At 35.7% G+C, this 228,667-nt stretch carries 266 protein-coding genes, 1 tRNA gene, 3 pseudogenes, 5 riboswitches and 1 other annotated feature (2 of these 276 only partly in view); of the genes and pseudogenes, 73 read left to right on the top strand and 197 right to left on the bottom strand.

Annotated features, from left to right (window positions below):
• The 3 genes from PQF83_RS10625 to metE form a co-directional block, all read left to right on the top strand.
• A protein-coding gene (locus PQF83_RS10625; RefSeq protein WP_002163529.1) for an RNA-guided endonuclease TnpB family protein crosses the window boundary here: on the top strand, window positions 1–746 show its 3' portion. It extends 43 nt beyond the left edge of the window; only the last 746 of its 789 coding nucleotides appear in the window; its start codon lies off the left edge, out of view; its stop codon occupies window positions 744–746.
• Window positions 747–905: 159 nt separating this feature from the next.
• A complete protein-coding gene (locus PQF83_RS10630; RefSeq protein ID WP_002163528.1) occupies window positions 906–1,463 on the top strand; it encodes a PadR family transcriptional regulator in 558 nt (185 codons plus the stop codon).
• A gap of 351 nt (window positions 1,464–1,814) precedes the next feature.
• Window positions 1,815–2,002, top strand: a riboswitch (cobalamin riboswitch).
• 128 nt (window positions 2,003–2,130) lie between these two features.
• Window positions 2,131–4,419, top strand: a complete 2,289-nt coding sequence (gene metE, locus PQF83_RS10635; RefSeq protein WP_001007597.1) for a 5-methyltetrahydropteroyltriglutamate--homocysteine S-methyltransferase — start codon at window positions 2,131–2,133, stop codon at window positions 4,417–4,419.
• 37 nt (window positions 4,420–4,456) lie between these two features.
• Here metE and comJ read toward each other — a convergent pair whose 3' ends face one another.
• Entirely contained in the window at window positions 4,457–4,846 is a 390-nt protein-coding gene (comJ, locus tag PQF83_RS10640) for a competence protein ComJ (protein WP_000424017.1), read from the bottom strand.
• Window positions 4,847–4,882: 36 nt separating this feature from the next.
• A complete protein-coding gene (gene nucA, locus PQF83_RS10645) occupies window positions 4,883–5,317 on the bottom strand; it encodes a DNA-entry nuclease (RefSeq protein ID WP_000811506.1) in 435 nt (144 codons plus the stop codon).
• A 236-nt stretch (window positions 5,318–5,553) separates the two neighbouring features.
• On the opposite strand from nucA, the gene PQF83_RS10650 reads away from it, so the two are divergent.
• Window positions 5,554–6,303 (top strand): DUF3967 domain-containing protein, encoded by a 750-nt coding sequence (locus PQF83_RS10650; protein ID WP_000388460.1) that lies wholly within the window; start codon window positions 5,554–5,556, stop codon window positions 6,301–6,303.
• A 53-nt stretch (window positions 6,304–6,356) separates the two neighbouring features.
• Here PQF83_RS10650 and kinB read toward each other — a convergent pair whose 3' ends face one another.
• A complete protein-coding gene (gene kinB, locus PQF83_RS10655; protein WP_000420385.1) occupies window positions 6,357–7,631 on the bottom strand; it encodes a sporulation sensor histidine kinase KinB in 1,275 nt (424 codons plus the stop codon).
• Between the two features lie 309 nt (window positions 7,632–7,940).
• On the opposite strand from kinB, the gene PQF83_RS10660 reads away from it, so the two are divergent.
• Window positions 7,941–8,141, top strand: a complete 201-nt coding sequence (locus PQF83_RS10660; RefSeq protein ID WP_000929285.1) for a hypothetical protein — start codon at window positions 7,941–7,943, stop codon at window positions 8,139–8,141.
• Between the two features lie 123 nt (window positions 8,142–8,264).
• The gene (locus tag PQF83_RS10665) at window positions 8,265–9,428 is read left to right on the top strand and encodes an aminotransferase A (RefSeq protein ID WP_000434564.1); all 1,164 of its coding nucleotides are present in this window, start codon (window positions 8,265–8,267) and stop codon (window positions 9,426–9,428) included.
• A 14-nt stretch (window positions 9,429–9,442) separates the two neighbouring features.
• Here the strand turns inward: PQF83_RS10665 and malR are convergent, their stop codons facing one another.
• From malR to PQF83_RS10685, 4 genes are all read right to left on the bottom strand, one after another.
• Window positions 9,443–10,465: a maltose operon transcriptional repressor MalR gene (malR, locus tag PQF83_RS10670; RefSeq protein WP_000219043.1), complete on the bottom strand. Its 1,023-nt coding sequence runs from the start codon at window positions 10,463–10,465 to the stop codon at window positions 9,443–9,445.
• A gap of 256 nt (window positions 10,466–10,721) precedes the next feature.
• Entirely contained in the window at window positions 10,722–11,564 is an 843-nt protein-coding gene (gene malD, locus PQF83_RS10675) for a maltosaccharide ABC transporter permease MalD (RefSeq protein WP_001022608.1), read from the bottom strand.
• Window positions 11,565–12,866 carry a maltosaccharide ABC transporter permease MalC gene (malC, locus tag PQF83_RS10680; RefSeq protein WP_001194989.1) on the bottom strand — a complete coding sequence of 434 codons (1,302 nt, stop codon included), beginning with the start codon at window positions 12,864–12,866 and terminating at the stop codon, window positions 11,565–11,567.
• A 65-nt stretch (window positions 12,867–12,931) separates the two neighbouring features.
• The gene (locus tag PQF83_RS10685; RefSeq protein ID WP_000709918.1) at window positions 12,932–14,191 is read right to left on the bottom strand and encodes an extracellular solute-binding protein; all 1,260 of its coding nucleotides are present in this window, start codon (window positions 14,189–14,191) and stop codon (window positions 12,932–12,934) included.
• 324 nt (window positions 14,192–14,515) lie between these two features.
• Between PQF83_RS10685 and PQF83_RS10690 the strand changes: the two genes are divergently transcribed.
• A complete protein-coding gene (locus PQF83_RS10690) occupies window positions 14,516–16,276 on the top strand; it encodes an alpha-glycosidase (protein WP_000910089.1) in 1,761 nt (586 codons plus the stop codon).
• Between the two features lie 40 nt (window positions 16,277–16,316).
• On the opposite strand, the gene malL is transcribed toward PQF83_RS10690, so the two are convergent.
• Window positions 16,317–17,993 (bottom strand): oligo-1,6-glucosidase, encoded by a 1,677-nt coding sequence (gene malL, locus PQF83_RS10695; RefSeq protein ID WP_000415194.1) that lies wholly within the window; start codon window positions 17,991–17,993, stop codon window positions 16,317–16,319.
• Between the two features lie 262 nt (window positions 17,994–18,255).
• Between malL and PQF83_RS10700 the strand changes: the two genes are divergently transcribed.
• Complete coding sequence (locus PQF83_RS10700) at window positions 18,256–19,356, top strand: ABC transporter ATP-binding protein (protein WP_000818923.1); 1,101 nt, start codon at window positions 18,256–18,258, stop codon at window positions 19,354–19,356.
• 55 nt (window positions 19,357–19,411) lie between these two features.
• Here the strand turns inward: PQF83_RS10700 and PQF83_RS10705 are convergent, their stop codons facing one another.
• The 3 genes from PQF83_RS10705 to PQF83_RS10715 form a co-directional block, all read right to left on the bottom strand.
• Window positions 19,412–19,921, bottom strand: coding sequence for an SDR family NAD(P)-dependent oxidoreductase (locus PQF83_RS10705; RefSeq protein WP_000218426.1), 510 nt, complete (start codon window positions 19,919–19,921; stop codon window positions 19,412–19,414).
• A gap of 64 nt (window positions 19,922–19,985) precedes the next feature.
• Window positions 19,986–20,084, bottom strand: coding sequence for a hypothetical protein (locus PQF83_RS10710; RefSeq protein ID WP_000145656.1), 99 nt, complete (start codon window positions 20,082–20,084; stop codon window positions 19,986–19,988).
• A 174-nt stretch (window positions 20,085–20,258) separates the two neighbouring features.
• A complete protein-coding gene (locus PQF83_RS10715; protein ID WP_000769088.1) occupies window positions 20,259–20,714 on the bottom strand; it encodes an RDD family protein in 456 nt (151 codons plus the stop codon).
• Between the two features lie 132 nt (window positions 20,715–20,846).
• Here PQF83_RS10715 and PQF83_RS10720 point away from each other — a divergent pair, with 132 nt between their 5' ends.
• Window positions 20,847–21,278, top strand: a complete 432-nt coding sequence (locus PQF83_RS10720) for a DUF3997 domain-containing protein (RefSeq protein WP_000758783.1) — start codon at window positions 20,847–20,849, stop codon at window positions 21,276–21,278.
• Window positions 21,279–21,324: 46 nt separating this feature from the next.
• Here PQF83_RS10720 and PQF83_RS10725 read toward each other — a convergent pair whose 3' ends face one another.
• Both PQF83_RS10725 and PQF83_RS10730 read right to left on the bottom strand, forming a co-directional pair.
• A complete protein-coding gene (locus tag PQF83_RS10725; protein WP_000973892.1) occupies window positions 21,325–22,089 on the bottom strand; it encodes a hypothetical protein in 765 nt (254 codons plus the stop codon).
• A gap of 36 nt (window positions 22,090–22,125) precedes the next feature.
• Window positions 22,126–22,854, bottom strand: a complete 729-nt coding sequence (locus PQF83_RS10730) for a DUF4184 family protein (RefSeq protein ID WP_001116876.1) — start codon at window positions 22,852–22,854, stop codon at window positions 22,126–22,128.
• A gap of 148 nt (window positions 22,855–23,002) precedes the next feature.
• On the opposite strand from PQF83_RS10730, the gene PQF83_RS10735 reads away from it, so the two are divergent.
• Entirely contained in the window at window positions 23,003–23,272 is a 270-nt protein-coding gene (locus PQF83_RS10735; protein WP_000059970.1) for a hypothetical protein, read from the top strand.
• A gap of 10 nt (window positions 23,273–23,282) precedes the next feature.
• A complete protein-coding gene (locus tag PQF83_RS10740; protein WP_000567994.1) occupies window positions 23,283–24,035 on the top strand; it encodes an AAA family ATPase in 753 nt (250 codons plus the stop codon).
• Between the two features lie 29 nt (window positions 24,036–24,064).
• Here PQF83_RS10740 and PQF83_RS10745 read toward each other — a convergent pair whose 3' ends face one another.
• The 3 genes from PQF83_RS10745 to PQF83_RS10755 all read right to left on the bottom strand — a co-directional run bounded on the left by PQF83_RS10745 (window position 24,065) and on the right by PQF83_RS10755 (window position 26,230).
• Window positions 24,065–25,240, bottom strand: a complete 1,176-nt coding sequence (locus tag PQF83_RS10745) for an acetyl-CoA C-acetyltransferase (protein ID WP_000552083.1) — start codon at window positions 25,238–25,240, stop codon at window positions 24,065–24,067.
• Between the two features lie 139 nt (window positions 25,241–25,379).
• Window positions 25,380–25,829: an NUDIX hydrolase gene (locus PQF83_RS10750; protein ID WP_000540524.1), complete on the bottom strand. Its 450-nt coding sequence runs from the start codon at window positions 25,827–25,829 to the stop codon at window positions 25,380–25,382.
• A gap of 107 nt (window positions 25,830–25,936) precedes the next feature.
• Window positions 25,937–26,230: a DUF3928 family protein gene (locus PQF83_RS10755; RefSeq protein WP_000288327.1), complete on the bottom strand. Its 294-nt coding sequence runs from the start codon at window positions 26,228–26,230 to the stop codon at window positions 25,937–25,939.
• A gap of 160 nt (window positions 26,231–26,390) precedes the next feature.
• Here PQF83_RS10755 and PQF83_RS10760 point away from each other — a divergent pair, with 160 nt between their 5' ends.
• On the top strand, window positions 26,391–27,008 hold the full coding sequence (locus tag PQF83_RS10760; RefSeq protein ID WP_000371612.1) for an ImmA/IrrE family metallo-endopeptidase: 618 nt from the start codon (window positions 26,391–26,393) through the stop codon (window positions 27,006–27,008).
• A 15-nt stretch (window positions 27,009–27,023) separates the two neighbouring features.
• Here PQF83_RS10760 and PQF83_RS10765 read toward each other — a convergent pair whose 3' ends face one another.
• From PQF83_RS10765 to PQF83_RS10780, 4 genes are read right to left on the bottom strand one after another with little or no spacing between them, the layout of a single operon-like run.
• Complete coding sequence (locus PQF83_RS10765) at window positions 27,024–27,323, bottom strand: hypothetical protein (protein WP_001190640.1); 300 nt, start codon at window positions 27,321–27,323, stop codon at window positions 27,024–27,026.
• A 51-nt stretch (window positions 27,324–27,374) separates the two neighbouring features.
• Entirely contained in the window at window positions 27,375–28,136 is a 762-nt protein-coding gene (locus PQF83_RS10770; protein WP_001167269.1) for a DUF1129 domain-containing protein, read from the bottom strand.
• Between the two features lie 13 nt (window positions 28,137–28,149).
• Window positions 28,150–28,917 carry a DUF1129 domain-containing protein gene (locus PQF83_RS10775; protein WP_000950449.1) on the bottom strand — a complete coding sequence of 256 codons (768 nt, stop codon included), beginning with the start codon at window positions 28,915–28,917 and terminating at the stop codon, window positions 28,150–28,152.
• Window positions 28,917–29,249, bottom strand: coding sequence for a PadR family transcriptional regulator (locus tag PQF83_RS10780; protein WP_000107963.1), 333 nt, complete (start codon window positions 29,247–29,249; stop codon window positions 28,917–28,919). Before PQF83_RS10780 ends, PQF83_RS10775 begins: the two co-directional genes overlap by 1 nt.
• A 195-nt stretch (window positions 29,250–29,444) precedes the next feature.
• Between PQF83_RS10780 and PQF83_RS10785 the strand changes: the two genes are divergently transcribed.
• A complete protein-coding gene (locus tag PQF83_RS10785; RefSeq protein WP_000258438.1) occupies window positions 29,445–30,221 on the top strand; it encodes a 3-hydroxybutyrate dehydrogenase in 777 nt (258 codons plus the stop codon).
• Window positions 30,222–30,251: 30 nt separating this feature from the next.
• Here the strand turns inward: PQF83_RS10785 and PQF83_RS10790 are convergent, their stop codons facing one another.
• The 4 genes from PQF83_RS10790 to PQF83_RS10805 all read right to left on the bottom strand — a co-directional run bounded on the left by PQF83_RS10790 (window position 30,252) and on the right by PQF83_RS10805 (window position 33,890).
• Window positions 30,252–30,413 carry a YvrJ family protein gene (locus PQF83_RS10790; protein ID WP_000393331.1) on the bottom strand — a complete coding sequence of 54 codons (162 nt, stop codon included), beginning with the start codon at window positions 30,411–30,413 and terminating at the stop codon, window positions 30,252–30,254.
• A 74-nt stretch (window positions 30,414–30,487) separates the two neighbouring features.
• The gene (gene mtnA / locus PQF83_RS10795) at window positions 30,488–31,543 is read right to left on the bottom strand and encodes an S-methyl-5-thioribose-1-phosphate isomerase (RefSeq protein WP_000109053.1); all 1,056 of its coding nucleotides are present in this window, start codon (window positions 31,541–31,543) and stop codon (window positions 30,488–30,490) included.
• Window positions 31,540–32,721, bottom strand: coding sequence for an S-methyl-5-thioribose kinase (mtnK, locus tag PQF83_RS10800; RefSeq protein ID WP_000542706.1), 1,182 nt, complete (start codon window positions 32,719–32,721; stop codon window positions 31,540–31,542). The genes mtnA and mtnK overlap by 4 nt, the downstream gene beginning before the upstream one ends.
• A gap of 91 nt (window positions 32,722–32,812) precedes the next feature.
• Window positions 32,813–32,954, bottom strand: a riboswitch (SAM riboswitch).
• Between the two features lie 72 nt (window positions 32,955–33,026).
• A complete protein-coding gene (locus tag PQF83_RS10805) occupies window positions 33,027–33,890 on the bottom strand; it encodes a carbon-nitrogen family hydrolase (RefSeq protein ID WP_033671968.1) in 864 nt (287 codons plus the stop codon).
• A 14-nt stretch (window positions 33,891–33,904) separates the two neighbouring features.
• Here PQF83_RS10805 and PQF83_RS10810 point away from each other — a divergent pair, with 14 nt between their 5' ends.
• The 6 genes from PQF83_RS10810 (at window position 33,905) to PQF83_RS10835 (ending at window position 38,922) form a co-directional block, all read left to right on the top strand.
• Window positions 33,905–35,083: a pyridoxal phosphate-dependent aminotransferase gene (locus PQF83_RS10810; RefSeq protein ID WP_000834736.1), complete on the top strand. Its 1,179-nt coding sequence runs from the start codon at window positions 33,905–33,907 to the stop codon at window positions 35,081–35,083.
• 64 nt (window positions 35,084–35,147) lie between these two features.
• A riboswitch (SAM riboswitch) is annotated at window positions 35,148–35,253 on the top strand.
• A 64-nt stretch (window positions 35,254–35,317) separates the two neighbouring features.
• Window positions 35,318–36,562 carry a 2,3-diketo-5-methylthiopentyl-1-phosphate enolase gene (mtnW, locus tag PQF83_RS10815; RefSeq protein ID WP_000014190.1) on the top strand — a complete coding sequence of 415 codons (1,245 nt, stop codon included), beginning with the start codon at window positions 35,318–35,320 and terminating at the stop codon, window positions 36,560–36,562.
• Window positions 36,559–37,218 carry a 2-hydroxy-3-keto-5-methylthiopentenyl-1-phosphate phosphatase gene (gene mtnX, locus PQF83_RS10820; RefSeq protein ID WP_000027458.1) on the top strand — a complete coding sequence of 220 codons (660 nt, stop codon included), beginning with the start codon at window positions 36,559–36,561 and terminating at the stop codon, window positions 37,216–37,218. Before mtnW ends, mtnX begins: the two co-directional genes overlap by 4 nt.
• Window positions 37,215–37,853, top strand: coding sequence for a methylthioribulose 1-phosphate dehydratase (locus tag PQF83_RS10825; protein WP_000811326.1), 639 nt, complete (start codon window positions 37,215–37,217; stop codon window positions 37,851–37,853). The genes mtnX and PQF83_RS10825 overlap by 4 nt, the downstream gene beginning before the upstream one ends.
• Window positions 37,831–38,343 carry a 1,2-dihydroxy-3-keto-5-methylthiopentene dioxygenase gene (locus tag PQF83_RS10830; protein WP_000057311.1) on the top strand — a complete coding sequence of 171 codons (513 nt, stop codon included), beginning with the start codon at window positions 37,831–37,833 and terminating at the stop codon, window positions 38,341–38,343. Before PQF83_RS10825 ends, PQF83_RS10830 begins: the two co-directional genes overlap by 23 nt.
• 303 nt (window positions 38,344–38,646) lie before the next feature.
• Window positions 38,647–38,922, top strand: a complete 276-nt coding sequence (locus tag PQF83_RS10835) for a hypothetical protein (protein WP_000054669.1) — start codon at window positions 38,647–38,649, stop codon at window positions 38,920–38,922.
• Between the two features lie 38 nt (window positions 38,923–38,960).
• Here the strand turns inward: PQF83_RS10835 and PQF83_RS10840 are convergent, their stop codons facing one another.
• The 4 genes from PQF83_RS10840 to PQF83_RS10855 all read right to left on the bottom strand — a co-directional run bounded on the left by PQF83_RS10840 (window position 38,961) and on the right by PQF83_RS10855 (window position 42,701).
• Entirely contained in the window at window positions 38,961–39,293 is a 333-nt protein-coding gene (locus PQF83_RS10840; protein ID WP_000365613.1) for a DUF3909 family protein, read from the bottom strand.
• Window positions 39,294–39,298: 5 nt separating this feature from the next.
• Complete coding sequence (locus tag PQF83_RS10845) at window positions 39,299–40,177, bottom strand: NAD(P)-dependent oxidoreductase (protein WP_000681095.1); 879 nt, start codon at window positions 40,175–40,177, stop codon at window positions 39,299–39,301.
• 4 nt (window positions 40,178–40,181) lie between these two features.
• Window positions 40,182–41,318, bottom strand: coding sequence for a serine hydrolase domain-containing protein (locus PQF83_RS10850; RefSeq protein ID WP_000591948.1), 1,137 nt, complete (start codon window positions 41,316–41,318; stop codon window positions 40,182–40,184).
• A gap of 90 nt (window positions 41,319–41,408) precedes the next feature.
• Window positions 41,409–42,701 carry a GGDEF domain-containing protein gene (locus PQF83_RS10855; RefSeq protein ID WP_001023204.1) on the bottom strand — a complete coding sequence of 431 codons (1,293 nt, stop codon included), beginning with the start codon at window positions 42,699–42,701 and terminating at the stop codon, window positions 41,409–41,411.
• Window positions 42,702–43,033: 332 nt separating this feature from the next.
• Here PQF83_RS10855 and PQF83_RS10860 point away from each other — a divergent pair, with 332 nt between their 5' ends.
• From PQF83_RS10860 to PQF83_RS10870, 3 genes are all read left to right on the top strand, one after another.
• Window positions 43,034–43,651 carry a nitroreductase family protein gene (locus PQF83_RS10860; protein ID WP_000180604.1) on the top strand — a complete coding sequence of 206 codons (618 nt, stop codon included), beginning with the start codon at window positions 43,034–43,036 and terminating at the stop codon, window positions 43,649–43,651.
• Between the two features lie 289 nt (window positions 43,652–43,940).
• Window positions 43,941–44,159: a hypothetical protein gene (locus tag PQF83_RS10865; RefSeq protein WP_000100487.1), complete on the top strand. Its 219-nt coding sequence runs from the start codon at window positions 43,941–43,943 to the stop codon at window positions 44,157–44,159.
• 196 nt (window positions 44,160–44,355) lie between these two features.
• Window positions 44,356–44,727: a DUF3915 family protein gene (locus PQF83_RS10870; RefSeq protein ID WP_000468014.1), complete on the top strand. Its 372-nt coding sequence runs from the start codon at window positions 44,356–44,358 to the stop codon at window positions 44,725–44,727.
• Between the two features lie 97 nt (window positions 44,728–44,824).
• Here PQF83_RS10870 and ptsP read toward each other — a convergent pair whose 3' ends face one another.
• The 4 genes from ptsP to glcT all read right to left on the bottom strand — a co-directional run bounded on the left by ptsP (window position 44,825) and on the right by glcT (window position 50,187).
• Window positions 44,825–46,537 carry a phosphoenolpyruvate--protein phosphotransferase gene (ptsP, locus tag PQF83_RS10875; protein WP_000174221.1) on the bottom strand — a complete coding sequence of 571 codons (1,713 nt, stop codon included), beginning with the start codon at window positions 46,535–46,537 and terminating at the stop codon, window positions 44,825–44,827.
• Complete coding sequence (gene ptsH, locus PQF83_RS10880; RefSeq protein ID WP_000411079.1) at window positions 46,537–46,800, bottom strand: phosphocarrier protein HPr; 264 nt, start codon at window positions 46,798–46,800, stop codon at window positions 46,537–46,539. Before ptsH ends, ptsP begins: the two co-directional genes overlap by 1 nt.
• A 135-nt stretch (window positions 46,801–46,935) precedes the next feature.
• Window positions 46,936–48,999, bottom strand: a complete 2,064-nt coding sequence (gene ptsG, locus PQF83_RS10885) for a PTS glucose transporter subunit IIABC (protein ID WP_000473205.1) — start codon at window positions 48,997–48,999, stop codon at window positions 46,936–46,938.
• A 339-nt stretch (window positions 49,000–49,338) separates the two neighbouring features.
• Window positions 49,339–50,187 carry a glucose PTS transporter transcription antiterminator GlcT gene (glcT, locus tag PQF83_RS10890; RefSeq protein WP_000073863.1) on the bottom strand — a complete coding sequence of 283 codons (849 nt, stop codon included), beginning with the start codon at window positions 50,185–50,187 and terminating at the stop codon, window positions 49,339–49,341.
• A 165-nt stretch (window positions 50,188–50,352) separates the two neighbouring features.
• Here glcT and PQF83_RS10895 point away from each other — a divergent pair, with 165 nt between their 5' ends.
• Window positions 50,353–51,159: a Cof-type HAD-IIB family hydrolase gene (locus PQF83_RS10895; RefSeq protein WP_000594236.1), complete on the top strand. Its 807-nt coding sequence runs from the start codon at window positions 50,353–50,355 to the stop codon at window positions 51,157–51,159.
• A 70-nt stretch (window positions 51,160–51,229) separates the two neighbouring features.
• On the opposite strand, the gene PQF83_RS10900 is transcribed toward PQF83_RS10895, so the two are convergent.
• The 6 genes from PQF83_RS10900 to scpA all read right to left on the bottom strand — a co-directional run bounded on the left by PQF83_RS10900 (window position 51,230) and on the right by scpA (window position 56,491).
• Window positions 51,230–51,961, bottom strand: coding sequence for a GntR family transcriptional regulator (locus tag PQF83_RS10900; RefSeq protein WP_012644586.1), 732 nt, complete (start codon window positions 51,959–51,961; stop codon window positions 51,230–51,232).
• Window positions 51,891–52,679, bottom strand: coding sequence for a glucosamine-6-phosphate deaminase (gene nagB / locus PQF83_RS10905; RefSeq protein ID WP_001024206.1), 789 nt, complete (start codon window positions 52,677–52,679; stop codon window positions 51,891–51,893). Before nagB ends, PQF83_RS10900 begins: the two co-directional genes overlap by 71 nt.
• A gap of 4 nt (window positions 52,680–52,683) precedes the next feature.
• Window positions 52,684–53,826, bottom strand: coding sequence for an N-acetylglucosamine-6-phosphate deacetylase (gene nagA, locus PQF83_RS10910; protein WP_001983978.1), 1,143 nt, complete (start codon window positions 53,824–53,826; stop codon window positions 52,684–52,686).
• A 208-nt stretch (window positions 53,827–54,034) separates the two neighbouring features.
• Window positions 54,035–54,937 (bottom strand): ComEC/Rec2 family competence protein, encoded by a 903-nt coding sequence (locus PQF83_RS10915; RefSeq protein WP_001214089.1) that lies wholly within the window; start codon window positions 54,935–54,937, stop codon window positions 54,035–54,037.
• Window positions 54,938–55,016: 79 nt separating this feature from the next.
• A complete protein-coding gene (scpB, locus tag PQF83_RS10920; protein ID WP_000376222.1) occupies window positions 55,017–55,589 on the bottom strand; it encodes a segregation/condensation protein ScpB in 573 nt (190 codons plus the stop codon).
• Window positions 55,590–55,747: 158 nt separating this feature from the next.
• Complete coding sequence (gene scpA / locus PQF83_RS10925; RefSeq protein ID WP_001199760.1) at window positions 55,748–56,491, bottom strand: segregation/condensation protein A; 744 nt, start codon at window positions 56,489–56,491, stop codon at window positions 55,748–55,750.
• A 169-nt stretch (window positions 56,492–56,660) separates the two neighbouring features.
• On the opposite strand from scpA, the gene PQF83_RS10930 reads away from it, so the two are divergent.
• Both PQF83_RS10930 and PQF83_RS10935 read left to right on the top strand, forming a co-directional pair.
• Entirely contained in the window at window positions 56,661–56,756 is a 96-nt protein-coding gene (locus tag PQF83_RS10930; RefSeq protein ID WP_000510194.1) for a YjcZ family sporulation protein, read from the top strand.
• A gap of 98 nt (window positions 56,757–56,854) precedes the next feature.
• Window positions 56,855–57,373 (top strand): DUF309 domain-containing protein, encoded by a 519-nt coding sequence (locus PQF83_RS10935; RefSeq protein WP_000283586.1) that lies wholly within the window; start codon window positions 56,855–56,857, stop codon window positions 57,371–57,373.
• Window positions 57,374–57,393: 20 nt separating this feature from the next.
• Here the strand turns inward: PQF83_RS10935 and ribT are convergent, their stop codons facing one another.
• The 3 genes and pseudogenes from ribT to PQF83_RS10945 all read right to left on the bottom strand — a co-directional run bounded on the left by ribT (window position 57,394) and on the right by PQF83_RS10945 (window position 58,662).
• On the bottom strand, window positions 57,394–57,762 hold the full coding sequence (gene ribT / locus PQF83_RS10940; protein ID WP_000908397.1) for a GNAT family N-acetyltransferase RibT: 369 nt from the start codon (window positions 57,760–57,762) through the stop codon (window positions 57,394–57,396).
• Window positions 57,763–57,830: 68 nt separating this feature from the next.
• Window positions 57,831–58,012 (bottom strand): annotated as a pseudogene (locus PQF83_RS28495) (hypothetical protein).
• A 212-nt stretch (window positions 58,013–58,224) separates the two neighbouring features.
• Window positions 58,225–58,662, bottom strand: coding sequence for a peptidylprolyl isomerase (locus tag PQF83_RS10945; protein ID WP_000853792.1), 438 nt, complete (start codon window positions 58,660–58,662; stop codon window positions 58,225–58,227).
• Between the two features lie 187 nt (window positions 58,663–58,849).
• On the opposite strand from PQF83_RS10945, the gene PQF83_RS10950 reads away from it, so the two are divergent.
• Complete coding sequence (locus PQF83_RS10950) at window positions 58,850–59,716, top strand: DUF1002 domain-containing protein (protein ID WP_000850502.1); 867 nt, start codon at window positions 58,850–58,852, stop codon at window positions 59,714–59,716.
• Between the two features lie 30 nt (window positions 59,717–59,746).
• On the opposite strand, the gene PQF83_RS10955 is transcribed toward PQF83_RS10950, so the two are convergent.
• The 14 genes from PQF83_RS10955 to dacF form a co-directional block, all read right to left on the bottom strand.
• A complete protein-coding gene (locus PQF83_RS10955) occupies window positions 59,747–60,550 on the bottom strand; it encodes a Cof-type HAD-IIB family hydrolase (RefSeq protein WP_001998169.1) in 804 nt (267 codons plus the stop codon).
• Window positions 60,551–60,646: 96 nt separating this feature from the next.
• The gene (gene spoVAF / locus PQF83_RS10960; protein WP_000165580.1) at window positions 60,647–62,119 is read right to left on the bottom strand and encodes a spore germination protein SpoVAF; all 1,473 of its coding nucleotides are present in this window, start codon (window positions 62,117–62,119) and stop codon (window positions 60,647–60,649) included.
• Window positions 62,106–62,675, bottom strand: coding sequence for a stage V sporulation protein AE (locus tag PQF83_RS10965; RefSeq protein WP_001254415.1), 570 nt, complete (start codon window positions 62,673–62,675; stop codon window positions 62,106–62,108). Before PQF83_RS10965 ends, spoVAF begins: the two co-directional genes overlap by 14 nt.
• A 5-nt stretch (window positions 62,676–62,680) precedes the next feature.
• A complete protein-coding gene (gene spoVAE / locus PQF83_RS10970) occupies window positions 62,681–63,031 on the bottom strand; it encodes a stage V sporulation protein AE (RefSeq protein WP_000384637.1) in 351 nt (116 codons plus the stop codon).
• A gap of 3 nt (window positions 63,032–63,034) precedes the next feature.
• Complete coding sequence (gene spoVAD, locus PQF83_RS10975; protein WP_001241148.1) at window positions 63,035–64,051, bottom strand: stage V sporulation protein AD; 1,017 nt, start codon at window positions 64,049–64,051, stop codon at window positions 63,035–63,037.
• Window positions 64,052–64,064: 13 nt separating this feature from the next.
• Window positions 64,065–64,523, bottom strand: coding sequence for a stage V sporulation protein AC (spoVAC, locus tag PQF83_RS10980; RefSeq protein ID WP_000147735.1), 459 nt, complete (start codon window positions 64,521–64,523; stop codon window positions 64,065–64,067).
• A 14-nt stretch (window positions 64,524–64,537) separates the two neighbouring features.
• Window positions 64,538–64,954 (bottom strand): stage V sporulation protein SpoVAB, encoded by a 417-nt coding sequence (spoVAB, locus tag PQF83_RS10985; RefSeq protein WP_000572932.1) that lies wholly within the window; start codon window positions 64,952–64,954, stop codon window positions 64,538–64,540.
• Window positions 64,947–65,567 carry a stage V sporulation protein SpoVAA gene (gene spoVAA, locus PQF83_RS10990; protein WP_000438355.1) on the bottom strand — a complete coding sequence of 207 codons (621 nt, stop codon included), beginning with the start codon at window positions 65,565–65,567 and terminating at the stop codon, window positions 64,947–64,949. The genes spoVAB and spoVAA overlap by 8 nt, the downstream gene beginning before the upstream one ends.
• 116 nt (window positions 65,568–65,683) lie before the next feature.
• Window positions 65,684–65,782: a methionine/alanine import family NSS transporter small subunit gene (locus PQF83_RS10995; protein WP_000016826.1), complete on the bottom strand. Its 99-nt coding sequence runs from the start codon at window positions 65,780–65,782 to the stop codon at window positions 65,684–65,686.
• Entirely contained in the window at window positions 65,782–67,308 is a 1,527-nt protein-coding gene (locus tag PQF83_RS11000; RefSeq protein ID WP_000450064.1) for a sodium-dependent transporter, read from the bottom strand. The genes PQF83_RS10995 and PQF83_RS11000 overlap by 1 nt, the downstream gene beginning before the upstream one ends.
• Before the next feature lie 137 nt (window positions 67,309–67,445).
• A complete protein-coding gene (gene sigF, locus PQF83_RS11005; protein ID WP_000350729.1) occupies window positions 67,446–68,204 on the bottom strand; it encodes an RNA polymerase sporulation sigma factor SigF in 759 nt (252 codons plus the stop codon).
• A 12-nt stretch (window positions 68,205–68,216) separates the two neighbouring features.
• Window positions 68,217–68,657: an anti-sigma F factor gene (gene spoIIAB / locus PQF83_RS11010; RefSeq protein WP_001243400.1), complete on the bottom strand. Its 441-nt coding sequence runs from the start codon at window positions 68,655–68,657 to the stop codon at window positions 68,217–68,219.
• On the bottom strand, window positions 68,658–69,008 hold the full coding sequence (gene spoIIAA / locus PQF83_RS11015) for an anti-sigma F factor antagonist (RefSeq protein WP_000059133.1): 351 nt from the start codon (window positions 69,006–69,008) through the stop codon (window positions 68,658–68,660).
• Between the two features lie 170 nt (window positions 69,009–69,178).
• Complete coding sequence (dacF, locus tag PQF83_RS11020; RefSeq protein WP_000831986.1) at window positions 69,179–70,369, bottom strand: serine-type D-Ala-D-Ala carboxypeptidase DacF; 1,191 nt, start codon at window positions 70,367–70,369, stop codon at window positions 69,179–69,181.
• Between the two features lie 166 nt (window positions 70,370–70,535).
• Here dacF and PQF83_RS11025 point away from each other — a divergent pair, with 166 nt between their 5' ends.
• From PQF83_RS11025 to PQF83_RS11040, 4 genes are read left to right on the top strand one after another with little or no spacing between them, the layout of a single operon-like run.
• Entirely contained in the window at window positions 70,536–70,955 is a 420-nt protein-coding gene (locus tag PQF83_RS11025; protein ID WP_000548034.1) for a GntR family transcriptional regulator, read from the top strand.
• Complete coding sequence (locus tag PQF83_RS11030) at window positions 70,921–71,802, top strand: ABC transporter ATP-binding protein (protein ID WP_000922150.1); 882 nt, start codon at window positions 70,921–70,923, stop codon at window positions 71,800–71,802. Before PQF83_RS11025 ends, PQF83_RS11030 begins: the two co-directional genes overlap by 35 nt.
• Window positions 71,792–72,856 carry an ABC transporter permease gene (locus PQF83_RS11035; RefSeq protein WP_000468549.1) on the top strand — a complete coding sequence of 355 codons (1,065 nt, stop codon included), beginning with the start codon at window positions 71,792–71,794 and terminating at the stop codon, window positions 72,854–72,856. Before PQF83_RS11030 ends, PQF83_RS11035 begins: the two co-directional genes overlap by 11 nt.
• Before the next feature lie 12 nt (window positions 72,857–72,868).
• On the top strand, window positions 72,869–73,933 hold the full coding sequence (locus tag PQF83_RS11040; RefSeq protein WP_000486524.1) for an ABC transporter permease subunit: 1,065 nt from the start codon (window positions 72,869–72,871) through the stop codon (window positions 73,931–73,933).
• A 24-nt stretch (window positions 73,934–73,957) separates the two neighbouring features.
• On the opposite strand, the gene PQF83_RS11045 is transcribed toward PQF83_RS11040, so the two are convergent.
• Window positions 73,958–74,503, bottom strand: coding sequence for a hypothetical protein (locus tag PQF83_RS11045; RefSeq protein WP_000820920.1), 546 nt, complete (start codon window positions 74,501–74,503; stop codon window positions 73,958–73,960).
• A gap of 102 nt (window positions 74,504–74,605) precedes the next feature.
• The gene (locus PQF83_RS11050; RefSeq protein WP_001003315.1) at window positions 74,606–75,025 is read right to left on the bottom strand and encodes a MarR family winged helix-turn-helix transcriptional regulator; all 420 of its coding nucleotides are present in this window, start codon (window positions 75,023–75,025) and stop codon (window positions 74,606–74,608) included.
• Window positions 75,026–75,183: 158 nt separating this feature from the next.
• On the opposite strand from PQF83_RS11050, the gene PQF83_RS11055 reads away from it, so the two are divergent.
• The gene (locus PQF83_RS11055; protein ID WP_001161441.1) at window positions 75,184–75,855 is read left to right on the top strand and encodes an SIMPL domain-containing protein; all 672 of its coding nucleotides are present in this window, start codon (window positions 75,184–75,186) and stop codon (window positions 75,853–75,855) included.
• A 134-nt stretch (window positions 75,856–75,989) separates the two neighbouring features.
• The gene (locus PQF83_RS11060) at window positions 75,990–77,279 is read left to right on the top strand and encodes an NCS2 family permease (protein WP_000676253.1); all 1,290 of its coding nucleotides are present in this window, start codon (window positions 75,990–75,992) and stop codon (window positions 77,277–77,279) included.
• Between the two features lie 34 nt (window positions 77,280–77,313).
• On the opposite strand, the pseudogene corA reads toward PQF83_RS11060, so the two are convergent.
• The 9 genes and pseudogenes from corA to spoIIM form a co-directional block, all read right to left on the bottom strand.
• A pseudogene (gene corA / locus PQF83_RS11065) lies at window positions 77,314–78,275 on the bottom strand (magnesium/cobalt transporter CorA).
• Between the two features lie 62 nt (window positions 78,276–78,337).
• Window positions 78,338–79,642, bottom strand: coding sequence for a pyrimidine-nucleoside phosphorylase (locus tag PQF83_RS11070; protein ID WP_001243079.1), 1,305 nt, complete (start codon window positions 79,640–79,642; stop codon window positions 78,338–78,340).
• 7 nt (window positions 79,643–79,649) lie between these two features.
• Window positions 79,650–80,471: a purine-nucleoside phosphorylase gene (locus PQF83_RS11075; protein WP_001078446.1), complete on the bottom strand. Its 822-nt coding sequence runs from the start codon at window positions 80,469–80,471 to the stop codon at window positions 79,650–79,652.
• A 12-nt stretch (window positions 80,472–80,483) separates the two neighbouring features.
• Window positions 80,484–81,668, bottom strand: coding sequence for a phosphopentomutase (gene deoB, locus PQF83_RS11080; RefSeq protein ID WP_001046082.1), 1,185 nt, complete (start codon window positions 81,666–81,668; stop codon window positions 80,484–80,486).
• A gap of 424 nt (window positions 81,669–82,092) precedes the next feature.
• The gene (locus PQF83_RS11085) at window positions 82,093–82,836 is read right to left on the bottom strand and encodes a FixH family protein (RefSeq protein WP_001993299.1); all 744 of its coding nucleotides are present in this window, start codon (window positions 82,834–82,836) and stop codon (window positions 82,093–82,095) included.
• 143 nt (window positions 82,837–82,979) lie between these two features.
• Window positions 82,980–83,870 carry a site-specific tyrosine recombinase XerD gene (xerD, locus tag PQF83_RS11090; protein WP_000390084.1) on the bottom strand — a complete coding sequence of 297 codons (891 nt, stop codon included), beginning with the start codon at window positions 83,868–83,870 and terminating at the stop codon, window positions 82,980–82,982.
• A gap of 6 nt (window positions 83,871–83,876) precedes the next feature.
• The gene (locus PQF83_RS11095; protein WP_001250432.1) at window positions 83,877–84,107 is read right to left on the bottom strand and encodes a YqzK family protein; all 231 of its coding nucleotides are present in this window, start codon (window positions 84,105–84,107) and stop codon (window positions 83,877–83,879) included.
• 103 nt (window positions 84,108–84,210) lie between these two features.
• Window positions 84,211–84,666, bottom strand: coding sequence for a ferric iron uptake transcriptional regulator (gene fur, locus PQF83_RS11100; protein ID WP_000392655.1), 456 nt, complete (start codon window positions 84,664–84,666; stop codon window positions 84,211–84,213).
• Between the two features lie 106 nt (window positions 84,667–84,772).
• Window positions 84,773–85,390: a stage II sporulation protein M gene (gene spoIIM / locus PQF83_RS11105; protein WP_223290733.1), complete on the bottom strand. Its 618-nt coding sequence runs from the start codon at window positions 85,388–85,390 to the stop codon at window positions 84,773–84,775.
• A 155-nt stretch (window positions 85,391–85,545) separates the two neighbouring features.
• On the opposite strand from spoIIM, the gene PQF83_RS11110 reads away from it, so the two are divergent.
• Window positions 85,546–86,097: a GNAT family N-acetyltransferase gene (locus PQF83_RS11110; protein WP_000803491.1), complete on the top strand. Its 552-nt coding sequence runs from the start codon at window positions 85,546–85,548 to the stop codon at window positions 86,095–86,097.
• Window positions 86,098–86,120: 23 nt separating this feature from the next.
• Here PQF83_RS11110 and PQF83_RS11115 read toward each other — a convergent pair whose 3' ends face one another.
• Window positions 86,121–86,660 carry an NUDIX hydrolase gene (locus tag PQF83_RS11115; RefSeq protein WP_000067038.1) on the bottom strand — a complete coding sequence of 180 codons (540 nt, stop codon included), beginning with the start codon at window positions 86,658–86,660 and terminating at the stop codon, window positions 86,121–86,123.
• A gap of 74 nt (window positions 86,661–86,734) precedes the next feature.
• On the opposite strand from PQF83_RS11115, the gene mciZ reads away from it, so the two are divergent.
• The gene (gene mciZ / locus PQF83_RS11120) at window positions 86,735–86,863 is read left to right on the top strand and encodes a Z-ring formation inhibitor MciZ (protein ID WP_000870299.1); all 129 of its coding nucleotides are present in this window, start codon (window positions 86,735–86,737) and stop codon (window positions 86,861–86,863) included.
• A gap of 59 nt (window positions 86,864–86,922) precedes the next feature.
• Complete coding sequence (locus PQF83_RS11125) at window positions 86,923–87,837, top strand: aldo/keto reductase (RefSeq protein ID WP_000747194.1); 915 nt, start codon at window positions 86,923–86,925, stop codon at window positions 87,835–87,837.
• Window positions 87,838–87,866: 29 nt separating this feature from the next.
• Here the strand turns inward: PQF83_RS11125 and PQF83_RS11130 are convergent, their stop codons facing one another.
• From PQF83_RS11130 to PQF83_RS11140, 3 genes are all read right to left on the bottom strand, one after another.
• Window positions 87,867–88,694, bottom strand: coding sequence for an aldo/keto reductase (locus PQF83_RS11130; RefSeq protein WP_000547999.1), 828 nt, complete (start codon window positions 88,692–88,694; stop codon window positions 87,867–87,869).
• A gap of 132 nt (window positions 88,695–88,826) precedes the next feature.
• The gene (locus PQF83_RS11135) at window positions 88,827–89,348 is read right to left on the bottom strand and encodes a GrpB family protein (RefSeq protein WP_001227170.1); all 522 of its coding nucleotides are present in this window, start codon (window positions 89,346–89,348) and stop codon (window positions 88,827–88,829) included.
• 68 nt (window positions 89,349–89,416) lie between these two features.
• A complete protein-coding gene (locus PQF83_RS11140; RefSeq protein ID WP_000727549.1) occupies window positions 89,417–89,680 on the bottom strand; it encodes a YqkE family protein in 264 nt (87 codons plus the stop codon).
• A 200-nt stretch (window positions 89,681–89,880) separates the two neighbouring features.
• On the opposite strand from PQF83_RS11140, the gene PQF83_RS11145 reads away from it, so the two are divergent.
• On the top strand, window positions 89,881–91,470 hold the full coding sequence (locus tag PQF83_RS11145) for a bifunctional metallophosphatase/5'-nucleotidase (RefSeq protein ID WP_000265584.1): 1,590 nt from the start codon (window positions 89,881–89,883) through the stop codon (window positions 91,468–91,470).
• Between the two features lie 123 nt (window positions 91,471–91,593).
• On the opposite strand, the gene PQF83_RS11150 is transcribed toward PQF83_RS11145, so the two are convergent.
• The gene (locus PQF83_RS11150) at window positions 91,594–92,070 is read right to left on the bottom strand and encodes a ribbon-helix-helix domain-containing protein (RefSeq protein WP_000151910.1); all 477 of its coding nucleotides are present in this window, start codon (window positions 92,068–92,070) and stop codon (window positions 91,594–91,596) included.
• Window positions 92,071–92,191: 121 nt separating this feature from the next.
• On the opposite strand from PQF83_RS11150, the gene PQF83_RS11155 reads away from it, so the two are divergent.
• On the top strand, window positions 92,192–93,190 hold the full coding sequence (locus PQF83_RS11155) for an alpha/beta fold hydrolase (RefSeq protein WP_000898953.1): 999 nt from the start codon (window positions 92,192–92,194) through the stop codon (window positions 93,188–93,190).
• A 131-nt stretch (window positions 93,191–93,321) separates the two neighbouring features.
• Window positions 93,322–94,641 (top strand): Na+/H+ antiporter family protein, encoded by a 1,320-nt coding sequence (locus tag PQF83_RS11160; RefSeq protein ID WP_001098981.1) that lies wholly within the window; start codon window positions 93,322–93,324, stop codon window positions 94,639–94,641.
• A 23-nt stretch (window positions 94,642–94,664) separates the two neighbouring features.
• On the opposite strand, the gene PQF83_RS11165 is transcribed toward PQF83_RS11160, so the two are convergent.
• On the bottom strand, window positions 94,665–95,528 hold the full coding sequence (locus PQF83_RS11165) for a LacI family DNA-binding transcriptional regulator (protein WP_000201355.1): 864 nt from the start codon (window positions 95,526–95,528) through the stop codon (window positions 94,665–94,667).
• 102 nt (window positions 95,529–95,630) lie between these two features.
• Window positions 95,631–96,110 (bottom strand): GNAT family N-acetyltransferase, encoded by a 480-nt coding sequence (locus PQF83_RS11170; RefSeq protein WP_000233414.1) that lies wholly within the window; start codon window positions 96,108–96,110, stop codon window positions 95,631–95,633.
• 81 nt (window positions 96,111–96,191) lie between these two features.
• Here PQF83_RS11170 and PQF83_RS11175 point away from each other — a divergent pair, with 81 nt between their 5' ends.
• Entirely contained in the window at window positions 96,192–97,115 is a 924-nt protein-coding gene (locus tag PQF83_RS11175; RefSeq protein WP_000819219.1) for an alpha/beta hydrolase, read from the top strand.
• A gap of 10 nt (window positions 97,116–97,125) precedes the next feature.
• Here PQF83_RS11175 and PQF83_RS11180 read toward each other — a convergent pair whose 3' ends face one another.
• A complete protein-coding gene (locus PQF83_RS11180) occupies window positions 97,126–97,371 on the bottom strand; it encodes a YqkC family protein (protein WP_000360809.1) in 246 nt (81 codons plus the stop codon).
• 139 nt (window positions 97,372–97,510) lie between these two features.
• Here PQF83_RS11180 and PQF83_RS11185 point away from each other — a divergent pair, with 139 nt between their 5' ends.
• From PQF83_RS11185 to ribH, 5 genes are all read left to right on the top strand, one after another.
• Entirely contained in the window at window positions 97,511–97,717 is a 207-nt protein-coding gene (locus tag PQF83_RS11185; protein ID WP_001151582.1) for a CDGSH iron-sulfur domain-containing protein, read from the top strand.
• A gap of 190 nt (window positions 97,718–97,907) precedes the next feature.
• A riboswitch (FMN riboswitch) is annotated at window positions 97,908–98,051 on the top strand.
• Between the two features lie 312 nt (window positions 98,052–98,363).
• A complete protein-coding gene (ribD, locus tag PQF83_RS11190; RefSeq protein WP_000131971.1) occupies window positions 98,364–99,476 on the top strand; it encodes a bifunctional diaminohydroxyphosphoribosylaminopyrimidine deaminase/5-amino-6-(5-phosphoribosylamino)uracil reductase RibD in 1,113 nt (370 codons plus the stop codon).
• Window positions 99,458–100,102, top strand: coding sequence for a riboflavin synthase subunit alpha (ribE, locus tag PQF83_RS11195; RefSeq protein ID WP_000493917.1), 645 nt, complete (start codon window positions 99,458–99,460; stop codon window positions 100,100–100,102). Before ribD ends, ribE begins: the two co-directional genes overlap by 19 nt.
• A gap of 12 nt (window positions 100,103–100,114) precedes the next feature.
• The gene (gene ribBA / locus PQF83_RS11200; RefSeq protein ID WP_000468996.1) at window positions 100,115–101,308 is read left to right on the top strand and encodes a bifunctional 3,4-dihydroxy-2-butanone 4-phosphate synthase/GTP cyclohydrolase II; all 1,194 of its coding nucleotides are present in this window, start codon (window positions 100,115–100,117) and stop codon (window positions 101,306–101,308) included.
• 18 nt (window positions 101,309–101,326) lie between these two features.
• Complete coding sequence (ribH, locus tag PQF83_RS11205) at window positions 101,327–101,788, top strand: 6,7-dimethyl-8-ribityllumazine synthase (RefSeq protein WP_000230889.1); 462 nt, start codon at window positions 101,327–101,329, stop codon at window positions 101,786–101,788.
• A 24-nt stretch (window positions 101,789–101,812) separates the two neighbouring features.
• On the opposite strand, the gene PQF83_RS11210 is transcribed toward ribH, so the two are convergent.
• The 8 genes from PQF83_RS11210 to PQF83_RS11245 form a co-directional block, all read right to left on the bottom strand.
• Window positions 101,813–102,133, bottom strand: a complete 321-nt coding sequence (locus tag PQF83_RS11210) for a hypothetical protein (protein WP_000549777.1) — start codon at window positions 102,131–102,133, stop codon at window positions 101,813–101,815.
• A gap of 180 nt (window positions 102,134–102,313) precedes the next feature.
• A complete protein-coding gene (gene bioB, locus PQF83_RS11215) occupies window positions 102,314–103,312 on the bottom strand; it encodes a biotin synthase (protein WP_000815866.1) in 999 nt (332 codons plus the stop codon).
• 1 nt (window position 103,313) lies between these two features.
• Window positions 103,314–104,123, bottom strand: a complete 810-nt coding sequence (gene bioC, locus PQF83_RS11220; RefSeq protein WP_000608932.1) for a malonyl-ACP O-methyltransferase BioC — start codon at window positions 104,121–104,123, stop codon at window positions 103,314–103,316.
• Window positions 104,089–104,829, bottom strand: coding sequence for an alpha/beta fold hydrolase (locus PQF83_RS11225; RefSeq protein WP_000661276.1), 741 nt, complete (start codon window positions 104,827–104,829; stop codon window positions 104,089–104,091). The genes bioC and PQF83_RS11225 overlap by 35 nt, the downstream gene beginning before the upstream one ends.
• Window positions 104,826–106,013 (bottom strand): 8-amino-7-oxononanoate synthase, encoded by a 1,188-nt coding sequence (gene bioF, locus PQF83_RS11230; protein ID WP_001077309.1) that lies wholly within the window; start codon window positions 106,011–106,013, stop codon window positions 104,826–104,828. Before bioF ends, PQF83_RS11225 begins: the two co-directional genes overlap by 4 nt.
• A complete protein-coding gene (gene bioD, locus PQF83_RS11235) occupies window positions 105,979–106,707 on the bottom strand; it encodes an ATP-dependent dethiobiotin synthetase BioD (protein ID WP_000012489.1) in 729 nt (242 codons plus the stop codon). Before bioD ends, bioF begins: the two co-directional genes overlap by 35 nt.
• Window positions 106,707–108,095: an adenosylmethionine--8-amino-7-oxononanoate transaminase gene (bioA, locus tag PQF83_RS11240; protein ID WP_000144318.1), complete on the bottom strand. Its 1,389-nt coding sequence runs from the start codon at window positions 108,093–108,095 to the stop codon at window positions 106,707–106,709. The genes bioD and bioA overlap by 1 nt, the downstream gene beginning before the upstream one ends.
• Before the next feature lie 122 nt (window positions 108,096–108,217).
• Window positions 108,218–108,574 (bottom strand): hypothetical protein, encoded by a 357-nt coding sequence (locus tag PQF83_RS11245; RefSeq protein ID WP_000726889.1) that lies wholly within the window; start codon window positions 108,572–108,574, stop codon window positions 108,218–108,220.
• Window positions 108,575–108,715: 141 nt separating this feature from the next.
• Window positions 108,716–108,936 (top strand) — a binding site (T-box leader).
• Between the two features lie 277 nt (window positions 108,937–109,213).
• Here PQF83_RS11245 and nhaC point away from each other — a divergent pair.
• Window positions 109,214–110,587 (top strand): Na+/H+ antiporter NhaC, encoded by a 1,374-nt coding sequence (gene nhaC / locus PQF83_RS11250; protein WP_000253748.1) that lies wholly within the window; start codon window positions 109,214–109,216, stop codon window positions 110,585–110,587.
• Between the two features lie 49 nt (window positions 110,588–110,636).
• On the opposite strand, the gene cpdB is transcribed toward nhaC, so the two are convergent.
• Window positions 110,637–113,021, bottom strand: coding sequence for a bifunctional 2',3'-cyclic-nucleotide 2'-phosphodiesterase/3'-nucleotidase (gene cpdB, locus PQF83_RS11255; RefSeq protein ID WP_048557603.1), 2,385 nt, complete (start codon window positions 113,019–113,021; stop codon window positions 110,637–110,639).
• Between the two features lie 365 nt (window positions 113,022–113,386).
• Here cpdB and PQF83_RS11260 point away from each other — a divergent pair, with 365 nt between their 5' ends.
• Window positions 113,387–114,166 carry a GDSL-type esterase/lipase family protein gene (locus tag PQF83_RS11260; protein WP_000755836.1) on the top strand — a complete coding sequence of 260 codons (780 nt, stop codon included), beginning with the start codon at window positions 113,387–113,389 and terminating at the stop codon, window positions 114,164–114,166.
• A gap of 72 nt (window positions 114,167–114,238) precedes the next feature.
• The gene (locus tag PQF83_RS11265; RefSeq protein WP_000445819.1) at window positions 114,239–114,685 is read left to right on the top strand and encodes a MarR family winged helix-turn-helix transcriptional regulator; all 447 of its coding nucleotides are present in this window, start codon (window positions 114,239–114,241) and stop codon (window positions 114,683–114,685) included.
• A gap of 24 nt (window positions 114,686–114,709) precedes the next feature.
• Here PQF83_RS11265 and PQF83_RS11270 read toward each other — a convergent pair whose 3' ends face one another.
• The 12 genes from PQF83_RS11270 to argC form a co-directional block, all read right to left on the bottom strand.
• Window positions 114,710–114,907: a hypothetical protein gene (locus PQF83_RS11270; protein ID WP_000291952.1), complete on the bottom strand. Its 198-nt coding sequence runs from the start codon at window positions 114,905–114,907 to the stop codon at window positions 114,710–114,712.
• Between the two features lie 58 nt (window positions 114,908–114,965).
• A complete protein-coding gene (locus PQF83_RS11275; protein WP_033671866.1) occupies window positions 114,966–115,526 on the bottom strand; it encodes a DUF2062 domain-containing protein in 561 nt (186 codons plus the stop codon).
• Between the two features lie 409 nt (window positions 115,527–115,935).
• On the bottom strand, window positions 115,936–117,291 hold the full coding sequence (locus tag PQF83_RS11280) for an RNA-guided endonuclease TnpB family protein (RefSeq protein ID WP_000101508.1): 1,356 nt from the start codon (window positions 117,289–117,291) through the stop codon (window positions 115,936–115,938).
• A 624-nt stretch (window positions 117,292–117,915) separates the two neighbouring features.
• Complete coding sequence (locus PQF83_RS11285; RefSeq protein ID WP_001067166.1) at window positions 117,916–118,434, bottom strand: SMI1/KNR4 family protein; 519 nt, start codon at window positions 118,432–118,434, stop codon at window positions 117,916–117,918.
• A 454-nt stretch (window positions 118,435–118,888) separates the two neighbouring features.
• Window positions 118,889–119,209 (bottom strand): immunity protein Imm33 domain-containing protein, encoded by a 321-nt coding sequence (locus tag PQF83_RS11290; RefSeq protein WP_000749724.1) that lies wholly within the window; start codon window positions 119,207–119,209, stop codon window positions 118,889–118,891.
• Window positions 119,206–119,736, bottom strand: coding sequence for an ankyrin repeat domain-containing protein (locus tag PQF83_RS11295; protein ID WP_000353923.1), 531 nt, complete (start codon window positions 119,734–119,736; stop codon window positions 119,206–119,208). The genes PQF83_RS11290 and PQF83_RS11295 overlap by 4 nt, the downstream gene beginning before the upstream one ends.
• Window positions 119,737–119,752: 16 nt before the next feature.
• The gene (locus PQF83_RS11300; protein WP_000249940.1) at window positions 119,753–120,688 is read right to left on the bottom strand and encodes a WXG100 family type VII secretion target; all 936 of its coding nucleotides are present in this window, start codon (window positions 120,686–120,688) and stop codon (window positions 119,753–119,755) included.
• Window positions 120,689–121,037: 349 nt separating this feature from the next.
• Window positions 121,038–121,988, bottom strand: coding sequence for an ornithine carbamoyltransferase (argF, locus tag PQF83_RS11305; RefSeq protein WP_000108891.1), 951 nt, complete (start codon window positions 121,986–121,988; stop codon window positions 121,038–121,040).
• A 12-nt stretch (window positions 121,989–122,000) separates the two neighbouring features.
• Window positions 122,001–123,161, bottom strand: coding sequence for an acetylornithine transaminase (gene argD / locus PQF83_RS11310; RefSeq protein WP_000623327.1), 1,161 nt, complete (start codon window positions 123,159–123,161; stop codon window positions 122,001–122,003).
• The gene (gene argB, locus PQF83_RS11315) at window positions 123,158–123,925 is read right to left on the bottom strand and encodes an acetylglutamate kinase (protein ID WP_001286785.1); all 768 of its coding nucleotides are present in this window, start codon (window positions 123,923–123,925) and stop codon (window positions 123,158–123,160) included. Before argB ends, argD begins: the two co-directional genes overlap by 4 nt.
• 11 nt (window positions 123,926–123,936) lie before the next feature.
• Window positions 123,937–125,160 carry a bifunctional glutamate N-acetyltransferase/amino-acid acetyltransferase ArgJ gene (gene argJ / locus PQF83_RS11320; RefSeq protein WP_000241356.1) on the bottom strand — a complete coding sequence of 408 codons (1,224 nt, stop codon included), beginning with the start codon at window positions 125,158–125,160 and terminating at the stop codon, window positions 123,937–123,939.
• A gap of 10 nt (window positions 125,161–125,170) precedes the next feature.
• On the bottom strand, window positions 125,171–126,208 hold the full coding sequence (gene argC / locus PQF83_RS11325) for an N-acetyl-gamma-glutamyl-phosphate reductase (protein WP_000861266.1): 1,038 nt from the start codon (window positions 126,206–126,208) through the stop codon (window positions 125,171–125,173).
• Between the two features lie 223 nt (window positions 126,209–126,431).
• On the opposite strand from argC, the gene PQF83_RS11330 reads away from it, so the two are divergent.
• A complete protein-coding gene (locus tag PQF83_RS11330) occupies window positions 126,432–126,617 on the top strand; it encodes a YqzH family protein (RefSeq protein WP_001003229.1) in 186 nt (61 codons plus the stop codon).
• A 30-nt stretch (window positions 126,618–126,647) separates the two neighbouring features.
• On the opposite strand, the gene PQF83_RS11335 is transcribed toward PQF83_RS11330, so the two are convergent.
• The gene (locus tag PQF83_RS11335; RefSeq protein WP_000147806.1) at window positions 126,648–127,442 is read right to left on the bottom strand and encodes an SDR family oxidoreductase; all 795 of its coding nucleotides are present in this window, start codon (window positions 127,440–127,442) and stop codon (window positions 126,648–126,650) included.
• Between the two features lie 9 nt (window positions 127,443–127,451).
• The gene (locus tag PQF83_RS11340; protein ID WP_000125145.1) at window positions 127,452–128,405 is read right to left on the bottom strand and encodes an MBL fold metallo-hydrolase; all 954 of its coding nucleotides are present in this window, start codon (window positions 128,403–128,405) and stop codon (window positions 127,452–127,454) included.
• 165 nt (window positions 128,406–128,570) lie between these two features.
• Between PQF83_RS11340 and proI the strand changes: the two genes are divergently transcribed.
• Window positions 128,571–129,410: a pyrroline-5-carboxylate reductase ProI gene (gene proI / locus PQF83_RS11345; protein WP_000027265.1), complete on the top strand. Its 840-nt coding sequence runs from the start codon at window positions 128,571–128,573 to the stop codon at window positions 129,408–129,410.
• 50 nt (window positions 129,411–129,460) lie between these two features.
• Here proI and sdaAA read toward each other — a convergent pair whose 3' ends face one another.
• The 4 genes from sdaAA to rnz all read right to left on the bottom strand — a co-directional run bounded on the left by sdaAA (window position 129,461) and on the right by rnz (window position 132,684).
• Window positions 129,461–130,339 (bottom strand): L-serine ammonia-lyase, iron-sulfur-dependent, subunit alpha, encoded by an 879-nt coding sequence (gene sdaAA / locus PQF83_RS11350; RefSeq protein WP_000489463.1) that lies wholly within the window; start codon window positions 130,337–130,339, stop codon window positions 129,461–129,463.
• An 18-nt stretch (window positions 130,340–130,357) separates the two neighbouring features.
• A complete protein-coding gene (gene sdaAB, locus PQF83_RS11355; protein WP_000877446.1) occupies window positions 130,358–131,017 on the bottom strand; it encodes an L-serine ammonia-lyase, iron-sulfur-dependent subunit beta in 660 nt (219 codons plus the stop codon).
• 45 nt (window positions 131,018–131,062) lie between these two features.
• Window positions 131,063–131,200, bottom strand: a complete 138-nt coding sequence (locus PQF83_RS11360; RefSeq protein WP_154214285.1) for a hypothetical protein — start codon at window positions 131,198–131,200, stop codon at window positions 131,063–131,065.
• Window positions 131,201–131,760: 560 nt separating this feature from the next.
• A complete protein-coding gene (rnz, locus tag PQF83_RS11365) occupies window positions 131,761–132,684 on the bottom strand; it encodes a ribonuclease Z (RefSeq protein WP_000397443.1) in 924 nt (307 codons plus the stop codon).
• A 189-nt stretch (window positions 132,685–132,873) separates the two neighbouring features.
• On the opposite strand from rnz, the gene PQF83_RS11370 reads away from it, so the two are divergent.
• From PQF83_RS11370 to PQF83_RS11380, 3 genes are all read left to right on the top strand, one after another.
• Window positions 132,874–133,125: a DUF3932 family protein gene (locus PQF83_RS11370; protein ID WP_000656493.1), complete on the top strand. Its 252-nt coding sequence runs from the start codon at window positions 132,874–132,876 to the stop codon at window positions 133,123–133,125.
• Window positions 133,126–133,288: 163 nt separating this feature from the next.
• A riboswitch (M-box (ykoK) riboswitch) is annotated at window positions 133,289–133,456 on the top strand.
• 330 nt (window positions 133,457–133,786) lie between these two features.
• Window positions 133,787–136,492, top strand: a complete 2,706-nt coding sequence (mgtA, locus tag PQF83_RS11375; RefSeq protein WP_000933487.1) for a magnesium-translocating P-type ATPase — start codon at window positions 133,787–133,789, stop codon at window positions 136,490–136,492.
• 75 nt (window positions 136,493–136,567) lie between these two features.
• A complete protein-coding gene (locus PQF83_RS11380; protein ID WP_000262356.1) occupies window positions 136,568–137,269 on the top strand; it encodes an MgtC/SapB family protein in 702 nt (233 codons plus the stop codon).
• A gap of 41 nt (window positions 137,270–137,310) precedes the next feature.
• Here the strand turns inward: PQF83_RS11380 and PQF83_RS11385 are convergent, their stop codons facing one another.
• On the bottom strand, window positions 137,311–138,549 hold the full coding sequence (locus PQF83_RS11385) for a DNA polymerase IV (RefSeq protein ID WP_001208839.1): 1,239 nt from the start codon (window positions 138,547–138,549) through the stop codon (window positions 137,311–137,313).
• Window positions 138,550–138,693: 144 nt separating this feature from the next.
• On the opposite strand from PQF83_RS11385, the gene PQF83_RS11390 reads away from it, so the two are divergent.
• Window positions 138,694–138,894 (top strand): hypothetical protein, encoded by a 201-nt coding sequence (locus PQF83_RS11390; RefSeq protein WP_000842869.1) that lies wholly within the window; start codon window positions 138,694–138,696, stop codon window positions 138,892–138,894.
• Window positions 138,895–138,937: 43 nt separating this feature from the next.
• On the opposite strand, the gene PQF83_RS11395 is transcribed toward PQF83_RS11390, so the two are convergent.
• Both PQF83_RS11395 and PQF83_RS11400 read right to left on the bottom strand, forming a co-directional pair.
• Window positions 138,938–140,056: a tripeptidase T gene (locus tag PQF83_RS11395; RefSeq protein WP_000609811.1), complete on the bottom strand. Its 1,119-nt coding sequence runs from the start codon at window positions 140,054–140,056 to the stop codon at window positions 138,938–138,940.
• Window positions 140,057–140,183: 127 nt separating this feature from the next.
• On the bottom strand, window positions 140,184–140,729 hold the full coding sequence (locus tag PQF83_RS11400) for a GNAT family N-acetyltransferase (RefSeq protein ID WP_001993297.1): 546 nt from the start codon (window positions 140,727–140,729) through the stop codon (window positions 140,184–140,186).
• A 190-nt stretch (window positions 140,730–140,919) separates the two neighbouring features.
• Here PQF83_RS11400 and prli42 point away from each other — a divergent pair, with 190 nt between their 5' ends.
• Window positions 140,920–141,012, top strand: coding sequence for a stressosome-associated protein Prli42 (gene prli42 / locus PQF83_RS11405; protein ID WP_000549038.1), 93 nt, complete (start codon window positions 140,920–140,922; stop codon window positions 141,010–141,012).
• A 72-nt stretch (window positions 141,013–141,084) separates the two neighbouring features.
• On the opposite strand, the gene PQF83_RS11410 is transcribed toward prli42, so the two are convergent.
• The 18 genes from PQF83_RS11410 to PQF83_RS11495 form a co-directional block, all read right to left on the bottom strand.
• On the bottom strand, window positions 141,085–141,324 hold the full coding sequence (locus tag PQF83_RS11410) for a DUF3894 domain-containing protein (RefSeq protein WP_000281163.1): 240 nt from the start codon (window positions 141,322–141,324) through the stop codon (window positions 141,085–141,087).
• A 66-nt stretch (window positions 141,325–141,390) separates the two neighbouring features.
• Window positions 141,391–141,951, bottom strand: coding sequence for a L,D-transpeptidase (locus tag PQF83_RS11415; RefSeq protein WP_001146558.1), 561 nt, complete (start codon window positions 141,949–141,951; stop codon window positions 141,391–141,393).
• Window positions 141,952–141,967: 16 nt separating this feature from the next.
• The gene (locus PQF83_RS11420) at window positions 141,968–142,936 is read right to left on the bottom strand and encodes an aromatic acid exporter family protein (protein ID WP_000472680.1); all 969 of its coding nucleotides are present in this window, start codon (window positions 142,934–142,936) and stop codon (window positions 141,968–141,970) included.
• 100 nt (window positions 142,937–143,036) lie between these two features.
• Window positions 143,037–143,759, bottom strand: a complete 723-nt coding sequence (locus PQF83_RS11425) for an amino acid ABC transporter ATP-binding protein (RefSeq protein WP_000590218.1) — start codon at window positions 143,757–143,759, stop codon at window positions 143,037–143,039.
• On the bottom strand, window positions 143,752–144,411 hold the full coding sequence (locus PQF83_RS11430; RefSeq protein WP_001046921.1) for an amino acid ABC transporter permease: 660 nt from the start codon (window positions 144,409–144,411) through the stop codon (window positions 143,752–143,754). Before PQF83_RS11430 ends, PQF83_RS11425 begins: the two co-directional genes overlap by 8 nt.
• Before the next feature lie 36 nt (window positions 144,412–144,447).
• Window positions 144,448–145,227: a transporter substrate-binding domain-containing protein gene (locus PQF83_RS11435; protein WP_000735472.1), complete on the bottom strand. Its 780-nt coding sequence runs from the start codon at window positions 145,225–145,227 to the stop codon at window positions 144,448–144,450.
• Window positions 145,228–145,521: 294 nt separating this feature from the next.
• Window positions 145,522–145,935 carry a BrxA/BrxB family bacilliredoxin gene (locus PQF83_RS11440; protein WP_001998211.1) on the bottom strand — a complete coding sequence of 138 codons (414 nt, stop codon included), beginning with the start codon at window positions 145,933–145,935 and terminating at the stop codon, window positions 145,522–145,524.
• A gap of 143 nt (window positions 145,936–146,078) precedes the next feature.
• On the bottom strand, window positions 146,079–146,537 hold the full coding sequence (locus tag PQF83_RS11445) for an NUDIX hydrolase (protein ID WP_000542556.1): 459 nt from the start codon (window positions 146,535–146,537) through the stop codon (window positions 146,079–146,081).
• A gap of 69 nt (window positions 146,538–146,606) precedes the next feature.
• The gene (locus tag PQF83_RS11450; RefSeq protein ID WP_000550968.1) at window positions 146,607–147,311 is read right to left on the bottom strand and encodes a DUF421 domain-containing protein; all 705 of its coding nucleotides are present in this window, start codon (window positions 147,309–147,311) and stop codon (window positions 146,607–146,609) included.
• Between the two features lie 105 nt (window positions 147,312–147,416).
• A complete protein-coding gene (locus PQF83_RS11455) occupies window positions 147,417–148,595 on the bottom strand; it encodes an FtsW/RodA/SpoVE family cell cycle protein (RefSeq protein WP_000831200.1) in 1,179 nt (392 codons plus the stop codon).
• Between the two features lie 341 nt (window positions 148,596–148,936).
• Window positions 148,937–150,256, bottom strand: a complete 1,320-nt coding sequence (locus PQF83_RS11460) for a dihydrolipoamide acetyltransferase family protein (RefSeq protein ID WP_000257652.1) — start codon at window positions 150,254–150,256, stop codon at window positions 148,937–148,939.
• A 15-nt stretch (window positions 150,257–150,271) separates the two neighbouring features.
• The gene (gene bfmBAB / locus PQF83_RS11465; protein WP_000290076.1) at window positions 150,272–151,255 is read right to left on the bottom strand and encodes a 3-methyl-2-oxobutanoate dehydrogenase subunit beta; all 984 of its coding nucleotides are present in this window, start codon (window positions 151,253–151,255) and stop codon (window positions 150,272–150,274) included.
• Between the two features lie 13 nt (window positions 151,256–151,268).
• Window positions 151,269–152,270, bottom strand: coding sequence for a 3-methyl-2-oxobutanoate dehydrogenase subunit alpha (gene bfmBAA, locus PQF83_RS11470; protein ID WP_000852555.1), 1,002 nt, complete (start codon window positions 152,268–152,270; stop codon window positions 151,269–151,271).
• Between the two features lie 27 nt (window positions 152,271–152,297).
• Window positions 152,298–153,719 carry a dihydrolipoyl dehydrogenase gene (lpdA, locus tag PQF83_RS11475; protein WP_001051291.1) on the bottom strand — a complete coding sequence of 474 codons (1,422 nt, stop codon included), beginning with the start codon at window positions 153,717–153,719 and terminating at the stop codon, window positions 152,298–152,300.
• A gap of 4 nt (window positions 153,720–153,723) precedes the next feature.
• Entirely contained in the window at window positions 153,724–154,827 is a 1,104-nt protein-coding gene (gene buk, locus PQF83_RS11480; RefSeq protein ID WP_000115774.1) for a butyrate kinase, read from the bottom strand.
• Window positions 154,828–154,914: 87 nt separating this feature from the next.
• Complete coding sequence (locus tag PQF83_RS11485) at window positions 154,915–156,015, bottom strand: leucine dehydrogenase (RefSeq protein ID WP_001162675.1); 1,101 nt, start codon at window positions 156,013–156,015, stop codon at window positions 154,915–154,917.
• 34 nt (window positions 156,016–156,049) lie between these two features.
• The gene (gene yqiS / locus PQF83_RS11490) at window positions 156,050–156,949 is read right to left on the bottom strand and encodes a phosphate butyryltransferase (RefSeq protein WP_000763079.1); all 900 of its coding nucleotides are present in this window, start codon (window positions 156,947–156,949) and stop codon (window positions 156,050–156,052) included.
• 195 nt (window positions 156,950–157,144) lie between these two features.
• Window positions 157,145–159,217, bottom strand: coding sequence for a sigma-54 interaction domain-containing protein (locus PQF83_RS11495; protein WP_000811008.1), 2,073 nt, complete (start codon window positions 159,215–159,217; stop codon window positions 157,145–157,147).
• Between the two features lie 136 nt (window positions 159,218–159,353).
• Here PQF83_RS11495 and PQF83_RS11500 point away from each other — a divergent pair, with 136 nt between their 5' ends.
• On the top strand, window positions 159,354–159,587 hold the full coding sequence (locus tag PQF83_RS11500) for a DUF2627 domain-containing protein (RefSeq protein WP_001190187.1): 234 nt from the start codon (window positions 159,354–159,356) through the stop codon (window positions 159,585–159,587).
• Between the two features lie 49 nt (window positions 159,588–159,636).
• Here PQF83_RS11500 and PQF83_RS11505 read toward each other — a convergent pair whose 3' ends face one another.
• The gene (locus PQF83_RS11505; protein ID WP_000172565.1) at window positions 159,637–160,365 is read right to left on the bottom strand and encodes a glycerophosphodiester phosphodiesterase; all 729 of its coding nucleotides are present in this window, start codon (window positions 160,363–160,365) and stop codon (window positions 159,637–159,639) included.
• Window positions 160,366–160,415: 50 nt separating this feature from the next.
• Here PQF83_RS11505 and PQF83_RS11510 point away from each other — a divergent pair, with 50 nt between their 5' ends.
• Complete coding sequence (locus tag PQF83_RS11510; RefSeq protein ID WP_001247671.1) at window positions 160,416–160,562, top strand: YycC family protein; 147 nt, start codon at window positions 160,416–160,418, stop codon at window positions 160,560–160,562.
• Between the two features lie 253 nt (window positions 160,563–160,815).
• Here PQF83_RS11510 and PQF83_RS11515 read toward each other — a convergent pair.
• Window positions 160,816–160,914, bottom strand: a pseudogene (locus PQF83_RS11515) (sporulation initiation factor Spo0A C-terminal domain-containing protein); the annotation flags it as partial.
• A gap of 210 nt (window positions 160,915–161,124) precedes the next feature.
• On the opposite strand from PQF83_RS11515, the gene PQF83_RS11520 reads away from it, so the two are divergent.
• Window positions 161,125–162,165: a hypothetical protein gene (locus PQF83_RS11520; protein WP_061129464.1), complete on the top strand. Its 1,041-nt coding sequence runs from the start codon at window positions 161,125–161,127 to the stop codon at window positions 162,163–162,165.
• Between the two features lie 778 nt (window positions 162,166–162,943).
• Here PQF83_RS11520 and PQF83_RS11525 read toward each other — a convergent pair.
• The 32 genes from PQF83_RS11525 to accB all read right to left on the bottom strand — a co-directional run bounded on the left by PQF83_RS11525 (window position 162,944) and on the right by accB (window position 190,077).
• A complete protein-coding gene (locus PQF83_RS11525) occupies window positions 162,944–163,330 on the bottom strand; it encodes a phBC6A51 family helix-turn-helix protein (RefSeq protein WP_225989780.1) in 387 nt (128 codons plus the stop codon).
• An 87-nt stretch (window positions 163,331–163,417) separates the two neighbouring features.
• Complete coding sequence (locus PQF83_RS11530; RefSeq protein WP_061129462.1) at window positions 163,418–163,999, bottom strand: recombinase family protein; 582 nt, start codon at window positions 163,997–163,999, stop codon at window positions 163,418–163,420.
• A gap of 467 nt (window positions 164,000–164,466) precedes the next feature.
• A complete protein-coding gene (locus tag PQF83_RS11535; RefSeq protein ID WP_061129461.1) occupies window positions 164,467–164,715 on the bottom strand; it encodes a hypothetical protein in 249 nt (82 codons plus the stop codon).
• A 25-nt stretch (window positions 164,716–164,740) separates the two neighbouring features.
• A complete protein-coding gene (locus tag PQF83_RS11540) occupies window positions 164,741–164,869 on the bottom strand; it encodes a hypothetical protein (RefSeq protein ID WP_255817056.1) in 129 nt (42 codons plus the stop codon).
• Between the two features lie 152 nt (window positions 164,870–165,021).
• On the bottom strand, window positions 165,022–165,735 hold the full coding sequence (locus PQF83_RS11545) for a hypothetical protein (RefSeq protein ID WP_061129460.1): 714 nt from the start codon (window positions 165,733–165,735) through the stop codon (window positions 165,022–165,024).
• Window positions 165,645–165,980, bottom strand: coding sequence for a hypothetical protein (locus PQF83_RS11550; protein ID WP_153012502.1), 336 nt, complete (start codon window positions 165,978–165,980; stop codon window positions 165,645–165,647). Before PQF83_RS11550 ends, PQF83_RS11545 begins: the two co-directional genes overlap by 91 nt.
• A gap of 99 nt (window positions 165,981–166,079) precedes the next feature.
• The gene (locus PQF83_RS11555) at window positions 166,080–166,340 is read right to left on the bottom strand and encodes a hypothetical protein (protein WP_061129459.1); all 261 of its coding nucleotides are present in this window, start codon (window positions 166,338–166,340) and stop codon (window positions 166,080–166,082) included.
• A gap of 257 nt (window positions 166,341–166,597) precedes the next feature.
• A tRNA-Trp gene (locus PQF83_RS11560) sits at window positions 166,598–166,671 on the bottom strand.
• A gap of 740 nt (window positions 166,672–167,411) precedes the next feature.
• The gene (locus PQF83_RS11565; protein WP_061129458.1) at window positions 167,412–167,756 is read right to left on the bottom strand and encodes a hypothetical protein; all 345 of its coding nucleotides are present in this window, start codon (window positions 167,754–167,756) and stop codon (window positions 167,412–167,414) included.
• 17 nt (window positions 167,757–167,773) lie between these two features.
• The gene (locus PQF83_RS11570) at window positions 167,774–168,196 is read right to left on the bottom strand and encodes a hypothetical protein (RefSeq protein ID WP_061129457.1); all 423 of its coding nucleotides are present in this window, start codon (window positions 168,194–168,196) and stop codon (window positions 167,774–167,776) included.
• Window positions 168,197–168,211: 15 nt separating this feature from the next.
• Window positions 168,212–169,099: a phage antirepressor KilAC domain-containing protein gene (locus PQF83_RS11575; protein WP_061129456.1), complete on the bottom strand. Its 888-nt coding sequence runs from the start codon at window positions 169,097–169,099 to the stop codon at window positions 168,212–168,214.
• Between the two features lie 2 nt (window positions 169,100–169,101).
• Complete coding sequence (locus tag PQF83_RS11580; RefSeq protein ID WP_061129455.1) at window positions 169,102–169,344, bottom strand: hypothetical protein; 243 nt, start codon at window positions 169,342–169,344, stop codon at window positions 169,102–169,104.
• Window positions 169,345–169,559: 215 nt separating this feature from the next.
• Complete coding sequence (locus tag PQF83_RS11585) at window positions 169,560–170,291, bottom strand: sigma-70 family RNA polymerase sigma factor (RefSeq protein ID WP_229131529.1); 732 nt, start codon at window positions 170,289–170,291, stop codon at window positions 169,560–169,562.
• A gap of 250 nt (window positions 170,292–170,541) precedes the next feature.
• Complete coding sequence (locus PQF83_RS11590) at window positions 170,542–170,841, bottom strand: hypothetical protein (protein WP_061129453.1); 300 nt, start codon at window positions 170,839–170,841, stop codon at window positions 170,542–170,544.
• 105 nt (window positions 170,842–170,946) lie between these two features.
• Window positions 170,947–171,720: a hypothetical protein gene (locus PQF83_RS11595; RefSeq protein ID WP_061129452.1), complete on the bottom strand. Its 774-nt coding sequence runs from the start codon at window positions 171,718–171,720 to the stop codon at window positions 170,947–170,949.
• 580 nt (window positions 171,721–172,300) lie between these two features.
• Window positions 172,301–172,663: a GIY-YIG nuclease family protein gene (locus PQF83_RS11600; protein WP_061129451.1), complete on the bottom strand. Its 363-nt coding sequence runs from the start codon at window positions 172,661–172,663 to the stop codon at window positions 172,301–172,303.
• A gap of 148 nt (window positions 172,664–172,811) precedes the next feature.
• The gene (locus PQF83_RS11605) at window positions 172,812–173,432 is read right to left on the bottom strand and encodes a hypothetical protein (protein ID WP_272792299.1); all 621 of its coding nucleotides are present in this window, start codon (window positions 173,430–173,432) and stop codon (window positions 172,812–172,814) included.
• Between the two features lie 981 nt (window positions 173,433–174,413).
• Window positions 174,414–175,385 (bottom strand): tyrosine-type recombinase/integrase, encoded by a 972-nt coding sequence (locus PQF83_RS11610; RefSeq protein WP_061129449.1) that lies wholly within the window; start codon window positions 175,383–175,385, stop codon window positions 174,414–174,416.
• A 165-nt stretch (window positions 175,386–175,550) separates the two neighbouring features.
• Window positions 175,551–176,345 (bottom strand): sporulation transcription factor Spo0A, encoded by a 795-nt coding sequence (gene spo0A, locus PQF83_RS11615; RefSeq protein ID WP_061129473.1) that lies wholly within the window; start codon window positions 176,343–176,345, stop codon window positions 175,551–175,553.
• Between the two features lie 287 nt (window positions 176,346–176,632).
• Window positions 176,633–177,931 (bottom strand): SpoIVB peptidase, encoded by a 1,299-nt coding sequence (gene spoIVB, locus PQF83_RS11620; RefSeq protein ID WP_002028467.1) that lies wholly within the window; start codon window positions 177,929–177,931, stop codon window positions 176,633–176,635.
• Between the two features lie 118 nt (window positions 177,932–178,049).
• On the bottom strand, window positions 178,050–179,789 hold the full coding sequence (gene recN / locus PQF83_RS11625; RefSeq protein ID WP_000947749.1) for a DNA repair protein RecN: 1,740 nt from the start codon (window positions 179,787–179,789) through the stop codon (window positions 178,050–178,052).
• 266 nt (window positions 179,790–180,055) lie between these two features.
• Window positions 180,056–180,505 (bottom strand): arginine repressor ArgR, encoded by a 450-nt coding sequence (gene argR / locus PQF83_RS11630; RefSeq protein ID WP_001032581.1) that lies wholly within the window; start codon window positions 180,503–180,505, stop codon window positions 180,056–180,058.
• A gap of 142 nt (window positions 180,506–180,647) precedes the next feature.
• Window positions 180,648–181,487: a TlyA family rRNA (cytidine-2'-O)-methyltransferase gene (locus tag PQF83_RS11635; RefSeq protein WP_001274742.1), complete on the bottom strand. Its 840-nt coding sequence runs from the start codon at window positions 181,485–181,487 to the stop codon at window positions 180,648–180,650.
• Window positions 181,488–181,490: 3 nt separating this feature from the next.
• The gene (gene dxs, locus PQF83_RS11640; RefSeq protein WP_000366458.1) at window positions 181,491–183,383 is read right to left on the bottom strand and encodes a 1-deoxy-D-xylulose-5-phosphate synthase; all 1,893 of its coding nucleotides are present in this window, start codon (window positions 183,381–183,383) and stop codon (window positions 181,491–181,493) included.
• Between the two features lie 302 nt (window positions 183,384–183,685).
• On the bottom strand, window positions 183,686–184,576 hold the full coding sequence (gene ispA, locus PQF83_RS11645; protein WP_000150360.1) for a (2E,6E)-farnesyl diphosphate synthase: 891 nt from the start codon (window positions 184,574–184,576) through the stop codon (window positions 183,686–183,688).
• Window positions 184,576–184,806: an exodeoxyribonuclease VII small subunit gene (gene xseB, locus PQF83_RS11650; protein ID WP_000428423.1), complete on the bottom strand. Its 231-nt coding sequence runs from the start codon at window positions 184,804–184,806 to the stop codon at window positions 184,576–184,578. The genes ispA and xseB overlap by 1 nt, the downstream gene beginning before the upstream one ends.
• Entirely contained in the window at window positions 184,796–186,154 is a 1,359-nt protein-coding gene (xseA, locus tag PQF83_RS11655; RefSeq protein WP_000415266.1) for an exodeoxyribonuclease VII large subunit, read from the bottom strand. The genes xseB and xseA overlap by 11 nt, the downstream gene beginning before the upstream one ends.
• Before the next feature lie 26 nt (window positions 186,155–186,180).
• Window positions 186,181–187,041 carry a bifunctional methylenetetrahydrofolate dehydrogenase/methenyltetrahydrofolate cyclohydrolase FolD gene (folD, locus tag PQF83_RS11660; protein WP_000226726.1) on the bottom strand — a complete coding sequence of 287 codons (861 nt, stop codon included), beginning with the start codon at window positions 187,039–187,041 and terminating at the stop codon, window positions 186,181–186,183.
• A 23-nt stretch (window positions 187,042–187,064) separates the two neighbouring features.
• The gene (gene nusB, locus PQF83_RS11665) at window positions 187,065–187,457 is read right to left on the bottom strand and encodes a N utilization substance protein NusB (protein WP_000830249.1); all 393 of its coding nucleotides are present in this window, start codon (window positions 187,455–187,457) and stop codon (window positions 187,065–187,067) included.
• Between the two features lie 347 nt (window positions 187,458–187,804).
• Complete coding sequence (locus PQF83_RS11670; protein WP_000807630.1) at window positions 187,805–188,197, bottom strand: Asp23/Gls24 family envelope stress response protein; 393 nt, start codon at window positions 188,195–188,197, stop codon at window positions 187,805–187,807.
• Window positions 188,198–188,219: 22 nt separating this feature from the next.
• Window positions 188,220–189,572 carry an acetyl-CoA carboxylase biotin carboxylase subunit gene (gene accC / locus PQF83_RS11675; RefSeq protein ID WP_000592876.1) on the bottom strand — a complete coding sequence of 451 codons (1,353 nt, stop codon included), beginning with the start codon at window positions 189,570–189,572 and terminating at the stop codon, window positions 188,220–188,222.
• A gap of 16 nt (window positions 189,573–189,588) precedes the next feature.
• On the bottom strand, window positions 189,589–190,077 hold the full coding sequence (accB, locus tag PQF83_RS11680; protein ID WP_000472870.1) for an acetyl-CoA carboxylase biotin carboxyl carrier protein: 489 nt from the start codon (window positions 190,075–190,077) through the stop codon (window positions 189,589–189,591).
• Window positions 190,078–190,546: 469 nt separating this feature from the next.
• On the opposite strand from accB, the gene PQF83_RS11685 reads away from it, so the two are divergent.
• A complete protein-coding gene (locus PQF83_RS11685; RefSeq protein WP_033670699.1) occupies window positions 190,547–190,735 on the top strand; it encodes a hypothetical protein in 189 nt (62 codons plus the stop codon).
• Between the two features lie 98 nt (window positions 190,736–190,833).
• Here the strand turns inward: PQF83_RS11685 and PQF83_RS11690 are convergent, their stop codons facing one another.
• From PQF83_RS11690 to PQF83_RS11730, 9 genes are read right to left on the bottom strand one after another with little or no spacing between them, the layout of a single operon-like run.
• Window positions 190,834–191,505 carry a SpoIIIAH-like family protein gene (locus tag PQF83_RS11690; RefSeq protein ID WP_000914703.1) on the bottom strand — a complete coding sequence of 224 codons (672 nt, stop codon included), beginning with the start codon at window positions 191,503–191,505 and terminating at the stop codon, window positions 190,834–190,836.
• Between the two features lie 15 nt (window positions 191,506–191,520).
• Complete coding sequence (spoIIIAG, locus tag PQF83_RS11695; RefSeq protein WP_000368874.1) at window positions 191,521–192,183, bottom strand: stage III sporulation protein AG; 663 nt, start codon at window positions 192,181–192,183, stop codon at window positions 191,521–191,523.
• A complete protein-coding gene (spoIIIAF, locus tag PQF83_RS11700; protein WP_001161050.1) occupies window positions 192,173–192,805 on the bottom strand; it encodes a stage III sporulation protein AF in 633 nt (210 codons plus the stop codon). Before spoIIIAF ends, spoIIIAG begins: the two co-directional genes overlap by 11 nt.
• A gap of 12 nt (window positions 192,806–192,817) precedes the next feature.
• Window positions 192,818–193,990 carry a stage III sporulation protein AE gene (gene spoIIIAE, locus PQF83_RS11705; protein WP_000943695.1) on the bottom strand — a complete coding sequence of 391 codons (1,173 nt, stop codon included), beginning with the start codon at window positions 193,988–193,990 and terminating at the stop codon, window positions 192,818–192,820.
• A gap of 10 nt (window positions 193,991–194,000) precedes the next feature.
• Complete coding sequence (gene spoIIIAD, locus PQF83_RS11710; protein WP_077317075.1) at window positions 194,001–194,384, bottom strand: stage III sporulation protein AD; 384 nt, start codon at window positions 194,382–194,384, stop codon at window positions 194,001–194,003.
• 23 nt (window positions 194,385–194,407) lie between these two features.
• Window positions 194,408–194,611: a stage III sporulation protein AC gene (gene spoIIIAC, locus PQF83_RS11715; RefSeq protein WP_000020914.1), complete on the bottom strand. Its 204-nt coding sequence runs from the start codon at window positions 194,609–194,611 to the stop codon at window positions 194,408–194,410.
• A gap of 14 nt (window positions 194,612–194,625) precedes the next feature.
• On the bottom strand, window positions 194,626–195,141 hold the full coding sequence (gene spoIIIAB / locus PQF83_RS11720) for a stage III sporulation protein SpoIIIAB (protein ID WP_000238697.1): 516 nt from the start codon (window positions 195,139–195,141) through the stop codon (window positions 194,626–194,628).
• Window positions 195,135–196,061, bottom strand: coding sequence for a stage III sporulation protein AA (gene spoIIIAA, locus PQF83_RS11725; RefSeq protein ID WP_000665886.1), 927 nt, complete (start codon window positions 196,059–196,061; stop codon window positions 195,135–195,137). The genes spoIIIAB and spoIIIAA overlap by 7 nt, the downstream gene beginning before the upstream one ends.
• Window positions 196,062–196,089: 28 nt before the next feature.
• Entirely contained in the window at window positions 196,090–196,371 is a 282-nt protein-coding gene (locus PQF83_RS11730; protein WP_000816054.1) for a YqhV family protein, read from the bottom strand.
• A 186-nt stretch (window positions 196,372–196,557) separates the two neighbouring features.
• On the opposite strand from PQF83_RS11730, the gene PQF83_RS11735 reads away from it, so the two are divergent.
• Entirely contained in the window at window positions 196,558–197,136 is a 579-nt protein-coding gene (locus PQF83_RS11735) for a GNAT family N-acetyltransferase (RefSeq protein WP_001190071.1), read from the top strand.
• The gene (locus PQF83_RS11740; protein WP_000825746.1) at window positions 197,117–197,419 is read left to right on the top strand and encodes a hypothetical protein; all 303 of its coding nucleotides are present in this window, start codon (window positions 197,117–197,119) and stop codon (window positions 197,417–197,419) included. The genes PQF83_RS11735 and PQF83_RS11740 overlap by 20 nt, the downstream gene beginning before the upstream one ends.
• Before the next feature lie 35 nt (window positions 197,420–197,454).
• Here PQF83_RS11740 and efp read toward each other — a convergent pair whose 3' ends face one another.
• The 4 genes from efp to PQF83_RS11760 are packed head-to-tail and all read right to left on the bottom strand — an operon-like array spanning window position 197,455 to window position 200,081.
• A complete protein-coding gene (gene efp, locus PQF83_RS11745) occupies window positions 197,455–198,012 on the bottom strand; it encodes an elongation factor P (RefSeq protein WP_000626512.1) in 558 nt (185 codons plus the stop codon).
• Between the two features lie 21 nt (window positions 198,013–198,033).
• Window positions 198,034–199,095, bottom strand: coding sequence for a Xaa-Pro dipeptidase (gene pepQ / locus PQF83_RS11750; RefSeq protein ID WP_000411051.1), 1,062 nt, complete (start codon window positions 199,093–199,095; stop codon window positions 198,034–198,036).
• Window positions 199,096–199,099: 4 nt separating this feature from the next.
• The gene (gene aroQ / locus PQF83_RS11755) at window positions 199,100–199,540 is read right to left on the bottom strand and encodes a type II 3-dehydroquinate dehydratase (RefSeq protein ID WP_000757088.1); all 441 of its coding nucleotides are present in this window, start codon (window positions 199,538–199,540) and stop codon (window positions 199,100–199,102) included.
• A gap of 52 nt (window positions 199,541–199,592) precedes the next feature.
• Window positions 199,593–200,081: a YqhR family membrane protein gene (locus tag PQF83_RS11760; protein WP_000076576.1), complete on the bottom strand. Its 489-nt coding sequence runs from the start codon at window positions 200,079–200,081 to the stop codon at window positions 199,593–199,595.
• Window positions 200,082–200,325: 244 nt separating this feature from the next.
• Between PQF83_RS11760 and PQF83_RS11765 the strand changes: the two genes are divergently transcribed.
• Entirely contained in the window at window positions 200,326–201,246 is a 921-nt protein-coding gene (locus PQF83_RS11765; protein WP_000807112.1) for a DUF1385 domain-containing protein, read from the top strand.
• Between the two features lie 79 nt (window positions 201,247–201,325).
• Window positions 201,326–201,727 (top strand): SA1362 family protein, encoded by a 402-nt coding sequence (locus tag PQF83_RS11770; protein ID WP_001014446.1) that lies wholly within the window; start codon window positions 201,326–201,328, stop codon window positions 201,725–201,727.
• On the opposite strand, the gene PQF83_RS11775 is transcribed toward PQF83_RS11770, so the two are convergent.
• From PQF83_RS11775 to splB, 3 genes are all read right to left on the bottom strand, one after another.
• A complete protein-coding gene (locus tag PQF83_RS11775; protein ID WP_000643907.1) occupies window positions 201,724–202,386 on the bottom strand; it encodes an HAD family hydrolase in 663 nt (220 codons plus the stop codon). The two genes, PQF83_RS11770 and PQF83_RS11775, sit on opposite strands and share 4 nt — an antisense overlap.
• A gap of 53 nt (window positions 202,387–202,439) precedes the next feature.
• Window positions 202,440–202,868: a transcriptional regulator MntR gene (mntR, locus tag PQF83_RS11780; RefSeq protein WP_001143073.1), complete on the bottom strand. Its 429-nt coding sequence runs from the start codon at window positions 202,866–202,868 to the stop codon at window positions 202,440–202,442.
• 144 nt (window positions 202,869–203,012) lie between these two features.
• Complete coding sequence (gene splB, locus PQF83_RS11785) at window positions 203,013–204,038, bottom strand: spore photoproduct lyase (protein WP_000802124.1); 1,026 nt, start codon at window positions 204,036–204,038, stop codon at window positions 203,013–203,015.
• Between the two features lie 271 nt (window positions 204,039–204,309).
• Here splB and PQF83_RS11790 point away from each other — a divergent pair, with 271 nt between their 5' ends.
• Window positions 204,310–205,119, top strand: coding sequence for a hypothetical protein (locus tag PQF83_RS11790; protein WP_000111920.1), 810 nt, complete (start codon window positions 204,310–204,312; stop codon window positions 205,117–205,119).
• Between the two features lie 27 nt (window positions 205,120–205,146).
• Here PQF83_RS11790 and PQF83_RS11795 read toward each other — a convergent pair whose 3' ends face one another.
• Window positions 205,147–205,983, bottom strand: a complete 837-nt coding sequence (locus tag PQF83_RS11795) for a lipoate--protein ligase family protein (protein WP_000514079.1) — start codon at window positions 205,981–205,983, stop codon at window positions 205,147–205,149.
• 170 nt (window positions 205,984–206,153) lie between these two features.
• Between PQF83_RS11795 and PQF83_RS11800 the strand changes: the two genes are divergently transcribed.
• The 6 genes from PQF83_RS11800 (at window position 206,154) to PQF83_RS11825 (ending at window position 209,438) form a co-directional block, all read left to right on the top strand.
• On the top strand, window positions 206,154–206,537 hold the full coding sequence (locus PQF83_RS11800; protein WP_000108655.1) for a rhodanese-like domain-containing protein: 384 nt from the start codon (window positions 206,154–206,156) through the stop codon (window positions 206,535–206,537).
• Window positions 206,538–206,789: 252 nt separating this feature from the next.
• Entirely contained in the window at window positions 206,790–207,767 is a 978-nt protein-coding gene (locus PQF83_RS11805) for a LacI family DNA-binding transcriptional regulator (protein WP_001273959.1), read from the top strand.
• Window positions 207,768–207,863: 96 nt separating this feature from the next.
• Window positions 207,864–208,445, top strand: coding sequence for a TetR/AcrR family transcriptional regulator (locus tag PQF83_RS11810; RefSeq protein WP_002163519.1), 582 nt, complete (start codon window positions 207,864–207,866; stop codon window positions 208,443–208,445).
• Between the two features lie 71 nt (window positions 208,446–208,516).
• The gene (locus PQF83_RS11815) at window positions 208,517–208,849 is read left to right on the top strand and encodes a DMT family transporter (protein ID WP_000312349.1); all 333 of its coding nucleotides are present in this window, start codon (window positions 208,517–208,519) and stop codon (window positions 208,847–208,849) included.
• A gap of 1 nt (window position 208,850) precedes the next feature.
• Entirely contained in the window at window positions 208,851–209,165 is a 315-nt protein-coding gene (locus PQF83_RS11820) for a DMT family transporter (protein ID WP_000312623.1), read from the top strand.
• A gap of 15 nt (window positions 209,166–209,180) precedes the next feature.
• On the top strand, window positions 209,181–209,438 hold the full coding sequence (locus PQF83_RS11825; protein WP_000265382.1) for a DUF3975 family protein: 258 nt from the start codon (window positions 209,181–209,183) through the stop codon (window positions 209,436–209,438).
• A 16-nt stretch (window positions 209,439–209,454) separates the two neighbouring features.
• On the opposite strand, the gene PQF83_RS11830 is transcribed toward PQF83_RS11825, so the two are convergent.
• From PQF83_RS11830 to gcvT, 12 genes are all read right to left on the bottom strand, one after another.
• On the bottom strand, window positions 209,455–209,643 hold the full coding sequence (locus tag PQF83_RS11830) for a hypothetical protein (protein WP_002163518.1): 189 nt from the start codon (window positions 209,641–209,643) through the stop codon (window positions 209,455–209,457).
• A gap of 400 nt (window positions 209,644–210,043) precedes the next feature.
• Window positions 210,044–210,637 carry an ABC-2 transporter permease gene (locus tag PQF83_RS11835; protein ID WP_000811438.1) on the bottom strand — a complete coding sequence of 198 codons (594 nt, stop codon included), beginning with the start codon at window positions 210,635–210,637 and terminating at the stop codon, window positions 210,044–210,046.
• A gap of 13 nt (window positions 210,638–210,650) precedes the next feature.
• Window positions 210,651–211,274 (bottom strand): ABC-2 transporter permease, encoded by a 624-nt coding sequence (locus PQF83_RS11840; RefSeq protein WP_000595386.1) that lies wholly within the window; start codon window positions 211,272–211,274, stop codon window positions 210,651–210,653.
• 32 nt (window positions 211,275–211,306) lie between these two features.
• Window positions 211,307–211,939, bottom strand: coding sequence for an ABC-2 transporter permease (locus PQF83_RS11845; protein WP_001186556.1), 633 nt, complete (start codon window positions 211,937–211,939; stop codon window positions 211,307–211,309).
• Between the two features lie 14 nt (window positions 211,940–211,953).
• Window positions 211,954–212,622 (bottom strand): ABC-2 transporter permease, encoded by a 669-nt coding sequence (locus tag PQF83_RS11850; protein WP_001249562.1) that lies wholly within the window; start codon window positions 212,620–212,622, stop codon window positions 211,954–211,956.
• Window positions 212,603–213,475 (bottom strand): ABC transporter ATP-binding protein, encoded by an 873-nt coding sequence (locus PQF83_RS11855; RefSeq protein WP_000891286.1) that lies wholly within the window; start codon window positions 213,473–213,475, stop codon window positions 212,603–212,605. The genes PQF83_RS11850 and PQF83_RS11855 overlap by 20 nt, the downstream gene beginning before the upstream one ends.
• A 3-nt stretch (window positions 213,476–213,478) precedes the next feature.
• Window positions 213,479–213,853: a GntR family transcriptional regulator gene (locus tag PQF83_RS11860; RefSeq protein ID WP_001021363.1), complete on the bottom strand. Its 375-nt coding sequence runs from the start codon at window positions 213,851–213,853 to the stop codon at window positions 213,479–213,481.
• 116 nt (window positions 213,854–213,969) lie between these two features.
• Window positions 213,970–214,161 carry a hypothetical protein gene (locus PQF83_RS11865; RefSeq protein WP_000535935.1) on the bottom strand — a complete coding sequence of 64 codons (192 nt, stop codon included), beginning with the start codon at window positions 214,159–214,161 and terminating at the stop codon, window positions 213,970–213,972.
• Between the two features lie 70 nt (window positions 214,162–214,231).
• Complete coding sequence (locus tag PQF83_RS11870; RefSeq protein WP_000262495.1) at window positions 214,232–214,435, bottom strand: DUF3929 family protein; 204 nt, start codon at window positions 214,433–214,435, stop codon at window positions 214,232–214,234.
• A 360-nt stretch (window positions 214,436–214,795) separates the two neighbouring features.
• Window positions 214,796–216,271, bottom strand: a complete 1,476-nt coding sequence (gene gcvPB, locus PQF83_RS11875; RefSeq protein ID WP_000795698.1) for an aminomethyl-transferring glycine dehydrogenase subunit 2 — start codon at window positions 216,269–216,271, stop codon at window positions 214,796–214,798.
• Window positions 216,268–217,611, bottom strand: coding sequence for an aminomethyl-transferring glycine dehydrogenase subunit 1 (gene gcvPA, locus PQF83_RS11880; RefSeq protein ID WP_000903230.1), 1,344 nt, complete (start codon window positions 217,609–217,611; stop codon window positions 216,268–216,270). The genes gcvPB and gcvPA overlap by 4 nt, the downstream gene beginning before the upstream one ends.
• 20 nt (window positions 217,612–217,631) lie before the next feature.
• Entirely contained in the window at window positions 217,632–218,732 is a 1,101-nt protein-coding gene (gene gcvT, locus PQF83_RS11885; protein WP_000631771.1) for a glycine cleavage system aminomethyltransferase GcvT, read from the bottom strand.
• 391 nt (window positions 218,733–219,123) lie between these two features.
• Between gcvT and PQF83_RS11890 the strand changes: the two genes are divergently transcribed.
• Together PQF83_RS11890 and PQF83_RS11895 are read left to right on the top strand one after the other, a co-directional pair.
• The gene (locus PQF83_RS11890; protein WP_001100025.1) at window positions 219,124–220,806 is read left to right on the top strand and encodes a DEAD/DEAH box helicase; all 1,683 of its coding nucleotides are present in this window, start codon (window positions 219,124–219,126) and stop codon (window positions 220,804–220,806) included.
• Complete coding sequence (locus PQF83_RS11895) at window positions 220,793–221,587, top strand: YqhG family protein (protein WP_001183969.1); 795 nt, start codon at window positions 220,793–220,795, stop codon at window positions 221,585–221,587. Before PQF83_RS11890 ends, PQF83_RS11895 begins: the two co-directional genes overlap by 14 nt.
• A 35-nt stretch (window positions 221,588–221,622) precedes the next feature.
• Here PQF83_RS11895 and PQF83_RS11900 read toward each other — a convergent pair whose 3' ends face one another.
• Window positions 221,623–221,754 carry a hypothetical protein gene (locus tag PQF83_RS11900; RefSeq protein WP_000064661.1) on the bottom strand — a complete coding sequence of 44 codons (132 nt, stop codon included), beginning with the start codon at window positions 221,752–221,754 and terminating at the stop codon, window positions 221,623–221,625.
• A 104-nt stretch (window positions 221,755–221,858) separates the two neighbouring features.
• Window positions 221,859–222,086 (bottom strand): hypothetical protein, encoded by a 228-nt coding sequence (locus PQF83_RS11905; RefSeq protein WP_000032699.1) that lies wholly within the window; start codon window positions 222,084–222,086, stop codon window positions 221,859–221,861.
• Between the two features lie 73 nt (window positions 222,087–222,159).
• On the opposite strand from PQF83_RS11905, the gene PQF83_RS11910 reads away from it, so the two are divergent.
• Both PQF83_RS11910 and PQF83_RS11915 read left to right on the top strand, forming a co-directional pair.
• Entirely contained in the window at window positions 222,160–222,276 is a 117-nt protein-coding gene (locus PQF83_RS11910) for a GTP pyrophosphokinase (protein ID WP_071727059.1), read from the top strand.
• A gap of 134 nt (window positions 222,277–222,410) precedes the next feature.
• Window positions 222,411–223,043: a VC0807 family protein gene (locus tag PQF83_RS11915; RefSeq protein WP_001073109.1), complete on the top strand. Its 633-nt coding sequence runs from the start codon at window positions 222,411–222,413 to the stop codon at window positions 223,041–223,043.
• A 67-nt stretch (window positions 223,044–223,110) separates the two neighbouring features.
• Here PQF83_RS11915 and PQF83_RS11920 read toward each other — a convergent pair whose 3' ends face one another.
• From PQF83_RS11920 to comGA, 10 genes are all read right to left on the bottom strand, one after another.
• The gene (locus PQF83_RS11920) at window positions 223,111–223,311 is read right to left on the bottom strand and encodes a YqzE family protein (RefSeq protein ID WP_000106079.1); all 201 of its coding nucleotides are present in this window, start codon (window positions 223,309–223,311) and stop codon (window positions 223,111–223,113) included.
• A 38-nt stretch (window positions 223,312–223,349) separates the two neighbouring features.
• Window positions 223,350–223,847 carry a shikimate kinase gene (locus tag PQF83_RS11925; RefSeq protein WP_000836627.1) on the bottom strand — a complete coding sequence of 166 codons (498 nt, stop codon included), beginning with the start codon at window positions 223,845–223,847 and terminating at the stop codon, window positions 223,350–223,352.
• Between the two features lie 119 nt (window positions 223,848–223,966).
• Complete coding sequence (locus PQF83_RS11930; protein ID WP_000183848.1) at window positions 223,967–224,617, bottom strand: 2OG-Fe(II) oxygenase; 651 nt, start codon at window positions 224,615–224,617, stop codon at window positions 223,967–223,969.
• A 175-nt stretch (window positions 224,618–224,792) separates the two neighbouring features.
• Window positions 224,793–225,164, bottom strand: a complete 372-nt coding sequence (gene comGG, locus PQF83_RS11935) for a competence type IV pilus minor pilin ComGG (RefSeq protein WP_000595196.1) — start codon at window positions 225,162–225,164, stop codon at window positions 224,793–224,795.
• A complete protein-coding gene (comGF, locus tag PQF83_RS11940; RefSeq protein ID WP_000923058.1) occupies window positions 225,161–225,631 on the bottom strand; it encodes a competence type IV pilus minor pilin ComGF in 471 nt (156 codons plus the stop codon). The genes comGG and comGF overlap by 4 nt, the downstream gene beginning before the upstream one ends.
• Window positions 225,601–225,903 carry a competence type IV pilus minor pilin ComGE gene (gene comGE, locus PQF83_RS11945; RefSeq protein ID WP_000829518.1) on the bottom strand — a complete coding sequence of 101 codons (303 nt, stop codon included), beginning with the start codon at window positions 225,901–225,903 and terminating at the stop codon, window positions 225,601–225,603. The genes comGF and comGE overlap by 31 nt, the downstream gene beginning before the upstream one ends.
• The gene (comGD, locus tag PQF83_RS11950) at window positions 225,896–226,351 is read right to left on the bottom strand and encodes a comG operon protein ComGD (protein WP_000810398.1); all 456 of its coding nucleotides are present in this window, start codon (window positions 226,349–226,351) and stop codon (window positions 225,896–225,898) included. Before comGD ends, comGE begins: the two co-directional genes overlap by 8 nt.
• A complete protein-coding gene (gene comGC, locus PQF83_RS11955) occupies window positions 226,348–226,647 on the bottom strand; it encodes a competence type IV pilus major pilin ComGC (protein WP_001178694.1) in 300 nt (99 codons plus the stop codon). Before comGC ends, comGD begins: the two co-directional genes overlap by 4 nt.
• Before the next feature lie 11 nt (window positions 226,648–226,658).
• On the bottom strand, window positions 226,659–227,690 hold the full coding sequence (comGB, locus tag PQF83_RS11960; protein ID WP_000473554.1) for a competence type IV pilus assembly protein ComGB: 1,032 nt from the start codon (window positions 227,688–227,690) through the stop codon (window positions 226,659–226,661).
• On the bottom strand, window positions 227,683–228,667 hold the 3' portion of the coding sequence (comGA, locus tag PQF83_RS11965; RefSeq protein ID WP_001013206.1) for a competence protein ComGA. Its footprint extends 59 nt past the window's final position; only the last 985 of its 1,044 coding nucleotides appear in the window; its start codon lies off the right edge, out of view; the stop codon is at window positions 227,683–227,685. Before comGA ends, comGB begins: the two co-directional genes overlap by 8 nt.

The raw sequence follows: 228,667 nt of genomic DNA on the forward strand, positions 1-228,667 counted from the left end.
TCTCTGTTAAGACATTGCAAAGGTGGGACAATCAAGGTGTTTTAACTGCTTACCGAAACCCAAAAGGAAGATATTTTGTATCTGTACTTTGCGAATTGGAAGAAATGGCAACAAAGTTAGCACTCAATAAAATAGGTCTAGGGATTGATTTAGGAGTGAAGGATTTTGCTACACGTAGCGATGGTATCGTTCATGAAAACATCAACAAAACAATAAAAGTAAAAAAGATAGAAAAACGGTTAAAACGTGAACAACGCTCTTTAGCACGTAAATTTGAAAATCTAAAAAAAAGAGGTGAAAAATCTGTTACTAATAGAAGAGTGAATATAGATAAAAATGTTCTTAGAGTGCAAAAGTTGCATGCTCGATTAGCGAATATTCGAATAGAATATGTAAAGTCTATTGTAACGAATGTGGTGAAAACCAAACCAACGTTTATTACAGTGGAAGATTTGAATGTGAAAGGTATGATGAAGAATAAACATTTATCTAAAACAATTGCCAAGCAGTCTTTTTTTACTTTTAAAACGTGGCTTTTGACGAAATGTGAGGAATATGGAATTGAATTACGTCAAGTAGACCGGTTTTATCCATCGTCAAAGTTATGCTCATGTTGCAGTCAAAAGAAAGCGGATTTAAAGCTATCTGACCGAGTATATACATGTGAATGTGGCAATGTAATGGATAGAGATTTGAACGCAGCGATCAACCTTTTACAAGCAAAAGAATATACAATACTAACGTAAATAGTTTGTATATATGTACGGTGGGCTACATCGGAATTTACGCCTGTGGAGTGTCACAGCAAACTGTAGTAGCAAGTGATTAGCGAGGCAGGGCACGTAGAAGCAGGAATACTCTAAGAATATACATTTGTCTATATTTTTAGTAGCAGTTGAGACAGCATGAGCATGAAATTAGTCATTCTCGGCTTACTACTCGAAGGAGATAAACATCCATATGAAGTGCAGCACATCATGAAAGAAAGACAAATGGACTGTTACATTAAATATGCAAAAGGATCACTTTACTATGCCTTTGAGCAATTAGAAAAACAAGGGGCAATTCGTGTTACAACTATTGTTCGAGATACAAATAGACCAGATAAAACAATTTTTCATATAACAGACGAAGGTAAGCGGTTATTTCACACATTACTATTAAAACAATTCGAGGCAAAAAATCAAATATATAAACCAATTTATTCGGCACTCTCTTTCGCTCATTTTGGTAATGATGAAGAGTTAGTTCCTATTTTAGAAAAAAAGAAAAATGACACCATTCAATATTTACATAATATGCAAACTATATATGATAGTAGCAAAGGACACATCCCACGTGCACAGCGATATATTTTGCAAAGCGTTATTGAACATATTACAGTCGAATTGCAATGGTTAAACACCCTTCTTGCAGATGCTGTTGCCGGGCGACTTTCAGAAATTGATATAGATACGGATTAAACTTTTAAAATAGAAACTGTAAAATGACAATATAGTTATTTTATTTCAAAGTCTAAAACAAGTATAACCCCATTCTAATTTAGGTTGGGGTTATGCTTGTTTAATTTTCTATATAAGATAAACCAATTATTTAATAACATAACTGGCATCTTATGTATGTATAGGTACCCATTTCTTTATAAATTTAATTGCACTTTATTTCAATTCTCCTCATGTTTCTTCACTCTAAAAAATCAGAAAAATACAAATAATTAAAATAAAAAACTTTAGAATTTTCTTATTTCAAAACAGTAGACAAAATTCCAAAAATTGTGTTAGAATTTGTTTCAATATCATATCGCTTGTTAAATTCCTTTCAAAAGGAAAATGGGTACACGAACAGTTTGTTTCGTGTTTAAAAGGGAAGCTTGGTGAAACTCCAACACGGTCCCGCCACTGTAAATGCTGAGATTTCTTTTTAATGCCACTGTGAAAACGGGAAGGTGAAAGAAATCATATGAAGCATAAGTCAGGAGACCTGCCTGTTTTAACAACACTGATAGATTCACGGATGATGATGAGGTGTTAAAACAAAAAGGAAGGCTTATTTTCTATGCCTATATGCTTTTTGTTATAGGTATTTCCTAGTAAACGGAAATGCTTACTTTCAATTAGGGAGGAATTTGAAATGGCAATTCAAACAAGTAACTTAGGTTATCCACGTATCGGACTACAACGAGAGTGGAAAAAAACATTGGAAGCTTTTTGGTCTAATAAAATTGATGAAGAACAATTTTTAACAACAATGAAAGAAATTCGTCTTCAACACGTTAAAGCACAGCAAGAAAAAGGGATTGAACTTATTCCAATTGGCGACTTTACATATTACGATCACGTTTTGGATACTGCTTATATGCTAGGATTTATCCCATCACGTTTTTCTCAGTTTACATCTTACCTTGATGTATATTTCGCAATGGCGCGTGGCTCTAAAGATCACGTAGCTTCCGAAATGACAAAATGGTTTAACACAAACTATCATTATATCGTTCCAGAATATGAAGAGGGATTACAAATCTCTTTAAAAGATAATCGTCCACTTCGCTTATACGAAGAGGCAAAACAAGAATTAGGAGTAGATGGAAAACCTGTTATTTTAGGACCATATACTTTCTTGAAATTAGCTAAAGGCTATACACAAGAGCAATTTGCTACTATTTTAAAACAGTTAGTTGCACCTTACGTACAACTGCTTTCAGAACTACATGCAGCTGGTGCACAAATCATTCAAGTTGATGAACCGATTTTCGCTTCTTTAACGAAAGAAGAAGTTCAACAAGCAAAAGAAATTTATGAAGCTATTCGTAAAGAAGTTCCAAATGCGAATCTTCTTTTACAAACATATTTTGATAGTGTAGAAGAAAACTATGAAGAAATCATTACATTCCCAGTATCAAATATTGGATTAGATTTCATTCATGGTAAAGAAGGTAATCTACATGCTATTTCAAAATATGGATTCCCAGCTGATAAAACTTTAGCTGTTGGTTGTATAGATGGCCGTAACATTTGGAGAGCCGATCTTGATGAAGTTCTTACGTTATTTACAACGTTACAAAAACAAGTCCAAACGAAAAACTTCATCGTTCAGCCTTCTTGTAGCTTATTGCATACGCCAATCGATAAAACAGAAGAAACTCACTTATCGACTGAGCTATTTGACGCGTTGGCATTTGCAAATCAAAAATTAGAAGAGTTAGTTCTTATTCATTCCGCTCTAACTCAAGGTACAGAAAGCATTCGTAATGAGCTGGAAACATATCGAAATGTACATCATACAATTCGTTCATCTGCTGCACGTAACCGAGAAGATGTCAAAACAGCACGAACAGCACTAAAAGAAGAAGATTTTTCACGACCTCTTCCATTTGAAAAACGATATGAATTGCAACAAGTTGCTTTGAAGTTACCGTTGTTACCAACAACAACTATCGGTAGCTTCCCGCAAACAACTGAAGTTCGCCAAACGCGAAAAGAATGGCGTAACGGTGTTATTTCAAATGAACAATATGAACAATTTATTGAAAAAGAGACAGAAAAATGGATTCGTTACCAAGAAGAAATTGGTCTTGATGTTCTTGTACATGGTGAGTTTGAAAGAACTGACATGGTCGAATATTTTGGTGAACGCCTTGCTGGTTTCTCATTCACTAAAAACGGTTGGGTGCAATCATACGGTTCCCGCTGCGTAAAACCACCTGTTATTTATGGTGATGTAGCCTTTATTAACGGAATGACTATTAAGGAAACTGTTTATGCACAAAGCTTAACAGAGAAAGTTGTAAAAGGCATGTTAACTGGACCTGTTACGATTTTAAATTGGTCCTTCGTTCGAAATGACATTCCAAGAAAAGAAGTTTCATATCAAATTGCATTAGCTCTTCGTCATGAAATTGAACTACTTGAATCTTCCGGAATTCGAGTAATTCAAGTCGATGAGCCAGCACTTCGTGAAGGAATGCCACTAAAAGAAAAAGATTGGGACGCTTATATTACATGGGCAGTACAATCCTTCCTTTTAGCCACTTCATCTGTAGCAAATGAAACACAAATTCATACTCATATGTGTTACAGTAACTTCGAAGATATCGTTGATGCGATTCGCGCATTAGATGCAGATGTGATTTCTATCGAAACATCAAGAAGTCACGGTGAATTTATTGATACATTAAAACATACAACATATGAAAAAGGCATCGGTCTAGGTGTATATGATATTCATAGCCCACGTGTACCAAGTAAAGATGAAATGTATAAAATCGTAGAACAATCTTTAAAAGTATGCGATCCTAAATATTTCTGGATTAATCCTGATTGTGGTTTAAAAACGAGAAGAACAGAAGAAGTTATTCCAGCTTTAGAGCACATGGTGCAAGCGGCAAAAGACGCTCGTTCCTTGCTAAAAACAAACGCATAATAAAAATGGGGTATCCTTTTTGAGGATACCCCATTCTTTATTCTTTACTTTCAAAAAAGAATTCATATTGTATTTTATATAATTCATCATCCGTTGGTTCTTCAAGGGGTGTTGCCTGTAATACAACCGTATACTCACCATTTGGAATAGGAATTTGAAATTTATTTGAAAGAATACTTGTTACAACGATACATTCATTTTCAACTGTAAAAGGAACTGTAACCGTTCTAATTACTTCTTCTTTCTCAATATGTTTCCCTGGGGTCACTTTTACTTCACAAGTATAATCAGAAAGTGCTTCAAAAATAACAGTTCCATCCGTCTTCGCATAACCTCTCTCAAAATCTTCATCCGTCCAGTCAACGTAAGGCTGATCACCGTCATAGTTCATCAACATTAATTGCGAATACGAAATTGTTAACTCCATCGTTTCCCTCCTCCTTCATTATGAAATATACAACTACTACTTTACGTCAAATTTTACACGCGTACCATCTGGGTATTTATCTAACTTATTTCCTACCCAAGAGCCTGCTCCGCGATTATCTGCTGGACTTATATATTCGATGTGCGCTCCTTTTCCGCCTTCTTTACACATCGCCATTGGCCATTCATCACGATCATACCCTTTTTTTGATGGGTATGGAGCTAACGATAATTTTCTTCTATCCGCAGCGCCACCACGGTCGATTGTACACACTTCTGAATGCCCTTCTTTTATAGCATCCGTAATATGTTTCCCTGTCTCTGGGTATCGATCTCTCGGAAATTCTAGAACTTGATCATACGCATTTGTTTTTTTAATACTTGTTTCCTCTGGAACAAGCACTTCATACACCGCTACTACAATAGAAAGAATTGCAATAATTGAAATGATAATACCTTTTAATTGCTTCATGTATACCTCCATGATTCTACCAGTTTCTTTTCCTCAGTTATTATAACAAACTTCTCCTGTATATGTTTTCAGACATTATTTTAGCTCTTCTTCGCCATTCCGCCAAAAACTCTCATTTTTCTTCATCTTTTCACTAATGCTGTAGAAAACTAATAACCTTCCGACATTCTTTTTCAAAGGAAGTCCTCATAAAAGATTGAAATGATATATACGATACTTTTTGGGGAGGAAATATTATGGAAGCTACCTATAAAACGAAAGATGTGACGAATAAAACAGGCATCCCAAAACATATAGTCCGCAAATATAGTCAACTGTTAGAAGAACATGGTTATATAATTTCCAAAACAGCTGATGCTCGTATTTATAAACTTGATGATTTAAAACTATTGAAATCTATACATGAAAGAGCTGCTACATTGCAGGAAGATATTTCAGAAACGATACCAATTATTTTAAAAGAAAAAGAGGCCCTACCTGTACCAGTTATACAAAATACGCAAGAAATACAACCGAAAGAAAAAGAAGATGGGCGCAACTTCGAGGAATTCATGTTAAAACTTGAAATGCTCGCTCAACTAAATGAAGCCATTATTCATCAAAATTCTACCCTTATTACCCAAAATCGTTTAAAAGATGAAAAGCTAGATGAGTTGATGCAACAAGTTTATGTAAAAGAAGGATCTCAGGAAAAAATGCTACAAGAGTTAGTGGATCATGCCGCTCAAACAGATGCTCTGCAAAAAGAAAAGATGGACTTATTAATGAATCATATGTATAAACGAGAATCTAAACAAGAAGAAAAAATGAATAAACTCGTAAATCAAATTTATAATAAAGATAGCAACCGTGATGCACAACTTATGCAAGTAATTCGCGAAATTCAAGAAACAAAAAGATTAGTCGCCGCTTCAAAAGAACAAAGCTTTTTCCAATCATTTAGAAGTTTATTTAGCCGAACAAAACAAGAAAAAACAACTGAATAGCATAATATATTTTTTCTAATATAAAATAAAAAGTTACCTTCTATCGGTAACTTTTATTCCTTATTTCTTACAGCTGGCAATATAATAATCGCTTCAGTTCCTTTCCCACTTTCACTTTTATATTCCAGCGTACCATTATGCGCTTGTAAAATACTAAATGTTACCATTAGTCCTAATCCTGTCCCTTTTTCTTTTAAAGAATAATACGGTTGTCCGAGCCTTGCTAATTGTTCTTTCGTCATTCCAACACCACTATCTTTAACTCTTATTACAATCGTTTCATCTTTTTGTATAGCCGTTACTTTTAAATATCCTTTATTTCCTTGAATTGCTTCAATACCATTTTTAACAACATTCATAATAGCTTGCTTCAATTTCGTTTTATCACCGATCGTATAAAGACTTTCAGAAATCTCAACTTGCAAATATACACCTTGCATCGCTGCAAATGATGACATAAGAGTCGTCATTTCTATTAATTGAGCTGATAAGCAAATATGTTCTTTTTTCTCAATTTGTGGCCTTGCTAAATTTAAATAATCTGAAATAATTTGTTCTGCCCGGTCCAATTCAGCTAATACGAGACGCATATAATCCTTGTTCTTCACATCTTCCGTACTTTCTAGCAATTGAATAAAACCACGAACAACAGTGAGCGGATTTCGAACCTCATGTGCAACACTTGCTGCTAACTCACTTACAATATTAAGTTTCTCTGACTTTTGCATCTCTGTACGTAGTATTGCATTTTCATTTAAATATTCTGTTAAGTACACCTGAAATACCATTGTCATAACCATAATAAGCGAAGCAAATATATATCCGCTATATAAGTGCGAAACATATGGTGTAAACCCCGTTTCTAACAGAACGTTAATCATACCAATCACTAAAGAAACAAGTACGTACAATGATGAAATCATAAGTGCTAAAATTAGCTTCTTATCCCTTGAAAATAGAGACCATTTCTTTGATAAAAATAATGGAACTATCAATAGAAATATTACTTCTATGACTGGAAGAAGGTTTATGCCCTTTAGCGCCCATTCATAGATAACAAAAATAACGGCCGGGATTAAACCAACAATCCCACCATATAAAAAACCACTAACAATTGGGATTGGGTGAAAGTTATACCCGCAAACGTCCCCAAAACAAATAGAATATGTCATAGAGAGAACGAGTGTAATGCTAGATAAAAACATAATAAAGTAGCGGTTCGGCTTCGGAGGCATTTCTTGATAACGATTTAAACGAATCGCTTCGTATAAAAATAGTGGCAAAATAATGATTGCAATTTGGATCATTAAATCACGGATAAGCTCCATAGCCTCTCATCCCCTATATGTATTTTGATATGATTATATCATTTTACAGGTTTGTTTGTTTTAAAATTTTGATTTTTCTTAACATATTTGTTAATTCTTTGTTAACAACACATAATAATTGTTACAGATTTTCGAAATGAATGTAAACCCTGTACCAAATTTCTGCCCGACAGTATACAATGAATACGGATTACAAAGAAAATAAAAAATACTTCATAAGACGGACAACTATAGCAAAATACAGCATATAATCCATACTATCTATGTTTACAAATAAGTGATCATTATTTTAGTAGGAGGAAGATAAATATGGCGGGTACTACGCTTGTTTTAAAAGAAGAAAATTTGGTCGTTCTAGAAAACGTTGAAAAATCAGTGTATGAAGAGTTACAGCATAAAACAGGAGAAGAAAATTGCACATGCGCTGTGAATGAATCAGTTGTTCACCTTGGCAAAGTATCCTCTGTACTTTGGAATGAAGATGAAATAGATTGGGAATACGGATATTAAAAAGTCGCTTACAGCGGCTTTTTTTCTATTATTCCTCTCTTTCTACATACCATATACGCAAGCGAAATGATAGAAAATATGTTAAAATGAACTTAATTTTCAAACGGAAGAAAGGGAGATACAATGGAACAATTCATTAACCCTAGAGTAAAGGACATCCAAATTTCTGGAATCCGTCAATTCTCTAACATGATTCAAAACTATGATAATCTTATCTCTTTAACAATTGGACAACCTGATTTTCCTACACCTTCTCTCGTAAAAGAAGCGGCAAAACGGGCTATTACAGAAAATTATACAAGCTATACACATAACGCTGGTTTACTAGAGTTACGCAAGGCAGCTTGTAACTTTGTAAAAGATAACTATGATTTACATTATTCACCTGAAAACGAAACCATCGTTACAATCGGTGCTAGTGAAGCAATTGATGTTGCATTTCGAACGATTTTAGAGCCAGGAACAGAAGTCATTTTACCTGCCCCTATTTATCCAGGGTACGAACCGATTATTCGATTATGCGGCGCAACACCTATTTTTATCGATGTTCGTGAAACTGGCTTCCGTTTAACAGCCGAAGCACTGGAAAAGGCCATTACAGAAAAAACAAGATGCGTCGTACTGCCGTATCCTTCAAATCCAACTGGTGTAACTTTATCAAAAGAAGAACTACAGGATATTGTAGATGTTTTAAAAGATAAAAATATTTTCGTTCTTTCTGATGAAATTTATAGCGAACTTGTATATGAACAGACACATACATCGATCGCTCATTTCCCAGAAATGCGTGAAAAGACTATCGTCATTAACGGTTTATCAAAATCGCATTCTATGACTGGCTGGCGTATCGGTCTATTATTCGCACCAAACTATTTAGCTGGGCATATATTAAAAGTTCATCAATACAACGTAACGTGCGCTACTTCAATCGCTCAATATGCTGCAATTGAAGCTTTAACAGCTGCTAAAGATGCACCAAAAATGATGCGTCATCAATACAAAAAACGACGTGATTACGTATATAATAGACTTATTCAAATGGGCTTAACAGTTGAAAAGCCAACAGGTGCATTTTACTTATTCCCATATGTTGGCCATTTAACATCTTCATCATTTGATTTTGCACTTGATCTTGTGAAAGAAGCTGGACTTGCCGTCGTTCCTGGAACAGCATTCTCTGAATATGGTGAAGGCTACCTTCGCTTATCCTATGCATATAGTATTGAAACTTTAAAAGAAGGCTGTGACCGTTTAGAAGCCTTTCTACAACAAAAAGCTAAGAGTTAAACTCTTAGCTTTTTTTATGCATAATGATCGCAAGTTTGACGCTTCAGTAATTTATGCGGAATAATGATACACTTTGCAGTAGACTCCGCATTCTCTACTTTATCAACTAAAGCTTTTGCTGCCTCATATCCTAGCTGATATATATTCACGTCAACTGTTGAAAGCGGAGGACTCGCAATTTCTGATAATAAAGCATTATTAAAGCTTACAATTGAAACATCCTTCGGTACAACGAATCCTTTTTTAGAAAGTGCACTTAGCACACCAAGTCCAATCAAGTCATCCGTTGCCATAATTGCTGTCGGTGGTTGCTTTAGCCCCATTAATTCCTCCACGGCTTGTTGACCACTTTCTCTTGAAAAATCAAAATGTAAAATATACTCTTTCGGCAATACAATGTCTGCTAATTTTAAAGCATCACTCATACCAGCCAAACGATCTCTCGTCACAAGTAAATCTGATCCACCGCCGATGAACGCGATTTGTTTATGACCTAATGAAATCAAATATTCTGCTACTTCTCTTGCAGCTGTATAATTGTCATTATCTACATATGTAATTTCTTCTTTACGATCATATGGTTTCCCGATTAATACGAACGGGAAATTTTGTTTATGTAAATATTGAATAATCCGATCATTCTCTCTTGAATATAAAAGAATAATGCCACCAATTTGGCGCCCCTGCACCATCTTTACAACACCATTAAAAATTTCATCTTCCGTTTCACCTGTCGACATATAAAGCGCATACCCTTCCACATGTGCAAACGAACTAATCCCTCTTATAACTTCTGGGAAAAACGGATTTTGAAAAGCTTTACTTGCAGAACTTGGCATAACAAGGCCAAGTGTTTTTGTTGTTTGGTTAGCTAGGTTTCTTGCGTTTAAATTAGGATGATACCCTAGTTCACTCATTACTTTCCGAACACGACGCTTTGTTTTTTCACTTATACTTGGATTATCAGCAATTACACGAGAAACGGTAGATGGTGCTACATTCGCCTTCTTCGCCACATCTTTAATTGTAACTGTCATAAAAATCCCCCTCCTTTCACTTCTCTGCCATTTTATATATTTTCATCTTGCACCCGTTGCAAGTAATAGGGGAAGTCATAAACTTTCATTGATTCTATCTTGTAAAACCTATCATATTCTCCCTCTCCATGTATTGTAAGGGATAGAGCTCTTTTTTCCTATACTATAATATACTATTTATTTCACTTCTTTTCATCTCCCTATAAAATGTTTTATAGGAAGATGAAAAGAAAAATGGGACATAATGTCCCATTTTTCATCCTTTCGTACCTCCAGCAGTTAAACCAGAGATAAAGTATTTTTGTAGTGATAGGAATAAAATTGAAATTGGGATTGCAATCAATACGGAACCCGCTGCGAACGTTGTAAATTCATTCCCAAATTTCTTCGCCACCATTTCATATAATCCAACTGCTAACGTATAATTTTCTGGTGTGCGCAAAATAATACTCGCTAAAATAAAATCTGTAAATGGGCCGATGAAAGTAAATAACGCTACAACCGCTACGATTGGCTTTGCAAGTGGCATAATGATTTGCCAAAAAATACGAAAATGCCCTGCTCCATCCATACGAGCTGACTCATCCAATTCTTTCGGAATCGTATCAAAATACCCTTTCATAAGCCATGTGTTCATTGGAATTGCCCCGCCTACATAAATTAAAATTAATGCAAGGTGCGTATCAATTAATCCTGTTAACTGTGCTAATACGTATAAAGCGATTAACGCTGCAAAGTTTGGAATCATTTGCAAAATTAAAAATGTTAATAAACCATTTTTTCTTCCAACAAAACGGTATCTCGAAAATGCATAAGCAGTAAAACTAATTGCTAACACTGAAAAAATCATCGTTAAAACACTTACTTTTAATGTGTTTTTATACCATAGTAAATAATTACTATTCTCTAAATCTAATAACTTACGATAATGATCTAGTGTTGCATTTTGCGGAATAATACTTGATCCAGATAAACTATCACCCGGATTAAACGATGAGCCAATAATCCATAATAATGGATAGAAAATGATGGCACACATTACGAAAATAACGAGATAACTTAATGAGAGACGTAACATCTTTTGTCTTTTAATATTCATTTACATCATATCCTCTTCTTGGAATGATTTTGTTCTCTTAAATTGCCATAACGCAACTGTAATAACGATTAACGATAAGATCATTGTAAGAGCTGCTGCTTTTCCGTACTGCGCGGAAGTCATCGTTAACTTATAAATCCATGAAATTAAAATATCTGTTCCACCTGCGTCTTGTCCAGCTACAGCAGGACCTCCGCCGTTAAATAGATAGATGATACTAAAGTTATTAAAGTTAAACGTATATTGCGTAATTAATATTGGTGCTGTTGCATATAGAACAAGTGGCAATGTAATTTTACGAAACTGTTGCCAAGCTGTAGCTCCATCTACTGTAGCCGCTTCGTATAATTCTCCTGGAATCGATTGCAGTATACCTGTTGTCATTGCAAAGACGAACGGGAATCCAAGCCACGTTTGAATCATAATTAAAGCAATCTTCGCCCAAAATGGATCTGTCATCCAAGCAATCTTTTCAATTCCGAATAAAGCTAATACTTGATTGTTAATCGCTCCAAATGTTTCATTAAACATACCAGAGAAAACAAGAATAGATACGAATGCTGGGACCGCCCACGGTAAAATGAAGATTGTTCGAATAATCGCCTTCCCTTTAATACCAGGCTGATTTACGATAATCGCTAAGAAAATACCAAGTGCAACTTGTAATGTCGTTGCAACGAATGTCCAAATGACAGTCCAAGAAAATACACTTAAAAACGTTTCTCTCCACATCGGTAATGTAAAGATATCAATAAAGTTTTTAAATCCTACCCAATCTACTAATTTAGCTGGAGGAGAATGATATAAATCATAGTTCGTAAATCCAATTAAAATTACGAAAATGATTGGAAATACAACGACAAAGATAAGTAATAAAAACCCTGGTGAAACCATTAAATACGGAAAACCTTGGTCTAGTAAATTACGGTATTGCTCTTTTACAGAGTTTAACGGTGTTCCTATATCCCGTTTCTTTCCGTTTTGGTATGCATCATATAAATTAAATGCATATATTCCGAGTCCAAACACGATGACAATGAGTGCCAAGATTCCTTCTACTAATAGAAAGACAGAATGGTCACGTGGAACTTCTGTACCAAGCGTTACAATTCCCCATAATCCCATATTTAATAAATCAGCAAAGGCTACAATAAATGAACCTGTTAATACTAGAAAAATAAGACCTTTTACAAATTGTTTATTATACATTTGGCCCACGCCTGGAATGATTGATAACATGGTTGCCATTTTCCTATGTTTTGAACCGTTTAAGCCGTTTGCTGGTTCCATAGATGTTTGCATGTTCCTTCCCCCTTTTTTCTTGGGAGAGAATTCGTGCCCCTCATATTAGAGGCACGAATTTCACCTTATTTTTTCTTACTATGATTTGCCTCAATATTACCTTTAATTTGCTTCACTGCATTATCAAGTGCTGCTTTTGGTGCCTCTTTATCCGTAACAACTAATTGAAGCGCATCTCCAGCTGGTTTCCATACTTCTTGCATTTCTGGAATGTTTGGCATTGGAATTCCATTTTCAGATTGTGTTGCAACTGCTTTTGCAGCTTCGTTATCTTTAATAATTGGATCTTCCATTACTGCTTTTACTGGAGGAATTTCTTTCGTCTTCTCAAATCGAATTTTTGCGTTTTCTTCATTCGTTACCCATTCAGTGAACTTTGTAGCTAAATCATTTTGTTTAGAGAAACTTGTTACATGCCATCCTTTAACCCCAACAAACGTTTTCATTGGTTGACCATTTGGTAATTTCGGCATTGGAGCAACGCCATAATCAATTCCGTTCTTTTCCATTGCTTGGAACGCCCAAGGGCCGTTCATGATAGATGCTGCTTTTCCTTCATTAAATAGCCCATCAGCAGCAGGTCCACCAGATTCACCGATAATACCTTTCGGGAATAACTTTTCTTTGTACCATTTTTGAAGATACTCAGCACCTTGTACTGCTCCGCTATTATTTAATCCAACATCACTTGCATTTGGCTTTCCATCTTTTTCACCAAACACATAACCACCCATACCTGCCATGAATGCATTAGCAAAGTAGAAGTTATCTCCTAATGCTAAAAATCCGTACTTGCCATCTTTCGTAAATTCTTTTGAGAAGTTAAACAGCTCGTCCATCGTTTCTGGCGCTTTTGGCATTAGTTTTTTATTGTAAATAAAGACTGGTGTCTCAATTGCTTTTGGTAAACCATATAATTTTCCGTTATATGTCTGTGCTTCTATTGATGAATCAGTAAATTTACTCTTTACAGCATCATCAGCTTTCACTTCAGAAAGTAAACCTTCTGTTACTGCATTTCCGATTTGATCATGTGGCAATGTTACAACATCTGGTCCCGTCCCCGCTGGTCCATCAAGGCGTAACTTCTTCACTTGATCTGTCATTTGCATTTCAACAACTTTTACTTTTACTTTATATTTTTCCTCAAAGCTTTTCACTGCTGGTTCTAAACCAACACCTTTTTTATCATCTTCCCAAACGAGTAGATCGTAATCTTTCTTTGCTTTACTTTCTTCTTTTTTCCCTGAATCTTTCGGTCCACATGCAGATAACATACCAATTGATAATGCTGAAACCGTTAATAATGATAATGCTTTCTTCATCCCAAAAACCTCCCTGAATTGTATATGTACCTTACTAATTGAAAACGTTTGCATTAAATAGTTTAATAGAAGCGCAAACGATATCTCGATCTATGAAAACGTTTGCGCTATTTGTCTATCATTATACATTCTTTTATTCATTTTGCAAATATTAATTTTTAAAATATTATTACTACACTCTTTATAGATTGACTTTATATGAAATGAATACTACTCTTATAAGCAATATTAAAGCTATGCAAAAAGCAATCGTTTGCAACATATGCTTTATTATTATACTTAAGGGAACAATATGCATAGAGATAGTAAAGGGGGATTTTTTATATGCTTAAAGACGCCATCTATCATAGGCCAAAAGATAATTACGCATACGCTTACGATGAAAAAACGATTCATATCCGAATACGTACGAAAAGAGACGATGTTCAAAGCACCAATCTTATTTATGGTGATCCTTATGAATGGACAGACGGGAAGTGGATTTCTTCAAGTGCACCGATGAAAAAAACTGGTTCTACTGCATTATTTGATTATTGGTCCATTTCCATCGAGCCAAAATTTAAGCGCTTACGTTATGGATTTGAATTAAAAGCAGAGACAGAAACGCTTATTTATGCAGAACGCGGATTTTTTTCTAGCATTCCAAATGATGACGTTGGTAACTTTTTCTGTTTTCCATTTATTCATGCAAATGATGTATTCAAAGCACCTTCCTGGATTAAAGATACTGTTTGGTATCAAATTTTCCCAGAACGGTTCGCTAATGGAGATCATACGTTGAATCCAGAAAACACCCTTCCTTGGGGCAGCGCTGAACCAACTCCAACTAATTTTTTCGGCGGAGATTTTGCTGGTATTATGCAAAACCTTGATTACCTTGTTAAGCTTGGAATTTCGGGAATATATTTCACACCTATTTTCAAAGCACATTCAAACCATAAATATGACACAATTGACTACATGGAAATCGATCCGCAATTTGGCACAAAAGAAACATTCAAAGAACTCGTTGAGGCATGTCATACACACGGTATAAAAGTAATGCTCGATGCCGTATTCAATCACAGTGGATACTTTTTCGATAAATTTCAAGACATACTAGAAAATGGTGAACAGTCAGCATATAAAGAATGGTTTCATATTCATGAGTTCCCAATTAGAACTGAGCCACTTCCGAATTATGATACTTTCGCGTTTACACCGTATATGCCGAAATTAAACACTGCACACCCGGATGTAAAAGAATACTTACTTGAAGTAGGGCGTTATTGGGTAAAAGAATTCAATATAGACGGTTGGCGCCTTGATGTAGCAAATGAAGTCGACCATAAATTTTGGAGAGAGTTCCGAAGTGAGATAAAAGCATTAAATTCTGAAGTATATATTTTAGGAGAAATTTGGCACGATGCACTTCCTTGGCTACAAGGAGATCAATTTGATGCTGTAATGAGCTACCCTGTTACAAACGCTCTACTGTCTTACTTTGCTAACAATTCCATTAAGGCAAATGAATTTATGAAACAAATTATAGAATCTCTACATTCCTACTCTATGAATGTAAATGAAGCAGCATTTCATTTATTAGACAGCCATGATACACCAAGAATATTGACAACATGTAACGGAGATAAAAATAAGTTAAAGTTACTTTATGTATTCCACCTTTCTTTCATCGGCTCTCCTTGTATTTATTATGGAGACGAAATTGGTATGGATGGCGGTATGGACCCCGATTGCCGCAAATGTATGGTTTGGGATACGAAAGAACAAGATCATCTATTATTTACACATGTACAAACATTAATTTCGTTACGAAAGCAATATAAAGCATTTGGAGGACATGGTACTTTCCAATTCATTGAAGCAAATGATGAACATAATTATATTTCTTATACAAAAACATATGAAGATGAAACTATCTTTTTCGTTTTAAATCCGACTAATAGTGATATTACAGCTTCACTGCCTCTCCATGTTACTGGAAAGAAAATCATTAATATTTATACAAACGAAGAATTTTCAGCGGAAGCAAGTGTATTACAAGTTACACTTCCTCCATATGGATTCTCCATATTAAAATGGTAACCAAAAAAATCCTTATACCAAAGTGGTATAAGGATTTTTCTTATTTCAATTTGAACACGATTGCTTCATACGGACGTAATGTCATGTTATCTATCGGTCCATTCTCTACGTCGTAATTGTGTATAAATAACTCTGCTTCACTATAACTAATGTCCTCAGGCAATTCAAATACACATTCTTCCGCAGTAAAGTTTGCAATAACAAGAAGTTTTTCTTCTCCATACGTTCTTACATATGCAAAAATAGATGGATTATTCTCCAATATTAAATCATATGATCCATACACAACTATTTCGTTATTTTTGCGTAACTCAATTAATTTTTTATAATAATAAAAAATTGAATCTTTATTTTGGATCGCTTGTTTCACATTGATTTCTTTATAGTTAGGGTTTACCGTAATCCAGGGCTCACCTGTTGTGAATCCAGCATGATCTTTATCATCCCACTGCATCGGTGTTCTAGCATTATCTCTGCCTTTTATATAAATAGACTGCATCACTTTATCTATATTTTCACCGCGCTCTATCACTTTTTCCTTATACATATTTAATGTTTCAATATCTCGATATTCATCAATCGATTCAAATCGAACATTTGTCATTCCGATTTCTTCGCCTTGATAAATATAAGGTGTTCCTTTCATCATATGAAGCACCGTCGCTAACATTTTCGCAGATTCAATGCGATACATTCCATCATTACCAAAACGAGATACAACACGAGGCTGATCATGGTTATTCCAATACAGACTATTCCAGCCTGTATGTTCTAATGCTTTTTGCCACTTCGTTAAATTCTCTTTTAAAGTAAGAAGTGAACATGGTTTTACATCCCATTTTCCGCCTTCTCCTGAGTCTAAATCCATATGTTCAAATTGGAATACCATCTGCAGTTCTTTTCGCTCCTCCCCGGTATACAATTTCGCTTCTTCTGTCGTTACACCAGGCATTTCACCAACCGTCATAATATCATAATGAGACAATACTTCTTCATTCATTTCATGTAAATATTTATGAATGTTTGGACCGTTCATAAAATACTTATGACCTGAAACATACCCCTCTTCTTCTGTTTCAACAGCTGGTAATCCCTCTTCTTTAGAAATAAAATTAATAACATCCATACGGAAGCCATCAATTCCTTTTTCTAACCAAAACTTCATCATTTCATAAACATCTTGTCTTACCTTTTCATTATCCCAATTTAAATCTGGCTGTTTTTTAGAAAACAGATGTAAATAATATTCATCTGTCATTTCATCATACTGCCATGCAGATCCGCTAAACGCTGCTCCCCAGTTATTCGGCTCTTTTCCTTCTTTTCCAGGGCGCCATATATAGTAATCTCTATATTTATTATCTTTTGATTTACGTGATTCAATAAACCAATTATGTTCATCAGAAGTATGATTAACAACTAAGTCCATCATAAGTTTCATATTACGTTCATGCATTTCATGTAATAGCTCATCCCAATCTTCCATTGTTCCGAACTCATTCATAATTTTACAATAATCACTTATATCATAACCATTATCATCATTTGGAGATTCATAGACTGGTGATAACCAAATTACATCAATCCCTAATTCTTTTAAGTAATCTAACTTTGAAATAATACCGCGAAGATCCCCGATGCCATCACCGTTGCTATCCATAAAGCTACGAGGATAAATTTGATATACTACGCTTTCTTTCCACCACTGTTTTTCCATTATGCTACCCCATTTCATTCATAATTCGATTTTCTCTTTTTCAAGGTGCAAACGTTTTCATTAATGAATGATAACAGATTCTATCTTAATTTAAAATAGCGCTTACAACTTTTATTCTTATTTTTCTAAGAAAACATACGAAATTTACTAATATTATTCCAATTCATGAAAACGTTTTATTTTTTTGTTTATTTTTTGAATCTATTCGTTTATAATGAACTCAAAGAAAACGTTTGCATAATTATTTCTAGGGGGAAATACCATGGCAGAACTGAAATTAGAAAACATTTATAAAATATATGATAATAATGTAACAGCTGTAACAGACTTCAATTTACACATTCAAGATAAAGAATTTATCGTATTTGTCGGTCCTTCTGGATGCGGAAAATCTACAACATTACGAATGGTTGCTGGACTAGAAGATATTTCAAAAGGAGAGTTTTCAATTGATGGTAAGCTAATGAATGATGTCCCTCCAAAAGATCGCGATATCGCAATGGTCTTCCAAAACTATGCCCTATATCCACATATGAGTGTATATGATAATATGGCATTTGGATTAAAACTTAGAAAAATACCAAAAGATGAAATTGATCGTCGTGTAAAAGATGCAGCAAAAATTTTAGGACTGGAACAATATTTAGATAGAAAACCGAAAGCATTATCTGGTGGACAACGTCAACGTGTTGCGTTAGGGAGAGCAATCGTTCGAGACGCGAAAGTGTTCTTAATGGATGAGCCATTATCTAACTTAGACGCTAAATTACGTGTTGCAATGCGCTCAGAAATTTCTAAGTTACACCACCGCCTTGGTACGACAACAATTTATGTAACGCATGATCAAACTGAAGCGATGACAATGGCTTCTCGTCTTGTTGTTATGAAAGACGGAAAAATTCAACAAATCGGTACTCCAAAAGAAGTATATGAAACACCTGAAAACATTTTTGTTGGTGGATTTATCGGCTCTCCAGCGATGAATTTCTTCCGTGGTAAATTAACTGAAACCGATTTCGTTATAGACAATGCTGCAAAAATTAAAGTAACTGAAGGAAAAATGAAGATATTACGTGAACAAGGCTATGTAAATAAAGACATTGTTTTAGGTATTCGTCCTGAGGACATTCATGATGAACTATTATTTTTAGAAGCTTCACAATCTACTGCCTTCACAACAAAAATTGAAGTTGCTGAGTTATTAGGTGCTGAATCTATTTTATATATGAAACTTGGAAATCAAGATTTTGCAGCACGTGTTGATGCAAGACATACATTTTCACCTGGTGACCAAATTAAACTAGCATTTGATATGAATAAAGCGCATTTCTTTGATAGTCAAAACGAACAACGCATTCGTTAAAAAATAATTTTCATACAAAAAAACCGTCCACATATATTGAGGGCGGTTTTCACTATTATACGAGGGCTTCTACTGTATGAAATGATTGTCCTTTCGTGCTAATAATACCGAAAATCGGTAAGTCACTTAGCACCACTTCTTCTTGCTGTTTCATAAAAGATGACGTTAATTGTTTTATCTCTATCCATACGTCATTAATACAAAGTACATTGGAATCGTTCTCTTGTTGGCGTGAAAATATAGAATCTATTTTATATAAACCAGCATTTTGAAAAAGCATATCAATGCGACTGAATGCATTCAAAGTAATGCTGATTACGCGTTGCCAATCTCCTTGTTTTTCCATATTATAGGATACAAAAAGTGCTTCTCCGCCTAGATTCGTAATTTCCTCCACTGTTGCTTGTCCACTTTCTTGATCAATGTCCGTCACAATTACTTTTGCGCCTTGTTTAGCCAACAAAAGAGCTGTATTACGTCCAATACCGATGCCACCGCCAGTTACGATAGCAACTTTTCCTGCAAGCTTCATTTTCATTACCCCTTCTATAAGTCTTACCGTCATTCAGTATACTCCTTTATGAGATTAGTCTGCAAGCAAGAAAAGTTGCTTATTCATTTGTAAACGGTTACTTTTTTATTCCTTCTTTTTTCTTACTATTACGCTGATCGAAAACTAAACCGATGAAAATTAAAATCCCCCAAAAGATTACGCTACCTCCAGTCATTTCAATTTCCCCCTTATTATATAAACATATTATTTTAATCATTATAACATTTTCTTAATTTTCAATCTATTAAATCCGAAAATGATATAGATTAACTTTTTCCCTATTATATATCCATTAAAATATATTTGTATAACAAAAAGAGACCTTTGTATATACAAAGGTCTCTTTTTGTTATACAAGACTTATCACTTTCGTTTTTGTAATTAAATCCTGAAAACCACAATTATCTTTGCGGAATAACATCATATATACGTTACATAATATCGGAATTCCAAGCAGTAATATGTTCGGTAATAACAATACAAAAAAACGAATCGTTAATGTTTGTAATGTTAACTTTTCACTCTTCAATGAAATTAATTTTATTCTCGTTACCTTTTTACCAAGTGTTACACCGTTCCAAATAAAGGGTAGCAAAATAAAATATATCGCCATTAATATAAAAACTACTGCAAGATCATATCTATAATCGCCAAAACTAATATTAAAGCGATTAAAAATAGCACTATAATTTCCAGTCATAACAGCTACTACTGCACCATACATAACCGAGATTAAAAACATGTCAATTAGGGAAGCACCTATGCGGTTCATTACAAGCGCTGGACGATGCATCTTTAACTTCATTTTTATGTCGACTCCTTCATATCCTTCTTTACCCGTCTCATCGTACCACTTCTAAAAAACATTGTAAACTAGCGTTTCTCTTACTTTTCTTGTACAATGTGTTACAACAGCATTGTAAAGGAGGTTCCCATATTGAAAAAATGGATAATCCTATTCGTCGCATTCCTATTAGCCGGTTGTGCTGGAAATACAAATCATATAACATATACGATTAACGATGAATACGAACTCATACGTACTTCTGGAAATGCATTTGAACTTTTCCCCACGCAAGATGCTGTATATGCCACACAATACATTCCTGCAAAAATTACAGACATAGCCTGGGATGATAAATACATTATTGCAAAACAAACTGAGGAAAAGTCAGATCCTAATAATCCTGACGCAGCAATTGCAAATAAAAAAAGCGAGCATTATTGGATTATTGACGTAAAGCATAATAAACGTTTTGGCCCCTATAATGAAAAACAATTTCATGAACAAAAAGATGCGTTTAAAATTAAGGTACCTTTTCAAAGTGTAGATTCATACATAGAAGAACAGAAAAAACAGTCAGCATAATAGTTTGAGCGCTGACTGTTTTTTCTTGCATATATTTAAAAACAACTTACTCAGAAAGTGAGATATTAAAAGTTTGTGGCTCTTTTACAACATCTTGCGTTTCTGTATTTGCTGCGATTACATTATCTGTTGTAAATTTAATATCCTTTACCTTTTCTTTTCCATCATCAAGTATTAGGCCGATAATACCATCTCTTGTTTCACCTGGCTTATAGTCTTCCCTTGATACATTTTTTGTACCAACGAGCGTATCTTCATCATATAAAAAGTTTTGCGTTGCTACTTTAAAATGTTGTTTATCATTAATCGCAACATCATTCATAGAGAAAAATTGTATATTTTTATTCCCGCTATTTTCCACCTTATATGTAATTTCAACGTAACGAATCGTATCACTAATCTCTGTACCACTTAGCGATGCATATAACTCCGCATCTTCTTGACTGACTTTATCTCCTAATCTACGCTTTACTTCTTCAGGAGTTAATGCCGTATATACTTTTAATGTATTTTTTGCATCTTTACTCATCTGCGATAAAGAGATTACTTTCACATCTTGTACGTGAATTTTCATTGGTGCTACTTCAAATGTTTGATTCACAGAATGAATTTGTTCTAATTTAAAAGTACCCCATCCTGTTTCTTTCACTTTTTGTCCTACTTTTTTCAGCTCACGCCCACCATATTCTTTTGTTTCAGGAATAGATTCTTTCTTCTTCGGTTCAGCTTTCTTTTCTTCTTGATGGAAGCAACCACTTAACATAAGAAGAAAACTACATAAAACAAAAATACTTTTCCATGCTTTCATCATATAATTTCTCCTAACACTATCATTCATTAATATTAATTAGTCCTTTGCTTTGTAAACTATAGAAACAATGAGAAGTCCACAAAACGAACTTGTCAGTCCAGATACTATTATACCCCCTATTTGGAAAATATGAAAATAGGGATCTACGAACGCGTGCACGATAAATATAATAGTTGCCACAACAATTACCGAAATCCAATATTTTATTTTTTCCGAAGCTAAAATAAGGTCTTTACCCATTGCATTTCTACACTTCCATAAAACGTATACTAATAACAGAAAACCAATACATGTACTTCCATGTTGCATATATTTATAAACAGAGATACCGTACCATTCTCTTTGCAATAATGGTATTTTCATAACAAAATAGCCTGTCTTATGAGTGAATGCATCCCAAACAACATGCGTTAACATACCGAATAATGCTGAATAACAAAATACAAAGAAATCTTTCCTTGTGTAAAGCCCCCACCTCTCATCTACTGCATATGTATAGTAGCCAGCAAATGGTTTAGGTAAATGTGTTATAAACGGCTTTTTTAAAATGTAGTGATATATGTATGCTAATAAAAATACGAGTGGTAAATTAAAATATAAGAATCCAAGCCACGTATGCCCAATTACACCATACGGTCTAAAGTGTAGGAAATATTCAAAGTCAGGCGCCATACTACCTAATATAAGAGCCGTTACTGAAATATGTTGAGAATACTTTTTTGCAAAAGGAAGAACTGCTGCTGGATGTGCAAATGTAAACGGCATGTTTTAACTCCTTTTTATAATTACAATAGATTACATACTATCATAACGACATGAATAATCTCCATGCAATATTTATTTTCACATTGGAATATGATAGTTTAAATGATATAATCCACATAAAATATTCAGAAAATAAGGAGGGATTCACGTGTCATTAACACTTGTCTTTTTTCTTGTTCTGTTTACCTTGTTTTTAAGTACATACATTGGCTTCTATCTATGGAAGCACTACAAAATTATAAAATATATACCTGCTCTCGTTGGTTTTATAAGCATTCTTTTTATTTTCATATGGAAGAGAATGACTTTCGGCTGGGAAGGTCTTGGCTTTGGCGCACTTCAATATACAATACTATTTGCAAGTTGTCTTACCCTTGTATTTGCTGCTTTTTTAGAATCAAAATCCGTTATGAATTGAGGTTTCTATATTGATTGACGTACCCTTTTTACAAAATGTCACATTAAAAAAAGAAAATATCCCTAGTTTCTCCGCATATCCTTACTGTTTACCCGCTATTCGAACATTACAATCACTAGCTTTCCATCCAAATGTAACATTCATTATTGGAGAAAACGGAACGGGGAAGTCAACATTACTCGAAGCGATTGCAATTGCTTTAGGATTTAATGCAGAAGGTGGAACGAAAAACTTCCGTTTTAGTACAAACGATTCACATTCATCTTTACATGAACATCTTCGAATTTCCAAAAGTTTCAATACACCAAACGATGGTTTCTTTCTTCGTGCTGAATCGTTTTATAATGTTGCTTCTTATATTGATGAAATGGATGCCGATTCAGAAGCACGTGGAAATCCAATTATTGACTCATATGGTGGTACTTCACTACACGCCCAATCACACGGTGAGTCATTTTTCTCCTTATTTATGAATCGTTTTTCAGGACAAGGCTTATACATTTTAGATGAGCCCGAGGCCGCTCTATCACCAATGAGACAACTTTCTATGCTCATTCGAATGCATGAACTAGCGGAACAAGGTTCACAATTTGTTATCGCAACGCATTCTCCTATTTTAATGGCTTATCCTGAATCCACTATATATTCTTTAACACAAGAAGGGATTCATGAATCCACATTAGAAGAAACTGAGCATTACCAAACGACGAAACTTTTCTTTGAAAATCGTGATCGATTATTTCATCATTTATTTGAATCATAAAAAAAGAAGCAGCGATTGCTGCTTCTTTTTTATAGTGCTTCTATAAATAATGCTACTCCAATACCGCCGCCGACGCATAGAGAGGCAATTCCTTTTTCTAACCCGCGTCTTTTTAATTCATGAATTAAACTTACAGTAATACGAGCTCCTGTACAACCGATTGGATGTCCAAGTCCTACACCACTACCGTTTACATTCACTTTTTCACGATCTAAACCTAATTCTTTCTCTACAGCTAAGTATTGTGCAGCGAAAGCTTCATTAATTTCCAGTAAATCTGCATCTTCTAATGACCAATCTACTTTTTCTAACCCTTTACGAATTGCTGGTGCTGGTCCAATACCCATAATTTTAGGATCTACTCCAGCTACTGAATATCCAACAATTCTAGCTAACGGTTGTAAGCCTTTTTCTTTCGCTTTTTCTTCGCTCATTAATACTAGAACCGCACTTCCGTCATTCAGGCCAGATGCATTCCCTGCCGTTACAGATCCGTCTTTACGGAAAGCTGGTTTTAATCCTGCTAATTTTTCTGCTGTAATGTCAGCACGTGGATGTTCATCCTTTGAAAATACTACTTCTTTTCTACGTTCTTTTATTGTAATAGGAACAATTTGATCGTCAAAGTATCCAGACTCGATTGCCTTCAATGCCAATGTATGACTACGAAGCGCAACTTCATCTTGTTCCTCTCTTGTAATTTCATATTGTTCAACTAAATTTTCCGCTGTTTCCCCCATCATAATATGATGAATTGGATCTTCTAATACTTCCCACACCGTATCACGAATTTCTCCGTGTTGTAGGCGTTGTCCCCAGCGGTGTTGTTTTAATGCATAAGGGCTTGAACTCATTGCTTCTACTCCACCTGCAACGACAACTTCACTTACACCTAATTGAATTTGCATTGCAGCCGACATAATTGCTTGCATACCTGAAGAACATTGGCGTTGGATTGTATAACCTGTAACTGTGTCAGGAAATCCTGCCGCTAATGCAGCCGTTCTTGCCGTATTTGCTTCATCAGTTCTTTGAATACAATGACCTAAAATCACTTCATCAACTTCGTGTGGTTCTACCCCGCCTCGTTTTACAGCTTCCTGAAGTACAGGAACAGCTAATTCTACTGGCGTTACATTTTTTAGCGCTCCCCCAAAAGTTCCAATTGGCGAACGAACTGCAGCTGTAATAACAACATTATGCATTTTGCACTTGCCCCTCTCTTATGTACCCTAGTCAGTTTTTAGGTGAAATTCCATAAGATGTATGTCTACACTTATCATACTATAAACATACTAAAAAATCAAAATATTTAATATAATAAAAATAGAAGGAATTAACCTTCTATTCTGTTAATGCGTATAGAAATTTTTGTAAAATTTTCTCAGTTGTTTTATTCAAATTCGGTAACTTATCTACAGGAAAATATTGAAGCTGTAATCCTTCATGGTCAAGCCTTAATTCCCCGCTCACATGATGCCCCTGATACAGATGAATGACATTAAAAATTTCATCTCCATTTGGATATTGGAAGTACACTTCTTTTCCCGAAAGAACCCCGATAAATTGCATAATTTTCGCATTTAGTCCCGTCTCTTCAAATAGTTCTCTACGAGCAGTTTCTTCTGTAGTTTCTCCTAGCTCCATCGCCCCGCCAGGTACACCCCAATCATATGTATCTGAACGATATTGAAGCAATACTTCTTGATTATCATTTAAGATAATAATTGCTGATCCTACTAGAATAAGCGGCCTTGTACCAACGACTTTGCGTAACTCTTCAATATACCCCAATATGTAAACTCTCCTTTCCTCACCCTCCCTTATCATAACAAAATTTTTCTCCTTTTGTTGATGTAATTTTAAAGAAAAAAGGAAGCTTTCGCTCCCTTTTTTCACCTTTATTTCTTAAAACTTTCATATTTTACAGCTTCAAAAGCTTCTTCTATTTCATCATTACGATAATGGACATATGTAAAACGCCCTAATTCTACTAATCTTGCTATTTCTTGTAACGCTTTATGTTGCTCATATGTTTCCTCAAGCTTAATATGTACATAAAATTTCATTAAAGGATGTTCATATAAAGGTTCTCCCACCTCTACATATACATCTTCCACCCCTTGTACAACTCTTACATAACTTGCAAATTGATACAGTGCTTCTCTGTCTGAAACGATTTTTAATGTATACATATATTCTCCCCCTTTCCTTTACTATATCAAAAAGACAGCCAAACCATGTTATAGAACTATGAAATTTTTTCGACTTGTAATAAACAAGGCGTTTATCCATACATAGGATCTTTTCCCAACATATATTATAGAAAGAATTTTTTCAGTTGAGGTGTTCCTTATGGATCCATACGTCAATATATGTATTTGCATTACGCCAGGCGCCGATATTTCTGATGACCGTATTGCAAAAGATTTAGCAGTTGCAGAATCAATTTGGCACCCGATTACATTTCAAATTCAAGAAGTAATTGTTTTAAATGAACTTTTTCGTTTTTCTGACCGTGAAATTAGTTATAAAGATTCTATTCAAAGTCAGGAAAAATTAGCATCCTTTTTTCAAACTTGTGTAAATGAAGCTCCTGAATGCGACCTTTACATTTGTTATATTGGCAGTGATTATTTCAAAGAAACAGCAGTAATTGCCTGTGCCTACTCTTTAGCAAAACAACAGCAACTTACAGGGTATATCGTTTTAACAAACTCGGCTGCTCCTATGAAAAATATATATACGCTCGCTCATGAAATTGGTCATATTTTATTTACAAGACGTGTTCACGGAAAACTTACTCACGCAGATCCTCATTCCCCAACTGGCTCGGAGCACCATCCTTCTCCAACAAATCTTATGTATCCGATCGTCCCTCGCCCTGAAAATGTCCATATTCAGTCTCTATTAACGAACGAACAAAAAGCTCTCTCTTTACAAAGCTCTTTATTGCAAAGAAAAAAACAGTAACGATTTTGTTACTGTTTAAAACAATAGATTCCAATCAATAAACCACATTCCGGCTGCAACGGATGCAAATATACAACTAAACATAAATACAATTACTCTAAAAATCTCTATATAATATTTCTTTGGAAATATTTTTTTGCATATCCAGAGCAGCCACTTTCCTATTAAACTGAAGAACAAAACATAACCTGATGTGTCATCTAATAAAGTATCGAAATAGTCATCGTGTACCTTTTTAGAAAAGGTAGTATATAGCCCAAAAATCGTTAAACCTAAAAATGTAATAGACAATATACCTAGAAATATACTTTGCATATTTGTTCTCCTCTTAATAAAAAATTCAGTTCGTTCGCTATTAATATAAAGCTAGCTTACAGTTTTTTTCTCCTCAATTTTCAAAGACCATCTCATTAATACATATAAACTTCCGTACAGAAGTAACGGCTCTAACATTCCCCAATATGGGTTGTTCTTCCCTAATTCTTTAAATACAAACATAATGAATAGCGGGACAATAACAGTTAATATCCCAATCCAGCCAAGTATGTATGCTTCTCCAATTAACAGTACTAGCAAGATAACTCCAGCTAGTATATAACTTTGTATAGTCGTTAATTGTAATACAGGTGTCCCATACCATTTATTCATAAACATTAATAATACTAGTAATAAAATCGGTAGCAATGCTGCTACATAAATAATGCTAAATTCTTTTATTTTACTCTTAAATGATGACATTTTAAAAGCAAATATAATTCCTACAATCGTAATCATTAAAACAATTGGGTATCCAATTAATTGTACATTCGTTAATGTAAATTCATGATTTGGGCTTTCAAATAAAATATTTGTAAGTAACCAATACCCGCCAATACCAATTATCATTCCTAAAATACTCTTTATACTCCCGCCTTTATCTTTCTCCATCTCTTTCGCTAATTCTTCCGCATACTCTTTTGGCGAATCACCAAATATATCAATTACCGTTTTCCCTTCTTTCTCACCTTCTATTAAATGAAGTTCTGCATCTTCTAAAAAAGCGTCAACATCTTCTTCTTTCATTCCTTTCGTTATTAAATACACTTTCGTATCAATTAAAAATTTTTCTCCTTCTTTAGAAATCTGCATGATAATCCCTCCCTTATTTAATCGCTTCTCTTCTATTCGTCTTCATCATAATTTCAAGGAAAATTAAAATAAACAAACTTCCGTATAAACATATAATTTGAAATAACATTGGAACAAGGTCTTCTGATGTAAATGTTTTAAACACTAACATAATAGAAAGCGGGATGATTAAATATAAGTTTTTAAACCATCCATTAAAATATATATTTATTGCTACTGTAATGATGAAAATACTACCAGCTAATATATAACTTTGCATTTGGGTGAATATAAACATTTTTGTAGGATAAATCACATCTAATATCGTTACAGCCCCTATTAGAAACATTGGTGCGATTATGACTAACGACCACATAGCAAACCATGTTTTTGTAAAACTTGTTACGAAAGTCATTTTGCGAAGTAGAAAATTAGGACCTATCACAACTAAAATTAATGACAAACTATATCCAACGCACTGAATAAGTGACATCTGTAATAGTCCGTTATTTACTATTAGAACAGAAGCAATAATCCAAAACGATACGATATTCATTACTGTAAAACCAATTTGCTTCCACGTTTCCTGTCTATCTCTTTCCATCACTTTTACAAGTTCATTTGCGTATTCTTTCGGTGAGCTTCCGAAAATTTCTTCTACGCTTTTTCCATTACTCTCACCTTCTATTAAATGAAGTTCTGCGTCTTCAATAAAGCTTTCAATATCGCTTTCTTTCACACTCTTTGCAGTCAAAAACAACCTCATATCTAATAAAAACTTTCGTGCTTCATTTGATAGCATTATTTTCTTCTCCCCTTCCCTTCAAGTAGACGTTCCACACTACTTTGCATCGCTTCCCAGCGATCCATAAATTCATCCAGTGCATCTTCGCCATCTTCTGTTAACGTGTAATACTTCCGTTTTGGACCAGATGGGGATTCCTTCATTACACTTTTTATGAATCCTTCTTTTTGCATTCGTATTAATAACGGATAAATACTTCCCTCACTCGCCATTGTAAAGCCATACTTTGCTAGCTTCTCACTCATTTCATAACCGTATATTTCACCTTCAGAAATAATAGCAAGTAAGCATCCTTCTAAAATCCCTTTCAGCATTTGACTTGTCGACATAATTCAAATCCTCCTACTATCTTGTTTTACAAGATAGATAAGCGTAAGTATCTTGCTTTACAAAATAGTATAGCAGAGACTATTTTGCAAAACAAGATAGCTAACAATATTTTTCCAAATCTTTGCAGGATTTTTCTTATCCACTCTCTAAATAGAGCAATATGAGAACTTTATTACGAAGGGATGTTTTTCATCATGGTTACAAATCGAGTTGTTTTTTTAACAGGTGCTGCAAGTGGTATTGGATATGAAATGGGAAACGCTTTTGCAAAAGAAGGGGCAAAAGTTGTTATTACCGATCGTCTTGAAGAACGTGCAAAAGAAGCTGCTGAACAACTACAAAAAGAGGGCTTTCAAGCTATCGGCTTAAAATGTGATGTTACATCCGAAGAAGAAATAGAAGCATCCATTTCTCAAACTGTTACTCATTTCGGTTCATTAGACATATTAATTAATAATGCAGGCATGCAACACGTTTCACCAATTGAAGATTTTCCAACCGAAAAATTCGAGCTACTAATTAAAATTATGCAAATCGCTCCTTTTATCGCCGTTAAGCATGCCTTTCCCATTATGAAAAAGCAAAAATATGGCCGAATTATTAATGTAGCTTCCATTAATGGCCTCGTTGGATTCGCTGGAAAAGCTGCTTATAATAGCGCAAAACATGGTGTAATTGGATTAACAAAAGTTGCCGCTTTAGAAGGGGCTACTCACGGAATTACTGTTAATGCGCTTTGTCCCGGTTATGTCGATACCCCTCTCGTACGGAATCAATTACAAGACTTGGCCACTACACGAAATGTACCACTTGAAAATGTTCTAGAGGATGTCATTTATCCACTTGTCCCACAAAAACGCTTATTACAAGTACAAGAGATTGCTGATTATGCGATGTTTTTAGCGAGCGAAAAAGCTAAAGGTATAACTGGACAAGCTGTCGTTATCGATGGTGGTTATACTGCTCAATAAAAAATAAAGTTTGCTCACGAAGAGCAAACTTTATTTTTTATCGCGAGGATCATCATACTGTAGTAATTGCCGTGGCAACTTCTCTATTGCAACAATTACCCCATCTAATTTACTTTCAATTCGATGAAGTAAATATAATGTTACAACAATTGGAAACCCTACATTACCTATCATCTTGATCCACTCTTCCATCTTTTTCTCCTCCTTTCATTATATAAATAAGAAAAAAGAACACATTTAGGCATAGAAAAACAAGCTATTATGTATTAGCTTGTTTTTTCGAACAATGATGCAATTTCTCGCTTATAATCTCCACGTATAATACCTTGCTCAGTAATAATACCTGTAATTAATTCATTCGGTGTTACATCAAATGCAGGATTATAAACAGTAGTTCCAACTGGCGTTACCTGTTTCCCAAAAATTTTCGTAACTTCTGTTTCATCTCTTTCTTCAATAACAATTTCTGCACCTGTTTGTTTCGTAATATCAAATGTAGATAGTGGAGCTGCAACGTAGAACGGGATATCGAAATACTTTGCTAATATAGCTAAATTCATCGTTCCGATTTTATTTGCTGTATCCCCATTTGCGACAATTCGGTCCGCTCCTACAATAATTGCGTTGATTTCTTTCGTTTGAATAGCATGAGCTGCCGTATTATCTGTAATAAGTGTTACATCAATACCTGCCTGTTTTAATTCCCAAATCGTTAAGCGACCGCCTTGTAAAACCGGTCTCGTTTCACATGCATATGCATGTAAATGTACACCTTTTTCTTTCCCAATATAAAACGGTGCTAATGCAGTACCATATTTAGCAGTTGCAATACTGCCAGCGTTACAAATTGTTAAAATGTTATCACCGTCTTTAAAGCATGTTAATGCATGTTCTCCAATACTCCGGCATACCGCTTCATCTTCTTGCTGAATACGAAGCGCTTCTTCTTCTAATATTTTTTGCGCTTCTTTTATTGTAGTAATTTCTTGAATAGATTCTCTCATACGATCGATTGCCCAAAATAAATTGACTGCTGTCGGGCGTGACGTCCCTAAATAATTACAATCTCTATTAAACTTCTTTTGAAATTCTTCAATATGTAAAGTAGTATATTTTTTTGATGCAAGCGCCAAGCCAAATGCAGCTACAATTCCAATTGCAGGTGCTCCTCGTACTTCTAGCATGACAATACTTTTCCATACCTCTTCAATCGTCGTTAATGTTTTGTATTCTGTGCTATGCGGCAACTTTGTTTGATTTAATACTGCAATGGCATCACCTTTCCAACTGACAGACCTCGGAATCGTAACAACTGTACTCATGCTTTTACCCCTCCAGAAACTGTCTGTTGGAATAATGATCGGAACAGTTGAATATCAGCGTTTTTAGATTCATATTTTATTAGTTCCCTACCTAAGGATAACGCTTGTTTCTTAGCTTGAATTCTCGTTTCTTTATTTGCTATTTCATCTAAATCAGCTACATGTGCTAAGCCAATTGTTCTTCGGATAAGCTCACATCCAGCAAATCCGACCACATCCGTAAAAATATTTTGCAAAATAATCGGCAACCATTGTTTCTCTTTCGTATATGCTTCTACACCTTCTCCAATCCATAACTTCGTAAAAGTGTCTACGAAATAGCTCCATGTTTTCTCAATATGGAAAAATAGCACACTTCTCTGTTCTTCCTCTCTAGATAGAGCATTTAATAATAGATTTGCAATAAATTGCCCGATGTCAAATCCAAATGGACCGTACGTTGCAAATTCTGGGTCAATCACTTTCGTTTCAGAAGGTGATGAAAAAATACTTCCAGTATGTAAATCTCCATGAATGAGTGCCTCTTTTCTCGTTAAAAATTTATATTTATATTGCGCTACTTTTAGTTTTAAAGTTTTATCACTCCATAGTTCATCTACAGCCAATTGTAACTCCGACTCATAATCATTCGTATCGTAATGCCCAAACGGATCTGTAAACACTAAATCTTCTGTAATTTTGCAAAGGTCTGGATTTACAAATGTACCTTCTAGTACCCTTTTCTCTTCTGACTGTAAACCAAAATCTGAAGTATAAAATAAAACATTCGCTAGAAAACGACCGATATGCTGGGATAGAAGTGGATACTCTTCTCCATCTATTAATCCTTTTCTTGTAATAGTTAATTTTGATAAGTCTTCTATGATTGTTACCGCTAATTCTTCATCATGACTATACACTACCGGCACATATTCCGGCACATACTTTGCAAAAATTTGCAGCGCCTTACTTTCAATCGTCGCTCTTTTTATAGACAACGGCCAGCTCTCACCAACTACTTTCGCATATGGTAGTGCTTGTTTTATTATAATAGACTTCTCTCCATCATCTAATTTGAACACGTAATTTAAATTTCCATCTCCAATTTCATGACAAACTACATTTGCTTTCTTTTCAAAATAGCCATGTTCTTTCGCATATTGTACAGCGGTTACTTCTGTTAATGAATAATATCCCATCGTCTTCTCCCCCTTTTTTTAATTCAGAGGTTTTTCTAACACAGAAAAACCTCTTTCCACTAAGAAAGAGGTTTGAAGTTTATCTTCTCCCCTCTTATCTGCCAGAAAGTTTTACTTTCTGCTGGAATTAGCACCGTGCCTTTTGGCGTCATAAACGCCCCATTTCACAATGGTATTACGGTCGGTTGCTGGGCTTCATCGGGCCAAATCCCTCCACCTGCTCTTGATAAGAGTTGTATAATTTTTTAGAATTTTTAACTTTATGTTGAAGACTATACCAAGAATAAAAATCACTTGTCAACATTTTATTTGTATAATTCTGGACGTCGATCCGCAAAAACTGGAATTCCTTTGCGTACTTCTTTAATTTTCTCGAGTGTAAGCTCTCCAAATAGAATTGATTCTTCTTCATTTGCTTCTACAACAACTTCGCCCCAAGGATCGACAATTAAAGAATGGCCAGCAAACTCATTATTTGGATCCTTCCCTGCCCTATTACATGCTACAACATAACACTGATTTTCAACTGCTCTTGCTTGTAATAGTAAACGCCAATGCGCTAAACGAACTAATGGCCATTCAGCTACAACAAATAAAACTTTTGCACCTTTAGCAGTATGAACGCGCATCCACTCCGGAAAACGAATATCATAGCAAATGGTGCCGGCGCACTCTACATCATCTAACTTAAATTCACCAGTACGATTTCCAGCGATTAAATATTTATGTTCATCCATAAGCTGAAATAAATGCACTTTACTATATTCATTGACTAGTTCTCCTTTATTCGTTACAACATACATTGTATTTGTAACACCTTGTTCCGTTTGCCTTGCTATAGAACCACCAACAATATGTACACCATATTGTTTCGACCATTCTATCAACTTTTCTTTCGTTTCCAATCCATCCCTATCTGCAATTTCAGAGAGTCTCGTTAAATCATAACCTGTTGTCCATAGTTCTGGTAAAACAATAACATCTGGTCTTTCTTTCATCGCTTCACTTATTTTATTTTTAGCATTCTCAATATTTTTTTCTACATCTCCAAAGACAATATCCATTTGAATACATGCGACTTTCATTTTTTCAGCCCCATTCTTATTTTTTTCTTTACAAAATACTGGAAAGATTATATCATTTGTCACTAGAATTGTAACAACTTTCAAAAGAGGTGGAAAGTATGAAATCATTTCAACCTTCTGAGATAGTAACATCATTGCCAACACAATTTTTCGCTTCACTTGTTGCAAAAGTTAACAAAGTTGTAGCAGCTGGTCACGATGTTATTAATCTAGGTCAAGGTAATCCAGATCAACCAACACCGCAGCATATCGTAAAAGCTTTGCAAGATGCTGCAGAAAAGACCATTCATCATAAATATCCGCCATTTCGCGGACATGAAAGCTTAAAAGAAGCCGTGGCAACATTCTATCAACGTGAATATGATGTAGTAGTAAATCCGAAAACTGAAGTTGCTATATTGTTTGGTGGAAAGGCTGGATTAGTAGAATTACCAGTTTGCTTTACAAACCCTGGTGATACAATTCTCGTTCCCGATCCAGGCTATCCAGATTATTTATCAGGAGTTGCTTTAGCGAAAGCACAATTTGAAACAATGCCGCTTATTGCAGAAAATAAGTTTTTACCAGATTATACAAAAATTGACGACTCTATTGCCGAGCGTGCAAAATTAATGTTTTTAAACTATCCAAATAATCCGACCGGTGCTACTGCATCAAAAGATTTCTTTGATGAAACCATTCATTTTGCTAATAAACATAATATATTAGTCGTTCATGATTTTGCTTACGGTGCGATTGGATTCGATGGTCAAAAACCTGTTAGTTTCTTACAAGCAGATGGTGCCAAAGATACAGGAATCGAAATTTACACATTATCGAAAACTTTCAATATGGCTGGCTGGCGCATCGCTTTTGCGGTAGGGAATGAAAGTGTCATTGAAACCATTAACTTATTACAAGATCATATGTATGTTAGTATTTTTGGTGCCATTCAAGATGCTGCCCGCGAAGCACTATTAAGTTCACAGTCTTGCGTCATAGACCTTGTAAATAGTTACGAATCTCGAAGAAACGCTCTTATTTCAGCTTGTCACTCAATTGGTTGGAATGTAGACATTCCAACAGGGTCATTTTTTGCATGGCTTCCTGTTCCAAAAGGATATACTTCTGAGCAATTTTCTAATATTTTACTAGAAAAAGCACATGTCGCAGTTGCTCCTGGTGTTGGATTTGGTGAGCATGGTGAAGGGTACGTCCGCGTTGGTCTCTTGCATACAGAAGATAGATTACGAGAAGCCATTAATCGAATCGATAAATTAAATTTTTTCAAAAAGTAATTGACAACATGAAAAATATCTGACAAAATTCAGTTATCTTAAAAATTTAAACATTTCTAAATACTTCTTATCAAGAGCAGGTGGAGGGACGAGCCCGACGAAACCCGGCAACCGATCTACAATTGTAGACACGGTGCTAATTCTCGCAGCATTACGCTGACAGATAAGGAGCTGGTTGTAAAAAAACCTCTCCTTAGCTGAGAGGTTTTTTTATTTAACTAGGAGGTTATAACAATGAGCGGAATTATAGCGACATATTTAATCCATGATGATTCACATAACTTAGAAAAAAAAGCTGAACAAATTGCACTCGGTTTAACAATTGGCTCTTGGACTCATTTGCCGCATTTATTGCAAGAACAATTAAAACAACATAAAGGCAACGTCATTCATGTTGAGGAATTAGCTGAACATGAACATACCAATTCGTATTTACGTAAAAAAGTAACACGCGGGATTATTAAAATTGAATATCCGTTATTAAATTTCAGTCCAGATTTACCAGCTATTTTAACAACTACATTCGGAAAGCTATCCCTTGATGGCGAAGTAAAATTAATTGACTTAACTTTTTCAGACGAGTTAAAAAAACATTTTCCTGGTCCAAAATTCGGGATAGATGGTATTCGAAATCTTTTACAAGTACATGATCGTCCCCTTTTAATGAGTATTTTTAAAGGAATGATTGGACGAAATATTGGGTATTTAAAAACGCAATTACGCGATCAAGCAATTGGTGGTGTAGATATCGTAAAAGATGATGAAATATTATTTGAAAATGCATTAACACCACTTACGAAACGCATCATATCTGGAAAAGAAGTTTTACAATCCGTATATGAAACGTACGGACATAAAACGTTATATGCCGTAAATTTAACAGGACGAACTTTTGATTTAAAAGAAAATGCGAAACGTGCAGTGCAAGCTGGAGCCGATATTCTATTATTTAACGTATTCTCTTACGGACTAGATGTACTACAATCACTTGCAGAAGATGATGAAATCCCAGTTCCTATTATGGCACATCCTGCTGTAAGTGGTGCTTATTCAGCATCCAAGTTATATGGAGTTTCATCACCATTATTACTTGGAAAGCTACTCCGTTATGCTGGGGCTGACTTTTCATTATTCCCATCTCCATACGGAAGTGTTGCGCTAGAAAAAGAGGAGGCTCTTGCTATCTCAAAATATTTAACTGAAGACGATGTATTTTTCAAGAAGAGCTTTTCTGTTCCGTCTGCTGGTATTCATCCTGGTTTCGTTCCCTTTATTGTACGAGATTTCGGTAAAGATGTTGTTATTAATGCTGGCGGCGGGATACATGGACATCCAAATGGGGCGCAGGGCGGCGGTAAAGCTTTCCGTGCTGCAATTGATGCTACTTTGCAAAATAAACCACTCCATGAAGTAGATGACATAAATTTGCATAGCGCACTACAAATATGGGGAAATCCCTCTCATGAGGTGAAATTATGAGTATTCAAGTATTTTGTGATTTCGATGGCACGATTACAAATAATGATAACATTATGTCCATTATGGAAAAATTCGCACCACCAGAAGCTGAAGAAGTAAAGAATAAAATTTTATCACAAGAGCTATCTATTCAAGAAGGTGTTTCTCAATTATTTCAATTCATACCTACTAATCTGCACGATGAAATTATTCAATTTTTAATAGAGACTGCTGAAATTCGTAACGGTTTTCATGAATTTATACAATTTGTAAATGAAAACAATATTTCCTTTTATGTTATATCAGGTGGAATGGATTTCTTCGTCTATCCACTCTTACAAGGACTCATTCCAAAAGAGCAAATTTACTGTAATGAAACAGATTTTTCAAATGAATACATTACGGTGAATTGGCCTCATCCTTGTGATCGTCTTTGTCAAAATCATTGCGGATTATGTAAATCATCACTCATCCGTAAATTGAGTGATACGAATGACTTCCATATTGTAATTGGAGATTCAATTACCGATTTACAAGCTGCGAAACAAGCGGATAAAGTGTTCGCTCGTGATTTCCTTATTACAAAATGCGAAGAAAATCATATTTCTTATACAGCATTTGAAACGTTTCACGATGTTCAAACTGAATTAAAACATTTGTTGGAGGTGAAATTATGAAACAACTTTTTCGTCAATGGTATGACTTAAGCGAGATAAAAAAAGAATTAACAACACGAAATTGGTTTCCAGCAACGAGTGGTAATATTTCTATAAAGGTTAGTCATGAACCACTCACTTTTCTCATTACAGCAAGCGGTAAAGATAAAACAAAAACGACTCCAGATGACTTTCTACTAGTAGATCATCTAGGGGTTCCCGTATTAGAGACTGAATTACGCCCTTCAGCAGAAACAATCTTGCATACACATATTTATAACAATACGAATGCTGGGTGTGTCCTTCATGTTCATACAACTGATAACAATGTTATCACAAATTTATATAGTGATGCAGTCACACTTCAAAATCAAGAAATTATTAAAGCTCTCGATATTTGGGAAGAAGATGCAACAATTCACATTCCTATTATCGAAAACCATGCTCATATCCCAACGCTTGGAGAAAACTTCCGCAAGCATATACAGGGAGATTCGGGGGCAGTATTAATCCGTAACCATGGTATTACCGTATGGGGCCGAGATAGCTTTGATGCAAAGAAAAGATTAGAAGCTTATGAGTTTTTATTCCAATTTCATATAAAACTATTATCAATTCAAGGAGGCGTTTCTAATGGCGCAAATTCGTATTCATGAAGTAAATACTCGCATTGAAAATGAAGTGGAAGTATCTAAATTTCTACAAGAGGAAGGCGTTTTATATGAGAAATGGAATATTTCCAAACTTCCTACTCATTTAAAAGAAAATTACTCATTAACAGATGAAAACAAAGCTGAAATATTAGCTGTGTTTTCAAAAGAAATTGCTGATGTTTCAGCACGCCGAGGTTATAAAGCACATGATGTAATTTCACTTTCAAATAGCACACCTAACCTTGACGAATTATTAATTAATTTTCAAAAAGAACACCATCATACTGATGATGAAGTTCGCTTTATTGTTAGTGGTCATGGCATCTTTGCCATTGAAGGAAAAGATGGGACATTCTTTGACGTTGAACTTGAGCCAGGCGATCTCATATCTGTTCCTGAAAATGCAAGACATTATTTTACCTTGCAAGATGATCGTCAAGTTGTAGCTATTCGTATTTTTGTTACAACTGAAGGTTGGGTTCCAATCTATTAAGGTAGTTAGTTGAATAAAAGGTCTTGGACCCCCTTTTCCAACCTTTTATTCACTCTACATATATACATCCTCCTATGGAACAGGCTTATTTCATTTTGAAATAAGCCTGATTTTTTATGGTTCTAACCGTATTATTCCTTCTTTTCAGTACAATCTCTCCCTTCAATTTTTCAAGTATATTTATTAATACTTTTTGAACATTTATTGAACTTTTTTTGAATTTTTTCTGAAAATTCTGTTTTATATATGATATACTACAATTAACTAAGAAGGAAAAAATATCGCAAACAGAGGGGGATAATCATGAGTTTACTTATCGCACTTATACTAGGGGTTACGTGTGGAGCACTTCCTATTATTCTAGGAGCTATTATGGAAGAATTAGAAGTTGGTGTTTTAGGTTTTGTTGCATCTTGTGTAAGCGCTTTATTTTTCGGGTTGTTCGGTGCTATTCCTGTTTCAATTCTGTGTGCATTTTATATAATACGCCATGCTCGTACAAAACAATTTGGTCCTAATCACATCGCGCAAGTTATTCCATTCCCAATGGAACGATGCCGCCGGGCTTCTAGCTTATAATTACAAAATTAAAAATAAAAGTCCTCAAATGAGGACTTTTATTTTTTTTCTTCTAGAAATTGAAACAATTCTTGTAGGTGCAAAGCGTCTTCACTATAGCTAACAGATACATGATATATACCATCAATCTCCGCTTCCATGTAAAGGTCAACTCCATCTCGATCATATTTCAATGCCAAATAAAATTCCATTTCTTCTAGCATCTTTTTTGAAGTTCGAATAACGTAATGCCCTTTCTCATCTCTTCCATATTCGAAATTCGGTTCAAAATCATATTTTTGTTTAAAAGCTTCTTTTTGTTTTTCATTAATTTGTATACATGTTGCTCTTTGTACAGTATCAATCATCTCATCAAATTTTTGAAGATCCATCTCATTTACCCCCTTACATATTTTTTGTATAACACTTGTGTTCCGCTATTTTCTTCCCCATCTTTTATTAGCTCTTCATACAATTCCTTCGCCAAACTTAAACCTGGTACTGGTAATTGTAATCTTTCAGCCTCATCTAACGCGATCTTCATATCTTTCATAAAATGCTTTACATAAAAACCTGGTTCAAAATCTCCCTTTAACATTCGAGGAGCTAAATTACTTAATGACCAGCTACCTGCTGCTCCCGTTGAAATACTCTCCAATACTTTATCAGGATCTAATCCAGCCTTTTTTGCATAAGCAACAGCTTCACATACTCCAATCATATTAGAAGCAATCGCAATTTGATTGCACATTTTTGTATGTTGTCCACTTCCAGCAGGCCCTTGCAACTGAATATTTGTTCCTAGTTTTTCAAATAACGGTAAACATCTATCATATATTTCTTTCTCTCCACCGACCATAATTGCGAGTCTTGCTTCTTTCGCACCAACGTCTCCTCCAGATACAGGTGCATCTAACGTATATACATTCTTACTTTTACCGGCTTCATTAATACGTTTTGCCAATGTTGGTGTAGATGTCGTGAAATCAATTGCAATCGTACCTTCATTTGCATTCTCCAAAATTCCATCTATCCCAAAGTACACTTCTTCTACATCATGTGGATACCCAACCATAGTCATTACAACATCAACTTGCTTTACTAACTCTTTCGGTGTATCACACCAATTTGCACCATCTTGTACTAAAGAGTCTGTTTTCGATTTTGTTCTATTATATACATATACTGTATGACCGTCTTGCATGAAATGACGCACCATACTTTTTCCCATTACACCAATACCAATGAAACCAATTGATACATTTTTATGTTTCATTTTCTCATCCCCTTTGTTCTAATAAATCACTTACCATCTTTCGGAAATCTTTATTGAAGTCATCATCCATACTATTTTTCACATTTGAAAATAAAATAACAAAAGTCCCTTTTTCTTTATTAAAATTATTGAAAGTGTTCCAACCAGATAGTACACCATGATTATGAAAATAATCCGGATATATGTAAAAACTAAATGCATATTTTCGTTCTGGTGAAGGTGAAAACATCGCTTGTATACTTTGTTCAGAAAGAAGTTTTCCATTTATAATTGCTTCGTCTAATTTCTTCATATCTCCAACTGTCGTATACATCTCACCACAACCATATAGCCAATCTATGCCTACCTTCTGCGCTGGTACAAGCTCTTGATTTTTTTTCACATAACCCTTTGTAAAATTTTTATCTCCAGGTACCATATTTCCCATACCAGATTCATGCATATCTGCTTTTGTAAATATATTTTCTTTTATATAATCTCCTAAAGGTTTTTTCGATATATGTTCTATTATATAGGCAAGCACCATATAATTATAATCTGTATATCTCCAACCTGTTCCTGCAGGAAATTCTAAATTTTGACGTCCAATCCAATTAATTAACTGTAAACGGGAAGCAGCATTAACATTGCCTTTTGCGTGTTCAGGTAAACCAGAGGTATGCGTTAATAAATGATATAACGTAATATTTTTATTCTCCGGAAATGAAGGAATATATTTATTTACATTATCTTGAATATTTAGCTTACCTTGATCCTGCAGTTGTAAAATAGATGTAGCCACAACTGTTTTCGTAATAGAACCGATACGATATTTTGTGTGAGGCGTATTTTCTATTTTATTTTGAACATCAGCATACCCATATCCTTTATTCAATATAACATGCTCTTTATCTGTTACCAAAACTGTTCCATTGAATTGCTTTCCGACTAAATATTGATCTAATTTTTGAGATATGCTAGCGTAATCAATTTGCTTTTCTTTTTCTTCTTCTATATTCTCTTGTACTTCTGATTCAACAGCAGGATTCACCTTAGTTGTTAATTCTTTATTTTCCTTTATATTAGAATTATAGAGAAAATAGTATACTCCTCCACAAACTAAAGCACATATTGAAACTATCATCATTATTTTTTTTATCATTTTGTTCCTCCATAATTCCTTCGTTCAAAATCCCCCCTACACTCTATTATCAAGTAATAAAAAAAAATCGCAACAATTTGTTGCGAAAAATCACTTTTTTTCTTTTCTATATACACACACTTGATTTTTCCCATTTTTTTTCGCTTCATATAATGCAATATCCGCTCGTTGCATTAATTCTTCTCTTGTAATCCCTTTTTCATATAATGCAACTCCAAAGCTCGCTGTTAATTTCGAAATCCCTGAGAATTGCTTTGTTTCAATGAAAAATCGTAATGATTCCGCAACTTGAAATGCTTCTTTTTCTACTGTATTCGTTACTAAAATAATAAATTCTTCTCCTCCCCACCTAGCAAATACATGTTGCTGCTCCACTTTAGATTTCATGAGCTCTGCAAGCTCAATTAATGCTAAGTCACCAAAATCATGGCCATACGTGTCATTTACTGCTTTAAAATTATCTATATCAAATAAAATAAGTGCTATGTTTTCATTATTACGCATCGCATTATCCCATTCTGCCTCGAGTATTTGTTGGAATTTCAAACGATTATAAATCTCTGTTAACGAATCTATCATAGCAAGTCTTTCTTGTTCTTGATAGATTTCATCTAATTCGGTAATCTCTGTACACTTCACAATAAATCTTGATAAATCTTCTGGCAATGGTGTCGCACGCAATAAAAAAGTTGACACTTCCCCTTCATAGTTGGACATCTTAATTCTTCTATCATATGATAATGTATCATCTAACCATGTTATATCATGAGTTGTTGAATAGTATCCATTTTCTCTAATAAGATGTTCAGCAAATACTAAATGTTGCTCACGATAAGCAAACAAATTTTCATATCCGAAAAACTCTAAAAAATTTGTATTACAATCAACAATCTCATCGTCTTCTACTATAAATAATAGATCATTTCGAAAATCAAACATCGTTTGAAGTAGTTCTTGTTGCAAACTTACTTGCCGCACTAAAGAAAGCTGATATAAACTTTTATTTACTTCCTCTAACACCATTTGCGGAGTCACAGGGGCTATCACAATATTACGTATTCCTAACGTAAGCACCTCTGCAAACTCGCTTGTTATTTGTTGATCCCAAATGACAATAAATGTACTCTGTGGATTATACATATTCTTTATATATTTTATTTGAGAAAAATCTGTTACATACATAATTACAATATGTGGTTTAGTCCTCTGAAATAATACTTCTCCTTCTTCAAAACTATTTGCTATAAACATACATTTTGGATGGATATTTTCTATCGTTTGTTGATGTGTGCATCCATTTTCTATATAAAGGACATTTAACTGAAGATCTTGTAATACATTTTGGAAAACCGTATTCTCTAATAAAAAATGTAGTATGTTCATCACTAGTCTTCACTCACTTCATATATCTTGTTCTACAGAATTCCTCACAAACATTTTATAAAAAACTGTTCTCTAAAAACTTTAATGAGTGAGGGATACATGTTAACAAGCTAATTGAGAATGTTATCTTTGCTTTTTCACTCTATAAATTCCTTTTTTAGTGTATGATTATAGGAATTGTATCGTTTGTATGAATGCCCTAGCTTCCGCTTGAAAACTTGACAATTAAAATAAAGATATTATATTCTTAAATTCGATAACTTACAAAATGTAAGTAGAATATATTACATGTATTTTTTTCATAATTTGATATGTAATTTGGAGGATATATAATGACAAATGAAAACTTTTTTAATGTTTTATATGAACGCACATCTACACGTGCATTCAACCCAGAGAAAGAAATTTCATCTACAGAGTTACACGAGATTTTAAAGGGAGCTGCTCAAGCACCTTCCGCTTGGAATTTACAGCATTGGAAATTCCTTGTATTTCAAGGTGAAGATGTACAGAAACGATTACATCCAATTGCTTATAACCAACAACAAATTCTTGATGCTTCTGCTGTAGTCGCTATTTTAGGTGATTTAGAAGCTTATAAAAACGTTGAACCCGTTTATGGTCCAATTGTAGAACAAGGATTTATGAAAGAAGAAGCAAAAGAACGCTTAGCTAAAAATATTGAGTCTGCATATGCCCGTGAGCAATTCCCAAGAGATGCAGCCTTTTCAAATGCATCTTTAGCAGCAATGCAACTTATGCTTGCAGCTAAAGCAACTGGCTGGGATACTTGTGCGATTGGTGGTTTCAACCCACAAGCACTTACAGAAGAATTCAATGTTTCATCTCGCTATGTACCAATTATGCTTATTACAATTGGGGAATCAACTTTAAAAGGCCATCCTGCACCACGAATGAGCGTAGAACAAGTGAGTGAATGGGCAAAATAATAAAGCGAAACTTGAATCAGTGTGAGGGTCTTACTGCCCTTTCATACGAATAAAAAAGAAACGAAGGTAATTTCATTACCTTCGTTTCTTTTTTATTCTGTCACACATCCGTAATACTAAAATGTATGATTCGACATCCACACATAAAAAACAGTAAATTTCATGCTATTCACATACATATAAATGACGTTTCGTGTCGAATTTTGTTAAAGCATCGAAATATAACCGTGTGTTTTTGTTACAATTATGATACAATGATAACAAATAGATAACAAGAGAGGGATTTTCATTGAGTTCATACGGAAGCTTTATTGCACTTTTATGTTACATAGTAACTGTACTGCTTCTATATTTTATTGGCGATGCTGCAAATATTTCAGTTTTACAATTTCCAAAAGAAGAAGCATTCCAATTAGAATCAGAAAAACATACTGCACGATCCATTGTACCGCTACTGTTAGCTCTTCCTGTATATATCATCGTTTTATATAAAAGCAAAAAAGTGTAAAGGCTACCTATTTCATTCATTTCGGTGGTCTTTACACTTTTTTGTGATATCTATCCTATTTTAAACATCATTCCGTAATAAACACCCAGCTAGTCTTTTAAAATGAGAAATTCCCCTAGAAAAAATTCCACTCTCTGTCCAGTCACTCACTACCGAACTTACATAGATTATAAGTGTGAAGGGGGTGATGAGGATTATGTTTGGATCATTTGGATGCTGTGATAACTTTAGAGACTGTCATCATCATGAAAGAGAGTGCAGACATCATGAGAAAGAGAAAGAGAAAGAAGTAGTTAGACCACAACAACCAGCTGTATGTAACGTACTTGCTAGCATTTCAGTTGGAACAGAGCTTTCTCTATTAAGCGTTAAAGGTGTTGGATCTTTCAACAATGTAATTTTTGAAGGTTTCTGTAACGGTGTTGCTCTTTTCTCTGCTTTAGCTCGTAATAACAATGACAAAGATAACAAAGATAACAATAAAGACGATAAGCACAATCAAAACCGAAATACTTTTACTGGTATTTTACGTGTATGCCCAGCTGATATCGTTGCTATCGCTATCTAATTTTGTTCCTTATCTTCAAAAGTAAGAAAATAAGTTTTACTTTTCTCATAGAAAAAACCTGAGACCGATTTCAAATCGACTCAGGTTTTTTTATTGATTATATACTTTTAACTAGTTCAACAACTTCTTCAGCAGTTGACATCATTAATGCTTTTTCTGCTAATGTTTCCATTTCTGCTTTTGACAACTTGCTTAGTTGTGTTCTTGCAGGAAGAATAGATGTTGCACTCATACTGAACTCATCTAAACCTAATCCTAATAATAATGGGATCGCAAGTGAATCTCCCGCCATCTCACCACACATACCAGCCCATTTGCCTTCTTTATGAGCAGCATCGATAACCATTTTTACAAGACGTAAAATAGATGGGTTATATGGTTGGTATAAGTAAGATACTTGTTCGTTCATACGGTCTGCAGCCATTGTGTATTGAATTAAGTCGTTTGTTCCGATAGAGAAGAAATCAACTTCTTTTGCAAATTGATCTGCTAATACTGCTGAAGCTGGGATTTCAACCATCATACCCACTTCAATAGAATCAGAAACAGTTGTACCCGCTTCTACAAGTTTCGCTTTTTCTTCTAATAGGATTGCTTTCGCTTGACGGAACTCATCAAGAGTTGCAATCATTGGGAACATAATTTTTAAGTTACCGTATACGCTAGCACGAAGTAATGCACGAAGTTGTGTACGGAACACATCTTGCTCATCAAGACATAAGCGAATTGCACGGTATCCTAAGAATGGGTTCATTTCTTTTGGTAAATGTAAGTATGGAAGCTCTTTATCTCCACCGATGTCAAGTGTACGAACAACAACAGGTTGACCTTCTTTTACACCTTCAAGAACTGCTTTATACGCTTCGAACTGCTCTTCTTCTGTTGGAAGATTATCACGGCCCATGTATAAGAATTCTGTACGGTATAAACCAACGCCTTCTCCGCCATTATCGATAATACCTTGTACATCATTTGGTGTTCCGATATTTGCAACAAGCTCAACGTGATGTCCATCACTTGTTACAGTAGCTTGATCTTTTAATTTTGCCCATTCAGCTTTTTGCTCTTCAAATTTCGCTTTCTTTTCTTCAAACGAGCGAAGAGTTTCTTCTGATGGATTAACAATTACTTCTCCATCTAAACCATCGATGATTACGATATCGCCGTTTTGGATTTTCTCCATAACAACTTTCGTACCAACAACAGCTGGAATTTCCATAGAGCGAGCCATAATTGCAGAGTGAGATGTACGTCCACCGATATCAGTTGTAAAACCTTTTGCATACTTACGGTTTAACTGAGCTGTATCAGATGGTGTTAAATCTTCAGCAATAATGATTACTTCTTCAGAAATTGTACCAGGATTTGAGAAGTTAATGCCTAGTAAATGTGCAAGAACACGTTTTGTTACGTCACGAATGTCCGCAGCACGTTCTTTCATATATTCGTTATCCATGTTTTCAAACATAGAAATAAACATTGATGCAACTTCATCCATTGCAAATTCAGCATTTACTTTTTCACTATTTACTTTATCTTTTACTGGGTTTACTAGTTCTGGATCATTTAACACTAATAAATGTGCTTCAAAGATCGCAGCTTTGTCAGCACCTAGCTCAGCAAAAGCGTGGTCTTTAATAGCTTCTAATTCAGTTTTTGCTTTCTCAAGCGCAGCTTCTAAGCGTGCAATTTCTGCAGCTTCGTTTGTAATTGATTTCTTTTCGATGTTAAATTCAGGATTTTCAAGTCTGAAAGCCTTTGCAATAGCAATCCCACTTGATGCAGCGATCCCTTGAATGTTAAGAGTCATTATTCTCCTAATCCTTCGTTTTTCATAGTTTCTTCGATAGCTGCTAGTGCTTGAGCTGCATCATCACCATTTGCAGTGATTTTAATTTCCGCGCCTTGTTGAATACCTAAAGACATAACGCCCATGATTGATTTTAAGTTAACGTTCTTTCCGTTATACTCTAAGTTAATGTCAGAACCAAATTTGCTTGCAGTGTTTACAAGTAGAGTTGCTGGACGAGCATGAATTCCTGAGTCGCTAGTTACTTTAAAGATTTTTTCCATGATAATTTATCTCCTTTAAATTACAGTATTTTTTAGTTGTATAGACGTGAGTACTACATCATCTATTGTATATAATAGGCGATGTTCGGTCAACCACATCGCCTATTATAATTATAAACATTTTGCGTCAAATTCCTACTGAATGTCAATAATAGCGTTTTCGCCCTTCTTAACATTTCCATCTTTTTTCAATTCGACTTGTTGCCCTTGTTGTAAATTCGTAAATACAATTGGTGTAATGATAGATGGTGCATTTTCTTTTACAAATGCAAGATCTACTTTTAATAATGGCTGTCCTTGTTTCACTTTGTCACCTTGCGCTACAAGTGCTTCAAAACCTTCACCATTTAATTTTACAGTATCAATACCGAAGTGGATTAAAATTTCTTTTCCACCCTCAGATTGAATACCAATTGCATGCTTTGTAGGGAATACGTTGACAATTTCACCGTTAACTGGAGAAACTACTGTTCCTTCTGTTGGCTCAATTGCAAATCCATCTCCCATCATTTTTCCTGAGAATACTTGATCCGGCACTTCTGTAATAGGTAGGATCTTCCCTTCAATTGGTGAAACGATTGTTTCGTTTTCATCAACTTTTTGAGGAGCTTCTTCTACTTTTACAGGCTCTGCTTTTTCAACATGAGGTGTACGACCTGACATAATATCATGAATTTGTGATTTTAATGTGTCAGATTTCGGTCCAAAAATAGCTTGAATGTTATTTCCAACTTCAAGTACACCAGCTGCTCCAAGTTCTTTCAAGCGATCTTTATTTACATTCTTTTGTTCGTTAACTTGAACACGTAAACGAGTAATACAAGCGTCTAAAGAAGCAATGTTTTCTTTACCACCAAGTGCTACTAATACTTCACGAGGAAGTTCACCAGCTTCTGCTTTTCCTGCACCTTCATTCGCATTTGCAACTTCACGGCCAGGTGTTTTTAAATCCCATTTACGGATTGCAAATCGGAATCCGAAGTAGTAAATAACCGCTAGTACAAGACCAACAATAATTACCCACCACCATGCCGTACGGCCTGGTAGTACACCGAATAATAGGAAGTCGATTAAACCACCAGAGAATGTCATACCAATTTTAACACCTAAAATTTGCATTGTCATAAATGATAGACCAGCGAATACAGCGTGAATTCCGAATAATACTGGTGCTACGAATAAGAATGAAAATTCAAGTGGCTCTGTAATACCTGTTAAGAAAGATGTTAATGCAGCAGAACCTAAAATACCAGCTGCTAATTTTTTATTTTCTGGACGTGCTTCATGGTACATTGCTAAAGCTGCCGCTGGAAGACCGAACATCATGAACGGATACTTACCAGTTGTAAATGTACCTGCTGTTAATTCTACACCGTCTTTTAACTGTGCCATAAAGATTTTTTGGTCACCACGAATTAATTCGCCAGCCGCATTTGTATACTGACCGAATTCGAACCAGAACGGTGAATAGAAAATGTGATGTAATCCAAATGGAATTAATGAACGTTCAATTAAACCGAAAATAAATGCTGCTAACGTTCTATTTGCATCAATCATTTGATGTGAGAACGTGTTTAAGCCACCTTGAATGTATGGCCAAACGAAGCACATGATAATACCTACTATTAAAGAGAATGTTGCAGTTGCGATCGGTACGAAACGCTTACCTGCAAAGAAACCTAAGTATGATGGTAATTCAATGTTGAAGTATTTATTATAGCAATATGCCGCTACTATCCCGACGATAATACCACCAAACACTCCAGTTTGTAGCGTTGGAATTCCTAATACGTTTGCATACGCTGGATCTGCAAATCCAACTTTTACTGGGTCTGCTCCAGAACTTGTTACTTTCACTAGCTTATCTACTTCTAAGAACACACTCATCGTTTTGTTCATAATTAAGTAGCCAACGAATGCTGCTAAACCAGCTACTCCGTCTCCACCAGCTAAGCCAATTGCTACCCCAACTGCGAATAGTAATGCAAGGTTAGCGAAAATAATATCACCAGATTGTTCCATAATTTTTGCTACCATTACGAACCAATCTGCTTTTAAAGCAGGAATAACATTTGTTAACTGTGGATTTTGAAATGCATTACCAAATCCAAGTAAAATACCTGCTGCCGGTAAAATCGCTACTGGAAGCATAAGCGCTTTTCCGACTTTTTGAAGAACACCAAAGATCTTCTTAAACATGGAAACCCTTCCTCTCTTATCTATATTGATACCTTCCGACAAACGCCAAAAAGGCATGAGGAAAAAAAGATAGAACGATAGCTATACAAAGGGTAGTATATCCCTTTCTCTAGCTTACATTCCTTACTTTTCTCCACTCATGCCTGATCGAATCAGTAACACGTGTCAAAAATAGGTTTACGTATAAGTTCACTATAATTAAGGCAAACGTTTTCGTTTTATACCTTAATGTGTTTGTCGAAATTTGTATAACTTTGCAATAGTTATTATACATAACTATTGTAAGCGATTCAATGATTTTTTTTAACGTTTTCATTTTCGACAAAAATATATGTCATTTTACACATGCTCTGCCTTCACTAAGCGCTGCAGGTGCATCGTTAAATATATACTCTCTGCTTCATAAACAGGAAGTTGCAATTCTTTTTGCATAACCTTAACTAGCTTCCAAGCTAAATTATAACAGACAGGATATTCCGCCTTTAATAAATCAGCAAAACTTTGCGATTCCTCTACTTTTTCTCCTTTTTTCACCCTCTCAATAGCATATTGAAGATGACGAATAAGGCGTAAATAGTGAATACTTTCTTGGTCTAATGTAATTTGTAAGTTCGTCTCAATTAAAGATACAAGCTGTGCGATGAGACGGGAGTTTTGATTAACTGAAGATAAATCTGAATTTGTAAGTGAACTGTAAATATGCAGTGCAATAAACCCGATTTCTCCTTCTGGCAATGTAATTTGCAAACGAGAATTTAAAAGGTTTACAACACCTTCAGCAATTTTATATTCCTCTGGATAGAGCATTTTCGTTTCAACTAAAAAAGGATTATCAATTGTAAACCCTTGTTTTAAACGCTTAATTGCAAAAGAAATATGATCTGTTAAAGCGATATGAATATGTTCATTCAATGGGGATTTTGCTTTTTCTTGAATATAGAACATAATATCATTCATTAATTCAATTAATTTTTCACTCACATGTGGAACTAGCAGTTTGTATTGTTCACGATCACGTTCATTTTTTAGAACAAACATTTTTTCAATTTGTTCTTGCTCCAATACATCTTTCGCTTTTTTCCCAAATCCAATTCCTTTACCAATCACTACTACTTCCTCATGTTCAGGATGGCTAGCAATGATGACATTATTATTTAAAACTTTTTTAATTTCTAGATAATTACTCATATAACACCACCCTCGTACTTAAATAGCCTGCTTTTATGTTACAGAATATTCTTCTTTGTCGTCAATGTAAAACATCTACCATTTCATAAAAATTCATTTTTTAGACATGTTTATATATGATGCGTATAATGTAAGAGCAACTGTACATAGAAAGGAGATAACAACATGATTAAAATGTTTGTAAGTGATATCGACGGTACAATGATGCAACACGGAGGTTTAATTGACGAACAGGATATTGTAGCACTTCGTAGTCTTGCTGAACAAAATGTGATTCTTTGTTTCGCTTCTGGCCGACTTGATAATGAAATTGCAGACTTAATGAAAGCTGTAAATACAAATTTCCACCGCATTAGTGTTAATGGTGTTTTTGTATATACAAATGAAAATAAGCAGCTATTATCTGCAACTTTTGATTCCAGCATTCTTCCTGAATTGTTACACATGACGAATGAAGATCCTTATTTCCGTTATGTTAGTGATGAACATAATTACTACATTGAAGAAAAAACACCGTTTATTCACGAACTTGAGCAACAAGTAACGATGACTTCTGTCGAAGAACCAAATTTATTACAGAAAATAGATGATACAATTTTCCCGAATAAAATTTCTGTCGGTGGCACAAAGGAGAGCTTACAACTCCTTCAGAAAAAAATTGATGAAAAATTTCATGGAAAAGTTAGTACGTTCATTTCAGCAGAACAATGCTTAGATGTAATGCCACCTAATATTAGTAAAGGTTCTGCTATTTCTGTTTTATTAAAAGAGTTTCAATTACAACCAGAGGAAGTTGCTTGCATAGGGGATTCTTATAATGATATTCCAATGTTTGCTCTAACTCCTCACAGTTTTGCTATGGCTCAAGCAGATGACGCAGTAAAAGAACACGCTCACTATGTAGTAAATACAGTTAAAGAAGCTGTTAACCACGTAATTGCTCATAATAAAAATACGACTCACTCCTTGTAAGGATGAGTCGTATTTTTTCTTTACATGTTAAACAATTTGACATTTACTGTACTTCACAAACTGAAATATATTATTTGTTACGTGCGATGTTTGTAATAAACTTATAACGATCTCCACGATAAATACATTTCACATACTCTAACGGTACTTCACCTTCTGAATATGACCATTGACGCATGACAAGCACTGGCGCCTTTTTAGGAATATGCAGATGTTCCGCTTCATTATCCGTTGCAATTGAAGCTTCAATTGATTGAGTAGCGCTAACAAGTTTGAAGCCCAGTTTTTTCTCTAAATGTTCATATAAAGATTGTTGCAATATTTCTTCGTTAATATCTTTTACAAGAGCTGGCGACAAATATGTCGTCTCAAAAGCAATCGGTTCATCGTCAGCTAAGCGAATACGCCTCACTTCATAAACCGACTCTCCCTCCTGTATTCTCAGCCGGTCTGCTATTTTCACAGTAGCTGGAACTAGGCGGAAACTTAATAATTGACTACTTGGGTTCATCCCACGAGAAATCATATCTTCCGTGAATCCTGTCATTCCTTGCAGTTTTTGTTCCACTTTCGGAAGTTGGACAAACGTACCGATTCCACGTTTCCGATATAAATAACCTTGTTCCACTAAATTATTAATCGCCTGTCTGATTGTCATACGACTCACTTCGAACTTATCGCAAAGTTCATTCTCAGATGGGATTTTATCTCCCGGCTTCCATTCGCCGTCCTCAATTAGCTGTTTCACCCACTCTTGAATCTGATAATAGATCGGAAATGGTGAATACTTGTCGATGTTCATCAGCAATCGCCTCACTGCATAAAGATAGAGCTTCTTGATCAGCGATTACGGTTACATTCGGATGACGTTGTAAAACTGTAGCAGGACACGCTTCACTATATGCACCTTGCAATAATTCTTTAACAGCTTCTGCCTTTTTAGAACCCATAGCAACAAGTAGAATTTGTTTCGCTTTCATAATGCTTCCAATTCCCATTGTAATTGCATGAGTTGGCACATCTTCTTCTTTTTCGAAGAAGCGAAGGTTTGCTTGGCGTGTAGATTCTGTTAATTCAACAATGTTTGTTGGAGAATTAAACGGTGTTCCTGGTTCGTTAAATCCGATGTGACCGTTTTCACCGATTCCAAGAATCTGTAGGTCAACTGGGTTAGCAGCTAGAATGCCCTCGTAACGTTTGCACTCTTCCTCTAAATCACTTGCCATCCCGTTTGGTACATAAGTTTGTTTAAATGGAAGATGATCAAACAACTGTTCTTGCATGAAATAGTGATAGCTGTTTTTATCTTCATGTGGTAAATTTACGTACTCATCTAAGTTTACAGTGGTTACACGGCTTGTATCAAGTTTATTTTTTCGCATTTCTGCATAAATACCTAATGGAGAGCTTCCTGTAGCCATTCCTAATGTTGGATTTTCTTTTGTTTTTACAACTTCTTCAATTAATTTATAACCTGCTTCTGCTAGTTCTTCTGGAGTTTTTACAACAAGAATATTCATTTCATTACTTCCCTTCCTTCATATGAATTCCTAAACGAACCGTATCATATACATGTAAATCTTCATTCATCACAACAAAGTCTGCATCTTTTCCTACCGCTAATGCACCTTTATTATTTAATCCAAACTCTTCTGCTTGGTTCACTGATGTCATTAGTACTGCATCTTCGATTGAACAACCTGTAAATTCAATTACATTTCGGAAAGCTTGATCCATTTTTAGAATACTACCAGCTAACGTTCCATCTTCTAATCGAGCACTACCATCTTTTACATGTACTGGCTGTCCGCCAAGCTCATATAATCCATCTTCAAGACCTTTTGCACGCATTGCGTCAGTAATAACACTTACTTTTTTCGGTCCTTTTAATTTATATGCTAATTTCACCATATCTGGGTGAATGTGAATACCATCTGTAATTACTTCAACCATTACATCTGGATTTAATAACACATGACCAACAACTCCTGGTTCACGGTGATGTAATCCACGCATTTGATTGTATAAATGCGTTGCATGTGTAATGTTTCTATTTTTTAGTTGCGCATCAATTGCATCTGTATGCCCCATTGTGCCGACAACACCAGTTTCAGCAAGATACTGCTCAAACTCTAACGCTCCTTCTTCTTCAGGTGCGTATGTTACTAATTTAATTAAATTTCCGCTTGCTTCCTGCCATTGTTTAAATTGTTCAATATTCGCAGGAACAATATGTTCAAGTGGTTGTGCACCTGCACGTTTTTTTGAAACATACGGTCCTTCTAAGTGAATATATTCGAAATGCGCTCCTTTTTCTTTCGCTTCCTTCGCAGCATGTAGTGCTGCTTCAATTGCTTCTGGAGCTTGTGTCATTGTTGTTGGGAAGTAAGTTGTAACTCCTTCTTTTAACATTTCTTTCCCTAGAGTTACTAACCCATCGCTATTTGCATCCATCGCATCAATATCGTATCCACCATGAATATGAACATCAATCATACCTGGAATCACAATTTTCCCTGCCGCATCTAAAACAGTTTCATTTTCTTGTGATACATATTGAGCCATCAAACCAATTTCTTTAATTGTTTCTGCGTAACGAATAAATCCGTTTTCTACTACTTCTTGACCTGTATAAATTTTGGCATTGATGACAACTTGCGTTTTCATTTTCATCGATCCTTTCCCATGAAATACCTACTTGTTATTATTACCTTATTCGCCTAATTCCATCTTAATATATGCACGAGTAGTTGTCTATACATTCTAATGAAATTTCCTCTTTGCTTAACAAAAAGGAAGCTTAGTACGTCTCTCGCAATTATAATATATGTTATTCATTTTTTCCAAAAAGGAACTATATCATCTAACGTATGAATCACTTAAGTAATGGCATTAATCCGCTAGACCCTATTGTAATATGTTCGCCGTCTGTTTCCATTTCTACCGTACGCTTATTTGTTCCATACATCATTATACCACGCCGTTTTAATCGTCTCACTACACTTTGATGCGGATGCCCATACGGATTTTTGCTACCATAAGAAAGAATCGCGAACTGTGGTTCTACCTTCTTTATAAACCTTTCACTTGTTGAAGTATATGAGCCATGATGTCCCACCTTTAGCACATCTGCATGTACATCAAATTGCTTTAATATTTCAGTTTCCGTCCGCACATCAGCATCACCCATTAGTAAAAAATCTGCCTTACCATACCGAACCTTTAATACAATTGAAGATTCATTATTTTCATCTTTGGACTTCCCATTGTTTAATACTTGTATGGAAACATGCGGATCTAGCGGTATGTATTGGCCCTCTTTTACTGAAATGAAAGGGATTCCCCTTTTCTTTATATGATTTCGATACGTATGATAAGTAAGAGAACTATATGTTTTTCCACTATCTAATATAAGTGATACCGGCATTTGCTCTACAATTGGAATGAGCCCTCCAATATGATCCATATCAGGATGAGTACTGACGATAGCATCTAAATGGTTAATTCCTTTTTCAATTAGCTTTTGGATGATAACCTCACCAGCTTCATAAGGTCCTCCATCAATTAACATCGTTTGTCCATTTGGCAATATAATAAGTGTTGCATCACCTTGCCCAACTTTTAAGAAACTCACTTTCATTTTACCAAAATGTTGCCGCTGCATATGTAAAGGAGACGCGGTATGAATAGACATCATATACCTTTTTGCCGATGCACTATTTAAAGAAAAGCATAACAAAACAGAAACTAATAATAAAATACTTCGTATACCTCTCATAACTCGTCTCCTTTTTTCAATTAGTATGGCACGGTATATAATTGATATACAAAAAAAAGCTTAGCAAAATGCTAAGCTTTTATTTCGATATCTCTTGTAAAGAACCAAAGAATAAATCCGCTTCATTCATTTGTTCGTTTTCTTCAGAAAGCGGAGGTAAATCATCTAATGTTTTTAATCCAAATGTGTCTAAAAATTCTTTCGTCGTTCCATATAAAATCGGACGCCCAGGTCCTTCTGCTCTTCCCATTTCTTTTATAAGTAAGTGTGATACTAACGTTTGTAACGCCTTATCAGTTTTTACTCCTCTAATCTCTTCCATTTCTGTTCTTGTAATGGGTTGACGATATGCAACAATTGCTAACGTTTCTAGCGCAGCCTGAGAGAGTGAAGCAGCTGTTGGGATATCTATTAGTTTTTGATAGTACGACGCATGTTCTTTCTTTGTAGCAAAACGATATACTTTTGCATACTGTACAATTTGCAAACCTCGGTGTGCACCTTCACATTCTTTTTGCATTTCTTCTAAAATATCGATTACTTCGTTTCCTTCAATTTCAAGGACTTTTGCTATTTGTTCAGGAGAAATCCCTTCATCACCAGAAACAAATAAAAGCCCTTCAATGATTGATTTCTGTTCTGTTCTATCCATCTTACGAGCTCCTTCCTCCTATTTTCTCCATAAAAATACACATCAAAAAACCGAATCACAATCAATGCGTTCGGTTCAATATTTTTTCTCTTGTTCCAAACGATACATTCAAACCTAGCATGAGATATACTATTTCTATCCCATTTTCCATACTAACTCTATGCAGATTTAGTATAGCTTGATACGAAAATTTCATCAAAATTATGTTCTTGTTCAATTACGATTTGTTGATTTTTCATAAGCTCAAGAACCGCTAAAAATGTTACAACCATTATTTCCCGTTCATCATCAACAAACAAATCATAAAAACTTTGACGACCACCTTGTATTTCTAACAGCTTTAAAATATCCGTCATACGCTGTTCAATTGGTATTTCTTGACGAGTAATACGTGTTGTCACAGGTTTCTTTGCTTTTTTACGGCGCATTAATTTTTGAAATGCCGCTAGCATATCATATAACGTAACATCAAGAGGCAAGCTTGTCTCCTCTTCTTGTTGCAACGATGTAAAATCAATTGGCGGACGTGTATATAGCTGTGCTCTTTCTTGTTCTCTTTCTTTTAGTTCAGTAGCAACTTGCTTATATTTCTTATATTCAATTAACCTCTCCATCAATTCTTGACGAGGATCATCTATAAAGTCATCACCGTTATCAAGTACATCTTCTTCATGTTTCGGCAACAACATTTTACTTTTAATTTGTAATAACGTTGCAGCCATTACTAAATACTCACTTGCAACATCTAATTGTAGTTCTTTCATCGTATGAACATAAGATAAATATTGCTCTGTAATTTCCGCTACAGGAATATTATATATATCAATTTCATAACGATGTATTAAATGTAACAATAAATCTAAAGGCCCTTCAAAAGCCTCTACTTTAAAATTATACTGCACAAAGCATCCCACCACATTTTTTCTATAACAACATAAGTATAGAGCATACTCATGTTCTATCCAACCTTTTTAAGAAATTTAATTAAAAATAGACCTATGCCTATGGCATCATGCCCACCACTTCATATGATAACAGTGTAGTAAGAACAATGTAGGAGGTCAAAAAACTATGGGTCACGTTGATTGTGGTTTTAGCGGTGGGTTCGCATTACTTGTTGTATTGTTTATTTTACTCATTATTGTAGGGGCAGCTTGCTTCTGCTAATATGAACAATAACGACTAGGGAGAAATTCCCTAGTCGTTTATTGTTCATATTTCTATGATAAACTTATACTTATAACCGTTAGATAGGGGCGAAGAAAATGTATCCTACGGAATACATACAGTTTTTAATTCATTTTCACGGAGATTATGATTATTTTGAATGCCACGAAATACTGGAAGAATATTGGAAAACAAAACCGAGAGGAAACCGGGATCATTATTTAGTCGGCCTCATTCAAATTGCAGTTTCTTTATACCATCACAGACGCTCTAACTGGAATGGCGCAGAGAAGATGATGAAAAGCGCCATAACGATTTTAGAAAAAAACAGTGCACATTTACTTCGTTTAGGAATAAATGAGGCACAACTTCTGTTCTTACTCAAAGATAAATTGCAATCTATCCAGAAAAAAGAAAGTTTTACACCGTTATTTTTACCATTGTCGGATACAACATTAGAAAAGTACTGCATAGAATTATGTCAGAAACAAAACCTTCCTTGGAAAGACGTGAATGCTACTTCTAATGAATTTATAATACATAAGCATACATTACGTGATCGAACAGAAGTCATCGCTGAACGAAACGAACAATTACAAAAAAGAAAGCAGAGATAATAAACTACTTATCTCTGCTTTCACGAATGTATATTTTGTTCAAGCCCTTTACACTTTTTGCAAAAACTTGCTGTTTGCTCATTTCCGCAAATTGTAAATTCAAGAAATTTACTCTTTAACTCTTGAACCATCTTCGTCCCAATACCCATATGACGGTGAGATGGATTCACACTCAAATGCTGAATTTCCAAAACTTGATTCTCTTTTTTTACAATCCCCATTATCCCAACAAAATCTTCGTTTTGTTTCCACAAATACAATTGCCAATCATCCTTTGCTTCATAATCTTTCATAGTCAATTGTAATGTTTTCACATCTTTTTCAGTTGGCATAAATGAAAGAAGCCCCATTGCAATCTTTTCATAACTTTTTTTAAAACGAATTAACATAACCCTTATCCCTTCTTACAAAAGTTACAAACTATTAAATCCCCTCAATCACTCTTTTCATATCACATTCATTTTACAATATTTTCAACAGAGTGAGAAGAGCTTAAAACAACTTGATAATCATACAAAGCGAAAAGAAGAAAGTCAAATATACGTTTCATTACTATTTTTGTTAAGTAGATAAAAGAAGAAACACTGTTATATGAAAGTGAAAAAAACATCCACCGCTCATTATCACTTCACTATTCATCACCTTAGAGCAGATGAATTCTAGCAAAATGAATGTAATAAACAACTTTTATTGAAATGTGTAATTAATGTATTCTATGTAATTTGTTAATATTTTGTTCTCATAAGCGACTTATTTTCACTACAATCACATTACTACTTGTATCATGTACCGTAAACGAAATACCCATTCCTATTAAAAAAAGAGAGCAATAGCTCTCTTTTCTCATTCACTTATTCTTCCCAAACTTTAACTTCTTTCATTACATCACCTTGACGCATGTTTAATACTGTTTCAATACCGCTTGTTACTTTACCGAATACAGTATGTACACCATCTAAGTGTGGCTGTGGCTCATGAACGATAAAGAATTGGCTACCGCCTGTGTTACGGCCAGCATGAGCCATAGAAAGTGATCCTACAAGGTGTCTATGAGGATTTCCATCAGTTTCACATGGGATAGAGTAACCTGGGCCACCCGCACCTGTTCCTGTTGGGTCTCCACCTTGGCTTACGAAGCCAGGAATAACGCGGTGGAATGTCACACCATCATAAAATCCTTGCTCTGCTAGTTTTTTAAAGTTTTCTACTGTTTTTGGTGCCTCTTCTGGGAAAAATTCCAAATCGATTTTTTCACCATTTTCCATTACTATGTATCCTAAAGTTTTCATACGTATATGTCTCCTTTCAACTATCTCAGCACTATATTACCACATTCATGACTAGAAACAAAAAGAATCCGACAATCTACATACTTCTTTTTTGAAATGTGGAAAAAGCTAGGTGACAAATAAGAAATATATACTATAATAACTGTGTTGCCCGAAAATTTTAGAAAGAGAAAGGGAGCGATTTTTCGTGAAAACGAAATTACTAGCTCTGCTATTAGCTGTAGCAGTATTTATTATGCCAACAGCTTCGTTTGCAGACATCATCGAAGGAGAATCAATTGTTACACTAGGAGAAAACTTGTCTGAACAACAAAAACAAGATCTGTTAAAAGAAATGAAAGCACCAAAAGATGCTACAATTATTACTGTGTCTAATGCGGAAGAACATAAATTTCTAGAAGGGATTGTTCCAAAAGCGCAAATTGGTACGAGAGCAATTTCCTCTTCTATGATCACATACACAAAGCCAGGTTCTGGTCTCATTGTACGTTCAAAAAACATTAATTCAATAACAGATGCAATGTACACAAACGCACTTATTACAGCAGGTGTGAAAGATGCAGAAATTCAAATTACTGCACCATTTAAAGTTTCTGGAACTGCTGCTTTAACTGGTTTAATGAAAGCCTATGAGACAACATCAAACAAAGCAATTCCTGAGGAAGTAAAAAAAGTAGCCAATGAAGAAATGGTGCAAACATCCCAGCTCGGCGATAAAATTGGTGAAGAAAAAGCAGTTCAACTTGTTGCGAAAATTAAAGAAGAAATTGCGAAAGAGCAGCCAAAAACGACTGAAGATTTACGTTCATTAATTAAAAAAATTGCGGATCAACTTGGTATTACATTAACGGATGAACAGTTAGATAACTTAGTTGCTCTATTTGATAAAATGAAAAATCTTAACATTGATTGGAATCAAGTTGGCAGTCAGTTAAATAAAGCAAAAGAACACGTTTCTGCCTTTTTAGGATCTGAAGAAGGGCAAAGTTTCCTAGATAAAGTGAAAGATTTCTTCTCAAGTATCATTGATTTTGTTAAATCGTTATTCAAGTAAAAAGAAGCTCGCTAGTAGCGAGCTTCTTTTTTATACAAGTAACGGCAATTTCATAATAGCTTCTTCAACCGAACGAACAATATGATTCGCTTTCTCCTTCACATATGGATGAGCATGGTGCAGAGTAAATGAATGCGGGGTTACTTCAAACATAGAAATATCATTGAAAGAATCTCCAATGCATGCAACTTCATTTGCTTCAATTTGCAAATGTTCCATTAGTCGTCTTAAAGCACTCCCTTTACTTACTCCCCTTGGCATAATGTCAACATAGCGTTTACCAGACATAAAAACTTCCGCTTCATTCTGAAATGTATCTCGTAATTCTTGATCTAATGCTTCAATTGTCTCTTCTTCCCCAAAAACAAACAATTTCGCAGGATGTACAGTTTTACCAAATTCCTCTTCTAACGCTTCAATTTCAGCGATATGCACGCCCATATACGCTTCAAAATTATGGTGATGTTCATTCTTCCTTTTTGTATATCGCTGCTCATTTGCACAAACAATATCCGCTAGTCCTTTTTTATGTATATATCGATATATTTCCTGGGCAACCGTATTTTCAAAACTCGATTCATAAAACAAATTCCCATCCGGAAGTAACATTGTCGCTCCATTTAAGCCAGTTGTGTAATATGGGAATTCAAACCTATTTACGACTTCATCAATTCGATGAGTAAAGCGGCCTGAGGCAAAACAAATATTTGTCCCTTTTTCAGCTAACCAACAAATTGCACGTTCATCTTCTTTTTGCATATGATTTACATCGTAAACGAGCGTGTCGTCTAAATCACTTACAAATAATTTAATCATGTCCTCTTCCCCTTCCATACACAATATCTACTCTAAGTGTACACAAAAAATGTTTGATTTTTGTTAAAAAACAATAAATTTTTGCTAAAAAAATAAACGGGTTTATAATCCCGTTTATTTTTGTCTTTTTACATTTTGAGGTCTTACAATACTTGGTCGTACTTTTAAACTAGACATCGTCGGACGGAGTAGAATTTTTGTTAATGCGCCCCAATCAAATGGTAAAAACGGCCATAAATAAGGGGTTTGCAAACTTTTTATAGACGTTAAAAATAAAATCAATATCGTCATACCAATTACAAAGCCCATCTCATGGAAGAGACCTGTTAAAATAATAACAAATAATTTTCCAACCTTATTCCCTAGCCCTAATTCATAGCTCGGTGTTGCATAAGCACCGATCATAGAAACTGCTACATACAAAATAACTTCTGGTACAAACAAACCTACATCGATTGCTATTTGACCAATTAATATGGCAGAAATTAATCCTGCTGCTGACGATAACGGCGTTGGAGTATGAATGGCTGCCATCCTTAAAAATTCAAGTCCTACTTCTGCCATTATCACCTGTAATAAAATTGGTAAATGTGTCATCTTAGTCGGTCCAATAAAAGCAAGATTTTCTGGTAAAAGAGTTGGATCAAATACAAACACTAACCAAAACGGTAGTAAAAACAAGGAGAATAAAACACCTAAAAAGCGTACCCAACGTAAAAATGTTCCGACAGCTGGATTTTGTCTAAACTCTTCTGCATGCTGTAAATGATGAAAATATGTTGTTGGCGTAATCATAGCACTCGGTGATGTATCAACTAGTACTAGAACATGTCCTTCTAATAAATGATTTGCTGCTACATCCGGTCTTTCTGTATATCGAATAAGCGGGAATGGATTATAGCTTTGCTTTACAACAAATTCTTCCACTGTTTTATCCGCCATCGTAATGCCATCGATATCGATGTTATTTAATTCTTGTTTTATAATCTTTACTAAATCTGGATTTGCAACATCTTGTACATATGTAATACAAATATCCGTTTGCGATCGATCCCCTACTCGAATAATTTCATTTCGAAGACGTGGATCTCGAATTCTTCTACGAATTAACGCTGTATTTACAACGATATTTTCAACAAATCCATCCCTCGCACCGCGTACTACTTTTTCAGTATCTGGCTCTGTCGGTGTTCGTCCTGGATAGCTACGAACATCTATCACGAACGCTTCTGTTTCGCCTTCCACAAATATAACAATAAGCCCTGATAACGCTTGAAGCATTACTTCATCCATCGTTTTCACTTTACTTACTTGCTGATGAATTAAACGATTCTCTAAAAGCTTTACAGTATCTTCTTCAACATCCCTTATTTCATTCGTATCCACAGCTTCTTCTAAAATAGGAATAATATAATTTGTATCACAAAGTCCATTTACGAATAACACTGCAATTTCTTTATTCAAAATTTGAAATTTACGAATACCAACATCAAATGTGACGCCTAATCCAGCCGTTTGTTTTAAATAATTTTCATTGTCACTTATGAAAGTTGAAATCGGAATATCTATTTTTTTAGGCTTCGTCATAAAATCCACTCCTTTCCAAAATTAACTGAATTGCTTTTTTCGTAATTGGTGAGCCTCTCTCCCATTCATCGTTTCCACACATCTTACCAATATCACCCACACCAACAATGACGGGAACATTCAAATCATCTAAACAATAAATTGTATCTCCGCTAATTCTGCCAATTTCACCATCTGGAAGTCCAAATTTATCAACACCATATTCCGTTAAATTCCCGTTCCGATCTACACTTACATCTACACGTGCCCATTCCCAATGGTGTGTATTAGACGCTACTGCCAAAATCCCAAGTACATCAATTTGTTTATGCGTGGCTACATATTTTAAAGCTTTTTCACCAGATCCTTCTCCAATAAATCCACTGTCATCAAACATGACAAATACAGGGTCATATGGCGTTTGCATAATAAGCTCAACAACTTTCTTCCCTGTCAATTTGGTTGGATTACTTTGTGATGCTGAAATACACCTTCCCCCAAATTCCTTCGTTAAAAGCTCAATTGTTCGCTTTGCATATTCATCTCCATCTGTGACCAAAACAACCCTTCGTCTCATTTGATTTATCCTTTCGGTTTACATATAAGTGCTACAAAAAATGAAAATAATATTGCTGCTGAAATACCTGCAGACGTTAAACTAAACATACCCATACCAATCCCTATATATCCGTGTTTCTCTGCAGCATGCATTGCCCCGTGTAATAGGGAATGTCCAAAACTTGTAATAGGAACTGTCGCCCCAGCACCAGCAAACTTTATAAGCTTATCGTACAATCCGAATCCATCTAAAACTGCTCCTATCACTACAAAGGTAGCCATTAAATGGGCTGGTGTTAACTTTGCGAAATCTAACAATACTTGCCCAACTACACAAATAGCGCCTCCTACAAGAAATGCATATATATAATCCACAATTCACTCTCCCTTCACTCTCTCAAATACGACACCATGTGCAATTGTTGGAATTGTTTCTTTTTGCTGCATCATCATCGGGCTTAATAACGCACCAGTAGCAACGACAAAAATTCGTTGTAAATTCCCTTTTTGCATCTCGCTTAATAAATGACCATATGTGACAACAGCTGAACAAGCACAACCACTACCACCAGCAAATACTTCTTCTTGACCGGGATCATAAATCATTAATCCGCAATCGTTATATATATGCCCAATATCATAACCTTCTTCCAGTAACAGTTGTTTCGCAATTGGTGTCCCAATAGCTGATAAATCACCGGTAACAATCAAATCGTAATCGGCTGCACTTCTCTTCAAATCCTCAAAATGTTGCTGAATTGTATGAGCTGCAGCAGGTGCCATCGCCGATCCCATATCTAAAGGGTTCGCAATTCCTAAATCTTGCACTTTTCCAATCGTAGCCGCCTTGATTTTAATGGCACTTTTTTCTTTACTAATTAATATGGATCCCGCACCTGTAACAGTGGAATTTGCTGTTCCTGGTTTTTGTCCCCCATACTCTGTTGGATAACGAAACTGTCTTTCAGCTGTTGCATTATGACTACTTACCGTCGCTAAAACACGATTTGCGAATCCGCCATCTATAAAGGCTGATCCGACCGCTAAAGTCTCCATCGAGGTCGCACAAGCACTAAACATGCCTAAAAAGGGAATTCCCCACTTACGCGCAACGTAATTTGCTGTTACTGTTTGATTTAATAAGTCACCCGCTAAAAAGAAATCAATTTGTGATGTTTCTACATTTGCTTTTTGCATGACTTGTTGAATAGAATCTGACATTAATCTTCGTTCCGCAAGCTCCCAGTTTTCCTCTCCGCAATGTAAATCATCATATGAAATATCAAATTCCTTTCCAAGAGGGCCTTCAGCTTCTTTTGGACCGACGGCAGTACCGGTTGCATTCACATAAATATCATTTTGAAATACCCACGTTTGTTTTCCTGTCAACCTCATACTAGCCCCTCCTTTAAGACATAAAAATTTTAAAAGTATATCTTATTAACCCAATAATGTACGCACCGACAACACCAAAAACGATTACACTTCCCGCTAGCTTAAACATGTTTGTAGCAACCCCAAGTACAATTCCTTCACTCTTATGCTCTAGCGCAGCACTTGCCATAGAATTCGCAAATCCCGTAACAGGTACGGCCGAACCTGCTCCAGCAAATTGACCGATTTTATCATATACACCACAACCTGTTAAAATCGCCGATAATAGTACAAGAGTTGCGACTGTTGGATTCCCTGCCTCTTGTTCACTAAAATGAAAATAATGTATATAAAATTTCATCAATACTTCTCCGATTGTACAAATGAATCCACCTACAAAAAATGCCTTAACACAATTTATAAAATAATTTGGCTTCGGATGGTATTCCTTCACTTTATTTACGTAATCGTCCTTTAGTTTTCGCCCTGTCATTTATATATTGCCTCCTACTTTACGAAATAAATCCAGTGAAACAACGAGCCTATTACTTTTCCAAGTACAAGAGCAACGAGTAAAACAACAATCTTCCCCTCTACCCCTACTCGTTTCGCTAAAATAGGTAGAACATTTAACACTTCCGTTAATGCGGCAGCGAGCATTCCAATGAATGTACCACAAAATATTCCTAATATAACAAGCCAATATTGCGATGTTTGAAATGTAATGTTTTTCAAACTACACCAAGCTCCTGTTAATGTACCTGCAATAACTGCCCACTCAAAATATTGAATGTGCTTTCCACTTCTCGTTAATTGAGCTAGACGAGGGATTATACCAAGTACAGCTAAAAACGCAACATATCCGCTACCTACAGCAATTCCTCCTGCTAAAGCAATTAAAATAACGAATCCAGACTCAATCATCGGTAAGTTGTTTCATATTATCCTTGTTTTCATGAACAATTACATATTGGTCAAGTGATTGCTGGTATTGGAACATCTCCACTTCTAACGGACTCGGCTCTTCATTAATACGCTTTTGAAATACATGATTAAAAAATAAAACCATGCCTAGCCCAAGACCTAATGAATAAGGAATTTGAAATAAAAGTGGTTGCGCCTTAAATTCTCCCGTAATCATGTAATATAACCGTTGGTGCACTTGTTGCATGCTTACATCTTCATGAAAATATATGATGGCAAGAGCTGCTCCAATGAAAAGTAACAACCATACAAGTCCGAAAAAAATCGGATGTACTTTCTTTTTTTCATATATAATTTCAACAAGAGTTTGTCCAGAACCGAGTAAATTAATTTGTATATGAGCGGTTTTTCGCCTAATAATCTCAATTATTTTCATAACATCAATTACAACATGCGTTTTATCACGCGCTGTAATTTTATAAATTACCTCATCCTGTAACGACTGAACTACTGCAGCATCTCCGGCAAGTTGAGCAACATCTCCCAGCTTTACTTCATACGTAGGAGAAACTTTTAATCGATTACGCATTTTAATATAAATTGTTTGTTCCAATTTCCATTCACCTCTTCACTCTTCCTCGTAGTTGTAGTATGGTTATTCAATTTTTTTCTAATACAATTTTTTCATAAAAAAACATCTGTACCATTTCGGTACAGATGTTTTTTAGTTTATGCTTTTTTCTTAAATAAATTTGCAATGCTTAATGCGAGCCCTCCCCAAATGACTACTATTCCAATAACCATCATCATAATCGCTGATCCACTCATTATGAAACACCTCGATCTTTCCATTCTTTTTCAAGCTTAGCAGAATCTGAATGTATTTGTGCATTCCATTTCTTTAAACTAATGATTAGCGCAATGATAAGGAACGCTGCTGCAATTGACCAACCATATGTTACGACAAACTCCGTTGGGTAACCTCCATAGTTCTTTTTAATATTTTGGATTGTACCATCAATTAACATGTACCCTAACATAAGCGGAGTAATAACGAGTAAACTCACTCTCCAAAACGTCCCTAACTTAATATCAGATACGAAGTTTGCGTGATTTTGATAAACTGGTAAACGACGTAAAATGAGTCCTATCGTAACTACTTCCGCTAGAGCAATTGTAATTAATCCGAAGTTATTAGCGAAGTAATCCACAACATCTAGGAACATAAGCCCGCCACGTGTCGCAAAAACGAGAGAAACGAGTACGAGAAGCGTCCCCATAATTCCAATTGTTTTTTGGCGACTTAAGCTGAACTTTTCAGATACAGCAGCAAAACATACTTCCGCAAGCGAGATGAGGGATGTAATTCCGGCAACCGTTAATGATAAGAAAAATAATACGCCAAATAAAGGTGACATCGGTAATTCGTTAATAATTTGCGGGAATACTACGAACGCAAGCCCTACACCAGCACTTGCCACTTTATCAACTGGTACTCCCATATTATTTGCCATAAATCCAAGAGCCGCAAAGACCCCAATCCCTGCTAATAATTCAAATCCTGAGTTTGCAAATCCAGTAATAAAGGCATTATTTGTTGTATCTGAGTTTTTCGGTAAATAACTAGAATACGTAATCATAATTCCAAATGCTAAAGATAAGCTAAAGAAGATTTGACCGTAAGCAGCAAGCCATACTTTTCCGTCAAAAATACGACTCCAATCTGGTTTAAAGAATGCATCTAATCCTTGCATTGCACCTTCCATCGTCACTGCACGAACTACGATAATAAGGAACATAACAACTAGTAAAGGGATGAAAATACGGTTCACAACTTCGATTCCTTTTTTAACTCCTTTAAAAGCAACACCAAGCACAATAATCCAAACGAGAGCTAGTGGAATTAATACTTCCGGTACGAGCCCTCCAAACTGTCCCGGTTTATCTGCAACATGTAAATACTCTTTAAATAAAAATGATTCCGTATCTTTCCCCCATGCGCCAGTAATTGCAAAATACGTATATGAAATAGACCAAGCAATAATTACTGCATAATATGTTGAAACGATAAATGTTACACACATTTGCCACCAACCGATAAATTCAGCACGCGGATGAATACGGAAGAACGTAAGTGGTGCTGAACCACGGTGACGGTGCCCAAGAGCAAATTCAAACGCCAATAATGAAATACCAGTCGTTAATAATGCGAATAAGTACGGTAAAAAGAATGCGCCTCCCCCATTTTCATACGCCGTATAAGGAAAACGCCATATGTTTCCTAATCCAACGGCAGAGCCGACCGCTGCAAAAATGAATCCAGCCCTCGTTCCCCATTGTTGCCTCGTTTCCATATTTCCTTCCCCCTTTGTGACAAGTTCATAATTGGATTATATTTTAAATTTACTAAATTATCAATAAATTCTGTTAATTTTTAAGAAAGTTTACAATCTCCTCCTATTAAAGTCATAAAAAAAGATCGAATAGATAACTATTCATCTATTCGATCTTTCATCTGTTTTAATATTTTCTTTTCAAGTCTTGAAACTTGCACTTGCGAAATACCTATTCGCTCTGCTACTTCTGATTGAGTTTGGTCTTTATAATAGCGTAAATATACAATTAAACGCTCTCTCTCATCTAATTCTCTAATTGCTTCTTTTAAAGCAATTTTATCAAACCATTTCGTTTCAGATTGATCTGCAATTTGATCTAAAATAGTAATTGGATCTCCGTCGTTTTCATACACCGTTTCATGTATGGATGAAGGGGCACGACTTGCTTCTTGCGCCAGAACCACTTCCTCTGGCGTTAGTTCTAACGCTTCAGCTACTTCATTAATCGTTGGAGCCCTTCCGAATTCTTTCGAAAGCTCATCTCTCATCTTTCGAATTTTGTTTCCTGTTTCTTTTAAAGACCTACTTACTTTCACTGATCCATCATCACGTAAAAATCGTTGTATTTCGCCAATAATCATGGGAACTGCATATGTTGAAAATTTCACGTCGAAAGATAAATCAAATTTATCTACCGATTTTAAGAGTCCAATACATCCAATTTGAAACAAATCGTCTGGTTCGTATCCGCGATTAAGAAAACGTTGCACAACCGACCATACGAGACGCATATTACTTTGAACAATTGTATCTCTTGCTTGTTGATCTCCATCTTGACTTTTTTGAATTAACGCTTTTAGCTCGTGGTCCTTTAACTGAGGTTTCTTCTTCTCATTTTTGACCTCTATGTCCATAGGCTATTCTCCTTAATTGCATAGAGCGTTACTATTTGATAAGTATTTTGTCAAATGGATTGTTGTCCCGAAAGATTCGTTTGAAATAACTTCTACTTCATCCATAAAATTTTCCATGATAGTAAATCCCATTCCGGAACGCTCTAATTCAGGTTTAGTTGTAAAAAGGGGTTGTCTCGCTTCATCTAAATTAAAGATACCAATCCCTTCATCTCGAATCGTGAGTTTCACCATTGCTTCTTCCAAAATTACAGAAATATAAACAACACCTTCTGCATTTCCTTCGTACCCATGAATAATTGCATTCGTAACCGCTTCTGACACAACTGTTTTAATCTCTGTAAGTTCTTCCATCGTAGGATCTAGTTGTGCAATGAAAGCAGCTACTGTAACGCGAGCGAACGATTCATTTTGACTTAACGCTGAAAATTGAAGGTTCATTTCATTTCTCATTTATGCCACCCCCAACGTCGCGAGCGCATGCGCTTCACTTTCTTCTAAGCGAACAATTTTAAATAAGCCCGACATTTCAAATAAACGTTTAACAGGCGGTGAAATTGCACAAACAACCATTTCTCCACCTAATCCCTTTACATGCTTATATCGGCCTAATATAACACCTAAACCAGAACTATCCATAAACGATAAGTTCTCTAGGCTCAAAACAATATGATGAACACCATGTGTCTCAATCATATCTGTTACTTTCGTTCGCAACTCTTCAGCAGTATGATGATCTAATTCACCCGCTAGCCTCACACATAGGACGTCACGTTTTACTTCTAATTGCATGGAAAGACTCACACGATTTCCTCCTTATGCTCAAACTTTACTCATTTACATACATAAAGATTTTCGTGATACAACATAAGAATCCTTCCTACTGACAAAAGAAGAACTATTTCGCCATAAAGTGAAACCATTCAGCAATTATTTACTTACATACGAATAGAAAAGCGGCAAAATATTTGCCGCTATTTTGATGTTGAAAACATCCCAAAACTTCTTTTAAATAACTCCCACCAGCTCGCTGCAGCAACATCTTCTTTTGCTACAATTGTTTGTTTTAATAAAACATCTTGATCTTTTTTTATAACAAGTGTACCAAGCGCATCGCCCTTTTTAATCGGCGCTTTCACTTTCTTTTCAGCAATTACTTCTTGCTTTACCTTGTCCATATTTTCGCCCTTCTTCATAAGAAGAGATACATTATCTGACGCAACTAAATCTACTTTTTCTTTTTTCCCTTTTCCTACTTGGACAGTCTTAATTTTTTCGCCTCGTGTATACAATTTCTTTGTCATATATTGACCAAATGCGTAGTCAAGAAGCTTCGTTACTTGATTGTTCCGTTCTTTCGATGTAGGTGCTCCCATAACAACTGAAATAACACGCATCCCATTCTTTTCAGCCGATGCTGTTAAACAATATTTTGCTTCTGTCGTAAAGCCCGTTTTTACACCATCTACTCCAGGATAAAAACGCACTAACTTATTCGTATTAACGAGCCAAAACTTCTTATCCGTATCTTCACGTAAATAGTCTTCGTATTTTCCTGTGTATTTGCGAATAAGTGGGTACTTCATCAATTCTTTCGCCATTATAGCCATATCATTTGCTGTGGAATAATGATCTTTAGCCGGAAGACCTGTCGGATTTTGAAAATGAGTATTTTTCAGTCCTAAATCTTTCGCTTTTTTGTTCATCATATTTACAAAACCTTCTTCTGAACCAGCGATATGCTCTGCTACTGCAACAGACGCATCATTTCCAGATGCAATTGCAATACCCTTTAGCATTTCATTTACGGTCATCTCTTCTCCAGGCTCTAAAAAGATTTGTGATCCACCCATTGAAGCTGCATGCTCACTTGCTCTCACTTTATCGGTCAGTTTTAGTTTTCCTTTTTCAACTTGTTCCATAATTAATAGCATTGTCATAATCTTCGTCATACTAGCAGGCGGTAATTTCTCATTTGGATTTTTATCAAACAAAACTTTACCTGTATCTTGTTCAATTACGATTGCTGACGACGCTTGTTCTGCTAACTTCGGCGTTGTTTCTTCTGTTTTATCCTGCTTCGTCTTCTCAGATTGTGCGAAACTAACTGAAGTACCAGAAAGCAATAACATGAAACAAACAAGTATTCCAAAAACTCGCTTCATGACTAACCCTCCATTCTATATCAAACCTATTTTTTCCAATTCACTGTTTTTTAATACCATATTTTTCTAACATTTTCAGTTGACAAACACATTCATCACCTTTATTGTATTAAGTGTATTACTCACAATAGTACACTTAATACAAGTTAGAAAGGAGACATTGCTCTTGCATATTCAACTTGATCCAAGAAGCAACACTCCGATATGGGAACAAATTGTTCAAAATATAAAAGAACTCGTATTAAAGAACATGTTAGCTCCAAGTGACAAACTACCTTCTGTACGAGAACTCGCTTCTTTACTCGTTATCAATCCAAATACAGTGAGTAAAGCGTATCAAGAGTTAGAGCGACAAGGGATTATTGAAACATTACGAGGAAAAGGAACATTTGTATCCCAATCGATTACCCCAACATTAGACGAAAGGAAAATCGCTATGGTTGAAAAGCAATTTCATCAATTACTATTAGAAGCCTCTTATCTTGGTGTTACGAAAGATAAAATTCATGATTGGATAGATTCATACTATAAAGAGATTGGAGGAAATGCGGATGCTGAAAGTGACAAGCCTGAAGAAAACAATTGATAATCAAACGATTTTAGATGATGTTTCTTTCACATTACAAAGAGGGAGTATCATCGGATTACTCGGAAGAAACGGTGCGGGGAAAACAACTTTATTACGAACGATGGTCGGCATTTTAGACCCTGATGAAGGGACTGTTACATATGAAGATACAAACATTCATCAGTGTCCTGAAATAAAGCAAAAAATCGTATATGTTCCGGATTCTACTAACATATTGAACGGATATACGGTAAAAGAAATTGTAAAGTTTTACAAAGAGGTTTATACCGCATTTGATGAAGCATATTTCTATGAACTGTTAGAACGTTTTAACTTACCAAACAAAAGAATTCGTAGTTACTCAAAGGGAATGAAAGCACTGCTCGCCATCATTTTAGCTGTTTCTACAAAAGCAGAATATATCATTTTAGATGAACCGACAAATGGACTTGATCCTATCGTGAAAAGGCAAATTTTACAGTTTCTCGTTGGAGAAGTTGCAGAAAAAGAGATTACCATTTTCATCTCCACTCACCATTTAGATGAAGTGGAACAAATTGCAGATACAATTATTATATTAAAAGGCCATACTATAGCTTCTATTACATCACTAGACGATGCAAAATCACGATTTGCCAAAATACAAGTTGCTTACGAACGTTCATTACCTCAAAAACTAGAAAACTTAAGCAATATTAAAATATTAAATCAAACAGGAAAAGTATATACAATCTTAATCGAGGGAAATGTAGCTACAACACTGGAAAAGTTTTACAAAGAACAACCACTGCTCATTGAAGAATTGACAATGTCGCTTGAAGATGTCTTCGTTACGACACTGGAGGAGGATGGGTATGTTTCATAAGGCGTTATGGATGTGGAATTGGAAGCGCGGGAAATATGCTGTGTTACTATTCTTCTTTAGTTCGCTTTATCTTTTATCTTTAGGATACTATAGAAGTGCTCAGATGGAACTCGATAAATATTACGAATTACAAGAAAAAGGTAAACAGTATTATTATTTTTATATCTTTTCTTCAGGAGAAGGTAATAGTTTTTGGTTAACTGTTCTTATCATTGCTTTAGCCTGCTTATTGATAGGATGGGAACGTAGCAACCAATCTAATACACTACTTATGACGATGCCGTTTAAAAGAAAAGATGTTTTCTTATCTAAATGGGCTTTTGGTTCATTTTGTATTTTAGTCTCGTTACTTATCAATTGGATCCTTATGTATGTTATTTATAGAACAACGATTCATTTTGATTATCAATCTTTTAGTCCATTTCATCGATACTTTCTTTATGCGATTGTTTCTTATGTAGCAGTATACACAGCTGCATTATGCATCGGTACTTTTACTGGAAGTGTTGTTTCACAGCTTGTTTTTTGTATTCCGTGGCTACTAATGGGACTTACATTTATTCCGCTAATATACACTTTTACGCTAAACCATTTAGAGGCTACCAATACTAAAAGTAATAAATTAGATCAACACCTTTATGAATTCAACCAAAAAACAAATATAGTTGCACCAATATATCGTTTTTCTATTGATTATAATTATAATCCAGAATACCGAAAGCAGGACAACGATTCAACTACTTTAAGAGATCCAGCATCTCATCACTATTATTCAGCTAAATCGATGTTAGTCCCTATTTTTTATACAATAGTTTACTTACTACTTGGAACATATTTATATACACGATCGCCAAATGAAAACAGTCAAAAGATATTTATTTTCCAAAAGCATTTACGAATATGTATATGGGGGACAACCATTTACTTTGCATTACTAGGTGGCTATAAAATCAATCAATTTTTTTTCTTACCTAACTACTATATCAGTTTGTTTCTCGCTGGAATCATTACTTATATTGCATTATCACGCTTAACAAATTATAAAGTTTTTTAAAGGAGAGATCCTATGTTTCAAAAAGCACTGTGGCTAAGAACGTATCAACAAAGTAAATATGTTATATGGTTATTTTGGCTCGTCAGCTTCTGTACTTTATCATATAAATACTATATGACTTCTATTCAACAGCAATATTTTCTAAATATGAACAAAAAATGGAAAGCTATATATCATTACAATTTTGATTTAACACTTCTAGATTCTATCATGCTGTTAGGTAGTTTGCTAATCGTTCTAGCTTGTACGTTAATTGGATGGGAAAGACAAAATAACGCTAGCGACTTGTTATGGTCTATGCCCTTTAAACGTTCGCACCTTTATATAACAAAGTGGTTGTTTGGAATCTGTAATATCGCCGCTGTTGTCGTTCTAAACTGGGGACTATTTGCTATTATGAAAAAGTTGACTTTTCATAATAAATATCAAGTATTCTCCCCCTTTCATCGTTACTTTATATACATGTTAATTGTATTAATTGCTATTTATACACTTGCCTTATGTATAGGAACAATCGCTGGAAATGTGATATCGCAAGGATTTCTTACTGCAGCTATATTAATCTTCCCAGCGTTACTTCCATCTCTAATATCAGGAGTCATTGCTGTTCACTCGAGTGCCGACTTTCATGAGAACAATGGTATTATACATAATGTTATGGAAAACATACGTATTTCTAGTCCAGCAGAAGATTTTAATATTTACTTTAATTATGATCCACAAAGCGCTTATACTGATCAAAATGGAGTACGTCATAACGAACCAAACTTTACAAAAATCCCCCCGGCAAAAACATTGCTTGGCCCTATCGTACATACCATTATTTTATTACCACTCGGTATATATTTATATGCCCGTTCAATCAATGAGCGAAATGGTAACTACTTATTATATCCAAAACTACAAAAAGTAGTTTTGGCTTGTGCGATTTTCTTTGGGGGGATCGTTGGAGGTTTAATACTAAGTCGAGCGCACTCATTGTCCAGCTTTTACATCGGATTTTTAGTGACTAGTTTCATTACATATTTCTTCCTACCTAAAATATTAAAATGGAAAGTCTCTTGGAATTTTAAATAAAATAACCTCCTCTTATTGAGGAGGTTATTTCACATTCTCTCTTCTTTTCCCATACCCTTTTTCTTGTTTCGTTCCAAACCCGTCACCATTTGCGACAATTTGATCTGTTGGAGCAACTATACTTTCAGCAATTCTCCATTCTCCACCTTGTTGAATAAACACTTGCATAAAATAATTCATTCCATTTAATTGATACGGATTTTCTTTTTTTACTTCATAACGCGCTGCAACATAATACACTTGCACATTCTCAGCCTCAAACTTAGAAATATATTGTGATAATCTCGGGATGTACTGTGATGCTTTTTGAAGTGGAAGTTGTTTTACTTTTACAAGAGAAGACTTCGTTACATTGCTTATCGTATCTTCATGCCGAATGTTATCACTGTGATGAAATAAAATAGCATTCTGCATAGAGCGAATCCATAGTTTTGAATATAAAACAGGTTGCTTATTTGAAATATGTTGTAATTCTTTTTGAACGACTTGAAGAGGTGTTGCGGCATCCGCGAATTGATGAAAGCAGAAAAAACTTCCAATCATAATGAAAAGCGTACAAATACGTTTCATTATTTTTCACTCCGATTCTTTTTAATTAAAGTATTGGAGTTTCAAAATGTTTTTATTCAAAAGAAAAAGGATAGGAAAGCTGTCGCTCCCTATCCTCATTTATTATAATACGCGGCCAAATAGCTCTAACACCATTTCTATTTCTTGGTCGCTCCAACCTTTAAATCTCTCTTTATAATATTCTTTTCGTACAGCTTCTAGTTTTTCAGTTACTTCTCTTCCGTGTTCTGTAATTTCTAAGTACACGATACGACGATCTGAATTAGAACGTTTTCTTTCTACTAATCCTTTTCGTACAAGACGATCTGTAACAGCTGTAATATGACTGGAGGTTACGTTTACTTCACTCGCAATTTGCGAAGCCATCTGTGGACTGTTTAAAAATAACGCGCGTAATACAGAAAATTCATTATATGGCATATGTTCTGCAAAACGTGTATTAATATCATTTTGTAATAAACGTATCATCTTTCGAAATGATCCGGATAACTCTAAAATCAGTGTTTCTCTTTTTTCGTTCACTAGCCTCGTCCCTTTTTTATCATATTTACACATATTATAATCTATAAATACCCTCGTTGTATATGCTTTCTTTCTTTAACATTCCCATTTATGTAACTTTTTCATACAAATTTCTTTTTTATTCACACATATACATATAAAAAGGATGGTGATGGAAGATGCAAGGTGGAATGAATCCTTATTTACACAATGTACGCACAGCTAATACTGGTAAAGAAGCGACTATTACTGTACAAGGTGAGGGTATTGTCAAAGCGAAACCAAATGTCGTTATACTAACACTTGGCATTCGAACTGATAGTAAAAATGTGAAACAAGCGCAAGAAGAAAATGCAGTACAATCAAAACAATTGCTGGATGCACTTAAACAGCTTGGTATCGCTGATAAAGATATAGAAACGATTTCTTATACGATCACTCCTCAATACGAGTATGTAAATGATAAAGCATTACTACAAGGATATCGGGTGGAACATTTGTATGAAATTACCGTTTTAAATGTACAAAAAGCAGGGGAAGTATATGATATAGCCGTTTCAAATGGAGCAAACGTAGCAAAAGGTTTACGGTTTCGAATATCTCACCCAAATAAATATTATGAGCAAGCTCTCATTCAAGCCCTGCAACAAGCTGTAGAAAAAGCTCGTGCTATTGCGAGTACATACAATTTAAACATTAATCCCGTTCCACTCTCATTCGTTGAAGAATCTGCTCAATTACCAAGGGAAGTCGCTTCCTATGCTACTTTACATGCACAAGCAGCTCCTCCCATTCAATCGGGAGAATTAGAGATCATTTCTACAATACGGGCGATTTTTACGTATTTATAAATAATTCTATTTATAAGTAAACGTTATCATTTTCCTTGTTGTAAAAACATGATGTTCTGATATAATAAAGGACGGTGAGCTCTTACGAAAGAGATATCACGGGTGGGAGAGGGATATGAAAAAGAAGGTTTAACATGAAAGGAATACTTGAAAGAACATTTAAATTAGGTTTACACGAAACATCACCAAAACAAGAAGTTTTAGCTGGAGTTACGTCATTTTTTACGATCGTATATATTATGATTGTAAATGCATCCATTTTATCCGATGCTGGCATTCCTCTTGAAGCTGGAATTTTAGCAACTGTTTTCAGTTCATTTGTCGGATGTCTGCTCATGGCATTTTGGGCAAATGCACCTGCTATTCTTGTCCCTGGTATGGGTGTAAATGCATTCTTCACGTACACTGCTGTCCATACGCTCGGATTAACTTGGCAGGAAGCATTAGCAGCTGTCTTCATCTCTGGTATTATTTTTGCAATTGCTGCGTTTACACCAATCGCTCGCGTGCTTTCAGTATCGATTCCAAAGTCACTAAAGGAAGCTATCACTGTCGGCATCGGATTATTTTTAGCATTTATCGGATTGCAAAAAGGTGGTTTAGTCGTTTCGAATCCAAATACTGCTGTTGCAATGGGTAAATTAAGTAGCCCTGTCGTTCTTGCGACCGTGCTTACTCTTATCGTTGCACTCGTATTATTTATTCGTAACGTACGTGGAAACTTTTTATGGACGATTGCAATAGGAACTGGTATTGCATGGCTGTTTGGCCTTGTTGATACAAGTCAAATCGGAAATAGTTCATTCTCATTCGCTAATTACGGCGATGTGTTTGGGGCTATGTCATTTGGCAAACTTTCTTCCTTACCATTTTGGATTGCAACATTCTCCTTAAGCATGGTGCTTATTTTTGAGAACATGGGACTTCTGCACGGTTTATTAGAAGATGACCGTAAATTCCCACGTGCTTACCAAGCCAATGCAATTTCAGCAATGACATGTGGTCTATTTGGCACAAGCCCTACCGTATCAACAGTAGAGAGTGCCGCAGGTATTACTGCAGGCGGAAAGACAGGTCTGACGTCTATCGTTACAGGGTTGTTATTCTTTGCATCACTGTTTGCACTTCCGTTTGTCAAACTAATTCCTGATAGTGCCATTGCACCAATCTTAATTATTATTGGCGGCCTGATGATTACAAGCATTCAACAAATTCCTCTGAACGATTTTTCAGAAGGATTTCCAGCGTTCTTAATTATCGTCATGATCCCGCTCACATATAGTATCGCTGATGGCATTGCGTTCGGATTTATTGCTTATCCTATCTTAAAAGTTGCTCTTGGAAAGCGTAAAGAAGTCGCACCGTCTATGTATATCATTACATGCTTATTCTTAGCCATGTTCGTATTACATGCTATTGGTTAAGTAAAAACACCGAGGAATTTTCCCTCGGTGTTTTTTACTTAAACCATCCTTTTTTATAAAACCAAGCCATCATGCCGCCACCAATTAGTGCCATAATAAGTAAACAAATAAAATAACTATATTGTCCACCGAGCTCTGGCATATGCGTAAAGTTCATTCCATATACTCCCGCAATAAATGTTAATGGCATGAAAATAGTCGAGAATACAGTTAATGTTTTCATAATGTTATTCATATGATGCGAGTTTAATGAAAAATAGCTATCTCGAATATCTGCTGTTAACTCCCGGCTTGCTTCAATCATTTCGGTCAATTTAAGCAAATGATCATGTATATCTTTAAAATAAATTTCATGATCACTTATACCGTAAAAACGAGTCGAATTTAAAATACGATACAATAAATCACGCATCGGAATAATTGTACGTCTTAACTTCGATAAATCTGCACGTATATCAAATACTTCTTCTAGTACACTTCCTGCCGTTTCACCCGTTAAATTATCATCAATTGCATTTAAATGATCCTCAATGTAATATACAGGCGCAAAATAGTCATCTACAATTTGATCGATAATTGTATGCGCTACGTGCAGGGGACTATTTTTAATACGCTTCTTTTCTCCAAGCGTTTTCCATACTCTTTCAATTGCATTGTTATGAGAAAAGTGGAAAGAAACAATATAACGATCACTAATAAATAAATCAATCTCGTGAGGTTCTAATCCATCCTCACCAAATGCATGAAGAACTAAAAAGTTATATCCATCATAAAAATCAACTTTTGCCTCTGTACATATTCTATGCAGTCTTCAATTGCAAGGGGATGGAACTTAAAATGATCTTGCAAAATGTATGTATACTCTTCTTTCGTTGGCTTATATAAATCTAGCCAATACCATACAATATGGTCTTTCTTTGTTTCCTCTAGCGAAACATCATATAATACTTCATCTGTTTTTGTTATTGCACAAATTCTAATCATATTTTCACCCATTATTATTATAAACAAAAAATAGTAAAAAAAGCCAAGGAGAAACACTCCCTGGCCCTTCTTTATTATTCAGTAACGATGCCGTGCACTAATGTTGGTGCATCTACATGCTCTTTAGAGATCTTCATGTTCTCATAAATTTTTGCTTTTACGTCTTCTACATTTTCACGGTTTGCGTAAATGGTAACAAGGGATTCACCTTTTTTCACGCTGTCCCCTACTTTTTTACGAAGCATTAAGCCAACTGCTAAATCAATTTCAGATTCCTTCGTCGCACGTCCTGCTCCTAAAAGCATTGCTGCTGTTCCGATTTCATCTGCAACGATTTCTGATACATAACCGTCTTCCTTCGCTTCCACTTCAATTTTAAATTGTGCTTGTGGTAATTTAGAAGGATCATCAACAACAGATGCATCGCCGCCTTGCGCTGATAAAAACGTTTTAAATGATTCTAGCGCCTTACCGTTGTTCATTACTTCAATTAATTTCTCACGTGCATCTTCTAGAGATGAAGCTTGTCCAGCAAGGTATACCATTTGACTTCCAAGCGTTAAACATAACTCTTCTAAATCTTTCGGTCCTTTACCTTGTAATGTATCAATTGCTTCTTGTACTTCAAGTGCGTTACCAATAGCCTCACCAAGTGGTTGACTCATATCAGAAATAACAGCCATCGTATTACGACCAACGTTATTACCAATGCGCACCATTGCTTCTGCTAAACGTTTTGCATCTTCATCTGTTTTCATAAATGCACCTGCTCCAGTTTTTACATCAAGAACAATTGCATCTGCACCAGCAGCAATTTTTTTACTCATAATTGAGCTTGCAATAAGCGGAATTGAGTTTACTGTTGCCGTTACATCACGAAGTGCATACAATTTTTTATCCGCAGGTGTTAAGTTTCCACTTTGACCAATAACTGCGATTTTATTTTCATTTACAAGACGCATGAATTCATCATTTTCGATTTCAACATGGAATCCCGGAACTGCTTCTAATTTATCAATTGTACCACCAGTATGTCCTAGACCACGTCCAGACATTTTTGCAACCGGTACACCTAAAGCGGCTACTAATGGACCTAATACAAGTGTTGTTGTATCACCAACGCCACCTGTCGAGTGCTTATCTACTTTTACTCCTTCAATAGCTGATAAGTCGATTGTATCACCGCTATTTACCATTGCCATCGTTAAATCTGCACGTTCTTGATCGTTCATATCTTGGAAGAAAATTGCCATTGCAAGTGAACTTACTTGATAATCAGGAATATCACCATTTGTATATCCTTCAACAATAAAGTTAATTTCTTCTGTCGTTAATGCATGTCCGTCACGTTTTTTTGCAATTAGGTCCACCATTCTCATTGTGAGGTCACCCCTTCATTTGTTTTACGATTGCTTTTACTAATGCTAAGAAGTTAGCTTTAACACGTTCTGTCGTTTCGATTACTTCATCGTGGTGAAGTGGCTGATCTAAAATACCAGCTGCCATATTTGAAATACAAGAAATACCAAGTACTTTCATACCAGCGTGACGCGCTACAATTACTTCAGGTACTGTTGACATACCAACTGCATCTCCACCAAGTGTGCGAAGCATACGAATTTCAGCAGGTGTTTCATATACAGGACCTGTCATTCCAACGTATACACCTTCTTGTACTTTAATATTTAAGTCTGCTGCAACTTGTTTCGCCATTTCGCGAAGCTCTACTGTATATGATGTAGACATATCAGGGAAACGTACACCCATTTCAGAATCATTTGGTCCGATTAATGGATTTGTACCCATGAAGTTAATGTGATCTGAAATTAACATAAGATCGCCTGGTTCGAATGATGTATTTACACCACCAGCTGCATTTGTTACAACAACTGTTTCTACTCCTAGTTCTTTCATAACACGAACTGGGAATGTTACTTTTTGCATATCATATCCTTCATAGAAGTGGAAACGTCCTTGCATTGCTACTACTGTTACACCTTGAAGTGTACCGAATACTAGTTGACCTGCATGGCCTTCTACAGTGGAAACTGGGAATTCAGGGATTTCACTGTAAGGTACTGTTACTGCATTCTCGATTTCATCCGCTAATACACCTAGTCCAGATCCAAGGATTAGTCCTACTTGTGGTGTCTCTTGAAATTTCTCTTTTAAATATGAAGCTGATTTTGTAATAAGTTCACGATTCATTTGTTTATCCCCCTATTTCTTTAGCTCGTTTAAGAAGCTTGTTCCGTATTCTGGCATTTTCACACCGAAGTTTTCTGCTACAGTTGCACCAATATCAGCAAATGTTTGACGAAGTGGTAACTCTTTTCCGCCTTCTTTCATGCTTGGGCTATATGCTAATAACGGTACATATTCACGTGTATGATCAGTACCATGATGCACTGGGTCATTACCGTGGTCTGCTGTAATTAATAATAGATCATCTTCTTTTAGTTTTTCGAATACTTCTGGAAGACGTGCATCATATTCTTGCAGAGCTTCTCCGTATCCTTGTGGATCACGACGGTGACCGAATAATGCATCAAAGTCAACTAAGTTTAAGAAGCTAAGACCTGTAAAGTCCATATTTAATGTATCTACAAGCTTATCCATTCCATCCATGTTAGACTTCGTACGAAGTGATTCAGTTACCCCTTCACCATCATAGATGTCAGAGATTTTACCGATAGCAATCACATCATAATCACTATCTTTTAATTCATTCATTACTGTACGGCCGAATGGTTTTAATGCATAGTCATGACGGTTCGGTGTACGTGTAAAGTTTCCAGGCTCACCAACGAATGGACGAGCAATAACACGGCCTACCATGTACTTCTCATCTAACGTTAATTCACGTGCAATTTTACAAATTTTATATAACTCATCAAGCGGCACTACTTCTTCGTGTGCTGCGATTTGTAGTACACTATCAGCAGAAGTGTAAACAATTAAAGAGCCTGTTTCCATTTGTTCTTGACCAAGTTCATCAAGAATTTCAGTTCCAGAAGCTGGTTTATTACCGATGATTTTACGGCCTGTTTTTTCTTCTAATTCATCAAGTAATTCTTTTGGGAATCCTTCTGGGAACACTTGGAATGGTGTATCAATGTAAAGACCCATGATTTCCCAGTGGCCTGTCATTGTATCTTTACCAGTAGATTTTTCTTGCATTTTTGTATAATATCCAAGTGGTTTTTCTACTTTAGAGATGCCTTTCATTTCACGAATGTTACCAAGACCTAATTTCACCATGTTAGGCATTTGTAACCCATTCATATGTTCAGCAATGTGACCAATTGTGTCAGATCCTAAATCACCAAATTGTTCAGCATCTGGTGCTTCACCGATTCCAACAGAGTCCATTACGACTAGGAATATACGTTTATATTTATTCATAACTGCGACCTCCTATAAGTTCAGTTCTACTTCTTGTAGTATGTTCAAAACGCTATAAAGTGAAACTGTTCTCCATAAGAATTATCTTTCGTTCTCATTATCAAACAGTACTTCTTTAAATCATTCTCTAACCTATTTCGTTTACCTTGAAACGACTCAAAAACATTTCTAGTTTTTTCTAAGTCAGATGTCAGACATCTGATACTGATATCATAACATGTTTACGCTTTCTTTTTAATACATTTTCGTAGAATTTCTCATTTTCTTCACACTTCTATTGTAATCCATTATGCACAGAAGTGCTAATCATTTTATGATTTATTTCTTCATATAAAGTGAAATTTTAATCAGTGGCGGTTTTGTTCTTTCCCACTAATCATTTTCAGAATAAAAATAAAAAAAGCAGCTCTAAAGAGCTACCTTTTTATTTTACTTCTACTGTTTCTTCTTTATGTTCATGCAATTCGCCTTTTTTAACATGAACTTTCACTTTGTAAGAACCCTTTTCTTTGAAAGTATGTTTCGTTTCATACTCCCCTTTATTTCCTTCTTTTGCTGGAATGAATTCGTGTTTTTCCACACCATCTTTCCAAATCTCAAGTTGTACTTCAGCACCAGTTAAAGCTTCTTCTTTTTGTTTTAAATGAACTTTCATTGTTGATTCAGCATTTGCTTTTATGTCACCAGCCATAAGGTGAATCATTGTATCGCTTTTATGATCACCATGTCCTGCACCATGATCACTATTTTCTTTTTTCGCATCTTCTACTTTCGCATTTCCTACAGCCACTTTTACTTCTGGCATAACATGCATTTCACGCGCATTTGTGTGAGCAATAATATGGTATACGCCATCCGTCTCGAACGTTTTCTCTACAGCATAAACACCTTTTCCTTTATGCTTACCTTCTAGCATCTCGTGCTTTTCGTCGCCAGCTTTCCAAATTTCAAACTTTACATCATCAGCATCTGTTACCTTTTCTTTTCCTTGTGTAACAAGTGCTTGTACTTCTGTTTTTTCACCAGGTTTAATTTCTTTCGGATTTGTTTGAACTGCTACTTTTACAGCTTCTAGTTTCTGTTCTTTTTTCGGTTCTTCTTTGTTTGTATTACAGCCAGCCAATGCTAGCATCGCGATAAATAAAGTCATAATAAGTTTTTTCATCATCATTTCCTCCTTCATACTTTATTTAGTATAGAGGAAATACATTGTAATATTCTAGTCTTCTGCTGAAAACAATGTACGAAATGTTTGTGAAGTTTCTGTGAAGTGCTATAGCCTTTTGAATCTATGAAAAAAGAGCATAGTACCTATGCTCTCGGATGAAACTGTTTATATACATCTTTTAATCTAGTTTTTGAAACATGCGTATAAATTTGTGTCGTTGAAATATCTGCATGTCCAAGCATTTCTTGCACAGCACGTAAGTCTGCTCCATTTTCTAATAAATGCGTAGCAAAAGAATGACGCAATGTATGAGGTGTAAGCTCTTTTTCAATATTTGCTTCTTTCGCTAATCGTTTTAAAATTTTCCAAAATCCTTGTCTTGATAATCGATTGCCATGATGGTTTAAAAAGAGTGCATCTACTACTTTTTTCCCCATCAATTCTCTTCTTCCCTTTTCAATATACTTTTGAATCGCTTCCGTCGCTAAACTTCCTAGTGGAATAATTCTTTCTTTATTCCCTTTCCCTATGCATCGAACAAATCCCATCGTTAAATGTACATCTTCTAAATTTAATGCAATTAATTCTGAAACACGAAGTCCTGTTGCATATAATAACTCTAGCATCGCTTTATCACGAACCCCAAAAGCGCTCGTCATTTTTGGTGTCTGCAGTAACGCCTCTACTTCATCAACTGACAATACTTTCGGTAATTTCCGTTCTCCTTGCGGCGTTTCAATATGTACGGATGGATCGTGCTCTACCGCTCGTTCACGAAGTAAAAATTGGTGAAACGAACGAATCGATGCAATATGACGTGCTAATGTTTTCGAAGATTTTCCGTTTTCTTTTAAGTGCTGCAGAAAGTTAACAATGTGCAATCGTGTCACTTCGTGAAAGCTTTTCGCTTGTTCTACATTTTGCAAATACTTTACATAACTTTTTAAATCACGTTCATAAGATACTACTGTATTTTTCGCTAGTCCTTTTTCAACAACCATATAATGAATAAAATCTTTTAATTGATCTTCCAATCTACACTACTCCCCATTTTCATAGAAAAACATCATTCTATTTACGAAAGCATCCTTTGCCGGCTCTTCATTCCCTGATACTTTTTCTACAGTCTCTTCTTTTGGCTTTTCATAACGATGATAGCTTTCATATTCTTCATTTATCCATAGTATAGCGAAATAAAACAAAATCGTACAACTTGTAAATAATAAAAATACTTTTATCCCATCAAAAGTTAATTTTAAAGCTCGGCGCATTGTAAATTCCTCCAAAATATAAGTTATTACAACATATGCCAAGCTTTCACCAATTTATACCTTATTCAAATAAAAAACCTCTTCCTAGTTAAATAGGAAAAGGTTATTTTTCATCCGTTTCATTTTCTTGACAATTTTTACAAATCCCATGGAATGTTAAACGATGATCCTTCACCTTAAAGCTCCAGTCATGTTCTACTTTCCTTTCCACTTCACCAAGTAAATCTTCTTGTATTTCTTGTACAGCACCACATTGTGTACAAATCAAATGATGGTGGAAACGCTGCGCACCTTCTTGGCGTAAGTCATAGCGTGAAACACCGTCTCCGAAGTTAATCTTATCGACAACTTTTAACTCAGATAATAGTTCTAAAGTTCGATAGACGGTTGCTAATCCGATCTCTGGCGACTTTTCTTTTACAAGGAGGTAAACATCTTCTGCGCTTAAATGATCTTCTTCATTTTCTAGCAGCACACGAACTGTTGCTTCACGTTGCGGTGTTAATTTGTAGCTCGCTGCATGTAATTGCTTCTTAATTCGTTCAATTCTTTCTTCCATTCGGTACTACTCCCTCCTCGCCACTCTTACACCATTATATCAGAAGAAGGGCTTCTGTCAAAAGAAAAACAATAAAAACAAATTGATAATTATTCTCATAAAGTATTTATTGTTTATTAATAGCCTCAACGACTTCTTTCATTAAAACTGGTGATGCATAAGCCTCTACACTAGAAGCAAGAGCTAACACCGCTCCAATTACAAGAAAGAAGCATGTATAACGGATCAATAATGGTAATAGCGGCTCAGTTATTTTTCGGATAAATTGATGCCTAATCATGCGTAAGGAAAAACTTGCGGCAATTGTTGTCATAACGAGAAATACTGGGATGATAATGAGATTTTGTGGCAATACAGAAACGAATGCTAATAATAATCCATTCCATCCATGCTGACTTACTAAGAAACCTACTGTAAATCCGACAACTACTCCTTTTGCAAATAATAAAATAAAAATGAGTGGCAATCCAATAATTGAAATCCCTAAAATCCAAATAAATCCAATGTATTTTAATTGTGAAAAGTAACTTTCTCGAAACATTTCGCCTGCAATAGCAAATTCTCCTTTAGAAACTTGTCCAAAAAAACGTTGCAAATAAAATGATAAATCTTGTTTTTGATTTAATTGTAAACTATTTACAAGAATTGCTCCAAATATTACTCCCATCAATAACAAAACAGCGTTAAATATATATAATGAAGAGTTTTCCTGTATGTGAGACATTACACGGTCTTGCCAAGTTTTTCTCCACATTTTTCTTCCCTCCGTTCACACTCTTACTAAAAATGTATGAAAGAAAGAAAAAAGTATGACGAATTAACATTGAAATTCCGCTCTACTTTGCTAAACTAAAAAGTAGAGAATAGGAGGGATTTCTCTTGAAACCATTATTATTAGATTTTCCAACATTATTTCAAACTGAACGCTTACAGGTTCGTAAGCCATTTCCAGGTGATGGTGCAGAAGTGTATGAAGCAATACAAGCTTCTCTAGAAGACTTAGTACCGTGGATGCCAATTAACGCTGAAACAGAAGAAAGTGCTGAAGAAATCGTTCGTAACGCTCACGGACAGTTTTTACTTCGTGAAACACTTGATTTTCACTTATACGATAAAGTATCTGGTACATTCATCGGAGCTATAACGCTCAAGCCTGAAAACTGGGATATTCCAAAGTTTTCACTTCACTTCTGGCTACATAGCGCTTATACAAAACAAGGCTATATGACCGAAGCTGTGAAAGGTGCCATTCAATTTGCCTTTGATAAGCTAAGCGCTCGAAGAATTGAAATTCGTATTGATGCAACAAATACAAATGCATGTAACTTAGCAGAACGTTTAGAATTTATTCTAGAAGGTACAATGGAAAATGATTTCATAGCACCAGATGGTAGCTTACGTGATGCACGCGTATATGCAAAAATTAATTAAAAACACTCGCCTTTGGCGAGTGTTTATTTTTGTAGTTGTAAATATTGTACTGCAAACATCGTCTTCGCATCGTGAATACGAAGATCTTTCATAAGAGTAGTTGCTTCTTCTAATGATACTTCCATTAATTCCACAAACTCATCTTCATCTAACGCAGCTTTATTTTCTTTTTTCGTCAAACCTGTCGCTTTATATACATATAAAATTTCATCTGCAAATCCTGGGGATGTATAGAAAGAAGTAATAAGCTCCATATTTTCACATACATAACCTGTTTCCTCTTCTAATTCACGAACTGCTGTCACCTCAGGTTTTTCACCTGGTTCTAACTTGCCAGCCGGAATTTCTATAATCGCCTTTTCAAGCGCTTTACGATACTGCTCAACAAGCACAATTTTCCCCTCATCAGTAATAGCAATAATAGCAACTGCACCAGGGTGATTTACAATTTCACGTTTACTCATTGCTCCATTTGGTAATACTACATCATCAACACGAACTTTTATAACTCTACCATCAAAAATCGGCTCAGTTTTTACTGTTCTCTCTGCAAGATTACTCATACTACTTCATCTCCCTGTTCTATTTCCTATTCTTTCCTCATACATTTTACCACATTGAAAGGAGCGTGATAGAAATGAAAGTTTATATTTTACCAAATCGCGTCACTTTAGTCGGAAAAGCATGGCAAATTCGCCATAAGCTAAAACAATATGGCAAAGAGTATACAACTGTACAAGAGTGGATTACAGCAACTAAAAAGTAAACGTTTGTCAACCTCTTTTCCCTTGCGTACAATAAGAATAAGGAGAAGGAGGTTGACTTATGAAAAAACGTCAATTAGGAAACTCAGATTTATTTGTGACAGAAATGGGACTTGGCTGTATGTCTCTCGGTACATCTGAAAAAGAAGCCTTGCGTATTATCGATGAAGCAATCGATGTAGGAATCAATTTTTTTGATACAGCGGATTTATATGATTATGGATTAAACGAAGAATTTGTTGGAAAAGCCTTAAAAGGAAAACGAGACCAAATTATCCTTACAACGAAGGTTGGGAATCGATGGACAGAAGAAAAAAACGGCTGGTCTTGGGATCCTTCTAAAAATTACATAAAGGCTGAAGTGAAAGAAAGTTTACGTAGACTTCAAACTGATTATATTGATCTTTATCAACTTCACGGCGGGACGATTGAAGATCCTATAGATGAAGTAATTGAAGCCTTTGAAGAATTGAAAAAAGAAGGTATCATTCGCCATTACGGTATTTCTTCTATACGTCCAAATGTCATCCGTGAATATGCACAGCGTTCAAATATCGTTAGTGTTCTAATGGAATATAGCCTTTTGAATCGTCGCCCTGAAGAATGGTTCCAGCTTCTTAATGAACATCAAATTAGCGTCATTGCTCGCGGACCACTTGCGAAAGGAATATTAACTGATAACAATACAAGAAAGATAGAAAGAGTAAAAGAAAAAGATTACCTTTCTTATTCTTACGATGAATTATATGCGACGCTTGCGAATGTAAAAGAAATAATTGGAGAAAACTCCTTAACTGGAACAGCTATTCAATATTGCTTACATAACGAAACTGTTGCAGCTGTTATACCTGGTGCAAGCTCTATTGGGCAATTACGAGAAAATGTACAAGCTAGTAAACAAACACAGTTAACAACAGCAGAATATACACAGCTTCAGCAAATTGTGAAATGTGATGCGTACGCATTACACCGATAAAAAGACGCTACCATACTGGTAGCGTCTTTTTATAACGTATCATATTTATCAGGATTCGTTCCTACATGTAAATTACGATTTAACGTATTAATTTGAGTCATCTCTTCTTCTGTTAATGAAAAGTCAAAGATAGAAAAATTCTCCTGAATGCGAGATGGTGTAACAGACTTAGGAATCGTCACAATCCCGCTTTGAATATCCCACCTTAATATAACTTGCGCAGGTGTTTTTTCATATTTAGTAGCAATGGCCTGAATAATCGGGTGCTGAAATACTTCTCCGCCCCTCATTAATGGACTCCATGCTTCCATTTGAATTTGCTCACCTTGACAGAAATTACGCAATTCAAATTGTGTTAACATCGGATGAAGTTCCACTTGGTTTACCATCGGCTTTATTTTGCAATTTGGTAATAGCAGTTCTAAATGATGTTTATGGAAGTTAGAAACACCAATCGCGCGCACTTTACCTTCTTCATACAGTTTTTCTAATGCTCGGTACGTATCAACATACTTCCCTCTTATTGGCCAATGTATTAAATATAAATCTACATAGTCCATTTGTAATTTTTTTAAGCTTTTCTCAAACGCCTCAAGTGTTTCCTCGTATCCTTGATCATCGTTCCAAACTTTTGTTGTAATAAAGATGTCTTCTCTCGGAATCCCTGATTCACGAACTGCTTCTCCGACACCGCTTTCATTTTCATATACAGTTGCTGTATCAATCGAACGGTATCCAACTTCTAGCGCTGTTTTTACTGCTTGTTTTACTTCGTCGCCTTCTTTCGCTTTATAAACGCCTAAACCAATCATCGGCATTTTTACGCCATTGTGAAGTGTAGTTGTTGGAATGTGCACAGTCGTCTCCCTTTCATCATTACATTTTTTTATAAGCCACCACTTTATTTGAACAAGATTCAACCAAAAAGTCAAAACATATGTACAGTTTACATAATAAGCTTATATACTTTCTAAAATAATGCGAACTCATTAATTAACATTATTTTCCATCCATTTCTTCGCTTTTTCATCAACATTACGTACAAACTCAGTTTTCCCTTCCGAATATAACGCACCATCATATGTATACTTTTCAGCTAATTCTTTCTTTAAAGTTGCATATGCCTCAGCTTCTTCACAATGAGCCATCATATAATCACGAAATGCTAAATGCCTTACTATCTCAGGGTTTCCTTTTTCAAACACGTGTAAGTGATACGAGCGTTTTTCCTCCGTTCCATGAATAAAATAACGGCGTCTTGAAATACCATTCTCCCCTTTTACGATATAGCCAAGCTCTTCAAAACGTTCATTCCACCTATCTACTCTGTCGATACTCTCTACTTCCATAATCATATCTATAATTGGTTTCGCTGCCAGTCCTGGCACCGACGTACTTCCAATATGATGGACCTTCACCTTTTCGGGCATCGCCGCTTTTAATCTTTCAGCCTCCATTTGAAATTTTTCACCCCAATGATTTTCATGCGGAACAACTACAATTTTTCTCATTCTAACTCCCCTTTTCTTACAAGCTCGTCAAAAAAATGATCAGCGTTATTCACTGATCATTTTCGTTATTATTTAAAGTCTTTCCAAGTAAGGTTACTTTCACTTAACAGTTCTTCAAATGATTTATTCTTTTCACGTTCTTTTTGTTCTTGGCGCTTTCTTTCCTGTTCAGCTGCCACTTTTTCCTCTTCTCTCACTTGCAACTCTTTCTTCTTATTCTTTAATTGCTGCATGAGTGAATCATTTAATTGATCACCTAATGTAAGCGACTCTTTCTTTTGTTGATTCACTTGCGCCTGTCTTTGCATTTGTCTTTGTTTCTTTTTCTTCATACTACTCACCTTTTACTTTTTTCTCCATTATAGTAGATACACAATGAACTCGACAATAAAAAAGGTCCTTTACTCTATTATTCACTTTTTGTAAATATGTTAATTTTTCGAAAAAACTATTTTTTTGTATAGATATAATCCTATGAATCTATTAAAATTATGTCGTATGATGTCAGATTATAAAAAAGGAGAATTAGATTATGTGGAAAAAAATCATTCCTGCTGTTGCCGTTTTAAGCACCATTACTTTTTCAACCGTATTTGCTGCTCCCCCATCCCAGACTCCAGCTGAACAAAACCGCTACATAGACGTACAAATGCTTGGTATTAATGATTTCCATGGACAACTAGATACTGTTAAAAAAATTAATAACAAAGAAGCTGGTGGCGCTGATTACTTAGCTACTTATTTAAAAGAACGTAAAAAGCAAAACCCGAATACACTTCTCGTACACGCTGGCGATATTGTCGGAGCTAGTCCACCAGTTTCAGCATTGTTACAAGACGAACCAACGATTGAATTTTTAAATGACTTAAAATTTGATGTTGGTACAATCGGAAACCACGAATTTGATGAAGGTATTGATGAAATGAAACGTCTCATTTACGGTGGCTATCACGAAAAAACAGGGAATTTCAAAGGTGCAAATTTCCCTTATGTCGCTGCAAACTTCTATAATAAATCCACTGGCCGCTTATTTTTACCGCCATTTACTGTAAAAATGGTAAATGGTGTGCCTGTAGGATTCATTGGCGTAGTTACAACTGATACACCAAATGTCGTGATGCCTACTATGCTTAAAAATGTAGAAATCACTGACGAAGTAGAAGCAATTAATAAATCAACGCAGCAATTAAAGCGTCTTGGCGTTAAATCCATTGTCGTCCTTGCTCATGTCGGTGGAACAACAGATGAGTCTGGTGTGACAAATGGAGACCTTACTCGAATTGCAAATGAAACAGATCCGGAAGTTGATGTTATTTTTGGTGGGCATAGTCACACGTATGTAAATGGTACTGTAAATAATAAACTAATCGTCCAAGCGAACTCTTACGGAATGGCTTTCTCAGATGTAGATGTAACAATTGATCGTAAAACAAAAGATATTGTAAAGAAAAAAGCTGAAGTTGTTACAACATACCATGAAGGTGTAGAACCTGATAAACAAGTAAAGAAAAAACTAGATCAATATAAAGAAAAAATTGCACCGCTTGTAAATGAAGTTGTCGGAAAATCTACAGCACCTATCGACCGTAAACAAAATGATGCTGGTGAGTCCACTCTTGGAAATTTAGTTGCCGATGCCCAGCGCCAAACGATGCAAACTCAAATCGCACTTATGAATCCGGGCGGCATTCGTAATGACTTAGATGCTGGCGATATTACATGGGGCGAATTATACGGCATTCAGCCTTTTGGAAACCAATTAATTAAAGTAGATTTAACAGGTCAAGATATTCGCGACATTTTAAATCAACAATGGCAAAAAGGAACGACGAGAATGCTTCAAATTTCAGGTATTCAATATACGTGGGATGCAAATAAACCAAACGGTGAAAAAGTTACAAATATACGTTTAACAAACGGTGAAGAATTATCTCCATCTAAAACGTATAGCGTAGTGGCAAATGCCTTTTTAGCTTCTGGCGGTGATGGATTTGTATCATTTAAAAATGGTAAAAATCCAGAGACTGGTCCAAACGACTTTGAAGCGCTAGTCGATTACGTAAAACAATTAAAAGAACCTATTCAGCCAATTATCGATGGTAGAATTCAAAAAACAAATTAAGTACACTCATAATAAACAATCTTAATTTTTCATCGTAAAAGATACACATAAACCTTTTATCCGTCATATATGTGAAACCTAAAAAGGATACTCGTTCTTACAATGAACATAGTATCCTTTTCTTTATTTATCAATATGTGATGTGTTGTTAAAATCATATTGTTGTAAAAATTGTTGTAACGCCTCTTCTACAAGTTTAGATTTTTGAATTCCTTTCGATTCTGATATAACGTCTAGTTTTGCTAATATTTCTTTATTAATAGAAAAGGTACGTTTCTTTTTTTCTGTACTTATATTCATCATGGGGGCAATTACTTCTTCTTTCTTTCTTAATAACTCATAAATACTTTGTAATTGTTCATAAATTAATAGTTGATAATCCGTTTTCGCATATTGAAGGGCTGTCGCTTCTTGGAGTTGTAAGTGACGCGGTTCTTCTCCATCTCCTACAAAAATACGCTTTTTCTGTTCTCCATCATATTCGTATCCAATCAATCTTAATTTCTTCGATAATGTATACGGGCTTATTTCAAGACGTTTTGCTATAATAGCGATGGATTCACGCCTATTTAAACAATCGATAATTTCTCCAATCGTCACAATTTCCCTCCTCCCATATTGAAATGACACTAGTATGGTATGTTACAATGATTTTCTAACAGTATATGCAAAACGAATAGCCTGTGCGATTCATACGATTTTAGAAAAGGAGGTTTTCAATATGCTTTTTCGTAGCAATACCCCGCAGTTCTATAATGAAAATAAAAAACTCATTCCCAATAGTATCGCTACGATGGAAAGCGTTATGATTAACAACCGAAAACAAACTCTCCTTATGCGCGGGCAAAACGTAGAGCAGCCTATTTTATTATGCTGTCACGGTGGACCAGGCATGGCACAAATCGGATTTATTCGTCATTTTCAAAAAGAATTGGAGAAACACTTCATCGTAATTAATTGGGATCAGCGCGGGGCAGGTAAATCCTTTTCAATGAAAGATTTCGGAGCAAATTTTACAATCGAACAATTCATTTCCGATGCAAAAGAAGTGATTCAATATGTACTTAAAAAGTTCAATAAACAGAAACTATTTCTCGCTGGTCATTCTTGGGGAAGTATTATCGGGCTTAACATAGCACACTATTATCCACAATATATCGAGGCTTATATCGGTATTGGGCAAATTGTACATATGAAACAAAACGAGGAATTACTATATCAGCATTTAATTCGTTCTGCAAAAAAATATAATCATAAAAAAGCATTAGCGTCCCTTTTAAAATTAGGAAAACCGCCATTTTTAGATACGAGACGCCTTATTATTCAAAGAAAATGGCTTGGCACATTCGGAGGTGCAATCCAAAACGGATCTTCCTTTTCTTTCATACGAAAAGGCTTCTTTTCTCCCGAATATACACTATTAGATTGGTTCAAGTTTCTCGCAGGAAATTTAAAATCTGGCGTTTTATGGGAAGAAATGTTGACAATCGATTTCTTTTCTTCTATTACGAGTTTATCTATTCCAGTTTATTTTTGTTCTGGTCGCTATGATTATCAAACTCCTTATGCACTCGTTCAGGAATATTGTGATGTAATAGAAGCACCGATAAAAAAGATGATTTGGTTCCCAAATTCAGCACATTCTCCCGATTTAGAAGAGCCAGAATTATTCGCTCGTTCTTTACAATCCATTAAACAAGAGCTAGCTTTTCACCATTAGTAACAAAAGGCTCTTTTACATTTCATAAGAAACAATTTATAATAATATGTCGCAACTATGTATAAATCTAGCAAGGTGATTCATATTTCCTTGCCTTAACACAATAAAATTTTGGGGAGATTACATTTATTATGAATACTGTACTCATTGCAGTAGCAGTTATGCTATTGCTTAGTTTGTTACGTGTCCAGGTCATTGTCGCCATCATTGTTGGAGCTTTAACAGGCGGACTTATCGGTGGACTCGGTATTTCAGAAACGATTAACACTTTTACAACTGGTCTTGGAAACAGTGCTCCAATCGCTTTAAGTTATGCAATGCTTGGTGGTTTCGCTATTTCTCTTTCCAAAACCGGACTTCCAGATGCTATGATTCAAACTGCATTAAAGTGGATTGGCAATGAACAAGACACGAAAAAACAAGTTTACTCTAAAATACTTATTCTATTTATCATTTTAACGATGGCTTGTTTCTCACAAAATGTGATTCCTGTTCACATCGCTTTCATCCCCATCTTAATTCCAGCACTTTTAAAAGTATTAAATGAGCTGAAAGTGGATCGCAGACTTGTTACATGTATTATTACATTCGGATTGATTACTCCTTATATGTGGATTCCAGCAGGATTCGGAAAAATTTATCATGATGTATTACAAACAAATGCTGCGCAAAGCGGTCTTACATTTGATGTCGCACTTATTCCAAAAGCAATGACCATTCCAGCAATCGGTATGATTATCGGATTATGTGTGGCAGTATTTATTACGTACCGAAAACCTCGTACGTATGAAACAGAACAAATTCATACTACTGAAAATGAAATCGTTCCCTATACAAAACGAAGCATTACTTTCGGGCTAGTATCTATCTTAGCTACATTAACTGTTCAATTAGCAACAGAATCAATGATTTTCGGCGCTCTAGCGGGGATTATCGTTTTATCAGTTAGTGGTAGTCTACCTCTTAAAGAAGCTGATGCAATTTTAACAAGCGGAATGCGTATGATGTCCTTTATCGGATTTGTTATGATTTCTGCCGCTGGGTTCGGAGCTGTTCTTCGAAAAACAGGACATGTTGAATCTCTTGTACAAACGAGTGCACATATAATTGGGAATAACAAACCACTCGCTGCATTTCTTATGCTTGTAATTGGACTGCTCGTTACGATGGGGATTGGATCATCTTTTTCAACCATCCCTATTTTAACAACAATTTTTGTACCTCTTTGTATTCAGCTTGGATTTAGTCCAATGGCCACCATTGCAATTATCGGTACAGCCGGAGCGCTAGGAGACGCAGGATCTCCAGCATCAGATAGTACACTTGGACCAACATCCGGTTTAAATGCTGATGGTCAACACCATCATATATGGGATACGTGTGTACCAACTTTTTTACATTACAATATACCGTTACTTATATTCGGCTTTATTGCCGCAATTACATTATAAAAGGTGCGTTTTATACGCACCTTTTACTTTTTTATTTTTCCCTTTAATTGTTGCAATGCTATTCTCCCATTTTCTTCGATACAACTTTCCATTTGCATAAATGACGGACCTGCCCACTCACTGTCTATACTCCCGTTCAGTCCAATAATTTTCAATTTATCCGGTATACGGATATTTAATTTTTTTGCTGCTCGAATTAACTCAAAGGTAATCTTATCACTTGAAGTTACAATTCCATCTATATACGGATAAGCTTGCAATAATGTAACAAACTGTTTATTCGTATACCCTTGTACACATTCTTCTCGATAAGAGATTCCTTCCTCCCAAACAGCGTCTAAAAATCCTGATATGTACTCTTCCATTTCTTCACTATCTTCGCCCTCACCGAAATAAGCAAGAAAGTGACAACCTTTTTCTTTTAATAAAGAGACCGCTCTTTGGCCACTTTCATAATAATTTGCATGAGATTTTTTTTCATCAATCACAACAAACGGAAGTGGGATTTCTCCTATACTTTTAAAAACGGATCTTGTCAAAATAACACCTGCAACGTTATTTTCCTTCAACATATGTATGTATCTATCTTTATTCTCTATATTACAAACAATAATTTGATATCCTTCTTTATACGCTATTTCCTCAATACAATGTAGCAAAGTGATGTTTGATGGGTCATATAGATTATCTACAAGTAATGCAATTATCGTTGAATTCTCTTTAAATAGTGGCTTTGCTGCACTATTTGGCCTATAACGTAATTCCTCAATTGCTTCCTTTACTTGTTTTACTGTGTCCTCATGAACGTATCCTTTTTCATTTATAACTCGTGAAACGGTTGCGACTGAAACACCTGCCAATTTTGCAACATCACGTATAGTTGCCACATCGTCACCCCTTAATATGGTAATAGATTACAATTTTACGGTAACCTAAATTACAATATTCGTCAAGGTTAATAATTTATATTTCTGAAAATTGTTACATCATTACACTAAACTATATTCTAATTGAATTTCATGTAAAATCGGGATATTATCATACCCAATGCGCGGAATTTCTTTCTTTATTTTTCGTGCCTCTTCCACCGCATTTACATATAAATTCGTCATCAAAAAATTACGTTTTTGGTAAAAACGTAACGCATTCATATTATCATTTGTTGTTATAAGCCAAACCTTCCTGCACCGTTCTTCTTCTGCAACTCGTAATACACAATCCACAAGTTTTGTCCCTATTCCTTTTCTTTCTTCAAAGCTATCTAACGATACAATTTCGCACATATTTCCGATCAATTCATACGTTACAATTCCGATTATTCTGTCTTCTGAGAGCGCAACAAATCCTGGCAACTCTTCTAACTGATGTCCCTTACCACGTGAAACCATCAATGAACTCCCCCAGTTCTCACACATGAACATTCGGATTGTTTCTTTCATCGCTGGCGTAATTTTTTGTATATGCACCATTTCCTATTTCTCCCCTTTTCTATCCTTGTGATACAATATAAGTGTATCACATGTAACGGTATTTGGAGGATGAGGTAAAGTATGAAACGTTTTTTTGCAGCATTGTTTACTATACTAGGTGCGATAACTGCCCTTGGGATTTTCTTTACAAATAAGGTGATGTACTTAAAGAAAAAAACAGAGGAAGAAATACTCGAAAGAGAAACGAAAAAACATTTTCGTATAGAGGATTTTGAAGCTCTTCATAAAGAAGAAATTCATATTCCTTCGCAATTCGGATATGATCTTCACGGATATTACATTCCTGCTGGTCATTCCAATAAGTTTATGATTTTCTGTCACGGCGTAACTGTAAATAAAATGAACTCTGTAAAATATGCAAGGTTATTTTTAAACAGAGGATATAATGTCGTTATTTACGATCATCGTCGTCATGGTAAAACTGGCGGAAAAACAACAAGCTATGGATACTATGAAAAGCATGATTTAAAATCTGTAGTTGACTGGCTAAAAAGTCGTTTTGGAACAAATATAACACTCGGTATTCATGGTGAATCGATGGGAGCTGCAACACTTCTTCAGTACGCAGGACTTGTAGAAGATGGTGCTGATTTCTATATTGCAGATTGTCCTTTTTCTGATTTCTACGGACAATTACAGCACCGTTTAAAGGTTGAATTCCATTTACCGAAATGGCCTTTATTACCTTTAGCAAATGCTTTCTTAAAAGTGCGTGACGGTTATACGATTCGTGAAGTTTCACCAATCGATTGTATAAAAAACATTAACAATCCCGTCCTCTTTATTCATAGTAAAGATGATGATTATATTTTAGCTGATATGACGAAAGCGCTCTATGAAGCGAAGGAAAACAATAAACAACTTTATATTGCAGAACACGGCGCACACGCTTGCTCTTATAACGAAAATAAAGAAGAGTATGAAGCAGCCGTTGATCAATTTTTAAACTCATATGTAAAAGAAACAAAAAACAGGCTTGCATAAGCCTGTTTTTTTATTGCGCTAAAACGTCTGTAACTTGTTCCATATTTTCAGAAATCCACTTTATTGCATCATCTAGCGTTGGAAATTCTGTCGTTTGAAATGTTACCTCATCTTGCAGTAACCAAACATCCTTTGACTCTTGTCCTACACCAGCAATGGACCAGTGTAACAAACTATATGGATGATTATCATTCAAAAATGAAGCCCACGTGCGCTCATTTGCAATATTTCGTAATGTACGTAATTGTTTATCCATCTTTCGTCACCTTACTCTAGTCAGTTATAAAAAACATTATAACACTCTCTTCTCTTCCAAAGAAAGTGCTCTTTTCATATTGTCAAGTACTTCTCTTGATTATATGATGAAATTAAGCGTTTGGGAAGGAGGGATAGCGTTGGCTAAAGTACAAATTAAAGTAAATGATAATGGCTCTTTTCGCGTTACAGGGGACGTGGAATTAGTTGATTCACAAGGGAATGTATTCCCAGCAAAACCGGCATTTTCTTTATGCCGTTGTGGTTTATCAAAAAATATGCCTTATTGCGATGCTTCGCATAAAGGTAAATTCGAATCTGTTGTTAGAGCACCAGAGGCAGAATAATTTTACATGTGACATGCACATTTTTTTGTGCATGTTTTTTCTTTTTAGCAACTCCGTTATATCCCTTCTCCTTACAACATTTCTAATACTTTTGTCTCCATCTCAGCCTACATATATTTTCACACAATTCTTCACATTCGAATACTTTTTACTAGCCTTTTATTTTTTTTGTGCTATAATTTGAGCAAACAGCATCCTTCGGGGTCGGGTGAAATTCCCAACCGGCGGTGATGAAGTGCAAACTTCTAAGTCCGTGACCCGTTTTCAACTCGAAAACGGTGGATCTAGTGAAACTCTAGGGCCGACAGTATAGTCTGGATGGGAGAAGGATATGTTTTCTAGTAATTTTATATAGCGAATACACTTTTATTTCAGTATGCATATTTTTATAGATTCAATTCAAATCTATATATATGTTTTATTTTGTATACTTATCTTTCTATGCTGAAATAAAAAGATACGACTAGCGTTTGAAAAATTTGATATTTTTGCTAGGTTTCTTCCTTATGCCAAAATATCAATCATCGTTAGGTTTCTTTCCTATACTTTCGTATTCGAACTATATTTCTAGAAATCACGTCTCCCAAACCCCAAGGATATTAAAATCCTTGGGGTTTTTTGATTTTTTTTAGGAGAGGTGAAGAAAATGACAGATCAAGAATATATGAGGATTGCTCTGCAATTAGCAGAAGGAACATCTGGGCAAACAAGTCCAAATCCTATGGTTGGTGCTGTTGTTGTAAAAGACGGAAACATCGTCGGTATGGGAGCTCATTTACGTGCTGGTGAAGAACACGCAGAAGTTCATGCTCTTCATATGGCTGGTGACAAAGCAAAAGGAGCCACCGTGTATGTAACACTTGAACCGTGTAGCCATTTTGGAAAAACACCACCTTGCTGTGATTTACTGTTAAAAAAAGGAGTTAAACGGGTGGTAATTGCTACTCTTGATTGCAATCCTCTCGTTTCTGGTAATGGAAAACGGAGATTAGAAGAAGCTGGCATCGAAGTAACTACCGGTGTTCTTGAAGCAGAAGCGGTTTTATTAAATCGTTACTTTTTTCACTACATGAAAACGAAACGCCCATTTGTAACAATAAAAACAGCGATGAGCTTAGATGGAAAAACAGCAACTGTAACTGGTGAAAGTAAATGGATTACAGGTGAAGAAGCACGGGCTGATGTTCATCAATATCGTCATACACACGATGCAATTCTTGTTGGAGTGAATACAGTTATAGCTGATAATCCGCATTTAACAACAAGAATTCCTAACGGGGGGCAAAATCCTATACGCGTTATTTTAGATACCCATTTACGAACGCCACCATCTTCTCATGTCATAACAGATGGTTTAGCACCGACATGGATTATAGTTGGTAAGGATGTAAATCCAAAGAAAATAGCTTCTTATGAATCTGAAAATATAGCTATATTCCAAATAAAAACGAAGCAAATTGAAATACAGGATGTTTTACACCTACTCGGCGAAAAACAAATTCTTTCTCTTTTCGTCGAAGGTGGGCAAACAGTTCATGCAAGCTTCTTACAAACAAAGCATTTCAATGAAATTGTAACTTATATAAGTCCCAAATTAATTGGTGGAAGTAATGCCCCTACTTTATTTGGTGGAAATGGTTTTTCAACATTACAAGATGCACTTTCCTTGGAAATTCAAGAGATGAAACAAATTGGCGATGATATAAAAATTGTTGCAAATGCTCGAAGTGAGGTGACGGAATGTTTACAGGAATTGTAGAAGAATTAGGAACGATTGCAAACATGCAACAAAGCGGCGAAGCGATGAAGTTAACGATTCATGCCAATAAAATTTTATCAGATGTTCACTTAGGTGATAGCATCGCGGTTAACGGTATTTGCTTGACTGTAACGAGTTTCACAACAACTTCATTCACAGTAGACGCAATGCCTGAAACGATGCAATCAACATCACTTCGCATGCTTAAACCGCAATGCAAAGTAAATTTAGAACGTGCAATGGCTGCAAACGGACGATTCGGTGGACATTTCGTTTCAGGACATATCGATGGCATCGGAACGATATTAAACAAAAAACAACACTATAATGCCGTCTATTACAAAATAGCTATTTCTGATGAATTGCTACGCTATTGTTTGCATAAAGGGTCCATTGCTGTTGATGGAACGAGTTTAACAATATTTGATATAGACGAATCTTCCATTACAATTTCACTCATCCCGCACACAGTAAGTGAATCTGTTATCGGAGAAAAGAATGCCGGTGACATCGTAAACATTGAGTGTGACATGATTGGTAAATATATCGAACGCTTTATTTCTAAACCAGTAAAACGAACAGGTTCAATGACCGAAAGCTTTTTACAAGAAAACGGATTTCTATAAGGGGGAAGCATTATGTTTCATCGTATTGAAGAAGCTCTAGAAGATTTAAAACAAGGAAAAGTCGTGATCGTATGTGATGATGAAAACCGTGAAAATGAAGGCGATTTTATCGCTTTAGCAGAGTATATTACGCCAGAAACAATTAACTTTATGATTACACATGGACGTGGTCTCGTTTGTGTACCAATTACAGAAGGGTACGCAGAACGTCTACAATTAGAACCAATGGTAGCTCATAATACAGATTCGCATCATACTGCATTTACAGTGAGCATTGATCATGTTTCTACAACAACTGGGATTAGTGCTCACGAACGTGCAACTACGATACGAGAAATGTTAAATCCTGCATCAAAAGGTGCTGATTTCAATCGTCCCGGACATATCTTTCCATTAATTGCGAAAGAAGGTGGTGTCTTGCGCCGGGCTGGTCATACAGAAGCTGCTGTCGATTTAGCACAGCTCTGCGGAGCAGAACCAGCTGGCGTCATTTGTGAAATTATTAATGAGGACGGTACGATGGCACGGGTACCTGATTTACTACAGTGCGCAAAACAATTTGATATAAAAATGATTACAATAGAAGATTTAATTGCTTATCGCCGCCACCATGAAACATTAGTGAAGCGAGAAGTGGAAATTACATTACCTACAGATTTCGGTACTTTCCATGCAATTGGCTATTCTAATTCCTTAGATTCGAAAGAGCATATTGCACTCGTAAAAGGTGATATTTCAACAGGAGATCCTGTACTTGTACGCGTTCATTCAGAGTGCTTAACAGGAGATGTATTTGGCTCGTGCCGATGTGATTGCGGACCACAACTCCATGCTGCACTTGCTCAAATTGAGCGTGAAGGAAAGGGCGTTCTTCTTTATATGAGACAAGAAGGACGAGGCATTGGGCTTCTTAATAAGCTTCGCGCTTATAAGTTACAAGAAGAAGGATTCGATACTGTAGAAGCAAATGAAAAGCTTGGCTTCCCTGCTGATTTGCGGGATTACGGTATTGGCGCTCAAATATTAAAAGATTTAGGTTTACAACATTTACGATTATTAACGAATAACCCAAGAAAAATTGCTGGCTTACAAGGTTACGATTTAGAAGTAATCGAGCGTGTACCGTTGCAAATGCCAGCAAAAGAAGAGAATAAAACGTATTTACAAACGAAAGTAAACAAATTAGGACATTTACTAAACTTATAATTAAAGGAGAGATTTATTATGGTATTCGAAGGTCATTTAGTTGGTACAGGATTAAAAGTTGGGGTTGTTGTTGGACGTTTTAATGAATTTATTACAAGTAAGTTACTTGGCGGCGCTTTAGACGGATTAAAGCGTCACGGTGTAGAAGAAGCTGATATCGATGTTGCTTGGGTTCCTGGTGCATTTGAAATTCCTTTAATCGCTAAAAAGATGGCGAATAGCGGGAAATATGATGCTGTTATTACGTTAGGCACTGTCATTCGTGGTGCTACAACACATTACGATTACGTTTGTAATGAAGTAGCAAAAGGTGTTGCATCTTTATCACTACAAACAGACATCCCCGTTATTTTCGGTGTATTGACGACTGAAACGATCGAGCAAGCGATTGAACGCGCGGGCACGAAAGCTGGTAATAAAGGCTATGAATCCGCCGTCGCTGCAATTGAAATGGCTCACTTATCAAAACAATGGGCATAAAAAAAGAGGCTGCGGCCTCTTTTTTTATTTCTTCACTTTTCTCCGTACATCTTTTATTAATTCATCCATTGTCTTTCCTTCTGTTTGTATACGAAGCGTCTGTGCTGTTTTCCATACATTCTCTCTTTTCTTCGCTTCTTCTATAATAGTAATTTCTTTTCGTACTTCCTTTAAATCTTTCCCTTCTGTTTTCAATCCAAAATGTTCAGCTTTCGTTCGAAAATGTTGTTCAATTCGTTGTTGCATCTCTTTTTGTTCAGGATTTTCGGCGGCCTTAACGGGATCAGCACTTATTGCTTTTAGTAAAATGAGACAAGTCATAATCGCTAATATATATTTGTGCATGTAAAATCCTCCAACCCAATATAAATTACATATTTACTATGTACAATTGGGGCTTGGAAAATTCGTCCACCAAAATTCTTTTTTTCGCTCAAAACCCACTAGTATCAAGCATTCACAACTATTTATTACATTTTATTTACAAAAAAAGCAAACTCTTTTACAAGTTTGCTTTTTTCTATCTTATAATGCACATTCTTCAATCTCAAATCCTAAATCTTCAATCATACCCCAGTCTGCAGTCGGTTCTTGTCCAGCTGTCGTTAAGTAGTCTCCAACAAAAATAGAGTTTGCTGCAAATAAACCGATTGGCTGTACAGAACGTAAATTGATTTCACGCCCTCCTGAAATACGAATTTCTTTCGTTGGGTTTACAAAGCGCATCATCGCCAGCACTTTTAAACATTCTACTGGTGTTAACTCTTTTTGTCCTTCAAGCGGCGTACCCTTTACAGCAACAAGGAAATTACATGGAATTGAATCTGCATCTATACGTTGTAATTCGAATGCAATTTCAGCTCGCTCTTCTATTGTCTCTCCCATTCCAAAGATCGCCCCAGAACATGGTGAAATACCGGCTTGTTTCGCTTTTTGAACTGTATCAACACGATCGTCATACGTATGAGTAGAGCAAATGCTTTCGTAATTATTCGCATGTGTATTTAAGTTGTGGTTATAACGGTGTACACCCGCTTCCGCTAAACGTCCTGCTTGATCTTCGTTTAAGAAACCTAAACAACAACAAATCTTTAAATCTGTCGTTTCACGAATCTCTTTAACTGCTCCAATTACGTGATTTACCTCTTTATCAGTCGGACGACGACCAGATGCTACAATACAATATGTACCCGCTTTACGACGAATTGCTTCATGTGCCCCTTCTACAATCTTTTCCTGCGTTAGCCAAGCATATTTATCAATCGGCGCCTCTGAAATAATAGACTGTGAACAATATCCGCAATCTTCAGGGCATAATCCAGACTTCGTATTAATAATCATATTTAATTTTACTTTCTTACCAAAGTGATGGTGGCGAATGATATACGCAGCATTCATAATTTCTAAAATCTCTGTATCGTCAGCCTCTAATATCGCTATTGCATCTTCTTTCGTAATCACTTTCTCTTCTACTACGTCGTATGCAAGTTTTTTCCAATCCCTTTTTGTTTGTACTTGTTTCATTTCATCTCTTCCCCTCTTTTGTTATATGCACAAATAAAGCATGATACGTTGCCATTATCCCTTCATTTCCCGTGAAGTCTCTTTCGTATATGCGAAGCATCGCACGAAAGAGTGAGGGACTTTGACAATATGATTCTTCATTACTATTGGTCGCTCCTACTTTACGAATAGAATGTAGAAACTCCCTAACTTCTGTAAATCTCTCTATGTAACACGTTTCAGAAACATGTACATCCCCTGTTTCTATCTCACATATATGGCGCAACTGATTTTTCGAATAAAAACGTTGCCCAATCGATGTTTCATTTTGTATATTTTTTTCTTCTTTCGCCCGCTGGAACGAAGCATGCAATTCTTGAAATGTTTCCTGTCCAAATGTTGAAAAGAGTAATATCCCCTCTATAGATAAATGACGAAATAAATTTCTTATCACTTGTTTTAAATCATTTAGCCATTGAAATGTGGCATTTGAAATAATGACATCATACGTTTCTTCTAGTCGTAATCTTTCGATATCCTCACAATAAAATGTTACATTGTTTATATTTTGTCTAGTTCTCGCAACTGCAATCATACTTTCAGCAAAATCAATAGCTGTAATTTGTGCTTTCGGAAATAAGTTTGATAATTGCTCTGTAACATATCCTGTCCCGCATCCAAGTTCTAAAATACGTATCGATGAATTTGCACTATATCGCCGATTCAATGTAGAAAGTAATGAATGCGCCATCTTTTTTTGTACATTTGCATATTGATCGTAGGATACAGCTGCCACGTTAAATCGTTTTTGTAGTAACGTTTTGTTGATCATGTCGTATCCCCTCTACAAATTGAATTATCTCATTTGCGCAATATTCAAAATTCGTTACACATAATGCGTGCCCAGCCTCACTGACTACCTTGAGCATGGCAGTCTCATTCACAGCCATACTACGCGCTGCAGATAATGGACATATTACATCCCGCTCCCCATGAATAAGTAGTATAGGGACTTTAACTTCTTTCAATGCTGCTCTCATATCTGTTTCTATTAAATAATCCAAACCGAATTGTAAAGACTGCATAGAATCACCTTTAAAATGTTTTACGATGTCTTCAAAACTTTTATTCTCTTTCAACTCATCTTTCGTAAACATATTTTCATAGAACCGCTTGAGCGTATCTTCTTTCCTTCTCTCCAAATTTCTTTTCAGCCGTTCTACATGCAAAGTATTCCATCCACTACTATAGTCACTTGTATTTGTAAATTTAGCAGTACCACCAATTAGCACGATACCCTTTGCCTTAATTTTTTTATAAGCTTGAATTGCCGCTAATGCTCCTAGTGACCATCCAACTAAAATTACATTTTCATCCTGTGCTACATCTATAATCCTGTTCGCAAACTCACTTTGTTCTTTCACGTTACGCCAATTAATGCATTGAACAGGATATCCTTTAAAATGGGGAAGTACTAAATCCCAAATATTTTCTTCCATTCCCCATCCAGGGATAAAAATAATCTTCAGCTCTTTCATACGAAAAGCTCCTCTTCTTTCGCAATGTGAGTAATTCGGTCAATAGCCCATTTTAAATCAGCTATTGTATGTTGCGATGTAACTGCAAAGCGAATTCGAGAACTATTAATCGGTACAGTTGGCGGACGAATTGCAATAGCTGCAATACCTACCTCTTGTAACCTTTTGCTAAACCGTAAAGCATTTTCATTTGAACCGACTACAATCGGTATAATATGAGTTGAACTATTCCCTATATCAAATCCAGCTTCTCGTAATTTGCTCCTGAAGTATTCTCCATTTGCTATAAGATTCTCTCTTCTCTTATGATCTTCTTGTACAATTTCAATTGCTTTTTGTACCGCTCCTAACGTTCCAGGCGGTAATGCAGTAGTAAAAATAAAACTTCTCATCATATTGTGTAAATACTCTATATAAATTGCATCGCCTGTCAAATACGCACCATAACACCCTAAAGCCTTGCTAAACGTCCCCATATGTATATCAATTTTTTGAGAAAGATCTTTTTCTATATGAGACAACCCTGCTCCATCAATTCCATATATTCCACTCGCATGCGCTTCATCCACTAAAATAATTGCCCCGTATTTCTCTTTCAGCTCTACTAACTCCCTCAAATACGCAGTATCACCATCCATACTAAAAACAGTATCTGTTACGATTAATTTCCGCTTTTCAGGTGACGCTGTTTTCAATAACTTCTCTAAATGATCCAAATCATTATGACGATACCTTTTATGCTCTGCCCCACTTAATATAATTCCATCAACAATGCTTGCGTGATTTAATTTGTCACTAAACACAATATCGTGACGACTCACTAATGAAGAGATCACTCCAATATTTGCGGTATATCCACTATTCACAACTAAGGCTTTTTCAGTGCCTTTCCAATCGCATATACTTCTCTCAACCTCTTCATACAGTGAATAGTTTCCTACCACGAGCCTTGATGCTGTCGCCCCAGTTCCATATTTTCTTGTACATGCGATAGCAGCTTCTTTTAACCTTTCATCTCCAGCTAACCCTAAATAATTATTTGACGCTAAATTTAGCATCCTTTTCTCATCTCGAATAAGCCATGTCTCTTCTGCTTGTTCTGTTACATGCAAATTACGATACTGCTCTCGCTCATGTAATTGTTGCAATTTAGATTGAAGATGTGTGCGCCACGTTTGATTCATTTCGGATAAGCTCCTCTAATTTTGAAATCATTATATATTCTTTAGCAGATTTCAAGACTTCTTCTCTTGTAAACTCACCTGCAAAGAATGGTAATAAACCTAAAACCGGTACCCCACTTAGCTCTTCAATCATTTCTTTATTTTCTTGCACTCTTTCCATTTCGCATTCTTTGCAGCCAGATAAAATGACACCTGCTACTGTTAAACCATATGCCTTTGCGTAAGCGATCGTTAAAACTGTATGATTTACTGTTCCTAATGTAGGGCGTGCTACTACAATAAGTGGAAGTTGTAATTCTTTTGCGAAATCAATTACTAAAGCGTCCTCTGTATATGGAACAGCTAATCCACCTGCTCCTTCTACAAGTAGACTATTAAAATCTTTCAATCGTTCATTATAGTGATGAATAATGTCTTTTAACGTTACTGTCCTTCCAGCTCTTTTCATGGCAAGTCTCGGGGCAAGCGGCTCTTCAATAGAGTAAGGGCAAATCTCATCTTCTTTTGTCGGTACACCTGATAATGCCTTTAGCCTTGCTGCATCTCCTTCTGGATTTGATGCAACATGTCCACTTTGCAACGGTTTATATACCCCGATGTTATATCCCAGTTCTCTAAATACACCTGCTAATGCACCGGCGACTACAGTTTTCCCCACTTCAGTATCCGTTGCTGTTATAAAAAAGCCACTCATTATTCTCCCTCCGTAACATCCGAGATTGCTTTATACAAAATACGTAACATATCATCAATCTCATCAATTGTAGAAGCAAGAGGGGGCATAAACACAATCGTATTACCGAGCGGGCGCAAAATCATACCTAGTTCTCTTGAGCGTTTACATACTTGAACACCGACTCTCTCTGTCCATTCAAACGCTTCTTTCGTTTCCTTATTCTTCACAAGTTCAATTCCAACCATTAACCCGCATTGACGAATGTCCCCTACATGTTTATATGCAAAGAGGTCTTCTAATTGCGTCGCCACATATTCTGTTTTACGTGCCACCTCTTCTATTAAATTTGTTTTCTCGTATAGTTCTAGATTTGCAATTGCTACCGCACACCCTAACGGATTCCCTGTATAACTATGTCCGTGGAAAAATGTTTTTTGTTCTTCATATCCTCCTAAAAAGGCATTATAAATTTCATCTGTCGTTACAGTAATTGCAACTGGTAAATATCCGCCTGTTAAACCTTTTCCGGCTGTCAAAATATCCGGTGTTACATTTTCATGTTCACATGCAAACATTTTTCCAGTACGCCCAAATCCAGTCGCTACCTCGTCTGTAATAAATAGAACATTATATTTTGTACATAAATTACGTAGCCCTTTTAAGTATCCTTTTGGCATTGTAATCATACCGCCAGCACCTTGCATTAAAGGTTCTACAATAATCGCCGCAATCTCTTCATGTTTATCTTTCAGCAGCTCCTCCATTTCTTCTAAATGTTTTTTTACAATTTCCTCCTTATTATTTCCATAAGGAGAACGATATGTATATGGATAAGGCATTTTAATTGCTTCAAATAAAAGCGAACTATACACTTGGTGAAACAAGTCTATTGCTCCCACTGAAACAGCTCCAATTGTGTCACCATGATACGCTTCTTTTAATGTAACAAATCTTTGTTTCTTCGGTTTTCCTTTATGCTGCCAATATTGAAAGGCCATCTTAATTGCAATTTCAACAGCGCTAGAACCGGAGTCTGAATAAAACACTTTCTTCAAACCTTCTGGTACAACTTCAATTATTTTTTCGGCTAATAAAATAGATGGAACGTTAGCAAGCCCTAACATAGTAGAATGGGAAATTTTATTTAATTGCTCACGAATTGCCTCATCTAGTTCTGGCACTTGATGTCCATGAACATTTAACCAAATAGACGAAACACCGTCCCAATATTCATTTCCATTTACATCGTATAGCTTTCTTCCCTCTCCCCGTTCAATAATGACAGGATCTTCTTCTAAATAATCCTTCATTTGTGTAAATGGATGCCATACATAGGCTTTATTTTTCTCCGATAACTCTTCATATGTATATGATGGTTTGTCAGTCGTACTCTTACTAAAAGTCACAATTGTCACCCCTAATGTCAACTAGTTTATAAATATAGTTAACATTAAATCTAAATGACTGTCAATTATTTTTAAATCAAGTAGTTCTTAAAAAAGAACAACTTATCATAAGATAAGTTGTTCTACTTTCCATGTTGTATCTTTCCGATTTCTAAAATAATCTCTTCGTCTTTTTTTCCTTCTGTTTCAATTCCAAGTTGTTTTGCATGTTCAATCAATAGATCATGGCGCTTCTCAAATCTTGCGGTATTTACTTCTTTCGCAACCTCTTCTTTTGTTTTTCCTTCCGTAGAAACCCCTAGTTTATCAGCTGCTTTTTCCATCGACTTCTTCTCTTCAGCTTCTTTCGCTTTCTTCACTTCTAACTGCTGTATTTGCTTTTGCTTCGCCTGCTCTGATTCAGCTGCAAAAGCTGTGTAAATGCCAGCACTTCCGCCAATGACTAGTAAAGTGGTAAAAAGAATTATTTTTTTCTTCACTCTTTCCTCCCCTTTCAAATTCATTATAACGCACATTTTCATAGGATTAAAATCGTTCTCCTTTATTTCCCTAAAAAATCATTGAATATTTTTATTGACATGTGAGACGAATATATGATAAAAATTTAACTAACATCATATGAATCGGCATTGATAGGATTTAGTAGTATTTCGATTTCTGCTTTCAGAGAGCTGGTGGTCGGTGCGAACCAGTACAGAGCGAATTATGAATTACCCCCTGGAGCTTCTTTTGCGAAACGTAAGGAGTAGTGAAAGACGGTTATAGACCGTTATATCTAAAGAGTGGTGAAACGACACTGTTTCACAATTTAGGGTGGTACCGCGAACTTTTCGTCCCTGCATATGTTGCAGGGGCGTTTTTATTTTATGAGCGCATATCATACGACCCTTTATTTTGTGATACATTCATTTCACAAGCTAGGGTGGTACCGCGATTTCTTCGTCCCTGCATAATTATATGCAGGGACGTTTTTTTATCCATTCATTTCCGTATCATATTAAAGAAACAACAATTACCGGTAATTTGTCACAAAATTCTAAAATTTAGAAGGAAATAAACAATATTGGCGAATTTTATATAAAAAAGAGCTATTTTAGATTACTTAGGAGGGGAAAACAATGGTTTCAAAAATTGAATCTGTTCTTTTAACAGTATTTATCTTTTTCTGCATTGGCTTTAGTGTTATTCAATTAGAAGTTTCACCACACATCCCAATTTTATTTGGTATCGTTTTTTTATTAGCATTTGGATTTATGAAAAAAATTGATTGGTCTACGATGGAAAAAGGAATGATAAGTAGTATTTCAGCTGGTATTCCATCTATTTTTATATTCTTACTTGTAGGCGTATTAATTAGTGTTTGGATCGCTGCTGGAACAATTCCAACTTTAATGGTATACGGCTTCCAGCTTGTATCCCCAAAAATTTTCATTCCAACTGTTTTTGTTGTTTGTGCAATTGTTGGAACAAGTATCGGTAGTGCCTTTACAACTGCCGCAACTGTAGGACTTGCCTTTATGGGCATGGGTAGTGCTCTCGGATACGATCCTGCTCTAATCGCTGGTGCAATTATTTCTGGTGCATTCTTTGGAGATAAAATGTCTCCTTTATCTGATACAACAAATTTAGCGCCAGCTGTAACGGGTGTAGATTTATTTGAGCATATTCGTAACATGCTTTGGACAACAGTTCCAGCTTTCATTATTGCTTTTATCGCATTTTTCATTTTAGGAAGCGGTACTAGTGGAGACGTTGACTTCACAAACTTCATTAGCACATTAGAGAAAAATGCAACGATTTCTATCTTTACACTTATTCCAATTTTATTACTGTTCCTATTCGCATTTAAAAAAGTTCCAGCAGTTCCAACCTTACTTGCTGGAATTATAGTAGGGATCATTATCCTATTTATATTTAAACCTAGTACTTCTTTAACTGATTTAATGAAAATTATGCAAGACGGTTACGTTTCTAAAACGGGTATGAAAGATATTGATAGCTTATTATCTCGCGGTGGCCTGCAAAGTATGATGATGTCAATCGCTCTTATTTTCCTAGCTCTTTGTATGGGAGGATTATTACAAGGAATGGGTATTATTACGCAGCTAATGAATATCATCTCTAGCTTCGTAAAAACTAGCACACGTTTAATTATTTCTACTGCTTCAACTGCAATCGGTGTGAACTTCTTACTTGGTGAGCAGTACTTATCTATCGTTTTAACAGGACAAGCATTCGCTAATAAATATGATGAAGTCGGTTTAGAACGTCGTAATTTATCACGTGTATTAGAAGATGCAGGTACAGTTATTAACCCGCTCGTACCATGGGGAGTAAGTGGCGTATTCTTATCGAACGTCCTTGGCGTTCCAACTTTTGATTACGTTCCATTCGCAATCTTCTGCTTAGCTTGTCCAGTTGTAACAATTATCGTCGGCTTTACTGGATTTGGCCTTTCATGGAAGAAGGAAAAAGCTGTAACACTTTCATAATATATCAAAAAGGATTACCTGAATCGGTAATCCTTTTTATATTTCTCCACTATCTATTTGCTTTCTTTCTTCTAAATAACAGAAGGAATCCTGCTCCAACAAACGCCAAACCTGCTCCAATTGTAGAAACAACACTTGTACCTGTTTTCGGTAAATCACGTTCTTCTTTCTTTTCACTTACAGTTGTTGTTTCTTTTACGTTTTGATTATCCGTTGTAGTTTGTCCAGATCCTGTATTATTACCTTCATCTGTTGGTGGTGTCGTTGGATTTTCTCCATTATTTCCTTCACCTGTTGGTGGTGTCGTTGGATTTTCTCCATTATTTCCTTCACCTGTTGGTGGTGTCGTTGGATTTTCTCCATTATTTCCTTCACTTGTTGGTGGTGTCGTTGGATTTTCTCCATTATTTCCTTCACCTGTTGGCGGTGTTGTTGGATTCTCTCCACCAGTTTCTTTATCATCATCGTTCTTCTTCGTTATATCAATTGCATATTTAGCAAATTCATTTTCAGATGGTCCAACATATGATATTTTTCCATCTTTCTTTATATACTTTTGTGCATTTGGTGAAGAATCGAATGTTGTATGTAATTTATCGGCAACAATCGGTTTAAACGTCCAATTTTTATCTGCTGCTGGATCAATAACTGGCGTTTCTTGCATATACTTCACAATGATTTGACGCGTTTCATCTTGTGATTGGTATACAACCTCCCCTTTGCTTACACCCGGGAACGTTTGGCTACTTCCACGATAGTTATTTGTAGCGACGATAAACTCTTGATTGTCAGCTACTGGCTTACCTTCATATGTCATATTTATAATACGATTCGTATTAGCATTTATAACTTTTCCATCTTTATCGTATTTCGCTGGTTGTGTTACATCAATTTCGTATTTTAAGCCATCTAAAATATCAAAGTTATATGTAGGGTATCCGATATTTACTAACGGCTGTTCTTCTGTTTTCTTTGGATCAATTTGATTAAACTGACCTGCAGACATTTCAAGCCATTCTTTTACTTGTGCCCCATTTACTTTTACAGCATATAACGTATTTGGATATACATATAAATCTGCCACGTTTTTAATCGCTAACGTTCCAGCTGGAATATCCGTATAATATGTAGCACCGTTTCGGCCACCCGCTTTAAATGGTGCTCCTGCAGATAAAACTGGAATTCCTTTATATTTGCTGTACTGTCCATTTTCAGCAAATAACTTTTCTACATACCATTTTTGTGCATTTGTCACAAGTTGTACAGAAGGATCATCTTGTACTAATGAGAAATAACTATTAATTGGCGCTGTCGTTTTTCCTACAGCAGTATTCACATAATCAATTGTCGCTTGGTGATCATCTTTAATTTCATTAACTAAATTTTGATCAGATTGTACGAGTGGGTTTCCTTTACTATCAGCAATCGGACGAAGTTGCGGCTTCGATTGCTCTTTTTGTACTTCCCATTTTCCATTTACTTTTTTCAATTGCATATCTATAATACCTAAGTTACTTCCAAAGACACCAGGCATTACAACTGGAACACCATTAAATACGTCCTTCACTTCAGTATGTGAATGTCCCATTAATACCGCATCTACACCAGGAACTTCTGTTAAATAATACGATGCGTTTTCCATGCCAACGTTGTAACCACTCTTATCAACACCTGAATGCGCTAGTGCAACGATAACATCGGCACCTTCTGCTTTCATTTTTGGCACCATTTTTTTCGCTGTTTCAACTATATCTTTTGCTTTCACTTTTCCTTCTAGATTTGCTTTATCCCAGTTCATAACTTGAGGTGGAACAAATCCCATTACGCCAATTTTCACTTTTTGTTTTTGACCTGATTCATCTTCTACTTCTTTTTCAAAAACATGATATGGTTTAAAGTAATTTTGATCATTCTCTTCATTATTATCTTTATCATCTTTATAGACGTTCGAGTTAATAACCGGGAATTCTGTTTTACTAATTACTTTGTTTAAATAATCTAAACCGTAGTTAAATTCATGATTCCCAAGAGAGATGACGTCATACTTCATTAAATTCATTAAACGATATAATGGGTGCGTATAACTAGGATCCACAGGCTTCTTCGGATCATTTATTTTATTCGCTACATAATCTCCAAGCGGTGTCCCTTGTAATGCATCCCCATCATCAAACAGGACAGAGTTCTTCGCTTCTTCACGCGCTTTATTCACAAGTGTTGCAGTTTGCACGAGACCTACTTTATTATCGGTTTTCGTTTGATAATAATCGTAATTCATTAAGTTAACGTGAATATCTGATGTTTCTAGAATTCGTAAGTTAACCGTACTCTCCCCAGTTTGCTCATCCGCATGAGCTGTTGCTGGCAATACTTGCGGCGCTATAACACCAATAGCAAGAGTTGCTCCAGCTAGCATTTTTTTTGACTTTTTCACAAAAAATCCCCCTTATACAATTACCAAAGAATAATGAAATGAATTTCTAGCATTCTCTAACCACATACCTTTTTTCTTCTAGTAGATACACGATTTTCATTTCACCCTACGCTAACGAGTAGTCTCCTTAAACGATCCATTAATGGAGACTAGCAATTAACGGGAGATAAAGCTCCCACTATGTAGAATTTCACCTTATCTGACATTATCATATATAATGTACTTTCATATCGTCAATATTTTTTGACATACTTCTACAAATTTTCTGTAAAGTTATTGTAAACTTTTCATAAACATATAATATGCCCTTACATTGTTAATACTGCTGAATATGATACAATTACCAATTACAAGGAGGATGAATTATGAAAAAAGTCATCTTAACAATTGTTTGTCTCCTCCTTCTAATCATTTCTTATTCTTATTTTGAAAAGAACGATGAGACAAAACAAAATGAACCCGAAGAAAAAACAGAAAAAACATCTACTCCAAGTTGGATTGATAAGCAAACAAACGATTCCTTTTATCATCTCGTACTAGGTGATTCGCTCGCCAAAGGATATGGATCGACACAAGGTGGATTTGCTGAATTAGCCTCTAAACAAATAGAAGCACAAATTCATAAACCAATTACTGTAGAAAACCTTGGGATAAACGGTCTTACAACAGATCGTCTCGCTAAAAAGGTTGAATCAGAAGATGTAAAGCAAAAAATTAGAGCAGCCAATATTATTACAATTAACATTGGGGGAAATAATTTATTTCGCTTAAATCGTGATGTCGGTGTTATAGACGGTATTAAAATGTTAAATAAAGAAAAAGCTCATTTTGAAGCGGATGTAAAAAATATTGTAAAGACAGTCCGAGATCAAAATCCGGATGCTTTACTCATTCTTTCTGAACTCTATAACCCGTTACAACTCGATGACTCCATCGCAAGTTATGCAGATATGTTTTTAGACGGATGGAATGAATCCGTTTATTCCATTGCAAAAGCAAATCAACCATCTATCGTTTTACCAATTCGCAAATTAATATCGAATGATAAGAAAGATTTACTCTTTGACCAAGTACACCCAAATGATAAAGGCTATTCGATTATTGCCGATTCCTTTACAAAAAAAGTGTTGGCCTACAAATATTAAAATTCGCATGAAACAATTCTATTTTTATAACATGTCTTTTTTGTTACAATGAGAGTGGAAGGGGGCCTTTATATGGAATCACGCGAGTGGGAACGTATTGTTGATCATCTTCTTTCGCTAGTGCCTCTTTTTTATCGCAAATTTATGCTTCCTGGAGAATTTTCTTCTCAAAGACATATGCCGCCATCACATACACAAGTATTACTGCTTCTGCATGAAAATGGCACATTAGCAGTTTCCGAAATCGGCAAGCGGCTAGCGATTTCACGGCCTAACATGACACCTCTATTAAACAAACTGATCCAAGAAGAACTAATAGAGCGTCATTATAGCGAAAAAGATCGACGGGTCATTTTAATTTCCCTGACAGCTGAAGGGAAATTGTTAGTAAATCAGTATCAACAATTCATTTTAGACAAATTAAAAGAAAATTTCCAAACGTTATCTGAGGAAGAACGTGAAAAACTCATTCACTCTCTTCAAACCATTCAAAATTTAATTTTGAAAACAAACGTATAAAGCTGCTTCTAAATAGAAGCAGCTTTATGATTCGTAATAATTGCCATAGTATACATTTGAATATGGCCATGTCGTTAAATATGGTTTTTGATCTTGCGTAGGTTGTTGCGATGGTATTTGCGGTAGTTGTTGTTGTCGATATAATTCATATTGCCTACTCGTATCATAAACCGGATAATAATTTACATATGGATATACTTGCGGTACGTAATAATAATACATTCATTCTCTCCTCCTTTTTCTTAAACATATTCAAAGGAGAAAATGAGTGTGACACTCTTTATATTTGCATGAGTGGTTCTCTCACTCTTTTCTTTCTGTTCTTCAAACGTAACTTACGGTTCTTTTCATATAAATAATGCACAACGAAATATGAAACTACACCAAACACAACCCCTAAAATCGTCATTCCAATTAATACATACACTTCACTCTGTAATAAGCTCTTTAATATCGTAAAAATGTGACTTGAAAACAAGTCCGATATTGTAAAGGGTTCATGATGTATTTTTTGCACATGAAATGGATAAATCATTTTCCCTAGCGCATACGCAAGCGGAAATAAAACTACTGGGAGAAACGATATTTTTCCAATAATATTGCCAATCACCGCGGCAGGAAAAGATCCCTTTGCTAACCTGACGATTGGATAAAATATTAAATAGACGAGCGATGCTGTATATATAACCAACATCTCTAAACCAAAACCAATCGCAAAACCTAACGATACTTTCTTCGCTCCTTCTGGTGATCGAAGCAACTTATAATATTGATACTTTAATATTCTCCACATCCGCTGAAAAAACGAATATGTTTTCTTAGTTGTTTTCACTCTCATCATCTCTTTAACTATATTTTTATACCTAGTATGCCCTTACACACCCCGAAAAACAAATTTCATTTCCTCTTTTATTATAGATGATATCGAAATAGTTAACTAAATATACATATGACATTTCACTGTCAACCACCCCCACTGAGATAAAACCTTTCAGTGGGGGCTTGAGTTCGAACGCTAGGTCTTTTCGTCTATCGCTAGACAGTTTGACGCTCTAGCATTCATGCTACCCTAAGGTAACACCCCAAGTATGTTTTTGGTTGGTACTGACAACGAACGATTGTTTTCCCACTTGCACCACCCTTTCGAAAAAGAGCCGTTCTCCCTTATGGAAGAAGCCACCACTGGGATGAATCCAGCGTGTGCTACAAGCCCCGACAAGTCGCGTACACATGGATGGTTGACGCACCCACTAGGCTATGCGCGAAGCAATAGCCTTACGTTTTTGCACTTCTAATAGAATCGGCGTTTTCACTTTCAGATTGTCATCCAGTTCTACAATTTTTGATTTTTTCAATGTATTCAGCGCACCATTAATATCAGCATGGATACATGTTCCTGCTTTACTTTGGTACAAACCACGCGTAATTCGTTTGCCACTAAAGCGATACTGCGTCTTATCATCCTTAGACCAAACTGGAACCGGATCCTTATCAAGAAAACTAGCTTTTGAAGTATAGCTTTCTTCTTGTTTGAAAAAGCGGATGCCTTCTTTTATGCATTTATTCTCAATTGCTGCCATCAATTTCTCAAATGGGATTTGAACAAATGTTTGATTATTCTTTTTCCCCATATGAGATTTTTGTTTCCAACCAGCGTTATACCCTACAACAATCGTATCTATATCGAATTCTTTCACTTTTTTGAACAATAGGCCTACTGTTTGTGCAATGTAACCGTTTATTTGTCTTTCTCGTTTATGCCAAAGTGCAGCAATTTTATTCGTTACAAGACGTTTAGAAAGCCCGTTTTCCATATTTTTCAGTTGTAGATTACGTATCGTTTTGTTGAAGTACTGGTTAATGGATTTTAGTTTTTTTCCATCAATTAAGAAGGCATAACCTGTATTGGTTACGCAACTTACTAATCTATCTACACCTAAATCGCAACTCAAAGCGTTACTCGTAGTCGTGGGTTGTTTCTTCACTTGAGAGACGTGCATTTCATATGTATAATGCACCTCAAAGAACCGACCTTTTTGCTTTGGTACAATCTCAATGTAGGAGATGTTTTTATTTCTTAAGTTTTTTGGCATACGTATTTTAATGGAACCGAATTTTTTTCTAAATGCAACATTCATCGGAACCATCCAATATCCGTTCTCATCCACTTTTGGCACTTGATAGATTTCAATGATTCGTTTGTCAGTGGAACGAGAATAATTCGGAAACTTCGGACGACCTGTGAACTTATCAGGATGTTTCTTCCACTGTTCCAACGCTTTAAAAAAGCTCTTCATTTCTGTAAATAAGGCTCTACGAATCGCTTGAACAGAGTTTGATTGAACGCCCGAGTAGTTCATATCAGCCTGCATGGCATTGTCCACTTCTTTTACAGTAGCCATTTTATTATCGTTCAAATAACTTTGTTTTATCGTGTACAACCCAACATTTCGCAGTGCTTTTGAACTATGCGCCATGCGCTGAAGTAAACGAAATTCTTTTGCAGTAAGGCAAGCTCGTCCGATATTCTGTTTCTGCGTGAACCGTTGCATGGTTTCTCTTTTCTTTTGTTTCCGTAATACTTTCACTACCTTCTTTCTAGCCATTGTTTTCACCACCTTTCTTAGAAAGTTCATTAAGCGTATTCATTACTTTTGGCTTAAGTAGCTGAATGATAATCATTATCTAATTTCGTTGCCTTACAATCTATTCCCTTCTTATCTACATAATATTGTAGGACAAAAAGAAACAAACATTCGCCCTCAAAAATTGTTATGAACGAAACAAAAGCGTTCAGCCTACCTACTGACGGCAATTCATCTCCACCTGAATTGTTGGGTTTCACCCGTAACACAAATCAGATGGAGTCTTCTTGCCGGAAGAGATAAAAAAGTGCACCTCAAATTGTTATTCGTGTCTAACAATTGCGGTACAGTTCAAGTTGAGCAGCTTTGTTCTTATTTATTCTCCTAATGTTTGTCCCATTTCATTTATTTTTATATCAAGACGAAAAAAGCACTTGTTGCCTTTAATCGACAATCAAGTACTTTCAGTTCATATTGTTTTTAAGTTGCACTAGATTTTATCTTAACCTTAAAACTTGTATATCTTAACAATTAATATCCATTTTCTTTTCTGTTCACTTCAAATATATTTTGCTTTAGCTGTATTAGTATTTATGTTTTTATAGCTGTACAGTAACAGACACTTAAAAAACATGACTGTATAAACTACCCCTTTAAAGCTAATATCTCTTCTCTATTATAGTCGATCATTGCTAAAAAGTACTCGTCAAAATTCTCAAATCTATCTATTTCTTCACCCGCAAACCAAATTATCTCTCCTGGTCTAGAAGAATTAGGTAAACATAAAACAAATAAATCCCTATCAAATTCCGAAACTGCTATTGGTAATAGCTCCGGCCTTAAAACACCGCTTTCTTCTAAAACAACATCATCTATAGCTTCTAATAGTACCTGAGCATAATCCATTATAGCTGATTCCTTTAATTGCTCCGTACCAAATAAATCCACCGTTTGATAAAAACCTGCCCATCCATTGGCATATTGAAGAAATTCTCTATACATTAAATCAAGTTTATATCCCAATTCTTGTTCAATAATGCGAATAGATTTTTCATTTGCTCCCACCTCCGGAAAATGGTTTGGCCATATTTTTTCTACATCTTGTTTCATTAGCTCCTGCTTCACTAAAATCATTGTAGCTATCTTATCTTTCCAATTATTCATCGTCTACTCCTCCTCTACAAACTTAAATTTTGTAGGTTTATAACCAATTGAACATATTTTTATATTCTACACCCACTATAATATTTTCTGCATATAAAGGCTTAATCATTTAATTCGTTATCCTCTCTTACTTAATAAGTTTAGAGTTTTTTAATAATATACCAACTATCGACTAATGGGGGGAGGTAATTCTTATGCAACACCTTGAAATACATATTTCCCAATGCATTGTCGTCATATTTGAATATTAATTTAAAATCATAAGTTTTTATGTGAAACTTTTTAGATTACTAAAAAACCTTGAAAGACATATAGCCAATCAAGGTTTCAATAGAATTTTACCCAATTCCATAGTATAGATTATTGATTCTTTTATTTTCTTAAAATATATACTTATATGCATAAAGTTTTATGCTAGTAGATATATAGCTGTACTAATCACTAAAATACCTTCTTAAAAATCTACTTTTTCTCCCGAATCAGTATAAACAAAATACTTTTTATTATTTTCATTTAGTAAAGTAATATCTGTGCCAATTGGCATATTAAAAATATTCATTACCGCTGGTTCTATTTCAATAATAGTTCCCCAATCACAAACTGACATATTTGATGCATCAGCAAGATATTCATCTGTATCTATTTCCGACAAAAATCTCCATCCATTATCGATAGCATTAACTGGTTGTTCTTTAATACACCATTTCACATTCCCTTTATTTTGTAAAATATTCTTAGATACAACGCTACCACCTAATCCACTACTCTTTTTCAAACAATCATCTCCAAAACTTTTTTCATATCATCTGTTCCACGTTCTTCAATTAAATCTCTTAATGAATATCCATATTTATTTTCATCATTAATATTCGGTCGTTTTCCCAAACATTTTACTATTAAATCATTTCCCTCCTTTGTTCTTTTTTTTAATACTTCTTGACATAAAGACCATATTGCAGAATTACCAAATTTTTTATCTTTTAAATTCAAATCTACCCCCATATCAACCAGCCTACAAGCTACTTCAACCGCACCTTGACAATTAATATTTGCTGCTAAATAGTGAAACTCATTACAGTCATCATTAGAAATTATATTAACCTTTGCACCATTATCCAATAGAAAGTTTGCTATATCAAACTTTCTACTAATTAATGATTTTTCAAGTAAACTAATACCATTTTTATCAATTGAATCTACAATCTCTTCAATACAGTTTCCCTCAATTTTTAGCTTCTCTAAAAATAATTTAAGATTCCCGAATTTTATAATAGTCCCATAATCAGCTTTATTAATATCCATTTATACTATCACCCTCTCATTCATACTTATGACTTCGGTTAGTACTTGGCAATTCCGGTCGATAGTTTTCAGGGTTTCTATACCACTTTAAGAACTCTTCTTTTGTAATAATCTCATTCATATACAATTCATGCATATCAGAATATTTCTCTCCTGGTATATGCCCCATATCCCATTGACCACTTCTTGTTTTAGATTTATCCCAAATTATTTCTACACCTGATGGATCATAAACTTTCCCATCGATAGAATCTTTCGCATTTTCCCACACTTCTTCAACCTGACCTTTTCCATAACTAGGCCTGCTTTTACTATATGGTTTTTTAGTAACGATACTATCCTCTGTAGCTTTTACAGTATCCTTAACTCCATTGACTTTCTCCACAGGTACTTTTTTAGCTTTATTCACAGCCTCAGCAGCCTTAGCAGTCATTTTAACTCCTTTACCTACTTTAGCTATCTTTCCAAAGGGTGTAAGCCCTGCTACTGCCATTCCTCCAGCAAATACTCTATCCAAAGTAGATAGTTTTTCGCCAGTAGATGGATCAATCCCATCCCAAGCACGACGAATATCATACTCACCACTTATTTCACCTACTATATCCCTAGCAAGTTTTTCACCATCAAAATCCTCTTTTTCTGACGATAGTGGTCCACACATCGCTCCTTGTTCCATTGTAACATTTTGATTATCTGTATTGCGGAATTTTTCAGCAATTCTTTTCAAATCTTCCTCTACTTTTACAAGTGAATGAATAGATGCAAAAGCTTTTGGTCTCGCATCATTGAACAGTTGAATGAACTGTTGATTAGAGGCACCAATCCACTGAAAACACAACTGATCTATTTCATTACATAAATTATTATGTATAGATTCTAATGCGATTCGGGTATTACTTGCACGATTCGCAACTTCTTCTAGCATTTCAGGTGTTACTTTAATTTGAACCATTTTTTCCCTCCCTCTCCCCATTAAAATTATGAGACAAAAAGAAAAAAATGTAAATATAGAAATTTCAGAATATCTAAAAATCTTCATGTTACATAAAACCTGCTTAACGGCAAACGAAGTGTATGTGAAGTAAAAGGCCTTCCTGGTAAACTAGGCACAAATGGTTATACAAAAAATTTAGTAGCTGTTTCTCTAATAGATATCCTCCCTCTATCCATATAATTAAGTACATTCAGTATATACTCAAAGTAATATCTTTTTACCGTATTTACTTTCTCTTCTAAAAAGAATTTAACCATAAAAAACACCCCAGTTTTTATTCGTATCTAGCAACTGGGGTATACATCCTTTAGGAAAGCTCTTCTACATTTTTAAATAAACTTACTAATAATGCTTTTTGCGCATGCAATCGATTACCAGCTTGCTCAAATACGATAGATTTTGGCCCATCTATAATTTCGCCTGTTACTTCTTCTTCACGATGGGCAGGTAAACAGTGTAAGAAGCGATATGTTTGCTTCGCATGCTTAACAAGTTCATTATTGATTTGGTATGGTTGAAACAACGTATATTTCTCTTCTTCGCCCTCTTGCCCCATGCTCATCCAAACGTCAGTATAAATGAAATCTGCTTCATTCACCGCTAATTCAGGGTTATGTAAAATTTCAATTTCAGCTCCTGTTTCCTTGGCAATCGCTAACGCTTTTTTTACAATCTCTTCATTCGGTTCATACCCTATAGGCGTTGCAACAGTCATATGCATTCCAACTTTTGCACTCGCTAACAACAATGAATGACATACATTATTTCCATCACCTACGTAAGCCAATTTTATTCCTTTAAATGTATTTGTTTCTTCGTATATTGTCATTAAGTCTGCCAATGCTTGACAAGGATGATGGTCATCCGTTAATCCATTAATAACAGGTATGCTCGATTCTTTTGCAAGCTCTTCTACATCCGCATGTGAGAATGTACGTATCATAATCCCGTCAATATACTGCGATAATACTTTCGCAGTATCTGAAACAGTTTCTCCTCTTCCCATTTGCATCTCTTTTCCACTTAAAAACATACCATGTCCCCCAAGCTGTACCATTCCTGCTTCAAAAGATACACGAGTACGAGTTGAATGTTTATCAAAGATAAGACCTAATATTTTGCCTTGCAGTAAAGGCTCTTGCTTATTCTTTTTTAAATATATTGCGAACTCAATTAAAGAAATAATTTCTTCTTGCGTTAGTTCTTCTAATGTTAAAAGGTCTTTCGTATTTAATTTCGGTACTTGTACAGTTGACATGAAAATTCCCCCTTATATGATTGATACGTTTTTTGTACAAACTACTTTTTTTATCATATATACTGCCTGTTCTAGTTCTTCATTCGTTACAATAAGTGGCGGTAATAGTCTTATAACATTAGGTCCTGCTTGTAATACGAGAAGTCCCTGTTTTTCTAGTTGTTCTATAAAACTTGCAACTTCATGCGTACATTCAATTCCAACCATAAGCCCCTTACCACGTATATTTTGAATACATTCGACATGTCGTAATTCCTCTTGCAACTTCTGTAATACGTACTCGCCCTTTTCCTTTACTTCTTTTAAAAACGATGGTCTTTTAATTATTTGCAATACTTCTTTCGCCGCAGCCATTGCAATATAATTTCCCCCAAACGTTGAACCATGTGACCCTGCAGGAAACGATATTCCAAGTTCTTTCCGGCCAATCATTGCTCCAACTGGAATGCCATTTCCAAGCGCCTTAGCAGTAGTAACGATATGAGGCGTTATTCCCATTTGTTCGTAAGCAAATAATGTCCCTGTTCTTCCGATTCCTGTTTGGACTTCGTCTATAATAAATAAGGACCCGAACTTCTTACATAATGCTTCAATCGCTTTCAAAAAAGATAGATCAGCAGGTATGACTCCTCCCTCTCCTTGAACAACTTCTATCATTACTGCCGCAACTTCTTCATTCATTACTTCCTCTAATGCCTTTATATCGTTAAAAGGCGTATGTAAAAAAGAGGGAAGGAGCGGACCAAATCCTTCTTTCACTTTATTTTGTCCCGTCGCACTCATCGTTCCGAATGTTCTACCGTGAAAAGATTGCTCGCATGTTACGACGAGAGATTTTTCAGTATGCTTACGGGCTAGCTTCAAAGCAGCTTCATTCGCCTCTGCCCCGCTATTACAGAAGAACACATAATCTAATGCTATGTTTTCTGTTAATAATGACGCGACTTCTTCTTGTAAGCTGTTTGTAAACAGGTTAGATATATGCCATATTTCATGCAGTTGCTCTTGTACAGCTTTCATAACAGTAGGATGACAATGTCCTAAATTACATACACCAATTCCTGATGTAAAATCTAAATATTGCTTACTGTTATTATCAATGACTTTCGTTCCTTTTCCCTTTACAAACTCAATCTTTCTTCTCCCATACGTTTGAAAAAGATGACTTATCATGCAATACTCACGCCCCTCGTTACCGTCGTTCCGATACACTCACCTGTAACCTCGGTAAAATCCTTCATCCCATTTACGATACTAACCTTTTGCACTCCCATTTTTAATGATGCTAGTGCTGCCTGTACTTTCGGAATCATCCCACCGGTAATAACACCGTTTTCTATAAAATTAACAATCTCAAATTCGTCGGTTTTCTTTACTAACTTTCCTTCATGCAATACCCCATCTACATCTGTAATAAAAATGAGTTCTTTTGCAGATAATGCGGCCGCAATCCCAGCTGCAGCGGTATCCGCATTTATGTTATAAATCTCATTATCATTTATGCCGACCGGAGCAATAACAGGAATATAATTCATATTTATTAATCCTTTTAGTAAGGCCGTTTCGACATACCTTACTTCTCCCACATATCCTATCTCCTCACTGACAGGTTGAACTTGAAGTAGATTGCCGTCACATCCTGAACAACCTACCGCTCGTAAATTATGCTTTTGTAAATTCATTACGAGTTTTTTATTCGTACTTCCACATAACACCATTTGAACAACATCCATAACTTCTTTTGGTGTTACCCGTAATCCATCTCTTTTTTCTACGTTGATGTTACAATCTTTTAATTGGGCATCAATTTCTGGGCCACCACCATGAACAATCACTACTTTATACTTCTGTTGTAATTTCTTTATGCAATCAAAAAACACATCATTTAATTGATCCAACATACTACCGCCGCATTTCACTACAATATAATCGCTCATCTTCCCTCTCCTTATGTACGATAACAAGCGTTTATTTTCACATATTCATAACTTAAGTCACAGCCCCAAGCTGATCCGGTCTCTTCACCTAAATGTAAATACACATCAATGACTATTTCATCTTCTTGTAATCTCTCTTTCATTTCCTCTTCAGAAAACATTTGAGGTTCACTATTTTTCAGCACAACGATAGATTGAAGAGTAATATCAATTGTATTTGGATTAATCGCTACTTCACTTTGTCCAATGCTGCTAATAATTCGCCCCCAGTTTGGGTCTTCACCATGTATTGCTGTTTTCACAAGACTCGAACCGACTATTTGTTTTGCGATTTTCTTTGCCTCTTCATTCGTTTGAGCTCCTAGCACATTTACTTCTATTAACTTCGTAGCGCCTTCACCATCTTGTGCAATTTTTTTTGCTAAATCTTCACATACCTTCTGTAAGGCAAATATGAAAGTTTCCCAATCTGCATGTTCCATATCGATTGGTTTCGTTTCTGATAATCCACTTGCCATAGCGATGACCATATCATTCGTAGAAGTATCGCCATCCACCGTAATTTGATTAAATGTATGATTCGTTATTTGTGATAATGCGGTTTGCAATACGTCATGCTCTATATGAGCGTCTGTCGTAATAAAACTTAGCATCGTTGCCATATTTGGATGAATCATCCCTGAACCTTTCGCAACACCAGCAATCATCACTTTCTTTCCATCAATCATCATCTCATAGCAAGTTTCTTTCGTTATAAGATCCGTCGTTAAGATTGCTTCAGAAAAAGAATGAGCTTCATTTTCTTCCTTCGCCGGGATAAGAGTTGCAATTCCCTTTCGGATTATATCCATCGGCAACGGAACACCAATTACACCTGTTGAAGCTACTGCAACATAATTTTCTTTCACTCCAAAATGTTCCGCCCCTAATGCACGCATCTCGTATGCATCTTGTAATCCTTTCATCCCTGTACAAGCATTTGCATTTCCACTATTGACGATAATAGCTTGTAATTTCCCCTCAGTCGTTATACTATCCTTCGTTACTTGCAAGGGGGCTGCTTGTATTTGATTTGTTGTATAAACAGCAGCACATGATGCCGGTACATCACAAATGATTGCCCCTAAATCCTTCTTCTCCTTTTTCAAACCAATTGCAGTGCCAATTGCCGAGAAACCTTTTGGTGTTACAATCGAACCATTTTCTAATTTTGTAATAGACGCTACTTTAACCATCATGTCCCCCTTATAAATAAAGCGGCATATATTGTAAACCTGTTGTTTCTTCTAGTCCCGCTATTATATTTGCATTTTGAATCGCTTGCCCAGCCGCACCTTTCATCATATTGTCTATAACAGAAACGACTGTCACGCTTCCTGTTCTTTCATCGTAAGCTATCCCCATATCACAATAATTTGAGCCCCTCACTTCTTTCGGACTTGGAAACTCTCCTTGCATGCGAATTCGAACAAAAGCTGATTGTTCATACGTCTCTTCATATAATTTTTGAAGTTGTTCTATTTCCATTTCTCGTTTTACTTTCGCATAAAGTGTAACCATAATCCCCCGTGATATCGGTATTAAATGTGTACTAAACGTGATTGGCTTCGTTTCCCTATTCCACTCCGCAAGCATTTGCTCAATCTCAGGAACGTGTTGATGCTCATTTACTTTATAAATACGCAAGTTATCGTATAACTCAGGAAAGTGAGTCATCGTTGTTGGCGTTTTTCCTGCTCCAGATACTCCTGATTTCGCATCAATAATAATGGAATCTTCTTCAATTATGCCGCTACGAACTAACGGTAATATCGCTAATAATGCAGCTGTAGCAAAACATCCTGGATTTGCAATTAAATTTGCCTTTTGAATTTCGGACCTTTTCCATTCACTTAACCCATATACAGCTTCCCTAAGGACTCCTTCTTTTGCAGCTGCCCTTTTATACCACTGTTCATATATGAAAGGATCTTTCATACGAAAGTCTCCAGATAGGTCAATTACTTTTAAGCCTACTGCTAATAATTTGGGAGTTAACTCTGCTGATACTCCTGCTGGGGTTGCTAAAAATACAATTTCTGCTTCCTTCTCTATTTCCTCCACATCAATTTCTTGTAACGTATGAACAAGAACATTTTGAAAATGCGGATATACATTTGTTATACGCTCACCAACTTGTGAAAAAGAATGGAGAGATACTATCGAAAAATATGGATGTTGCTCTAATAACCGAATTAATTCAATACCTCCATACCCAGTTGCTCCAATAATCGCGACCTTCATATGCTCCTCCTCATATCGATTCTTTAAATTAAGTATGATTATAATATTGTATATTTATAGAGTCAATTAAATATTTATAAATTTTATAAACTTAAAAAACTTAATTTTACTAGAAAAATAATATGCACAACCGAATTTTTATACAAAAATAGTGCATAGTAGTTTTTTTATTTCACTTCAAGTACAATAAAACAATACATACGTACATACAGGCGGGGAAAACATGAATGAAAAATTAATTGAGAAAATGATTATAAAAAGTTTTCAGCAATATCAATGTAGTCCTATGTCAAATGAGGATCAGGAAATGCTTGTTAAACATATTCAAGCAATAATTCATTCAAATACTAAAATTGATGTATACGAGGCAGTTGAGGATATCGTTTACGATTATGTGACTGGAAAATAAAAAAATAGGAGATTTCCATATGGAAATCTCCTATTTTTTACTTAATGCTTTACCTGCAACACGCTCAAATAAACCTGGGAATAATGCATAAAGTTTCGGACCAATGCCCATCCATTTCGGTAAATTTACTTCACGCTTTTTCGTTTGCATTGATTTTACAATTTGCTCTGCTACATATGTTGGTTTTAACATGTATCGTCCCATATTTTTCACATATGTACCGGATTGATCAGCTATTTCAAAAAAGTTTGTATCTATCGGACCTGGATTAATCGCTGTTACGAAAACATTCGTACTGGATAACTCCATGCGTAAACTATTGGTAAATCCTAATACTGCATGTTTCGTCGCTGCATACGCACTTGATTTCGGCGTTGCAATTTTCCCAGCAAGTGAAGCAATATTAATAATATGCCCTTCGTTTCTTTTCACCATATAAGGTAGAACTGCTTTCGTACAAGCTACTAATCCAAATACATTTACTTGGAACATATCTTTCACTTCATCCATTGACGCATCTTCAAACGTTTTAAAAATACCAAATCCCGCATTGTTTACTAATATATCAATACGTCCCACTTCTTGTAATACCTTTGAAAAAACAGATTTTATCCCCGTCTCTTCACTTACATCTAATACATAATAATAGCAAGGCGTATTATAAGTTTCTTTAATTTTGTCTGCTAGCGCTTTTAATTTCTCTTCTGTTCTAGCCATTAATACTGGAGTCGCTCCCTGCTCTGCAACTTGCATTGCAACTTGCTCTCCAATTCCACTAGAAGCACCTGTAATGACGATTACTTTATTTTGTAAACGTCCCGTCATTGCTGTCACCTACTTTGCATAATAAATCAATTGTTGCGAAGATTCATCAATCATCACTTGTTGATTATATGCTAAAAAGTCTAATTGTCCAACCGTTTCTGAAATAGTAAGTGGCAATTGTTCCTTATATAATACCGGAAATAGTTTTACACATACTTCAAATGCTGTCATTGGTTTTTCCTTTAATAACTCAAGCACTTTAAATGCACGTGTTTCTTGCTTTTGTAATCTCGTTTCAATAAGTTGTTTCACATTTAGAACATCTTCTCCATGTCCTGATAAAATGCGCGAAATATTCATTTCACTTAAACGCTTTAACGTTTGATTGTATTGTAATAATGGGCGTGCCCTTTCTGTTTGTCCTTCATATGGTGGTTCTAATATTGGATTCGAAGAAATATGACTAATGAGAGCATCCCCGCCAATTAATATTCCATCAGATTCTCTATATAATGAAATATGAGTGGAAGCATGACCTGGTGTTTCAATTACTGTAAAACCAGGCATTGAATCAATACGATCTCCCTCTCTCACAGTATGCGTTAACGATCTATTACAAGAATATTTCAATGTCCTTGTCGTCAATAACGCCTCGTCTTTCAAAAACGCTGCTGGAACACCAAATTGCAAGGCTGTCTCTCTAAAAAACTCATGATACCGCTTTAAAAACTCTGGATTTTGCGTAATCCACGGCTCGTTCCAAGGATGTCCAATAATGTTCGTTTTCTCAGAAAATATATTTAAAAGCCCACAATGATCCGCATGATGATGCGTAATGACTACTGTTTCAATATCTTCTAGCGCATATCCTAATGCACCTAATTGACTCTCTAACGCACTTCTTGCCTCCTCTGTATTCGTCCCTGTATCAATTAATGTTAATGTCTCCCCCTCAACTAAAAACACATTTACAGTTTCAACTGCAAATGGCACAGGAATCTCCATTCGGTGAATCGCCGTCATGCTTAGCCCCCCTGTCTCTTTCCGGTTCAAAAATGAATACTTCTTCAGTTTACAACTTCCTTATATATTTGTCATTATTTTCAGATAAAAAGAGGTGTTTCCTAGAAAAAAACGAATGTATGTACATTTATAAGAATTTCTAACCAAAATTAAAGGAGGAACATCATGTCTATTCAAAACATTTCCTTTCTCGGTGCGGGCTCTATTGCTGAAGCGATTATTGGTGGCTTGTTACATGCAAATGTTGTGAAAGGCGAACAAATTACTGTAAGTAATCGTTCTAATGAGACAAGGTTACAGGAGCTACATAACAAATACGGTGTCAAAGGTACACATAATAAAAAAGAACTACTTACTAATACAAATATTCTTTTTCTAGCAATGAAGCCAAAAGATGTTGCAGAAGCGCTTACCCCTTTTAAAGAAGACATACATAATAACCTGCTTATTATTTCGTTATTAGCAGGTGTTTCTACTCATTCAATTAGAAATCTACTTCAAAAAGACGTTCCGATTATTCGTGCCATGCCAAATACATCTGCAGCTATTTTAAAATCAGCTACTGCTATCTCATCTTCAAAACATGCAACAAAGGAACATATTCAAACTGCCATAGCTTTATTTGAAACGATCGGTCTCGTCTCTGTTGTAGAGGAAGAAGAGATGCATGCTGTCACTGCCTTATCCGGAAGCGGGCCTGCTTATATTTATTACGTAGTAGAAGCGATGGAAGAAGCTGCAAAAAAAATCGGTTTAAAAGAAGATGTTGCAAAGTCACTTATTCTCCAAACAATGATTGGTGCTGCTGAAATGCTAAAAGCAAGTGAAAAACACCCGTCTATTTTGCGAAAGGAAATTTCCTCTCCTGGTGGAACGACCGAAGCGGGTATTGAAGTATTACAAGAACACCAATTTCAACAAGCGCTTATTTCCTGTATTACACAGGCAGCGCAACGATCACATAACCTTGGGGAAACGTTAGAACAATTAACAAAAGAAAAATAAAAAATGGAGCTCAATCTTACTTGAGCTCCATTTTTTATAAACATATATTTTTAGTTATTCGTCTTCCCAAAAATCTCTTCTTGCAGACGGCGACCAGTCGGTGTTGCTGCAAGTCCACCTTCAGCTGTTTCACGAAGTGCTACTGGCATCGTTTGTCCGATTCTAAACATCGCCTCAATCACTTCATCACATGGAATCGTACTCGTTACACCAGCTAATGCTAAATCAGCTGAAATCATTGCATTTGCAGCTCCTGCTGCATTACGTTTTACGCAAGGTACTTCTACAAGTCCTGCAACAGGATCGCATACTAAACCAAGCATGTTCTTTAATGAAATTGCCATCGCTGTAGCTGCTTGCTCTTGTGTTCCACCAGCCATTTCAACTGCAGCTGCAGCTGCCATTCCACTTGCTGAACCAACTTCAGCTTGGCATCCTCCCGCTGCACCAGAAATACAAGCGTTATTCGCAACAACCATACCGAAAGCTCCCGCTGTAAATAAGAATTCAATCATTTCTTCACGTGTAGGCTGCAATTTTTCTCTTAGTGCAAATAGTACACCTGGCACTGTTCCAGCAGACCCTGCTGTTGGTGTTGCACAAATAATTCCCATCGCTGCGTTTACTTCATTTGTTGCAACAGCTTTACTCACTGCGTCCAAAATCGTATCTCCAGATAAGCCTTTTCCACTCTTCATATACGCCTGAACTTTTACAGCATCTCCACCAGTTAAACCAGTTGGTGATTTCACTCCGCGAATACCACGTTCTACCGCTTGCTCCATCACGACTAAGTTCTTTTCCATACCAGCAATTACTTCTTCACGTGAAATACTTCTTGTTTCCATTTCACATTGAATCATAATTTCTGCGATTTTTACATTTTGTTCTTTAGCTTGCGCCACTAGTTCCGCTGCGTTCCGAAACATGGTGTGTCCCCCCTGCAATTATTCCATAATAGTTACTTGACAAATATTTTGTTGCGCTTTTATTTCTTCAATCACTTCATCTGCTAATATTTCATCTGTTTCGATGACCATAAGCGCTCTTCTTCCTTTTTCCTTACGAGAAACACTCATTGTACTAATGTTAATCTCGTGTTTCGCAAGGATTGAAGCTACTGCTGCAATAGCACCGAAGCGATCGTTATTTACAATAAGTAGTGCTGGACTCGTGCCTGATAATTGAAGATCGAATCCGTTTAATTCTACAACTTCAATTTTACCGCCACCAATTGAGCAAGCAACAACTTCAATTTCTTCTTCACCTTTATACAAACGAATTCTCGCTGTATTTGGGTGAGGTGCATTGGCATCCTCTTCAATAAATTCCACTTCAATTTCGCGCTCTTTTGCTATTTCTAGCGCCTCTGGAATACGTAAGTCATCTGTTTCAAACCCTAATATCCCACCTATTAGCGCTACATCTGTACCATGCCCACGATACGTTTTTGCAAATGATCCATATAATGAAATGCTTACTCTTTCTGGTTCATGACGAAACAGCTGGCGAGCAACTTGCCCCATTCTTGCTGCGCCTGCTGTATGTGAACTTGATGGACCAATCATAACTGGACCGATAATATCAAATACTGAGCGATACTTCATCATAACTCCCCCTAAACCTCTATGAAAAAATTTTTTACTATTCTATTAAGCTACCAAATCGGTTGCTTTTCCAGTTGTACTACGAATTTGTTCCGCTATACGAATTGGATCGTTTTTGAATAACAGTGAAGCGATATATCCTGAAATAATACCAGTTATAATATGAAATAAGAAACTTAGCATTACCTTCATTTACACATAATATAAGATAATCTACAGTAAAGTCTTGTAGCAATCCAAAGTTTAACACAGAACCCCTTACAAGCATAGCATAAACAAGTGAAACGCCCATTGCTTTCATACCTTTTGATGCCTTAAAGCTAAAAAGTGAAAAAGGCTTCATACAAATAATAGTAATGTCCTTCCTATTATAATTTCCATGTTGCCCTCTCACAATTTATTCAACTTCACTTGTTATGATAAACGTCTCAAACACATGTAGCCTACAGTAAATTATAATCTGTCCTCATTATAGCTTGTTTTTAATAAAACGCTTACTTTTAATGAATTTTAAAAGTTCTGAATAACAATCCATTTTTGCTATTTGTACTACTTGTATGTCGTCCGACTTATATAACAGTTTTTCTAAACAATCGATACTATGTTGTTTCATCTTATATCTTTACATCATTAAAACTTTCTGTTTCATCCTATATAAGCGTAAAATGATAACAGTTTTATTTTTATTTTTTTTTAGAAATAAAAAAATGGCAACCTTTCGTCACCATTTTTTCACAACATTATTATCTGTCCACTGGAAATGATTTTAAATCTGTAGCTATTTCTGTATTAGAAAATAGCTCTCTTGCCTCTTTCAATAATTCCTTATATGTATCCCCTTGATAACGAGAACTAATATGAGTTAATATTAATCGTTTTGCATTTGCCTGAAGTGCAATACTTGCAGCTTGCTTAGATGTGGAATGAAAATAATCATAAGCTTGTTGTTCATCTTCTGCTGCAAAAGTTGCTTCATGAACAAGTACGTCAGCGTCTTGTGCTAGCTCTCTACTCGCTTCACAATATCTCGTATCACCTAAAATGGTAATAATTCTTCCCTTTTGAGGTGGGCCGATAAAATCTTTTCCGTTTAGTATCGTACCATTTTCCAATTCAACCACTTCTCCATCTTTTAAACGTTTAAAGAGTGGACCTGGTTTCACGCCCATCTCCAGCAATTTATCGACTAAAAGGGCGCCTTGTATATCTTTCTCTATAATACGATACCCAAAACATTCAATACCGTGTGACAATCTTTTCGTTTCCACATGAAATTCATTATCTTCAAACACAGTACCTTCTTCTGTTATCTCAACAATTTCAAGCGGGTATTTTACATGTGTCGTACTTACTGATAATGCGACTTCAATAAATTGTTTAATTCCTTTTGGTCCATACACTGTTAGAGGTGTAGTCCCTCCTTGGAACGAACGGCTTCCTAATAAACCAGGCAATCCAAAAATATGATCACCATGTAAATGCGTAATAAATATTTTTTCAATGCGGCGTGGACGTACTGATGTATGTAATATTTGATGTTGCGTCGCCTCGCCACAATCAAATAACCAAGTCTGTCCTCGTTCTTCTAACAATTGCAAAGCAATTGCTGAAACGTTCCTTCCTTTCGAAGGAACACCTGCACCAGTTCCTAAAAATACAAATTCCACTTTCTTTCCTCCAGCTCTTTATATAATCTACCTTTCATCTTACGGAATGTTATTTCAAATGGCAAATCGAATTTACATAACCAATCATCTAGACAACTATATATCACGAACGTTATACTCAAAAAACTTAGCAATCGTTCGTGTTTTATGTTAAAATGATTATACTACATTTTAAGGGAGCGTTTTATTATGAAAGAAGCATTTCGTTTACAAACTGATTTTTCATCTTCATTTGATCGCTGGGTAAGTTCTTTCGTGTCTGATCACCCAGCACAATTAGAATGGACGACTTTGAAAGAATTAATCCATGAATATACAACAACACATACAAATGACTCGTTACCAACATATATTTCTTCAGCTTTAACATATTATGCACAACGTGTTTCAACAACAAATCGTTCAGAAATTGTTATTTTTGAAAATGCTACAATCTCATAATCTATAAAAAAAGCACTGTAATCAGTGCTTTTTTTATGTTTATTACGGTATTTATTTTCCAAACTTATTTCCTACTATATAGCCAAGATGAATCTATTTGAGTTTTCAAAAAAATATATTGACACTACAAAATTTCAGTGCTAACATTCAACGTGTAATTGAATATGGTCTCTGTTAGGTGAGGCTCCTGTATAGAGAAACGCTGCTGCCCAAAAATGTCGAGAGACGCCAATGGGTCAACAGGAAAGGTCGGAATGAAGGCCTTTTTTAACGTAGCTGGTTTCAGTACCTATGCTATACAGTGCTAAAACTCAACGAGGGAGAGGTGCGTATATTTTGTCATACACAAAACTGTTTTAATCTATATTTACTAACAGTCTTTGTCGTGGACTCTTTTAACTACGAATTCAGACCTTTACTCGTTTTGAGTAAAGGTCTTTTTACGTATATATGCACCTTACTATGAAACAAACATAGCATATTCAGAAACTACTAAATTGTACGGAGGTGAGGAACAGTTGGCAATTGATGATTCGGCCCAGATACCCATATGTTTTACGTTAATATTTCATCATGTAGGTAGGAAAGAAACTGTTCCTCCTAATTTTAAATAGTCGAGTAACAGCTTGTTTCCTCCTTCATGAAAAAGGAGGAACTACCGATGTTAAATTTACAAAAACAAGAAACGAAACATTCATACGATCAAGATTGTATGAAAACAAATCACAAATTATTAGTGGAAGTCGCAACGCAGGATGCAAACAAAGCGTTACGACTTTTAGAAACAACAGAAAATGGACTCTCTAAAGAAGAAGCGTCTCGTAGACTTTCTTTATATGGCCTTAATGAAATAGCTCATAATAAAACATCACCGTGGTACATTCAATTTCTGCTGGCATTTAAAAATCCATTTATTTTTGTTTTATTAGCTCTCGGCGCACTTTCTTTTTTCACAGATGACATACAAGGAACGATTGTCGTATCTGTAATGGTAATGCTAAGTGCAACGATTCGCTTTTTACAAGAATTTCGTTCTCAAAAAGCTGCAGATCAGTTAAAGGCTATGGTTCGAACAACGGCGAGTGTCTTTAGAATAGATGGATTTGTACACGAAACAAAAAATGTAAAAAATTTAAAGCAAACTGATACAACGGAAATTCCAATTGAGGAACTTGTACCTGGCGATATTATTTCACTTTCAGCCGGAGACATTGTTCCAGCTGATGTGCGTATTTTATCGGCTAAAGATTTATTTGCGAACCAATCTTCTTTAACAGGAGAAGCACTTCCTGTAGAAAAATACGAAAACTGCTACCATACAGAAAATAAACATCTATTACCGAAAAGCACGAAAAAAAATTACAATCCACTCGATATGGAAAATCTTTGCTTCATGGGGACAAATATTGTAAGTGGTAGCGCAAGAGCGGTTGTCATCTCCACAAGTACCGATACGTATTTTGGCTCTTTAGCAAATAAAGTAATCGGTAAGCGCGTAGAAACAAGCTTTGATAAAGGTGTAAACAAAGTAAGCTGGCTTTTAATTACATTCATGCTTATTATGGCACCTATCGTTCTTCTCATTAACGGATTCACAAAAGGGGATTGGCAAGAAGCTTTCTTCTTCGCTATTGCAATCGCAGTTGGTCTAACACCTGAAATGTTACCAATGATTGTGACTGCTAATTTAGCTAAAGGTGCCGTTAACATGTCTAAACAGAAAGTAATTGTAAAACAGCTGAATTCTATTCAAAACTTAGGTGCTATGAACATTCTTTGTACCGATAAAACAGGAACTTTAACAGAAGATAAAGTTGTACTTGTTCGGCACTTAAATCCTAATGGTAATACATGTAATCGTGTATTACACTTTGCCTATTTAAATAGCTTCTATCAAACAGGATTGAAAAATTTAATAGATAAAGCCGTTATAAAACATACAGAAGAAAATCAAAAATTTGATCCATCTGTTTTTCAAAAGCTAGATGAAATTCCATTTGACTTTGCTCGTCGGCGTATGTCCGTCATTATAAAAAACAATTCAGGTGAACATACAATGGTCTGTAAAGGGGCTGTAGAAGAAATTTTATCTATTTGCAACTACACTGAAATAGATGGCAAAATTGCTTCTCTTACCGATGACATGCGCTTACATGTAAAACAACTAAGTGAAACTTTGAATAGTGAAGGTATGCGCGTTATTGCTGTAGCTTATAAAAAAAATAGACCAACAAATAATAAAGAGTACGCCGTACAAGATGAAAATGATATGATTCTCGCTGGATATATTGGCTTTTTAGATCCGCCGAAACCATCTGCCGTTACTGCCATTCAAGCATTACAAAAACATGGTGTACAAGTAAAAATTTTAACTGGTGATAACGAAATCGTGACAAAAAAGGTATGTAAAGAAGTTGGATTAAATATTGGCGAGCCTATCCTTGGTTACGAAATCGATGCTTTACCTGATAAAGCATTAGCAAAGCTAGCCGAAGAAACAACTGTTTTTGCTAAACTAAATCCAATGCAAAAATCCCGCATTATACGAGTATTACAAGGAAACGGACACACTGTAGGTTATATGGGAGATGGCATTAACGACGCCGTAGCGTTACGGGAAGCTGACGTTGGCATATGTGTTGATACTGCAACTGATATTGCAAAAGAGTCTTCCGATATTATTCTACTTGAAAAAAGTTTAATGATATTAGAAGCAGGTATTTTAGAAGGACGCACTACATTCGGTAATATTTTGAAATACATTAAAATGACAGCAAGCTCTAACTTCGGAAATGTATTTAGTGTGTTAGTAGCAAGTGCCTTCATTCCTTTCTTGCCGATGCTTGCCATTCACCTTTTAATTCAAAACTTACTTTATGATATTTCACAACTGTCTATCCCATGGGACAAAATGGATAAAGAGTTTTTAGAAAAACCAAGAAAATGGGATACTGCAAATTTACGGAACTTCATTATTTGCATCGGTCCCATTAGTTCCATATTTGATATCATCACCTATGTGGTCATGTGGAACGTCTTCAGTGCAAATACAGCTAGCGAACAATCATTATTCCAATCTGGTTGGTTTGTCGTTGGATTGCTAACACAAACTTTAATTGTTCACATGATAAGAACACAGAAGATTCCATTTATTCAAAGTACCGCATCAGTACCGGTTCTTTTATTAACCGCTTGTATTATGATAATCGGAATTTATATTCCATTCTCGCCACTTGGAGCAGCCGTTGGATTACAAGCATTACCACTTAGCTATTTCCCTTGGTTAGTAGGGATACTATTAGGCTATGCTTTCTTAACACAATTCCTAAAAAATCTTTATATTAAAAAGTTTCATAGCTGGTTATAAAAATGAGAATGAGCGGGTGCTTCCCGCTCATTCTCAAAAACATAACTTGGACTTATATGTATGGAGGTGACCATGATGGTATGGTATGACATTGTACTAAGATTATTTATTGCAATTATTGTAGGTGCTTGCATCGGAATGGAACGACAATGGAGACATAGGATGGCTGGGCTACGGACAAATGCTCTCGTATCACTTGGTGCCTGTATATTTGTTTTATTATCCGTCATGATTGATCACGATGCTAGCCCTTCACGTATTGCCTCTCAAGTCGTCAGTGGGATTGGTTTTTTAGGAGGCGGCGTTATTATCCGCGATGGTTTTAGTATTAGGGGGCTTAATACTGCGGCTACCCTATGGTGCGCAGCTGCTGTTGGTACTCTTACAGGCGCTGGTTTCCTCATTGCAGCTATATTAGGTGCAGCTGGTGTTTTACTAGCAAACATACTACTTCGCCCAATCGCTCTCTTTATGAATCAGAAATCAAAAGAAGAATCACCTGAACAAACGAACTACTTACTTTCTCTCACTTGTTCAGAAGAACATGAAGCCCATATTCGTTTTTTACTTATGCATATGGTAAGTTCTGAAGGCATTGGTTTAAAAGAATTGTATAGTGAAGACGTAGATTCTAATCAAAAAGTATGTATACAAGCGACATTACACTGCAACACAAATACAGCAGTCTTAATTGAAAAAATAGTGAGCAGAATGCTATTAGAATCTGGCGTTACTGCAGCTGGTTGGAAAACTTTATTAGATTTAGAAGCAAGTTGAACATAAAAGGTGTCATGATATTTACAGCTTCATGACACCTTCTACATAAACTTATTTTCTAATTTTTGCTGAAAAGACTTTTCTTGCTTACGTAATAATTGACTACCTCGTTGTAAAAGCGGCATTCCATACTTATCATTAATTTGATCAATGACAGCAAGTAGCGGCTCTTCTTTCGCATCTTCTTCAAATGAAAACAAATCTAATTGCTTCACCGATTCAGTCTTCCACTCTATTTCAGTAGCTGTAACACCTAATAAACGAACGGAATCGCCATCCCAATGTTGCTTCCATAAACGAGAGGCCGCTTGAAAAATATCTCGTTCTTCCCAAATGGCATTTTTCAATTGCTTACTTCTCGTTACTGTCCGCCTATCATGATATTTAATCATAATTTGAATATTATAGCTGACAAGAGTTCGCTTTTGTAATCTTTTACTCACTGATTTTGATAGCCTTTCTAACATATCAAGTAATTCTTTTTCTTCATCCATATCCTTTGAAAAAGTCATCGAATTACCAACGCTTTTATGTTGTCCCATTTGACTCGGATCAACTTCTCTATCATCCACACCTTTTGCCCTTCTTTGTAAATCAACACCATGCTTTCCAATTTTAGCGCGAATGATATGTTCATTTCCTTTTGCTAACTGTTCAATTGTTTGTATATGAATATCTTTTAATTTCTCAGCTGTTTTTTCTCCAATTCCATGCATCGCTCCAACCGGAAGTGGCCAAATCATTTCTGGAATATCTCGTTTTCGGAGCACGGTAATACCGAGAGGCTTTTTCATATCAGAAGCTGTTTTTGCTAAGAAAAGGTTCGGAGCAATCCCGATGCTACACGGAAGCTGCAATTCTGTTAATAACGCCTGCTGAATCATCTTTGCTATTTCAAGAGGTGAACCGAGTGCGTAACAGTCTGTAATATCTAAATACCCCTCATCTATTGAGACTGGTTGTATTTTTTCCGTAAAACGGGAAAGAATTTGAAACATTTGAAATGAAGCTTCGCGATATAATGTAAAATTAGGGCGCCTTACAATTAATTGCGGACATAACCTTTTCGCTTCCCAAAGTGGCATCGTTGTACGTATTCCATATTCTCTCGCCTCATAACTACATGTTATGATAATTCCTTTTCTTTCTTTTTCATTTCCAGCAACCGCTAACGGCTTCCCTTGTAACGATGAGTCATGAGCAATTTCAACAGATGCGAAAAAACAATTCATATCTACATGTAAAATAACACGACCTTTTTTTGGATACATTTCTCGCATAGTACTCACCCCCTAATCAGAACGTTCGTTCTTTTATTATAGCAAATTTTGCACAATAATTATAATTATTACTTGTTCTTTTCCATCATATTTATTGCTATAATTTAAATGAAGTGGATATTTTTGTAATTAGGGGTGATTATTATGAAATCAACTGATAAACTCAATTATACGTTTCTCATAATTATACTAATCGTCGCAATCAATTATTTACTTCTTCCTATATTTGATATAAACATAGCTGGTTTCTTTCCTCGTCTAGTCCATGTAGTAACAACTTACATACTGCCATGGATTTTCTTGTATTGGCTTATCCGCCTTGTAAAAGCAATCGAATCAAAGTAAAAAGCGTGTAAATCACAATTGATTTACACGCTTTTTTGTTATATTATTTCGCTACTTCCTCTATGATTGCAACAACTAATTCTGCTGTTTTCGCTAATTCTTCAACAGGAATCTTTTCGTTTGTTGTATGAATTTCTTCATAACCAACTGCTAAGTTAACTGTTGGAATTCCGTGTCCAGCAATTACGTTTGCATCACTTCCGCCACCACTTTGGTGAAGAGAAGGTGTACGACCAATTTTTTCAGCTGCGCGTTTTGCAACTTCTACAACATGATCGCCATCAGCAAATTTAAATCCTGGATACATAACCTTTACTTCAACATCTGCTTGGCCGCCCATTTCTTTTGCAGTTGTTTCAAATGCTTCTTTCATTTTCGCAACTTGTACTTCCATTTTTTCATTGATTAAAGAACGCGCTTCTGCAAAGATTTGTACATGATCGCAAACGATATTCGTTTGTGTACCACCTTCAAAACGTCCAATATTTGCAGTTGTTTCAGAATCAATACGACCAAGTGGCATTTTCGCAATTGCTTTCGCTGCGATAGTAATTGCAGATACACCTTTTTCTGGTGCTACACCAGCATGAGCTGTTTTCCCGCGAATAATCGCGTTCACTTTCGCTTGTGTTGGAGCTGCAACAACGATTTCGCCAACTTTCCCATCGCTATCTAACGCGTAACCATATTTCGCTGTAATGCGCTCACGATCTAATGCTTTTGCACCAACAAGACCAGATTCTTCTCCAACTGTAATAATAAATTCAATTGTACCATGAGGGATATTTTTTTCTTTTAAAACACGGATTGCTTCGAACATGGATGCTAATCCCGCTTTATCATCCGCCCCTAAAATCGTAGTACCATCTGATACGATATATCCATCTTTAATAGAAGGCTTAATTCCATTACCAGGAACTACTGTATCCATATGAGAAGTAAAGTAAATTGTATCAACACCATCTTTTGTTGCTGGTAATGTACAAATTAAGTTACCTGCGCCATGCCCAGTAACAGCCATTGTATCATCTTCAAATACTTCTACACCTAAATCTGTAAATTTCTTTGTTAATACTTTGCAAATTTCTGCTTCAAATTTCGTTTCAGAATCTACTTGTACTAACTCCATAAATTCATTTACTAAACGTTCTTGATTAATCATAAGACTGCGCCTCCTGCACTACCATTATGTATGTAACACTATTAATTATAACAGAATTTCGCAAAAGTTTCGAAATACAAGACAAAAAACAGACGGTTTATATGTCTAGATAACCATCTGCTTTCTATTACTCATTTAACAATACCCAGCGCATATGATCTTCCCACACTCCATTAACCATTAACATCTTCCTAGACACGCCCTCATACTGAAAACCTATCTTCGTTACGACTTGTATAGATGCTAAATTTCGTGGCATAATCGGTGCTTCTATACGATGTAATTGAAATTCCTCAAAAGCAACTTGAATCGCTTTTCTAAGCGCTTCTGTCGTATAACCTTTGTTTAACTCTTCCTTATCTAATTTATAGCCGAGTACACAAGATTGGTAAATTCCACGAACAATTAAATTAAATGAAATACATCCAATTATTTTCGTATCATCACCTTTTTTAAAAATCCAAAGTCTGATGATTTTACCTTCTGCGATCTCTTTTCTATCCTTTTGTAACTTTTTCTTTTGATAATCTAACGTAAAAAAATCATCCGGTCTATACTCTTCCCAGGCTTTTAAAAATTCACGATTTCTGTCGTAATATTGAAGAACTTTTTCAGCATACGACTCATCAATTTCCCTTAAATGTAAACGATTTGTTTCATATATTTTCATCATCGTATCTCCATTCTTCAGCTTGCATAACAAAAAACTTATACCCTATCATTCTTATATATTCTCTATGTACATACAAATTTCCTGTTATACTTTACACACACTTCTCGAATTTTGTCATTTCTCTCCCTCTTGTCCACAATATCATTTCTCGTTACAATGATATTGTACTGATTTGCAAGGAGGTTTAACGATGCATAAAAAAGCTCAAAAAGTTATGATTTATGTAATGCTAATTTCTATGCTTGTAACAACATTACTTGCTGGCGCAAGTATGTTTTGGTAAAAAGGACGATCTGTTCGTCCTTTTTTTACTTTTTACACATAATAAAATAAACCATCTCGAAATCGAGATGGTTTATTTTATGTAAAGCACAATCGCTACAATACTAAAGAAAAATGACATTACAAGTGCTATCACAAAACTTGTATATTGTTTCTGCTGAAATGCCCCAATAACAAAAGTAAGATTAAGTAATGCCATACATACAATCGCTACAAGATAAGAACATATATTAAAAGTTGCCAATATGAATGTAATAATAAATAGAAATCCCATAAAAAACTGCATATACGAAAGTTTTGGATTCAAGTACATATGAGCAACCCCTTTATCTCATTTTATCTTTCTATACTCTCATTAACGCATGGTTATGTACACATGTCAAGACAACTTATTACAATAGAAAAAGCCAACTTTTTCGTTGACTTTTTCATATGCAATGGCTCCTTTTTCTTTTGCCAATTGCTGAAATGACTTTTTCGATTTTACAATCCATACTTTCGTTCCAATTGGAATGCGATCAAATAAATATTCCACATCATTTTTCTTCATTCTTATACATCCTTGTGAAATATACTTTCCAATTGAACTCGGTTGGTTTGTTCCATGTATTCCATATTTACTCCCATCAGTTCCTCTTGCATTGAATCCCATCCACCTAGATCCAAGTGGATTTTTCGGTGATCCCCCAGGAATATTCTTCGCAATATAATATGGGTCCTTTGCTTTCATTACAATATCAAAAGTTCCCTCTGGGGTTAATTCATTTGTTTTTCCTGTCGCGACTGGAAAAACCTTTTGAATCTTTCCATCGTCAATATAAGCTAGTTTATTCGTCGCTTTATTTACAATAATGAAAGGATCACCGGCACGCGGATTATCACCAAGAGGCCAAATAGGCGATAAAGAAAGACATAATAGGAAAGAGAGAAGATACGGCATAGATAATTCCTACCTTCTATATAAGTTCTTTTATATTATCCTTTCCTTTAAAGCGACTTTTAATGAGTAAATATTGTTCCATTTCGTATACAAGTTGAACAAGTTTCGCACGTATCTCAAATTCTTCACGTGTAGCCGGCAATGGCATATCTCTAAATAATTCTCGCATTTCTTGAAGCTGCCTTAAAGAAATAACCCCGGTACTCTGAGGGCTAATAGCATTTCCAATGTTTTCAACCACATCCGCAATCATGTCCGCTTGTTCATATGTCCATGATAAAGAAGCTGCTAACGGAATCATTCGCTCTAAAATTTCGAATTGTTGCATACGCATATTGAAATAGCGATAGTAATAGTCATCTTCTCGCATAAATGCATTCTCAAGTTTCTTAAACGATAAATCTCTAGCTTCATTTAGCATCTGTTCAGTTTCAATAAGTTCTGCCCCGCTCCAACTACTTTCTCGGTTTCGTAAATATACAACCATTTCAAACAAAATCGTTTTAAAATTATTTTCTATTTTACCTTGATACTCTTTTAGCTTATTTTCACTACTTGGCATATACATATTTACTAATAGAGCCACGCTAATCCCTATCGTTAATATCGCAATTTCATTCCCAACAATAAGCCATGTAATTTGTTTCAATGAATATAGATGCATCACAATAACTGAACTCGTAACAATACCTTCTTGAATTTTAAACATGACTGCAGTCGGAATAAATGTAAGTAATAGTACGCTAATTGCTAGTGGTGTATATCCAATTGTTTCAAAAATACAAAACGCGAACACCATTGATAATACACAGGCTAAAAAACGGTGTAACGACACTTGAAGTGATTTACGTTTCGTATTTTGTACGCATAATATAACTAAAATACCCGCTGAACTATAAAATTCCAACCCTAATAACTGTGCAATAAAAACGGCTGCGCCTGTCCCTATTGCTGTTTTTACTGTACGGTATCCAATTTTGAACATAGCATTGCTCCTATATGTATAAACGTATTTACAGTTAGTATAAAAAAAGGATGACACAATGTCATCCTTTTCTACTTATTATTCACGTAACCTTTACATATTACAATATCTTTTGTAAAAATTGTTGCGCACGCTCACTTTTCGGTGCTGCAAAAAATTCTGCTGGCGCACTATCTTCTACAAGCTTTCCACCATCTAAAAAGAGAACACGATCTGCTACTTCTTTTGCAAATCCCATTTCATGTGTAACAATTGCCATTGTCATTCCTGTCGTAACTAATGATTTCATAACTTCTAACACTTCTTTTACCATCTCTGGATCTAGTGCGGATGTCGGTTCATCAAATAACATTACTTCTGGTTCCATTGCTAACGCTCTTGCAATTGCTACACGTTGCTTTTGTCCTCCCGAAAGACGATTTGGATACGTATCTTTTTTATCTAATAAGCCGACCTTTTCTAACAGTTTTTCGGCTTTCTTTTCAGCTTCTTGTTTCGTTACTCCTTTTACATTGATAGGAGCATACGTAATATTTTCTAATACAGTCATATGAGGAAATAGGTGAAAATGCTGAAATACCATTCCGACATTTTCACGAACGTGCATAATATTCGTTTTTGGATTCGTTACTTCTTCCGTTCCAATCCAAATGTGACCATTTGTCGGTGCTTCTAACACATTCATACAACGTAAAAATGTTGATTTCCCTGATCCAGACGGTCCAATAATTGCTACTACTTCCCCTTTTTCAATCGTTGTTGTAATTCCTTTTAATACTTCGTTTTTTCCAAATGATTTATGAAGGTTTTCAATTTTAATCACTTTTCTTCATTCTCCCTTCAATTGCCTTCCCGACTAATGTAAGAATAATGACTAGCATATAATAAATGAGTCCAACAAAAAGTAATGGTTCAAGGTATTTAAAAGTCTCCCCGCCTACGATATAAGCACGACGCATTAAATCCGTTGCTCCTATTACTGTTACTACAGCCGATTCTTTCGTAAGTGTCGCAAACTCGTTTACAAGTGCCGGTAATATATTTTTTAAAGCTTGAGGAAAAATGATATTTCGCATCATTTTTCCGTATGGAATTCCTAAAGCCATCGCTGCTTCTGTTTGTCCTTTATCAACCGCTTGAATGCCGGCACGGATTACTTCTGACATATATGCACCTGAATTTAAGCTAAATGCAAGTACAGCTGCTAAGAATGCCGGTATTTCATAACCAATTATTTGCGGGACACCGAAATAAATAATCATTAATTGCAATACAAGTGGTGTACCACGGAAAATTGATGTATAAAGATCTGCCGCTATATTTAATGCTCGTATTCTAGCAATTTTGCAAAGTGCTAATAACGTCCCTAAAAGAAACCCTGCTAAAGCTGATACTGCTACAATTTTCAAAGTAACTTCTAGACCTTTTAATATATATGGTATCGAAGGCGTAATCGCCGAAAAATCTAAGTTCATTCTTTTCATTCCCCTCACAGAAAAGTGAAAGGCAGCTTATTTTTCGCTACCAAACCATTTCTTCACTAATTTATCCATTTCTCCATTTTCTTGCATTTTTTTAATTACTTTATTAAATTCAGCTGTTTTATCACTGTTTTTCGGAAGGGCAATTGCTGCTCCAACTTCTTCTGGAGCTTCTTTAATTTCAATTCCTTGTAACTCTTTCATTTTCTCTAAATAATTTTTAGCAACTGTGTCTTCTATAATTGCAGCATCAAAACGACCAGCTTTAATTTCTTGTACGATTTCTGGTATACGGTCACGTCCCTCAACTTTGAAATCTACTTGCTTTTTAAATTCTGCTGCTTTCTCTTCTTGAATAGATCCTGTTTGTACCCCTACTTTTTTCCCTTTTAAATCCTCTATAGATTTAATGTTAGAGTCTTTTTTAGAAACGACCATGTTTTTCGCAACAAAGTAAATATCTGTGAAATCAACATTATTTTTACGCTCTGCAGTTGGCGTCATACCTGCCATTACGAAATCAACTTTTCCTGAGCTAAGAGATGCTAATAAACCACCAAAATCCATATCTTTCACTTTCACTTCATAACCAAGTTCTTTTCCGATATATTTAGCAACATCAACATCAAAGCCGATAATTTCATCACTCTTTGAAGCTTCTACGTATTCATATGGTTTATAATCTGCTGAAGTCCCCATAACGAGTACTTTTTTATTTTTTCCAGTAGCCTTTTCTTCCCCATTACTACAAGCACTGAACATACTTACAATTAAAATAAGTGCAAACGATATTGATAATAACTTTTTCATCTTTCTTCCCCCTAATAATGTATATTTAAAAGTTTAATAGAATATTTATTCGATGTTTGTATTGTATCAGCACTTTTATTTTTATGCAATATATAAAATAAAAATAAATATAAAACAAGTTAAAACACAGTTATCCATGTATAAAAAGTTGCATAAAATAACAAAACTATGCATATCCCACAAATTTTAATACGAAATAAAAAAGGCGGTACATCCACTTGAGTGTGGACGTACCGCCTTTTCATTTATTTTTATAAGGACTTATAATCAGTTGGGATGAACCACCTCCACTGATTATAGTTCTTCGCAATTCTCTTCGAAATACGATTGTAGTTTTGCAATAACTTGCATCGGTTCATGACCTTCAATTTCATGACGCTCTACCATCGTTACAATTTTTCCATCTTTTAATAAAGCAAATGATGGAGAAGATGGTGGATACCCTTCGAAATATTCACGAGCTCTTGCTGTCGCTTCTTTATCTTGACCTGCAAACACCGTTACAAGGTGGTTAGGACGTTTATCATAATGTACAGAATGCGCAGCAGCAGGACGAGCAATACCGCCTGCACAACCACATACAGAGTTTACCATTACAAGTGTTGTTCCATTTCTTTTAAACGCTTCGTCTACTGCTTCTGGCGTCGTCAATTCTGTATATCCAGCAGAGACAATCTCTTCACGCGCTTGGCGGACAACATCATTCATAAAAAAGTTAAAATTAATCAATCTTTTCCCTCCTCTAAAACTACCTATTTGTATCTTACCAGTTAATGTTTATGAAATACAAGTAAGTTTACTTGTATTTGGATATAGAAAAGGTGTTAGAACCCTGTTCTAACACCTTTTTGTCACTTTTCCATAATCTTCATATATTCAGCAATCATTTTTTTATGCGACCCAACAATATAGTCAGGTAGTTCTGTTAGTGGGAAGAATTTAAGCTGAACCGCTTCTTCTTTGTTCATAACAAAATCTCCATCGTATTCGTCCGTATAATAAGCGGTCGTTACAGATTGAAATTCATCACCGTTTGCTAATTTTGTAAAATAGTTCGCTCCAGAAAACACATTGATTAATCGTAGGTTCTTCACCTTTATTCCTGTTTCTTCGTATACTTCACGAAAAGCAGTTTCTTCTGGTGATTCACTAAGCTCCATTAATCCACCAGGCAGCCCCCATTTTCCGTAAGGCTCTGTTCTTTGTTGTAATAATACATATCTATTTTCATTTATAACGAGTACAACAGCACCAACTAAAATTAAAGGGCGATGACCAACTATTTTCCGTAATTCTTCTACATATCCCATCGTATCCCTCCTTTTTCGTTGTCCACACTATTGTATCATATGTATGAAACGACAAAATGCGTATATTTTTCATTTTTTTAACAAAATATTTATTTTATGTGTTTCATCTACTGTAGCTAACAAAATGGATTCAACTTCTGCGTTTTTCTCTAGAAATTCTCTCGCCCATTCTTCTGTTTTCCCTAATAAAGCAAGAACATCTTGCTGAATGCTCCCATCCTTTACTAATACAAAAGAAACTGGAGATTTTTTTCCCGCCACTTTTAGATCAAGTCGGGAAACTGCCTCATATTCTGGATACCGAAATATAGAAACGACACCGTTCGCTTCCCATAATGCTAATTTGATTGTTTGAATATCGCTCACATTTCGCATACGAAGTTCTGAAAATAAATATTCCACGGTAATTCTCGCTTTTTTCAAATTGCTAAAATCAATGGAGCCGTTGTGTATAAGAATGATAGGTGCTGGCTCTAAAAAGCGTCTCCATCTATCCCATTTCAACATTAAAACTGAACTTATAATATGAAGTACAACGAGTATAAACGTTGTAATCATCGAGCCCATTAATCCTACTTTTTCATCAGACAATGCGTTAGAAATATTCCCGCCAAGCAATAACACCAATACAACATCTAAAAAGCGAAGTTGTGCGATGGACCTTTGCCCCATCGCTTTCGCAACTAATATTAAAAATATGTATGCTATAATAGCCCGAATAACCCATTCACTATTAGAAAGATGCCGTGCTCCCTCAAAAATATGCATATGCATCACTTTGCACTCCTTACATCCTAAACTGCTAGTCTGTTTTAGTTTGCAACGTTTATGAGTATATATGTAAAAAAGCTGGTTCGTTTAAAAACGAACCAGCTTTTTTTACTTAACGGAAAACATATACTTTTTATACGTTTTTCGTACCGATAATATGAGACCCATCATAATCATATTCGAGAACAAGGAACTTCCCCCATACGATAAGAAAGGTAATGCAATCCCTTTTACAGGCATTAATCCAACAATCATACCGATATTTTGGAATATTTGAACCGTTAATATCCCAATTGACCCAGCACATAATAATGTACCGAATAAATTATCAGCAGAATAACCGATAATAATTGTTCTATATAGTAGTAATAAGAACAAGAATACAACTAACGCTGCTACGATAAATCCACCTTCTTCGGCAATTGTAGCGAAAATAAAGTCTGTATGCTTCTCAGGGATATAAACATTCCCTTCGCCAAACCCTTTCCCTTCCATACCGCCACTACCTACAGCTAAAATTGATTGCTGTGTTTGATAACCTTGATCTGTATGTTCAAATGGATCTAACCAACCTAAAATACGTGATTGTTGGTGCGGTTTTAGTAGCGTAACTAACTTATTAAAGAAGAAATCCTCATACCTTACGTAAATAAATATTAACGTGGATAGTATGGTGACTGGAATAACTGTACATAACGCTATCAATTTCTTCTGAATACCTGACATAAATAAAATACATGCAATGGCAGCAGCGTATAAGAACACCATCCCCGTATCCGGTTGGCTATATACAACAGCCATAGGCGGGAGGGATACTAGCATAATTTTACCTACTAATTTTAAGTCCGTTTGAAATGTCCTTGCCATATACTGCGCATTATGTTTCACTGCTATACTTGCTACTACGAGAAGCAATGAAATTTTGAAAAACTCAGATGGCTGAATTTGTCCAACTAACGGAAATACAAACCATCTTTTTGCACCTAATTTTTCAGGTGTGAAATTGGAAACCGGTAGTATTTTCAAAAGAATAAGTGAAGCAAATCCAACGATATAAAGTGGCCAAGACAATTTTTGTAATTGATCTAAGTCGATGCTTGCAACAAGCAATAACAATACAACCCCAATTATGTAGTTCAAACCTTGTTTCATCGCAAAGTTTGCCTCTCCATATTGGCCAGTTTGCTGACTGCTATATATAGCAGCTATACTTGTAACACATAATGCTAACAAAATTAAAATTAATTTTACATCTAAACTTTTTAGAAACTCGGTACTTCTTTTCATGACATCCTCCTGAAACATTGTTACAGCAAAATAAAAAACCAGGAGTCAACATTCTTCATGTTTTGACGACTGATTACACATTATCTATAAAACACTTATATAGAATAACTCTCTTTTTCATACAATACAATATATTATACTACAGTTTCGTCAGTAAGATTTGCCAAAAAAATTATTCTTTTCTTATTTTATATCCATATACCATATATCAGCAATGTATTTTCATAAATTCCTAATACATAATGGTTCATTGTAAGATTACTGGGAAAGGTATTATACATATAGTAGGATGTAGATGAAGAAATAAGATGATAAAAAGCTCGCATAAGCGAGCTTTTTATTTAATATACAGATGTATTATTTTCTGACGTATTTTCTAAAATTTCTTTTACACGTCCTAAGAACTTACCACAAATTAAACCATCTAGTACACGGTGATCAAGTGATAAACATAAGTTAACCATGTCGCGAGCACCGAACATACCATTTTCCATAATTACTGGGCGTTTTACAATTGATTCAACTTGTAAAATAGCCGCTTGTGGGTAATTAATAATACCCATAGATTGAACAGAACCGAATGATCCTGTGTTATTAATTGTAAATGTTCCGCCTTGCATTTCGTCCGCTTTTAACGATTTCGTACGTACTTTTCCTGCAAGTTCTGTAATTTCACGAGCGATACCTTTAATTGTCTTCTCGTCCGCGTGTTTAATTACTGGTACAAATAGTTCGTCCTCTGTCGCAACAGCGATAGAAAGGTTAATATCTTTCTTCTGAACGATTTTATCGCCAGCCCACATTGAATTAATTTGAGGATACTCTTTTAACGCTTGTGCTACTGCTTTTACGAAGAAAGCAAAGAACGTTAAGTTAAAGCCTTCGCGTTTTTTGAAATCACCTTTAATTGAATTACGGTATGACACAAGGTTTGTCACATCTACTTCAATCATCATCCAAGCGTGTGGCGCTTCGTGTTTACTACGTAACATGTTCGCTGCGATTGCTTTACGTACACCTGTTACTGGAATTTCGATATCGCCAGGCATTGTTGGTACAGAAACTGGTTTCGCAGCTTCTACTTTTTGTGCTACTGGCGCTGCTTTTGGTGCTTCCGGACGCGCTTCTACTACTGCCGCTACCGCTTCCTCTTTCTTCGCCGCACCTGCTTGCGGAATATTTCCTGATTCCACTAGCTTTAAAATATCTTTACGAGTGATACGGCCGTTTGCTCCCGTACCTTCTACTAGATCTAAATCAACGTTATGTTCACCTGCAAGTTTTAACACAGCTGGTGAAAAACGAGGTTTTCCATCAGTTGGTTGTTTTGCTTTCGGTGCTTTTTCAGGCGTAGCTACTTCTGCCTTTGGTTCTTCTTTTGTTTTTTCCTCAACAGCTGTTGCTGCTACTTCATCTGCGCCTTCTACTTGAATCACACAAACTACTTCACCTACAGCTAACGTATCACCTTCACCAGCGATCAACTCTTTCACAATACCAGTGAAAGAAGATGGTACTTCAGCATTTACTTTATCAGTCATTACTTCTGCAAGCGGATCATATTTGTTTACGTGATCGCCAACATTAACGAGCCATTTACTAATTGTACCCTCTGTAACGCTCTCCCCGAGCTGAGGCATTGTAATATTTTCTACAGCCATGTATAGTCCCCCCGATTAAAATTCCGCAAGTTCACGCATTGCTTTTTCAACTTTATCTGGATTTACCATAAAGAATTTTTCCATTGTTGGTGCATATGGCATTGCTGGAACGTCTGGACCTGCAAGACGCGCAATTGGTGCATCTAAATCAAATAGACAGTTTTCAGCGATAATTGCTGCCACTTCACTCATAATACTTCCTTCTTTATTGTCTTCTGTTACAAGAAGAACTTTACCTGTTTTAGAAGCTGCTTCAATGATTGCTTCTTTATCTAATGGATATACAGTACGTAAATCAAGAATATGTGCAGAGATGCCATCTTGCGCTAACTTTTCAGCTGCTTGAAGAGCAAAATGAACACATAATCCGTATGTGATAACAGTAATATCATCACCTTCACGTTTTACATCTGCTTTTCCGATTGGTAATACATAATCATCTTCTGGCACTTCACCTTTAATTAAGCGATATGCACGTTTATGCTCAAAGAATAATACTGGATCTTCATCACGAATTGCAGCTTTTAGTAAGCCTTTTGCATCATATGGTGTAGAAGGGATAACGATTTTTAAACCAGGTTGGTTTGCAAACATCGCTTCTACAGATTGCGAATGATACAATGCACCGTGAACACCGCCGCCAAATGGCGCACGAACTGTGATTGGACAAGTCCAATCATTATTAGAACGGTAACGAATTTTTGCTGCCTCAGAAACAATTTGGTTTACTGCTGGCATGATGAAATCCGCAAACTGCATTTCAGCGATTGGACGCATTCCATACATTGCTGCACCAATTGCAACCCCAGCGATTGCAGATTCTGCAAGTGGTGTATCTAGCGCACGATCTTCACCAAATTGATCATATAATCCGTGTGTCGCTTTAAATACGCCACCTTTTTTACCAACATCTTCACCTAAAACGAATACTTTCTCATCGCGTTCCATTTCCTCGCGCATTGCTAATGTAATAGCATCAATATAAGACATTACAGCCATGAAACGTTCCCCCCTATTCTGCGTATACGTGCTTCAATGCATCTTCAGGTGCTGCATACGGAGCATTTTCTGCATATTCTGTTGCTTCGTTTACGATATGCATAATTTCGTCTAACATTTGTTTTTCTGATTCCTCAGTTAACACGCCAACCTCTTTTAAATAAGCAGCAAATGTTACAATTGAATCATTTTTCTTCGCTTCTTCTACTTCTTCTTTATCACGATAAACGCGATCATCATCGTCACTTGAATGTGCTGTTAAACGATATGATACTGTTTCAATTAAAGTTGGACCTTCACCACGGCGGCCACGGTCTGCTGCTTCTTTTACAGCTTTATATACTGCAAGCGGATCGTTTCCGTCTACTGTATATCCAGGCATACCGTATCCAATTGCACGGTCTGATACATTTTTACATGCTAATTGTTTTTCAACTGGAATAGAGATTGCGTATTTATTATTTTCACACATAAAAATAACAGGTAACTTGTGTACGCCAGCAAAGTTTGCACCTTCATGGAAATCACCTTGGTTGGAAGAACCTTCACCGAATGTAACAAACGTTACTAAATCTTTCTTTTCCATTTTTCCAGCTAATGCAATACCAACTGCATGTGGTACTTGCGTTGTTACTGGAGATGAACCTGTCACAATACGATTTTTCTTTTGACCGAAGTGACCAGGCATTTGACGACCACCAGAGTTTGGATCTCCAGCTTTCGCGAAACCAGATAGCATCAGTTCTTTCGCTGTCATACCAAACGCTAGTACAACACCCATATCACGGTAGTATGGTAATGCATAATCTTTCTCTCTATCAAGAGCAAATGCTGCTCCAACTTGTGCTGCCTCTTGTCCTTGACAAGAAATTACGAATGGAATTTTACCAGCACGGTTTAATAACCACATACGTTCGTCGATTTTACGTGCAAGTAACATCGTACGGAACATCTCTAATACTTGCTCATCACTTAAGCCAAGCTCTTCATGGCGCTTTTCTTTTACTTCTGCCATTTTTCATAACCTCCTAAATCCACATTTTTATGCGTGTAACGCTTTTCCATCTACAGCTAATGCTGCTTCACCAATCGCCTCAGATAATGATGGATGCGGATGAATTGTATGTGCTACTTCCCAAGGTGTTGCATCAAGTACTCTTGCAAGACCCGCTTCAGAAATCATATCTGTTACATGCGGTCCAATCATATGAACACCGAGAATATCATTTGTTTCTTCATCAACTACAAGTTTTACGAAACCATCTGATTCGCCGTATACAAGCGCTTTTCCGATTGCACGGAATGAGAACTTACCTACTTTTAGCTTATAGCCTTTTTCTTTCGCTTCTTGTTCTGTTAAACCGACAGAAGCAACTTCCGGACTGCTATATACGCATTTTGATACCATAGAATAATCAATTGGTGTAACTTCTTTACCAGCAATATGTTCTACTGCAACAATTCCTTCATGAGAAGCAACGTGAGCAAGCTGTAAGCCACCAATTACATCACCGATTGCGTAAATATGAGATTCTTTCGTTTGATAAAACTCATTTGTTTGAATGTATCCTTTTTCCACAACGATATCCGTATTCTCTAAACCAATATTTTGCGTATTGGCTTGTCGTCCTACAGATACAAGCATTTTTTCTGCTTTAAATTCTTTATTCTCACCGTTATGTTCAGCTTGAATTGTTACTCCATTATCTTTTACCAATGTTTCTGGTAATACTTTTGCACCAGTTACCACTTTAATACCTTTTTTCTTGAATAGACGTTGCATTTCTTTTGAAACGTCTTGGTCTTCTAGTGGTAGTATCGTTTTCGCATACTCTAATACTGTAACTTCTACACCGAAGTCAGCAAGCATAGATGCCCACTCAATACCAATTACACCGCCACCAACGATAATAATCGAGCTAGGAAGCGTTTCCATTTTTAGGGCATGATCGGAAGACATTACATACTCTCCGTCTAATTCTAAACCTGGTAATGAATTCGGACGAGAACCTGTTGCAATAAGTACATTTTTTGGAATTAACATTTCATTCTCTTCTCCACTTGCAAGTTCAACTGAAATTGTCCCTGGCATCGGAGAGAAAATAGATGGGCCAAGAATACGGCCAATACCTTCAAACACATCAATTTTACCTTGTTTCATTAAGTGCTGAACACCTTTATGAAGTTGCGTTACAATCTTCTCTTTACGCTCTTGTACTTTCGCAAAGTTTAGTTCTACATTACTTGCAATAACTCCGAACTCTTCGCTTTTTTTAGCAGTTGCGTATACTTCCGCACTACGTAAAAGGGCTTTACTAGGAATACATCCTTTGTGTAAACAAGTACCACCAAGATTTTCTTTTTCAACAAGTGCAGTTTTTAACCCTAGTTGTGATGCACGAATTGCAGCAACATATCCACCAGTACCGCCGCCAACGATGACTAAATCATATTCTTTTGCCATTATCTCAACCCCTAGCTACCGTTTCTTTTTCACGTACAATATATTCTTTTGGAGCTTCTTCTTCACGTAGTACACGAAGTGCCCCTTCTGCTAATGCTTGTAATTCATCTTCTCCTGGATGTACGATAACATCTGCAATCCAGTCTACTCGTTCTTTTATTTCATCAACAAGGATTTTACTGTAAGCAAGTCCACCAGTTAATACGATTGCATCGATTTTCCCGTGAAGTACAGCGCTAGCTCCGCCAATCTCTTTTGCAACTTGATATGCCATAGCTTTATAAATAAGAGTTGCTTCAGGATCACCTTTTTCAACCATTTGTTCTACTTTAATCGCATCATTTGTACCGATAAGACTTACAAGTCCACCTTGTCCGACAAGTTTTTTTATCATTTCATCTCGGTAATACTCACCAGAGAAACACATTTCTACTAGTTGCCCTACTGGTACTGTACCAGCGCGCTCTGGACTAAATGGGCCTTCTCCGTTTAAACCGTTATTTACATCGATTACTCTTCCTTTTTTATGAGCACCAACTGTAATACCTCCGCCCATATGTGTAACTAATAAATTTAAATCCTCATATTTGTGATTTAACTGTTCAGCTACTTTACGAGCAACTGCTTTTTGATTTAATGCATGGAAAATACTTTTGCGTTCCATACCAGCAATACCACTTATACGAGCAATAGGCTCCATTTCATCTACAACGACAGGGTCTACAATGAATGCCGGAATATTTAATCCAGAAGCTATTTCATATGCTAAAATGCCCCCAAGGTTTGAAGCGTGATGACCGCTAAAACCATTTTTTAAATCTTCTAACATCGCATCGTTTACTGTGTATGTTCCACCTTCGATTGGACGAAGTAATCCCCCACGGCCACAAACTGCGTTTAATTTTGAAATGTTAATACCGTGAGAATGTAGAACTTCTAAGATCGTTTCTTTACGAAACTCATATTGGTCGATAATTCGCTTATATTTTCCAATCTGTTCTTCGTCATGACGAATAGTTTCTTCTAAAACGGGTCTTTCATTATCAAAAACACCAATTTTTGTGGATGTACTACCCGGATTAATAACAAGAATTCGATTTACAGACACTGTTGCTACCTCCACTAATAAATTCAAAAGGAAGTGGAAACCTCATAAGAGGTAACCACACCTTTTGTAAAAGTAATATATGAATGATTAGCGACGGCTAATAATGTCGTGACCGTTGCGTAAGTATGTGCTACGAGAGTTTTTCAAGCTTGCAATGCGCTCTTCAGCTAGACGATCAGCTGCTACATAAGTTGCAATGCCATCGCGTTTTGAAATTTCGATTACTTTTGCAATTGTGTCATAAATTGATTCTACGCGTTTTAATGCGCGTTCTCTATTGTATCCATATAACTCGTCTGCTACGTTAATTACGCCACCTGCATTAATTACATAGTCTGGTGCGTATACAATACCCATTTCATGAATGATGTCGCCGTGACGATCTTCTTTTAATTGGTTATTTGCAGAACCTGCAATTACTTTTGCTTTAAGTTGTGGAATAGTTTCGTCATTAACTGTTGCGCCTAATGCACATGGTGCGTAAATATCACATTCAACACCGTAAATTTCATTTGGCTCAACTGCTGTTGCACCGAATTCTTCTACTGCACGTTGTACAGCTTCTTTATTAATATCTGTAACGATTAGTTTTGCGCCTTCAGCGTGTAAATGTTTGCATAGGTGATATGCTACGTTACCAACACCTTGAACAGCAATTACTTTTCCTTCTAAATTATCAGTACCGAAAGCCTCTTTCGCAGCAGCTTTCATACCACGATAAACACCGTATGCAGTTACTGGAGATGGGTTACCAGAAGAACCGAATGATGGTGAAATACCTGTTACAAAGTCAGTTTCTTCGTGGATAATATCCATATCATCTACTGTTGTACCAACATCTTCAGCTGTAATGTAACGTCCGTTTAGTCCTTGAATATAACGACCTAATGCACGGAACATTGCTTCGCTCTTATCTTTACGTGGATCACCGATAATTACTGTTTTCGCACCACCTAAGTTTAAACCAGCTGCTGCGTTTTTGTATGTCATCCCTTTTGCAAGACGCAATGCATCTTCAATCGCCGCTTCTTCAGAATCATATGTCCACATTCTTGTTCCACCAAGAGCAGGTCCAAGTGTTGTATCATGAATTGCAATGATTGCTTTTAAACCTGATTCTTTATCTTGACAAAATACTACTTGCTCATAATCATATTTTTCTAAGTATTCGAAGATTTCTAATGCCATTGTCGTTTCCCCCTAATGTTTTACCCTATTTGGTTTATTTTGAAGCAGTGGCAACTGCCAATGCTAATGAATATACTTTTGTTTCTGCTGAATCAGCACGAGATGTTAAAACAATCGGTGCTTTTGCGCCAGCAATCATTGCTCCTACTTTTGCATCCGCAAAGTATACGAGTGATTTATATAGTACATTTCCAGCTTCAATTGTTGGGACGAGTAAAATGTCTGCCTTACCTGCTACATCACTTACTATGCCTTTATGTTCTGCTGCAATTTGTGATACTGCATTATCTAAAGCAAGTGGTCCATCAACGACACAATTTTTAATTTGTCCGCGGCGATTCATTTGAGTTAACATCGCTGCATCAATTGTCGCTTGCATCGCAGGATTCACAACCTCTACCGCTGCAATTGGTGCTACCTTCGGCAAATCAATTCCTATTGCCCGGGCAACTTCTACAGTATTTTGTATAATAGCAGCTTTTTGTGTTACATCAGGTGCAATGTTCATCGCTGCATCTGTAACAAAAATGAGACGATTGTAGTTTGGAACTTCAAATGCTGCAACGTGTGAAAGTACGCTACCTTTACGAAGTCCCCACTCTTTATTTAATACAGCCTTCAAAATATTTGCTGTTGGGATGTTCCCCTTCATAAGCACATCTGCTTCGCCATTTCTTACAGCTTTAACAGAAAGTTCTGCAGCCTCAGCACTTGACTGTGTTGCAATCACTTCAATATGTTCTGAAGTTTGTAAACTATGTTCTTGTAGCATCCCCATTATTTTTTCTTGATTTCCATATAGACGAAATTGAGCTAGCTGTAATGTAATTGCTTTCGCTACAGCTTCAATTACTTCATGATCTTCAGCTACTGCTACAGCCACAGTTTTTTTAGGCTGGCCTGCCGCTTGATCAATTAAGTGTTCTAACTTCATATTTTGTAATCAACCCTTTCCGTCGTCCCTCGTCTTTTTATTAAGCAAATACCGTGCCAACTTTCAAAAGTGGTCTTACCAATAATGAAAACGCATTCAAAACACAGTAAAATCAATACTTTGGAAAATAACAAAAGATTCTGTCTTATTTTGTCGTTTTTTGTATACCATGCAATAAATTGCACGGTACGCAATTTATTGCATGCTATTTTTTGCACACTCATACTTTTCTAGCTTGTAATATAAATTTCGAACCGAAATTCCTAACGCTCTTGCTGTTTGTGTTTTATTTCCACCAAATCTCTCTAAATATTCATGAATGATATTCCCTTCAAACTCCGTCACTAAATGCTCAAGTGGCTTTTCTTCTAACTCAGGCAATAAATGAGCTTGTTTTGACTCCACTTGCTCTTCGTTATGTAATGGCGGTAAATGTTGTACATCAATATAGGTCTCGTTATAATTCATAAAGATAATAGCTCTCCCCAAAATATTTTCAAGTTCCCTCACATTCCCTGGCCATTCATATGATTGTAAATATGAAATAGCAGAATTAGTGAGCCCCTCTATATTTCGGCCATAATCTTGGTTGATTTTTTGAATTAATCTGTCTGCGATTGCCGGTATATCCCCTTTACGCTGACGAAGAGATGGGATTTGAATTGGAATTTTATTTAATCGATAATATAAATCCTCCCTAAACTTCCCTTCTAGAATGGCTTTTTCTAAATTCACGTGCGTCGCTGCAATTACTCTGACATTGATAGGGATCGCTTTCGTTCCACCAACTTTTACAATTTCTTTCTCTTGCAAAACGCGAAGGAGTTTCGCTTGCGTATTTGCAGATAGTTCCCCTATTTCATCTAAAAAGATGCTGCCGTTATTCGCTTCCTCAAAGAATCCACGTTTTCCCCCTCTTTTCGCGCCAGAAAACGCCCCTTCCTCATAACCAAACAATTCACTTTCTAACAACGTCTCCGAAATAGCTGCACAATTTACACGAACAAACTTATTATATTTCCGATTACTTCCATTATGGATAGCATGCGCAAACAATTCTTTACCTGTCCCTGACTCCCCGCGTAACAACACTGTTGCTGGTGTATTCGCCCCCAGTTTCGCCTGTTCAATAGCAGCCGTTGTTTCATCTGAATTTCCGACAATGTCATCAAATGAATATTTCGCTTCTAACGTTCGAATAATTTGCCTTGCTCTATTCAATTCATTTGTTAATTTTTGAATTTCTGATACGTCGCGAATTACACCGACGCTCCCTTTCAATATTCCATCCACAATAACTGGTGCTACGTTTACAATTACATCTCGCTTTTTTTGTCCGATTTTCATATGTATGCCTCGTACCGCCCTACGCGTTCGAAGTACTTTCATATGCATACTTTCACCTTCTACAATATCAGTTGTAGCCGGCTTTCCAATAATGTCCTCTTCTGTTAAACCTGTTAATTTCGTATATGCAGGGTTAATTACTAACCCTCGACCTTTTTCATCCACGACCGAAATGGCTTCCTCAGACGAGTTAATAATCGCCTCAAGTAACGTTTGAATCTCCTTTAAATCTGTAACTTCTTCCGCAAGATCTACAACCTCTGTTATATCTTTAAAAATCGCAAATGCCCCTTGCACTTCTCCTCCCTCTTTTAATATTGGAATACGGGTTGTAATAATTTTCTTTCCATTCTCAAGCGTCAGTTCATAATTTACTTCTATTTGTTTCGTACGTATAATACGAAGCAACTTACTAGTCGGAATAACTTCTAAAATATATTTCCCTACCGCATCTTCTTTTTTATATCCGATAATACGTTCTGCACTTTTATTGAATAGGCGAACTTGTCCTTCTTGATCAATCACTATCATACCGTCATGCGTAGAGTTTAAAATTAAATCGCCTTGCTGCGTCTGCTCTTCTAACTTCCCAATTAAATTTTCCTTCTCATGTGCTAATCTCGTAACAATTTTTGCAATATCACCTGGTATAAGAAGAGTATCTTTATGCTTTTTCTTTAATAAATCTTTATGTAAATCATCGTCACCTGTCATATCAAACATTACATCAATGTGCATAGAAAGAAACGGAGTCACACTCTCTCCAATTGCAATCCCGTATTCCTTTGCCATCTGTAACCCTTTTGCTATCGGATTTATATCAATAATCCCTATAATTTGAAATATATTCGAACTCTGTAACAGACGCAGCAGTGTACTACCACCTTCACCTGCACCAACAATTAAAACTTTTTGTTTCATATATTACACTTCCTCTCGGAGTATCTCTGCAAAATTTTTCACACCCTTATCTTACTCGTTCAGCCCCCTCTTGACAAACCCCCTTTTCATATAACATCATTAAAATAAACAAAATAATCTGAAAAGGAGCGTTTATATGCAGCGTTACCTTGCTCTATTATTAGCACTCATCCCTATTTCATTAGCTGTGTTTGGCATTAAGTTAATGAGAGATACCGTATTCGGGATTTTATTTCCTCCACTCTCTATACTATGGTTACAATTTTTAATCGGGGCTCTCTGCTTCGCGCTCGGATTTTATATCTTTGGTGGTTTCGTCTTACACCGAGATCGTAAACGAAATAAAGTACAAGCTCGCTTTCGAAGATAGGAAAGACCTACTATTTACAAATAAAAAAATGAGACCGTTACAAGCGGTCTCATTTTTTTATTGGCAATAATGCTCTTGCCGTTTCAGGATAATCCGTAATAATCGCCGAAATATTCATATCAAAATATTTACGCATAAGTGTTTCTTCATTAATTGTATAGGGCCGAACCTCTACATCACTTTCCATCGTTAGTTCGGCAACAGCATCTTGAAGATAACGATAATTAGGATGCACTGCTGTAGCCCCCATTTTTTTTGCATATGCCCACGGACTATGCAAACCTTCGCGATATAAAATCGCTGTTTGAATATCTGGAGCCATCATATGACACCTTTTCATACTGTAATGATTAAATGAAGAAAATATAACACGATCTTCTAGATTAAATTTCCGTACAAGCGTTATAACTTCTTCTTCTAAACCTCTGTATGGAATTTTATTATTTTTAAGTTCAATATTAAGTAACAACTCTGTTTTTTCAATCCATTTTAACACCTCTTCTAAAAGAGGTATTTTACAAAATCCTACTTTATCACCAAATTTATAACTCGCATCTAATTTACATAAATCCTCATATACATAATTTCGAACCGCACCTTTTCCATTCGTTGTCCGATTCACTGTTTCATCATGAATGACGACAACCTTTCCGTCTTTCGTTAATTGAACATCCAGCTCAATTCCATCTGTCTTAAAAGATTCAGCTGCTTCAAATGAAATCATCGTATTTTCTGGGTACGTTCCCGCTGCACCACGATGCGCAAATATAAGAGTCATCCTCACTCCCCCAATCTTATGCTATACTATACGAAAAAGGAGGTACTTCTATGAGACCATTACAAATTTCTCCAGACACTGCAGTCCGCCTATCAAAAGCACTAGGTGTTCCACTTGAACAACTTATGCATATGCCGCAGCACATTTTAATTCAAAAGTTAGTTGAATTAGAAAAACAAAATAAAGACGAAGAATAATACAGTCCTGTTTCGCAGGACTTTTTATTATTTTCTATTATATCATGGATGGCTTCCTTGCTAAAATCCCTCATTGGATATACCATGATTCAATTTAACCTTCACTTCGAACATGTACAATAAAAAGACCAACGAATTCTAACATTCATTGGTCATTAATTAAAAAGTTCATTGGTTTTAAATTTACTATCGAGTATACATTTCAAGAATTATTAAGCTTTATTAAAACTTAAATCCCTTACTTCTTCTATTCTCAGCTAGCCTTATGTTCAAGTCTCAACTTATCCGCAACCATTGCGATGAACTCAGAGTTCGTAGGTTTTGCTTTTGACATAGATACTGTATAACCATAGCTATATCAAGGCATTGTATATTTCATAACTATCATTAAATGCTTCTATTTATTGGTGCCCATCCTCAAATTGATAGGTCAACTTAATAAAAGTTTATCACTTTCTTCCTATAATAACAATTAGTTTTCAAACAAAAAAATTATATATTCATTTATTCATATTTTTGCTAGGATATATAAAGTAGAAGAATCATACAGGAGGGATAAATTTTGAGGACTTGGCTTGAATATCTAGATATACCTAGTTTTGTTTATGGCATAATCTTTCTTTTTTTATTGCTAATAACACGTAACATACTTAAAGAAAAACCTACCGAACAACTAAAAACCGAAACAGGTTTGCACGATTGGGTACAGAAAAAAGATTTAATCTACTGGCTTGTTATAGTTATGGTTTGTGCTATTTCTCACTATACATATAAATATAAAGATTCCGGAGAATTAATAAGCCATTGGAGTTTCGGAGGAACTATCGTATCAATCATTTTAGCTATCATTGCAATTGTTTATACATTCTATGATAATTTCACTAGCAAATCTTCAGCCCAACAATTAGAAAACTCTGCTGGAAAGATTAGAGACATTACTGAAAAGTTAGACTCTAGCCACCTAGTTAATTCAAGTAATAAAATTGAAGAAATAAGTGTTCAACTTGAAATTATCATGAAGAATATGGATAACAAAATGAAAGATATTAGCACAGAATTAACTACTATACGAGGAATGAATACACAAAAATTCTCTGACTTCACAATGAAACTAGAAGAAATAGGAGTAACTTTGAACACGAGAAGCGATGACAAGGCCAAAATAGCTTTTCAGAATGAACAAACTACTGAATTAACCAAGCTTTTATCAGCATATATCAGCGATGTATTTTGGAACAAAATATCTATAGTATGTATATTACTAGTACATGAACAAAATTTACCTTTTACAAAAATAGAAGTAGGCGAACTCTCAGATGCGATAAGCAAGATAGCAAGTGAAAAAAATGATTCGCATGAATTAATGCACCATTCATCTACATACCTTGCACTTTTTAATACCTTTCATATTCTTAATCTATACGGTTTGACATTAAACGATGATAACACTTTAGAACTAGATGATGAATTAGAAAGAGTGCTAAAACAAATTGTACATCGCTATAAAACGGATGAAAAACGCACTACCGTCGAAAAAGGAATTAATAAAAACATTTATGAAATAGCTTCCGCCGGAATAGATAAAGCATATGATTTAACTTAATTATTAACTTTTAATGTGTCTTAATTTCTCATACTAGCGATTAATTTCACTACCTAAGTAGTAATAACTATTTAGGTAGTATTTTTTTATTACTTAATGTCCGTACCAAGCTTTTTAAATCTATATTTACTAATTAGCTTCTACTTCTATATCTTAATTACGGTTTTAATCTTGTACATATACTTCCTCGTTTTTCAATAAAATTAATTAGATTTCCCACACCTTATTTCCGAAAATTCTCACTCGTCTTCCTATTTGCTGAATCAAGGATTCGTCTGTGCAGTAAATTGTACACCCCCTATTAACATTTTTAATTTTAAGCATAAAAAAATTCCCTCCCGTTTACGTTTGTTTACGTATTAGTAACGGAAGGGAAAAGTGAATCAGACGTATTGAATTGTCAGATAACGCTAACATATAAAAAATAATAAAAAAATTGTTTAGAACCTGTTCGGGTATATATACATAGCCCGGCCCCCGTCCATACGGCCCTTACTCATTCAATCAATGAAAACAGGCCTAAATGATATGCTATAGACAGTACCATATATAGCCCTATCCCTCACTCTCCACCTATCACTCCATAACGCAACGAACGGAACACGCTGTTCGAATCGTGTCGTAACGTCGTATACACACATCATACACACATACACAATGCACCAACCATGCACCATCACACACTATGCACTATGCACCATGCTATACCGAACGGCGTGTTTCCATATGGAATAGGTAGTACATACATACCATACATATACACTACCTATCTATATACCTATAGTCCTAACAGTCTATCTAACTCTGCTGCTGCTGTGTTACTATCCTTTACTGTAACCTCTGCTGTAGTCTCCTGCTTCTCCTTTAGCTTACCCTGTGTTTTCAAGTACAAGTCCAGGGCCTTCAGCTTCTCGCCGTTGCTAGAATGACCACTAAATAAAATGTCTTCTAAAACGCCGTAGGCATTACTAAGGGAAGTTTTTAAACCGATGTCTGCACGCTTCTCAATCTCCTGGGATATTTTTTCGTTTTGTTTCATCTTGTAAATAGTGCGTACGTCGCAGCCTAATATATCTGCGTAGGCTTGATTCGTCCTTACAACGCCGTCTAGCATCAATTCTACAAAGTTTTCTTGTAACGTGGTTAACTGGCTTTTCCTCCTTATTTTGACGAGTTTCTTCTACATATATATATATGTAAAATAAAAAGTGAAGGCAAAACATGTCCCCACCCCATCCTCTTTTATATTGTTTTAATTTGTTTCTTCTTCTGCTTGTAGCTTAGCCATTCTGAATATAGTGGCCCTTGATACTCCTGTTTCTTCGGCTATTTCATTTACACTCATGCCATTATTTTCTCTATCATTGTATAAATCCATTGCGGCTTTCTTATCACCTTTAGTTTTACGGCCCATATGTACACCGCGGGCTTTTGCTGCTGTTCGCCCTGCTGCTGTTCTCTCATTGATTAGTGAACGTTCAAACTCACCTATAACACCTAACATTTGCAGCATCATTTTGCCATGTGCTGTTGTCTGGTCTATGTTCTCCTTAATGAATACAACTTCAACACCTTTATCATTTAATATTTCTAGCGTCTTCATTAAATCAACAAGACTTCGGGCCAATCTATCAATTTTACAAACATAAACCGTGTCACCTTTTCGTGCATACTTTAATAAATTTTGTAACTCTTCACGGCTATCAGCAGCTTTACCACTTTTCTTTTCTGCAAAGATTTCGGTGCAGCCCATTCCCTCTAATTCTGCAATCTGTAATTCTAATGATTGTGATTCACTTGAAACACGGGCATAGCCAATTTTAATTCCTGCCATACTTAATCAGTCCTTTTCGTTAATATAATAAATCTCGTCCGAACAAATAAAGTTACAAAGTATCAAACTCAATAACTTCGATACTTTAATTTTAGACGACTTTGAGACTTATGTAAACCCGTATTTTGATACTTCTTTATTTCACTGAAATCTAGGTATCAAAAGTACAAGTTTGATACTATAAAAAAAGACCCGGTTTGAGTAAACACCACTAACATAAATAGCCAGGTATAAAAAGGCGTAGAGGTCACAACATGCCCACTTTAAGAAACGGGAACATTGAAACCGTACGGCCTGTGGGCTGTGTAGAGTTTTCAAAACATGGCGTGTCAACGAGGCTTCATGGTATAGCGTTACATCATAATTTTATTGTAGTGACTAAACAAAAACTAAAAGAAAGCCGAGATAAGTTAATCTGTGAAACAAAAAAGAGACGCTACCCCACAATTAAGGATAACGGCTTCTGTTTACTCACTTATCTTTTTTCGCGAGTCTAACATGTCTTTCATTATTAAATCCGTACTATCTAAATCCTCTCTATCTGTATTTTCTATTCTGCGAAGTTTCTCACGTGTCGCCTTGTTTTCGGCTGCCAATTCCTTCACTTGTCTCTCTTCCCACAGTTTAACACTTTTTGGTGACTCTACAAAAATTACCTCATGTAACCTTTCCATTCTCTCTTTCTTTTCTTCTACTGTCATGGTTGTTTGTGTCATTGTCCTTTATCTCCTTTTATACTCACTACTTTGTAGCGATTTCTATTAATTGGTTTAGTTGATTTTCTGCTTTAGTAACTTCCTGTACTTCATACGGCGATTTTGTTATAAACGTTTGAATCTTTTCTAACAAGTCACCTTTTACTTTTGTCATTGTTCCGGCCTTCTCCTTTCCTGCTTTGTCCTTACATATTAGTAACGTATAGTTACATAATTTCAGACACTAAAACTGGTTAAAAAGGCAAAAAAAATAGGCCCTGGAATTATAGTGAAAGTTAGTACACTACAATCGCCAGGGCTTTCGAGTTAACCGCGTGTCGGTAAATACTCAATATGATGTTTTTCATCAACGTGGCCTGTAATAATATCTTTTACAACCTGCGTTGGCACTTCTAAATAACTTCCGTAGAATCCATGATTCCCGCGAGTATGTGCTACCGCTACAGAGAACTGTGGCATGGATTTTATAAGCCCACCTACTTCAAGGATTTCAGCAAGCTTCCAATCAACGCCATAATACTCACGTAATGATTTTGATTCAGCTTTAATAGCCTCTAAGTAGGCACGCTTTGCAGCTTCCATGCGTCTATACGTTCTCTGTGTAGCTGCATTTCTTTCTTCGTTAAATGCGGCTTCCAAGGCTTTCGCTTCATTAGCTTTTGTCCATTCATATTTTTCCTTTAGATGCGTAATTACTAAAATTTCTTCCTGTAATTCCGTGATTTCCTTTTGTAACTTCGTTTCTAATGTTTGAAGTCGTTTTGCATCTTTGTCGTCACCATCAACATATTTCTTTACTAGTGCTTCTGGTAACTCTTTTTCTTGAATGAATCGTAATTCAAGTTGTTTGTCATTAAGTAGCTGCGTCTTTTCATCAATGTTCTGTGTGATTTTTTCTAATCCATCAATAAAACCCTCATGAAAAGCAACTACTCTTTTGGCGACGTTCCCGATTGCTGTGCGGCTTTTTCTTCCTGTACTTGTTTCGGTTGTGGTACGTTCTTCCTTAATGCTTGGCATATTAATTCCTCCCGTTTGTTTTCATCTTCTTCGTCAATTAAAATCATGTAATTAAATCGTGATTGTAAGTCCTGGGCCTGCTGTATTGTGAGGTCACGAACCACATTTCGTTTGAATACGATGTCTCCATATTCGAAATCTTGCACCCTAATTCGTCCTCCACCTAAATGGAAAGCCGGGATAACTAAGGCCACCCTTTTCTCTTGTTTAGCAAAATACGCTTTGATTGCATCTAATCGTGTCATACTTTGTCCTCCTTTTGTTCTAGTCTGTTTACATATCAATTTCTATCGGCTGTAAGACCTTCGTTTTTTACGTGTACGGCATGCGGCCACCGCTAGTAACTAGACATGCACACGGTTAATAAGATTTAATAATAAAATAATTTCGGTATTTTCAACGCCGTTTTCTTTCCACATTTCGACTATGCTATATCGTTGCGAAGCTGAAAAGCCGTTACCGCGTACTCCTAAATGATAATTTACGTTACTAGGTGAACATGCTAATCGGTAAGCTACATCATAGTAAGTTAATCCTAATAATTGATTAATCTTTGTAATTGCTTCGCCTGTTAATTTCCTTGCAATGAAATCTGTTTGACTCATAAATGGCACCTCGCTTATTGTGTGATTTTTATATAGTAAAAGGTTTTGTTAATAGTAACTGGTATATGCTAGTGGTTCTAACAGTCATGAAGACAAAAGAAGGAAGGGCCGCTAATCTACCGAACGGAAAAGCAACCCTTTTCTTCTCTCTCTTTATCGTTTAAAACAAACCTGGAGAAGTACCAAACATGACTAAAGAAAACAACTTACTAATAATACTAAGGAAAGGCGGGCCATAATGACCCAGGTTTATACTATGGCAGGAGTTAAAGGATTCGAACCCTTACTAACAGTTTTGGAGACTGCGGTGCTGCCATTACACTAAACCCCTAGAGAATGAGAGAAACCCTGGCGACGAATACCAGGGAATCACTTTTGATTACAACTATAATAAGCACTTGAAAAAGCAATACTGTTACCCCGTCCTACTATATAAGACGCGAAACCTACTCAAAGTACTACTAACTAAGATAGTCATTGTATAAAAAATATATTAACGCTATCATCTCACCGTTCTTACTTATCTTTCTCAGCATTTAATAAATGATAGCTATAGTTATGATAGTTAAAATATTTGTCTTTATGTTTCTATGTTTAATTAGCTACTATACCCTTTAGGGCAGACTTCACCATTAAGCATAAATAACATAAAGATTAACGCCTTAACCTCAAAACCTAAATCTTTAATACATACAGTTATTAGCGTTACTTACTCTTATAGTGTATATGGCGTTGAAAGCAGCAAAAATCCTACACGAAAAGCAAGTCTTTATGTTAGCAATAGTCAGTCAACCCCCGCAACCCTTGATACCACTGGCTTCATACCGATTATTACATTTGTGTTACAGAAGGGAATCAGGCCTGTTTTTGTAGGACGAAATCCTCATATTTTTAGTATTTCATAGGTGTTGTGATTAAAGTATGAGTAAAATATTTTTACTTTACCACATTTAAATATCTTTACCTACTACCTCCACAATGCAAAAAGGGCCACCATAACAGCAGCCCCTCCGTTTACTAGAATATTAAATTTGTAAATATAAAAAATACTAGTTCCCTAATCTGGCTTTATCATGCAGCTTCACTTTCCACTTCACTTACTGAAAGCTTTCTTCGATAGTGTGGGAAAAATGAATTCACCATACCTTTTAACAATAATCTATACGTTTCTTTCTTCGCTTGTGGCGTGTGTATTCTATGCGTAAAGCTGGAATCATTGCAGTAATGGCAAGTAACACCGCTACCTCGGAACGATTCTACTGTTTTAACCTCTTTGCAGTTCCCACACTTCCTGGCGTATGCCTCGCCACGTCTTAATTGATACTCTATTATGTCGCCCTTCTTTACTTCTATCAGTCCTATTGTGTCTGCCAACTCCACATCTGGGTATTTTGGTACTAATTCAATTTGTGTCATGTTTTATTTTCCTCCTGTTAGTTGATTGATATTGCTATATTTTTAAATTCCAGATTAATAACTGGCTTTACGCCTGTATCTTCACACTCTTTAACAGCAGCCGTTATAAGCGTTTGTAGCTGGTCTACTGTTATCGACGTCGCTTCGCGTACTGGATAGCCCTGTGTGGGCTGTTTAGCCCTTCTCCTCTCCGCTATGGCCCTGTTTCTACATACGTAGCATTGTGCCAGCTTTCCTCCTGTAAAACTTCCCTCGCGGCCTTTTGGTGCGTCTGGGAATGACCCAATAGTTTTATCCTCCCGGCATTCTGTACATTCCTTACCTTTACACTTCTTTTCTATTGGTGTTTCGTATACCCGGTAACCACGTTTATTAGTTCTCTTCTCTAGTCTATCAATAAGGCCTGGTACGTCTTTTAAAAGCCTGTCTTCTTTTTTCATTTGTATCCCTCCCTTTTATGCCGCCTGTGTAACTTCTCTCATTAAGTGTTGTTTTAAAAGTTTTGTAATTTCCTCTGCACCTTCTAAAGTGATACGGTAAGCCGTAACTTCTCCCGCACTGAATCTTAAAGGCTGCTGGACTAATCTAAACCATGTACCTTTATATTTTGGTGCTGGAATCCACGAACCACGCACTTTAACACTTTCATAGATACCCAAATCAAGTAAAATTTTATTCGCCTTCTGTGGCGTGATACGCCCCTTTAAATTGTGTCTACACAAATCTGTTATTGACATAGTATCAACCACGTCTTCTAAACTCTCATAGTGTTTTGCTTGTTGTTCAGTTTTTCTATTTCTGTAAGCGTATAATTCCCGTGTCGCTTCAAAAGTTGCCATACTATCTTTTGATTCAATTGCACGGAATACATTAGCTGCTAATACCGTTTCGTGGTTAACGTGGGCCGTCACAATCTCCGGGGCAACTCCCTGGGCCATTTCCTCAATATTTAGTAGTTGTTCACGCACCGCTTTAGCGATTTTGCTATCACGTAGTAACATACCTATTCTTAGAATCGCACGCTTCGGGAATAGATTTGTACCTCGGTAAGATACACCCGCTTCTAGTAAAGGGACATGTTTTACCGTTACTTTTTCTTTAATCTCGCTGTACTTCTCTAGGTGCATTCCATCAGCTTGCAGTTCGTCACCGTGTCTACTAACAACTTTACGAATTGCTTCATGTGATACTTCATAAAATCGTGCGACTTGCTTTGTAGTTGCCGCTTCTAAACCAGGTAGCAATAATAAATCTTTAACCTTCTGTAAAACTTCCACGCGTCCAATTAACGCTTCTCTTTCTTCCTTAGTTACAATAATCTCTTCAGTATTTACCTTTGTCATAATCAATTCTCCGCCTTTTCTTTTAATTTTTTCTTTCTATTCTGTTCGTATACCTTAGTACATCTTTTACACTTTGACTTTCTCCCACCCAAATACGGCTTATGCACCTGGTACGCTTCTAACGGTAAATCCATTTCACACTCGGTGCAGCGTTTCCCAACAATGGCCCATGTATCATCTACAAAGTACACCGTCTTCCCTTGTTTATTAATCTTCTTTTCTAATCCTTCTGTGTATAACATCATAGTTAATCATTCCTTTTTCTTTTTCTTTGTTGTTTATTCAGTTAAAACGTCTTACAGTTTAGCAACGTTTAATTACATCATTTCAGACATCGCGTATTAAAACGCATAATATTCTGACTTTAATAATCGAAGTAATACAAAAATATTCGCCTATGCTAAATAAAAAAGAGATGCTACCAGCGGCCACGAAACCACTAATAACACCTCTATATGTATTACGCATGTGTATAATTTTCTCTTAACTTCTTGATAGCACGGTCTAGAATTCGATGTGCTTTCTTTGCATCCGTAATACCTAGCAATCTTCCTATTTGTGAAATATTCGTTATACCGTCTAGAATGTAAAATTTCGCCACCTGCAACTCTAATCCTGTCAATGTGGATTCTATAAATAGTCGAATTTGCATTTCTGTTTCAAATTCTGTAGAAGAGTCGCCGCCATTCTCGACATAACTTTCATAAGAAGTAGCTACATGAAATAGCTTTTTCTCTTTTGGACTTTTCTTTGTCAATCCTTCAGCACGTAGCAAGTCAATGCACTTGTTTCTACATGCCCTTCCTAATAACTCAAATAGAAAGTACTTTTGGCTACCTCTATACTCTTCTACAACCTTCCAAACCGTTTCATGTAGATATGATTCAAAATCATCTTTAGAAAGCCGTGTGCTACCTCTGCGGCTTTTCATAAAGTGGGCTGCTACTATTTTAACAATACTACCTAAAATCGACTCTATCCGGCCATGTTCATTGATTTCATAAAATGCATTGTATCTATCCTTATCTGTGCGGCCGTTAAATTCTATCCACTGTCTTTCTAGCTTCTCTATGTACAGCCTGTTCACAGACCTTTCAAGACGCTTTTTCTTTGCTGCTTCTTCCCTTTGTCTAGTATCTTCCTGGATTTCCTCTAGTAGTTTCTCTCTATCAACTTTACTTGTCAATTTCATTCTCTTTAACTCTCCCGACTACGTTACTTTTTGTCCTTACACATTAGCAACGTAGGGAAAACCGGGAACAGACGGAAAAGAATAAAAAAATTTCTTAGAAAGTGCCAAAAATGTAGCATATTTTACGCATTCTATATTGTAATTAACTAACGGGAATAATATACACTACTATATATACATACAGTACTAACGACTATAACGCCATAACCCACATAACAGCATTAAACTAATAGAAGTATAAATGTGTTAATTAATTACGTTTTAATATATTTTGTACTCTAGTTTTATGAATCATTTTCATTTCTTCATCTAACGCTGCTGCAACTGCTACAGGGCTAGTTAATCCCTTTTCTTTGTATCTTCTAGCAATTGATTGATAAACTTCAATATCCTCCAATTGCTTAAATTGAAGTTCCCATGCATCAACTACAATTACACTTGATACTACAGGAAATCCCTCATTAACCATAGCTTGAACGCATTCTCCTTTATATTGAAAATAACCTAGTGTGTCCTCTTTTAATGAACGGTATACCTTAACAACAATCATCATACTTTCCCCCTTTAAACATTATCACCATATCCACGTAATACCGCCCCTTCGCAACAAACTGAATGTATTCCATAGCACTGTAACGATAACGCCCTTACATTATTAATCTTCATAAATAAGTTGCGTGTTTCCGTTACTTAACTTCACTAATTTAAAGAACCCATGACTTTCAGCTTTTCTAACTGCGGACTGTACCTGAAATTCAGGTGCTTCAGGATGTTTTTCAATAATCTCTTTAATGATTTCCTCATACGTGTATGTGCCTTTATACGCATAAGACATAAACATTAACACTATGGCTAATTCAGTATTAGACAAATCATATTTATGATAATTTTCTATTAACTCTCTAGGTACTGGTGTAGATTCTTCGCCTTCTAACTCACTTTTTTCATGTAACTCTTTCCCTCGTTCTAATTGAGATAGTAACTCCTTTGAAAGTAAGTAAACTTCAATCATACCTTTTCCTAAATCTGTGATATAAGTGTCTTTTTCATACAGGCTATTTAGGACATCTTTCACTTTCTTTTTTGAAAACCCTGTACGCTTACTTATCATATCGACTCTTATTTTGACATGAGAATTTTTAGAAGTATGCACAACATAGCAAAGATACATATACACTAATAGTTCATCTATATCTATACGTCCTCTTTCAAAATCAATAAACGGTATAACTGGCACCAGGAATGTTTTACCTTTAGTAAAATTAAATTCTATCTTATCGCCCAATTCATCAATCATACTGTTAGTACCATGTGAAAGATATTCTGCAAAGAATAGTAACAACGTTTTCTTTGCATTACTACTCATTCTTTCATCTAAAAAAATCCCCTCACTTAACTCACCAGTAAACTTAACATCTTTAACTGTCACTAACTTTCTCCCCCTTTAAACATTTCCACCTCATTCTACCATTCATTACCTCCTAAGCTGCCAGGTTATTTTTTAACCTATAAGTGTACTTCGTATAGCAGTTCCCCCTGCCTCGTGCTATTAGTCACACACTGAAAAATTTAGGGAAGAATTTGTACTGTGCTAATCGTATTTATATCGCTTTAAAAAGAAAAAGGGAACATGGATTATCTCCACATTCCCTTTCTCATTGTTATATGTTCATTAACAATTGTTTGATAAATTCAAACAATCCAGTAGACCCAAATACAGCAGAAATAATAATTTCAAAATTAACATGAAAAGATATTTCTGTTGTCTCAGAATCTTTCTTGTAAAAGAACTTAAACATACACAGCACCGCCTATTCAGATAGTTTAATGGTTACCGAAACCAACTCCTGATAGTTGCTGATTGAATGAACTCCATTTGTAATTCCTGTTGTATACGTAATAAAACAAATTCTAAACGGCCTCATAATGACGCTATATTATTATCTCTCATTCCCTCAATACAAACAAGTGTTTCTATGTAAATTTTTACTATAATCCTAATTTTCATTTCATAATCTTCTTATCCAATCCTCCTTTTTCTTTTTCAATTCCTCTTTAGTAGCTGATTCATTACCATCAACATTTCCGATTGGATTATACAAATTAATAGCATATAGTTCATAAATTTTTCGGTCTTTCCTATCACAATAAAAAACATCAACGGAATGAAATACATGATAAAACCTCTTTGTAGTACTACTTTTACCAGCTATATGTTTAGCAAGCCTCTTCCTTAAATTCAAAGACTCTCCAATATAAACAATTTCCCCACTTGAATCTCTCATAAAATAAAATCCTGAATCCAAATTTACTTTATGAATTTCTGATACAGGGGTACTCAAAGAACGCTTAGGAATCTCAATCTTTATCAAATTTATTCCCCTCATTTTCAATCTAATTTTCTTTATAATTTAATCTTATGTTATGATAATAAATCAGGGAATCACTTCCCTTCCATGTACTTATTTTACTTATCTATTCATTTTGGCGTTTGGTCATTTGAGACTAGACGTCCTTTTTCTATTCTTCCAACATTGCCTTTTTAAACTTCTTTCCCACATAATTAAGATTTTCTTCACAGTCACACCCCATATCAACAGAATAAAAAGATATTTCGTGCTTTCCTTCCTCCACCGCTTTAAGAATCTTGTCACCTAAATCCCTATGTATCCAATTCTTTTTATAAATCATTACCGTTCCCCCTACGGCATTAAGTGTAAAAATGTTAATCTTACATGGTTCTTTTAACTGGTTAATAGCATGTGCAACCATACTCAACGTTGAACGATTCGGTGTTTGTTCACCAGTGTCTTTTATATACTCTTCTTTTGTTCGTCCTCCATATTCCCAAACAATGTAACCCTTACCGTTAACACGCCGGCCCTCTTCTTTTCCCCATAATTGACTTACTCTAAAATATAAGTTAACTTCTTTTAATTCTAATTCAACCTTTCTTTCTAATGCCTCCAACTTACGCATAACAGATGTTTTCTTTTTTTGCTGTTTTTTCTTTTGTTGCTTATTCTTATTTTGTATTGGTTGTTTCTTTTTCTTCTTTTGCTTACCGTTCCCTACTGTTTTCAATTCATTCTTACGTTCTTCCATTCTTTTTAATAACGCTTGTTTTTCATTCTCTTTCATTTCTTTATTCCCCTTATGTTTCTTCTCTATTTTTCATTTCTTCATTCCCCCTTATTATAATTCTTACTCTAGGTTTCGCATATGACTCTTTCTTCTCTATGCTTAGTTAGTGGCAGATGTCTATATTACCCTCTAGCCATCGTTAGTGGTAGTTACAAAAATCTTTTAAAAATCTCTTGATTTTTGGTTTTAAGGTTTTCATACTGGACATTTCTCCTGGACACGTGCAATGACGTTTGGACATAGTAACCCCTTTGAAAATTAACGAGGTTAAAACGTCCAAACAATACTGGCATATTTCCCATTGTAGCCAATTGAGATGGTTGCATCGACGACAAACGGTCATAGTTAATAAAACTACTATACCGCCCGTATATAGCTTATCGGCTTCATATTACGCCGTACGGTGCGTTTCTCACGCCCAACACCGTTCCCTTTCGGGTGATTCGCTACATAACCCGCATATCCTTGCGATAAAGCTTGTACAAGGATAGCCGTGAATCAGTGTCATGGTCGCCGCTTACGAGTAACTTAATTAACTCCAGTCGTACAACCATGTCTTATTTTGAACCCCCGACACCTTTTGCCGCTAACGCCTTATCTATCATCGTTATTAGGACATACGTCCCTTAGGCTTGTTTTATGTAAAGCTTGTGTCCCTTACTTCACTTACGTCAGACGGTTGAATGCAACGACAACCGTTATCCGAGGGTATTCTCTGCGTTGGCTACCCTGAACCCCGTTTATTGTAGGGGACACTTCACAGCGTTCCTTCATGGTCACGGTATCCATGTTCGGAATTACCGCACACCAACGCTTTTAATCACCTAAAAAAGACAATAGGAAACTAAACCCCTTGCTATCCATTTTTCAAAAATGGTATAATACAAGTGCTGAATGTACGGAATATCCGTTATTTAGTTTTGAATTTAAACTTAACTTTTGGCCTCCAGTTCCCGCTGGGGCCTTTTTTTCTTTTACTTAAAATTTCATACTTGCTAGCGGTGAATGACGTTGATATTTATTTTTAATCTCATCATCAGTAAAGTCTAGGTATGCCCTTTGCGTTACTTCTACCGATGAATGCCCTAGTACCCTAGACAAGCTAAACCAATCACCACCATTAAGAATGTAATACTTTGCAAAGTTATTTCTTAATTGGTGAGGTGTAAAATGTACACTTACCTTTTTACCAATACTTCTAATACTCGCCTCAAAATTATTGACGTTCAACATTGTCCCTCTTATCGTAGGAAACAAATACTCTGCATCACTAAATCTATCCCTATATTTCAACCAACGCTTTAAATCGTTAGCCATGATATTAGAAAAATACACATATCGTTGCTTCTTATTTTTGGGATTCGTAATTAGGATACTTTTATTTTTTATATCCAGGTCTTCAACTTGCATACTGCAACATTCTCCTGCACGTATACCTGTATCTAAAATCAGTTTAATCATGACGTAACTTCTAAACCCATGAAATGTACTTATATCAATCGAATACAACACTTTCTTTATGTCATCTACTGATAATAATATCTTTTGTTTCCGTTGCGGCTTAATTGATTCAATATTAGATATTGGATTCTTAGCAATATCATCTTCAGCTTCTAAAAAATTAAAAAACACTTTAATATTGCGAAGGTAATTAGCAATTGTTGTTTCACTTATGGTCTTTCCATAATCTGTTCTACGTGTTGGATAATTAATTTGTTCACTAGCTGTATTAGATGTAAATGTATATTTACCACGTTCCCTTAAATATTTAATATAAGTCCGAATATGAAGGGGTTTTACCTTATCAACATCTGTAATCTTTAATTCTCTTTCTAAATATGAAGCAAATAACTTCAACGTCTGGTCATATGACCGAATTGTTTTCCTACTTAGATGCTTTGAATCGCAATGAAGTAAAAAGTTCTCAACATTCATCTGAAAGTTATTCATACAACAAAAAAACCTCCTAACTATTGGAATCAAAATTTCAATCCAATAAATAGAAGGTTTTTAAATTAACCGCCAATTACCTATGTACTTTATTGCCTACATACGTAATTCGTTGGTTATTAAATTTTGTTATGAAATACGCTTAACACCTTGATACTACAACATTTACGAAGCCTTATGTTCAAGTCTAAGCTTATCCGCAACCAGTGCGATGAACTCAGAGTTCGTAGGTTTTGCTTTTGACATAGATACTGTATAACCGAATAAGGACGAAATAGAATCGATATTCCCACGACTCCATGCTACTTCAATTGCGTGACGGATTGCACGCTCGACACGGCTTGCTGTTGTATTATATTTCTTCGCGATATCTGGATACAATACTTTCGTAATAGATCCCAGTAATTCGATGTCATTGTACACCATAGAAATTGCTTCCCTTAAGTACATGTACCCTTTAATATGAGCAGGCACACCAATTTCATGAATGATACTCGTAATGCTTGCATCTAAGTTTTTCGGTTTTCCATCTACTGTTGTTGCTGATCGGAAAGATGGCAGTGGACGTTTAATAGTAGCGTTCGCTTTACCGCTCACTTGACGAATATGACTCGTTAAATTCTCCATATCAAATGGTTTTAATATGAAATATGACGCACCTAAGTCAACTGCTTTTTTCGTCACATCTTCTTGTCCAAACGCTGTCAACATAATTACGCTAGGCTGTCTTAACCTTTCAATATGGCGCATTTTCTCTAGTACAGCTAACCCATCTAAATGTGGCATAATAATATCTAATACAAGTACATCCGGCTGCTTATCTTTTAATAAATTTAAACACTCTTGACCATTATAAGCAGTACCAATTACTTCCATATCCTCTTGAGCAGCTACATAACTCTCTAGCATTGATACTAATTCTTTATTATCATCCACAAGACATACTTTAATTTTCTCCACAGCTTTTCCTCCCTTACCGAATCGATTCTCCGACATGTGTATCCTTCTAGGCTACATGAATTGTTCGACAATTGTGTGAAAATTCCCTTTTAAAGTTTGTTACTTTCCGATAAAATCACAAAAAAATATGTTTATCGTTTAATTATTCCTTTTCGCAACACATTCCATCATAGAAAAACAACGAAACGTTCAACCCTTTCCTTTTATTTTACAACAAAAAACACCTCTTGCGGAGCTTTTACAAAATTTCAACGAATTTTTCAATAGAAAAACGAGCTAATTATTAATTAGCTCGCTTTTCTTTCTTGATCATAAATGTTAATTCCAGCCTCATGTAACATCCATTCAATATGAACACCATACCCTGATGTTGGATCATTTACAAATACATGTGTAACAGCGCCAATTACCTTTCCATTTTGTACAATTGGACTTCCGCTCATCCCCTGTACGATACCACCTGTTTTCGCTAATAAACGTTTATCTGTTACTTTTATTACCATGCCTTTTGTTGCCGGAAACTTTTGCGGTACTGTACTCACAACTTCAATATCAAACGCTTCCACTTTATCTTGATCAATAACCGTTAATATTTTTGCTGGTCCTTCTTTTACTTGATGAGATAGTGCAATAGGCATTGCTTTATCCATTACGCCATTTGTCATATTTGTATTCAATTTGCCAAAAATACCAAATGGACTATTTATTGTAATATTGCCAATCACTTCACGATCAGGTGAGAACCTCGCTAATTTCTCCCCTGGATTCCCATGACTACCTCTTTCAATTGATGTAACTGTCGAACGCATAATTTGTCCATCTTCGACTTGAATCGGCTTTTTCGTATCATTATCAGAAATAACATGACCAAGTGCCCCATATTTCATAGAATCAGGATGAACAAATGTCATTGTTCCGATTCCAGCTGCCGAATCACGAATATATAAACCAATGCGATAAGACGATTCTCCACTGTCTTTTTGTGGTGTTAGTTTAGTGCGGATATGCTTTCCATCCCTTAGCAAAACGAGATTAAGCGGTTCGCCTGTTTCCCCACTATTATGAATAAATGGTGCTACATCACTCATTCTTTCAATTGTTTTACCATTAATTTCAGTAATCATATCTCCAATTTGCACACCAGCTGTTTCACCAGGAGATACTTTCCCTTTTTCAGTTTGAATTAAATGATGGCCTACAACAAGTACCCCTTTTGTGTTTAACTTTACACCAATTGATTGTCCACCTGGAATAACTTTGAAATCTTTTAATACTCTCACATTTACTTTTTTCACTGGAAAACCAGCAAGCTGAAACACCATATCTGCTTCACCATTTTGATGAGAATTTACCATAAGTCCTTGTTTTTGTTCATTTGAACTTACTGTAAACACATGACGATCTGTAGATGAAGCTTTAAATACTGGTAATGAAGCTATTTCTGATTGTTGTCCTTCAAAAACAACAAGTTGCTTCGGAGATGAAATAAACGTCCGAAGCGGTTTAAAACACCCAATAAAAACTAAAGAAACAAGGAGAAAAATACCTATTATTTTGCGAAATCTTTCTAATTTCAATTTGTTCACTCTCCTCGCTCCTACCCCACATTCAGCCTTTTGGCTTCACTTTTTAATCTCTCCTTGCAATGCTTTATTTATAACCGGAAGAATTAAGAAATCATCATTTGAGAAAAAAAGCTATCCATTACTGGATAGCCTCTGCTGTCTGTTTAAAATGATGCGCTTGCGTAAGTAATTCTTTCGCATGTTCTGTCGTTAAATCTGTAATTTCCACACCAGAAATCATTCGAGCTATTTCTGTTACTTTATCCTCCATAGTTAAAACGGTAACTGATGTAATTGTTCGATCATTTGCTACTTGTTTTCGAATAAATAAATGCGAATCCGCCATTGAAGCTACTTGAGGTAAGTGCGTAATACAAAGTACTTGTGAGTTTACTGATACTCGATAAATCTTTTCCGCAATAGCCTGTGCGACCCGGCCACTTACACCAGTATCCACTTCATCAAAAATAACAGATGCAACACCTTGATGCTTAGAAAAAATGCTTTTTAAAGCTAAAATAATACGGGATAACTCTCCACCAGAAGCAACCTTTGAAAGTGGTTTTAGCGGCTCACCCGGATTTGTTGAAATATAAAATTCCACATGATCGTAACCATCCGCTGTAAGTCTTACCGGTGCTCCCTCCACGAGAGGCTCTTCTGCATTTCCTTCTCGCTTCATAATTCTCACTTCAAATTTTGTTTTTTCCATATATAATTCTTTTAATTCCTGATGAATGGCATTTGTAAGATGCTCTGCAAGTTCATGACGCATATTACTTAACAACGTTGCTTCTTTCAGAATAACACTTTCTAATTCCTTCAACTGTTTCTTCGTCGTTTCAATATGAACGTCTTTATTTTCAATCGTAAAAATTTCTTGTTCAATTTTATCAGCATACGCTAAAATCTCTTCTACAGTATTTCCATATTTTCTCTTTAGCATACGAATTTCATTTAAACGCGTTTCAATTTCATCTAAGCGATTCGGATCATATTCCATCATATCGAGCTTTTCTCTTAGTTGATAGGCAACTTCTTCTAATAAATAATAACTATTGGCAATGGAATCATGATTTTCTTGATACACTTCATCTAAATGTGTAATACTCTCCATTTGTCCCATTGCGCTTCGTACATTATCTAACCCTTGTCCGTCAGCACTTAACGAGCGATACGCATCCCCTAATGCTTTGTAAATTTTTTCGAAATTAGAAATTTGCAATCGTTCTTCAGTTAAGTCATTTTCTTCATCTATCTTTAAATCCGCTTTACGGATTTCTTCATGCTGAAATTGAATTAAATCTAAACGATGTGCCATTTGTTGTTCATTTTCACTTAACGATTTCAACTGTTTTTTTAATTTCTCATAGTCAGCATATACGTTTTGGTATATATCTAATTGTTTAACGATACGCTCTCCATCAAAATGATCGAGCATAAATAGATGACGTTCTTCATTCATTAAGTCTTGCGTTTCGTGTTGTCCATGAATATCAACAAGTGTTTTTCCAATTTCTTTTAATACACTAAGGGTAACTAGTTTTCCATTTACACGACATACACTTTTTCCGTTTGCAGCGATATCACGCTTCAAAATAATCATGCCGTCTTCTATTTCTATATCCAACTCTTCTGCTTTTTCAATACATGGATGCTTATCATCTTCCACATAAAATAGCCCCTCTATCTCAGCTTTTTCTGTTCCGTATCGAACAAATTCTGCTGAACCACGGCCACCTACAAGTAAACTAATCGCATCAATAATAATCGATTTTCCGGCCCCTGTTTCACCACTTAAAACCGTTAATCCTTTTTGAAAAGAAATATTTAATGCCTCAATAATAGCAAAGTTTCTAATCGATAATTCCGATAACAATGCCCCATTCACCTCGTTATAAACTAATCCCCTATGAAGGGCTTTTCTCAGTTCTTTATTCAAATAGTCATACTATATGTTTGTATGTATAAATTACTTTTCTAACCGCTCCATTGTACCAAACATTTGTTTTACGGGTCAATCCACCTATTTCCTAATTTTATTCAAAGAAAATATTATATTACAATTAAGAATTCACGTTTTTAACCAATAAAAATATCCTGTTCGCTTTCCACTTTACAGAGGAAAGCAAACAAGATTTTTTGTTACAGCATATTTAAGAAACGATCAGAGACAACACCTGTATCTTCAGGTGTACGGCAAATAATTAAGCAAGTATCATCACCACAAATGGTTCCGATAATCTCATCCCACTCTAAATGATCAATAAGTGCCCCAAGTGAATGAGCGTTACCAGGCAATGTTTTTAGCACAAGCATATGTCCTGCCGTGTCTAATTTTACAAATGAATCCACTAGATTGCGTTTTAATTTTTGTAACGGGTTAAATCGTTGATCTGCTGGCAAGCTATATTTATAGCGACCATCATGTAATGGCACTTTCACTAAGTGCAATTCTTTAATATCGCGCGATACTGTCGCTTGCGTTACATTAAATCCCTCATTACGTAGAATATCAACTAATTCATCTTGTGTTTCAATTTCTTTGTTCGCAATAATTTCCCTGATTTTAATATGGCGCTGACCTTTATTCATACATTTGCACCTCACACTATCTCTTACCATAGTTTAAACATTGGTATACTTCACTTATTTATGTTAACTTATAATTCGTTACTTGTACACAATTGTTTTTACAATCATTATACAATTACAACAAAAAGAGGAACAACATATGTTATTCCCCTTTCCCTTTTTGTTTTAGGACATCATGTGCCTCTGTAACTACTTGCTCAACAGAAACTGGAGAATGATTTTCGCCATTCTCACGTTCACCATGCCATTTCAGATGAATTAAAAATTCAATATTACCATCCCCGCCCGTAATTGGTGAGAATGTTAAGCCTTCTACGTCGTATCCTTCTTTTATAGCAAAGTCGACAATCATTTCTACGACAGCCTCATGTACTTTTCGATCGCGAACGATACCCTTTTTACCAACTTGCTCTCTTCCAGCTTCAAACTGCGGTTTAATTAACGCTGCTACATCCCCATTCGGCATAAGCATTGTTTTTAAAACTGGCAATATAAGTTTTAATGATATAAACGAAACATCGATACTAGCAAATTGCGGTAAACCACGTTCTAAGTCTGCTGGTGTTACGTAACGGAAGTTCGTTCGTTCCATTACGACAACACGCTCATCTTGACGCAATTTCCAAGCAAGTTGATTGTACCCTACATCTAATGCATAAGATAATTTCGCTCCATTTTGAAGCGCGCAATCGGTAAAGCCACCAGTTGATGAACCAATATCTATCATAACTTTATCTTGTAAATCAAGATGAAATGTCTCTAATGCCTTTTCAAGTTTATAACCACCACGGCTTACATACGGCATAACTTGCCCCTTCACCGTAATCTCTGTATCTTGTGGGATTTTCTCCCCTGGCTTATCCAATCTCATCTCATTCGCATATACAAGGCCGGCCATAATGGCGCGTTTTGCTTTCTCACGTGTTTCTATAAGCCCTCGCTCTACTAATAGTACATCTACTCTTTCTTTTTTCGCACTCATTTGTTACGCCCTTTTTTGTTTTGATGGAATCATTGTATGAATACGGTCTACAACAGCATCTGTCGTTAAACCGATTTCTTCTAATAATTTTGTTACACTACCGTGTTCTATGAAACGATCTGGAATACCCATTCGTTCAACTAACGCACTATGGTACCCGTTCTCAGACGCAAATTCAACTACTCCTGTTCCAAAACCACCAATTAAGCAAGCTTCTTCAATCGTTAAAATTGGTATATTTTTTCCTAAGAGATCATGTAAATATGCTTCATCCATTGGTTTAATGAAGCGAGCGTTCACTACTTTCACTGAAATACCAGCCTTTTCAAGACGCTCAGCCGCTTCCATTGCCATTGGTATTGTCGTACCAAATGTTAAAATAGCTGCTTGTGTACCTTCTTTTAACGTTTCCCATGAACCGATTGGAATCGCCTTTAATTCTTCATCCATATGAACGCCAAGTCCATTACCTCGCGCATAACGTAATGCGATTGGTCCATCTTCATATTGCATCGCCGTGTATACTAAATGTTGCCCTTCATTTTCATCTTTTGGCATCATAAGTACCATATTCGGCAAGTGGCGTAAGAATGAGATATCAAATACACCTTGATGCGTTTCACCATCTGCTCCTACTAAACCAGAGCGATCAATTCCGATGAAAACATTTAAATTTTGGCGGCATATATCATGAACAACTTGGTCATAAGCTCTTTGTAAAAATGTTGAATAAATCGCTAAGAATGGTTTCATACCTTGCGTTGCCATACCCGCTGCCATTGTTGTAGCATGCTGTTCTGCAATACCTACATCAATCATACGATCTGGGAATTCTTTTTGGAATTTCTCAAGTTTCGATCCAACAGGCATTGCAGGTGTAATTGCAACGATACGCTCATCCGTTCTTGCTAACTTAAGTACTGTTTCACTAACAACAGCACTCCATGCTGGTGCAACTTCTTTCGGTTTAACGAAGTCACCTGATTCAATTTTATAAGGTCCTGTTCCATGCCAAGTGCCAATAACATCACTCTCAGCTGGTTTGTAACCTTTTCCTTTTTTCGTAATAACATGAACAAGCACTGGGCCTTTTGTTTTCTTTGCATATTGCAACGTTTCGAATAACTTTTCATAATCATGTCCATCGACTGGACCTAAATATGTAAAGCCTAACTCTTCGAAAAAGACACCAGATACTAGTAAATATTTAAGACTATCTTTTATTTTCTCTGCTGTCGCAGCAACTTTCCCACCGACAGCTGGGATTTTCTTCAAAATATACTCTAGCTCATCTTTTACCCAATGGTATTTTCCTGCGGTACGTAGACGTCCAAGCACATTATGAAGCGCACCAACGTTTGGCGCAATTGACATTTCATTATCATTCAAAATAACAATCATGTCTGTTTTTTCATGTCCAATATGGTTCAATGCCTCTAAAGCCATTCCGCCCGTTAAAGCGCCATCACCAATGATTGGTATAACATATTCTTTCGTTTTCTTTAAATCACGTGCTAGAGCCATTCCCATTGCAGCAGATAATGATGTCGAGCTATGGCCAGTTTCCCATACATCGTGCTCACTCTCACAACGTTTTGGGAAACCACATAGACCTTGATATTGCCTTAATGTGCCGAATTCTTTTGCACGTCCAGTTAAAATTTTATGTACATAGGATTGATGTCCTACATCCCATAAAAATTTATCTTTCGGACTATCAAATAATTTATGCAGAGCAATTGTGAGTTCTACTACACCTAAATTAGGCGCAATATGTCCACCTGTTTGAGAGAGCTCTTCAATTAAAAACTTACGAATATCCTCACTCAATCCCTCTAGTTCACTGATAGACATCTCTTTCAAAAAACTAGGGTTTTGAATTTGCGTTAGATCCACATGGATCACTCACTTTCATTTCATAATCTGTCAACATGTCAAATATTATAAAAAACATTTACACAAAACAAGAAATTCTCTTTTTTTATTTTTCACCTTGTCCTGCTATTAACCAGTCTATTGCGCCCTAATCTTATTATAAACCATATTTCTTTAGGCGATGAAAAAAATAGCCGCTAACACGAAGTGATAACGGCAATGTAATCTACATATATTTTTGCCAATAACAAGAAAAGAAAAACCTTTTCCTACATTTATATCATAAAATGATGAATGACTCAACAAATGAAAACGCTGTTATATTAGTTATTACGTTTTGCAATCAAATCGCAAATAGATAGTAAATATTCATCTTGTAATTGCAAGGAACTAATAGCATCTTTTGCTTTTGCAATCGTTTCTTCTAAAATATCCTTTGCTCTATCTACAGTAAATAACGTCGTATATGTGCTCTTTTCGTTAGAAACATCACTACCAATCGGTTTTCCAATCTCTTCTTCGGTTCCTTCCACATCTAAAATATCATCTCGGATTTGGAAAGCTAGGCCGATATATTTCGCAAACTCAAGTAATTTTTCTTCCTGTTCTTCTGTCGCATCAGACAGTATCGACCCTGCAAGTACAGCGAATTCAAGTAGTTTTCCAGTCTTATGCTTATGAATATACTCTAGCTCATCGATCGTAAGCTGTTTCCCTTCCGCTTCCATATCTGCTACTTGTCCGCCAACCATTCCTTCTGGCCCTGCCGCTTTTGCAAGCTCAAGTACAAGTCTTACTTTTTTCTCAGCAGAGATTTCCTTTTGTTCATATGCCATAATAACTTGAAAAGCATATGTCAACAAACCATCTCCTGCTAAAACTGCCATCGCTTCACCAAATACTTTATGATTTGTGGGCTTCCCTCTTCTTAAATCATCATCATCCATACAAGGTAAATCATCATGAACTAACGAGTATGTATGTATCATTTCAAGAGCACAAGCTGCACCTACACCAAGATTTTTTTCTTTACCAAACGCTTGTAATGTTGCAAATAAAAGTAACGGGCGGAGACGCTTTCCACCCGCTTCCAAAGAATATGCCATCGCTTCACGAAGTACATTTGGACATTGTAATTCATTTGCATAGCTTACAAGCTTCTCTTCTACGAAAGTTTTACTTTCTTTCAAAAAAGTATCAAAAGCAATTGTCACTATGCTTCATCTCCTAAAGCAGTAAACGGTTCAAGCTCTCCATCTTCCCCAAGAATAACTGCCATTTGTTCTTGTACGTTCTTCAACTTCTCATCACAAAGCTTAGATAATTCCATACCCTCTTTAAAATAAGAAATTGCTTCTTCTAAAGGTACGTCACCTTGCTCTAATTTAGAAACGAGGTGCTCAAGTTGCGAAATTGCCTCTTCAAAGCTTAATTTATTTTCCATTATTCAATTCACGCTCCTCTATTCCTGATACGCTACAATCTAATATTCCATCTTGTAATTGAACTGAAACAGCATCTCCAAGGCTAACATCTTTCACACTTTTTAACACTTGCTTCTCTTCATCATATACAAGCCCGTACCCTCTCATCATTACTTTAAGCGGACTTAGCGCTTCAAGTTTTTGAGCAGCTCTTACAAAGGCAAATTCTTTCGTTTGGAGTAACGTTTGCATTTCACGTTGCAATTGCTTTTGCAATGTTTCAACTGCTACCTTTGTTTGCATAATTTTTTGAGATGGGTGGTGCTTCTCTAAATAAAATGAAAGCTGTTTTAACTGATTTACCTTTTTATCAATATAGCGCTCTTTCGCTAACACAAGCTGTTCTAACGCTCTATCCAATTGCTCTTCTTTTTGCTCATATACTTGTCTTGGATAACGGAACGCATAAGATTTTTGCAATACTTGTAGTTTTTCTTCTTTTTTATGTACTAACTCTCTCATTGCTCTTTGCAACCTTAGAGTTCTTTGTAATACCTTTTCTTGTAACTCGATAATATTAGGCGCTGCCAGCTCAGCCGCTGCAGTTGGTGTTGGTGCTCTTAAATCGGCAACAAAATCCGCAATTGTAAAGTCTGTTTCATGGCCTACTGCTGAAATAATAGGAATCTCACTCTTGAAAATAGCTCTTGCAACCATTTCTTCGTTAAACGCCCACAATTCCTCAATAGAACCTCCACCGCGCCCAACGATTAGGACATCTATCCCTTCCATTTCATTCGCTGTACGGATCGCTTGTACAATTGAGGGAGCTGCTGACTCCCCCTGTACAAGTACTGGAAACACAATAACATTTCCAATTGGATAACGACGTTTAATCGTTGTTATAATATCACGAATCGCTGCTCCTGTTGGTGACGTAATCACACCTATTGTTTTCGCATAAGGAGGGATTGTTTTTTTATAAACTTGAGAAAACAATCCTTCTTCCTCTAAACGAACCTTTAATTGTTCGTAAGCTAAATGCAGGTTTCCGACTCCGTCAGGCTGCATGTCTTGAATATAAATTTGATAAGAACCACTCGCCTCGTAAACAGAGATTTTCCCTTTCACGAGTACCTTCATCCCATTTTCAGGTCTGAATTTAATATTACGATTATGACCCGCAAACATAACCGCTGCGATTCTTGCATTTTCATCTTTCAATGTAAAATACATGTGGCCACGGCTATGATTTTTAAAGTTGGAAATTTCACCTTTTAACCAAACAGACTGTAAATGCGGATCATATTCTATTTTTGTTTTTATATAGCGTGTTAACGCTGTAACGGTTAAATATTGTTTCTCCATTTCTCTCTCCTCATAGCCGACTCAAATTATTTACAAACGACACCTGCACGCTTAGCCGATTCAACAGTATTATGAAGAAGCATTGTGATCGTCATTGGACCAACACCCTTTGGCACAGGTGTAATGTAACCTGCAACATCTAGCACGTTGTCAAAGTCAACATCACCACAAAGTTTCCCTGTTTCTAAACGGTTTACACCAACGTCGATTACAACTGCTCCTTCTTTTATATAATCAGCTGTTACCATTTTAGGTCGTCCTACTGCTACGATTAAAATATCAGCTAATTTCGTTAACTCTTTCATATTTTGCGTCTTAGAATGACAGTATGTGACAGTTGCATTTTCATTTAAGAACAATTGTCCCACTGGCTTGCCGACAATATTACTTCTTCCAATTACTACAACATGTTTTCCTGAGATATCAAGATTTGTTTCTTTTACTAACTCTACAATACCATGCGGTGTACATGGAAGGAATGTATCTTGTCCCGTCATCATACGTCCTACGCTGATTGGGTGAAATCCATCTACATCTTTTTCTGGTGAAATTCTTTCAATGATAGCTTTTTCTTCAATATGTTTTGGTAAAGGTAATTGCACTAATATGCCATTAATGCGGTCATCGCCATTTAAGCGATCGATTTCAGCAAGCAAACGCTCCTCCGTAATTGTTTCAGGAAATTCAATTAGCTCTGAATAAATTCCTACTTGTTCACAGCCCTTTTCTTTTCCTTTTACATAAGAACGAGATGCTGGATCTTCTCCAACTAAAATAACTGCTAATCCTGGTACAATCCCTTGCTCTTTCAACTTCACAACTTCTTCTGTTAATTGTGCTCGTTTTTTCTCCGCAACTTCATTTCCTTTGATGATTACTGCTACCATTTTAAGATTCCCCCTTAAAGAAATTACAGTGTATCTTTTATATTAGATAAAACGCCGTTAATAAAACGACGAGATTCCTCATCCCCAAATGTTTTAGCAATTTCAATTGCCTCGTTAATTGTTACGTTGTGTGGAATTTCTTCCATGTATTTCATTTCATACACAGCTACACGTAAAATACTGCGATCAACAATACTAATACGCTCAAGCTTCCACTTTTTTAAATTTTGACGAATCGCTTCATCAATTACTTCTTTATTTTCTACAAAACCTACAACAAGTGATTCTAGAAACTCATTTGTTTCTTCACCTTCATCTAGCGTGTTTTCCACTGCTACTTTCGGTTCTAATTCACCTGTAATATCCATTTGATATAATGCTTGCATAGCTCTTTCTCTAGCCGTCCTACGTTTCATTGTAACTCTCCTTTATGCTTCAAGTCTTTCCTTATGCTTTGTTATATTATTATAATTTATAAGCCGTCAATTCACTTACTCTTACAGTTTTCATTGATTTTCCAACCTTATAATACAATGATAATAACACAATTTATCGTTTCACACACGGGTTACAAGGCTGAAAAATAATAAAAAGATTAACTTCAAGTTCCATATCTTATCACAATGTACGTTTTTTGGTAAAACGAAACATTTTCTTTTTTATTTCTCATTTTTTGAAATAGTATAATAATTAGAGGGTTGTAATTTGTGAAGAAATGAAACGATAAAAAAGATGCCTATGTTACTAGGCACCTTTTTCATTCTTACACTGGTTCGATTTCTGTTTTTTGTGTTTCGAATGTTACGCCAACGATGTGAACATTCACTTCTTTTGGCTCAAGCCCTGTCATTGTAAAGAGTGCTTGGCGAATGTTGTCTTGAATCTTTTGTGCAACAACTGGAATTGCTACGCCAAAATACATTACAACATAAAGGTCAACGATAATATCTTCGTTTGCTAATTCAACCTTTACACCTTTACCATGATTTTTCTTACCTAACTTCTCAACAACATCTGTAGCAAAATTACCACGCATTGCCGCTACGCCTTCTACCTCAGCAGCTGCAATACCTGCTATTACTTCAATTACTTCTGGTGCAATTTCTACTTTACCAAGAGTTGTATCTTGACCCATATCTAACATATGTTCAGCCATGAAAAAAACCTCCTTTAATGTATCACTGCGTCACAAGTTCATGCTCTTCCAAAAATTTCGTATTAAACTCACCTTTTACAAAATCAGGATGATCTAACAATTGCAAATGGAACGGGATTGTTGTATGTACGCCTTCAACGACAAACTCACTGAGTGCACGCTTCATTTTTGCAATTGCCTCTTCACGTGTTTTTCCGTGAACAATTAATTTAGCAACCATCGAATCATAGAAAGGTGGGATTGAATATCCCGGATATACAGCTGAATCGACGCGAATACCAAATCCGCCTGGTGGCAAGTACATTTCTACTTTACCTGGAGATGGCATAAATTTTTTGGCAGGGTTTTCCGCATTAATTCGGCATTCAATTGCCCAACCATTAAATTGTACTTCTTCTTGCTGTAACGATAACTTTTCTCCAGAAGCAACAAGAATTTGTTCTTTAATTAAGTCTACCCCTGTTACCATTTCAGTAACTGGATGCTCAACTTGGATTCTCGTATTCATCTCCATGAAATAAAAGCTTTTCGTTTTATATTCATAAATAAACTCAACCGTACCAGCACCTGTATAATCAACCGCTACCGCCGCTTTAACTGCCGCCTCACCCATCTGCTTACGCACATTTTCATCAAGTGCTGGTGATGGACTTTCTTCTAGTAGTTTTTGCAAGCGGCGCTGAATCGTACAATCACGCTCTCCTAAATGAATGGCATTTCCGTGTGTATCTGCCATTATTTGAATCTCAACATGGCGGAAATCTTCAACGTACTTTTCTAAGTATACACCAGGGTTCCCAAAAGCGGTACTAGCTTCTTGCTGTGTAATTTGAATTCCTTTTACAAGCTCCTCTTCATGACGCGCAACACGAATACCTTTTCCGCCGCCACCTGCAGTCGCTTTAATAATAACAGGATATCCAATTTGATTCGCAAGTTCGATCGCTTCTTCGGTATTTTTAATAATTCCTTGTGAACCTGGTACAATCGGAACCCCTGCTTCTTTCATTGTATCACGAGCAACGTCTTTTGTGCCCATCTTTGAAATAGCTTCTGGACTTGGACCGATAAAAATTAAGTTACACTCACGGCATAACTCTGCAAAATCTGCATTCTCTGCTAAAAATCCGTATCCCGGATGAATTGCATCGCAGCCTGTTAACTTCGCAACACTAATAATGTTCGTCAAATTTAAATAGCTTTCTTTCGAAATCGTTGGTCCTACACAATACGCCTCATCAGCAATTTGTACGTGAAGTGACTCTTTATCTGCTTCTGAATAAATTGCGACTGTTTCAATATCCATTTCTTTACAAGCACGAATAATTCGTACAGCAATTTCCCCACGATTGGCTATTAATACTTTTTTTATCATCACAAAGACTCCCTTATTACGCTTTTACAAGAAATAGCGGTTGTCCATACTCAACAAGCTGTCCGTTATTAACAAGAATCTCAACAATTTCTCCATCTACATCTGCATCGATTTCGTTAAATAACTTCATAGCCTCGACAATACATACGATAGAATCTTTCGATACTCTATCTCCTACACTTACATATGGAGGCGTATCAGGAGAAGAAGAAGAATAGAATGTACCTACCATTGGTGATGTAATTTTATGTAGGTTTTCATTCTGAACAGCTTTTTTCTCTTCTTGTTTTGGCACTTCCACTTGTGCTGCCGCTACTGTTGTTTCAACTTCAACAGGTGCTACTGGTTGCACGGCTTGTTTTGCTACAGGTGCTTGCACCGCAACAACTTCATTACCACGCTTTTTCATTTTGATTGTCGTACCATCTTTTTTGTATTCAAATTCATCAATATTAGAGCTATCAATTAATTTAATTAATTCACGAACTTCTTGAATTTTAAACATGTAAAATCCACTCCCATACTCTTGTTTGTCCCGTTTTTACAGATTTCTCTTCACTAAAACTAGATTGACTGTAAAAATACGATGTACTCTATTAGAAAATGTATTTCATTTACTAATAGAAATAGTTACTATTTCCATCTTACGATAAATTTTTTAAACATTCCAATTTATATTTCTTTATAATAAATCGAAACTCCTGTAAAAATATTATTCCAATAAAAATTTATTACCTAGTAATAATACCAAGTTTCACACAAAATTGGCAAGACCACTTCCGAAAAAACATTCCTTACTTTTCAAAATACTATAAAGTAAACCTACCATTACCGCTTTACTCGTCACCTCATCTATAGTCAATAACGTATTTTTACCAAATATTATTTTTTTGTTTACACGTCGTTCATCATTCCTTCATATAAGAATAGTATGTTCAAAGTGTAGAAAATATATCGTATCGAGGTGTGGACATATGATATGGCTCATTCTCTTCTTACCTGCCGTAATGGTCTGGGCATTCGTTCTCTTCATCCACGTCAAATCCGGAAAAAGTAATCATCACTACCATGAACCGCTAATCTTTTACTCACAACGTATTTCTCCGTTCCGAGTTGAACATAGTAAAAACAAAGACGAAATAGAAAAAAGCTATCGAAAATGATAGCTTTTTTCTATTATTATTTTTATCTAACTATTTTCAAACAATCCGATTACTAAAAACGAATAATCCGCGGAGGAATTCCCCGCGGATTATTCGTTTTATTTTGTTGGTGGATCAAATTTTACACCTACATCTTTTGATCCGCCTTCACTTCTTACAAGTTGTATAATTTTATTCGCTTCTTTTTGTGAATGTTTTGCTGCTTTTACAGTTACTTTAATGTCAGTTCCATCGGCTCTTACAAGGGCATCTTTATATCCACCTTGAGATTTAATTACTGTCTCAAGTAATTCTTGCTTCGTTTCCATTGTAGTGATTGCATCAAAATTTTCTTTCGCTTTATTCTTTTCTGTTGCTGAAGCTTTTGTTGAACTCATCACTTCTTGTAATTTTGCTTTTTGTTCACTTCGCTGATCTTCCATTTGCATACGTAATGCTGTGAAATTTTCATCACTTGATTGAACTGTTACGTTAGCTTCTTTTTTGCTTGTTTCTTTTGTAGCACTCTCTTTTTTATCTGTTTCTTTGTTTGTTTCTTTATTTGATGTTTCTTTATTTGATGTTTCCTTGTTTGTATTTTCTTTTTTAGGCGTTTCTTTAGGTGCTTCGTTTGTTACTGCTTTATCAGTACCTTGTTTTTCTTGTCCAATCTTTTCACCTGTTGCCGGCGATGCTGTATTCATTTTGTCTGGAGTTGTTACGTAATACACAGATAGTACAACAACTAAACTTAACATCGTTAATAGCCAAACCGTTTGTTTTTTTAACACTTTATTTCCTCCCTATCAATTTTTCGGTGAAACTGAAACGCGATGGGCTGGTACATCTAGTAGCCGTATGACAGCTTCTTTTACCATCGCTTTAACTTGTATATTATCCACTCCCTTTGCTACGACAAGAACACCTCGCACTTTCGGTTTCTCTGTTCGTAAAACAACGGGAGTTTCTTTATCCCCTTCACGTATAATGACTGTCTTTTCATCAAGAGACTCATCTTCTACTTCCCTCTTGCCACCTGTTTTATCTGTTTCACCTGTTGTTTGTGAACGTTTCACTGTATTTTTTTCTAATATTTTTTCCTCTGATGAGTCTAAATTTACATTAATCGTTACATCTTTTACTCCTGCTATTTCTTCTAAGGCTGCTTTTAATTCTTGTTCATACGCTTTTTCATATTTTTCTACATTTGACATATTATCATTATTTTTTTGTCCAAAAGTTGGTACGTCTTTTTCTTGTTTTTGAGTTTTTTGTTCTTTAAATACAGGTACTTCTTCTTTTTTACTTGAAAAGAAACTACTAGAAAACATAAGCAACATTCCAAGTATGAGTAGGACAAGTAAGAACTTAGGTGTTACCTTTTTTCCCTTCTCATTACTTTCTTTTTCATCTCCATTCAATAAGTTTCGAAAAAATGAGAACTTCGAATTTTTATCTTTATTGTCCATTTACTCTACCTGTCCTCCCTTCCATTTGAACTTGGATTTGTTTATTCTCTAGTTGCCACCTGCTTGAAAAGAAGTCTTTCATTTCTCCATTCGTTTCCTCTACTTTTTTCGGTGGTTCTTTCGTATTAATTTCAACTGGTTTTACTGTTTCGATTGCATCATTTTTACTACGTTCTTTTTCTTTCAACGTCACAACAACAGATTGAATATCTTTCGCTGACTTTACTTCCGCTGTGCTTTCCGCTGCGACTATTTGTATTTCAGAGACTGACATACCATACTGTTTCTCAAACTCTTTTCCTACTTCTTTTTTCATTTTGGTAGCCATCTCTTCTAAACTATATGCACGTGTTAGAGCTTGTATTTCTTTTTTCTTCGAATCTATTGAATTTTTTACAGATCCTTCTGCTACGTACTTCTCTTCATTAAAATTTGCGATTACTTCATTTACATCTGTTTGCAATAGTTTAAATAGAGGCGTTAAAATTAAAACAACTAATAATAGACTTACAACGAATTTAACGTACTTTTGCAAATTGGAATTTGGAAGAATAAGATGAAGCATTGTCGCTAAGAGTAAAAAAACGATAATATTTCTAATCCACTCTGTAACAAATTGCATACCCTTCACCTCCTACCGCATCATAAGTGTAATGTTCCCCGCAGCAATAATAATTGTGATACTTAAAAAGAACATAAACGATACGATAGCTAAGCAAGCAAATACATAAATGATGCTCCGTCCAATGATATCTAAACATTGAATGATTGCTCCGCCGCCAACTGGTTGCAATACTGCTGCTGCGAACTTATAAATAAATGCGATGCAAAAAATTTGAATCGCTGGAAAAGCGACAATTAAACATAGAATGACGAGTCCGATAATTCCGACTGTGTTTTTTAATAATCCCGACGCACTAATAACTGTATCCGCCGCCTCTGTAAACATTCTTCCTACTACGGGAATAAAGTTTCCTGTTACAAATTTAGCTGTTTTCACAGCGATTCCATCCGCAACAGCTGTCGCTGTTCCTTGTACAGATAATACGCCTAAAAAAATCGTTAAAAAAATACCGATAATCCCGACGCTAACGTTTTGCAGAAGCTTGGACAATTTCGTAACTTTATATTGATCACTCATCGTACTCACAATACTTAATATCGTTGCAAGTAATAAAAGTGGTAGCACGATATAATTCATCAAAAGCCCACTCGTATTCATTAAGAAGATGATAATCGGATGAAAAAACGATACGGATACAACACCACCACCTGTCGCTATGAGTGCAAGCAAGATAGGCAATAACGCTAATATGAAATCTACCATTGTTTGTATCGTTTCTCTTGCATATGTCATAACGACATAAAAGCTATTTAAAGCGAAAATAATTAGTACCATATATACAACTGCATCGGCTATTTTGCTTACGCTACTCTTTGAAAATGCAGATTGCAGTGATTGCAACAATGCACTAAAAATTGTGAGCATAATGAGCGTTCCGAGTAGTTTCCCATTTGCAACAAGTTCGTGAAATAAGTACTTTAATAAACCTAGCATCCACTCTTTTATAGAGATTTCTTTTTCTCCCTTTACAAACTCCATAAAGCTACCTTTTTGACTCTCTGGTAAGTAACCTCCATATTTTGTAACAAGCCCGTCCCAAAATTGCTTCACATCTTCAATTCCGAGCTTATCCAATTGTTGATCAACGACGTTTGTCTCTACAGGAGAAGCTTGTACAACAACCGGTAAAGAAAAGAAAAGGAAGCAAGCAAATAGCAGCTTAGCTCCAAACCCCCTCAACATTCACTCCCCCTTATCCCGTCGGTAAAAATCCGAGAATAGTTTCAATTACAACCGTCAAAATAGGGATCGCCATAACGAGAATTAAAATCTTTCCAGCTAATTCAATTTTCGAAGCGATTGCCCCCTGCCCTGCATCCTTTGTAATTTGCGCTCCAAACTCAGCGATATAAGCAATCCCAATAATTTTTAGCAACGTTTCTACATATACGTTGCTAACTTTCGCTTCACTCGCTACTCTCTCAATCATTTGTAAAATAGCGTGAATTTGATCGATTAAAAGAAGGAACATTACGCTACCTACGAACACAATAAATAATGACGTAATGCTAGATTTATGCTGATTCAATACAGCCGCTAAAAACGTAGCAACGAGGCCTAATCCGACAATTTGTATAATTTCGATTCGAACCGCCCCCTTTACTGGAAGAGAAAGACACTTTTAATCTTGTCGAATAGTGTATTAATTAAAAATGCGACATGAAATAAAATAACGACAAAACCGACGAGGATAACCCAATTTGCAATATCCTCACGCTTTAATTCTTTTAGTACAGTATGAATGAAAGCTAAAACAATGCCGATTCCGGCGATTTGAAATATTAATCCAACATCAATGGACATCGCCTTTCTCCCCCCTATAGCAGTAAAATTACGATAAGTAGCCCCGCTAGTACTCCTAAGCTCTTAATCATCTTTTCATATTGCAGCTGTAATGCTTTCGCTTCTTCTTCTTCTCTCTCTAAATGTGTAATACATAACCGAATATGTTTTTGTTGTGATTCACGATCATGTTGTCCGAGCGTTTCACCAAATTGCTGCAAAATCTCATACTCAGTTTGTTGAAATGCTGTTAGCTTCCAATTTTCTTTCAAACTATCTATCCAAGCTTCTCTAACTGTTTGTTCTCCACTTTCTAGCCTGCTAGCGAAACTTTGAAATATCCAATTTAACGGCTTCGGCATTTGTTTCACTAATCGCTCAGCAGCTTCAGACAACGGTGTATGCCCATACATAATTTCTGCCTCTAATGATTGCAGTGCCGCTTTTAATAATCTAAGTTGCCTCGGTCTCTCACTGTATCTTTTGGCGTATGAAAACCCGAAAAAGGTGCTGACCGCAACGATTAACACTGCACCAAATATTTTCACCATACGCCCTCAGCCTTTCTATGAGGTAATACCGGTTTTCCATATTTATCTTTCACTTGCATAACTGTTCCTGGCCCTCTTGCTTTTGACAATTCCACAAACCTATCAAAAATGCCGAGCTCTAGCACTGCCTTTAATGATGGGCGTTTCACAACATCATCATAGGAAAATCCATGTGCACTTATAAAAAGCTGAACCCCTGCATGTACAGCCTCCATAATTGCTTCACTATCTTCTTTACGACCAATTTCATCCACAATTAATATATCTGGGCTCATAGAACGGATCATCATCATCATTCCTTCAGCTTTTGGACATGCATCTAACACATCTACTCGTGTGCCAAAGTCATATTGCGGGATGCCTTTCACACAGCCAGCAATTTCTGACCGTTCATCAACAATCCCGACTTTACAAGAAGGAATTTTCGAAGTACTTACACCTTGACTCATGCAACGCGCTACATCTCTTAAAAGTGTTGTTTTTCCCGTTTGTGGCGGGCCAATTACCATCGTGTTTAACCATCGTGATTCATACAAATACGGTAAAAGTGGTTCAGCAATGCCTATTTTTTGACGAGCAATACGAATATTAAAAGAAGAGACATCTCGAATCATTTTCACTGTGCTTTTTTCTGTAATAACTTTTCCTGCTAAGCCTATTCTATGCCCACCTCGGAGTGTCACATACCCACGCTTTAATTCTTCTTCCATTGTATAAATTGAGAAGTGACTTAACTTATTCAATAAGTAAATAGCATCCTCTGCTGTAACGATATAGTCATAAAAAAACACTTCACCTTGAGCAATACACTCTAGCGGTCTTCCAATTCGAACACGGATTTCCTCTAGAGCATCGTACTGCTTACAATTTTCCACTAACTGCTTCATCGTTTTTGGTAAAACTTCTAATACTTCTTTCATCAGCTTCGCCCCACTATACTCGACTTACTTATTTCAACAACGCGATAAAAATGCAGCCAATTCCAAGCGCTAGAAAAAAGAGTTTCAAGAAAGAGATCTCACTTGCCACACTCGCTATGCCTATTGTCATTGTTAAAATTAATACGGTCGGTCCAACAAACGCCAACATACCATTTATAAACAATGCTTTCTTCGCATCATTCACATAAAGCATAAGCAAAGCGGCGAATATTTCCGCGCTACCTGAAAACAACCGAAGCAGCCCCATTACAAGCACAGATGTTTCCATTGCCGCTAGCCACTGTTTCATTCTCCCACCTTCTCCCATAACGGTTACTAGTGCATGTGCTAAAAAAGAATATATTTGTACAACCATATGCAGAGGTTGTCTATTTCAGAATTAAAAACATAATTTTTATCTACCGCCTATAATATTTTGAATATTCTTAATAACAATGGTATTTTATGGTATATTTATTGAAAAGGAGGGAAAATGATGCAACGAGTTACTTTACTACCACTCGATTTCCGTTATGCAAATGCGATTTTCAAGCTATCAAGTGATCCACATGTAAAAAACGCATTAGGAATAAAAGTAGAAACAATCGAAGACACGAAAGCATTCCTTCTTTTCGCCATAGAAGAAGAACGTCAAAAGAAGTCTTTATCGAGAGTGATTGTAAATGCAGAGAATGAAATAATTGGTCTCACCACACTTAAACATATTAATTATGAGAAGAAACAATCTCACATTGGCAGCTGGCTCGGCTATCCATACTGGGGAAAAGGATATAATGAGGCTGCAAAAAAAGAAATTTTTAAGATTGCTTTTTTAGACTTACAACTTTCCTATGTATTTGCTGGTGCTAAAACGAATAATATTCGCTCTTTAAAAGCACAAGAAAAACTACCTTATATTTCATTGCATGTGGAAAACAAATTTCCAGACGAACACGCTGCACTAGAGAAAGAAGTAAGGTCACCTTGCTCTCTGCACGTCGTGTCACGTGAAAAATTTTTAAACTGGTTGGAATTACAAAATGAGGAGGAAAAATATGAAGAGATTAAAAATTAGTTTAACAATCGTAGTAGAAGTAACTCTTATTTATCTTTTTTCATCATTGGTCGGCTGGTCATTCATGGAAGCCTTTTTCCTTGGTAGTTTAGCGATATTCGGGGCAATTTGGCTCGTTGCTTTAAATATAAGCCAAAATAACAACATTGATCACACTATATATAAAACAGGTACAGTAAAACCTTTTCAAATGACATGGGGTCCTTACACAACAGGTGCTGCTAGTCTTACAGCTTTCAGTTTTATAATAACTACTATTTATTATTTGCCCTATTTTCTATAAAAAAAGCACTCGTGATAATCACGAGTGCTTTTCTACTATGCACGAGAAACGTATTTACCTTCACCAGTGTTGATGATAAGTGTTTCGCCTTCGTTAATGAAGATTGGTACTTGTACAACAAGGCCAGTTTCTAATGTAGCTGGTTTTGTTACGTTAGAAGCAGTATCACCTTTAATACCTGGCTCTGTTTCTGTAACTTGTAATTCAACTGTGTTTGGAAGTTCAACACCAAGTACTTCGCCTTGGTAAGTCATAATAGATACTTCCATGTTTTCTTTTAGGAATTTAAGCTCGCGCTCGATTTGTTTTTCACCAAGTTCGATTTGCTCATAAGTTCCGTTATCCATAAATACGTGAGACTCACCGCTTGCGTATAAGTATTGCATACGACGGTTTTCGATGTGTGCTTTTTCTACTTTCTCACCAGCACGGAATGTTTTCTCTTGAACAGAACCTGTGCGAAGGTTACGTAGTTTAGAACGAACGAATGCAGCACCTTTACCTGGCTTTACGTGTTGGAAATCAAGTACTTGCCAAAGGCCATTATCCACTGCAATTGTTAAACCTGTACGAAAATCGTTTACTGAAATCATGTAAAAAAATCCTCCTGTGTATTACAAAATAATAAGTTCTTTTGGTGATTTCGTAATTACTTCATTACCTTCACTTGTCACAATGATATCATCTTCAATACGTACGCCGCCAATACCTGGAATATAAATACCTGGCTCTACTGTTACAGCCATACCTGGTTCAAGTACTGTATCAGAACGGAATGCTAAACCTGGTGCTTCATGGATTTCAAGACCGATTCCATGACCAGTAGAATGTCCGAAGTATTCACCGTATCCTTTTTCCGTTATGTAATCACGCGTTAACGCATCCGCTTCACGGCCAGTTAAACCAGCTTTAATACCGTTCACACCACGTAATTGTGCTTCTAAAACGATATTATAAATTTCTTTCAATTTATCAGATGGTTCACCAACTGCAATCGTACGAGTAATATCAGAGCAATATCCTTTGTAATAAGCGCCGAAGTCTAATGTAACGAAATCTCCTGTTTCTATCACTTTTTCAGATGCCACGCCGTGCGGTAATGCCGAACGAAGACCTGAAGCAACGATAATATCAAACGAAGAAGATGTTGCTCCTTGTTTTCTCATGAAAAATTCAAGTTCATTTGACACTTCAATTTCAGATACTCCCGGGCGAATGAATGATAGAATATGTTCAAAGGCAGCATCTGCAATCTGTGCAGCTTCCTTTAATATCTTAATCTCTGAATCAGTCTTTATCAAGCGTAACTTTTCTACAAGCCCAGAAGTTGGGATAAATTCAGCATCGATCGCTTCTTTATGAGCTGAATAAGAACTATATGTAAGAGTATCTTGCTCAAAGCCAAGCTTTTGAATTCCTAATTCTTTCACTTGCTTTGCAACTTCATCGATAATTAATCCCGCATGCTGTACAATCTCGTATCCAACCGCTTGTTTAGTAGCTTGCTCTACGTAACGGAAATCTGTAATAAATTGAGCGCGGTTTTTCGAAATGAGTACAACACCAGCTGTTCCTGTGAAGTTAGCCATATATCTACGACTATGTTCATTTGTTAATAAAATACCGTCAATACCAGCCTCATCAAATGCACTTCTTAATCTTTCGATTTTCTCCATTACTTTATGCCTCCCTCAATTTCTCCATTAATGCAAATAACGCTAACTTATAGCCATAAAAACCAAATCCAACAATTTGTCCCACACAAACAGCTGCCGTCACAGATTCGTGACGGAACGACTCACGCTGATGAATGTTAGAAATATGTACTTCAATAACAGGAATCGAAATGCTTGCAATTGCATCTCGAATCGCATAGCTATAATGCGTAAATGCTCCAGGATTTAAAATGATCCCTTCATATATATCTTCCGCCTCATGAATACGATCGATAATCGCACCTTCATGATTCGATTGGAAACATTCTAACTCCACTCCCATTGTTTCTGCTTCTTGCTTCATATCTGCTTCAAGTGTCGCTAGCGTGCCCTTTCCATATACATTTACCTCTCTGACACCGAGGCGATTTAGGTTAGGACCGTTTACGAGGAGTACCTTTTTCATATGCTTAAAACTCCTTAATATTAAATGTCTATATAACATTTTAACATAGGAGTTACTTGTTTGAATAGTTTGTCTTCTCTTCCCCTTCTCGCTCGGCCTTATTGGTATTTACTGCGTAAGAAACAGAGTATGCTATAAATACACCATACAATATAAAAATGCATATCGTCGTCACAATTGTTTCTTTCGGTAAATGGAGTGCACTTTTAATAGCAGGCGCTATTAATCCCACTCCGAAAAATAGTAACGCCCACCAAAATAGACCATAAATAATCCCTGGAAGAACTCCTTCAAACTTTGCCAAAAACGCTTTATACAAAAAAGCAATTAAAATCGAAAGTAGTCCCATACAAACAATTCCTGACACATTTCCCCATACCCCTTCTTTCCAACTTCCAAAGGCAAATGGTAGAAGTAAATAGTTCGGTCCCGCTTCTGTAAATGAAAATATATGAAGGAAATACCATATTCCTCCCCAAAAGAGTCCACCAAATAAACCAATTTGCACAAAATTTCTTGTTCCTATATGTTCTTGACTCACATCAACACCTCCGCTCAATAGTATGCCCGAAACTATTTTGAACCATGTTTAAATACTGCGAAATTTGTCTATAAAAAGAATAAGAAATGTCCGACTCTCGTAACATTTTTCCTTGTCATCTACTTGTATTTGTCGATAAAATAAAGGAAACTCGGTGATTGTCTTATTTCAAAACGACAGAACCCAGTATGACAATTGCCTCTTTTTCTACATAAGAGAGAAACAAATACAGGTTGGTGTTAACATGGCAGAAGAGTCAAAACAAATATATGGCGGGCAAGCAGTCATAGAAGGAGTTATGTTTGGCGGTAGAGAATATACTGTTACAGCGGTTCGTCGTAAAGATAAATCGATTGAATTTTATCGATTACCACGCGTTCGTAATAAAGCATTATCTATCCTGAAAAAAATTCCATTTTTACGAGGGATTGCCGCTATTGTGGATGCAAGCGCGAACGGGGCAAAACATTTAAACTTTGCTTCAGAACGATTTGATGTTCACCCAGAAGAAGATGAACAAATTGCAAATAAAAAAGAAGAACAATCGAAGTTAACGATGGTATTAGGAGTTGCAGCAGTTGGCGTTTTATCTTTCATATTCGGTAAAGTCATTTTCACAGCAGTTCCTGCATTACTAGCTGAATTAACGAGACCGATTTTCCCATCTCATACAGGGCAAATCATTGTCGAAAGTGTCATTAAGCTCATGTTATTACTGAGCTATATATACTTTATTTCTTTAACGCCACTCATTAAGCGGGTATTTCAGTACCATGGTGCGGAGCATAAAGTAATTAATGCCTATGAGAATAATCTTTCATTGACTGTAGAAAATGTTCAAAAACAAACTCGCCTTCATTATCGTTGTGGCAGTAGCTTCATTATATTTACAGTCATTATTGGAATGTTTGTTTATTTCCTTGTCCCTACAGATCCACTTTGGGCCAGAGTGGTAAACCGAATTTTATTAATTCCAGTCGTTCTCGGTATTTCTTTTGAAGTGTTACAATTTACGAATCGATTACGCGATATTCCAGTATTACGCATACTTGGATATCCCGGATTATGGCTACAACTATTAACAACGAAAGAACCAACAGATGATCAAGTGGAAGTAGCCATTGCATCGTTTGAAGAATTATTACGTTTAGAAAACAAACAATAATTATTTAAAAATGGTGTTCAACTCCTTTCCTCATCGTTAATATACTAATTTTAATATATGTTTTTAGGAGGTGTTCCTTATGAACGGTCGTTCGTTTACTTTCGCTATATTTGTGCTTATTATCGGATTAGCAATATTCGGCCTTGTTTCATCTGTCATTACAGATCCAATGGGAGTGTTAAGAAATATTGGTATCATGTTGGCTGTCGTTGGTATCTTTTATTTACTCTACAAAATGTTTACAAACTCTAGCGGTTCAGCAAATTCGCAAAGCTCATATAAGCGCGCTGCAAAACAATCGAGCCGCAAGCATGGGAAACAAAATGTAGCACCCCTAAGCAATTCTTTCTTTAAATCAAACGCTTCTAATGACAAAGGGAAAAAAGGGAATCTTTCTTCTTTAAAGCGAAAAAGAAAACAATCTCATTTAACTGTCATTGAAGGTAAAAAAAACAAAAAGAAAGACCGTGCTTCCTTTTAGGAAATACGGTCTTTCTTTATATTTTGCAGTACTTCTTTCAAGCTTTTATCTTTCATACTTTCAATTCGAAGATGATGATTTTCAAAGGGTAAATTCCGTGTTACATCATTCGGTACAACAACGCACGTTAACCCTGCCGCAATTGCTGCTTTCAATCCGTTTAACGAGTCTTCAAATACAACGGCTTCAGACGAATCTATCCCTAAACCTTCTATTGCCACTCGGTAAAGTGCTGGATCTGGTTTTACCTTCTCAACATCTTCTCTCGTTTTAATGACTTCAAAATAATCTCGAATTTGTAGCTCTTCCAAAAAAGGAATAACCCATTCTCTAGATGAACTGGAAGCTAATGCGATTTTTAATCCCATTTCTTTCGCTTCTTGTAAGTATTCTTTTACCCCGTCACGAGCTTCTGTTATTTTCATTTTCTCTTTATGTAAAGTTTTCACTTTTTCTTTTAATGCATGCTTGTTAAACTTCTCTTTTAATTGATCATTTAAATATGCATACAGTACATCATCTGTCGTTCCAATACACTTTGCAAATTCCTCTAAAGGTAAATCTCCACCATACTCACGAACGGCGTCTCTGAAAGAGTGAAACCATATTGTTTCTGTGTCCACAATTAATCCATCAAAATCAAAAATAATTGCTTTCATAATTCTCCCATCCTTTTCGATTGAAATAAAAAAGGAAACGACATACGTTCCCTTTAATTACTTTTCTCTTCATTTGCTTTTTGAACACCACGAAGTGTTTCCACTCGAACCTCATCTTGTTCAAAGTATTGCACTAAATCACCAATGCGATCAATTGCTTCCCAGCTTAAATGATGTTCAATTCCTTCTACATCATTGTAAATCTTACTTTCATCCACACCGATAATACGCATAAATTGCTCTAGCAAGTCATGACGGTATACGAGACGTTCTCCAATTTTTTTACCTTTTGATGTTAATACAAGCCCTCTATATTTTTCATAAATTAGATATTCATCTTTGTCTAATTTTTGCACCATTTTTGTTACAGAGGATGGATGTACACTAAGCGCTTCAGCAATATCAGATACGCGGGCATAACCCTTTTCATCAATCAACAAATAAATTTGTTCAATATAATCTTCCATACTAGGGGTAGGCATCGGTTTCCTCCATCCAATTTCATTTTGCTCATTCCGTACGAAGCAATCAATAAAATGATACACCAGAAAGAATAACGTGACAAGTTGAAAACAAGCCTAAATATATAAAACAAAAAAGAATCTGTATTTGTATACAGACTCCTCTTAAGTAAAGTATTGTATTTCTGCATCAGGAAAAAACTCATATATATAGCCTCTTATTGTTTCTTCCAATACTTCCGCATCATCTTTTTTATATACGTATTTCCCGATGCCGTACCGTCCCCATTTATATTTACGCTTCTCTTCATCCATTTCAAGCTTCGTACTCGGATAACGCTCCTGAATGACCTTTTTTGCTGGTTTTGTAAAGCGATGTTGAATTAATTCAAATGTTAAATTCGGTATGGACAAATCTTTTAGTGCATTGTACAGTCTTTCAAATAATTCACGGTATCCTTCTTCCCATCCTTCATGCATATAAAGTGGCGCAACTATAAAACCAAGTGGATAATCAGCGCCTGCTACTTTACGTGCTGCTTCAATACGCTCTTCAAAGGGTGACGTCCCCGGCTCAAAATTTTTAATTACATACCGTGAATTAACACTAAACCTAAAACGAGTTTTCCCATTATGTTTTGCATCTAACAAATGATCAACGTGCGAATATTTCGTAACGAAACGTAAACGCCCATGCTCACTTTCTCCAATGAATTCAATCGCCCGCTTTAATGCATGTGTTAAATGATCGATCCCAACGATATCTGATGTACAAGCAGCTTCAAACCTTGTTATTTCAGGTGCTCTTTCATCCATATATTGCTGTGCCTTCTCAAATATTTCATCAAGATTCACATACACGCGAACGTAAGGCTTACTCCCAAGTGTCGTTTGCAAGTAACAATAATGACAATGTCCCATACATCCTGTTGCAAGCGGAATTGCATATTCAGCTGACGGTTTTGACGTATCAAACTTTAATGTCTTCCTCACCCCAACGACAAGCGTCGCTTTTGCATTACGATACTTTTGCAAATCATTTTCACCCGGCAAATTTCGAATTTGATTATGGGATGTCGTTTCACGAATCTCTAGTCCCATCTTCGTAAACTTCTCATATAGCTCTTTTCCAAGTGGATATTCAAGTGCCTTCGGTTCAAAGTAAACGAGTTTTGGCATAAACGGTTTCATATACTTCCCTCCTCTCGTTAGTATGGGGAACGTGGAAAAATTAAAACGCATTAAAGTTTTCCACGTTTTAACAGCCTTTCAAAAGGCTGTTTTTCTTCTGTCTAATTTTACAAATTGAAAAATTTCATAAAGAAAATAAGAAAAATGCAAAATAATTAAAGTTAATTGTTGACGTGATGCTTTTATTATCGGTATCATAAATCTTCGTGAGCAATTATTTTTCGTTATACGATTTTTTTATTATTACTGAATTTTTGAGAGGAGAAATTAGATGTCAGTTAAGAAGAAAACGCAAGTACGCACCGGCAAAATGGTACGTGAACTAATGTTAGCAGACGAAGATGTAAATGCTTCGCTAATTATGGTATATAGTGAAAACGGTGTAAACGCAGAAATTAAAATCGAGGGCTTAACGCCGAAATGTAACGAAGAATTATTTTTGAGCGGAAACGTGGATTGGAACAAGAGTGTTATTTATAAAATTGTTGATTTCACTGGAAACGCTGAAGTTGGTAAAGTTACATTAACAGCGATGAACAAAAATAATGTTTCTCTAGAAATAGAACGCGTTATGTGGAGTAAAGAAAATAAAGAGGCTGCTGAACAAGAAGAAACAGTTGTAGAAACTACTCCGAAAAAAGAAGTAGTTGTAGAAGCTCCAAAAGCAGTTACACCTGCTACAGCACCAACACCGAAGCCTACTCCGGCACCGAAGCCAGTAAGTGTAGAAGCAGCTGTGGAATTATCTACTCCAGCGCCTGTGAAACGAGAAGTACCAACTCCGGTTACAAAGCAAGAGACAGCACCGGTCGCGCCTGCAAAACCGAAGCAACCTGCTTTGACTGAAACAAATTCAAAACTACAAGAAAATTATGTGAAACTCGTGAAAAAGACAATTGAAGTTTGTCAAGATTACGAGCTTGGCATCGACATAGATGATTCTATTGAAGGCTTAAAAGAAGAACTACAAAGCCAAGGTATTAGCGTTACATTTGACAAAGAAATTATGGACGTTGTCAATCGCCTTCGTTCTTTACAAGATAAAGGAATCAAAGTAGAAAAAGTACTTAATTTACTATAAAAAATAAGAGGCGGCAATTGCCACCTCTTATTTTTTATAATTCCATTCTTTACTTTCATACTTTTCTTTTGCTAACGTTTGCACTTCATGTAATTGTTCTTCTGTTAATTCATACGGAACAAGCTCTACATCTAATCCTTTTTCAAACCCAACCTCAAACGCTTTAATTAACTGCTCGATTGTAAACGTACGGTCTGTTAATTCATTAATTGCTACCGCTTTAGATGAGAACATACTCTTCATACGTTCTTTCACACGTTCATTCGGGAATAAAAACAGATCATATAACTCATCTAAATCTATTTCTAATGGAATCGACCCGTGCTGTAAAATAACGCCTTTTTGACGTGTTTGCGCACTACCTGCGATTTTTCTTCCTTCTACTACAATTTCATACCAAGACGGCGCATCAAAACATACGCCTGAACGTGGATTTTTTAAATTTTCACGATCTGCTTCTGTTTTTGGAACTGCATAATACGCTTCTAACCCTAATGCTTTAAAACCATCTAATAAACCTTGCGAAATAACACGATACGCTTCTGTAACTGTTTTTGGCATATTTGGATGATCTTCAGACACAATAACACTGTACGTTAATTCTTTATCATGTAGTACACCCCTGCCGCCTGTTTGACGACGAACGAATCCATATTTCTTTTCGTTAACTACATCCATATTAATATCTTTTTCAACACGCTGGAAATATCCGACTGTTAATGTTGGTACTTCCCATTCATAAAAGCGAATAGTTGGTGGCATTTTCTTTTCACTTTGCCAATTTAATAGACATTCATCTAACGCCATATTAAATGCCGGTGAACATTGACCAGAGTTAATATAACACCATTTTTCTTTTCCCATCCTGCACCTCATATAACCAATTATTTTTCACATTCTCTAGTCTACCAAATTCGACAAAATTTGTGAAAGAATACGAAATTTCTTCTTATATACAAATGAATCTGTTGCATAAATACATACGGGCATTATAATATTGAAAGTAGGATAAGAAAAAAGGGAGCGATAGAATCGTGTCAACAACTTGGATTATTTTATTAGCCGTAATCGTAGCGTTCATCGGTTACACTGTATGGATGTATTTCTATCAGAAGAAATTAATTACAACACTTTCAGAAGAAGAGTTTCGCGCTGGCTACCGTAAAGCACAGCTTATCGATATTCGCGAAGCAGACGAATATACTGCAGGGCATATTTTAGGCGCACGTAACATTCCGTTATCACAAATTCGCCTTCGTCATAAAGAACTTCGTAAAGATCAACCAGTTTACTTATACTGTCAAAGTGGATTCCGTACTGGTCGTGCGGCTCAATACCTAAAGAAACAAGGCTACAAAGATTTCTACCAATTACAAGGTGGATTTAAAACGTGGACTGGAAAAATTAAAAAGAAATAATAACATACAAAAACTAGCTGAATAATTCAGCTAGTTTTTTCATTTGAAAACTTTCCACGTTATTCTCACACATTTTGACAAAAATTCTTTTATAGACGCAAGAAAGACCCCTATCATTCTCACGCCCAAATAAAAAGGTTACGCGAATAACAGAAGTCATATTTATAACATAGTTTGTGAAAAGCTTTTCAGGTCAAGATTTTTTTCATTCTTATTATTTTCCCTTTATAATAAGAGGAAGAGGTGATACATATGGCCAATATAAAACAAATTGCAAAAACCGCTGGTGTATCCATATCAACTGTTTCTCGCGTCCTGAATAATCACCCTTACGTAAAAGAAGAAAAACGTAAGCGTGTTCTAGATGCTGTTGAAGAATTGAACTATGCCAAAAATATAAATGCTATTCATTTAATAAAAGGAAAAACATATACGATCGGTGTTATGCTCCCTTTCATTAACCTTCCATACTTCAGTACCATTATTGAAGGAATCGGTAACGAAGCGTTAGCAGCTGGATATCACATTAATTTATGTCAAACGAATTACGATAGTATCGAAGAAATTCGTGTTCTGGAAATGATGAAAATGAAACAATTCGACGGGATGATTATTTGCTCTCGAACGAGTTCATGGGAACAAATTGAACCTTTCGCAAAATTTGCTCCTATTATTTCATGCGAAAAAATGCACCACCCCCTCATTTCATCTGTCTACGTAGATCATTATGAAGGCTTCCGTCTCGGCACCGCCTATTTACTCAATAAAGGTCATGAAAAAATCGGGATTTGTTTAGCAAGAAAAACAAGTGTAAATTCTATGGAACGTGAAAAAGCGTTTGCTGATACACTTCGTAACGAAGGCAAAACGTTACATCCCGAATGGATTTTTCACCAATGCTATACAATGCAAGACGGTGCACAAATACTCCATCGTATTGTAAACATGAAAAATCGTCCAACCGCTATTTTTACAGCGAACGATCAAGTTGCAGCTGGTTTATTAACAGAGGCTCGAAAGCAAGGTCTTCGAGTACCCGAAGATCTTGCTATCCTCGGATTTGATAATCATGAAATTTCAAAGGCGTTAGAAATTTCAACAATTGAACATCCCGGTCTCGAAATGGGCTCACATGCGTTTTCTTTATTCCATAAACAAATCCAAAGCGAGCAAATTATCGGGAACGCAAAAGAGCTTTCATTCCAGTTAATCGAACGAGATACTGTCTAATAAGAGCGTTACCTATAGCGCTCTTTTTCAGCTCTTCACCTATTGACTTTATATTTTTACTCGCATATAATAAACCTAACGAACGGTAGGTAGGGGATGAAAATGACATCAAACCGCATTAAAGCTGTAGCACTTTCTCATTTCGCACGCTACGGCTACGAAGGAACTTCATTAGCAAATATTGCTCAAGAAGTCGGGATTAAAAAACCATCAATTTACGCACACTTTAAAGGAAAAGAAGAGCTATATTTTACATGCTTAGAATCCGCTCTTCAAAAAGATTTACAGAGCTTCACAGGCGATATCGAAAAGTTTTCCAATTCGTCTACTGAAGAATTGCTCTTACAGCTACTAAAGGGCTATGCAAAACGATTTGGTGAAAGTGAAGAATCAATGTTTTGGTTACGAACTTCTTATTTTCCGCCTGATGCATTTCGCGAACAAATTATTAATAAAGCAAATGTACACATTGAAAACGTCGGAAAACTTTTATTCCCTGTATTTAAAAGAGCAAGCGAACGAGATGAGTTGCATAACATTGAAGTAAAAGACGCCTTAGAGGCTTTTCTATGCTTACTTGACGGTCTTATGGTTGAACTACTATACGCAGGTTTAAATCGTTTTGAGACACGTTTAGACGCTTCTTGGAAAGTATTTTGGCGTGGACTTTCAAACTGACGGATTGCTCCTTTGCAATGCGTCGTTTTTAAGCCCTTTACCTAACGACTGGTAGGAAGGAGAAATGACATATGGCATGGATTTATGTAATCTTAGCTGGTATTATTGAAATCTTTTGGGTAATTGGATTAAAACACGCGGAGGCTCCACTTGAATGGGCTGGTGTTGCGTTATTAATTACAATTAGTTTCGTCTTATTATTTAGAGCTTATAAAGATTTACCTGTTGGTACTGTATACGCAGTCTTCACTGGAATTGGAGCTGGTGGAATCGTTCTTACAGAAATTTTCGTTTTCGGAGAGCCATTCTCTATCGTAAAAGTATTATTAATTGGTTTAATCTTCTTTGGCGTAATTGGTTTAAAGCGAGTAACAGAAGAAAAAGAAGCGAAGGAGGCCGCATAAAATGGCTTGGGTATTTTTAATTCTAGCTGGTATTTGTGAAATTATTGGTGTACTCTTTATGAAAGTAGCCACTGAAAAGAAAGGCTGGGCACCAAAAGTTATTTTAATCGCTAACTTCGGCGTAAGCTTCTTCTTCTTATCCCTTGCGATGAACACATTACCGATGGGAACTGCTTACGCGATTTGGACTGGAATCGGAACTGCCGGAAGTGCACTTCTAGGCATCCTTATTTTCCGCGAATCAGCGGATTGGCGTCGTCTTGCTTTCTTAAGCTGCATTCTATGCGGCGCTGTTGGCTTAAAACTATTAAGCTAACGTGAGGTGAATGTCATGTGGAAAGAAAAAGGGAAGCAACTGTTAGCATGGATCACACTTGGTATCGTCATTCTATTACAAATAAGTTTTCACATAATAGAATGGTTGTTTCATAAAGTAGTATCCATTCTCACATTCCTTCCTAACATGACACTTGAAATGATATCAATCGTTTGGTCCATTATTGCCTCCATTGCAATCGTCATTATATGGAGTATCGCCAGGCTATGGAATAAGTTATTTAAAAAGGACAGTTCTTCTGAAAAAGAGTAACTGTCCTTTTTTATATTCATTCAGACTTTCTATAAAAGTTTGATGTGATAAGACAAAACAGACCGACTATGGCAATACTTATACCAACCCCTTTATGCAAACTAGGAAATAACGGTGGTATATCTGAATAAACATTTGCTAATATGAGACCGATTGAAACGAAAAATATCCCTATTCTATATAACCATTTTCTTTTGCTCATCATTCTCCCCTCCTAAAATTTTTCATACACTCCTTTCTTTTGGACATACTACCTAAAAAAGGAGTGGATAATATGCAAAATTCCGTACATAAGCAGATCCTATTTTTATTTTTCCTCTTTCTTATTCTCGTTATCGTTTTCAGCTTTATATTACATACTCCAAAAGATGTTGTACCGAATAGCCTCTCTGTTTATAAAGTGAAACTTTAATCAGTGGGGGTTTTGTTCATCCCCCACTGATTATTAGTTGAACCAATCGGACTTTTACGGACAGTTGATCCCCCACCTAACTTCTTTGCTTCCACTGAATTTTGAGGTGGGGGTCTTACTGCCCGTTAAAGCGGGATAAACTTTTACTTTCCTATTGTCGCTATTGAAGAAGGTGCCTTACATAAGGCACCTTTTAAAATTCTCTCTTCTCATACAATTTCACTGAAACGAAGATAGATATTATAAACATGCATATTGAACTAATGAATAACACGCTGTTATATAGTTGAATTTGTTCCATGCTGATTTCAAAGAACATGGTACCAATTGCTGTCGGTGCTATTAGTATGAAAAACGTAATAAAAGTAGCTTTTTTGTAGCTAACCCAAAACAACATCGGTAAGACAAAACTTAAATATATAAAAACAAAACCAGAAATCGTAATTACTGTTGTCGTTATAAATTCAACAGTTCCATCTTCAAACCGATTAATTACTACAGGACTAGACACTATCATACTTATAATAAAAATAATAAGTGCCATTATGTATTTAGCTAACACAATTTGCGTTCTTGCTAGTGGTAAACTATTTACTATTACTTCACTATTATATTTTTTATCGTCATTAAATGTTCTTAAAATTGCTATAACTGGAATTATAGCTGACATAATTATGTAAAAACTTTTCATGTCTATTAATGTCATATACATGAAAAGAGGATATATTAAGTGCCATATTAAATACTTCCATTGCACGATAAAGTCTTTTATTATAAGTTGCTTCACAATCGCTCCCTCCTTATAAATCACGCTCATTGTATAAGTTAATTGAGAGTAACATGGATATAACATACAAAATAAGAAGCCCTGCTATAAAACAAATATTTACGACTAGACTCGTGTTCCAAGCATTTTCTACATCTAACCAAACGTTACTTACAATCAATCCACTCAAATATCCCAATGCAAGTCCGGCGAACGGAGCAATTTGTTTGGCACTGCTATATCCTACTGAGAATTCAATCGGAAGTACAATTATGCTACAAACAAACCCACCTGTTATACCTCCGAGAATTTCTCCCCATAGCATAAATCCAGTCATATGCTCATTTTGCAACTGTATGAAACCAATCACTAGTGAGAAACATCCACCTAGAGCAACTAAAATACTTACAAATATGTATTTCCCTATGACAAGATCTTTACGGTCAAACGGTAAGCTATTTACTATCGTTTCACTTTTATTTTTCCCCTCATAACTCATTGACAGTACCGTGCTAAGAAAAGGTATAGATACGCTAATCGTCATAAGAAAACTATCACTACGAAAATCAACAATAGCAAGGAAAACCAAACATATAAGATAAACAAACCCTAACTTTCTTTGCATCATCATATCTTTTAAAACTAATTGCTTGATCATGTATTGCACCTCCTAATATGAAAATGTCCCTTCTATAACTCTGCCTGCTGAAACATTTTCATTGAGAGGAACATTGATATGAATATACTCACTAATACTCCAATACCAAGAACACCCATTGCTTGCGTAGCCTCTTGAGAGTGAAGTACTTTTAACATAATTGTTTTATCACCAAAAATATTGCACATAAGACCAATCATGCCTATTAAAGGAAACAGCATAATCAAATTCAAGACTGTAATAACTTTATATCCCCCAATGTAATTAGTCGGTATCGTTACTACACAATAAATCAAAGTTGCTACTATTGCTGAAAACACTGCATATCCAGGAATAACTATATCTCTGTCTAATAAAATATTTCCTAATATTATGACTATAAAAGTTATACTCAAACCAGCTATAATAAATAATGTGCTTGAAATATATTTAGATATAACTATCTCTTTTCTCGTTATAGGCAAACTCACTAATACTTTTTCTGTTTTACTTTTCTCCTCATGATAAAAAGAAATATAAATAATTGTACTACATGTTATAAATAATCCTATTGCAATCCCCATTGGTTCGACGGAATTCTTAAAAATAGATAAAATAGGGATTAAAAAATAGAAAGGAAACATCTTCTTCTGTAAAAAAAACTCCTTCAAAATCAACTGTTGCATATGAATTCTCCTCTCTATAAATCACGCGTTTCATAAATTTTAATTGTAAGAAGCATAGAAACGATATAGACACTAGCTAATATAATTCCTCCAATTATAAATACACCAATATGCACCGGGTTCATAATCCACTCCATGAATGGAGGCGTTGTTTCATCCAATCCATCACTAATAAATAGCCAAAGAATTACACCTACTCCCATTGATGCTGCTGATACTATACTTCTCACTACCTTTGATTTTGTACCATAATAACTGGGGAAAAACATTGCAACAAAAAGCAAGGCGTAAACAGCTCCATTTATTACTTCATACCATGGAATTTCAATGTATAGATTCGGATGGTATGTACCGATATCACCAATTACCACAATGCCTCTTATAAGAAAAACAACTAACATCGTAGAAAGAATGGCACCGACAATAAATATTGCACAGGAAATATATCTAGCAATAATGATATCCTTTCGACTTACTGGTAAACTATTTATAATAATGTCACTTTTATTTCTTTCATCCATAAAGGTTAACGTCATAACGGAGGAAAGGGTTATAAATAGACAACTCATCGGAAATAAAAATTCACCACTTGGCTCTAACATAAAAAACAAAAGAGGCATAACAAAATTCACTAACCACATTACCCGAAAAAAGAACAAATCTTTATATACGAGCTGACGCATAGGCACCCCTCCCTTTCGCAGTGTAAACGATAATATCATCTAATGTAGGCTTTTCTAGTACAACCTCATTTCCAAACCAGTCAATAATTGCTTGTTTATCCTTCGCTAAACCTTCAAAACCAAATTTATTTTTTCGTAATCCAACAAATAGTTCTTTTCCTTCTCGATCTAATAAATCATTACTTCCTTTTACGATTACGTAGTTCTCCATCAAGTCTTCTTTTTCACCAGTAAATATAATTTCTCCATCGTTGATAAACGTAATATAATCTGCAATGCGCTCTAAATCTGTTGTAATGTGCGTTGAGAATAATACCGATACTTCATCTTCCATTACAATTTCTTGCAACATATCAAGTAATTCACTTCGAACAACTGGATCTAATCCTGCTGTTGGTTCATCCATGATGATAAATTCTGCGTGGTGCGAGAGCGCGATGGCAATCGCAAATTTCATTTTCATTCCTTTTGATAATTCTTTAATTTTTTTATACTTCGGAACTTGCAATCTATGCATATACGATTGATACTGCTCTTCATCCCACTTTTTATATAACGGTGCAATAATACGCTTCATTTGCTCACACGTTAAATCTTCGTAATAATGATTTTCATCATATACAAAGCCGATATTTTGCTTTATTTCCTTTTCGGCTTTCTTATTGTCCTTGCCAAAAATTTTTATATCGCCGCTATCTTTTCTAATTAAATTCATAATCATTTTGATCGTCGTACTTTTCCCGGCCCCATTCGGTCCGACAAATCCCATAATATATCCGCATGGTAATGTAAAACTTATATTTTTTACTGCAAAATCTTCATAGCTTTTACATACGTTTTTTAACTCTAACATCTCTTATTCCCCCTCATATAAACACGCAATCATCTGCTGTAATTCTTCAAGTGAAAGCTGTAACGCTTTACTTTCATTTACAATCTCTTCCGCTTTACTTTCCAATAGACGAAGCCTTTGTTCTTTTAATAGTTCATTATTTTTACGTGAAACATAAGTCCCCTTCCCAGCAACAGTTTCTATATATCCTTCTTTCTCAAGCTCCTCGTACGCACGCTTCGTAGTAATTACACTAATCTGTAATTCCTTTGCTAAGCTACGAATAGACGGTAATTGTTCTCCACCCTTTAAACCACCATTTAAAATAAGCTGGCTTAATTGTTTTCTTATCTGTACATAAATAGGGTCTTGGGAAGAATTCGAAATAATAATATTCATGTTTTCCTCCAGTGTGTATATACTGTATATACCTTATATATACAGTATATACACAACATCCTATTTTTGGCAAGAAAAAAAGACCAACATTTTCCTGTTGGCCTTTCGTATATGTATCACTTTTCAAAGCGATCTAACATCTCATCTCTCATTCCGAAACTCACTACCGCAATTCCTACATACATAAACAGAAGGAACGCCGGATGAACTGTGTTGTACCAAGTGCTATCAACAATTAAATAAATCGTTAATGCCACAACAAGAACAAACGCTAAGATAAACATATAAAAGTGTCTTGTACTACCCATGATAAACTCCTCTCTTCTCACTTCACCATTCAACAGTATATTTTATCGAATAATTCGATATGACTCAAGGTTAACTTTCTGTTATGTAATCAAGTTCCACCTTTACAATGTCCTCACATGCTATTGAAATAATCGTTCCTTGCTTATCAATTGCCGTCACTTCTCTATTATCCATTACACGATGCGCTACTCTTTCTAGTACTTTTCCTTGATCTCGGTAACAAAATTCTTTTACATCTTTAATTGTTTCTCCATTTTCTAAATGGTATACCATCCTATAACATCGATATCCCACACTTTCACCCCCGTCTTGCTCGTTTTTTCACATATACATAAAAATGAGTAATTTTTGCCTCATCACACCTTCTTAATTTCAATAAAATTCTAACAAAAATAAATACTTTTATCAAACTGACTTTTTCAACAAAATCACCTATAAAACTGCTTCTTTACACCATTATGAAACAAAAAATATAAATTTTTAACATTTTCTTCACCACTTCTGCATAAAGTGAAACTTTAATCAGTGGGTGTTTTTGTTCATCTCTACTGATTACCAGGCCACAAATTGCGGAACAAATTCTCCATACAAAAAAAGAACTCGCATATAGCGAGTTCTTCCTTTGTTATTCTATCAAACTTGTACAGGAGCTGGCTTTGCATAACGTAAAACTGGTTTACGTGCAGCCATCGTTTCATCTAAACGTTTAATGACTGTTGTATGCGGTGCTTCTTGTACAACTTCTGGATTTTCTTCTACTTCTTTAGCGATTTGAATCATCTTATCAATGAAACCGTCTAATGTTTCTTTTGATTCTGTTTCCGTCGGCTCAATCATAATACATTCTTCCACATTTAATGGGAAGTAAATTGTTGGTGGATGGTAACCGAAATCAAGCAGGCGTTTTGCGATATCTAATGTACGTACACCAAGTTTCTTTTGACGACGACCTGATAATACAAACTCATGCTTACAATGTCTATCAAATGGAAGATCATAGAATGGTGCTAATCTTCTCATCATATAGTTCGCATTTAATACTGCATACTCTGTTACTGCACGCAAGCCATCTGGACCCATAGAACGAATGTATGTGTATGCACGAACGTTAATTCCGAAGTTACCGTAGAATGGTTTTACGCGCCCAATTGCTTCTGGACGATCATAGTTAAAGTGATAGCCATTTTCCGTTTTCTCTAAAATTGGTTTTGGTAAGTACGGAATTAAATCAGCTTTCACACCTACTGGACCAGAACCTGGGCCACCGCCGCCGTGAGGACCTGTAAATGTTTTATGAAGGTTTAAATGCACAACGTCAAATCCCATATCTCCTGGGCGCGCTTGGCTTAATACTGCATTTAAGTTTGCACCATCATAGTATAATTTACCGCCTGCATTATGGACGATTTCTGCCATTTCTAAAATATTTTCTTCAAATAAACCTAATGTATTAGGATTTGTTAACATAAGTGCTGCTGTTTCTTCATTTACAACACGTTTTAAATCTTCTAAGTCAACAAGACCATGTTCATTTGATTTTACTGTAATTGTTTCAAAACCAGCTACAGTTGCAGATGCTGGATTCGTTCCGTGAGCAGAGTCAGGAACAATTACTTTCGTACGGTTAAAGTCACCATTTGCTTCATGGTATGCACGAATTAACATTAAGCCTGTCCATTCTCCGTGTGCACCAGCTGCTGGTTGTAATGTAACAGTATCCATACCTGTAATTTCAATTAAATGCTCTTGTAAATCGTACATTAATTCCATTGCACCTTGTACTGTCTTTTCATCTTGCAACGGATGAATATTTGCAAATCCTGCGAAACGAGCTACACTCTCATTAATTTTCGGATTATATTTCATCGTACAAGATCCAAGTGGATAGAAACCAGAATCAACACCGTGGTTACGGTTTGAAAGTGCTGTATAGTGGCGCATAATATCAAGTTCAGATACTTCTGGTAGCTCTGCATCTTCTACTCGAATATAATCGCTCTCAAATACATCTTCTAGTTTCACTTCTTCTACATCTAATTTTGGTAAGCTATATCCTATGCGTCCTTCTTTACTCACTTCAAAGATAAGTGCTTGGTCTTGATTCTTCATTGGATAGCCCCCATTTCGTTTACAAGTGTGTCAATTTCATCTTTTGTACGAAGCTCAGTTACTGCTACAAGCATATGGTTCTCATGCTCTTTATAATCACGGCCTAGGTCGTAACCGCCGATAATATTCTTTTGTAATAATGCATCGTTTACTTCTTTCACTGGGCGCTTGCAATCTACAACGAACTCATTGAAGAATGGTCCAGCAAATGTAACTGTGAAGCCTTTCGCTTCAAATTGACGTTTTGCATATTGTGCTTTAGAAATGTTTTGACGTGCCATTTCTTTCACACCTTGTTTACCAAGTGCTGTCATTGCAACTGATGCTGCTAATGCATTTAACGCTTGGTTTGAACAAATGTTAGACGTCGCTTTGTCACGGCGAATATGCTGTTCACGTGCTTGTAACGTTAATACAAATCCACGTTTACCATCTGAATCTACAGTTTGTCCGACAAGACGCCCTGGAATTTTACGCATGAATGCTTTTGTTGTTGCAAAGTAACCACAGTGTGGTCCACCAAACTGCGTTGGGATACCAAATGGTTGTGCATCACCGATGACAATATCAGCACCAAATTTTCCTGGTGGTGTTAATGCGCCTAATGATAATGGATTTGAAGAAACGATAAATAATGATTTTTGTTGATGAACGATTTTTTCAATATCAGCTAATTTTTCAACTTGTCCGAAGAAGTTTGGATATTGAACGATTACACAAGCAACTGTATCATCTACTTCACTTTGTAATACGTCTAAATCTGTTACACCATCTTTATGATTAATTTCAACAACTTCAAGATGTTGACCTTTTGCATATGTTTCAAGTACAGCTCTTGATTCTGGATGAACTGCGCTAGATACAAGAATTTTCTTTTTACGAGTATGGCCAGCTGCTAGCATTGCCGCTTCAGCTAAAGCTGTACCTCCGTCGTACATAGAAGAGTTTGCTACATCCATTCCTGTTAACTCACAAATCATTGTTTGGAATTCAAAAATTGCTTGTAATTCCCCTTGTGAAATTTCCGGTTGGTATGGCGTGTAAGCTGTATAAAATTCTGAGCGAGAGATAACATGATCTACAATTACTGGAGCATAATGATCGTATACGCCTGCTCCTAGGAAAGAAGCGTATTCTTTTAAGTTCGCATTTTTACTAGCCATTTGAGATAACTCTTTTAAAAGCTCTGGCTCTGATTTTGCTTCTTTAATTTTTAAATCCCCTTTAAAACGAACACTCTCTGGAATATCAGAGAATAACTCATCGATCGTTTGAACGCCGATCGTTTGTAACATTTCTTTTTTGTCTTCTTCTGTCATTGGAAGATAACGATGCAACATGAAATCTACCCCTCTCCCCGTTACTTTGAACGTTTATAAAATGGTGTTGGAACAACTACTGCTTTGACGCGTTTATTACGAATTTCAATTTCTACTTCTGTATCAACTGCTGCGTATTTTACATCAATTAGTGCTAAACCAATGCTTTTCTTTAACGTTGGAGATTGTGTACCACTCGTTACTTCCCCAATTTTTTCTTCTCCAATAAATACAGGGTAATGCGTACGAGGAATTCCACGTTCAATTACTTCGATGCCGACTAACTTACGAGGTGCACCGTTTTCTTTTTGCTCTTTTAACGTTGCTTTTCCAAAGAAGTCTGCTTCTTTATTTGGTTTTACCGCAAAGCCAATTCCAGCTTCAATCGGTGTAATATCTTTTGATAATTCTTGACCGTAAAGTGGTAATGTTGCTTCGAAGCGAAGTGTATCACGAGCACCTAAGCCACATGGTTTTAAGCCTTCTTCTGCTCCAACTTCAAGAAGTTTCTCCCAAAGTTTTGCAGCATCTTCACTCTTACAGTAAATTTCAAATCCATCTTCACCTGTATAACCTGTACGAGATACAAGTGCTGGAATTCCATCTACAAGAATATCGTTTTTAAATTTAAAGAACTTAATTTCTTTCAAATCTTCTGACACAACTTTTTGTAAAATGCCTTCTGCTTTTGGTCCTTGAATTGCAAGCTGTGCAACTTCACTAGAAACATTGACTACTGTCGCATCGCCAATTACATGGCTAGCTAACCATTCGTAATCTTTCTCGATATTTGATGCGTTGATAACTAATAAATAGTCTTCTTCACCACGTTTGTAGATTAATAAATCATCTACTGTACCACCATTTTCGTAGCACATTGCTGTATATTGTGCGCCCCCTACCTTTAAGGTAGATACGTCATTTGTAACAACACGTTGTAAAAATGCTAAACTATCTACACCTTTTACCTCAACTTCTCCCATGTGAGACACATCGAACAAACCTGCCGCTGTACGTACAGCTTCATGTTCTTCTTTAATGCTTGAAAATTGAACTGGTAACTCCCAACCACCGAAGTCGATTGTTTTCCCACCATACTTCGCGTATACATCAAATAACGGTGTACGTTGTAATGTAATCATGATCTCTCCCCCTTATGCTCTGACAAATCAATAAAAGTTGTTACTCATTTCTAAACATTTTCATTCTAAAAAGATAGGATATACGGAATCTCATTATATTTTTTTATGAAAGCGTAAATAAAAAATCACTTTCTTGGATAAAATACGAAAGATTCCACACATTTCACACCATTATCCTAACATTATTCGCTATATTTCATCAATATTCTAGCATAAAAAATAATTTAGAATTTTTTACGCTTAATCTTATTACATACAGTTTTTAAGATTTAGTCCTTTATCTTTACTTATTGTTTACCTTTCAGTAAGTGTAATAGCGCCTTATTACAAGGCTTATATATTAAAGATTTTTTCATAATTACTTTAGTTTATAAAAGGTGGGAGAGTCGTAATGAATGTCGATATTTCCATAGATCGAACGTGGCAAAACAATTTTTTAAATAGAATTGATGAAGATGGTCCTTGGACAAACTGGGATTTATATCATTTAGCTTATGAAACAGAAAAATCATTACTTGTTCCTACTTTTGATGGATTACAAGCACCGAAACATTTATCCCATTTCACACCACTTCCTCATCAATTAGAAGTCGCTCAAAATGTTATTGAACAAATGAATGGTAAAGCGATTCTAGCAGATGAAGTAGGACTTGGAAAAACGATTGAAGCTGGACTTATTTTAAAAGAATATATGGTCCGCGGCCTTGTGAAAAAAGTACTTATACTCGTTCCAGCCTCTCTCGTATCACAATGGGCATACGAATTAAATACAAAGTTTTTCATTCCAGCTGTAGCTCAAAAGAAAAGCTACTCGTGGGAACAAGCCGATGTGATTGTATCATCAATTGATACTGCAAAACGTTCCCCACATCGTGATATCGTTTTGAACTTAGAATATGACCTTATTATTATCGATGAAGCACATAAACTTAAAAATAATAAAACAAAAAACTATGAATTTGCACAGCGATTAAAAAAGAAATTTTGTTTATTATTAACCGCTACTCCTGTTCAAAATAAGATTGATGAAATCTTCAACCTTGTTTCTTTATTAAAACCAGGACACTTAGGCAATCAATCCAATTTTGAAGAATATTACGCTTCAAAAAATCGTTCAGCCGAATCTGATGAAGATTTAAAAGCTCTTATTAACAAAGTGATGGTCCGAAATCGGCGCCATAATACTGGGATTGATTGGCCAAAGAGACATGTACGTACAATTTTTGTTGAGTTTAATAAAGAAGAGCAAGATTTATATAACAATATTGAAAATTGGCGAGGACAAGATGCATTCACATCAGCTTTCTCATCGTTAACTTTAAAACGGGAAGCGTGTAGTAGTCGCGAGGCCGTTTACTATTCATTAAAAAAACATGTAGAAAAACGACAGAAGGAAAATGAACATTACGTAAAAGATCCGCATATTGATGTGCTAATGGACAAAATTAACCGTATTCCTTTTAACTCAAAAGCAAATAAAGCGCTAGAGCTTATAAAAGAAATTGACGATAAAGTCGTCATTTTCACAGAATACCGAGCGTCACAAATGTACTTACAATGGTTTTTACAACAGCACGGTATTTCTTCTGTCCCATTCCGCGGCGGATTTAAACGGGGAAAGAAAGATTGGATGAAGGAACTTTTCCAAAATCATGCGCAAGTGCTAATCGCAACGGAAGCTGGTGGTGAAGGAATTAACTTACAATTTTGTAGCCATATGATCAATTATGATTTGCCATGGAATCCAATGCGTCTTGAACAAAGAATCGGACGTATTCACCGCCTTGGTCAAAAAAATGATGTTCATATTTATAACTTAGCCACAAAACACACTGTTGAAGAACATATTTTGAAACTGTTATATGAAAAAATCAATTTATTTGAGCGTGTGATCGGTGAACTTGATGAAATTTTAACGAGAATTAATATGAAAAACATCGATGCACACATTCAAGAAATATTTGCGCAATCAAAAAGCGAAGGAGAAATTCGAATTAAGATGGAAAACTTAACATCTATTATCGACTTTGCGAAACGAAATGAAGCTGAGGTGCAAGGCTATGCAGCAACATGAAATTCATAATTACTTATACAATTTTTTTGAGGCGAATAACTGTGAAATTTTAGAACGTTCTCCTCATCTATTGGATGTGCAATTAACAATTGAGATGGATAAATTATTAATGAACCGTCCTTTTTATTGGCACTATCTTGAGAAGACAGGAGGCGTACCGAATCCGATGCGCCTTACTCTTATTACAAATCCAGAAAATGAAGAAAACGATGGTGAACTTATTCACTACGGTTCACCACGTCTTCATCAAATTTTTCAAACGACAAAAGAATTAGGCTCTTACATACGCTTATATGAGGAAGTACGGCATAGCGGAGCGACACATACACCGCTCCATCCGTGGCTCGGTGTAAATATAAAAGTTTCCTATCAATGTGATCGAAAAAAAGATATCCTCCACTCCATTGGCATTCATCTTATTTCTGGCACAATGATTGCAAACTTTCATGAAACATTAACTAAAATTAAACTTACACCGAAAATACCTGACTTTTGTTTTACGCTCTCGCCTATTATTAAACCGCAAAGCGGTTTACAACGTATAGAGGATGCTTTAAAAAATATTATTGCAGAAGATGACCATACGTGGGCGAAAGAAGCAAGAGTGCGCTGGAATCACGATTTGGACCTTTTAAATCGTTTTTATGAAGAAAGTGATGAACTTCCTGAAAGCTATGAAATTGAAAAACAAGCACTGCAAGAACAATATGAACCCCGCATTACAGTACAAATTATTAACGGTGGACTCTTTTATGTTACCGCGAATCATTTTCTAACTTAAAAAGCCCCTTCTGTTTTAGAAGGAGCTTTTTTGAGTTATCCTCTATCGCCATTACGCTCTTGTTGTTTTTGCTTTGCCATGCGTTTTTGATGCGCACGATCCTTTGCACTCACATGATTAGCATCAGTTGGAAGATTTTCTTTTGAACGACCAATTCCATTGCTCATTATTTCCCCTCCTTTTTATATCTTTCAAAATACACCCTTATTTTCAGCTAGAGACACCATCCTTATACAAAAAAATAAGAGCAGCCGTTAGCTACTCTTACTTCTTACTCACTCACATATTTTTGAAACATATCATGGATGCCTTTATTTACTAGGTTCGAGATCTGCTCGTCAGATTTATTCGGATAACGATCACGCAATCTGATAGATGCCTTCACCATTAAATTTTCTAATACAGAACGGCCGCCTTCTCCATAAATAATTTCAGCATATTCAACAAGCCTTCCATCCTCTACTGTTGCTGGATTATGATTGAAGAAAAATTTACTCATTGCCTCCACCTCTCTCTTTTGTTAACGTTTACATTTATATAAATTATTTATGTTATTTATTTCACAATATTGTATGCATGTATATTTAATTAGTTTCATTATAAAGCAACATATCGATAGTAAATATGTGATTTTCCGTCTATTTTGTGAACAAACTAAAAATGAAAGCGTTTCCTTTATTGTATACTAAAAAAACTTACTACGCTAGGGGTATTTTTTTCAATCTACTAAACATATACTTTTTCTTTTTCTTTTTCCACTAAACCTTATACAATTTTCAGAAATTATATTATAAAATATATGTATGACTTAAGGAGGCTGTATATGAATCAAAATAAAAAAGCTATATTAGATCTTGTCTTTTATCTCGTAATCCCATTCCTCATTTGGAAATTTGCAAAACCTTATATCGATCCTTATTACGCAATGTTACTTTCCTCTGTTCCGGGGATTATTTATACACTGTATACCTTTAAAAAAGAAAAACAGTTTAACGTAACAGGGTTCTTTATTTTAATTACACTCATTTCTAATACAACGGTAGATCTATTATCTGGATCAGCTGAACGAATGTTGTGGAACGATGCGTATTATCACATCGTACTCGGTATTATCGTTATATGCACAATTTTTATAAAAAAACCACTTATGTTATATTTCGCAGCAGATATTGCTGCACTGCAAGGCCATGACCGTGATAAAAGTCGTGAACTGTATCGTGATAGTCGTATCTATCCAGCATTGCAATATTTAACGCTCTTTTTCGGTCTACAATTCATATTAAAAAGCTTCTTAAAAATTTATTTCATCTCCGTTTTCGGTGTAGATGGCTACGGTGAAATGAGAGCAATTATGACCGCTGTTGGATGGGGCATTTCCATTTGTATCGGAATTGGATTTGTCTGGGTGAACAATAAAATACATGCCGTTACAGAAGAAAAAGAGTCTATGCAGTAAATGAAAATCCCCTAGTAGTATGATGCTACTAGGGGATTTTCATTTTGCTACACATATTACGAAATCTTTAACTTGATTTTTTTCTTTTATTTTTTACGTTTTGATAAAACAAAGCAGCACTTAGCGGCATAACACCAAACCACTTATTCATAAATGGCTCTTTTTCAGCACGACGTTGTTCTTTCTTTTGTTTACGATCTTCTTTTGGAGCATCCATATACGACACAAACTGCTGTGTCACAAAGCGAACATAATCATTAGTAGACATATTATCATCACCTCTACTTGATTAGTATGTCCACTTTTTTATTCATTAATCTTTTCTTTTAATTCATCCATAATTTGCTTTACAGACTTATTCGTCGTATCGATATGAATATGGGCCTCTTCATAATAAGCTCGGCGCAATTCGAATTTCATTACAAATGCATCTATATCTTTCTTCTGAAATAGTGGACGTGTCGTATCTTCACGAAGCCTTTCTGCAATTACATGTGGATCACAATATAAATACACGACAGTTCCATTTTCCTTCATCCACTTTCGGTTTTCCTCTCGCTCAATGATTCCACCGCCAGTTGTAATGATTACATTTTCAACAGGTAGTGAACGTAACATCTTACTTTCATATTCCCGAAAAGCCATTTCACCTTCTTCGGCAAAAATATCACGAATCTCCTTCTCTTGCTTCTCTTCAATTTTTTGATCTGTATCTATAACATCCATATGAAGTTCTTTACTTAATGCTTTTCCAATTGTTGTTTTCCCAGCTCCCATATAGCCGGTTATGTATATAGATTTCATTTTCGTTCCTCTCAATCGTCATGTATTACTTGTTATTATAACGAAAGATGCTACTTTATTTAATAAAAAAACGTTTTGTTCTTCTTATACACTGAAGAACAAAACGTAACATACTCGCTTTATCTATAAGTACCTCTTCTCACCCACTGTGTTGCAATCCATTTCTCACCTTTCGTTACAGGTGCCCCTCCGTGTAACGTAAGCTCATTTAGTGATTGATCTTGATAGAAATACTCAAAGTATACTGCCATTCCCTTTCTAGGGTGCACAGAAAGATTTAATTTCGGAAAGAAAGTTTCTCCGCCTTCTTCTACATCATTTAAGTACATGACAAGCGTACTAATACGATTATTAGCAGCTGATCTACTATGTTCGGCAAAATAATCATAGTGTGCTTTATATTGTTGATCCACTTCATAATTTAAAATGTGTAATCCTTCTCCATGCGAAACAGGAACATTCATGATAGATGAAATTCGTTTTTCAATCTTCGCAGTAAGTTCATTATCATCTAAAAATGCACCACTACTCGTTCGAATATCATTTACATCACGTGATGAACCAACTTTAGAACGTGCTAATTTATTTTTAGACAATTCAATTAATTTATCGCACTCTTCATCACTTAATACATTTCCTAACACGACAATAAGAGGTTCTTCGAATTTTGAAATAATTTGTATTTCCCTATCTTCTGTCATAATTGCATTTCCTTTATGATCAAAAATAGTTTGTTCCTTATTTTCACCTATTTGATTGTTGTTTGTCATTTCCCTATTCTCCCTAAAAATAATGATTGGATAGCATGAATATATCATATTCTTTCTACCTTTCTCTTTTTTGAGAAAATTTAAACTTTTAATTGTTTTATTTATCCATTTCCTTTTAAAAAACAGCCTATTTTCAAATGATAAATCATGGTTTTTTATCCATATATTTCACATACTATCCTTCTATCCAATCGAATATTTTCTCATCTTTTTTTCTATACCGAAAGCTTACTTTATAGAAAACTTCCTGTTTTATTTTGCACTGCAATGAAACGAGAATAACGTCGTTTTCAAATACGTAATTTCCACTCGCTTCGCCCTTTTCATATGAAAAGAAAAAAGTATCTTCCTTTTCTTTTTGCCGTAAGTCTTTTTTTATATTTGTAATAGATTGATTTAGTATTTCCTCCAGTACAAACTTTTGCTCTATTTCAATATAAAATTTTTTATCTATAAGCAACATATTCGTTTCGTATATAAAGAACGAAGTTAATAATATAAGAAAAATGATTGTTCCTGGCATCGTAAATCCATCTTGTTTTATCATACATGTATTCCCATTTCGCTATACCTTATAGCTACACCTTCATATTTTTTCCCGCTCCTATCTTTCACATTGATAAAGAGCAAATGAGGTGTTACTTCATACGAAACCATTTCAACATTTTGTAATATAACTTCTCTTCCGCGCATGTTTACTTTTCTTATAAGGTGATTATTCAATTTTTCATACGTCACTTCATCTCCAGTGCGAAGACGGAAGCGCAACATACTCTCTCTATTTTCAGGAACTATTTTTTCCACAAATGATACTTCACGAAACTCTAACTGTACTTGTCCTACAAACACATCCCATTCCCAATTATTTAACCCTTTTGATTGCTTGTTTTCTATTCCAATAAAGCTTAAACGTGGTAAGAGTAAAAAGAAAAGTGATAACAGAAAAAAACATACGATCATTTCAATTAATGTAAATCCAACTTCTAATTCATTTTTTCTCCCGCATAAAAGCATTGTTCCATCATTTTTCCTTTCACATCTTTCCACATCGCACAAACTTCATTTCCTCCCCAATATGTGTAATATACATTTCCATTTATGACTTTTTCTTTCTGTTGTTTTGCCTCATTCTCATACATATATAAAGCTGCTTCTTTTTTTAATAATACAAATGCCTTATAACGAATTTGTATGTTTTTTCGTTCTTGCATAATCAATACTGTTTGCGGAAGTAGTAAAGATACCATCATCATTACTATACTTAATGCTACAAGCATTTCAGCCATCACTGACCCTTTTTGACATTTCACGATACGTAAATCTCCCTCTTCCAAGCTGGAATACAATCTCATATTTATAACTTCGATACGAAAGTAAAATCGTGCCACCTCTATTAATATTTCCACTCGGATTATATGTCATCGGATTTGGAAAAGTATTCAAATCCAATTGTATATCGCTATCATATTCTCTTTTAATGATAGAATGATCCGTACTCGATTCCCCTATATAATACATATGTCTATCTTTATGCCATCGTAATGTATAGTGTTTTTGACGATTTATAGCTAATTGTTGCATATACAAAATATCATTTGAAAACTGTCTTAAAAATTGTTCGATTTTTTGTTTTTCGTATAATGAATGTACATGAAAATACGTGACCACACTTAATACAGAAATGGCAAATAAAACGAGTAGCATTTCTAAAAGTGTAAAACCTTTTTGCTTCACAGTTTCCCACTTGTTACCGTGCCATCATTGGAAATATGAATAGCTTCACCATTCGGACACTCATCCTTTGTAATATATTTCCCATCAATTAGCTCTTTTAGCGAGGGAATTTTATTATGTTGTAGTTGATATACTTGTATTTGCGCTTCTATAGATTTCACATAGGCTTTACATCCTTTTCCTTCGACGGATGAGCGCTGCGTAACTACATTTGGAATAATTAATAGTAATAATACAGTGATGACGACCATAACTAATAACATTTCTAAAAGGGTAAACCCTTCCTCATTCTGCATGTAAATGCCTCCTATATAGAATTCATCATTTGAAACATTGGCATAATCATCGCTAAATACATAAGAACAACTATTGCTCCAATACACGTAAATAAAATCGGTTGAATAATCACTAACATACGTTTAATTTTTTGCTCCATCTTTTCCATAATCAGATCACTATAATCACCTAATTCAATCGCCAAATTACCGTTTGCTTGACCATGTGTAATAATATAAGAAAGTTCTTCCTCATAATATCCGCTTTTAGCAATAATAGATTGCAACGGTTCTCCCGCAATTAATTGGTGTTTAACTCGGCCCGCTTCATACTGAAAGAACGGCTGATACTTTTGCTCCATCATTATTGTTAGAGCCTCAAGTACTGATAGTCCTCCGTGTAATAAGCCGCTCAATTGAGTAGCGAAATAATGCGAATGCTTTAAAATAAGAAATGTTTTTACGAGGGGGATACGAAGCATAATTTTTACTCGCTTCATATGCGGGAGTTTCCGAAAGTACAATATATATACACTACAACCCACCATAACAATAAAAATAGTGCTAAAAATAAGATAGGGTAGTAGCTTAATTGTACTTAATATTTGTTCTGTGAGTAACGGTGCTGTAGAACCAAATGAACTATATACCATGTCAACTTGTGGTAATAAAATGCGGTTAAAAATCAAAATCATGATTATTAAAAAGAACGCCAAAAACATAGGATACTGCATTATTTTCATCATATCTTTCCTATACTTATCCTTTTTATAAAGAAGTGCACTCCCTTGTTGCAACGCAAAAGAAATATCACCATGTTGCTCGGCATAAAATAAATAGCTTAACATCTCCTGATGAAACTTTAATTGATGAAAAGAATCGTGTAGACTTTTTCCATTTTTTAATCCATCAATCATGCGCTGCAATTGTACTTTCTTTTCTAAAGGTAATTGAAACCGTAAAAATTCTAATGCCTGCAAAAGAGAGTATCCTTTTTCTAATAGTTCTCCTAATCGTTTCAGTAATATTACTTGATCACTTAAACTCCATATTTTCTTAAACATAAACATCCTCTTCTAAAAATCCTAAAGCGTATCCTTTTCGCAACGAAGACTCTAATGTCTCATGCTTGTACGTGACACATTCCCCGTTTGCTTCTTTAATCGCTTGTTTTAACTCATATCCATATAACAACTCATAAATACTCGCTTGCCTTACTTGCCTCATTGATTTACATACAGTTGAGCACTTTCTTTTACAAAACGGACACTTCAATTCAACAAGTCGCTGTGCAGCTATAGCCAATAAAGATTGTTCAATCTCTTGCCTTGTTATGCCAAAGTCCATAAACCGAAGTATTGCTCCTTTCGCATCATTCGTATGCAGTGTCGTCATTACTAAATGGCCAGTCAAACTTGCTCTTATAGCGATTTTTGCTGTTTCTTCATCACGAATTTCACCCACTAAAATAACATCTGGATCATGACGCAAAATAGCCTTTAGTCCCGCCTCATATGTGATACCTGCTTTTTCATTTATTTGAATTTGTAATACATCGTCATTTCTTTTTTCAACTGGATCTTCCAGTGTAACGATGCGGCGTGTTTTCTTTTTTCTAATTACCTCTAATAATGCATACATTGTTGTTGTCTTCCCCGATCCAGTCGGTCCAGTAAATACGAGTAACCCATGGGAATAATGTAAAAAAGAAAGTAGTTTCTTCGCTGTACTTGGAAATAACGAAAGATGAGATAACGGCTGAATAGATGCTTGTAAATGAAGACGAATAACGAGACTTTCTTGATATACAGTTGGAAGCGTGGAAAGACGTAAATACACTTCCTGTCCATCCATTTGTAAATACAGTGAACCATTTTGTGGCTTCCGCCTCTCCCCTATATCCATGGATGCTAAAAATTTAAAGTGTGAAACAAGTTTTTCTCCAAATTCCTTTTCAATGTATTGTTTCGTCATTAAATCTTTCCCTATGCGCAGTTGAATCACTACATCCTTCTTCCGGGGCACAATATGTAAATCCGAA

Source organism: Bacillus sp. FF-1, from assembly GCF_028548245.1.
Classification (GTDB): Bacteria; Bacillota; Bacilli; order Bacillales; family Bacillaceae_G; genus Bacillus_A; species Bacillus_A paranthracis.

Excerpts from the sequence above, each read along its gene's own strand:
- PQF83_RS10965 (WP_001254415.1), bottom strand. The coding sequence starts at position 62,675 with ATGAGACGAAGGGTTGTTTTGGTCACAGATGGAGATGAATATGCAAAG.
- PQF83_RS11890 (WP_001100025.1), top strand. The coding sequence starts at position 219,124 with ATGAATGTCGATATTTCCATAGATCGAACGTGGCAAAACAATTTTTTA.
- PQF83_RS11870 (WP_000262495.1), bottom strand. The coding sequence starts at position 214,435 with ATGGTATACCATTTAGAAAATGGAGAAACAATTAAAGATGTAAAAGAA.
- nhaC (WP_000253748.1), top strand. The coding sequence starts at position 109,214 with ATGGTTTCAAAAATTGAATCTGTTCTTTTAACAGTATTTATCTTTTTC.
- comJ (WP_000424017.1), bottom strand. The coding sequence starts at position 4,846 with ATGGAGTTAACAATTTCGTATTCGCAATTAATGTTGATGAACTATGAC.
- PQF83_RS11340 (WP_000125145.1), bottom strand. The coding sequence starts at position 128,405 with ATGACGGCGATTCACCGAATGGAGATTCCTGTGCCATTTGCAGTTGAA.
- proI (WP_000027265.1), top strand. The coding sequence starts at position 128,571 with ATGTCTATTCAAAACATTTCCTTTCTCGGTGCGGGCTCTATTGCTGAA.
- bioF (WP_001077309.1), bottom strand. The coding sequence starts at position 106,013 with ATGAATCAAACGTGGCGCACACATCTTCAATCTAAATTGCAACAATTA.
- mciZ (WP_000870299.1), top strand. The coding sequence starts at position 86,735 with ATGAAAGTTTATATTTTACCAAATCGCGTCACTTTAGTCGGAAAAGCA.
- comGB (WP_000473554.1), bottom strand. The coding sequence starts at position 227,690 with ATGTTTAAGAAAATATGGAGTTTAAGTGATCAAGTAATATTACTGAAA.
- PQF83_RS11910 (WP_071727059.1), top strand. The coding sequence starts at position 222,160 with ATGCATGTATATTTAATTAGTTTCATTATAAAGCAACATATCGATAGT.
- comGF (WP_000923058.1), bottom strand. The coding sequence starts at position 225,631 with ATGCTTTTATGCGGGAGAAAAAATGAATTAGAAGTTGGATTTACATTA.
- PQF83_RS11610 (WP_061129449.1), bottom strand. The coding sequence starts at position 175,385 with ATGAATAACTTTCAGATGAATGTTGAGAACTTTTTACTTCATTGCGAT.
- PQF83_RS10745 (WP_000552083.1), bottom strand. The coding sequence starts at position 25,240 with ATGCATAATGTTGTTATTACAGCTGCAGTTCGTTCGCCAATTGGAACT.
- accC (WP_000592876.1), bottom strand. The coding sequence starts at position 189,572 with ATGATAAAAAAAGTATTAATAGCCAATCGTGGGGAAATTGCTGTACGA.
- bioD (WP_000012489.1), bottom strand. The coding sequence starts at position 106,707 with ATGAGTGGCTTTTTTATAACAGCAACGGATACTGAAGTGGGGAAAACT.
- PQF83_RS11825 (WP_000265382.1), top strand. The coding sequence starts at position 209,181 with ATGTGGAAAGAAAAAGGGAAGCAACTGTTAGCATGGATCACACTTGGT.
- PQF83_RS11485 (WP_001162675.1), bottom strand. The coding sequence starts at position 156,015 with ATGGCATTAGAAATCTTCGAATACTTAGAAAAATATGATTATGAGCAA.
- PQF83_RS11450 (WP_000550968.1), bottom strand. The coding sequence starts at position 147,311 with ATGCATATGCATATTTTTGAGGGAGCACGGCATCTTTCTAATAGTGAA.
- mtnA (WP_000109053.1), bottom strand. The coding sequence starts at position 31,543 with ATGAGTACAGTTGTTACGATTCCGAGGTCTGTCAGTTGGAAAGGTGAT.
- PQF83_RS11330 (WP_001003229.1), top strand. The coding sequence starts at position 126,432 with ATGAATGAAAAATTAATTGAGAAAATGATTATAAAAAGTTTTCAGCAA.
- splB (WP_000802124.1), bottom strand. The coding sequence starts at position 204,038 with ATGAAACCGTTTATGCCAAAACTCGTTTACTTTGAACCGAAGGCACTT.
- PQF83_RS10685 (WP_000709918.1), bottom strand. The coding sequence starts at position 14,191 with ATGAAGAAAGCATTATCATTATTAACGGTTTCAGCATTATCAATTGGT.
- malR (WP_000219043.1), bottom strand. The coding sequence starts at position 10,465 with ATGACAGTTACAATTAAAGATGTGGCGAAGAAGGCGAATGTAGCACCA.
- PQF83_RS10780 (WP_000107963.1), bottom strand. The coding sequence starts at position 29,249 with ATGTCGACAAGTCAAATGCTGAAAGGGATTTTAGAAGGATGCTTACTT.
- spoIIIAC (WP_000020914.1), bottom strand. The coding sequence starts at position 194,611 with ATGTCCATTGATGTTGGATTAATATTTCAAATCGCCGGAATCGGCATT.
- PQF83_RS10710 (WP_000145656.1), bottom strand. The coding sequence starts at position 20,084 with ATGACTGGAGGTAGCGTAATCTTTTGGGGGATTTTAATTTTCATCGGT.
- PQF83_RS11410 (WP_000281163.1), bottom strand. The coding sequence starts at position 141,324 with ATGTACTTGAATCCAAAACTTTCGTATATGCAGTTTTTTATGGGATTT.
- aroQ (WP_000757088.1), bottom strand. The coding sequence starts at position 199,540 with ATGAAAAAGGTACTCCTCGTAAACGGTCCTAACCTAAATCGCCTCGGT.
- PQF83_RS11590 (WP_061129453.1), bottom strand. The coding sequence starts at position 170,841 with ATGATTGTTGTTAAGGTATACCGTTCATTAAAAGAGGACACACTAGGT.
- PQF83_RS10660 (WP_000929285.1), top strand. The coding sequence starts at position 7,941 with ATGGCGGGTACTACGCTTGTTTTAAAAGAAGAAAATTTGGTCGTTCTA.
- PQF83_RS11735 (WP_001190071.1), top strand. The coding sequence starts at position 196,558 with ATGCAACGAGTTACTTTACTACCACTCGATTTCCGTTATGCAAATGCG.
- PQF83_RS11575 (WP_061129456.1), bottom strand. The coding sequence starts at position 169,099 with ATGACAAAGGTAAATACTGAAGAGATTATTGTAACTAAGGAAGAAAGA.
- ptsP (WP_000174221.1), bottom strand. The coding sequence starts at position 46,537 with ATGACTCTTAACATTCAAGGGATCGCTGCATCAAGTGGGATTGCTATT.
- PQF83_RS11445 (WP_000542556.1), bottom strand. The coding sequence starts at position 146,537 with ATGGGATATGTAGAAGAATTACGGAAAATAGTTGGTCATCGCCCTTTA.
- gcvPB (WP_000795698.1), bottom strand. The coding sequence starts at position 216,271 with ATGAAGAATCAAGACCAAGCACTTATCTTTGAAGTGAGTAAAGAAGGA.
- PQF83_RS10830 (WP_000057311.1), top strand. The coding sequence starts at position 37,831 with ATGGCGCAAATTCGTATTCATGAAGTAAATACTCGCATTGAAAATGAA.
- malL (WP_000415194.1), bottom strand. The coding sequence starts at position 17,993 with ATGGAAAAACAGTGGTGGAAAGAAAGCGTAGTATATCAAATTTATCCT.
- ribD (WP_000131971.1), top strand. The coding sequence starts at position 98,364 with ATGACAGATCAAGAATATATGAGGATTGCTCTGCAATTAGCAGAAGGA.
- PQF83_RS11605 (WP_272792299.1), bottom strand. The coding sequence starts at position 173,432 with ATGAAAGAGAATGAAAAACAAGCGTTATTAAAAAGAATGGAAGAACGT.
- PQF83_RS11855 (WP_000891286.1), bottom strand. The coding sequence starts at position 213,475 with ATGTTAGAGTTAAAAAACGTATGTAAAAGCTATGAAGATTTTGCAGTA.
- PQF83_RS11040 (WP_000486524.1), top strand. The coding sequence starts at position 72,869 with ATGTTTCAAAAAGCACTGTGGCTAAGAACGTATCAACAAAGTAAATAT.
- PQF83_RS11455 (WP_000831200.1), bottom strand. The coding sequence starts at position 148,595 with ATGAAAAGAAGTACCGAGTTTCTAAAAAGTTTAGATGTAAAATTAATT.
- PQF83_RS11670 (WP_000807630.1), bottom strand. The coding sequence starts at position 188,197 with ATGGCTGAACATATGTTAGATATGGGTCAAGATACAACTCTTGGTAAA.
- spoVAB (WP_000572932.1), bottom strand. The coding sequence starts at position 64,954 with ATGATTGAGTCTGGATTCGTTATTTTAATTGCTTTAGCAGGAGGAATT.
- PQF83_RS11380 (WP_000262356.1), top strand. The coding sequence starts at position 136,568 with ATGGTATGGTATGACATTGTACTAAGATTATTTATTGCAATTATTGTA.
- PQF83_RS10900 (WP_012644586.1), bottom strand. The coding sequence starts at position 51,961 with ATGAACATCGACAAGTATTCACCATTTCCGATCTATTATCAGATTCAA.
- ribE (WP_000493917.1), top strand. The coding sequence starts at position 99,458 with ATGTTTACAGGAATTGTAGAAGAATTAGGAACGATTGCAAACATGCAA.
- PQF83_RS10665 (WP_000434564.1), top strand. The coding sequence starts at position 8,265 with ATGGAACAATTCATTAACCCTAGAGTAAAGGACATCCAAATTTCTGGA.
- nagA (WP_001983978.1), bottom strand. The coding sequence starts at position 53,826 with ATGAAAACGCAAGTTGTCATCAATGCCAAAATTTATACAGGTCAAGAA.
- PQF83_RS11145 (WP_000265584.1), top strand. The coding sequence starts at position 89,881 with ATGTGGAAAAAAATCATTCCTGCTGTTGCCGTTTTAAGCACCATTACT.
- PQF83_RS11895 (WP_001183969.1), top strand. The coding sequence starts at position 220,793 with ATGCAGCAACATGAAATTCATAATTACTTATACAATTTTTTTGAGGCG.
- gcvPA (WP_000903230.1), bottom strand. The coding sequence starts at position 217,611 with ATGTTGCATCGTTATCTTCCAATGACAGAAGAAGACAAAAAAGAAATG.
- PQF83_RS11900 (WP_000064661.1), bottom strand. The coding sequence starts at position 221,754 with ATGAGCAATGGAATTGGTCGTTCAAAAGAAAATCTTCCAACTGATGCT.
- PQF83_RS11225 (WP_000661276.1), bottom strand. The coding sequence starts at position 104,829 with ATGAAAGAGCTGAAGATTATTTTTATCCCTGGATGGGGAATGGAAGAA.
- nucA (WP_000811506.1), bottom strand. The coding sequence starts at position 5,317 with ATGAAGCAATTAAAAGGTATTATCATTTCAATTATTGCAATTCTTTCT.
- mtnW (WP_000014190.1), top strand. The coding sequence starts at position 35,318 with ATGAGCGGAATTATAGCGACATATTTAATCCATGATGATTCACATAAC.
- PQF83_RS11765 (WP_000807112.1), top strand. The coding sequence starts at position 200,326 with ATGGCAGAAGAGTCAAAACAAATATATGGCGGGCAAGCAGTCATAGAA.
- PQF83_RS11805 (WP_001273959.1), top strand. The coding sequence starts at position 206,790 with ATGGCCAATATAAAACAAATTGCAAAAACCGCTGGTGTATCCATATCA.
- mgtA (WP_000933487.1), top strand. The coding sequence starts at position 133,787 with ATGTTAAATTTACAAAAACAAGAAACGAAACATTCATACGATCAAGAT.
- ribH (WP_000230889.1), top strand. The coding sequence starts at position 101,327 with ATGGTATTCGAAGGTCATTTAGTTGGTACAGGATTAAAAGTTGGGGTT.
- PQF83_RS10945 (WP_000853792.1), bottom strand. The coding sequence starts at position 58,662 with ATGAAAACTTTAGGATACATAGTAATGGAAAATGGTGAAAAAATCGAT.
- PQF83_RS11285 (WP_001067166.1), bottom strand. The coding sequence starts at position 118,434 with ATGAATAATTGGAAAGATAAGATAGCTACAATGATTTTAGTGAAGCAG.
- PQF83_RS10855 (WP_001023204.1), bottom strand. The coding sequence starts at position 42,701 with ATGAACATACTACATTTTTTATTAGAGAATACGGTTTTCCAAAATGTA.
- PQF83_RS11775 (WP_000643907.1), bottom strand. The coding sequence starts at position 202,386 with ATGAAAGCAATTATTTTTGATTTTGATGGATTAATTGTGGACACAGAA.
- PQF83_RS10760 (WP_000371612.1), top strand. The coding sequence starts at position 26,391 with ATGGATCCATACGTCAATATATGTATTTGCATTACGCCAGGCGCCGAT.
- yqiS (WP_000763079.1), bottom strand. The coding sequence starts at position 156,949 with ATGAAGTTAGAACACTTAATTGATCAAGCGGCAGGCCAGCCTAAAAAA.
- PQF83_RS11770 (WP_001014446.1), top strand. The coding sequence starts at position 201,326 with ATGAACGGTCGTTCGTTTACTTTCGCTATATTTGTGCTTATTATCGGA.
- PQF83_RS11370 (WP_000656493.1), top strand. The coding sequence starts at position 132,874 with ATGAAAGAAGCATTTCGTTTACAAACTGATTTTTCATCTTCATTTGAT.
- PQF83_RS11360 (WP_154214285.1), bottom strand. The coding sequence starts at position 131,200 with ATGCTAAGTTTCTTATTTCATATTATAACTGGTATTATTTCAGGATAT.
- PQF83_RS11460 (WP_000257652.1), bottom strand. The coding sequence starts at position 150,256 with ATGGCTGTAGAAAATATTACAATGCCTCAGCTCGGGGAGAGCGTTACA.
- PQF83_RS10785 (WP_000258438.1), top strand. The coding sequence starts at position 29,445 with ATGGTTACAAATCGAGTTGTTTTTTTAACAGGTGCTGCAAGTGGTATT.
- spoIIIAG (WP_000368874.1), bottom strand. The coding sequence starts at position 192,183 with ATGGACAATAAAGATAAAAATTCGAAGTTCTCATTTTTTCGAAACTTA.
- PQF83_RS11295 (WP_000353923.1), bottom strand. The coding sequence starts at position 119,736 with ATGGATATTAATAAAGCTGATTATGGGACTATTATAAAATTCGGGAAT.
- PQF83_RS11420 (WP_000472680.1), bottom strand. The coding sequence starts at position 142,936 with ATGTTCAAAATTGGATACCGTACAGTAAAAACAGCAATAGGGACAGGC.
- PQF83_RS11830 (WP_002163518.1), bottom strand. The coding sequence starts at position 209,643 with ATGATGAGCAAAAGAAAATGGTTATATAGAATAGGGATATTTTTCGTT.
- bfmBAA (WP_000852555.1), bottom strand. The coding sequence starts at position 152,270 with ATGGCAGAAGTAAAAGAAAAGCGCCATGAAGAGCTTGGCTTAAGTGAT.
- comGC (WP_001178694.1), bottom strand. The coding sequence starts at position 226,647 with ATGCAGAATGAGGAAGGGTTTACCCTTTTAGAAATGTTATTAGTTATG.
- PQF83_RS11860 (WP_001021363.1), bottom strand. The coding sequence starts at position 213,853 with ATGAATATTATTATTTCGAATTCTTCCCAAGACCCTATTTATGTACAG.
- argJ (WP_000241356.1), bottom strand. The coding sequence starts at position 125,160 with ATGGTTAAAGTAGCGTCTATTACAAAATTAGAAAATGGTTCGATTGTA.
- argB (WP_001286785.1), bottom strand. The coding sequence starts at position 123,925 with ATGAGCGATTATATTGTAGTGAAATGCGGCGGTAGTATGTTGGATCAA.
- PQF83_RS10955 (WP_001998169.1), bottom strand. The coding sequence starts at position 60,550 with ATGGAAGGGGAAGAGGACATGATTAAATTATTTGTAAGTGATTTAGAC.
- prli42 (WP_000549038.1), top strand. The coding sequence starts at position 140,920 with ATGCATAAAAAAGCTCAAAAAGTTATGATTTATGTAATGCTAATTTCT.
- PQF83_RS10840 (WP_000365613.1), bottom strand. The coding sequence starts at position 39,293 with ATGGATCTTCAAAAATTTGATGAGATGATTGATACTGTACAAAGAGCA.
- PQF83_RS10850 (WP_000591948.1), bottom strand. The coding sequence starts at position 41,318 with ATGATAAAAAAAATAATGATGATAGTTTCAATATGTGCTTTAGTTTGT.
- spoIIM (WP_223290733.1), bottom strand. The coding sequence starts at position 85,390 with ATGTCTCACATACAGGAAAACTCTTCATTATATATATTTAACGCTGTT.
- PQF83_RS10895 (WP_000594236.1), top strand. The coding sequence starts at position 50,353 with ATGATTAAAATGTTTGTAAGTGATATCGACGGTACAATGATGCAACAC.
- PQF83_RS10860 (WP_000180604.1), top strand. The coding sequence starts at position 43,034 with ATGACAAATGAAAACTTTTTTAATGTTTTATATGAACGCACATCTACA.
- bioB (WP_000815866.1), bottom strand. The coding sequence starts at position 103,312 with ATGAAACAAGTACAAACAAAAAGGGATTGGAAAAAACTTGCATACGAC.
- efp (WP_000626512.1), bottom strand. The coding sequence starts at position 198,012 with ATGATTTCAGTAAACGATTTTCGTACAGGTTTAACAATTGCAGTGGAT.
- PQF83_RS10835 (WP_000054669.1), top strand. The coding sequence starts at position 38,647 with ATGAGTTTACTTATCGCACTTATACTAGGGGTTACGTGTGGAGCACTT.
- PQF83_RS11570 (WP_061129457.1), bottom strand. The coding sequence starts at position 168,196 with ATGAAAAAAGAAGACAGGCTTTTAAAAGACGTACCAGGCCTTATTGAT.
- bfmBAB (WP_000290076.1), bottom strand. The coding sequence starts at position 151,255 with ATGGCTGTAATGTCTTATATTGATGCTATTACATTAGCAATGCGCGAG.
- PQF83_RS10790 (WP_000393331.1), bottom strand. The coding sequence starts at position 30,413 with ATGGAAGAGTGGATCAAGATGATAGGTAATGTAGGGTTTCCAATTGTT.
- lpdA (WP_001051291.1), bottom strand. The coding sequence starts at position 153,719 with ATGGCAAAAGAATATGATTTAGTCATCGTTGGCGGCGGTACTGGTGGA.
- PQF83_RS11155 (WP_000898953.1), top strand. The coding sequence starts at position 92,192 with ATGCTTTTTCGTAGCAATACCCCGCAGTTCTATAATGAAAATAAAAAA.
- PQF83_RS11635 (WP_001274742.1), bottom strand. The coding sequence starts at position 181,487 with ATGAGTGCGAAAAAAGAAAGAGTAGATGTACTATTAGTAGAGCGAGGG.
- kinB (WP_000420385.1), bottom strand. The coding sequence starts at position 7,631 with ATGGAGCTTATCCGTGATTTAATGATCCAAATTGCAATCATTATTTTG.
- PQF83_RS11730 (WP_000816054.1), bottom strand. The coding sequence starts at position 196,371 with ATGAAACAGTGGCTAGCGGCAATGGAAACATCTGTGCTTGTAATGGGG.
- PQF83_RS11925 (WP_000836627.1), bottom strand. The coding sequence starts at position 223,847 with ATGAAATCTATATACATAACCGGCTATATGGGAGCTGGGAAAACAACA.
- spoVAF (WP_000165580.1), bottom strand. The coding sequence starts at position 62,119 with ATGACGAAGCCTAAAAAAATAGATATTCCGATTTCAACTTTCATAAGT.
- PQF83_RS10770 (WP_001167269.1), bottom strand. The coding sequence starts at position 28,136 with ATGCAGATTTCTAAAGAAGGAGAAAAATTTTTAATTGATACGAAAGTG.
- sdaAA (WP_000489463.1), bottom strand. The coding sequence starts at position 130,339 with ATGTTTCGGAACGCAGCGGAACTAGTGGCGCAAGCTAAAGAACAAAAT.
- pepQ (WP_000411051.1), bottom strand. The coding sequence starts at position 199,095 with ATGGAGAAAATCGAAAGATTAAGAAGTGCATTTGATGAGGCTGGTATT.
- PQF83_RS11085 (WP_001993299.1), bottom strand. The coding sequence starts at position 82,836 with ATGATGAAAAAACTTATTATGACTTTATTTATCGCGATGCTAGCATTG.
- spoIIAB (WP_001243400.1), bottom strand. The coding sequence starts at position 68,657 with ATGAGAAATGAAATGAACCTTCAATTTTCAGCGTTAAGTCAAAATGAA.
- PQF83_RS11030 (WP_000922150.1), top strand. The coding sequence starts at position 70,921 with ATGCTGAAAGTGACAAGCCTGAAGAAAACAATTGATAATCAAACGATT.
- PQF83_RS11820 (WP_000312623.1), top strand. The coding sequence starts at position 208,851 with ATGGCTTGGGTATTTTTAATTCTAGCTGGTATTTGTGAAATTATTGGT.
- PQF83_RS11920 (WP_000106079.1), bottom strand. The coding sequence starts at position 223,311 with ATGTCTACTAATGATTATGTTCGCTTTGTGACACAGCAGTTTGTGTCG.
- PQF83_RS11505 (WP_000172565.1), bottom strand. The coding sequence starts at position 160,365 with ATGACTCTTATATTTGCGCATCGTGGTGCAGCGGGAACGTACCCAGAA.
- bioC (WP_000608932.1), bottom strand. The coding sequence starts at position 104,123 with ATGATCAACAAAACGTTACTACAAAAACGATTTAACGTGGCAGCTGTA.
- spoIIIAF (WP_001161050.1), bottom strand. The coding sequence starts at position 192,805 with ATGCAATTTGTTACAGAGTGGATTAGAAATATTATCGTTTTTTTACTC.
- PQF83_RS10725 (WP_000973892.1), bottom strand. The coding sequence starts at position 22,089 with ATGATGAAAGCATGGAAAAGTATTTTTGTTTTATGTAGTTTTCTTCTT.
- PQF83_RS11790 (WP_000111920.1), top strand. The coding sequence starts at position 204,310 with ATGTCAGTTAAGAAGAAAACGCAAGTACGCACCGGCAAAATGGTACGT.
- malD (WP_001022608.1), bottom strand. The coding sequence starts at position 11,564 with ATGAATATTAAAAGACAAAAGATGTTACGTCTCTCATTAAGTTATCTC.
- PQF83_RS11430 (WP_001046921.1), bottom strand. The coding sequence starts at position 144,411 with ATGAACTTAGATTTTTCGGCGATTACGCCTTCGATACCATATATATTA.
- ribBA (WP_000468996.1), top strand. The coding sequence starts at position 100,115 with ATGTTTCATCGTATTGAAGAAGCTCTAGAAGATTTAAAACAAGGAAAA.
- PQF83_RS11115 (WP_000067038.1), bottom strand. The coding sequence starts at position 86,660 with ATGAGTAATCTTGCAGAGAGAACAGTAAAAACTGAGCCGATTTTTGAT.
- PQF83_RS11580 (WP_061129455.1), bottom strand. The coding sequence starts at position 169,344 with ATGATGTTATACACAGAAGGATTAGAAAAGAAGATTAATAAACAAGGG.
- PQF83_RS11270 (WP_000291952.1), bottom strand. The coding sequence starts at position 114,907 with ATGTATTATTATTACGTACCGCAAGTATATCCATATGTAAATTATTAT.
- PQF83_RS11795 (WP_000514079.1), bottom strand. The coding sequence starts at position 205,983 with ATGGGAAAAGAAAAATGGTGTTATATTAACTCTGGTCAATGTTCACCG.
- PQF83_RS11335 (WP_000147806.1), bottom strand. The coding sequence starts at position 127,442 with ATGACGGGACGTTTACAAAATAAAGTAATCGTCATTACAGGTGCTTCT.
- PQF83_RS11550 (WP_153012502.1), bottom strand. The coding sequence starts at position 165,980 with ATGACACGATTAGATGCAATCAAAGCGTATTTTGCTAAACAAGAGAAA.
- nagB (WP_001024206.1), bottom strand. The coding sequence starts at position 52,679 with ATGAATATTCTTGTTGTAAAAACTCCAGAAGAACTAGCAGAAGCAGGT.
- PQF83_RS11210 (WP_000549777.1), bottom strand. The coding sequence starts at position 102,133 with ATGCACAAATATATATTAGCGATTATGACTTGTCTCATTTTACTAAAA.
- PQF83_RS11170 (WP_000233414.1), bottom strand. The coding sequence starts at position 96,110 with ATGGTGCATATACAAAAAATTACGCCAGCGATGAAAGAAACAATCCGA.
- spoIIIAE (WP_000943695.1), bottom strand. The coding sequence starts at position 193,990 with ATGTTGAGGGGGTTTGGAGCTAAGCTGCTATTTGCTTGCTTCCTTTTC.
- PQF83_RS11540 (WP_255817056.1), bottom strand. The coding sequence starts at position 164,869 with ATGACAAAAGTAAAAGGTGACTTGTTAGAAAAGATTCAAACGTTTATA.
- dacF (WP_000831986.1), bottom strand. The coding sequence starts at position 70,369 with ATGAAGCGAGTTTTTGGAATACTTGTTTGTTTCATGTTATTGCTTTCT.
- argR (WP_001032581.1), bottom strand. The coding sequence starts at position 180,505 with ATGAATAAAGGTCAGCGCCATATTAAAATCAGGGAAATTATTGCGAAC.
- spoVAC (WP_000147735.1), bottom strand. The coding sequence starts at position 64,523 with ATGACAGGGCGAAAACTAAAGGACGATTACGTAAATAAAGTGAAGGAA.
- PQF83_RS11500 (WP_001190187.1), top strand. The coding sequence starts at position 159,354 with ATGCAGCGTTACCTTGCTCTATTATTAGCACTCATCCCTATTTCATTA.
- PQF83_RS10700 (WP_000818923.1), top strand. The coding sequence starts at position 18,256 with ATGGCAGAACTGAAATTAGAAAACATTTATAAAATATATGATAATAAT.
- gcvT (WP_000631771.1), bottom strand. The coding sequence starts at position 218,732 with ATGATTACATTACAACGTACACCGTTATTTGATGTATACGCGAAGTAT.
- PQF83_RS10915 (WP_001214089.1), bottom strand. The coding sequence starts at position 54,937 with ATGAGAGGTATACGAAGTATTTTATTATTAGTTTCTGTTTTGTTATGC.
- PQF83_RS11055 (WP_001161441.1), top strand. The coding sequence starts at position 75,184 with ATGCAAGGTGGAATGAATCCTTATTTACACAATGTACGCACAGCTAAT.
- PQF83_RS11400 (WP_001993297.1), bottom strand. The coding sequence starts at position 140,729 with ATGATGAAAATATATGAAACAAATCGTTTACATTTAAGGGAAATTGAT.
- scpB (WP_000376222.1), bottom strand. The coding sequence starts at position 55,589 with ATGGATAGAACAGAACAGAAATCAATCATTGAAGGGCTTTTATTTGTT.
- metE (WP_001007597.1), top strand. The coding sequence starts at position 2,131 with ATGGCAATTCAAACAAGTAACTTAGGTTATCCACGTATCGGACTACAA.
- PQF83_RS10715 (WP_000769088.1), bottom strand. The coding sequence starts at position 20,714 with ATGAAGTTAAAGATGCATCGTCCAGCGCTTGTAATGAACCGCATAGGT.
- deoB (WP_001046082.1), bottom strand. The coding sequence starts at position 81,668 with ATGAATAAATATAAACGTATATTCCTAGTCGTAATGGACTCTGTTGGA.
- PQF83_RS10825 (WP_000811326.1), top strand. The coding sequence starts at position 37,215 with ATGAAACAACTTTTTCGTCAATGGTATGACTTAAGCGAGATAAAAAAA.
- PQF83_RS11585 (WP_229131529.1), bottom strand. The coding sequence starts at position 170,291 with ATGAAATTGACAAGTAAAGTTGATAGAGAGAAACTACTAGAGGAAATC.
- spoIIIAB (WP_000238697.1), bottom strand. The coding sequence starts at position 195,141 with ATGGTGAAAATATTTGGTGCAGTGTTAATCGTTGCGGTCAGCACCTTT.
- ptsG (WP_000473205.1), bottom strand. The coding sequence starts at position 48,999 with ATGTTTAAGAAGATCTTTGGTGTTCTTCAAAAAGTCGGAAAAGCGCTT.
- PQF83_RS11035 (WP_000468549.1), top strand. The coding sequence starts at position 71,792 with ATGTTTCATAAGGCGTTATGGATGTGGAATTGGAAGCGCGGGAAATAT.
- argC (WP_000861266.1), bottom strand. The coding sequence starts at position 126,208 with ATGAAGGTCGCGATTATTGGAGCAACTGGGTATGGAGGTATTGAATTA.
- folD (WP_000226726.1), bottom strand. The coding sequence starts at position 187,041 with ATGGTAGCAGTAATCATCAAAGGAAATGAAGTTGCGGAGAAAAAACGA.
- PQF83_RS11180 (WP_000360809.1), bottom strand. The coding sequence starts at position 97,371 with ATGGATAAACAATTACGTACATTACGAAATATTGCAAATGAGCGCACG.
- comGG (WP_000595196.1), bottom strand. The coding sequence starts at position 225,164 with ATGATAAAACAAGATGGATTTACGATGCCAGGAACAATCATTTTTCTT.
- PQF83_RS10930 (WP_000510194.1), top strand. The coding sequence starts at position 56,661 with ATGGGTCACGTTGATTGTGGTTTTAGCGGTGGGTTCGCATTACTTGTT.
- PQF83_RS11395 (WP_000609811.1), bottom strand. The coding sequence starts at position 140,056 with ATGATTAATCAAGAACGTTTAGTAAATGAATTTATGGAGTTAGTACAA.
- accB (WP_000472870.1), bottom strand. The coding sequence starts at position 190,077 with ATGTTTAAAATTCAAGAAGTTCGTGAATTAATTAAATTAATTGATAGC.
- PQF83_RS11850 (WP_001249562.1), bottom strand. The coding sequence starts at position 212,622 with ATGCGTCAGCTCGTATATAAAGATTTGTTCTTTTTTCGGGTAATGTGG.
- PQF83_RS11435 (WP_000735472.1), bottom strand. The coding sequence starts at position 145,227 with ATGAAAAAGTTATTATCAATATCGTTTGCACTTATTTTAATTGTAAGT.
- PQF83_RS11280 (WP_000101508.1), bottom strand. The coding sequence starts at position 117,291 with ATGGCTAGAAAGAAGGTAGTGAAAGTATTACGGAAACAAAAGAAAAGA.
- PQF83_RS11095 (WP_001250432.1), bottom strand. The coding sequence starts at position 84,107 with ATGCGCCGAGCTTTAAAATTAACTTTTGATGGGATAAAAGTATTTTTA.
- PQF83_RS11070 (WP_001243079.1), bottom strand. The coding sequence starts at position 79,642 with ATGAGAATGGTGGACCTAATTGCAAAAAAACGTGACGGACATGCATTA.
- PQF83_RS10630 (WP_002163528.1), top strand. The coding sequence starts at position 906 with ATGAGCATGAAATTAGTCATTCTCGGCTTACTACTCGAAGGAGATAAA.
- PQF83_RS11740 (WP_000825746.1), top strand. The coding sequence starts at position 197,117 with ATGAAGAGATTAAAAATTAGTTTAACAATCGTAGTAGAAGTAACTCTT.
- PQF83_RS11140 (WP_000727549.1), bottom strand. The coding sequence starts at position 89,680 with ATGAAGAAAAAGAAACAAAGACAAATGCAAAGACAGGCGCAAGTGAAT.
- fur (WP_000392655.1), bottom strand. The coding sequence starts at position 84,666 with ATGGAAGAAAGAATTGAACGAATTAAGAAGCAATTACATGCAGCGAGC.
- PQF83_RS10870 (WP_000468014.1), top strand. The coding sequence starts at position 44,356 with ATGTTTGGATCATTTGGATGCTGTGATAACTTTAGAGACTGTCATCAT.
- PQF83_RS11565 (WP_061129458.1), bottom strand. The coding sequence starts at position 167,756 with ATGACACAAATTGAATTAGTACCAAAATACCCAGATGTGGAGTTGGCA.
- PQF83_RS11840 (WP_000595386.1), bottom strand. The coding sequence starts at position 211,274 with ATGATCAAGCAATTAGTTTTAAAAGATATGATGATGCAAAGAAAGTTA.
- PQF83_RS11260 (WP_000755836.1), top strand. The coding sequence starts at position 113,387 with ATGAAAAAAGTCATCTTAACAATTGTTTGTCTCCTCCTTCTAATCATT.
- PQF83_RS11275 (WP_033671866.1), bottom strand. The coding sequence starts at position 115,526 with ATGATGAGAGTGAAAACAACTAAGAAAACATATTCGTTTTTTCAGCGG.
- spoIIIAA (WP_000665886.1), bottom strand. The coding sequence starts at position 196,061 with ATGAAAGAAGTATTAGAAGTTTTACCAAAAACGATGAAGCAGTTAGTG.
- PQF83_RS11810 (WP_002163519.1), top strand. The coding sequence starts at position 207,864 with ATGAAAATGACATCAAACCGCATTAAAGCTGTAGCACTTTCTCATTTC.
- PQF83_RS11545 (WP_061129460.1), bottom strand. The coding sequence starts at position 165,735 with ATGCCAAGCATTAAGGAAGAACGTACCACAACCGAAACAAGTACAGGA.
- PQF83_RS11555 (WP_061129459.1), bottom strand. The coding sequence starts at position 166,340 with ATGAGTCAAACAGATTTCATTGCAAGGAAATTAACAGGCGAAGCAATT.
- ribT (WP_000908397.1), bottom strand. The coding sequence starts at position 57,762 with ATGTTAATTCGTTTTAAAAAAAGTTATGAAAAGATTGCAATGGGGCTT.
- PQF83_RS11510 (WP_001247671.1), top strand. The coding sequence starts at position 160,416 with ATGAGACCATTACAAATTTCTCCAGACACTGCAGTCCGCCTATCAAAA.
- PQF83_RS11135 (WP_001227170.1), bottom strand. The coding sequence starts at position 89,348 with ATGAGAAAAATTGTAGTTGTTCCGCATGAAAATCATTGGGGTGAAAAA.
- mtnX (WP_000027458.1), top strand. The coding sequence starts at position 36,559 with ATGAGTATTCAAGTATTTTGTGATTTCGATGGCACGATTACAAATAAT.
- PQF83_RS10775 (WP_000950449.1), bottom strand. The coding sequence starts at position 28,917 with ATGCTATCAAATGAAGCACGAAAGTTTTTATTAGATATGAGGTTGTTT.
- nusB (WP_000830249.1), bottom strand. The coding sequence starts at position 187,457 with ATGAAACGTAGGACGGCTAGAGAAAGAGCTATGCAAGCATTATATCAA.
- PQF83_RS10845 (WP_000681095.1), bottom strand. The coding sequence starts at position 40,177 with ATGAAACATAAAAATGTATCAATTGGTTTCATTGGTATTGGTGTAATG.
- PQF83_RS11440 (WP_001998211.1), bottom strand. The coding sequence starts at position 145,935 with ATGAATGATGTTGTCCGCCAAGCGCGTGAAGAGATTGTCTCTGCTGGA.
- PQF83_RS10755 (WP_000288327.1), bottom strand. The coding sequence starts at position 26,230 with ATGTATACATTAAAAATCGTTTCAGACAGAGAAGCACTGTATCAATTT.
- PQF83_RS11865 (WP_000535935.1), bottom strand. The coding sequence starts at position 214,161 with ATGGGTAGTACAAGACACTTTTATATGTTTATCTTAGCGTTTGTTCTT.
- PQF83_RS11685 (WP_033670699.1), top strand. The coding sequence starts at position 190,547 with ATGATATGGCTCATTCTCTTCTTACCTGCCGTAATGGTCTGGGCATTC.
- xseB (WP_000428423.1), bottom strand. The coding sequence starts at position 184,806 with ATGGAAAATAAATTAAGCTTTGAAGAGGCAATTTCGCAACTTGAGCAC.
- comGE (WP_000829518.1), bottom strand. The coding sequence starts at position 225,903 with ATGGCTGAAATGCTTGTAGCATTAAGTATAGTAATGATGATGGTATCT.
- PQF83_RS10810 (WP_000834736.1), top strand. The coding sequence starts at position 33,905 with ATGAAATCATTTCAACCTTCTGAGATAGTAACATCATTGCCAACACAA.
- PQF83_RS11125 (WP_000747194.1), top strand. The coding sequence starts at position 86,923 with ATGAAAAAACGTCAATTAGGAAACTCAGATTTATTTGTGACAGAAATG.
- PQF83_RS11045 (WP_000820920.1), bottom strand. The coding sequence starts at position 74,503 with ATGAAACGTATTTGTACGCTTTTCATTATGATTGGAAGTTTTTTCTGC.
- argD (WP_000623327.1), bottom strand. The coding sequence starts at position 123,161 with ATGATAAGTCATCTTTTTCAAACGTATGGGAGAAGAAAGATTGAGTTT.
- PQF83_RS11265 (WP_000445819.1), top strand. The coding sequence starts at position 114,239 with ATGGAATCACGCGAGTGGGAACGTATTGTTGATCATCTTCTTTCGCTA.
- PQF83_RS10935 (WP_000283586.1), top strand. The coding sequence starts at position 56,855 with ATGTATCCTACGGAATACATACAGTTTTTAATTCATTTTCACGGAGAT.
- PQF83_RS11915 (WP_001073109.1), top strand. The coding sequence starts at position 222,411 with ATGAATCAAAATAAAAAAGCTATATTAGATCTTGTCTTTTATCTCGTA.
- PQF83_RS11495 (WP_000811008.1), bottom strand. The coding sequence starts at position 159,217 with ATGAAACAAAAAGTTTTAATTGTTGGTGCAGGTGAAGGTGGTAGTACA.
- PQF83_RS10690 (WP_000910089.1), top strand. The coding sequence starts at position 14,516 with ATGCTTAAAGACGCCATCTATCATAGGCCAAAAGATAATTACGCATAC.
- PQF83_RS11845 (WP_001186556.1), bottom strand. The coding sequence starts at position 211,939 with ATGCAACAGTTGATTTTGAAGGAGTTTTTTTTACAGAAGAAGATGTTT.
- PQF83_RS11075 (WP_001078446.1), bottom strand. The coding sequence starts at position 80,471 with ATGAATCGTGAACTTATTACAAAATCAGCTTCATATTTAAAAGAGAAA.
- PQF83_RS11160 (WP_001098981.1), top strand. The coding sequence starts at position 93,322 with ATGAATACTGTACTCATTGCAGTAGCAGTTATGCTATTGCTTAGTTTG.
- PQF83_RS10730 (WP_001116876.1), bottom strand. The coding sequence starts at position 22,854 with ATGCCGTTTACATTTGCACATCCAGCAGCAGTTCTTCCTTTTGCAAAA.
- PQF83_RS10650 (WP_000388460.1), top strand. The coding sequence starts at position 5,554 with ATGGAAGCTACCTATAAAACGAAAGATGTGACGAATAAAACAGGCATC.
- PQF83_RS11930 (WP_000183848.1), bottom strand. The coding sequence starts at position 224,617 with ATGACAAACAACAATCAAATAGGTGAAAATAAGGAACAAACTATTTTT.
- mntR (WP_001143073.1), bottom strand. The coding sequence starts at position 202,868 with ATGCCTACCCCTAGTATGGAAGATTATATTGAACAAATTTATTTGTTG.
- glcT (WP_000073863.1), bottom strand. The coding sequence starts at position 50,187 with ATGAGTAATTATCTAGAAATTAAAAAAGTTTTAAATAATAATGTCATC.
- argF (WP_000108891.1), bottom strand. The coding sequence starts at position 121,988 with ATGTCAACTGTACAAGTACCGAAATTAAATACGAAAGACCTTTTAACA.
- PQF83_RS10705 (WP_000218426.1), bottom strand. The coding sequence starts at position 19,921 with ATGACGGTAAGACTTATAGAAGGGGTAATGAAAATGAAGCTTGCAGGA.
- sigF (WP_000350729.1), bottom strand. The coding sequence starts at position 68,204 with ATGGACATAGAGGTCAAAAATGAGAAGAAGAAACCTCAGTTAAAGGAC.
- mtnK (WP_000542706.1), bottom strand. The coding sequence starts at position 32,721 with ATGGGATATTATTCATTAACAGAAGTAACCGCTGTACAATATGCGAAA.
- PQF83_RS11815 (WP_000312349.1), top strand. The coding sequence starts at position 208,517 with ATGGCATGGATTTATGTAATCTTAGCTGGTATTATTGAAATCTTTTGG.
- PQF83_RS11415 (WP_001146558.1), bottom strand. The coding sequence starts at position 141,951 with ATGCCGTATCTTCTCTCTTTCCTATTATGTCTTTCTTTATCGCCTATT.
- sdaAB (WP_000877446.1), bottom strand. The coding sequence starts at position 131,017 with ATGAAGTATCGCTCAGTATTTGATATTATCGGTCCAGTTATGATTGGT.
- PQF83_RS10765 (WP_001190640.1), bottom strand. The coding sequence starts at position 27,323 with ATGCAAAGTATATTTCTAGGTATATTGTCTATTACATTTTTAGGTTTA.
- malC (WP_001194989.1), bottom strand. The coding sequence starts at position 12,866 with ATGCAAACATCTATGGAACCAGCAAACGGCTTAAACGGTTCAAAACAT.
- PQF83_RS11535 (WP_061129461.1), bottom strand. The coding sequence starts at position 164,715 with ATGACACAAACAACCATGACAGTAGAAGAAAAGAAAGAGAGAATGGAA.
- PQF83_RS11060 (WP_000676253.1), top strand. The coding sequence starts at position 75,990 with ATGAAAGGAATACTTGAAAGAACATTTAAATTAGGTTTACACGAAACA.
- spoVAD (WP_001241148.1), bottom strand. The coding sequence starts at position 64,051 with ATGAGGTTGACAGGAAAACAAACGTGGGTATTTCAAAATGATATTTAT.
- PQF83_RS11390 (WP_000842869.1), top strand. The coding sequence starts at position 138,694 with ATGAAATCAACTGATAAACTCAATTATACGTTTCTCATAATTATACTA.
- PQF83_RS11905 (WP_000032699.1), bottom strand. The coding sequence starts at position 222,086 with ATGAGTAAATTTTTCTTCAATCATAATCCAGCAACAGTAGAGGATGGA.
- PQF83_RS11300 (WP_000249940.1), bottom strand. The coding sequence starts at position 120,688 with ATGGTTCAAATTAAAGTAACACCTGAAATGCTAGAAGAAGTTGCGAAT.
- PQF83_RS11175 (WP_000819219.1), top strand. The coding sequence starts at position 96,192 with ATGAAACGTTTTTTTGCAGCATTGTTTACTATACTAGGTGCGATAACT.
- PQF83_RS11000 (WP_000450064.1), bottom strand. The coding sequence starts at position 67,308 with ATGGAAACGAGGCAACAATGGGGAACGAGGGCTGGATTCATTTTTGCA.
- ptsH (WP_000411079.1), bottom strand. The coding sequence starts at position 46,800 with ATGGAAAAAATCTTTAAAGTAACTAGCGACTCAGGAATTCATGCTCGT.
- PQF83_RS11385 (WP_001208839.1), bottom strand. The coding sequence starts at position 138,549 with ATGCGAGAAATGTATCCAAAAAAAGGTCGTGTTATTTTACATGTAGAT.
- xseA (WP_000415266.1), bottom strand. The coding sequence starts at position 186,154 with ATGGAGAAACAATATTTAACCGTTACAGCGTTAACACGCTATATAAAA.
- PQF83_RS11530 (WP_061129462.1), bottom strand. The coding sequence starts at position 163,999 with ATGGCAGGAATTAAAATTGGCTATGCCCGTGTTTCAAGTGAATCACAA.
- PQF83_RS10995 (WP_000016826.1), bottom strand. The coding sequence starts at position 65,782 with ATGAGTGGATCAGCGATTATGATGATGGTTATTGGAATAGTAGTCATT.